Here is a 229,746-nt window from a genome sequence, read left to right on the forward strand (position 1 = left end):
CAAAACCCCGAGGCCAGCTGCGCCGAAGCCGGCAACGTGGTGATCACCGTCATCGCAGGACCATTGAACTACGTCGGCGTCAACCCCAAGATCAAATGCAAGGTCCCCCAGCCATCGTCCTAAACCTGCATGTAACCCATCGGGCAGGCATCTCATCGGCGACGGCACGTTGTGCGTCGGCCAAGGCGGCCGACGGCGCGGTTGGTCGACGCGGTTGAGGCACAGCGGTGATCGGCTCGGACAAAAGGTCAACAGCGGCGTGGTTGATGGCAATGTCGCGACCATGGGCGCGGCAGACACCGATCGACGACTGAACCCGTCGGGTTTGCGCGCCGGGAACCACTGGGAGGGAGGGAACGCCGCCATGGCCGGACTTCGACCGACCTACGATGTGCAGGGCGACGTTGACCGGCTGGTCGATCTCCTCTGCATGCTGCCCGTCCCGAGGATGGACGAACCGGTCATCGCCTCGTACTGGACTGGCATCGCCGCGACGCAGATGCAGGTGAGGAGTCCGGGAGATCAGCGTTCGAAGGACGAGATCGCCAACGATGACGCGGCCTATCTCACCAACAGGCTCGGGCGGGCGATGTTGAGCGTGACGCGTTACGCGTTACCGCAATGAGCAAGAAGCCAACCGCCCGCCCACGCCAGACCGGCCACAGGCGGCGAAGGAGCTGGCCGAGTTCGTCCTCGCGGAGGCAGCCAAGGAGCTGGCCGAGCTCGTCCTGTTGTTCTTCGCCGGCCAACGCCCCGACCTGTGGCATGCCATGTGGGCCAACATCAGGCCCAGCAACCAGACGTCGCCGAATGCCATCGGCCGGCTGTGGAGTGAAGAGGCATGTGCCACAGCGTGGCAGATCTACTCGGCGTGCGACAGCGCCGAACACCGCGACAAGGTGCTGGACACCCTCTACGACCTCAAGCCGTAGCCAGGCACCGGACCGAGAGCCACCTACCCGCAACCACATACAGACTGGTTGCAATCTCGGTCCGGTCGCGTGTCGACATAGACCGCTGTCCAGACGGCAGCGGCGCGGCCCGGTGGTGACCTATGACCGGTGCGTCAACGCCGGCAGTCAACAATGTGCGTGCGGCGTCTACGGATGGTCACAGCCTGCCCGGGACCTACGCCCCTACGGCCGGGAGCCACCGGGGAGCGCCCAGTGCTGGTCGTCGCGGAACAGGCTGCCCAGACCGGGGAGAAGATCGGGGTGAGGCCGTTGCCGCTGGCGCCCATGATGCCGATGTTGTATCCGTCGCGGGTGGTGACGTGCTCCATGTGGTGGTCGTGGCCCGACAGGAGCAAGTCCACACCAGGTTGCAGCATCCGGGCGCGGTCGGGGTTGTTGCCGGCCTTGCCGGAGGAGTACGCGGGCTGGTGGGCTCCTGACACCGTCCATGCAGCGGTGCTGGCCCGGACGCTGGCCTGGTAGGCGTCGAAGATCGGTGGCATCGTCGTGCCGCTGCTGGTATTGCAGGTGGCGTTGGGGTTGAGGAAATCCAACAGCCCATTGCCGAAACCGGCTTCGGCAAGCCCCGCTCGTAGCTGTTGTCACCCGTGGTCAGGATGACATCCGGATGCCACGAGTGAACCAGATCGGCGACGGCCTCCTCATCGGCGCAACGGCCCACACCACAGCCGCCGTAGTCGCCGATCACAGCCACCTCAAGCCGCTCGGCGACCGGCTGCCCCGGATCACGATCCGGCGTGATGCGGGGCAGACCGACGGCGGCAAACACAGATGCTGCGGTTTGCGTGCTCAAGCCGGCACCGGTCAACAAAGCAGCGCCAGCAATGAAGCGACGCCGGGTCAGGTGGTCTCTCACAGGTTCTCCGGATCGATTCAGGTGCACCATCGTCGCGGACGCATCCGCTTCGGCGCATGTCCAAGGTCAGTCCACCAAGACAGTGGCCTCTAGCCACCACCGCGGAGCTGCCGCGATGCAGCCCGCAGGTGAACGGATGGCCGGGGACGGACCACGACAGTGGGGTCGGTGCATCTTCAGCGGGGCAAGGTGGGCGCCAAGTAGTTTGGATCGGCGCCGTCCGCGTGTTATTCGCTAGCGGCGGATAACAGGTGCTGTCTCGTGATGGGCCGACGGCCCGCCGGGATGCCGGCGGGCCGTCGTGGGTGGTGGCGAGGTTAGCCGTCGGTGTCGGTCGGTGGGAGGTAGGCGCCGGGCACCTGGTTCGGTGGGTAGATCTTGGTCTCACCCGGGTAGGGCCTGGCCCAGTCGTGTGCTTCGTACCAGGAGAAGTGGTCCAACTGGACGGGGTTGGCGAAGTCGGCTTTGGCGAGGGGGCCGGTGAGTCGTTGCTTGGACTTCCATTCCTCCCACTTCGCGGCGATCTCCTGCTTGTCGGTCGGCACTTCCCCTGTTGGCGCGGCTGCGGCGTTGGGGTTTTGCGGCGCGGGGTTGTCTAGGCCACAGGGTGGCGGGGTGGCCAGACCGAGGGTGAGCGGCGTGCGGTTGGGTACGGCGTTGAACGGCGTGTAGTCGGGCTTGTCGGTGAACGCTGCCCGCATCGGACTGGCGGCGCTGTCCTTCTGGTTCATCGGGTGGATCCCGAGGATCTGTTCGATGGTGCGGATCATGGTGATCTGCGTGTAGTAGTGGCTGTCGACGATCCCGCGCTTGGCCCAGGGGCTGATGATCTGAACCGGGCCACGATGGCCGTCGACGTGGTCGAGACCGGCCTGGGTGTCGTCCTCGACCACGAAGATCGCGGATTCCTTCCAGTACGGGCTGTGCGAGATCTTGTCGATGATCTTGCCGGTCGCCAGATCGTTGTCGGCGACTTGCGCGGCCCCGTTCGGGGGGCCTCCGGTGTGGTCGCTGGACAGCCAGAACATGTTCAGGTTCGCCGGCCCGTTCTTGTCGAAGTCACGCTTCCAGATCTCGTACCGGTAGATGTCTGGGACGTTGACGTCGTATTTGGGGAAGCCGGGCACCGACACCTCGTTGAGGGACGGGATCGGCGAGGTCGACTTCATCGGGTAGGCGGTGTCTTGCCCGGTCGCGGCCATGTTCTTGGTGTCGCAGTACAGGTTGTGCCAGGTCGCACCGGCGGGCTTGGTCAGGAACTGGTGGAACTCGCCGAAGTCGCGCACAGTCTTGCCCGCCGCCTGCGCACCGGTCCAGATGAACCCGGTCCGCTGGTGGCCGAGAGCGTCGTCCTCGGTGTCGTAGCTGCGGATGAACTCACCGGCCGAGGACTCGGTGTATTCGGGGTTATCGGCCTGCATCAGCCAGTTGTGGCCGTCGGAGGACTGCGTGCCGGTAGCGTAGACGTTGTCGTACAACCCGAACTGCCGTGCCAACGCGTGCTGGTTCGGCGTCACGTTCTCGCCGTACTGGGCCAGCGACGGGTCACCGTTGCCCTCCGGCATGTCACCGAGCACCTGGTCGTAGGTGCGGTTCTCCTTGACGATCAGGAAGACGTGCTTGATGGTCGAGGGGTCACCGATCCGCTGTGGGACCGGCACCGGTGCGACATCGCCCTTGCCCGCGCTGAACGCGACTGAGTTGGCAATCCAGCCGTTCTGCTTGAAGACCTTGGGCGTGTAGCCCTTGATCGCTTGGTCGTTCGGCAGGGTGAACCGCTGCAGGCTCGACGTCGTGTCGTGCGTGCTGTGCCCCACACTCCTGGGCCGGCGGGCATCGATACCGCGGGTGGTGGAGACCAACACCTGGTCGCCGACGGTGGTGATCTCGGCAGGGTAGTAGTCGGTGGGGAGCAGGCCGACGTAACTAACCGGCTCCAGCGGGGTGGTGTACCGGTAGACGGCGACAGCGTTGGCGCGGCCGAGCGTCACCAGCAGGTGACCGTCGTCGGTGAGCGTCACCGCGTTGGGCGCATACCCCACCGATGCCTCCGGCCACGGCTGGGTGGCGATGGTCTGGACGACCTTGTCGCTGGACGTGTCGATGACCGACACGTCGTTGCTGTTGGTGTTGGTGACGAACAACGCCCCGTCCTTGGCGTACAGGGCAGTCGGGTGCAGGCCGACGTCGATGGTCGCGGGGTCCGCGGTCGGGTTGGCCAGGTCGATGACGCTGAGGGTGCCGGTGGTGGTGGCACCGGTCACGTGACTTGCCGGCACCTGGGTGTGGTACGAGTTGAGCGTGGTGTCGCCAGGCTTCGCGGGGCGCCCGCCCTCGTTGCTGACGTAGAGCTTGCCCCCGACCAGGACCATGTCACGTGGAGCGTTGCCCACAGCCCAGCTCTGTTGGATGGTCCCGGTCGCGGTGTCGATGGCGACCACGCGGTTCTGGCCGTTCACGGCCGAGAACACGGTGGAGCCGTCCGGGGAGAACACCGGCTCGGCGACCAGCGCGCGCTTGGGCCCGTCGGCGGGGATGGGGATGAATGTCGGGTTGGCGAGACTGCCGTCCGGGTTCACGGTGAACTTGCGGTAGCCGTCGGGCTGGCCCAGCCAGAGCTGCGAGCCGTCGGGTGAGTACGTGGGGCCCTCCTGGCCCACATTGTTGTTGTTGATTCGCAGGTCCGCAGCGGCGTTGTTGCCGACGAGCTGTTGCACTTTCCAGTTCTTCAGGTCCACGATGGCCAGCGCCATCCCGCCGTCGGTGACCGAGGCCGCGAGGTGGGTGCCGTCCGGGCTGACCGCAGACGACATGATCTTGCCGTTGTTGACGACCAGGCGGTCGCCGATCGGGTCGATGTACTGGTCACTGGACACGACCAGGCCGTTGTCGGTGGTCTGGCCGACCTGATCGGTGCCGAAGAACTCGGTCGAGGCGGCAGCGATGCCGCCGCCGGCAAGAGCAAGCGCTGCTGTGCCGGCCGCCAGAATGCGGATCCGGCGCCTGATACGTCGACCGAGGAGCCCGACACGGGACTCCCCCACGGACTGGCGCTGGCGTACGACCTGCATGAATTACCCCTCCCTGGTGCTGGCGAGCAGATCGACGTTGCCGTCGAACTGCCACAGCGGGTTAGGTGCGTCGCCGGTCGGGGTGCGCACCTGGAAGTAGCCGTTCACCTGCTTGGGTCCGTCGCCGTCGGCGACGTACCGCCCGTCGGGGGTGACGTCGAGCTGATAGATGGCGGTACCCGCGGCGTCCACGTCGGGAAGCCGCCAGGTGACGAAGCACCGCCAGTCGTTGCCCGGCCCCTCGTCGAAGACTCGGCTGCCACCCTTGTCACACGACGCGCTCGCCCTCAGCTGAGCCTCAGTGACGTCGGGCCGGCCGAGCTGCTGAGACTGCAGCCGGTAGAGGTGGGCGTACGCCGTGGCCAACGAGTCCTGCAGCTTGGCCCGCTCGATCCCCGACCCTCCGGCCGGCGTCACAGCGGCGACCACCACGGCCGTGAGGACGACCAGACCAACCAGTGGGACCACTCCGGCCACCAGGACTCGGCGGCCCGATCCGTCGTAGGTCACGTCGGTGAAGTCCCGGCGCAGGAACAACCAGTACGCCAACGCGGTAGCCGTCACCGCCCACACCAGGCTGACCGCGAGGCCGATGAGCACCGGGCCCGTCTGTGCCGGGCTGGTGAACAACCCGCGCCAGGCAAGGAATGCGTGACTCGGCAGGGCCACCCGCACCGCCACCGGCAGTGGGAGCAGCTGCGCCACCTGCAGCACAAAGGCAAGAAGCGCGGGCATCAGCAGCCCCATCGGCGAGCGTCCCAGCGCGACGGAGCCGAGCAGCCCCACCGCGGCGAACGCCAGCGTCGGCGCCAGCACACACGCCCAGGCGAGCAGAGCTGTGGCGGCCGCGTCCGCCGGTGCCAGGAGATGGCCATCCAGTCCGACGAGTGGTCGGTTGCCGACCACGGCCATGCCACCAGCGATGCTCGACACGGCAAGCCCGGCCACCAGCAGCAGAAGCACGGTGACGCTTGCCAGGGCCTTCGTCACGAAGATCCGCCTCGGCGAGCGGACCGCTACCAGAAGGTGCCGCCAGGTACCGAGCCGGTCCTCCACCGCAAAGGCGTCGCCGGCAACCAACGCCGTCAGCAGCGGGAGCGCCCACAGGCACGAGAAGCCCAGCACCACCAGCGATCCCGCCCAGCCGGTCGCATGCATCAAACGACCGAAGACCGTGTCGGCGGGCAGCGAACTCTGCAGGCTCACTGCGGCCACAAACAACGCGGGGGCGATCCAGCACGCCCCGAGCAGGACGCGGATCCGCCACTGAGAGACCAGCTTGACCAGCTCGAACCGGTAGCCGTGCAGCACCGGTGCCGGCCCGGCAGCGGCTCGGGGAGGCGCGACAGTCGCCGTCATCACACGACCTCCGCGGTCTGCTCGGGCACCGTCTCGGTACCGGTCAAGGCCAAAAGCGCCGCCTCCAACGGCGGCACCACAGGCCCCAGTTCACGTACCGCAACCCCGGCCTGCACCAACCGAACCACCAACTCGTCGAGAGCCGGCACCGGACCGCGGACGACAAGTGCCTCAGCATCGGGCCGCTGACCACGGTCGACCAACACGCAGAGACTGGGCGTCTCTGACGCCACCCTCAACGCGGCCTCCGCGTCGGAGGTGACCACCCGGTAGTCCAGCTCGCCGCCCTCGGCGGCGAGCTTGCTCACCGGACCGGAGAACACGACCCGCCCGACGGCGAGAATCGTGACCTCCGAACACAGCACCGCCAGCTCGTCCATGTGGTGACTGGACAGCACCACCGCAGTCCCGACCGCGGCCAGCTCCGTGAGCACCCGGTGCACGTGATGCTTGCCGGCAGGGTCCAAACCGTTGGCCGGCTCGTCGAGCACGAGCAGCTGCGGCTTGGTGAGCAGCGCCGCAGCTAGCCCCAGCCGCTGCCGCATCCCCAACGAAAAACCCCGAACCCGGTCATCAGCAACGTCGGTGAGGCCCACCTGCTCCAACGCCCCATCCACGCCACCCGTGCGCCCAGCGTCTAACCCGCGCAACAACGCCAGAGCCGACAGGTTCTGCCGCGCCGTCAGCGACGGATACAACCCCGGCCCATCCACGAAACCCGCAACACCGTCGGGAACAGCAAGCGTCCGCCCCACCGGCGCACCAAGAATCTCCAACCGACCCCTGTCTGCAACCGCAAGCCCCAACAGCAAACCGAGCAGCGTCGTCTTACCGGCACCGTTCGGGCCGACCAGACCATGGACCTGCCCACTCGCGACATCCAGGTCGACACCGTCGAGTGCGACCACCTCACCGAAAGACTTCGTGACCCCCCGTGCCCGAACCGCAGGGGCCATGACCATGTCGGTCCCCTCCAAGTTGTAAGCAGCAAGGAGGAAGCTTAGAGATCTTGGATTGCCTCGACAGAACCAGCAAACGAACGCCCGGCAAACGTCACCCAACCGACGCGACCACCTGGCCACACACGGTCAACACAATCAGTCGAAACGCCTTGTCATGCGGGAGATTCATCGGCCTCGGCACGTGCCGCAGTGTCGACCCGCGGGCCAATGTGCCACGACGGCACCGACTACAGCGCCTTACCGGCCTTGACATCGATGTTCGGACCGACCATGACGATCGACCACGTAGCCAGCACGAACGCTTCCGCGGCAATGGCAGCAACGCTTCAGCCTCGGCCACGACGAACACCGCGTCGGCTCCGCCCCGTCCAGCGGACGGAACCAGTCCTGCCCAGCGACCTTCCGGCACCACATCAGGAGTTCGTTCAGGGCCCGTCAACGCCGCCGTCCCGCTGCAGGCCAACGGTCTCGACGCGACGTTCGGCCCGCAGGCGGTGTTCCAGAAGCTGGCTCCGTCGGCCGACGTCGGCAACCCGCCTCCGGAAACCAGTTCTTCGGTGAGGTAGCCACCGACGGCTACGACCGGGACGATGACCGTCCGGCTGCACGACGTCGACGGGCCCGCCCTCCACCCGGTCGAGCTCGAGCCGTAGCGCTCTTAACTCTCGTACGCGGTACCGGGCTCGGCCTTGTAGGTCATCCAGACGCATCCCCGGACCGGCCGGTTCGAACTGGCCGGTCCGGCGGGCTAGTTGTGTGCGGCGATGCCGTGGACGTCGTTCCGGCGAAGACCCGCGCTCTACTGTTGTGCGGCGAACCGGTCGTCGATGTAGACGAGTGCGTCACCGACTTCCCGCTCCTGGCTACCGCTGGGCTGGTTGACCAGCGCGCCGTCCACTGCCATGGCGGTGGAGCCGCCGCCGTCGAGGTTGACTGCGTCATGCATGCCGAGCGCGTCGGCTACCGCCGCCGTCTCGTCCATCGTGGTCCCGACGCTGGTAGTGCGTCGGCCGTCGATCGTGGCGAGGACGATCTTGTGGTCCGACGTCGTCCCGGCGATCGTCCGGGGGTTCCGGGCGAAGAAGCTGCCCGAACCGTCCGGCACCACGATCTGACCGTCCGCCGTCAGCCGGTAGCGGCCGTTCACCCCGAACAGGCCCGGTCGAAGGGCCACCTCGTCGCCGTCCTGGTCGGTCAAAGTCACGGACCTGGTGAGGCAGCCGCGTTCGGTCAGATCCAACAGCGCCACCGCGTCGTGCCCGGTCGCCTGAAGGGACGTCTGGTCGGCCGCGAGTGCCGTCCCCCGCGTGGCCGAGGTCCTCACCACGCAGCCACGGCGGTCGAGGATGACCTCGACGCCATGTCCCGGCGGCGTGGAGTCACCGAACTCCGGGTGGAAGAGAACGACGTCCCCGGGCTGGTCGCAGGTGGTCTGGTCGACGAGTGTGGTGCAGGCGGTCGGCACCACTGGCGGGTGGTTGAGGAACTCCAGCGGCAGTGTGGCCCCAGTCTGGCGGTTCCGCACACTGCCGGACCAGGTCAGTGGACCCATGAGGACCCGACCGCTGATGGCGTCCACGACCAGGTCGACCTCGTCTGCCGCGCCGGTGGGTTCACTGAGCAACGTCCCGTCGAACAGGCCCAGCCCCACGGGGTCACCAGGGAACTGCGGGTTCGATGTGAAGGTGAAGAAGGAAGCGTTGACACCGGCCAGGGCACCAGCGAATCGGACCAGCTCAGTGGTCCTCTCCACCGGGGCGAGGTCCGGACCGTAGGTGGCCGCGACGTGTCCTTCCGCCCTACTGGGATCGATGGTGAGAACCTTCACCACCCACGGGCCACGGGTAGTGGTATTGATCTGGTCGACCGGCGCCGGATGGTTACCGCGGACGATGCGGGTCAACGTGACGCCCTCGGTCAACGTCCGGCCGGAACGCGTCTCGACCAGGTCGGCGTCACCCAACGGGAGCTGGTCGACATCGGCGCCGGCCGCACCGACGGGGACCAGACCCAATGTCACTGCTGTCATGATGCCTACCACGACAGCCGGGGAACGACGTAACAGACGGGAAAGCTGCGGCGTGAAAGTCATGCCCGCCAACCCTGCAGGCCATGGGGAACGACCTATCACGAACGAGCTGACGTCTCGATGAAGCATTGATGACGCACTCGCACAAGGCGTTCATGGCGGAGCCGTTCGTCCAGCCCAGCCGTGAGGAGGCGACGCGCGAAACGATCAGGAAAGGTTGAAACGCCTCCGAGACGGTGACGACTGCTAATCCCTCTCGACAGACGTGTAAAGGTTGCCGTCCCACGACTCGAAGACCACTGCGTTTACACTGATCGCCGGACCTCCGCGTTCGCGGAGGTGAGGTGGAAATCAACCAGCTATGGGACAGCCTTGAGCCTGGGCAGAACCCACGCCACGTCGACCTGGCCGCGACGATGTCGGCGATCCTCGGGATCGACCCGCCCGCACAGTCCGAGGGACGGGTGCTGCGGGAATCGCTGTTGCTCTGATCCGCGTCGAGGTGCGGATCGGGGACACCGAGTGGGGGACTTCGCTGTTCCCGAAGAACGGGCGCTACCTCATGCCAGCCCGCGCGGAACGCCGATAGTCAGCGGGCATCGGCAGGCGGCCATGCTGGGCAGGGCCGGTGTGCTGTGCTGGAGCGGGGTTGCACCCGAACCGCGGTACGGCCTGCCGTACCGGGGGTTCACCCCTGGTTTACCGACGCGTTGGGGGGCCGACGGTTGGCTGACGGCCTCGGTCATTTGAATAGAAGAGTTGCCCTGAAACAACACCGGAGGTTCTCGTGGTCTCATCTGTTTCGCGTCGCGGCATGCTGCGCGCCGGGGCGCTTGGTGGTCTCGGCATCGTGGTCGCGGGAAGCATCGACGCCATCGCCGCCCCCGAGGCGATGGCGCTGACCCGCCGCGCCGCTGGCTACGGCGCGCTTGTGCCTGACCCGGCGGGCGTCCTGTCGCTGCCACACGGTTTCTCGTACAAGGTGGTCGCCAAGGCCGGCGAGACTCTGCTGGACAGCGGTGAGCCGTCGCCGAGCGACCCCGACGGTGCCGCGGTGTTCGAAGGCCGCGAGGGTTGGGTCATGGTGCAGAACCACGAGATCGGCGGCAGCGAGACCTACGGCGTGCCCGCGCTCGAGGGCCTCGCCTTCGATCCCGGCGCACGCGGCGGCACAACGACGATCGTCATGGACAAGCAGGGCAACCGCATCTCGGAGTACGTCAGCATCGCCGGCACGCACAACAACTGCGCCGGCGGCCGCACCCCATGGAGCACCTGGCTCACCTGCGAGGAGACCGAGCAGCGCAAGGGCGGTGTGTTCCAGCAGGACCACGGCTGGACCTTCGAGGTTGACGCGTTCGACCGCGCTGCCAACCTGGACCCGGTGCCGCTGAAGTTCCTCGGCCGCTACGCTCACGAGGCCGTCGCCGTCGACCCCAAGGGGACGATCTACCTCACCGAGGACGCCAACGGCCCGCACGGCCTCTACTACCGCTGGACCCCTCCGGCCGGCTTCAAGCCCGGCAAGGGCGCACTCCGCGCGCTCGCCCTGTCCGAGGGCGGCGACACCGCAGGCAGCCTGCAGGCAATGCTGTGCACCAAGGGCACCCGCAAGATCGCAAACCTGTCCGAGGCCACCCGGGTCGGCACCACCTACAACGTCACCTGGGTCGACGTGCCAGACCCGCTCGCCACGACCACCTCGGTCCGTCAGCAATTCGCACCCGGCGAGGTGACCGGCAGCCGCAAGCTCGAGGGCGCCTATTGGGGCGACGGCGGCGCCTACTTCGTCGCCAGCTTCGCCCGCGCCAGCGACGGCAGCACAAACGAACACGACGGCCAGGTGTGGTTCTACAACCCGGGAAACCAGACAGTCACCCTCAAGTCCATCTTCGGCGTCAATCCCGACCCAGATGCCGACACCCACTACGACGGCCCGGACAACATCGCGCTCGACCCCAACGGTGGGCTGATCCTGGCCGAGGACGGCGAGGGCATCCAGCACCTCGTCGGCGTCACGACCGCCGGGATAGCGTTCCCACTGGCCCGCAACGACGTCAGCGACAGCGAGTTCGCCGGCCCGGTCTTCACCGAGGACGGCGAGGTACTATTCGCCTGCATCCAAGGTGACGGCTACACCTTCGCGATCACCGGCCCCTGGAAGTGACCATCGACCCGCCTTGATCAACCCGCAAAACCTCCTCTTCGCTTCCGTGGGCGTAAGAGCGGCCAGGTCCTCACCAAGAGGAACGGTCAATCGATCTCAACCACGGGTACTAGCATCGCTAGCCGTCGCTCGGGATCCGTGGCGCTAGCCATCTGTCGGGCCTGCTGCGGCCGAGCTTGTCGATCTCCCCCTGCCGCTCGGCCGACTCAGCCGGGCTCGGCTTCTTCCAGTGGCTGTCGTCGGTCCTGCTTCGGACATTAACGCTGGCTCGGCAGTGCGCCGAGGCGGGGCATGGCGGTCGAGCTGCGTGCCACCAGGTCGGGGTCGGCGACCAGATGCCGAACGGGAGCTCGTGGGTCAGAGGTCGCGAGTTCGAGGAGCAGCATCGCTGCGGCCTGACCTACCCAGTCCTTTGGCGGCGAAACCGCTGTCAGTGGCGGGTCCGCCATCTCGGCGATGGCGTTGTCATAGGCGATGACAGACAAGTCCTCCGGGATGCGCCAACCCCGTCGCCTCGCGTGGTGCACCAGGGCCAGTGCGGTCTGGTCGCTGTGTACGAGCGTCGCCGTCACCTGGGCGGACTGAAGTTCCTCGAGAACGGTGGGGGCGTCCGCACCATTGTGCAGCCACGCGTTCGGTATCGAACTCTACTGCTCGATTATCAAGACGAATCTGGCCTGAGTTGCCCCATGTTCTTGACAGTGTGCGAATCCGTGACGACGGTGTGGTCACTCAACCATTGATGGTGCAGCTCGGACAGGTCAAGGTGGCTTGGCAGGTTGAGGACTGGTACGTCCGCTGCAACGAGAGCGTCCGGTGCCGGAACGTATCGCTCGCTCCAACCTGTCGCCGGTGCTCAACACACGCGACGCCGCGAGATACGAACGTCACGCCCCGGTCCGACGGCGGCTTCCATCGTCCCCCGCAGCCCGAATGTGATCAGGAGAGCCAGATGACGAGAACCAGTCTGACGTCAATGCTGCTGGCGCTTGGTGTTCTCGCTGCGACCCTGACGGGTACCGCCTCGACTGTGTCTGCCTCCAGTGCGACAGCACCCGCATCGCTCGCCACGGTCGAGGGTCAGGTGGCACCTTCGACGACGTTCGTCCATCCGGGCGTTCTCGTCAGCACCGGTCAGCTGGCGTTCGTGCGGGCGCGGATCGCGGAAGGTGCCGAGCCGTGGACGACCGCGTACGAAGCGCTGCGGACAAGCGACCTCGCTTCCCTCGCATGGGAGCCGAGGCCCTGGGCGATCGTGGAGTGCGGCTCAAACTCCAACCCCAATCACGGTTGCACCGACGAACGCAACGACGCCCTGGCCGCGTACACGCACGCGCTGTTGTGGAACCTGACCGGTGAGGAAGTCCACGCACTGAAGGCAGTGGAGATCCTCGACGCGTGGTCGGCGACGTTGATCGGGCACACGAACAGCAACGCGCCGCTGCAGGCGGGCTGGTCGGGTGCGTCGTTCGCGCGGGCAGGCGAGCTGATGAAGCATACCTACGACGGTTGGACTGCGAGCCGGGTTCAGCGGTTCGAGGCGATGCTCCGTGACGTGCATCTGCCACAGGTACTGATCGATCGGCGCCCGAACCACAACGGCAACTGGGAACTCATCATGATGGACGCCGCGGTGGGCATCTCTGTCTTCCTCAACGACCGCGATGCCTTCGACGCCGCGATCGACATCTGGAAGCGGCGGGTTCCCGCCTACTTCTATCTCAAATCCGACGGCCCGCTGCCACAGCCACCTCCGGACGGCACAAAGGACACTCCTGAAGAGCTGATTGCGTACTGGCATGGGCAGACGACCTTCGTCGACGGGCTGTCGCAGGAGACATGCCGCAACTTCGGCTACGTCGGTTGGGGCATCGACGCGACCTCCCACGTCGCTGAGACCGCTCGGTTGCAGGGCCTCGACCTCTACGGCGAGGTCGGCGAGCGGGTCACCAAGGCACTCGAGTTCCACGCGAAGTACGACCTGGGTGAGGAGCCGCCGGATTGGCTGTGCGGCGGCACCAAGCAACGCACGCTCGGCCCGACGCTGGAGGTGGCGTTCAACCATTACCACAACCGCGTCGGCGCCGACCTGAAGCGGACCGAGCGCCTGCTCCTGACGTCGGGCATCCGGCCGACCGGCGCCAACTACTTCCTGGCCTGGGAAACCCTCACCCACGCCGACAACCCCTGATCCCTTCAGAGTAAGGAGCCACCGATGCAGCGCAGGACCTTCCTGCGGGCGGCCGTCGGCGCCGGCGGCGCCGCGGCACTGGCCCAGCTTGGTACGGGGAACACGGCCGCCGCGGCGGTCGACCAGAGTTCGGTCACTCCGGCGGGCCCCACTGGCGGAGTCGTAGGCGTCGCCACCGGCGACGCACGGCGTACCATCCGGGTCCGCTCACTGGGGGCCCTGCAGACTGCGATCGATGACGCTCGCCCGGGCGACCGGATCGAGCTCGTCAATGGGCGCTACACGACGGAGGCCCCGCTGGGGATCGTCGGCAAGGCAGGAGAGCTCGGCGCACCGATCACCGTTGCCGCGCAGGAGGTGGGTCGAGCAGAGATCACCGGGCCGTCCGGCTTCGCCGTCGACAACTCGTCGTACGTCGTGTTGGAAGGGTTCCGGCTCACCCACGCCTCGACGTTGCGGGCGCCGTCGAACTCCCACCACATCCGGTTCAGCCGCAACCACATTGAGCTGCCCGCAGACGCCGGCAACCACTGGCTGAACATCGACGGGAACGACTGCGAGGTCGACTACAACACGTTCACCAATCGATTCAATCTCGGTGTCTGGGTGTCGATCTCCGGTCCGAGCGACGGTATCGCCCAACGCACGTGGATCCACCACAACTACTTCCTCAACCACCAGTTCGACGGCTCGAACGGGGGTGAGCCGATCCGGCTCGGTCTCAGCCACAAGCAGAGCTATTCGGCGTTCGCCGTCGTGGAGTTCAACCTCTTCGAGAAGGCCGACGGTGATCCTGAGGCGGTGTCGGTGAAGTCCCGCGACAACGTGATCCAGTACAACACGATCGTCGACAGCGACGGGTCGATTGTGCTGAGACATGGCCACCGCAACCGGGTCGAGGGCAACCTCATGCTCGGCGGCCGCTCCGGCATCCGCTTCTACGGCAAGGACCACGTCATCGTCAACAACCTCGTCGCGCACAGCACCGGCAGCGGTCTCGTCATCGGCAGCGGCAACATCGAGGAGGACACCGACAGCACCGGGAACGAACAGGTAGACCGGGTACTCATGGCCTTCAACACGCTCGTGGGCAACGCCGTCAGCATCACCGGCGAGTCGCAGCGGCCGCTGGGGCCACGGGACTCCGTCGTCGCCAACAACATCGTCGTCGGAAGCGGCCCTCAGCTGGTCACGATGCCGCAGGGCGACGAGGGCTTCCTGTGGGAGGGGAATATCCTCCACGGTGCACCGCCCGGCGACATCCCGGGGACCGGCGGCCTGGAGGTCGACCCCCGACTTGTCGAGGACAGACACGGCATCTTCCGGATCGGTCCCGACAGCCCCGCGGTAAACGCAGCCGTCGGCTCGTATCCCACCGTGACCCTCGACCTCGACCTGCGCGCCCGCAGCGGAATCAAGGACGTCGGCGCCGACGAGTACACGACCACGCCCGGGCCGCTGCGGCGGCCGTTGACCAGCGCCGACGTCGGTCCGTACGCGGCGCCACATCAGGGAGCGACTTCATGAGAGGGGTCGCGATGCTCCTGGCCGGAGCGGCCCTCACCAGCCTGCTGGCGGCCGCGCCGTCAGCCCACGCGCAGGAGTCCACCTGGATGGTCACACCGCCGGACACGCCGGCAGGGGCAGCCAAGACAGGACCAGTGGCGGTCCTCCGACACGACGCGGAGACCGGCACGGTGACGCTGGCCCTCACCCGCGGCGGCCGAGACGTCCTCGCGCCGAGCCCCGTCGGCATCGTCACCGAGCAGTCCGACCTGTCGACCGGACTGCGATTCCTCTGGCGTACCGACCGGGTGGTGGAGGAGCGATACACAACCACGGTCGGCAAGCGCGTGGAGCGGGTAGCAGTGATGACGGAGGCCCGCCTCACGTTCGCGGGGAGTTGACGACAGCCGGCTCGACATCATCGTCCGGGTCGCGCCGGATGGCGTGGCGTAGCGGTATGCCCTGCACGGGGACTACGGTGCGGTGCTCGGCGAGTCCTCTGCCTACACTCTCGCGCGACCGGACGCCTCGGCCTGGCTGGCTCGGCACCGCCGGGACTACGAGAACCCGTTCATCGAATACCCCGCGGTTACCGCCCCGGCGGCGGACTTCCAGGTACCGGCGCTGTTCGAGGTGGACGGCACCTACCTCCTGGTGGCCGAGTCGGCATTGGACGGCACGTACTCGGGTCCGCGATTGCTCCACGACGAGGGCACCTCGACCTACCGCGTCGACGTGACGTTCTGGGATCCACGCATCGCCGACGCCTCGACGACGCCGTGGCGCGTCATGGTCGTGGGTGACCTCGCCACGGTGACGGAGTCGACACTGGTCGACGACCTCGCGCCCCGGTCCAGGCTGGCCGACACCTCGTGGATCCGGCCCGGCCAGGCCATGTGGACCTGGCTCGCCGGCGGCCGGTCGGCGCAGCAGAGCCTCGGACGTCAGCAGGGCTTCGTCGACTACGCGAGCGCCCGCGGTTGGCCGTACGTCGTGGTCGACGCCGGATGGTATGACGACCCGATGACCGGCGAGCGGGCGTGGACGGACCAGACACCGGAGTGGAGCTGGATGCCCGATCTCGTGTCATACGCCCACGCACGGGGGTCGACATCATGGTCTGGCTGCGATTCTCCGACTTCGACACCGACGCCGAGCGGGAGGAGCGGTTCTCGATCCTGCACGAGTGGGGAGTGAAGGGCGTCAAGCTCGACTTCATGGACTCCGAGTCGCAGGAACGGCTGCGGTGGTATGACGAGACGCTGGCCGACCTTGCGAAGTACCGCCTGCTGGTGAACTTCCACGGCTCGACCATTCCCAAGGGATGGCACCGCACATGGCCGCACCTGATGACGATGGAAGGCGTCCACGGCGCGGAGAAGTCCAGCAACCTCACGACCAGCCACCTCACCGCCCTGCCGTTCACCAGGAACACGGTCGGCTCCATGGACTACACGCCCATGGCCTTTCAGCGGGACAGCCGACCGACCTCGGATGCGCACGAGCTGGCCCTGTCAGTGCTGTTCGAGTCCGGCGTCCAGAACCTCGCCGGCTCACCGGAGGCGTACGACGCCCGCCCGGACGCGGTGCGCTTCCTCGAGGAGGTGCCGACCGTGTGGAACGACACCCGCCTGCTGTCGGGCCGCCCCGGCGACCATGTCGTGATGGCGCGGCGCAGCGGTGCCCGGTGGTTTCTCGGTGCCGGTGTGTCGGGTCCGGGCCGGACGCTGGCAGTACCTCTGGACCTCCCGCCCGGCCGCTGGCACGTCGATGTCATCCGGGACGGCGAAGCAGGCCTAGTGCGGGAGCAGCAGGTCGTAGATGCCGGCTCGACCTTCACCGTGGACGTGGCGGCAGACGGCGGATTCGCCGCGGTTGTGTGCTTGACGGGGGAAACCACCTGCTATTGATGCGCACGTCGGCGAAAGCGCTTCGCCATGACGGCGTGATCTCGCCACCTGACGTCCGGTCGGCCGAACTCCAAGCCGTCCTCGTCGAGCGCGTTGTAGATCGCCAATTGGCCGCTGGTCAGCGTCAAGCCGACGCCCACGGCCCCGTTGGCGAGATCGCACCGGACCATTCGAGCAGGCCACCGCCTGGAACACCTGTCCGTGCAACGCAACCAGCTCCCCCACAGCGTCGTTGCGCCAGACAAGCTGGAAACCGCCTCTGCAGGCGATGTCACCGGCTGTCCAGGGTCGGCCGTGTTCCACGTGATCGACAGGTCAGCGACCCTCATGTAATTGATCTCGACCTGTTCGCCTTCGAAGGCTTCGATGGTGATGTCGTCGGCGCAACACATCCTGGACGCTTGTGTGCCACCTGACCCCAACTCGGCGAGCGAACTCGGCGGACGCAACATCACCGTCAACGCGATCTCACCCGGCCCGACCGACACCGACATGATGCAGGACCAGTATCGGGACACCATCGCGATGATGTCGCCGTTCCACCGCATCGCAAACCCCGCCGACGTCGCCGACGTCGCAGTGTTCCTGGCCAGTGACGCCGCACGGTGGATCACCGGGCAGAACATCGGCGCCGGAGCCGGAGCGTTATAGGGCGCCCAGATCGGCTGGTCGGACTGCGCCGATGTCGGGACGGCACACACGCAGGCTCACAGCCTGCCTGCGGACAATCGCGTGCCGATCGAGTTGGAAGATCGTTCGATTCGGACTGAGTCGAATCGTGTGGACGCGGTCCTCGCACAATCTCATGCTGTGCGCGTTGAGCCGACGGCAAACGACAAATCCGGGCGCGGCGATCCGGGATAGATGCACTCGGGCTGACAAGCCAAGCGCCCTTCCCGCCCTCTGTGTCTCTCACCGAGGAGACCCAACCATGACCTGGAAGCCCGACCGCTCCCAGGACGCCACCCCATTGACAGCGCCCACCAACTCCCTCGACGCCCTCCGCAAGTCGCCGCCACGAACGTCCTCGACCAAGACCTGCTCACACCACGGCGCTGACAAGGCGATTTACCTAGTCCAGGTCGCAGACGCGCCAGAGCCCAGGCCGGGGACACGCCGTCCATGTGTTCCCGCGGATTCCTGCTCCCCGCGTCCGTGAGCGGCCACCTCGAAAGCAGCAAGCCACCGGTTCGTCAAGATCTGAAACGTTATCTACTGGCCGAGGCACGCCCACGGGCGGTCGCTGGACGACGTCGACGTTCGCCGTTCGGACGACCTCGCCATACCGCCTCGCAGCAAAGGGATCGAGCCGCTCCGACCGTCCTTGATCGAATGTTTCCGATTCGCCAGACAGATTGGATCAGGGCGGGTGATCATGTCTGTGCTGGTCCCGATGCGCTGGGCACACGGGGGAACCCGTGCATTCGGTGTTGCTGACATTCCCTACCCGCTGACCAATCGACGGGTACGGAAGGCTCGCGGCAGGCTGTCCGAATCGCGTCCAACTGCAGTCATGGCCAGAGTCGTCAGCACACCAGGACAGGGGCGCGTTCATGGCACGTTACCCAGGCGCGGACTGGGATCCCATTCCCGAGAGCGTCAAGCAACCCAGGATGAAGCCGTGGGGCGTAGTCCTGCACACGGCGGTTTCGGACTCCCGCAACATCAAGGGCGTCTGGCTGCGGTCATCGGTGGAGAGCCACTTCTATGTAGCGGAGGACGGCAACGTCCTGCAGTACGTCGACACTGAGCGAGTCGCGCACTGTCAGCTCGACGGAAACTACTTCGGCGGTGGCAAGGGCCACCTCAGCGTGGAGACGTGGGACGGTGCCGGCAAGGTCTGGGACGGCCGCAACGTCCAACGGGTCCCGCGCTGGAACGCAGCCCAGGTGACCGCTCTCGCGAAACTGCTCGTCTGGCTCAACCGGACACACGGCATCCCGCTCGGGAGGCTGCGGAGCATCTTCGGTCGTGGCATCGGTTGGCATGCGCAGTACACCGGCCGGCACTACCCGCGGTTCAACGAGAACCACGCATGCCCGGCGCCCGCCCGGATCGCGCAAGTGCCCGAGGTCATCGCCGCCGCCGTACGCGAGGCCAAGAAGCCAACGCCGACTCCCTTGCCACGGCCGACCCCGGCTCCGCCGCCCCGGCCCCGGGTGGTCAGCCTGTCGGCGCTCGTCCGGGCGGCAAAGAGCGACCCGAAGCGCAAGCAGGGCGGCACCACCGCGGGAGCAGCCGACGACGTCCGACTGCTGGAGCAGGCACTCAAGGCCGAGGGCCTACTGGCAAGTGGGTACGCCGGCGACGGTTCGTACGGGACCCGCACAGTCGAGGCGTACGCCAAGTGGCAGCGTCGCTGCGGGTTCACCGGCGACGACGCCGACGGCGTTCCCGGAATTTCGAGCCTGACCAGGTTGGGCAACAAGCATTCTTTCAAGGTGGGACCCTGATGAACAACGAACCGCTTCTCATCCGCGGTGCCATTGCCGGACTGGCCACGGTGGCTGGCGGCCTGCTGCTGGCGTTCGACGCAACGCCGGCGGGCGATATGGCCGGATCGCTGACCACGACGGCGTACGTCGTGCTGCCTCTGCTCGCGTGGACCTGGACCGTCCTCACCGTCCGCGCGAGGGTCACGCCGGTCGAAAAGCCCACTGACTACGCCGGCAACACTCTCGTCCCCGCCGGGCTCCGTTCGGACGTCGGCGACACAGATGCTCCACTCGAGGAGACCAGCTAACGCATTTCCAGGAGGTTCTGCCATGTCCACACGTCGTGAGAGGACGCAGTCGATGGAAGGTTCAGCCTCTGAGTTCGTTCTCCTCAGCTTCGGGGAGAACACGCGGGTCGGCGCGACGGTCCGCGTGGTCGGTGTGATGGAAAGTGAGGATGCCGCAAGGACCGGGCTCGATGCTCTCGATCCGTCGATCCTCGGCCATATCGCCCTGGTCGAAGTCAAGCAGCACTACGAGAGACGGCCCGCGGTACAGAGCGTGCCGAGCAACACCCCTGTGTTCACGAACGACCGCTAGGAGATCCCCATGGACCGCGCTGTCACCGAACTTCAGCAGATTCCATTTTCCCACCTCATCGGATCGCCGTTGAAGGCCGCCGTGGAGGCCCAGGCACTGGCCGCCCAGTCGACCATCGAGTTCATCCACAAGGTGGGATTCCAGCAGCCCGAGGGGGTCGGCGGAGGCAAGGACCTCGTCTTCGACGACGTCACCAAAGACGCCAACGCAGGCAAGCTTCGCTCGGTCACCTTCAGCTACACGAAGAAGGACGAGAACGACGCACTCAAGGACTTCTCGCTGACAGTGCCGTTCCTCGCGATCACCCCGATCCCCTACATCCGCATCGACGAGATGACGATCGACTTCAACGCCAAGCTCACCGATGCGGTACAACGCAACACCGACTCGACGTTCGAGCTGACCAGCACTGTCGGCGGCAGCTACAGCTCGTTCTGGAGCCCGGTGAAGTTCGACGCGCGGGTGAGTGCGACGTACAACAACAAGTCGAGTTCGTCCGAGCACCAGCAGCGTGAGTACTCGATGCAGATCCATGTCCGTGCCGTGCAGGACGAGATGCCGGCCGGGCTGTCCCGGATGCTCGACATGCTGGAGCAGGCGATCCAGGAATCGCCAGCGACCACACCATCCAGCCCGAGCTAGTCAACAGAGGAGGCGAGAAGAGTGGCTCAGCTCGGAGAGGTTCTCAGCGGTCTGCTCACCGACGTCGTACGGGCCAGGATGGCCGCCGACGCCGCGACCGCGCAGGCGGTTGAGGCCTACCGCGCCGATCCTGCTCTCGCTTCGATGTCTGTGCCCCGGGTCACCGTCTCCAACGTCACCGTCAAGCTCAACTTTGCGGTCGCCGGCGTCACCATCCCGACGCGTCAGCCGGTGCCCGCCGAGCAGGCGAGTGAACAATGGAGTTCGGTGATCCGGGCTCGGGTCGGTCCCATGATGCCGCGGTATCCGGGACCTGCGCCCACTCCGGAGCCCTCACCGTTCCCGTCACCGAAGCCGGCACCCTCGGCCCGGGCGCTACCACCTGATGTCGAGCTCCCCGACCGTGTCCCGGTGGAGTTCGACGTCGCACCCGAACTCATCCAGGGCATCGTCGAGGGCAGGATCGAGCCGGTGGTCACAGCCACCGTCGACGGGATCGTGCAGAGGTCACAAGCGCCGATCTCAGCGGAGCTCCGCGAACGGATCTCCTCCACGGTCCGCCGGGAGGCCCTCGTCTACGCCGACATCCTCCGACAGCGCGAGCTCGCCAACCAGGCACTGGACTCGCAGCTCGAGGTGGACATCGTCGCGGACAAGGTGGCGGGTGCAAGTCCCGAAGCACTGCAGTCGCTCGAGGTGACGTTCTCGATCGACGACATCGAGGACATCGTGAGCAGCACGACAGGGTGGCGGTGAGTGACATATGGCGATTCGTGACGTCAACGCGGTCGGACTCGGCGAGCTTCTCGGCTCCCTGCTCTCGGCCGTGGTGGAAGGACAGACAGCGGCGACGGCCAGCTCGCTGGGCTTCGTCAGGGAGATCGGGCTGGAGGAGGGCGGCGACGAGCCGGACCGGTTCCGGACCGTCCCGATCCGCTATACGAAGCTCGACGAGAACCAGCAACCTGCCGAGTTCGTTCTCGACCTGCCCCTGCTGGCGATGGTGCACATCCCGACGTTGACGGTGAAGGAAGCCAAGATCTCCTTCAAGTACGACGTTCTCACCACCACCGCGGAGACTGAGGAAGGCGAGACACCGCGCCCGACGACACCATTCCCCACCAGGTTCACCTCGCAGCCGGTCAGCCTCGTCGGGCACGTACGCAACGCACCAAGCAGGTCCAGCAACCAGCGGTCCACGGAAACGACAGGCATCGACGTCGAGGTGACCGTCGAGAGCGTGGCGCTTCCGCTCGGTCTGGAACGAGTCTTGGACATGGCCGAGCTCGCGACCTCGCGACCGGCGACAGAGGAGGACGAGTGACCACCCAGGTAACTGGCGACCACGTTGCTCGCAGTGTCGAGGCGGCGTCAACGGCCCTGAGCCAGTTGGAACATTCTCTGCGGGCAGGTGGATTCGCCCAAGGCGCGGCTGCCTACGAACGAATGGCGGAAGTACTCGCAGCCCAGCACTTGTTTCTCGGCGGCGACGATCCCGCTTTGGCAGACCGGTTTGGCCAGCTCGGTAGCACAGCCCGACGGGTCTTCGCGCTGCTCGAACCGTACGCCAGCGCGATGCGCAAGCTCGCCATCCTTGCCCCGGAGCGCTGCGATCCCAGAGAAGTAGCGGCGGTACGTGAACAACTCGGCCGCCGAGGAAAGCGTGGAACGTCCGTCTCGGTCCTGAGCCGGTCGACAAGGCTCGCACCGGACAAGGTCGAGCGAGCGCTCGCCGAACTCGTCGACGAAGGCACTGTCCACAGCCGTACGGTCGGCGACCTCACCACCTACCGGCTCGTACCATCCACGGCTCACAGTCCCCAGCCGGGTAAGGCAGGTGTGAGGAAATGACAACGACCCTGCAGACAACCACCATTCACGCGTCCGTCGGAGCAGGGGGTACGAACGAGGCGGACGACGTCCGCGTCGTCCAGGATCTGCTCAATCGCGCCGCCGATGCCAGCCTCGACGTCGACGGAGACTGCGGGCCCAAAACCAAAGCGGCGATCGCCGACTACCAGAAGTCGTTCCTCCGGCGTCCAGACGGCCGCGTCGACCCGGACGGCCAGACCCTGCGCCGTCTGGTCGACCAGGCACAGACGGCTGGATCCAAGTCGTCCCAGCCGGTCGCCCAGGCCGGGCCGTCCACACCGACCGGAGGGCCCACCAGCGGGACCCGCCTGCAGCCGATCACCTCGGCGCGAGGTTGGTACGCGTACTCCTCCTCGGACCGACAGTTCGGAACGCAGGCCATGATCACGGTGCTCCTCGACGTCGCCGCCCGCCTGCATCGAGCCGGACTGGAGTACGGCGTCGGCGACATCAGTTTCGAGCGAGGTGGCGCGATGTCTCCACACAAGACCCACACCGCCGGACAGCATGCCGACCTACGCCCCATCCGCACGGACGGCGCCCACCGTCCCACCTCGGTCGGGGACCCGACCTACAGCCGCGAGAACACGCGCGTTCTGGTCGAAGCCCTCCGCGCCAACTCTGCAGTCACGCAGATCCTGTTCAGCGACGAAGCCCACATCGAAGGCGTTAAGAACTACGCCGGACACCACAACCACCTTCACATCCGCGTCCGGTGACCGCGCCCCAGCGGGACGAGCCTGCGCACCCGCCGGCGGGCGTTCACCCGGCTAGAGGCGGTCCAGTTCCCACTCGAAGTCGAGGAGTACGTCACGCAAAGCGGGATCGAGCATCTGGCCCTTGACGCGCGGAACGGCATCCCGTTGTCCGAGGTGACGACGATCAGGGTGTCGTCCAACTCGCCGACGTCGTGCAACATCGAGATGGTCCAACGACATGAGTCGGCGGGATCTACGCCAGGGTGGAAGGCGTGCATTGAATGAGGGACAACGGCTTGGAGTTCACGGTCAAGTTTGCCGTCTCATTCGTCTATGTTCGCCGCCGTCCGGGGATTGCGCTGGCCTGCGCTGACGTACATCGGCGGATGCTGGCGGACGTGGGTCCTTGGAGTGGCGTGCTGCAGGAGCCGTTCGGAACAGCCGGCAAGATGCCGCCATCTGCTGCCTTGGGTCGAGCGGGATGCTGTCGCCGAGGACGAGGATGAGAAGCGTCCGTCCGGCGCTCTTACCTGCGGGCCGGGCGGCCAGGACCGCAGCAACTGCACCCACGACCATGACTGCCAGCAGGACGGCACCCAGGCCCTTCGGCGCACCCGGATCGACCGCGAGGACATCGAGACTCATCACGCATCACCACCCGTCCAGATGTCCGCCGAGTTGTCGATTTCCTCGAGCAGCTCGTGCGTCAGTGCTCGTGCCTGCTGCCGAGCTGCGGCAGCCAGACCGCGGGCGTTCCGCGCCACCCGCGGATCGGACTCCTCCTCGGCGATCCGGGCCAGCAGGTCTGCTTTGCGCAGGAGCCATCCCGCACGCTCGGCCACCGGAGCGCCATAGCGAGGCATGGACCGCAAGAGACCGCTCATCTCCGCTGCGATCGACGCCTTGGTGGTCATCACGCCACCACCCCCTTGGCGGCGGCAGCGGTCCGACGTGAACGCAGCAGCTCTCGACGACTCTCCGCCGTCATGCCGCCCCGGACACCCCATTGGTGAGTGATCGAGAAGGTCAGCTCCTCCTCAAGGCACGGCTTGGTGAACGGGCACGTACGGCAGATGTCGAGGGCGCGGCGTTCACGCCACTGGCGCTCGTCGGCCGACTCCTCCGGCGGTTCGCCGAACTCCCGGTCCGGGCCGTACCACAACTCGATCGGTGTCCCCTCGCACGGACGCGACTCCCATCCAGCTGGAGGGCGAGACATGATGTGCATGACCGTTGTTCCTCTCCACGGGTTCACGGTTGGTATCCGGGCCCCGCGGGTGTTCCAGCACCCGCGGGGCCCTCTCCACTCGCGCCGTTGGCGTGTCAGCACCACCGACGCCGTGCGCGCGCCCGACTCGAACGGGCTGGCCCCCGAAGCGGCGCGCTGACGGCATGCGCCGTCGGCCCGCTCTATGGGCACTGGCACTCGCGGAGGACCTCGGCAGCGACGGCGTGTGCGGCCTCGGTCATCCGCAGGACGTCATGGCAGAGCACGTCGGTGCGCGTCGCCTCGATCTCGACGGGCTCGGCCAGGGCGCCGAGGTCGCGAAGGATGGAGGCCAGCTCGCGGCACCGTTTCAGGTAGATGTCGGACACTTCGCACCTCACTCGTATGGACAGGTAGTACAGGTACAGACGAGACCATACACCACACTTGTCCAAACAGGTACCGTCATGTGAGAGAGTGTTCGACATGCCACGAGAAAGGGGCGCCCGCGTGCAAAGCACCGATGCCCGGCCGCTGCACCGCCGCATCGCCGATGACCTGCGGCGACGGATCGGATCCGGCGAACATCAGCCCGGCGACCTACTGCCCTCAGAATCCGCGCTCACAGCGGAGTACGACGTGACCCGCGGCACGGTCCGGCAGGCGCTACAGGCGCTCGTCAACGAGGGTCTGGTCAACGTCATGCAGGGACGCGGATACCTCGTCCGCGAGCGCGAGGCACTGATCTACGACCTGACCGGCTCAGAGAGCCCGGACCGCCGTAACAGCGCGACCCACGACATCTGGATCACCGACGTCGAAGCTCAGGGACGGACACCGGGCATGCGCCTCGACGTCCTGCGAGTCGTCCCCTCGGCCGACATCGCGGCATGCCTCGAACTCGACGGCGACCAGGCCGTCGTCCTGCGGCGACGGGTGCGGCTCGTCGACGAGCAGCCGTACTCCATCTCCTCCGCGTACTGGCCCTTGTCGATCGCCGGTGGCACACCGATCGAGCAGCCACACGACATGCAGCCCGGGCCGCTCGCATGGCTCGCCGAACGCGGGCGGCGGCAGGTCCGCGTTCACGGGAAGATCGCAGGCCGAATGCCGACCTCCGACGAGACCGACACCCTCCGCCTACCGGCCGGCGCGCCCGTCTTCGAGCACACCCGGACCGGCTACGACCAGGATGGTGTTCCACTCCGCACCACTGTCGACGTACTGCCCACCGACAGGTTCGTGATCACCTATGACCTCGACGTCTGACCAGATCCCACTCCTGAGGCAGGCTTCCGCCGAGGACCTCCCGGTCGTCTTCGCCCTCCTGAACGATGCCGCCGAGTGGCTCGCCTCGCGCGGCATCGACCAGTGGCCCGCCAGATTCGAGCGCGACGGCGAGTGGCGTGCGGAGCGGATCGAGAAGTACGTCTCAGACGGGTACGTCTACATCGCCTCCGACGACCGCGGCTACGTCGGCACCATCACCCTCAGCCCTCACGCTGACCCCGACTTCGCGCACGGCTGGCCCGACGGGCCCGATGACGCGTTGTACGTCTACCGGATGGCCACCATGCGCCGCGCCGCCGGACGCAACCTCGGCGCACGCCTCCTCGACTGGGCTGGCGACCAGGCCGAGCGCGGCGGACGCAGTTGGCTCCGCCTCGACGTCCACCGCCACAACCGCGAACTCCAGCGCTACTACGAACGCCTCGGCTTCACCCGCGTCGGCACGGTCATCACCCCACCGCGCGGATCAGGCGCGCTCTACCAGCGGCCCGCACGCACCGACCGCGCTGCCCAAGTCCTCGAACGCACCAAGCTCCCTGGCCCTTCCGTCCGCTAGTGCGAGCACAGACCTACGCAGCAAGCCGCGATCACGATGCACCGGCAATCGGCCCGCGCCATTCCACGATGACCCTTGCTCAGAACGGCAATTCGTCCTGCATATCCTCTTGCGGGTTAGCCGAGCGAACAAGCTCACCAAGCTGGCGTCGCTGAGCGTCATCGAGGTCTATCAACACTGGCAAGGCAAGCCGCGCCAACTCGCCCAGGTCATAGGTCGAACTGGTTGCACCTCCAGCCGTACTGGATTCGAACTCGCAAGTCACCCTTCGCCGCCAGCGGGAACTAAAAGTAGCTCGCACTGCTAACGCGTCCGCACGCCGCGCTATCTCGTCAACCTGCTTGGTCGACATGACGTCATCTTCAGTCGTGGATTCGTAGGTGATGGATAGGTTTCTGTCTCTGACCTGAATATTTGTAATGACTGAGCCTTCGGCATCAACTCGCTCCCGAAGGCCGCGAACGCTTGGCAGCACCGACTCCGTGGCCGCCGGAAGCCGATCCCTGGTACTGGCAAAGTATGCACTCCACGCCCATCCCCTGAGCGCAAGGCATCCACGGTCGACTTTCCATCTCGGAATCAAGGATGGCTCGCCAAGGTAGTCAGATTCGACGAGCACCCGGACAGCGCGAGCAGGTAGCCGGTCGAGGTTCGCCTTTACAAGTCTCTGCAAATTTTCCGATGGATCTTCAAGTTCAAGGTCAGCTAGTTGATCCAACGAAACGTTTCTAGAAACGCGGCGCCAAAACTCAAGCTTCTCGCTCACCACTACGTTCAGGAGTAATGCGAGATCTTCGGTAGTTAGCGTGCCACCCAACCCTTGGCGTGACGGGAAGTTAGCCGCGCTTCCGCCATGACCCTCCCAGACGGCCTGCAGGACTCGCGTCATACGCCCAGACTGTCCTGGTTCAAGTACGCGACCGATTGCCCCGACGGCGGCAGATGTAGCAGCGACATCGAGTTCCTGAGCACGGCGAAACCCCTCACTAGCAAGGGTCGACACGTCCCGCGCCGCCGACTCCCCCAATACGCCGCGGCCACCGCGGAGAACAGCATGGGCCAAGAGGTCCAGGACGGGATCGTCAGCTGCGTGGATCTGATCGATACCGTCAACATCCGTCACCAAGGTGTCCGAATCCTGGGCTCTTGCAGCCAGGCGTTCCCCTTCTGGATGGGAACCAATTGGCGACGGTTCAAGCGTCATGATTATGGGACGCTTCTGCGTCAGCCACTGAAGGTCATCCAACATCCACGTTGGGTCGGCGTTGGGCCTGATGAATACTAGGCGTTGTTGACTCTCGCCAGGCCAAGACAGAACAATGTCCGGCGCAAAACTGTGGTTGAAGTAATTCGTGTGCCAGATATCCATTTTCGGGTCGGCCGATTTGAAGTGCTCGGACACCTGCGTCTTAATAGACTTTATGGTGTCCTCAGGATGGGAATAGTCGAGCGCCCTACGAAGGATCGTGGATGAGTGTTCAGGCACGGTTCAGGCGCCTACCTTCCTGCGACATGATTGTTGCAAGCTGGTCAAGGTGATCATCCGATATGACCAAGCGCTCTTGCTTTTCACACAAGGTAATCAACCAAATCCTCTTGGAAGTCTCGACTAGAACCTCCTGATCTATCTTACCGATTGCTTCCTGTTCAGTATCACAGCCGAACACTTCTGTCTTGCGGTCTAGGATCGCCCGCTTAATAGATTCAGGAGTTGCGTGCTGGTCCCACTTCTTTGCCTGAAATGGGGCCCAGGAGATCCACATCATATGGTCGCACCGCGAACGCTTTGTAAGCAGCGCTACATAACACTTCGCCAGAAAGTCTCGGAAGTGGGTTGGGAGGTTTGACTCGTTCCTGTATTTCTTGACCTCAGCGACGAAGAGTTGTCGCTCGAATTCGCCGCCGCGCATCTGGCCGCCGATATCGAATGAAAATCCGCCGCCGCCATACGGCCAGCTAAACTCCAGCAGCTCATTCAAAGGGTCCGCGATTGTCCACGTTGTAGCTACTCGCGTGGTTGCATCCAGCCACCGCTTGACCCGATGTAGTCCATCGAGCCCAATTAGCTGATTTGTTTCGCCTGCCATGTGGAGCTCTAGTGAATTCGCGGAGAGGCGGACATCGCGCGGTGAGCGCAGGCATTCCCTGTCGCGAACAGAAGCATTTGGCCCCCATCCTCGCCCCTATGCAACGGACCCGTACTTGCGATCCCATGCGTAGACGCGCGAGTCGCTGTCGTCACTCTGCGTATGACTTTAGCAGGCATTGAGTATTAGTCGAGCGATAGGACGAAATTGGCCCTCTGCCGATATCTTGATAGCAGGTCGGTGAGCGCGATGCCGGTCGGTTGAGGCGTCCACTGGGACTGGCTAGAACTGCGGAGCAGGAACCATGTTGAGGTACGGCGCAGCCCTGTCCCTCCTGTCCCTCCTGTCCCCCCACCGTCGCTGACCAGGGGCGACGTTGAGGTTTCGAGGGACACCACAGTCACTGTGCCAGCGCTCCTGTCCCTGTTGCGCTGTACTGAGCTGGCTGCTGCAACAGGTTGGCTGCTGCCTATCGGTGCGATGCTTCAGGCTGAGCGCACCCCGCAGAACCGAGCAGCGCAACGCTGACATCTCACGCCGAGGCCACCAACTATCCAGGCTCCCAACTGTGGGGCGCATTAGGGGCGGGTGGCCGTAGAACACCGGATCCGGTCGGGGCCAGCCGGGTACGACGTAAAGAAGCCTCCGACCTGAACGTGCAGGTCAGAGGCCGTTTCCAGGGGTGTGGCAGGTACTGGGTTCGAACCAGTGTAGGCGAAGCCGACGGTTTTACAGACCGCTCCCTTTGGCCACTCGGGCAACCTGCCTGGGTGCTGTCGTACGACAGCGACTTGAGAGGATAGCGCAGACGCTACCTGGCCGCCGCAGCCGGCCGGGGCGTCACCAGCAGCTACGAATGAGGGGAGCCCGCATGCCCGCCGAGTCGTCGTTCGACATCGTGAGCAAGGTCGATCGGCAGGAAGCCGACAACGCACTCAACCAAGCGGCGCGGGAGATCGCCCAGCGGTACGACTTCAAGGGCACGGGTGCCCAGATCCGCTGGTCGGGTGAGTTCGGCGTCGAGATCGCGGCCAACTCCGAGGAACGGGCAAAAGCCGTGCTCGACGTGTTCAAGGAGAAGCTCGTCAAGCGTGGAGTGTCGCTGAAGCATCTCGAGTCCGGCGATCCGCGGCAGTCGGGCAAGGACTACCGCATCCAGGGCACGTTCGAGGAGGGGATCTCCACCGAGAACGCCAAGAAGGTCGCCAAGATCGTCCGGGACGAGGGTCCGAAGGGCGTCAAGGTCCAGGTCCAGGGCGACGAGGTGCGGGTGGCGAGCAAGAAGAAGGACGACCTGCAGCAGGTGATCACCCTGCTCAAGGGCAAGGATCTCGACGTCGCCCTGCAGTTCGTCAACTACCGCTGAGTTCCGCGGCGGACCCCTGCCAGATACTCCAGCCGCCGGACCCGGTCGCGGGTCGACGGGTGGGTCGAGAAGAGCCGCCCGAACCCACTCTGGCGGAACGGGCTCGCGATCATGAGCGCGGCGGTGCTCCGCAGCGCCGGGTCGGCCGGCAGGGGCACCCGCCGCGTCGTCGACTCCAGCTTGCGGAGTGCGTCGGCAAGCGCCAGCGGGTCACCGGTGATCCTCGCCGACGTACGGTCTGCCGCGTACTCCCGCGAGCGGGTGATCGCCACCCTCAACAGGGACGCCGCGAGCGGGCCGAGGACCAGGAGCAGGAGCAGGCCGACCGGGCCTACGCCTCGCACCGACCGCCCTGCCGGGCCCGGCCAGGCGGGGTGCGTACGCCCGAACCGCACCCGCCACGCACACTGGACCGCGGACATGATCATGCTCGCCAACGCGGAAGCGACCGAGGAGATGAGGATGTCGCGGCTGGCGACGTGACCGAGTTCGTGCCCGATGACGGCGCGCAGCTCGCGCTGGTCGAGGAGCCGGAGCAGCCCCTGGGTGACGCAGATCGTCGAACGGCGCGGGTTGCGGCCCGTGGCGAAGGCGGTGGGTGTCGCGGTCGCGGAGACGTAGACGGCGGGTATCGGGAGGCGCATCGCGGTGGCGAGTTCGCGGACGATCCGACACAGCTCCGGATGGTCGGCCTCGCTGACGGGATAGGCCCGCATGGAGAGGAGCGCGATCCGGTCACTCGCGAAGTACGCGCCCGCGTTCATGGCGAGCGCGAGGCCGCACGCCACCACCAGGCCCACCCGACCGCCGACCGCGCCGCCGCCGAGGATCAGCAGCACCGACAACGAGGCCAGCAGCATCGTCGTCTTGAGCTGGTTGCGATGGCAGTGCGCGCGGTCGTGCATAACCTTCGTTGGACCTCCGTCCGGAGAACGCCTGGCGCCGACGGTGGCGTTCCCGAAAGTTGCGGCGTTCGGCGAAAGTTCTGGCGTTCGGCGAATGTCAACGCGTCCGACGTCCTGACAACGCCGCGGGCTCTGACCGCGGAGGTCAGCCGGCGACCTCGGCGGAGGCCCCCACAAGATCCTCGAGGTACGCCTCGAGAATGTCCGGATTCAGTCCGCACCGTAGGCCGAGATGACCATCGGGACGTACGACGAGAACCGACCCGCCCTGGCGGCCGAGCAGGCGCCGCGCCTCGCCGTATCTGTCCAGGAGAGTCACGCCCCGGGCGGTACCCAGGCCGCCGCCGATGACCTCGCCGCAAACCGCCGGCCCGAACCGATGCAGGGCGGCCCTGACCACCTCGGTCGTGACGCTGCCGAGCCCGAGAACCGTCCACTGGGTGGCCTGCGTGGAAGGGGATGACCGTACGTCGGACAGGCGTACGTCGGACAGGCGTACGTCGGCGGCGCGGGCCGGGCTCCACAGGAGTACGTCCGGCACTGGGTCGCCGGCGCGGAGCATGACCCGCCGGCCACCGAGTTCCTGGGACAGTCGGGATCCGCGGTAGTGCAGGTCGCGCTCACCACGTCGGACGTCGCGGGCGGACCGGCGACGCAGAACGAGGCCCGCGGCCGGCGGCGGGAGGCTTCGCAGAATTCGGCCAGCGCCTCGTCGGGCTGCGGGCGGTCCGGTGGCGTCGCCGAGCAGCTCACGTACCGGGTCCGTCGACAGCTGGCTCGTGCGAAGCGCGACCGTAAGGCGCTCCGCCTCGTAACTGTCGAGCAGGTCCTCTTCCGCCCCACGCAGGACCGCGGCCAGCTTCCAGCTCAGGTTGGTCGCGTCGCGCAGGCCGGCGGTCAAGCCCGCCGCCGCGTGCGGCGCATGAAGCGAGTGAGCGTGGGCCGCGTCTCCTGCCACGAACACACGCCCGTCGCGCATCCGGTCGACGACCCCAGGAGTGATGTCGTACGCCGACAGCCAGGTCGCCTCGATGAACCGCACCTGGGTCCATCCGGTGAAGCGCTGGAACAGCGTCTCGATGACATCCCTGCTGGGGCGTGCCGTGCCGAGGGCGGCGGCGTCCGCGACGATGCGTACGGCCCAGATCGTGGCGCCCGTGCGGGTGGTGTGCGGGAGGGGAGCGAGGGTGATGTCGTGGTCGGGCCCGCACCAGCGGTACGTGCGGTCGGCGTGCGGGAGACCCTCGACGGTCATGTCACCGCACCAGAGCCGCACGGTCGGGGCTGGCTCCGCGCCGCCGGCGACGGACCGCGCAGGCGTGCCGGTGAGCGCGGACGTGCCGGTAGGCGCGGACGTGCCGGTAGGCGCGGACGTGCCGGTAGGCGCGGACGTGCCGGTAGGCGCGGAGCTACCGGTGGGCGCAGGCGTACCGGCAGAGGCGGACGTGAAGGCGAGGCCCAGCAGCCGCCGTACCGTGCTCTGGCCGCCGTCTGCCCCAATGACGTACGCCGAACGCACACGCCGATCGCCGCCCGCCTCGTCGGTAAGACCGGCCACGACGCCGCGCGAATCCTGGCGGAGGTGTCGGAGCGTATGGCCGAAGTCGATGCGGACACCGAGACCAGCGAGCCGCGCCCGGAGAATCTCCTCCAGGTGCACCTGCGAGAGGGCTACCGGACCGGTGAAGCGCTGGCCCGCCCTAGTGGTGGAATTCTGCCCGCGGCGACGGTCACCGAGGTCGGCCAGCAACCGCCCACGGGCATGGACGCGCTGGGCGGCGCTCCGCGAGGCACGGGCGAGTACGTCGTCGATCACTCCCAGATCCGCAAGGATCTCGAGGCTACGGGGATGCAGTGTCCACGCCCGGGACCCGGGCTTCGGCTCCGTCGACTGGTCGACGAGGCGAACGTCCACGCCACGCCGGGCCAGGTCGAGCGCGGCGGCGAGCCCGGTCGCCCCGGCGCCCACGACGAGCACCTCGCAGTCCGCTCCCCCACCGGCCTCGCTCCCGGCAGCGTCCGGCCCGGGTCCCAGCGCAGGATCCTGCCCGCCGCCGCCCGGCCCAGGACCTGCCCCGTGATCATGATCGTGATCATGAAGGTCTTGTGGTCGCATACGCCTCGAATCCTTCATGATCATGGTCGCCCGCCGCGCACGTGGACCATGGTCGCCGCTCATGTCGCCACCGGCCTGCCGCTCGGCTGCCATCGGTCTGCCGCTACTCGTGCCGCTCAGAACGCCAGCCTCACCACGTCGAGGACCCCGAGGACGAGGTTGGGCGCGACCGAGAGGACGACGCCGAGCACCGCCGTCAGCCCGACCGCGATCCCGGCCGGCCAGGGGGTGGCGAGCCGGCGATCTGCCAACGCGGGGTCCAGACGTACGCCATCGACCGGACGCCCCCGAGCCTCCGGCGGGAGGAAGAGAAGCGCCGCCCAGTACAGGTAGTACACCAGCGCGATCACGACGTTCACGGCCATCACCACCGCGAGCCACCCGGCGCCGCCGTCGATCGCCGCCCGGAAGATCACGACCTTGCCGAACAACCCGATGACACCTGGCGGTAGCCCGGCCAGTGCGAGGAGGAAGAACGCCAGCGCGCACGCCCGCAGGGGCCGGGACCACGCCATCCCGCGGTAGTCCGCGAGTATCCGTCCGCCGCCCGCCGACCCGCACAGCTCCGACCCGCCGCCCGCCGACCGGCCGCCCGCCGACCGGCCGCCCGCCGACCCGCGTGCGTTCGACCCGCGCCCGCCCGCGGTCACAGCGACGACCGCGAACGCACCGAGGTTCACGACCGCATAGATGAGGAGGTACGCCACGGTCGCCTGCAGCAACCCGTCGGCGCCCGCCGCCGACCTCTCGCCTCCGGCGGTAACCGCGGACGACGCCGCCGACGCCGCGCCCAGCGGCACCAACAGGTAACCCGCCTGCGCGACACTCGACCACGCCAGCAGCCGGACGGCGTTGCGCTGCCGCAGCGCCACCAGGTTGCCGAGCGTCATCGTCAGCGCCGCGAGGACGGCGACGACCGGTGCCCACACTCCGGCGTACGACGGAAACGCGATGCTCACCACCAGCAGGAGCCCGACGAATCCCGCCGCCTTCGACACCACGGACAGGTAGGCGGCGACGGGCACGGGCGCGCCGACATACGTGTCGGGCACCCAGAAGTGGAACGGCACAGCCGCCACCTTGAACGCCAGCCCCACCAGCGTGAGCATGACACCGACGGCCGCGACGCCGGCCGGGCCGTCGCCGTCCCGCAGCGCCGCGTCGATCCCCGCGAGATAGACGGTGCCGGTGACGCCGTAGACGAGGGAGACCCCGAAGAGCATCACCGCAACGGACACGACGGAGACGAGGAAGAACTTCAGCGCCGCCTCGGCCGCCCTCCGGTCGCCGCCGCGCAACCCCACGAGGGCGAACGCCGGAAGCGAGACCAGCTCCAACGCCACGACCAGCGTGATGAGGTCCCGCGCCCCGGCCAGCACCATCGCCCCACTGGCAGAACACAGCAACAGGAAGTGGTACTCGCCGGCCGCGATTCCCGCCGGTAGCGTCCCGCGGGTCGAGAGCAGGACGACGACGGCCGTGCCGCCGCCGACCAGGAGCTGGAAGACGAGCGTCGTGCTGTCGACAAGGTACGAACAGGCCGACGGGCCGACGGACGCCGCGGCACCGCCGGCCGCTCCACCGACGACGCAGAAAGCCTCGCGTACCGAACCGCGCAGGGGCACCACGAAGGCCAGCCCGGCGAGCAGACCGCCGAACGCCACCCACGACACGAGGCCGGGCCGCCGGCCGCGCGCCATCGCGTCGACGACCAGCACCGCGACAGCGGTCAGCGCGACGGCGAGCGGTGGCGCGATCGCGAGCCAGTTGATCGGCTGCACCAGGTCAGGCACCGGCACTCACCTCCCCACCAGCAGCGTGACGGCGGGTTCGGTGACCGCCAGGACCGCTCCGGGATACAGCCCGAGCACCAGCGTCAGCGCCACAAGCGGCGCCCACGACCACACCTCGATCGCGGTGACGTCACGAAGGGCCGCGCCGTTCTGTACGAGGCTCGGCCCGATCGTGTCGTTGCCCTGGCAGATCCGCCGAACGAGGACGAGGAAGTACGCAGCGGTGAGGACAGCGCCGAGTCCGGCGAGCACCATCAGCACGATGTAGGTCGTCCGGGCGAGCGCGGCGTGAGGTTCGTACGCACCGAACAGCGCCAGCATCTCGCCCCAGAACCCGGCCAGCCCGGGGAGCCCGAGGCTCGCCACCGCTCCGAAGACGAACAGCCCGCCGAGCCGCGGCATCCGTGCGTACAGTCCGCCACCGAGGTCGGCGAGGACACCGGTGCCGTGCCGGTCCTTGATGGCGCCGGCGAGGAAGAACAGCAGCCCGGTGATGAGCCCGTGCGCGACCCCGGCGAAGATCGCGCCGTTGACGCCGACCGGCGTGAGTGTCGCGATGCCGAGCAGGACGAAACCCATGTGGCCGACGGAGGAGTACGCGATGAGCCGCTTCAGTTCGCGCTGCGCCAGACAGGCGAGCGCGCCGTAGATGATGCCGACGGTGGCGAGTCCGGCGAGGTAGGGCGCCACCGCGCGGGCGCCGTCGGGGACGACCGGGAGCCAGACGCGGACGAAGCCGTACGTTCCCATCTTCAGGAGTACGCCGGCCAGCAGGACCGAGCCGACCGTGGGAGCTTTCGCGTGCGCGTCGGGCAGCCAGGTGTGCAGGGGCCACATCGGGCTCTTGACCGCGAGGCCGAGTCCGATGGCGATGGCGGCGAGCAGTTGGGCGCCCGCGGTGATCTCCCGGCCGGCGCCCGCCGCGAGAGCGGTGAGGTCGAACGTACCGGCCTGTGCGTACACCAGCAGGAATCCCAGCAGCATGAGCGCGCTGCCGAGCAGGGTGTAGAGGATGAACGTCGTGGCCGCGCGGCGCCGCCCCGCTCCGTCGTGCGGGTCGCCCCAGACGGCGATGACGAACCACATCGGGATGAGGACGACCTCGAAGAACAGGAAGAACAGGATCAGGTCGAACGCCACGAACGTCCCGAGCATCCCGACCTCGAGGAGCAGGACGAGAGCGACGAACGCCCGGGTCGGTGGCCGCTGTCCTTGCCCCGCGGAAGTGGCGCCGCCACCAGCGGAGGCGGCCGCTGCGTCGGAACCGGCGGACGCGGCGGACGTGACGGACGCGGCGGACGTGACGGACGCGGCGGACGTGACGGACGCGGCGGTCGAGGGCGGGATGCGGGTCGTGTAGAGCAGGCAGCAGAACGCCAGCAACGCCGTGAGCAGGACCATCGCCAGTGAGATGCCGTCGATGCCGAGATGCCAGCGGACATCGATCGCGGGGATCCAGCTCGCGTCCGTCTCGAACTGCACCCGTTCCGCAGCCGCGTAGTCGAAGCGCACCGCGACGACGACAGCGACCAGCAACGTCGCCGCGCCGACGACGGCGCCCACCCGCGCCACCACCGGCTCGGCGACCAGCCTCGGCGCACCCGCCACCACCCCGGCACCGACGAGGGGCAGGGCGAGGAGGAGCCAGAGCAGGACGTTCATGGCACCGCCCGCACGGTGAGGCCTGCCAGGAGCAGCATCACCAGCCACATCAGGAGTTCGATCACGCGACCACCCCCCACGCCGCGAGGGCGAGGACGAGAACACCGGCGACGACCAGGCTCAGGTAGGTCGAGACGTTCCCGGTCTGCGCGAGCCGCAGCAGGCCTCCGACGGCGCGGGCCGCTCGGCCCGAGCCCTGGACGTAGAAGTCGACGACGTCGCGGTCGCCGGCCACGACGATGCGCGCGAGTGCGTAGACCGGTCGTACGACGATCCTGGCGACCACCGCGTCGATCCGGAAACCCTGCTGCAGCAGGGGTCTCGCCGGGCCGAACAGGTCCGCGGGGTCGCGCCTGCCCCGGCTCCGCCATGCTGCCGTGACCGCCGCGACCGCGAGTCCGGCAAGGGCGAGCGACAGCATCGTCGTACTCGCATGGAGCAGGCTCGGCGCCTCGGCCTCCGCGGGCCCACCGCCGCCCAGCCAGCGCGCCCAGGTTCGCGGGGCCAGCGCCAGGAACCCGAGCAGTGCGCTCGGCACCGCCAGTACGATCAGCGGCCATCGCATGAGTGCCGGTGCCTCCGCTCTTGGAGCAGGGATCCCCCCATCCAGGGCATGTGCCGCAGGGGCACCCTCACCCAACGGAGCCGACTCGGGCGCGGCGCCGAAGAAGACGCGCAGCCACAGCCGCGTGCAGTACGCCGCGGTGAGGGCGACGGTCGCGAACCCCGCCACCAGCAGTATCCATCCGACGCTCACCGGCAGCACTCCACCGTGCTGGACCGCTTCCTGGATCGCACCGAGCACGGCGTCCTTGGCGAAGAACCCCGACAACGGCGGCAGTGCCGCGAGCGCCGCCAGGCCGATCGTCATCGTCACGAACGTCACCGGCAGCGTCCGCCGTAGCCCGCCCATCGCCGACATCAGGTTGCTGCCCACGGCGTGGATCGCCGCGCCCGCGCACAGGAACAGCAACGCCTTGAACGCCCCGTGCGCCACGAGCAGCAGGACTCCCGCGGTGTAACCACCCGCCGCGAGTCCCGCCAGCATGTAGGCCAACTGGCTCACCGTCGACCACGCCAACACCCGCTTGATGTCCTCCTCGGCGAGCGCGGCAAGTGCCGACCCGACCATGGTGATCGCGGCGATGACGGCGAGCACCGCGAGCGTCGCGGGCGCGAGTTCGAACACCGCGAGCAGCCGCGCCACCAGGAACACTCCCGCCGCCACCATGGTCGCCGCGTGAATGAGCGCGCTCACCGGTGTCGGCCCGGCCATCGCGTCCGGAAGCCAGATGTGCAGGGGGAACTGCGCCGACTTGCCGACCACGCCACAGAGCAGCAGCAGGGTCGCCAACGTGGCTGTACCGGCTGTCAACCCGTCATTGACGGCGGCCTCCTGAATCTCGCTGATCCGGAAGGAACCAGCTGCCACGCCAAGGACGAAGATCCCGAACAGAAAGCCGATGTCGCCCAGTCTCGTGACCAGGAACGCCTTCACCGCGCTGTCACGCGCGTCGGCGAGCTCCCAGTGATGGCCGATCAGGAAGTACGAACAGACGCCCATCACCTCCCAGCCCACGAGCAGCACCAGGAGGTCGTCGGCGGCGACCACGAGCAGCATCGCGGCGGTGAAGAGCGACACCAGGCAGACGTACGACGGATACCGCGGATCCCCGCGCAGGTAGTCGATCGAGTAGACCTGCACCGCCAGCGCCACGCTCGTGACGAGCAGACTCACCAGCGCCGAGAGCCCGTCGACCCGGAAGGCGATGTCGAACGCCAGCCCTCCCGTCGGCACGTGCGCCAGCACCAGCGTCTGGAGCTCGAGGCGCCCGGAGAGGTCGGCGATCACTACGGCGAGCGAGGCGATCCAGCCCACGCCGGCGCCCAGGACGCCGATCGGCGCGACGGCGCGAGGGGCGGCCTTGCCGAGCAGGAGAGTGAGGACGGCGGCGAACACCGCCGCGCCGGTCGCGGCAAGAAGGAGTGCGGTCATCGCTTGGCCTCCGCCGGTGCGTCCTCGGAGTTGCCGGAGGCATGTCGAGATGGCCGGCCATCATCCTCGGACGGCTCGGCCACGGCCGCCGCATCCGCTGGCTCAGCCGCTGCCTCCACCCGCGCGTCCTCCGCCGCATCCATCGCCGCCACCTCGTCGGCGTACGCCTCATCGGTGGCGTCGCGGTCGGCGAGCTCGCGGGCGTCCTCCACGTCGATCGACGCGCGGGTACGAAAGACCAGCAGGACGATCGCCAGCCCGAGCCCGATCTCGGCAGCGGCGATGGTGATGACGAAGAGGGTCAGGATCTGCCCGCTGTGCAAGGGGTCCCGGTGCCAGGCGTCGAAGGCGAGGACGTTCAGGTTGACCGCGTTGAGCATCAGCTCGACACCGACGAGGACGAGGACGGCGTTGCGCCGGGCGAGGACGCCGTAGACGCCGATGGAGAACAGTAGGACCCCGACGAGCAGCGGCAGCAGCAGTGGCATCAGCGGCCACCTCCGGTGCCGGTGACGCCTGCGCCCTTCGTTCCCTCCGGTGGCGTACGGGGCGTACTCCTCGAGCCACTCGGCGAACCACGGGTCGACAGCGCGATCGCACCCACGAGCGCGGCCAGCAGCAGCACCGACAGCACCTCGAACGGCAGGACCCAGGTGGAGAACACCGCTTCACCGATGGCCTTCGCGCTGCCGACCTCGACCCGGTGAAGGTCGATCACCTCACCGGCGAACCCCACCACCATCGTCGTACCGAGGACGGCCGCGACCGCCACCGCGACGATCCCGGCGAACCAGGCGTTCGCCTTGGTGAGGTCGGCGACCGGCCCGGTCGGCGCACGGGTGAGCATGAGCGCGAAGAGCAGCAGGACGACCACCGCTCCCACATAGATGAGCACCTGCACCCACGCCACGAACTCCGCCGTCAACAGCAGATAGCACCCCGCGAGCGCGCCGAGCGTCACCACGAGCCAGAGCGCCGCGTGGACGACCTGCCGCGTCGTGACGACCAGCAACGCCGAGCCGATCGCCACCACACCGAAGAGGGCGAAGAGCACCTGGACGGCTCTCATGGCTCGCCGTCCGCGTTCGTACGTTCGTTCTCACCGGCCTGCTCGCCAGGCTGAGCAGCGGCCTGCTCGACGGCTCTCGCCGCGGCCTTCTCCGCGACGCCGATCTCCTTGGCCGGCTCGGCGCCAGGGTCGACCGGCGGCGGTACGGGCACGGTCCACATCCACTCGCGCAGCTCGTCGCGTTCGTGGGTGAGGTCGGCGATGTCGGTCGTGGCGTACTCGAACTCCGGCGACCAGAACAACGCGTCGAACGGACACACGTCGATGCAGATCCCGCAGTACATGCAGAGGGAATAGTCGATCGCGAACCGGTCGAGCACGTTGTGGCTGCGTTCCCGCCCACCCCCCTCGGCCGGCGCCCCCCCATGTTGGTGCTGTGCCTCCTTGTGCGAGTCGATGTAGATGCACCAGCAGGGGCATTCGCGGGCGCAGAGCATGCAGACGGTGCAGTTCTCCTCGAAGAGCGCGATCACACCGCGCGACCGCGCGGGGAGGTCCGGCTTGACATCGGGGTACTGCTGCGTCACCGAACGCCTGGTGAGGTTGTCGAACGTCACCTTGAGCCCGTGCGCGAGTCCCTTGCCCGGGATCCCGGCCATCACCACACCTCCTTGCGTACAACCCGAAGTCTCATGACCGGACCACCGCCACGACGCCGGTGAGGGCGAGCTGCAGGAGGGCGAGCGGTACGAGCAACTGCCACCCCAACCGCTGCAGCTGGTCCGCCCGCAGCCGCGGGTAGGCGACCCGCACCCAGATCACCACGAACGCCACGGCGAACACCTTGAGCAGCGTCCACAACCATCCCAGCGCACCGGCGAACGGCCCCTCCCAACCACCGAGGAAGAGGACCGTCGTCAGGGCCGCGAGCACCACGATTCCGGCGTACTCCGCCAACAGGAACAGCGCGAACCTGATCCCGGTGTACTCGGTGTACGGCCCGAAGATGATCTCCGCGTCGGCGACCGGCATGTCGAACGGCGGCCGGTGCAGCTCGGCCAGTCCGGCGACGAAGAAGACGAACAGTCCGGGCAACTGCCAGATCAGCCACCACGGCTCCCACGCCTCGACGATGCCCGAGAGCGACAGCGTGCCGGCCGCCATCGCGACACTTGCCGCTGCGAGGACGAACGGCAGTTCGTACGCCAGCAACTGGCCCGCCGACCGGAACCCGCCCAACAGGCTGTACTTGTTGCCGCTCGCCCAGCCGCCCATGAGCGAACCGAGGACGCCGACCCCCATCACGGCGAGTACGAAGAACAGCCCGGCGTCGAGCTCGACCCCCACGAGACCCGGCCCGAACGGGATCGCCACCAGCGCCACGAGGTACGGCACGAGCGCGAGGACAGGCGCGAGTTGGAAGACCCGGCGATCCGCGTTCGCGGGTACGACATCTTCCTTCTGCGCGAACTTCACTCCGTCGGCGACGAGCTGCGCCCAACCGTGGAAACCGCCCGCGTACATCGGGCCGAGCCGACCCTGCATGTGCGCCATCACCTTGTGCTCCGTCTGCCCGACGAGAAGCGGGAGGACAAGGAACGCCACGAAGACGCCGCCCACGCGAAGGACAAACTCGAGCGCCTCAGCCATCGTCGCCCCCGCCGGTCGCTTCGGGCGGCTGCTCCCCTTGGGCCGGCTGCTCCCCCTGGGCCGGCTGCTCCCCCCGAGCCGGACGTTCCCCCCGAGCCGGACGCTCACCCCGAGCCGGACGCTCCCCCCGAGCCGGACGTTCACCCCGAGCCGGACGTTCAGCCCGACCACGGGCGGGCCGGGCCGGCGGTGCGGTGACCGCCATCGGGTCCGGCGCCTCCGAACCGGGCGGGCGCGGACCCCACGCCTCGGCGGCCGGTACGCCAGGTGGCGCCATCCGTCGCCGGCTCGGCGACCGGCCGGCGTCGTGGTCGGACTCGCCGGGTTCCTTCGCGCCAGGCCATGCCTTCGCCACCCGGGCCGCCAACACGAACTCCTTGCGCAACGGGTGACCCTCGAACTCGTCCGGCAGCAACAACGGCGCAAGCCCCGGGTGCCCGGCGAAGTCGATGCCGAACATCTCGTGCGTCTCGCGCTCGTGCCACCCCGCACCGGCGTAGACAGGGGTGACCGTCGCCAGAGCAGGCGCGGATCGCGGAATCCGCGTACGCACCAACAGGTGTGCCACCGCCGGAGCGCTCGACTCCTCCGACGCGGCGCCGAGCCGGGCGACGTGGCACACGACGGCGAAGCCCTGGTCGAGTTCGTCGACGGCGGACAACCAGTCGAAGAAGGTGCAGCCCGCCTCGTCCCGCAGGGCGCGCAGTGCCTCGACCCATCGGTCAGCGGGTACGTCGAGGGTGGGTGGACCGAAGCCCTCGTCGAGCCCGACCTCGACACCGAGCGCCGTCGCCATCAGGTCCCGGGTGTCGGTGTACCAGGTCACGAGGTGTCACCCGGCCGCACGGGCCGCCTGAGCAGGGACGCCACGCTCCGCCACCGCGACGGGGCGGCGCCGGCACCTGCGTACCGTTGTTCGAGCGACTCCGCCGCGATCTTCTCCTGCAGCTTGACGATGCCCTGCAGCAACGCCTCCGGCCGCGGCGGGCACCCCGGCACGTAGACGTCGACCGGCACGATCTGGTCGACCCCTTTGGTGACGCAGTACGAATCCCAGTACGGCCCGCCGGAGTTGGAGCAGGAACCGAACGAGATGACGTACTTCGGCTCGGGCATCTGTTCGTACAGGCGGCGGATCGCGGGCGCCATCTTGTCGGTCACCGTGCCGGAGACGACCATCAGGTCCGCCTGCCGCGGCCCCGGCGCGAACGGGATCACGCCCAGCCGGATGAAGTCGTGCCGCGACATCGACGACGCGATGAACTCGATCGCGCAGCAGGCGAGCCCGAAGTTGAAGACCCACAGCGACCAGCGCCTACCCCAGTTGAGAACGAACTTCAGGGGTTCGGGCGCCAGCTTCTGCAGCGGCCCGACATGCGGCATCGGCAGGTCGAGCGGCTGCGTGGTCTTCGGAGTGTTCGGCGCCGAACCCGTTCCCTGGCCGGCGGGGGTCGTCACGTCCATGTCAGCACTCCCTTGCGCCAGGCGTAGAGCAGGCCGACGGCGATGAAGCCGAGGAACACGAACATCTCCACCAGCGTCGTCCACCCGAACCCCGGCGCGGCGAAGATCGTGGCCCAGGGGAAAAGGTAGATCGCGTCGACGGCGAAGACGACGTAAAGGTAGGCGAAGACGTAGTAACGGACGTGGCTCTGCGCCCAACCCGCGCCGACCGGAACGACGCCGGACTCGTAGGTGAGGTACTTCTCACGGGACGGGTTGGTGGGCCGGAGGAGCCGGTTGGCGACGAGAGCCACCGCGGCGAAGACCACGCCGAGAAGCAGAACGCTCAGGACGACCGTGTAGGTCGCGTAGTAGTCCGCGTTCATGCCCCTCTCCTTCTCATCCGACGGCCGAGTCTAGTGTCGGGCGGGAGGGCGCCCTCAAGCTCCGCCCGCGCGCTTCGACACGCGCCTCCCTCCCCCGTGATCATGATCGTGATCATGAAGGGTTTTTCGGTCTATTCGCGACTTTTCCTTCACGATCATGGACCCGGCGAGCCCGCTTCGCGACTTGGCGGCGAGCGGCTCGGGCCACCGGCTGCTGCGCCGCCCCGCGCGCGCGACCTCCTGCTCCAGGACGTAGATCTGGGTGTAGTCGGGGCTCCCGACCACGGTGTCGACGATGACGTTCGCGACCTTCGAGCCGTGCAGCAGCGTCGTACCGCCCTCGCCGAGCGGCACCACGGGAAGGTACTCGTCCATGATCATCGCGTCGAGGCGGCCCCACTCGGCCAACGCCCTTGTCGGGCGGCAGCTTGCTGATCCGGTCGATCTCGGCGTTGACGCGATCGACGTTCAGGAACGACTGGATCGGGGCGCCCGGCAGATGGGCCTTCCGCCCGTCCAGGATCGCCGGGAGTACGGAGTCGCCGTTGGCCCAGTCCATGCACCAACTGCCCGAACGCAGGTTGATCGGCCGGATGCCGTCGCTTGCGAGGTCGTGGGCGAGCGCCGACGGCGCCGGAACGGTCTTGACGGTGAAACCGGCCTTGGTCAGGGCCTGCCACGCTTCGGCGACGGCCCGGCGTACCGACAGAGGAATCTTGCGGGTGTCCATCCACAGGTAGGAAATGCAGGGACTCGGCCCGACGACCAGTCGATTCTCGACGTCGGTACCGCGAATCAGCGGGTAGTTGTCGGCCAGCAGATCGTTGTAGCTCAGGGCGTACTGGTCGTCGCCCTCATCGGCGATGATCCGTTGCTGGATTTCGTTCTCGTCGAGCCCGAACTCGAAAGTGAACCTGTCGACGAACTGGTGCCGACCCGGATCCGTCGAATCCGACCATTCCCGGTTCTTCACCAAGGTAAGGGTTCTGCCGTTCCAGTCGGCGGCGAATTTGTACGGGCCGGTCGCCACCGGATGCCGGGTGTAGTCCTCACGGGTGTCCTTTGCCGCGGGAATCGGTGCGAATGTCGGAAGCGACGCGTAGTAACGCACCACATCGACCGCCTTGACCGGTGCCCCGTCCTCGTACCTCAAGCCATCGCGAAGAGCGAACTCCCACCGGGTGAAATCCGGTTCGCCCGGCCGAGATCGGTGGCCATATCCGGCACCAGAACCGGGTTGCCGTCTTCGTACACCGTCTGGGTGAGACCCCGGCTGGCCAACTTCATGATCGCCATGGTGTCGAGGTGGTAGACCCTCGTGGGGTCGAAGGTGGGTGGCGAGTTGGCGGACAGAACGCGCACCGTGCCGCCGGACCTGGCCTTGGCCACCTGCGGTGCGGGCGCCTCGGCGTGCGGGTCCTGCGCCTCGATGTGGTCCGTCGAGGTACGCCTCGGCTCAGGCGACCCGTCGCCGCTTCCCTGTCCAGGAAGCGAAAGCGCACTGCACGCCCCGAGCGCGAGCGCCCATGCCGCAGCGACGACCACCACCGAGACTCGCCTCCGACACCGCATCGAACGCCGCGTCTTGGGCCACATCGGACGCCGCGTCGAGCCCAGCGTCGGGCGACGTGTCGCATGTCGCATCGATGCGGCCCTCCATCCCGATGGGCCGGAACGTACCCTGGGTGGCCGGACTTGCGGGTACATCCTCCGGCACAAAACACCGAGGGTTACAGTCGAGTCGCGTATTGCGATGGCGTCCCAAAGTGCGGTGGCCCCCCCAACACCGAACAACCCGGACGTAGCATAGAAGCACGACAGGAGAGCGCGCCGCTCCCGAAGGCGGAGCCTCACAGCAACACGGTTTTGGGGACTAGCCCTGGCACGGCGCCCGAGGAGGTCGTTCGCCCGGTGACCAAACAGGTCCAGCAGGTCGACCGTGTCATCATCCGATTTGCCGGCGATTCCGGTGACGGCATGCAACTGACCGGTGACCGATTTACTCAGGAAACCGCATCTTTCGGAAACGACCTGTCGACATTGCCCAACTTCCCGGCGGAGATTCGCGCGCCGGCCGGGACACTGCCAGGCGTTTCGTCATTCCAGATCCATTTCGCCGATCACGACATCCTGACCCCCGGTGATGCCCCCGATGTCCTGGTGGCGATGAATCCCGCGGCGTTGAAGGCCAACCTGCCGGAGCTGCCCCGAGGCGCCACGCTGATCGTCGACGCGGACGAGTTCACCAAGCGGAACCTCAGCCGGGTCGGCTACACGCAGAACCCGCTCGACGACGGTTCGCTCGACGCCTACCAGACTCACGGGTTCAAGCTCACGAGCATGACCACCGAGGCGATCAAGGCCGCGCTGGGTCCGGACCAGGGCGGGTTGTCGCGCAAGGACGCCAGCCGGGCCAAGAACATGTACGCCCTCGGCCTGGTCTCGTGGCTCTACAACCGACCGACGGATTCGACCCTGACGTTCCTGAACGCGAAGTTCGCCCGGCTCCCCGCCATCCGTGACGCCAACATCGCGGCGTTCAAGGCGGGCTGGAACTTCGGTGAGACCGCCGAGGCGTTCGCGATCTCCTACCAGGTCCGGCCGGCGGAGATGAAGGCCGGGCTCTACCGCAACATCTCCGGCAACCTCGCTCTTGCGTACGGCCTCATCACGGGGGCCAACCGGGCGGGGCTGCCGATGTTCCTCGGTTCCTACCCCATCACGCCGGCGAGCGACGTCCTGCACGAGCTGAGCAAGCACAAACGCTTCGACGTGACGACGTTCCAGGCCGAGGACGAGATCGCCGGGGTGGGCGCCGCCCTCGGTGCCGCGTTCGGGGGCGCGCTCGGAGTGACCACGACCTCCGGGCCCGGTGTCTCGCTGAAGTCGGAGACGATCGGCCTGGGTGTGACGCTCGAGCTGCCGCTGGTGGTCTGCGACATCCAGCGCGCCGGTCCCTCGACCGGGATGCCGACCAAGACCGAGCAGGCCGACCTGCTGCAGGCGATGTTCGGGCGCAACGGCGAGGCGCCGGTCCCGATCATCGCCCCGCGCTCGCCGTCGGACTGCTTCGACGCCGCCATCGAGGCCGTACGCATCGCCGTGACCTATCGCACGCCGGTGTTCGTGCTGTCCGACGGCTACCTCGCCAACGGCTCGGAGCCGTGGCGGATCCCGGACGTCGCCGACCTGCCCGAGGTAAAGGTCGAGTTCGCCACCGAACCCAACCACGAGACCGAGACCGGCGAGCGGGTCTTCTGGCCGTACAAACGCGACCCCGAGACCCTCGCCCGCCCCTGGGCGGTGCCGGGCACACCCGGCCTCGAGCACCGGATCGGCGGGCTGGAGAAGGCGGACGGACACGGCAACATCTCCTACGACGCCGCCAACCACGACCTCATGGTCCGCACCCGCCAGGCCAAGATCGACGGGATCGCCCGGACCATCCCGCCGCTGGAGGTCGAGGACCCCGGCAAGGACGCCAAGGTGCTCGTCCTCGGCTGGGGCTCGACGTACGGCCCGATCGGCGCGGCATGTCGGACGCTGCGCGAGCACGGCACCCCGGTCGCACAGGCGCACCTGCGGCACCTCAACCCGCTGCCACCCGACCTGGGCGAGGTGCTCAAGAGCTACGAACGCGTGCTGGTCCCGGAGATGAACCTCGGCCAGTTGGCCATGCTGCTGCGGGCCCGCTACCTCGTCGACGTGGTGACCTACAACCGCGTTCGCGGGCTTCCGTTCAGCGCCGCCGAACTCGTCGAGGCGATCGGCGAGCTCATCGGCTCACTCGAGGACGGCGACGATGCCGGCTCCCTGTCTGACCCGTCGCCCAACGGCCACGTCCGTCACGGCGTCGACGTGGAGGAGGACTGCAGACGCTCATGACCACCACAGATCTGCCGCTGCCCGGACTGCGGGGCGTCCCGACGGCTGACGCTCCGCAGAACCGCAAGGAGTTCACCTCCGACCAGGAGGTGCGGTGGTGTCCGGGGTGCGGCGACTACGCGATCCTCGCGGCGGTGCAGGGGTTCCTGCCCGAGCTGGGCGTCAAGCGGGAGAACGTCGTCTTCGTCTCCGGCATCGGTTGCTCGAGCCGGTTCCCCTACTACCTCGACACGTACGGCATGCACGGAATCCACGGCCGCGCCCCCGCGATCGCGACCGGCCTCGCCACGTCGCGGCCGGACCTGTCGGTGTGGGTGGTCACCGGAGACGGCGACGGGCTGTCCATCGGCGGCAACCACCTGATCCACGCGTTGCGGCGCAACGTCAACCTCAAGATCCTGCTGTTCAACAACCGGATCTACGGGCTGACGAAGGGCCAGTACTCGCCCACGTCGGAACTGGGGAAGATCACCAAGTCGACGCCGCTCGGCTCGCTCGACGCGCCGTTCAACCCGGTGTCGCTGGCCCTCGGCGCCGAGGCGACGTTCGTCGGACGCACGATCGACACCGACCGCAAGCACCTCACCTCGGTGCTGCGGGCCGCGGTGCAGCATCGGGGCGCGTCACTGGTCGAGATCTACCAGAACTGCAACATCTACAACGACGGTGCGTTCGAGATCCTCAAGGGCAAGGACACCCAGGACGAGGCGGTGATCCGGCTCGAGCACGGCCAGCCGATTCTGTTCGGCCGCGACGGCGAGCTGGGTGTCGTCCGCGACCAGGCGTCCGGCGGGCTGCGGGTCGCGCCGGTGGCCGAGGTCGGGGCAGACGCCGTGCTCGTGCACGACGCCCACGGAGCCGACCCGACGACGGCGTTCGGTCTCTCCCGGCTCGCCGACGCGCAGACGCTGCACCACTCGCCGATCGGGATCTTCCGCCAGGTGGAGCGGCCGACCTACGACGATCTCGCCCGTGACCAACTGGCGAAGGTTCGGGCCGACAAGGGCCCCGGCGACCTGGCACAACTGCTCCAGGGAGCCGACACCTGGACCGTCGGCTCCAGCGCCTGACCGCCCACGCCTGACCGCGGATGCGGCATGGCCGGGCCTGAATGACCACGCTGAGCAGGCCCGTGGGAAGTCGACCAGGCGTACCGTCCGTCGGACAATGACCACGCTGAGCAGGTCTGCGTACCTCGGAGAGGCGTCCATGCCTGGCCCAGGTGCCACTGGCATGCTCAGCGTGGTCATTGTCCGACGGAGGCGCCGCGCCTGAACGCGGGGCGGAGATCCCAGTCCGCGAGACCAGCGAGCCGACAATTCGTCTGATCAATCCGTCGTACGTAGTCTGCGACGTGTGGACGAGCAACGCCGGGGGTTGATCTTCGGCGTCCTTGCCTACGCGAGCTGGGGACTGTTCCCGCTCTACTGGCCGCTCGTCCAACCCGCCGGATCGGTCGAGGTCCTGGCGCATCGGCTGATCTGGTCGCTCGTCTTCGTCACCATCCTGCTGAGGATCCGCCCCCGCCCGGGTTGGTGGGCCGCCCTCCGGACCCGTCCGCGCAGTGTCGGCTACCTGTCCGCCGCCGCGCTCATCATCGCCGTCAACTGGGGCACCTACATCTGGGCCGTCAACCACGACCATGTAGTGGACACGGCTCTCGGCTACTACATCAACCCGCTCGTGATCGTGATGGCCGGTGTCCTGCTCTTCGGCGAACGCCTCAACCGCGCCCAGTGGACCGCGCTCACGATCGCCGCCGTCGCGGTCGTCATCCTCACCATCGACTACGGCCGGCCGCCGTGGGTGGCGTTCACGCTCGCCCTGACCTTCACGGCGTACGCCCTGTGCAAGAAGAAGGCAGCCGCCGGTGCGATGGAGAGCCTCGCCGTCGAGACCACGGTCGCGGGCCCGCTGGCACTCGGATATCTCGGCTGGCTGGAACTCACCGGAGCGGGTGCCTTCGGCCACACGGGCTGGGACAAGGCCGTCCTGCTGGCCGGCGCGGGCGTGGTCACCGCCATCCCGCTGCTGCTGTTCGCCGCCGCGGCCACCCGGGTCTCGCTGACGACGCTGGGGATCATCCAGTACATCGCGCCGACGTTGCAGTTCCTGATCGGCGTGCTGGTGTTCGCCGAGCCGATGCCGCCGGTACGCCTGGCCGGCTTCGCCATCGTCTGGCTCGCCCTCGCGATCTTCACGTGGGACGGCCTGCGACGGGGCCGCCGCGCGCAACTGGAAGCTGCAGAATCCGGTCCGCCATCGCGAGGAGCAGCTCCCGTCGCCGAGCCAAACTGACCGGCGGCGCCCACAGGCCGCGTTCGAGCCCGGCGATCGCCGGATCCATCCCGAACCTCGCCACCCAGTGGTGCAACCACTTCGGATGCGGGCAGTAGCGGCGTTCGGCCGCGAACCATGTCACCAGCGCGTGCCGCATCACCTTGCTCAGCAGGTCGTGGAACAGCCACCCGTCGCCACGGCGAGCGCAGGTCGCAAGATCCCGGTCGTACGACGGCAACTCCTCGGCCAGCACGCTCCGCGACCGTTCGACGAGCGCCGGAGGGAATGTCGACAGCTGGGACCTGACCTCCGCGCCGGTGCCGGCGCCGTCGGCGAGCAGCGTGCCGTAGGCGAAGCCCGCAATGGCGTACAACGGGGTCGGGTACTCCACGCCCTCCCACCCACGGCCGGACCGCACATCGCTGGCCCAGCCGTCGAAGACACGGCGGGTCTTGTGGGAGACGTCGACCTGGAAACCGCCGATGTCCAGCCGGTCGAGCACGAAACCAGGCTGGTGGAACGTCACTGGAACGCCGCGGCCGGTGTGGAGCTTCTCGACCGGGCGATCCGACGGGGCGGGAGGGCCGTCCCGGTCCCACACCAGGACGATGTCGACGTCGGAGTCGGCCGTGAACCCGGTGAACACCGATCCCTGGCCGTAGGCGAAGGCGAGCCCGCCGAGGGCACGGTAGGAGGGTACGACCTGGCGAGCGATCCGGAGAGCGGTGTCCACCCCACGTATCCTGGCGATCCACGCCAGTCCGCGCATCGGCAGGTCCAGGACAGGCCTCCGCAGGGCGCGGTGCGGCCCGGATACTCGACTCCACCGGAACCGCGAGTGGTCCGAAAGTTCACCCGCTTTCAGGCGGGCACCTCCGAGCAGTTCCGAGGGCAGGAAGGATGTCGGTCCATGACAGCAGCGGTGAAGGCGGTGAGCCGCAGCGCGACCCATTCGTTCAGCAAGGACGTCTGCGAGCGCGTCGAGCTGCTCGCCGGCCTCGGTGTGGCGGGTGACGCCCACTCCGGTGTGACGGTCAAGCACCGGTCGAGGGTGGCCCGGGACCCCAGCCAGCCCAACCTCCGTCAGGTCCACCTCATCCACGCAGAGCTCCACGAGGAGCTGGCCGAGGCGGGGTTCACCGTGGCGGCGGGGCAGATGGGTGAGAACGTCACCACCCGGGGGGTCGACCTGCTCGGACTCCCCACCGGCACGCGGCTCCATCTCGGCGCGTCGGCGGTGGTCGAGGTGACCGGACTCCGCAATCCGTGTACGCAGTTGGACGACTTCCAGCCGGGCCTGCTCGCGGCCGTCCTGGGCCGCGACGAGACCGGCAAGGTCATCCGCAAGGCCGGCATCATGGGAGTCGTGGTCACCGGCGGTGAGGTCCGGCCCGGTGACGCCATCCAGGTCGAGCTGCCACCAGAACCGCACCGTCCACTCGACCGGGTCTAGACGGTATGCAGAGGCCTCAGCCTCTGCATACCGTCTAGGCCGCTGTCTGCCAAGGAGCCCGGCGCTCATCCAGCGTCAGGTTGCTCCCGTTTCTGGTCGAGGATGCGTTCGGCCATCGAGACGAACACCTCGCGGCGGCGTTCGAGGGTGATGGGCAGCCACAGCGAACGCTCCAGCGACGCGATTCGGCTGTCCATCCCGAACCGCGCGATCCAGTGCTGCAGCCACTTCGGGTGCGGGCAGTACCGGTGCTCGGCCGAGAACCACGCGACGAGCGCGTGCCGCAGCACCCTGCTCAGGAGTTCGTGGAAGAGCAACCCATCGCCGCGGCGGGCCGAGCCGGCAAGGTCGCGTTCGTACGACGGAAGTTCCGCCTCCAGCACGGTCCGGGACCGCTCGATCAGCAGGGGCGGAAATGACGTGAGGTCGCTCCGTGCGGCGGCGGCGAGCCCGTTCTCGTCGATGAACATCCGGCCGTAGGCGAATCCCGCGATCGCGTAGAGCGGCATCGTGGAGTCAGAGTCCTCCCAACCCCAGCCGGAACGGATGTCCCGGATCCACCCGGAGAACGTCTCGTGCGACTTGTGGGAGACCTCGATCTGCTCGCCGTTGACCCAGAACCGGTCCAGGGAGAAGCCCGGATAGTCGTGCTGCAGCGGCTTGCCGGGGCCGTTGTGCAGGTCCGCCATGGCCTGGGAGCGCACCTTGGGCGGATCGCCGTCCCAGACCATGATCAGGTCGAGGTCGGAGTCGTTGGTGAAACCCGCGATGACCGGGCCCTGGCCGTAGGCGAACGCGAGGCCGTCGAGCGAGCGATAAGCCGTGGTGACGCGGTTCGCGATCTCGAGAGCGGAGTCCACGCGCATATCCTCTCCACCCGGGCTCGTGGACGCGAGTCGGGGCCGATGCCGGCCGTCCGCAGCCCCAGGTCCCGCCCATGTTCCGCCCATGTCCCGCCCGTGTGGAGTCCGCGCCCAGTCCGCACCACCCGCAACGGTGGTACGTACGCACGCACCGTGACAAGGTGCAGGCGTTCCGTCGGCGACGGGCGAGCTGGCTGGCTGAGCGGGCGGGCGGGCTAGCTGTCGGCGGGTGTCGACGGCCGGATTCCCGGCGGTCACCGGCCGTTCAGGTCCGCGCCGCGTCGCGCTTGTCGGAGTCACCTAGCTTCGGCCTCGGGATTCGACCGCGGGTTCGACGCGCCTCGAAGGCGGAGCGGCGCGCGGTCCCGGCCCCCGCTCGGAGCGCTCACGCCCGGCTCCGGGCACACCTTCGTACCTGTGCGGACCTGGAGTGTGTTCTGACATGAAGCGGCTCCTCCCCCTCCTTCCACGACACGGCTCACGGAGCCGGCTGACGTGTGAGTTCCGGTGCGGCAACGCCTGCGACCACCCGGTACCCAACCGGAGCGACAACCCATACTTCGCAGACGTCGTGGCGTCGGCGCTGTCGAGGCGTTCGCTGCTGAAGGGAACCGCGGCCGGCGCGTTGGTGATCGGCGGCGTCGCTGGCGCGGCCGTGCCGAGCGCGGCGGCTGCCGCGAGCCCGAAGGACGGCCCGCGCCCGAGCAACGGACGTGGCAGCGGCGGATCCCGGATCAGTGACCTCGACTTCACCACCGTCGCGCCGAACACCCGCGACGCGGTCGTCGTTCCGGACGGCTACGCGCAGGCAGTCGTGGCCAGCTGGGGCGACCCTGTGCTGCCCGACGCCCCGGAGTTCGACTTCGAGAACCAGACGGCGGCGGCGCAGGAGAAGCAGTTCGGCTACAACTGTGACTACGTGAGCGTGCTCCCGCTGGGGAGCGGTTCGCGGGGCGGCGAGAGGGCGCTGCTCGTCACCAACCACGAGTACACCGACGAGGCCCTGATGTTCCGCGGATGGGCCGACGGTGCATCGGCGTCCGAGGAGCAACTGCGGGTCTCGCTCGCAGCCCACGGGATGTCCGTCGTCGAGATCGAGCGGGTCGGACGTACGGGCCGGTGGAAGCTCGTCACCTCGGGGCAGCGGCCGTTCAACCGCCGGCTCACGGCCACGACGCCGTTCGTTCTCACCGGCCCTGCCGCGGGAGACGACCTGGTCCGGACGGAGGCCGACCCGACCGGACGCCGGGTCCTCGGCACGCTGAACAACTGCGCAGGCGGCACCACGCCATGGGGCACGGTCCTGTCCGGTGAGGAGAACTTCAACCAGTACTTCGAAGCGTCCGGCGCCGTCGACCCTGCGTACGTCCCGGCATTCACGCGTTACGGCCTGCCGACGGCCCAGGCGGCGGGCAAGTCGTGGGCCAGGATCGACGAACGCTTCGACCTGACGAAGAACCCGAACGAAGCGAACCGGTTCGGCTGGATCGTCGAGCTGGATCCGTACGACCCGGAGGCGCCACCCCGCAAGCGCACCATGCTCGGGCGAACGAAGCACGAGGGCGCAACCGTCTCGGTGACGCGTGACGGCCGGGTCGCTGCGTACCTCGGTGACGACGAGCGCTTCGACTACCTCTACAAGTTCGTGTCCCGCGACCGCTACCGGACGACCCGGACCGCCGCCGCGCACCGCCACAACATGAGTCTGCTCGACCGCGGCACCCTCTACGTCGCCAAGTTCACCGGCGACGGTGCGGACGACGGGGAGTACGACGGCACCGGCGAGTGGATCCCACTGACGAGCGACGAGGAGTCGTTTGTCGACGGGATGTCGGTCGCCGAGGTGCTCGTGCACACGCGGCTCGCGGCGGACAAGGTAGGCCCCACCAAGATGGACCGGCCGGAGGACGTCGAGCGGAATCCGGTCACCGGCTCGGTCTACATGGCGTGCACCAACAACTCCAACCGCACGGCGGAGCAGGTCGACGAGGCCAACCCGCGGGCGGCCAACAAGCACGGTCACGTCGTCGAGATCGACGAGAGGCGCGGGGACGCGGCGGCGACGTCGTTCAACTGGCGGCTGTTCCTGGTCTGCGGGGATCCGAGCGATCCGACGACCTACTTCGGTGGGTACGACAAGTCCAAGGTGAGCCGGATCTCGTGCCCGGACAACCTGGCGTTCGACGGTGCGGGAAACCTGTGGATCTCCACCGACGGCAACGCGCTGGAGTCCAACGACGGGCTGTTCGCCACCCCGGTGCGCGGACCGGAACGCGGGCACGTCAAGCAGTTCCTGACGGTGCCGGTGGGCGCGGAGACGTGCGGACCGCTGGTGACCTCTGACCAGCGGACGGTGTTCGTCGCCGTCCAGCACCCGGGCGAGGTCGACGGCGCGACCCCGGAGGAGCCGGCATCGACGTGGCCGTACGGCGGCCAGCCACACCCGTCGGTCGCCTGCGTCTGGAAGGACTGACCCGCCCCTGCGCCCTCCCGCCTCGGTGATCATGAAGGCACCCGGTACGTAGGGGCCCGTTCCCCTTCACGGTCCGGTCCGCTTTCATGATCACGGGAGCGAATGAGGACAGGCGAGGAAGGGGCCGACGACGCGGGGGCCTGGCACCGGCGACAATGCTGGCATGACGAACGTCGCCGGGCTGCTGCTCGCCGCAGGTGAGGGCGCGAGGTTCGGGCGGCCCAAGGCGCTGGTCGAGTTCGGCGGACAACTCCTCGTCGAGCGCGGACTCCGACTCCTGACCGCGGGAGGCTGCGCCCCGGTGCACGTCGTCCTCGGTGCGGCGTACGACGAGATCCTCGCGACCGCCGACCTCGCCGACGCGACGACGGTGGTACGCAACGACGCCTGGCCGACCGGCCTCGGGTCGTCGTTGCGAGCTGGCCTGGCGTCCATGCCACCGGACGTCGGCGCCGTCGTCATCACCCTCGTCGACCAGCCCCTCGTCACCGCCACGGCCGTCGAACGCCTTCGCGCTGCATACGCCGCGGGTGCTGTGGCGGCGGTGGCGACCTACGGCGAGCACCCTCGCCATCCGGTGCTCCTCGCCCGCACCATCTGGAACGACGTCGCCGACCGAGCCACCGGCGACGCGGGTGCCCGGGGATTCCTGCGGAGCCGGCCGGATCTCGTGACGAAGGTTCCCTGTGACGACGTGGGGTCTGCCGCAGACATCGACACACCGGACGACCTCGCAACTCTGCGAGACGGCGCGGCTGCGGACAGCTGAGAACACGCCCGAGATCAGTCCCGCTACAGGACCGACATACGGACGCTCTAAGGTGGGCAGCCCGCAGGGAAGGCATGCGCCATCGCCACAGGTCGACATGTCGCCTGCGAGGAGGACAACGAGAGACTGGCCACCTGGTTACGGCTGAAAGGCGGCAATGCTTCGGCGACGTACAGACGACTCAGCTGAGCCCACTTCCGCGCGTCTGAACCTGGACAGTCAGCGGGCTGCCGAACTGGACAGCTAGCGCGCATGGCACGACACGTCAGACTCCGGGAGCCCCGCCACCACTGGACCCTCATCTGCCTCCTGCTCGCTTCGCTCGCGGCCGTCCTCCTCGTCCACGGGTACGTCGAGAAGGGCTCTGACGGGCAGGGATACCTTGAAGAGGCGTGGAGCAGCCCGACAGCGCCATCAGAGCAGAGCTCATCCACCAGCCCGTTGCCGCTCTCGTACGCCGGTCCGATCCTCGACCTCAGCCGCTCGCGGCCAGCCCGGACCGAGATGCCCCACCGCACCATCGCCCTGACGTTTGAGGATGGGCCCGATCCCCGATGGACCCCGCAGATCCTCGCCGCCCTGCGCCGACACGGCGTCCGCGCAACGTTCTTCGTCGTCGGATCCAGGGCCGCCGCTCATCCCGAACTCACCCGACGCATCCTCGCGGAGGGGCACGAGATCGGCAGCCACACCTACACCCACGCCGATCTCGGCGGAATTCCCGGCTGGCGACGCGCCGTGGAGCAGACGCTCGCGCAGAGAGCGCTCGCCGGGACGACTGGGATGCACACCTACCTGCTCCGGCCGCCGCACACCTCGACTCCCTCGAGGCTCACGGGGCAGGAGTACGAAGCCGCGCGTGACGCGAGCCGGCAGGGCTACCTCATCGTGCTGACCGACCGCGACACGCGTGACGCCTCAGGTCGTACGACGAAACAGATCGTCGCGGCGGCCACACCGCACAAGGGTCGCGGCGCGGTGGTCCGCCTGCATGACGCCGGAGGCGACCGGAGCGCGGTGGTCGAGGGCGTGGATCGCCTGATCACCCGGCTCCAGCCGAAGAAGTACCGCTTCACGACCGTCTCCGACGCCTTGCATCTGCGGGAGGCCAACACTCCCGCCGGCATGGTCGACCGCTCGGCGGGCGCCGTCCTGGTAGGTGCGCAACGCGCCGGAAAGGTGGCAGCCGAGGGACTCACGATGGCCACGGTGGCTGCCGGCGTCCTCACCGTCGGGCGGCTGGTTCTCATGGTTCTGCTCGCCTGGCGCCACGAGATCGGCGTACGCAGGGCGCGCGCACGTGTTCTCCGGGCGCAGGCCCGCGCACTCCGGGCGCAGGCCCGCGCACTCCGCTCCCGATCCCGCGCCGTCCGGTTACGCACCCATGGCGCACGCACGCGTGCGGACCGGGCGCGCGAGCGGGCGTACTCCATGACCAGGAAGTCGCACTACCACCCGCCCGTCTCGGTCATCGTCCCCGCCTACAACGAGGCGGCGGGCATCACGGCCACCCTTCGATCCCTCGTGGCGAGCGACTATCCGGGCGATCTCGAGGTGGTGGTTGTCGACGACGGCTCGACTGACAACACCGCGGCCATCGCGTCCAGGCTCGGCCTTCCCGAGGTCAGGGTGATCCGCCAGCGGAACGCCGGAAAGGCCTCGGCGCTCAACACCGGAGTCTCGTACTCCCGCCACGATGTCCTGATCATGGTGGACGGGGACACCGTGTTCGAACGCACCACCATCAGGCGCCTGGTGCAGCCGCTCGCCGACCCGGAGGTGGGTGCGGTGAGTGGCAACACGAAGGTGGGCAACCGGCGGGGAGTCCTGGGCCGCTGGCAGCACATCGAGTACGTCATCGGCTTCAACCTCGACCGGCGGATGTTCGACCTGCTCGAATGCATGCCCACCGTGCCGGGCGCGATCGGCGCCTTCCGCTACGAGGCCCTCGCGAGCGTGGGCTGGGTCAGCGATGACACTCTCGCCGAGGACACCGACCTCACGATGGCGCTCTGCCGGACCGGTTGGCGAGTCGTCTACAAGCAGAGCGCCCGCGCGTGGACAGAGGCGCCCAGTTCCCTGAGCCAGCTGTGGCGCCAGCGGTACAGATGGTGCTACGGAACGCTGCAGTCGATGTGGAAACACCGCCGTGCAGTGATCGAGCGCGGTGCCGCGGGCCGCTTCGGGCGGCGTGGCCTCACCTACCTCGCCGTCTTCCAGGTCGCGCTGCCCCTGTTCGCACCAGCCGTGGACATCTTCGCGCTGTACGCCCTGCTGTTCGGGGGACCGTCGAAGGTGCTGGCGGTCTGGCTGGCGTTCGTGCTCCTGCAGATGATCGTCGGAGGCTACGCACTCCGACTCGACCGCGAACGCCTCACCGCCTTGTGGACCCTGCCGCTCCAGCAGTTCGTCTACCGACAGCTCATGTACATGGTCGTCATCCAGTCCGTCGTGACGGCAGTACTCGGCGCTCCCCTGCGCTGGCACACGATGCGCAGGGAAGGGACGTTCGCCAATTCCCAGGTGTCGGCCGTGCAAGTCCGGAGTCGCGGTTGACCGACCACCTCCAATTGTCCGGCCTACCGCGAATGCACCATTTGAATGCAATCTCAATGAACTGCGAGGTTACAGAGTGTTGAGCAAGTCCTTTCTGTCACTACATATCTCCGCAGTCCTACCTTCCACCGCCTACACTGCTTCGCCGTGAGACGACAACCGCCTGGCAGGCACGCGGTCTTCGTCGACCACTCCGGACGCCGGCACCGCATCCTTCGACAGGCAGGGCGGATCGGCGGAGGCCTGGTGGCCGCGGCGCTCGTGCTGCTCTGCATAAGTCTGTTCACCGACTCCGATCCGGGCACGCCACCGTGGACCCTGGGCGAGCAGAAACCATCCCCGACCTCGACTCCGGCGGCGCGCCCTCATCGTGGGCGCGCGGATCAGCCGGCCAGCCGGGCCGGGCGGGACAAGGAGACCGAGAAGGCGCGCCCGTCAGCGACAGCCTCCCCGAGCCCGACGCCGACCACCACCTCGCGCACGGGTGATCCGACCCGTACGCCGACTCCCACTCCCACTGCCACGCCGACCAAGGCGTCGGGTTCGAAGCCGGAGACACCACCCGGGCGCGCGTCCCGCTCGCCCAGACCGCCCGACCGCCCCTGACGTGCACCGCCACGTCCGGCTCCGCGAACCGCGTCAGCACTGGGCCCTGCTCAGTCTCGTGATGGCCGTGCTCGTCGGCGTCCTCCTGCTGCAGGGCTACGTGAAACGCAGTTGGAGCGACCTCTCGCCGGCACCACCGGAGCCGGGTCGTGGGACGCCACCAGGGCACCAGCGAGATGCCCGCGTCCTGGCCGACTCCGGGCCCGTCGTCGACCTCTCCGGCCCGCGACCCGGCGCTGCGGCCATGCCGGCGGGCACGATCGCGCTCACCTTCGACGACGGACCGGATCCGCGGTGGACACCGCAGATCCTCGAGGTGCTGCGCCGCCACCACGCCCACGCGACGTTCTTCGTCCTCGGCTCGAAGGTGGCAGCCCATCCGCAGCTGACCCGGCAGATCGTGGCCGAGGGGCATGAGCTCGGCTCGCACAGCTACACCCATCCGGACCTCAGCCGGGTCCCCACCTGGCAGCGCGGGCTGGAACTCTCCCTCACGCAGAAGGCCATCGCCGGCGCCACGGGACACCACACACGACTGCTCCGACCGCCGTATGCCTCGGTGCCTTCCGCCATGACCACACCGGAGTACGAAACCGCCCGGGCGCTGAGCCGGGATGGTTATCTCATTGTTCTGGCCGACCGTGACACCAAGGACTGGTCCGGTCGTACGCCCGAACAGATCGTGGCCGCCGCGACTCCGCGCGGCCGACAAGGCGCCGTGGTCCTGGTCCACGATTCCGGAGGTGACCGGGGCGCGACCGTCACGGCGGTCGACCACCTATTGACCCGGCTGGATGCCGCCGGCTACCAGTTCACGACCGTATCCGACGGGGTGGGGCTGCCCGCCACGAGCCTGCCGGCGACACGTCCGCAGCGCCTCGCTGGCCTGACGCTGGTCGGAGCACAGCTGGTGGGCCACGTCCTGGCAGCCGGTCTGACCGTGGCACTCGGCATCGCCGGCGCACTCACCCTGGTCAGGGTCGTTCTCCTCGTGAGCGTGGCCAGGCTGCATGCCCGGCGCGCCAGGCGTGCGCGTCGGACGTGGCGGCGACAACTCCAACAGCGCCGACGCGTCATGCGACTCATCTTCCCCGCAGTCTCCGTCGTCGTACCCGCCTACAACGAAGCGGCAGGGATTGCGGCGACCGTCCGTTCACTGGTCGCCACCCGGTATCCCGGCAGGGTCGAGGTGATCGTGGTCGACGACGGCTCGACCGACGGCACCGGACACATCGCGGCGCGTCTCCGACTCCCCGGCGTGACCGTGATCCGCCAGGCCAACGCCGGCAAGCCAAGCGCCCTCAACACGGGGATCGCCCGCGCGAGATCCGGCATCCTGATCCTCGTCGACGGCGACACCGTCTTCGAACCCCACACCATCGAACGACTTGTCCGGTCGTTCGCAGATCCGCGGGTTGGTGCGGTGAGTGGGAACACGAAGGTCGGCAACCGCCGCGGACTCCTCGGACGCTGGCAGCACATCGAGTACGTCATCGGGTTCAATCTCGACCGCCGGATGTTCGACGTCTGGGCCTGCATGCCCACGGTGCCGGGCGCGATCGGGGCGTTCCGCCGGGAGGCGCTTGCCAGCGTCGGCGGCATCAGCGACGACACGCTGGCAGAGGACACCGACCTCACAATGGCGATCTGCCGGGCCGGTTGGCGCGTGGTCTACGAGGAGAAGGCGCGGGCCTGGACCGAGGCGCCGAGCTCGCTTCGCCAACTCTGGCGGCAGCGCTACCGGTGGTGTTACGGCACGCTGCAGTCGATGTGGAAGCACCGAAGGGCCCTGATCGAACGCGGCCAGGCCGGCAAGTTGGGGCGCCGTGGGCTCACGTACCTCGCGCTCTTCCAGGTCGCCCTACCCCTTCTTGCACCGGCCGTCGACGTGTTCGCGTTGTACGGGCTCGTGTTCGGCGAGCCGGCGCGCGTCCTTGCCGTGTGGCTGGGCTTCCTGCTCGTCCAGGTCCTCGCCGGGGCCTACGCGCTGCGGCTGGATGGCGAGCGTCTACGGCCGTTGTGGAGCCTGCCCCTCCAACAGGTCGTCTACCGGCAGCTCATGTACCTCGTCGTCATCCAGTCGGTGGTGACGGCCCTGCTGGGTGCGCCGTTGCGCTGGCACGCGATGCGCCGGCAGGGGACCTTCGCCAGGCGCGGACCGCTCGCCATGCCCTGACCAGCCCCGTCCACGTCGTGGTCTCACGTCGTACGGGGGACCCCGGGACCGGGGGGCCCGGGGACCGGGGGGCCCGGGGGGCGGGCGACCCGGCGGCCCGGGGGCGGGCGGTAAATGACCACGCTGAGCATGCCCGTGTTCGCCAAAGAGGCGTCGACACCCGTTCCGGGTGCCGAACGCCTGCTCAGCGTGGTCATTTACGGCTCGCCTGACACAGGTGTCACGAGAGCCGCATTTACCGCACCCGGTCGGGTGGTGGGCCAGTCGTCACCCCGTACGCGAGACCACCAGGTCGCACAGGCCGGCGAGCGCGTCACGCGCCGGTATGTCCGGAAGAGACGGCAGCGTTGCGCGCGCGTCGTCGGCCCACTGCTGCACGATCGCCCGGGCCTGGTCCATCGCCGGATGCGCCCGGAGCAGCTTGAGCGCCTCCGCGTGCTCGTCGTCGTCGACCAGCGGCTTCGCCAGCAGGTCCCGCAGCCGCGCGTCGGCCGGGTCCCGTGAGCGCTGCGCCAGGAGCACCGGCAGCGTGGGAACGCCCTCGCGCAGGTCCGTCCCCGGCGTCTTGCCGGACTGGTCGGAGTCGCTCGCGATGTCGAGGACGTCGTCGGAGAGCTGGAAGGCGACCCCCACCTTCTCGCCGTACTCCGTCACGACCGCCTCGACCTCGGCCGGTGCGCCGGCGAGCTTCGCACCCAACCGGGCCGACGTGGCGATCAGCGAACCGGTCTTGTCGGCGAGGACGGAGAGGTAGTAGTCGAGCGGGTCGTCATCGTCGGACGGCCCGAGTGTCTCGCGGATCTGCCCCTCCACGAGCCGCGCGAAGGTCTGCGACTGGATGCGTACGGCCTCGAGCCCCAGATCCACCATCCGGTCCGACGCCTTCGCGAACAGGTAGTCCCCGGTGAGGATCGCGATGGTGTTGTCCCAGCGGGCGTTGGCGCTCGGAGCGCCGCGGCGCAACGCCGCCTCGTCCATCACGTCGTCGTGGTGCAGGGTCGCGAGGTGGGTGAGTTCGAGGACGACCGCCACCGGCGCGACCCCCGGCGCCTCGTGGTCGCCGAACTCCGCGGCCAGCACCACGAGCAGCGGCCGGAACCGCTTGCCCCCCGCCTCGATCAGGTGCCGCGCCGTCTCGGTGACGAAGCCGAAGTCGCTCGCGACGACGGTCGACAGCTGCTGCTCCACCTCGTCGAGTCGCGCCCGCACACGTGCGTCCAGGTCGGCGTCGACGAACGGAACGGTCAGCCCGGTCATGCTCATCGGCACACCTACCCTCCCGCTGCGGCTGCGACGCGTCGCCCGCCCCCGCGGTCGCCCGTCGCGATCCGCGGTCAGCCCGCCAGCTGCGCGGCCCGCGCCGCGAGCTGCAGGAGCGGCTCCGGCATCAGGCCAAGCACCACGGTAGCCGCGACTCCGATGGCGACGGCGACCGAGGTGAACATGCTGGGGACCGCGACCGTCGGACCTTCTGCCGCTGGTTCGTTGAAGAACATCAAGACGATGACGCGTACGTAGAAGAACGCGGCGACGACGCTCGCCACCACGCCGACGACGACCAGCGGCCACGCACCGCCCTGCCAGGCAGCGCTGAACACGGCCCATTTGCCCATGAACCCGCTGGTCAACGGGATACCGGCGAACGCGAGCAGGAACAGCGCCATCACGCCCGCGACCAGCGGCGCCCGCTTGCCGAGCCCGACCCAGCGGGACAGGTGGGTCGCCTCGCCACTCGCGTCGCGGACCAGCGTGACGACCGCGAACGCACCGACCGTCGCGAAGCCGTACGCCGCGAGGTAGAAGAGGATCGCAGAGGTGTTGATCCCGATGTCGTTGCGTACGCCGACGAAGCCGACGAGCAGGAACCCGGCGTGTGCGATCGAGGAGTACGCCAGCATCCGCTTGATGTCGCTCTGCGTCAGGGCCAGGACCGCTCCGACTCCCATGGTGAGGATGGCGACGACCCAGATCATCGGCTGCCAGTCCCAGCGCGCGGCACCGAGCGCGACGTAGAACAGCCGCAGCAGCGCGCCGATCGCCGCGATCTTCGTACACGCCGCCATGAACGCGGTGATCGCCGTCGGCGCACCCTGGTAGACGTCCGGCGTCCACATGTGGAAGGGCGCCGCACCGATCTTGAACAGCAGCCCCACCGCGATGAGTGCGGTGCCGCCGAGCAGCAGCCCGTCGACGCCGACCTTGCCACCGATGGCCGCCGCGATGCCGGTGAAGCTGACCGTGCCGGCGTAGCCGTAGAGCAGGGCCATGCCGTAGAGGAAGAACGCGGAGGCGAACGCACCGAGCAGGAAGTACTTCATCGCGGCTTCCTGCGACAGCAGCCGCCGCCGGCGGGCGAGCCCGCACAGCAGGTAGAGCGGCAGCGACAGCACCTCGAGCGCAACGAACATCATCAGCAGGTCGTTCGCCGCCGGGAACAGCAGCATCCCGCCGACCGCGAAGAGGAACAGCGGGAAGACCTCGGTCTGCTCCAGCCGCCGGGCGAGGGCCTCCCGCTCCGCCTCCGTGCCCGGCAATGCCGCGGCCTGGCCGGCGAACGCCGTCACACCGCCGTCGACGGAGCGTTCGGCGACCAGAAGCAGCGAGACGATCGAGAGCACCAGGATGGTGCCCCACAGGAACAACGTGAATCCGTCCACGGCGATCGCGCCCTCCGCGGCGAGCAGCTTGCTGCCGGCGAGACCGATCGTCGACACCAGGGCCGCCACGAGCGCGGCGAGCGACAGGATCACCTGGGCGGCGTAGCGGGTCCGCCGGGGCAGGAACGCCTCCACGATCACGCTCAGGATCGCGACGCCGAAGACGATGAGCAGCGGCGCGACCTTGGCGTACTCGATCGTCGGCGTGCTGAACCCGGGTGTGGGCACAGGTGCCGCCCACCCGTGGCCAGTGGCCGAGAGAGCGGCAACCGGAGCGACGAGCTCCTGGGCGAGGCTGATCGGTGTCACTTCTCACCTTCCGAAGGAGCCGTGACGGGGTGCTCGGGCGCCGGATCCGTGACGCCGACCCGTTCCATGGTGGAGTCGACGGCCGGGGAGATCACGTCCAACGCGGGGCCCGGGAAGAGCCCGAGGCCGAGGATCAGGACGATGAGCGGTGCGACCGCGACGACCTCGCGGGGGCGGAGATCCGGCATGTTCGCCACCGCGGTCGCGGTCGGGCCGGTCATGGTGCGTTGGTAGAGGATCAGCATGTACAGCGCGGCCAGGACGATGGAGATGGTCGCGATCACGGCGGCCACCTCGTACCGCTGGAACGTGCCGGCGAGCGCCAGGAACTCGCTCACGAACGGCGCCAGGCCAGGCAGCGCCAGCCCGGACAGGCAGGCGAACAGGAACGCACCGGAGGCGACCGGTGCCACCTTGTCGACGCCACCGAAGTCGCCGATCTGCGCCGAGCCGCGCCGGGTGATGAAGTAGCCGGCGACGAGGAACAGCGCGGCAGTCGACAGGCCGTGGTTGAGCATGTAGAGCGTGGCGCCGGTCTGGGCGAGGCTCGTCATCGCGAAGATGCCGAGCACGATGACGCCGAAGTGGGACACCGAGGTGTAGGCGATCAGCCGCTTGATGTCGCGCTGCCCGATCGCGAGGACCGCGCCGTAGAGCACGCTGATCACGGCGAGCACGATTACCGCCGGCGTCGCCCACCGCGAGGCCTCCGGGAAGAGCTGGAGGCAGAACCGGATCATGCCGAAGGTCCCGATCTTGTCCAGGATCGCGACCAGCAGGACGGCGGTGCCAGGTGTCGCCTCGCGCGCGGCGTCGGGCAGCCAGGTGTGCACCGGCCACATCGGCGCCTTGATCGCGAACGCAACGAAGAAGCCGGCGAACAGCCACTTCTGCGTACCTGCGTCGATGTCGAGTTGGGTCAGGGCGCTCAGCAGGAAGGACGGCTCGCCGTTGGTCTGCGCGGCCGAGACGGCGTAGAGGCCCACGACGGCGGCGAGCATCAGCAGCCCGCCGACAAGGGAGTAGATGAGGAACTTCACAGCGGCGTAGGACCGGCGCGGCCCACCGTAGCTGCCGATCAGGAAGTAGATCGGGATGAGCGTCGCCTCGAACAACAGGTAGAAGAGGAAGACGTCCGTGGCGGCGAACACCCCGAGCGCCAGCGCCTCCAGCGTGAGCACCAGCGCGAAGAACGTCTTGACACTCCGGCTGCCGGACTCGGCGTCGTTCCATGAGGCGAGGATGACGATCGGCGTCAGCAGCGCGGTGAGCAGGAAGAGGACGAGGCCGATGCCGTCGACACCGAGTGCGTAGTAGACACCGAACGCCGGGATCCAGCGGTGCTGCTCGACGAACTGCATGCCGCCGGCCGGGTCGTACTGCACGGCGATGATGAGCGCCAGCACCAGCGTCAGCCCGGCGACCGCCGTCGCGACCTGCTTGGCCAGCAGGTCCCGGTCACGCGGGAGCAGCGCGATGAACACCGCACCCAGCGCCGGGAGCGCACAGGCGACGGTCAACCACGGCAACGTGATATCGGGAGCGACCAGGTTCACGACAACCTCACCATCACCATCGCCACCACAACCAGGGCGGCACCCCCGAACATCACGAGGGCGTACGAACGGACGAACCCGGTCTGGAACCTGCGTGCCCAACCGGAGAGCCCACCGACGAACGCGGCCACGCCGTTGACCACACCGTCGATCCCACGGTTGTCGAAGGCGACGAGACCCCGGGTGGCCTCCTGCCCGGGACGCATCAGCACGACCTCGTTGAAGGCGTCACCGTAGAGGTCCCGCCGGGCGGCGGTGGTGACCGGGGAGATCCGCGTGGGCGCGGTGACCGGGATGTCGCGGCGGGCCACGAACAGCACCGCGACGAGGACGCCGAGCAGGACGACGACGAGCGTGATGCCGATGAGCAGGGCCTCGGACAGCGGGGCCGGCAGCTCGACGTGCTGCTCACCGACGACCGGCTCGAGCCAGTGCACGATGCCGCCGCCGAGGTAGGCGAGCACCATGCCACCGACCGCGCTCAGGATCGCCAGCAGCACCAGCGGGACGGTCATGACGCCAGGCGACTCGTGCGGATGGGCGTCCTCACGCCAGCGCTTGCGGCCGAGGAACGTCATGGCCATCACCCGCGACATGTAGAACGCGGTGATGCCCGCGCCGAGCAGCGCGCACAACCCCACCCACACGTTGAAGCCGAACGCCACCTCGATGATCTTGTCCTTGCTGAAGAAGCCGGCGAACGGCGGGATCCCGATGATCGCGAGGTAGCCGACCGCGAAGGTGACGTAGGTGACCGGGAGGTACCTCCCCAGTCCGCCGTACCGACGCATGTCCACCTCGTCGTTCATGCCGTGCATCACCGAGCCGGCACCGAGGAAGAGGTCGGCCTTGAAGAACCCGTGCGTGAGCAGGTGGAAGATCGCGAACGCATAGCCGACCGGCCCGAGCCCCGCGGCCAGCATCATGTAGCCGATCTGGCTCATCGTCGACCCGGCGAGGGCCTTCTTGATGTCGTCCTTCGCGCACCCGATGATCGCGCCCATGAGCAGCGTGATCGTGCCGACGGCGACGACGGCGGTCTGGGCGATCGGTGCCTCGTTGAAGATCGCGTTGGACCTCGTGACGAGGTAGACCCCGGCCGTCACCATGGTCGCCGCGTGGATGAGCGCGGACACCGGTGTCGGGCCCTCCATCGCGTCGAGCAGCCAGGACTGCAGCGGGAACTGTGCGGACTTGCCGCACGCGCCGAGCAGCAGCAGCAGGCCGAGCGCGGTGGCGATCCCGGTGCCCGCCTCGGCGACGCCGCCGAAGACGCCGGTGAACGACGAGGTGCCGAACGTGGCGATCATCAGCATCACGGCGACCGACAGCCCGAGGTCACCGACCCGGTTGACGACGAACGCTTTCTTGGCGGCGGTGGCGGCGGAGTGCTTGTGCTGCCAGAACCCGATCAGGAGGTACGACGCGAGGCCGACACCCTCCCAGCCGATGAACAGCACGAGGAAGTCGTCGGCGAGGACCAGGACCAGCATCGCCGCGACGAACAGGTTGAGGTATCCGAAGAACCTCGACCGCCGCTCGTCGTGGGCCATGTAGCCGACCGAGTAGACGTGGATGATGCTGCCGACCCCGGTGATGAGCAGGACGAAGCACATCGACAGCTGGTCGAGCAGCAGGCTCGCCTCGACGTGGTAGCTCGCCAGCGGGATGAACGTGTAGAGCTGCTGGCTGACCGCGCGTTCCTCGGGCCCGAGCCCGAGCATCGCCGCGAACATCACCGCACCGAGCGCGAACGACGCGATCGGTGCCGCGCAGCCGAGCAGGTGCCCCCACGGGCGGGCGGCCCGCCCGGCCAGCAGGATCACCGCGGCCGAGACCGCGGGGATCGCGACGACCAGCCACAGCAGGGAGAACGCACCGGTGGCGGCCGTCGGCTCCTGCGCCAGGAGCTGGTCCTGGGCCAGGAGCACAGTGCTCACGGAGGTGGTCACGTGGGTTCGCCTCTCACCGAATCAGAACTTCAACAGGCTCGCGTCGTCGACCGAGGCCGAGCGACGGGTGCGGAAGATGGTCATGATGATCGCCAGCCCCACGACGACCTCGGCGGCCGCGACGACCATCACGAAGAACGCCACGACCTGGCCCTCGAGGTTGCCGGCCTGCCGGGCGAAGGAGACGAACGCGAGGTTCGCGGCGTTGAGCATCAGCTCGATGCACATGAAGACCACGATCGCGTTCCGCCGAGTCAGCACACCGACCGCGCCGATCGTGAACAGCAGTGCCGACAGCACGATGTAGGAAGTCGCGGTCATGGGACCTCCTTCGTCGGTCCCATGACCAAGGTGCTGTGCTGATTGATGACCTCACTGCGTTCGCTCATGGCTTCGCTCCCGTCCCGTCGGCCGAGCCGTTGTCGTCGTGGCGATCGCCTGAGTCGGCGGTGGACCCGTCGTCGGCCGCGGACTCGTTCGCCTTGCCGTTCGACGCCGACGCTCCGTCGTCGCCACCGCCAGCCCCACTGCCGCGGGTGCTACGTGGCGTGGGCGTACCGGTGTAGCGCTCGAGCCCCGGCACCTGGTGGGTGTAGCGCGACGGCTCCCGCACCGTGCCACGGGCGATGAGCACCCGCGACACCGACGACTCCGCGGCCCGCCCGTCGGGAAGCAGGGCCGGCGTGTCGACGGCGTTGTGCCGGGCGAAGGTGCCGGGTGCCGGTGCCTGGCCGGGGTGCCGGCCCTTCTCGGCATAGTCGCGGAAGCGACGCTCGGCGAGGTCCTTCTGCGACGGCTTCACTCCGATGCGTTCACGGTGGGCGAGGATCATCGCGCCCAGCGCCGCGGTGATGAGCAGCGCGCTCGTCACCTCGAACGCGAAGACGTACTTCGAGAACAGCAGCGCCGCGATGGCCGGCACGTTCCCGTCCGGCGTCGCCCCGGCGAGCCCGACCGGCTGGCCGAACGTGACACCACCGACCGCGGTGACGAGCAGGGCACCGAAGATGATCGCGCCGATGATCGCCAGCCAGCGCTGCCCGCGCAAGGTCTCGACCAGCGAGTCGGACGCGTCGACGCCGACCAGCATGAGAACGAAGAGGAACAGCATGAGGATCGCGCCGGTGTAGACGATCACCTGGACGGCGAACAGGAACGGCGCATCCTGGATCGCGTAGAGCAACGCCAGGCACATCATCACCGTCGCCAGCAGCAACGCGCTGTGCACCGCCTTGCGCGCGAGCACCATGCCCAGGGCCGCCAGCACCGCGATCGGCGCGAGCACCCAGAACGTCACGGTCATCGGGCCGCCGCCTCGCTCTCGTCCCTGGCCGGCTCGTCCGCGGCTGGTTCGGCGTCGTTCGCAGACTCCGTACGCTCCGACCAGCCCGGCAGGCCGGCCCCGCGGTAGTAGTCCTGCTCGTCGTCGCCGATCCGCATCGGGTGCGGCGGCTCCTCCATGCCGGGGAGCAGCGGGGCCAGCAGGTCCTTCTTCTCATAGATCAGGCTCGCCCGACTGTCGTCGGCGAGTTCGTACTCGTTGGTCATCGTGAGCGCCCTGGTCGGGCACGCCTCGATGCACAGGCCGCAGAAGATGCAGCGCAGGTAGTTGATCTGGTAGACGCGGCCGTAGCGCTCGCCGGGCGAGAACCGACCGCTGCCCGGGCCGCCGGTGCCCTCACCGTCGTCGGTGTTGTCCGCGCCCTCGACGTAGATCGCGTCGGCCGGGCACGCCCATGCGCACAGCTCGCACCCGATGCACTTCTCCAGCCCGTCCGGATGCCGGTTGAGCTGGTGGCGGCCGTGGAACCGGGGGGCAGTGGGCCGCTTCTCGAACGGGTACTGCTCGGTGACGGGCTTGCGGAACATCGTCCGGAAAGTCACCCCGAACCCGGCGATCGGTTCCCACAGCTGCGCCATGACGCCGCGCTGCGGCTTGTCGCTAGCCATCGCCATGCTCCTCTCGTGACGTGGCTGACTGTCCCCTACCGTCGCCCGTGGGTGCGCTCTCGTCGCCGGGCGCCCCCGCGCCCGCGGTCACCGACACGGTGGCGGGTTCGAAGCCCGGCACCTTCTGTCCAGGCATCGGCGGGACAGGGTATCCACCCGCGAACGGGTCGAACGCCGGCTGGTCGGCTTCCTCGTCCTCGCCGGCCTGTTCCTCCTCGCGCTTGGCCGCGATCCAGTCGTAGACGAACGAACCCAGCAGGACGAGCACCACGAGGCCGGCGATGGCGTAGAAGAACTGCCGCTGGTAGCCGGCGCTCAGCGTCGCGCGCGCGGTCGCGACGAAGACCGTCCAGACCAGGGCGAGCGGGATGAGGAGCTTCCAGCCGAGCTTCATGAACTGGTCGTAACGCATCCGGGGCAGCGTGCCGCGCAACCAGATGAACAGGAACATGAACGCCATGACCTTGCCGAGGAACCACAGCAGCGGCCACCAGCCCTGGTTGGCACCCTCCCACAGCGACAGCGGCCACGGCGCCCGCCAGCCGCCGAAGAACATCGTCGTCGCGAGTGCGGAGACGGTGACCATGTTGACGTACTCGGCGAGGAAGAACAGCAGGTACTTCATCGAGGAGTACTCGGTCAGGAACCCCGCGACCAGCTCACCCTCGGCCTCCGGCAGGTCGAACGGCGCCCGGTTGGTCTCACCGACCATCGCGATCATGTAGATGAGGAACGACGGCAGCAGGACGACGACGTACCAGCTCGGCAGGTCGACCGTCACGCCGAGGATGGTCGCCTGGCTGCCACCCGCCTGCGCCTCGACTATCTGCGAGGTCGACATCGACCCGGCGTAGAGGAAGACGGCGACCAGCGCGAGACCCATCGCCACTTCGTAGGAGATCATCTGCGCGGACGAACGAAGCCCGCCGAGCAGCGGGTAGGTCGAGCCGGAGGCCCAGCCGCCCAGCACGATGCCGTAGATGCCGAGCGACGCGGCCGCCAGGATCAGGAGTACGCCGACCGGCAGGTCCGTGAGCTGCAGCGGAGTGCGGTGGCCGAAGATCGACACCTCCGGACCGAGCGGGATCACCGAGAACGCCGTGAACGCCATGGCCGCGGCGATGACCGGTGCCAGGACGTAGACGACCGTGTCGATGTTCTTCGGCCGGATCGTCTCCTTCAGCGAGAGCTTGATCCCGTCGGCGAGGCTCTGAAGCAGGCCGAACTTCCCGTGCACGTTGGGACCGACCCGGTGCTGCATGCGCGCCACGACCCGGCGTTCGAACCAGATGTTGAAGATCGTGATGAGCAGCAGGAAGACCGTGATGGCACCTGCTTTGATGAGAATGATCCACCACGGGTCGTTCCCGAACGCCGACAGACCTTCGTCGCTCATGAGGTGCCCCCTTCTCCTGCGGTGACCGCCCCAGGTGCGGTGGCGTCGGTGCCGAGGGCGCCGGGCGCGAGGTTGACGACGGCACCGGTGTCGACACCGAGCTGGTCGGGTACGCCCGAGCCGGCGGAGTTGGTCGGGAGCCAAACGACCTGGTCGGGCAGGTCGGCGATCTCCAGCGGGAGGGTGATCGTTCCCCGCCCGTCCGAGACCGCGAGTCCCTGGCCCACCGCGACGCCGAGGTCCTCGGCCGTGCGGGCCGACACCCGGGCGCGGGCCGGTCGGGCGGTGCCGGCGAGATAGGGCTCACCCTCCTGCAACCGGCCCTGGTCGAGCAGCTGGTGCCAGGTCCCGAGGACGGCCTGGCCGTCACGTGGCTGGGCCGACTCGGCCGGGCCGCGCCGAGGCGGCGCCGCCCGGGTGTCGTCCCAGGCACCCAGCTCGATGAGTTCCTGGCGGGCGCCCTCGACCGTCGTGAAGCCGAGCGGGCGCCGCATTTCTTCGGCGATACCGGCGAGGACCCAGAGATCGGACTGGGTGTCGGCGTTCTCCAGCGCCTTCTCGAAGGGCCGCTCCCGGCCCTCCCAGTCGACGAAGGTGCCGGCCTTCTCCGCGACGGCCGCGACCGGGAAGACGACGGAGGCGTGCTCGGTGACCTCGCTCGGTCGCTGCTCGAGGCTGATGACGAACGACGCCTTCGCGAGCGCCACCCGCGCGGCGGCCGGGTCGGGCAGGTCCGCGACCTCGACGCCGCCGACGACCAGCGCGCCCAGCTCACCCAGACCGGCGGCGGTGAGGATGGTGGAGGTGTCGCGGCCCGGCTCGATCGGCAGGTCACCGGAACCCCAGGCGGCGCTGAGGTCGACCCGCGCGGCGGCGTCGCCCACCGGCCGGCCGCCAGGCAGGAGGTTCGGCAGGCAACCAGCGTCGACCGCGCCGCGTTCGCCCGCTCGCCGGGGCACCCAGGCCAGCCGGGCGCCGGTCGCCTCGACCAACCTGAGGGCCGCCGACAGTCCGCCGGGCACCGCGCCGAGGCGGGCGCCCACCAGGACGATCGCGCGTTCCTTCTGCAGCGCCTGCGCGCAGTTGAACCCGGCCAGGTCCAGACCGGCGCCGCCGCCGGCCAGGGCGGCCAGCACCCGCGCCTCGGTGCCCGGCGCGGACCGCAGCAGGGTGCCGTCCATCTTCCGCAGGCCGTCAGTGGTGTACGGCGCGACCGACCAGATCGCGGTGCCGTTCTTCTTCGCGGCCTTGCGGAGTCGGAGGAAGACGATCGCCGCCTCCTCCTCGGGCTCGAGACCGACGAGCAGGACCGACGCGGCGTTCTCCAGGTCGCGGTAGGTGACCCCGAGTCCGGTACCCGCGACGGCGGAGGCGAGGAAGTCGCTCTCCTCCGTCGAGTGCGGCCTCGCCCGGAAGTCGATGTCGTTGGTGCCGAGTGCGGTCCGCGCGAACTTCGCGTACGCGTAGGCGTCCTCCATCGTGACCCGGCCGCCGGGAAGGACACCGACCCGCCCGCCGGCCGCCTCGAGGCCGTCGGCCGCGACGCGGAACGCCTCGGACCACGAGGCCGGCTCCAGCTCGCCGCTCTCGGCGTCGCGGACCAGTGGGTAGGTCAGCCGGTCGGGCAGTGCGGCGTAGCGGAACGCGAAGCGTCCCTTGTCGCACACCCACTCCTCGTTGACCTCGGGCTCGTCGCCGGCGAGCCGGCGCATGACCTTGCCGCGCCGGTGGTCGGTACGAATCGCGCAGCCGCCCGCACAGTGCTCACAGACACTCGGGCTCGACACCAGGTCGAACGGACGGGACCGGAAGCGGTACTGCGCACTCGTCAGCGCACCCACCGGGCAGATCTGGATGGTGTTGCCGGAGAAGTAGCTGGAGAACGGCTCCTTCTCGTAGATGCCGACCTGCTGCAGGGCACCCCGGTCGAGCATCTCGATGAACGGGTCGCCGGCGATCTGCTGGGAGAAGCGCGTGCACCGGGCGCACAGAACGCAGCGTTCCCGGTCCAGGAGCACCTGGCTGGAGATGTTGATCGGCTTGGGATAGGTCCGCTTGACCTCGGTGAAACGCGACTCGCCGCGCCCGTTGGACATCGCCTGGTTCTGCAGCGGGCACTCGCCGCCCTTGTCGCAGACGGGGCAGTCGAGCGGGTGGTTGATCAGCAGGAACTCCATCTGCCCCTGCTGCGCCTTGTCGGCGACGGCCGATGTCAACTGGGTCTTGACGACCATGCCCTCGGCGACCGGAATCGTGCAGGACGCCTGCGGCTTCGGCATGCCGCGGCCGTTGCCCGCGTCGGGGATCTCCACCAGACACTGCCGGCACGCACCCACCGGGTCCAGCAGCGGGTGGTCGCAGAAGCGGGGGATCGCGATGCCGATCAACTCGGCCGCCCGGATCAGCAGGGTGCCCTTCGGCACGCTCACCGGGATGTCGTCGATGGTGAGCGTGACGAGGTTCTCCACCTCGGTGGAGGCATGCTCGGGCGTCTGCAGGCTCATACGGTCACTCCTGCCGGTCTTGACTCGAACAAGGTCGCCGCGGCCGGGTCGAACGGGCACCCACCCCCGGTCACGTGCGCGATGTACTCGTCTCGGAAGTACTTCACCGAGGACGTGATGGGTGAGGTCGCACCGTCGCCGAGCCCGCAGAACGACTTGCCCAGGATGTTGTCGCACAGGTCGACGAGCGTGTCGATGTCGTCCTCGCTGCCCTTGCCGTCCTCGATGCGCTGCAGGATCTGCACGAGCCACCACGTGCCCTCGCGGCACGGCGTGCACTTGCCGCACGACTCGTGCTTGTAGAACTCCGTCCAGCGCAGGACCGCCCGCACGATGCACACGGTGTCGTCGTACATCGACAGGGCGCGGGTGCCGAGCAGGCTGCCGGCCGACACCATGCCCTCGAAGTCGAGCGGGACGTCGAGGTGCTCCTTCGTGAGCATCGGCACCGACGAGCCGCCGGGCGTCCAGAACTTCAGCTCGTGCCCGGCACGGATTCCACCGGCCAACGAGAGCAGTTCGCGGAGTGTGATCCCGAGCGGACCTTCGTACTGGCCTGGGCGGCGCACGTGTCCGGACAGGGAGTAGATCACGTGGCCCTTGCTCTTCTCCGTACCCATCCCGGAGAACCACTCCGGGCCGTTGGCCACGATGCCCGGGACGCTGGCGATCGACTCGACGTTGTTGATGACGGTCGGCGAGGCGTAGAGCCCAGCCACCGCCGGGAACGGCGGGCGCAACCGCGGCTGGCCGCGTCGCCCTTCGAGCGAGTCGAGCAGCGCGGTCTCCTCACCGCAGATGTACGCACCCGCACCGGCGTGCACCACCACGTCGAGGTCGTAACCCGAACCCAGGATGTCGTGGCCGATGAAGCCCGCCTCGTAGGCCTGCTGCACCGCCTGCTGCAGCCGACGGACGACGTGCAGCACCTCACCGCGGACGTAGATGAACGCCTGCCGCGCGCGGATCGCGTACGCCGAGATGATGACGCCCTCGACCAGCGTGTGCGGGCTGGCCAGCATCAGCGGGATGTCCTTGCAGGTGCCCGGCTCGGACTCGTCGGCGTTGACCACCAGGTAGCGCGGCTTCTCACCGAGCTGCGGCAGGAAGCCCCACTTCATGCCGGTCGGGAAGCCCGCACCGCCCCGGCCGCGCAGGCCGGAGTCCTTGACCATCGTGACGACGTCGTCCGGGTCCAGCCCGAACGCCGTGCGGAGCGCGCGGTAGCCGCCCTGGTCGGAGTAGGCCTGGAGGGTCCACGCGCGATCCTGCGCCCAGTTGGCGGTCAGCACTGGTGCCAGCGGATCGGTCATCGCCGCTTCCCCTTCCTGGCATTGCCGTTGGCGGTCCCGTCACGCTTGGCGGAGTCGTGGCCCGCGTCGACCTCGGCGATCTTGGACTCCGACTCGGCCCGTTGGGTGTCGGCCTGCTCCGCTGCCCGGGTGGCGGCGGCCGGAGTCGCCGGCTGGGTCGTCATCGCGGGTGGCTCTCCGGCGCCGCCACTCGGTGCCGCCCAGCCTCGCGACTCGGCGAGCCGCAGCCCGGCGAGCGAGGCGTCGCCGGCCGTCACACCTTCGTCGGCGCGTCCGTCGGGAAAGCCGGCGAGCACCCGTTCGGCCTGCCGCCAGGTGCACACCCGCGCACCGCGGCTCGCCTGGACCTCGGTGCCGGCGCGGAGGTCGTCGACCAGCTGCCGCGCCTTCTCCGGCGTCATGTTGTCGAAGAACTCCCAGTTGACCATCACGACGGGCGCGTAGTCGCAGGCGGCGTTGCACTCGACGTGTTCGAGGGTGACCTTGCCGTCGGGCGTGGTCTCGTCGTTGCCGATGTCGAGGTGTTCCTTGAGTCCTGCGAAGATCTCGTCGCCGCCCATCACCGCGCACAGCGTGTTGGTGCAGACGCCGACGTGGTAGTCGCCGACCGGGCGGCGCTTGTACATCGTGTAGAAGGTCGCGACCGCCGCCACCTCGGCCGCGGTCAGGTCGAGCAGCTCGGCACACACCTCGATGCCCTCGGGGCTGACGTGGCCGACCTCGCTCTGCACGAGGTGCAACATCGGCAGCAGGGCAGAGCGCGCCTGCGGATAGCGCGCCATGATCTCGCGCATCTCGTTCTTCGTACGTTCGGAGATCCCGGGGTTGCCCGGGTTCTCCGTACGCGCAGTGGTCTCGGCGCTCACCGGTCCACACCACCCATCACCGGGTCGATGCTCGCCACCGCGACGATGACGTCGGCGACCATGCCGCCCTCGCACATCGCCGCCGTGGCCTGCAGGTTGACGAACGACGGGTCACGGAAGTGGGCCCGGAACGGCCGCGTGCCGCCGTCGGAGACCACGTGGCAGGCCAGCTCACCGCGCGGGCTCTCGACCGCGAAGTACGCCTGACCCGCCGGCACCCGGAACCCCTCCGTCACGAGCTTGAAGTGGTGGATCAGCGCCTCCATCGACTCGCCCATGATGTGCTTGATGTGGTCGAGGGAGTTGCCGAGCCCGTCCGGACCGAGCGCGAGCTGGCTCGGCCAGGCGATCTTCTTGTCGGCGACCATGACGGGGCCGGGGTTCGCCTCCAGGCGGTCGGTCGCCTGCTCGATGATCTTCAGACTCTCTTCCATCTCCTGCAGGCGGATCCGGAACCGGCCGTAGGAGTCGGCGGTGTCCCACGTCGCGACCTCGAAGTCGTAGGTCTCGTAACCCCAGTACGGCTGGGTCTTGCGCAGGTCCCACGGGTAGCCCGTCGCCCGAAGCGGCGGACCGCTGATACCTAGGGCCAGGCAGCCGGTGAGGTCCAGGTGCCCGACATCGCAGAGCCGGCCCTTGAAGATCGGGTTCTCGTTGCAGAGTTCGGCGTACTCCTTGAGGTGTTTCTTGAACCACGCGATCAGCTCGCGGAGCTTCTCGATCGCGTTGTCCGGCAGGTCCTGGGAGACGCCGCCGACCCGGATGTAGCCGTGGTTCATCCGCAGGCCGGTGATCAGCTCGAAGATGTCGAGCACCTTCTCGCGCTCGCGGAAGCCGATCGTCATCACCGTCAGCGCACCGATCTCCATGCCGCCGGTGGCGATCGCGACCAGGTGCGAGGAGATCCGGTTGAGCTCCATCATCAGCACCCGGATGATCTGCGCCCGCTCCGGCACGTCGTCGGTGATGCCGAGGAGCTTCTCGACCGCACCGACGTACGCCGCCTCGTTGAAGAACGGCGAGAGGTAGTCCATCCGGGTGCAGAACGTGACCCCCTGGGTCCAGTTCCGGTACTCCATGTTCTTCTCGATGCCGGTGTGGAGGTAGCCGATGCCGCACCGGGCGTCGGTCACCGTCTCACCGTCGAGCTCGAGGATCAGTCGGAGCACCCCGTGGGTCGAGGGGTGCTGCGGACCCATGTTGACGACGACCCGCTCGTCGGCGGCCTCGGCGGCACCTGCGACGACCGAGTCCCAGTCCTGACCGGTGACCGTGAAGACCTGGCCCTCGGTGGTGTCGCGGACGCTGGCGTAGGGGTCCTGCCGCGCCTCGTCGTGCGTACGGTCCTGTTGCGTGGTCATCAGGTGTATGCCCTCCGTTCGTCCGGAGGCGGAATGGTCGCGCCCTTGTACTCGACCGGGATGCCGCCGAGCGGGTAGTCCTTGCGCTGGGGGTGGCCCGGCCAGTCGTCCGGCATCTGGATCCGGGTCAGGCCGGGGTGGCCGTCGAAGACGATGCCGAAGAAGTCGTACGCCTCACGCTCGTGCCAGTCGGCCGTCGGGTAGACCTCGACCACCGAGGGGATGTGCGGGTCGGCGTCGGGGCAGGCCACCTCGAGCCGGATCCGCCGGTTGTGGGTCATCGACAGCAGGTGGTAGACCGCGTGCAGCTCCCGGTCCTTGTCGCCCGGGTAGTGCACGCCCGAGACGCCGCTGCAGAACTCGTAGCGCAGGGCGGGGTCGTCGCGGAAGTTTCGTACGACCTCGAGGATGTACTGGCGCCGGACGTAGAACGTGATCTCGCCCCGGTCGACCACGACCTTCTCGATCGCCTCGTCGAAGCTCGGGGCGCCCTCGTCACCCAGCACCTCGGCCAGCCGGCCGGCCACCTCGTCGAACCAGCCGCCGTAGGGCGGTACGGTGCCGCCGGGAAGGGCGACGGTGCGGACCAGCCGGCCGTAACCGGAGGTGTCGCCGCTGCCGCGTACACCGAAGGCGCCGCGCCGGACACCGAGGATCTCCGGCGGCGCCGGCTCGTGCTTCTCCGGCAGCCGGTCGTCGGCTGTCTCGTCCGGAACGTGGTCCGGTGTCTCAGCGCCACTCATCGGAGCAGCCCCTTCATCTCCGACGTGGGCGCGCTCTCCAGGGAGAGGCGCTCCTGCTCGGCGAGCAGTTCCTGCTTGTTGACGCCGAGCTTCTCGTTCTGGATCTTCTTGTGCAGCTTGAGGATCGCGTCGAGGAGCATCTCCGGCCGCGGTGGGCAGCCCGGCAGGTAGATGTCGACCGGGACCACGTGGTCGACGCCCTGCACGATCGCGTAGTTGTTGAACATGCCGCCGCTGGAGGCGCAGACGCCCATCGACAGCACCCACTTGGGGTCACCCATCTGGTCGTAGATCTGGCGCAGCACCGGGGCCATCTTCTGGCTCACCCGGCCGGCGACGATCATCAGGTCGGCCTGCCGCGGCGAGGCGCGGAACACCTCCATGCCGAACCGTGCCGTGTCATAGACCGGGCCACCGGTGGTCATCATCTCCATCGCGCAGCACGCCAGCCCGAATGTCGCGGGCCACAGCGACGCCTTGCGGAAGTACCCGACAAGACCCTCCACCGTGGTGAGGAGTAGCCCTGAGGGCAGCTTTTCTTCGATGCCCATGTGCGATCAACAGCTCTCTTCCGAACGACTGGATCTGGCTGGCAGACGACGGCTCACGGTCAGTCCCATTCGAGACCTCCGCGCCGCCAGACATAGGCGTACGCCACGAACACGGTCACGATGAACAGCACCATCTCGACGAGACCGAAGATCGCCATCTGGTCGAAGGCGACCGCCCACGGAAACAGGAAGATGATCTCGATGTCGAAGATGATGAACAGCATCGCGGTGATGTAGTACTTCACCGGGAAGCGTCCACCGCCGGCCGGCTGCGGTGTGGGCTCGATCCCACACTCGTAGGAGTCGACCTTTGCGCGGTTGTAGCGCTTCGGACCCATGACGGATCCGGCCACCGCGGAGACGACCGCGAAGCCGCCGCCGAGTAGCAGCAGCACGAGAATCGGCACGTAGAGGTTGTTCACGCCGGCCCGCTCCCCTTTCTCGCCGTGCTGTGATGTGCCCGCACACAGGTGTGTGGTGCCCACCGACGCGGCGGCGTTGGCGCGACGCCCGCGCGCACGTCGCGCCGGCTGCCGAGCTCAGACCGGCTCGCCATCCTAGGGCCCCCATCTCTCATGCGTTCCCACCCCCTAGGCCGCGGGTGTGAGTTTGCACATCGCGTTGATGATCCGGTCGTGTGCGTCGCCGCCCCGTGGATCGGTCAGGTTCGCCAGCAGCTTGATCGTGAAGCGCATCAGGAGCGGGCGTGGCAGACCGTGCCGGGTGGCGATCTTCATCACCTGCGGATTCCCGATCGCCTTCACGAACAGCCGGCCGAGGGTGTAGTACCCGCCGTACCGTGCTTTCAGCGCCTTCGGATAGGCCGCGAGGACCCGCTCCCGGTGCGGACCCGCCGGCCGTGCGAGCGCCTGGGCGATGACGTCGGCGGCGAGCTCGCCGGACTCCATCGCGTAGGCGATCCCCTCGCCGTTGAAGGGATTGACCATCCCACCCGCGTCGCCGACGAGCAGCAGTCCGGCGGAGTAGTGCGGCTGGCGGTTGAAGCCCATCGGGAGCGCCGCGCCGCGCACCGGGCCGACCTGGTTGTCCTCGACGAAGCCCCACTCCTCGGGCATGCCCGAGAGCCACGCCCTGAGCAGGGCGCGGTAGTCGGCGCTCTTGAATCCGGTGCTGGTGTTGAGCAGGCCGAGCCCGACGTTGCTGGTGCCGTCGCCCATGCCGAACACCCAGCCGTAGCCGGGCAGCAGGTTGCTGTGGTTGGGCGTACCGTCCCAGAGCTCCAGCCACGACTCGAGCCAGTCGTCGTCGTGGCGGGGACTGGTGAAGTACGTACGCACCGCGACGCCCATCGGGCGGTCCTCGCGGCGCTGCCGGCCCACCGCGACCGAGAGGCGCGAGGAGTTGCCGTCGGCGGCGATGACGAGCGGCGCGCGGTAGGTCGTCTCCGTCTCGGCGCCGTGCGGCTTGGCGGTGACGCCGGCGATCCGGCCGGTGTGCTCGTCGACCACGGGCCCCGTCACCGCGGTGCGTTCGTGGAGGCGGGCACCGGCCTTCTGCGCCTGCCGCGCGAGAAGCTCGTCGAAGTCGGTGCGCTTGCGGACGAGCCCGTTGGTGGGATGCTCGGCCAGGTCCGGCCAGGGCAGCTCGAGTCGCATGCCGCCGCCGTAGATACGCAGGCCGTGGTTGTGCAGCCAGCCGGCTTCAGGTGAGGTGTCGATACCCATCTTGACCAGCTGGGTGACGGCACGAGGGGTGAGCCCGTCGCCGCAGACCTTCTCGCGCGGGAAGGCGGTCTTCTCGAGGAGCAGTACGTCGAGCCCGGTGCGCGCCAGGTGATAGGCGGTCGTGGCACCGGCTGGTCCTGCTCCGACGACGATGACATCCGCGTCGTCGTCGATGCTCTGGCGGCTCATCATTCCTCGTACCTGGTGAGGAGTTTGTCCGGAACCCCGTGGGTGATGCCCCTTTGCGAACTTGTGAATGCCTTCACGAGTCCACGCAACGCACAGTCTACGGCGTGTCCGGGGGCGGCAACCGGCGCCCCCGCAGGCGGAGACATGCGTGCTGACCTGGCGATTTACGTGACATCGACCTTGCCAAAACGATCGGCCGCGCGGGGCCGCGAAATGATCACACATGCGTGATCATTCCCGACGATGCGCGATGAATATGTCGCGCATCGTGGGGAATTGCCGGGTGAGGTCAGGGCAGAGCCTAAAGGCGTGCCATCAGATCGGTGCGGATTGATACCATTACGATATGGCCATGACGCTACGACTCCCGCCCGAGTTGGAAGACGAGCTTCGCGTCGCCGCAGAGGAGGATCGACGCAGCCTGCACCAGACAGTGCTGCTCGCGATCGAGACCTGGCTGGCCCTTCGCGAGACCGAGGAGATCAAGGCCGACCCTGACACCTTGCGCGCTCTTGCCGAAGCACGCGAGGAGGTCAGGAAGGGTGAGGTTGTCCACGGCGTCGATGCCGTTCGCGCCCTGCTCAAGCAGCGCCGGGCGTCGTGAGCCGGGCCTACGACCTGGCTGTCACCTCACGCGCCCGCCGCGCCCTGACTGACGGACTTCCCCACGCTGTGGCGACGGCTGCCGTGGAGTTCATCACCGGGCCGTTGGTGGAGAACCCACAACGCGTCGGCAAGCCCCTTTGCGAACAACTTGCGGGCATCTGCAGCGCCCGGCTGGGCCGGGAATGGCGCGTGCTGTACGAGATCGACGAGGCGAAGCACACAGTGACCGTGCTCGACATCCGCCACCGGGCAAGCGCCTATCGCCCTCGCTGACCTGGCCACCCAGGTTGTTGGAGCTTCACCGGCCTCTGTGCCGACGAACCTCCAACAACCCGGGTGGGTGCGTCGTCGTACCTGCTCACCGTCCAAGATCATCAGTGGGAAGTGGGCGATCGATCCACGTCGCGGTGACCCACTTCCCACTGATGATCTTCGTGTCAGGGGCGGCGGGCGCGGTGGAGGGCGACGATGCCGCCACTGAGGTTGCGCCACTCCACACCTGCCCAGCCGGCCGCGGCGAAGGTCTGCGCCAGATCCGCCTGCGCCGGCCAGGCCCGGATCGACTCGGCGAGGTAGACGTAGGACTCGGGATCCGACGACACCCTGCGGGCGAGCGCCGGCACGGCCCGCATGAGGTACTCGAGATAGACCGTACGAAAGGGCCTCCACACCGGCTGGCTGAACTCGCACACCACCAGCCGGCCACCCGGACGGGTCACGCGGAGCATCTCCCGCAGCCCGCCCGTCACGTCGACGACATTGCGCAGCCCGAACGACATCGTGACCGCGTCGAAGCTGGCATCCGCGAACGGCAGCCGGACCGCGTCACCGACCACGAACGGCAGGTCCGGCCGGGCGCGTTTGCCCGTCGCCGACATCCCCCACGAGAAGTCGCAGGGGACGACGAGCGCGGCACCGGCCCGGCCCAGGGGTTCGCTCGACGTACCCGTCCCCGCGGCGAGGTCGAGCACCCTCTCGCCCGGCCGCGGATCAACGGCACGCGTGACCGCCCGGCGCCAGAGCCGGTCCTGGCCGAGGGACAGGATGTCGTTCGTCACGTCGTACCGCTCGGCCACGTCGTCGAACATCGCCGCCACGTCACGGGGGGATTTAGCCAGAGATGCGCGCGCCACGTGTCCAACCTCTCACGACCTCCTGGGGGCGAGCGCGACGCCTGTGCCGATCGACCTTCTACGCTGTGGAGCCGTGACGCAATCGCCGGTTCTCCGCGAAGACAGCGCCGCCGACGCCGTTCCACGGCTCGTCGTGCGTACGACCGAGATCCACGATCGGGTCGATCTGCTGCAGACCCTGGCCACGACCGAGGCGACCGCGTGGGTGCGGCGGGGCGCCGGGTTCGTGGGGCACGGCGAGGCGGTCCGGCTCGACGTCTCCGGCCCCGACCGGTTCGAGGTGGCGGTGCGCTGGTGGTCGGCGGTGGTGGGGACTGCCGCCGTACGCGACGAGGTGGGCGTGCCGGGCACGGGCCTGGTGGCGTTCGGGTCTTTTGCGTTCGCGGACGAGCCTGGCCAGTCCTCGCTGGTCGTTCCGCGGGTCCTCCTCGGCCGCCGCAACGGCCGGACCTGGCTCACGACGGTGACCGTCGAGCCGGCCCTTCCTGGCGTACCGTCCCTGGACACCCTGGGCACCGCGGTCCCGCCACCACGCCCGCCGCGCGATGTGGCCTTCGCCGACGGTGCGCTGTCCGGCACCGAGTGGGTGGGCGCGGTCGCCGACGCCGTCCGCCGGATCGGTGCGCACGAACTCGACAAGGTGGTTCTCGCCCGCGACCTGCTGGCCGTCGCCGGGGAGCCGCTCGACCTGCGGTGGCCTTTGCGCCGGCTGGCCGAGCGCTATCCCGCGTGTTGGACCTACGCCGTACGCGGGCTGATCGGCGCGACACCCGAGCTGCTCGTGCGCCTGGACAACGGCCTGGTCACCTCGCGGGTGCTGGCCGGCACGATCCGGCGAAGCGACGACGACGCGCACGACCTGGCGTTGGCGGCGTCCCTGGCCCGGTCGAGCAAGGATCTGGAGGAGCACGAGTACGCCGTTCGGTCGGTGGCTGACGCGCTCGCGCCACACTGCTCGAGTGTCAACGTGCCCGAGTCGCCGTTCGTCCTGCACCTGCCGAACGTCATGCACCTCGCGACCGATCTCGCCGGCGTCCTCACCGACTCCTCGACGTCGCTGCAGCTCGCCGCCGCGCTCCATCCGTCGGCGGCGGTGTGCGGTACGCCGACGCCGGTGGCGCTGCGGCTGATCGCCGAGCTCGAACGCATGGACCGCGGACGCTACGCGGGTCCCGTCGGGTGGATGGACGCGACCGGGAACGGCGAGTGGGGCATCGCCTTGCGGTGCGCCCAGCTGGATCCGGACGACCCGACCCGGCTGCGCCTCTACGCCGGCTGCGGCATCGTGGCCGACTCCGTACCCGAAGCCGAACTCGCCGAGGCCCAAGCCAAGCTGGTCCCCATCCGCGACGCCCTCGACTCGTGATCATGATCGTGACGATGAAGCTTTCCGGGTTCTATGGCCCCTTTTGCTTTCACGACCCGGTCTCGCTTCATGATCACGGCAGTGCCGGGCTCAGCTGCACGATCATGGAAGTGCCGGGCTCAGCTGCATGACCTCCAAGCCTGAGGTCGCGGCCCTCCCGGACGCGGCCGACGCATGACGGCGATACCCGAGGCGACCGGGGCTCGAGGAGTTCCGCTGCCGCGCGGGCGGGAGACCCGAGTGCTCGGTGTGTTCGCGCATCCCGATGACGAGACGTTCTTCGCCGGCGCGACGCTGGCGGCGTACGCAGCCGCCGGCTGCACAGTGCGCCTTGTGTCGCTCACCGCAGGCGAAGCGGGCGTCGTCGGGGTCGCGGCCGCACGGGCTGCCGCCAACGAGCCCGATCAGGTCGCGATCGAGGCCGCCGCGGACCGAGGTGTCGTGCGATACGCACGCGCCTGCCAAGCCCTGGGGGTCAGGGACTCTGGCGTCATCGGCGGTCGGCGATGGCGGGACCTCGGGCCCGTGCCGGTGCCGGGTTCCCTGGCGGGCCCGTTGGCGGCTTCGTCGGCAGAGCCCTTGGCGGGTACGCCGGCAGAGCCGTCGACGGGTGCGTTGGCGGAGGCCGGCGCGATCGGCCCGGTCGTCGCCTGTGTCAAGCAGACCTTGACAGAGGTCTCACCCGACGTCGTTCTCACCGTTTCCGACAACGGCGTGACGGGCCACCCCGACCACATCACCTGTCACCAAGCAGTCCGCCAGGCGCTCGGCCTGTTGGCGGCGGAGGGCCGCAAGGTTCCGTTGACACTGGGTGGATGCGTACGCACGAAGGATGTTCGGGTCGCGTGGGAACGCCTGGCGCTGCTGACGCCGACCCGCCCACTCGGCGAGGGCGGTATCCGTGGCTGCGCGACGGAGGAGGACCTCGTGGCACTCCAGTTCACCGAACCCTCCGTCCAGGCGAAGCGAACCGCGCTCGACGCGTACGCACCCGGACTCGGAACGCAGCCCCTGGCCGCGCTCGTCGCGGGCCAGACATCGGTCGGCGACGGCGTACTCCTCCGCGCGATCGCCGAGGTGGCCGGGATGGACCGGGAGTTCTTCCAGCCTCTTGTTCATGGGTGAGGCTCCGCGCAGACGACGGTCAGGAGCTAGCTCGCGAACGCGTCGCGCACGTCGTCGGCGTGGTGCTCCCACCACGACAGGAGCGCCGATTCGGAGAAGAAGAAGCGATCGCACCGCAGGTCGCCGAGCTCGTAGTGCCGGCTGAGTTGCCACAATGCGCAGAGCTGGTTCCACCACCAGCGGTGCACCGCGTCGGCGAACGCAACCGCGCCCACCGGTTCCACCGCGCGATACCCACGCACGAACGCCGCCACCCGGTCCAGGTCGACGCCGTGCCCGTCAGCGTGGGAGAAGAGGTAGACCGCGGCGCGGACCACCTCGCTGGGAAGGACGCCCACTCGCAGCCGGTCCCAGTCCAGCACGGCCGAGACGCGACCACCATCCCAGAGCACGTTGTACTGCTGGAAATCCCCGTGGATCCACCCTGCCGGTCCGACCCGCGCAGCGTCATCCGGCCGGCGGCACACCTGCGTCTCGATCGAGGCGCGGCGGGTCAGGAGGAGACCGCGCGCACGGTCGTCGAAGTCGTCGCCTTCGCCGCGCGACCGCCGGCCGTCGATGAGGGCGACGTATCGGTCGATGGCCTCGCACACCGCGCCAGGATCCTTCGTGTCCGCCGGCACGAGCGGCGGGGTGGCGGGCAGGACGGACGCAAGCAGGACGTGGACGTCACCGAGCACCCGCCCCACTGCCTCGCACTGCGCCAAGTCCAGCTCACCGCCTGCGCGGTGAACCCCAGCGGCCCAGGCCGAGACGGCGAACAGGCCGGCCGGATGTTCCAGCAGTGTGTCGCCGTCGGCCAGGGCGGCCGGGCACGGGACTGGAAAGCCCTTGGCGGCAAGGGCGGAGGTGGCCACGTGGTGGCGCCTCGCCTGGTCGGCTCCGACGTCGAGCAGCTGCTTGACCGCGTACACACCCGCTGGCGTGCTCACCCGCCAGTTCCGGTTCATCGTGCCAGTCGTCACGGGTTCGACAGTCGACAGCTCACCCAACCCGAAGGCGGTCACCACGTCGGAGAGAACCCCACGCTCGCGATCGCTCACAGCGTGACCGTCGCCCTTCAGCGCTCCCCCACCTTGGCCGCTGCCCGTCAGCGCTCCCACCCACTCGCGTCCTCTCCCACGACTCGGTTCAGGGTGCCGGTGCTTTCATCGCGTTCGTACCTACGACGGGCATTGATGGCGAGCTTGCGTTCCACCTCCGCGCCCAGGTCGACTCCGGTCATCCGGGCGAGCGACAGGAGATAGAGGGCGACGTCGGCGAGTTCCTCACCGAGGTGGGGCTCCTTGCGCCGCCAGGCGTCGAACGCCTCGGCGACCTCCCCCTGGAGCAGACAGAATTCCAGCGGTACGTCGGTGAGGTTGAACCCCTTGGCCACCTTGTTGTCCCACACGCGCTGCTGTGCTGTCGCGAACTCCACGGTGGCTCCTCGCACGCTGACGGACAGGTCGCCGTCACGGTAACGGACCAGACGTCGTGGAAGTACGAGCGGACGGGAGCGCGCTCGAGCTCCCCGGCCCGCAAGCACGGCCGCCCACCGCGTTCCGGCGAGCGCACAGAAACGGTCGGGCGAGGACAAGGCTGCCCACCGTCATACCGATACCGAGATAGACCGGTGCCAGGTGCCAGAGATCGGTGTAGCCGATCAGCCAGTGCACGATGACCGCGGGAGCAAACCCGGCCGCCCCGGCGCACGCCAGCGACCACCACACCCAGGGCTCCCCGCGCCGCCAACCCCAGAGGGTCAACGCCGTGATCGCCAGAGCCGCCGCCATCAGCGCCCCACCGAAGCCGGCCCGGTCGTGCGCGATGAACGGCGTCAGGCGGGGATTCTCACCGTGGAGCGCGTGGGCATCGGTGAGGAGGAACTGCAGGTCGGTGGGGACGAACACCGTGGTGAGACCCACGACCGACACCGTGGCGCCACCGACGAAGAGCCCGAATCCGGTGACGATCAGCAGGAGCTGTCCGACGAGCGCCCGGCGCCGCAGCCGCTCGGGACCATCCGGAAGCAGCGTCCATCTGGGTTCCGGCGGGCGCCGCCAGGTCGCGAGCAGGAACATCGGGAACAGCACCACGGTGACGGCCGTGTGCAGCGGCTCCACGAATCCGAACGCCAGGAAGTAGAACAACGTGGGGAACCCGACCAGACCTGAGGCGAGGTAGGCGTTGCGGGCCCACGGCCAGCCCTTGCGGATGCCGCCCGCGGCAAGGCCCGCGTACAACGCTCCGATCGCCACCATCGTGCCGGCCATGGTGATCCGGTCGTGCTGGAGGAACGACACCAGGTGGTGGTTGATGGCATGCAGGTGCGTACGGTCCGCGCCGAGAAAGTCGCGGTCGTACCACAGCAGCACCGGGCCGAGCGTGATCGCCGCCGCGCCGAGCCCGGCGCCGATCATGCCCATCCCGACGAGCAGGCCCCACCACCAGGCCGGCCACCGCCGAGGATCGAGCGGGATGTCGCGCAGCCCAGGGGCCGGCGTGGTGGGTGTCGCCTGCTCCATCACCCGCTGGAACCAGCCGGGGCCGGCGGCGAGGAGGACGGCGGGCGTGGCGAGCACTGTCGTCGTCCGGTCCGCCAGCGCCTCGACGGCGGCCGGGATGGACGGATCGGCGAGATGGCGCACACCGGGGTCATCGCCGGTCCCGACGTCCACGGCGCCCACGTCGCCGACGTCCACGTCCACCTTCCCGACGTCCACGGTCCCGACGTCCACGATGCCGACATCGCCGGTGCGGACGTCTCCGGTGAGGATGCGGTCGACCTGCGGCGCCAGGGCCGACGCGACCTCCGTTTCGGACGTACGCACGAACACTCGACAGCGGTGGGGAGACGCCGCGTCAGCCACGGCACGGCGTACCGCCGGCAGGTCGTCCGGACCGACCGGGCCGATCTCGGTCACGTCCGCGCCCAAAACCGGCAGCGCTCTGAGGGCGTCCCGAGCCACTTCTGGTGGGACAACGGCGCCCAGCCGTCCGGCCATGTCCGGCGGTGGCGGCCTGCGGTCGACCATCCTCGCGACCAGCCAGGCGCCACCCGGCAGTGTCGTCAGCGTCGCCAGACCCCGAAGGGCAACACGCTGCGACCGCCGCAGTCCCAGTGTGGCGGCGGCGATCGTACGCAGCGGATGGTAGGTCCAGTCCGGCATGGCGCACAGCGTGACACAGGCGGTCAGCCGATGATCAGCGCCCAGAGACCAGCGAGCGCGATCCGATCCCGTGTCGGTCGCACCCGTGCGCTCGAGAGCACGCGGTCATGGACGCCTGGACGGACGATCGGGTGCCGCGGCAGACGCGTACTCCCTATGCCGCGAAGGTGTAGACCGTCAGCGAGATCCCGACGTAGTGCACGATGAACGCCGCGATCGTGCAGGCGTGGAACACCTCATGGAACCCGAACCAACGCGGCGACGGGTTCGGTTTCTTGGTCGCATAGATGATGGCGCCCGCCGAGTAGAGCAGACCACCCACGACGATCATCGTGGCGATCGCGGCGTTGCCGCGGGAGAAGAAGGCCGGCAGCCAGAACGCCGCCGCCCAGCCGAGCGCGACGTAGACGGGTACGTAGAGCCAGCGCGGCGCGCCAAGCCACAGCACCCGGAACGCCACGCCGACCAGCGCGCCGGCCCACACCAGCGTCAGCAGCAGCTGGGCACTCGGGCGGTCCAGCAGCAGCAACGTGAACGGCGTGTAGGTGCCCGCGATGATCAGGAAGATGTTGGCGTGGTCGAGCCGCCGCAGGACCGCGAGAGCGCGCGGCGACCAGTGGCCGCGGTGGTAGAGGGCACTTACCCCGAACAACAGCGCCGCCGTCACCGCGAAGATGGCCGACGCGATCTTCGCCTTGGCCGTCGGCGCGAGCAGCACGATGACGATGCCGGACGCCACCGCCAGCGGGAACGTGCCGGCGTGCAACCACCCGCGAAGCTTGGGTTTGACCGTATGCGCGACGTCGTGGACTGCGCCACTGATGTCGGGCAGGTGCATGCGGGCCTCCTTGCGTTGCGCGCTGATCCTGTCGCTCCTGATCCAGGCGCGGCACGCCCAGACAGATCCCGTGTCCTACGCCACCCACGAGCCTGCCTGAACGCCGAGCGTCCGGAGTTACCGGGTCCGTACCGACACTACGGGCCCCAACGAATGTTTACTCACCTGCGTTCCACTGAAACCTGCCCATCCTGGACTCGGACCATATGGGTGGGCGCGATCGTCTCCGCGAGACGCCGGTCGTGGGTGGCGACGAGGAGGGTTCCGTCGTACGCCGTCAACGCCTGTTCCAACTGCTCGACGGCCGGCAGGTCGAGGTGGTTGGTCGGCTCGTCGAGCACGAGCAGGTTGGCCTGCCGGGCCGCGAGGAGCGCGAGGTCGGCGCGGGTCCGCTCGCCGGGCGAGAGCGATCCGGTCTTACGCAGAACGTCGTCGGCCCCCAGGCCGAACTTCGCCAGCAGGCTCCGCGCCTCGGTCTCGTCGAGCCCGCCGGCCGCCTGGCGGAATGCGTCGAGCAGGCCGGCATCGGCCGCCACTCCCCGCCGTACCTGGTCGATCTCACCGACGACCACGCCTCGGCCCAGGCGGCGTTCGCCGGTGGTCGGCGCGAGGGTGCCCAGCAGGACGGCGATGAGGGTCGACTTGCCGCCGCCGTTCGGCCCCACGACCAGCAGCCGGTCGCCGTAGCGGACGTCGAGGTCGACCGGACCCAGCCGGAACGCGCCCCGCTCGACGACCACGCCCGCGAGTTCAGCGACCCGATCGCCGCTGCGGGTCTGCTGGTCGAGGATGAGCCGCAGCTCCCACGGCGTCCGCGGTTCCTCGACGACCTCCAGCCGCTCGGCGGCCTTGAGCGCGCGGGCCGCGCCGGCGCCGGTCGCTTGGCTCTTCTGGACGTGAAAGTGCTTGACGTACTTGTCGTTGTCACGTGGTCGGCGTTGTGCGCTGGCGGCCCCGGCCCGGGCCCACTCCTGTTTCCGGCGTGCCTCGTCGAGCAGGTTGTCACGCTGTGCGGTGTACTTCTCGTATGCCTCCTGGGCTTGGGCGTGGGCGCGTTCGCGTTCTTCGACGTACGCGGCGAACCCGCCGCCGTAGAGGTGGCCCTGGCGGGTGAACTCGTCGATCTCCAGAACGTCGGTCGCGATCCGCTCGAGGAACGTCCGGTCATGGGACACGACGACGAGGCCACCCTGCCGGTGGCTCAGGAAGTCCTCGAGCTGGTCGAGGCCGGCCAGGTCGAGGTCGTTGGTGGGCTCGTCGAGGAGGAGTACGTCGAACCGGGCGAGCAGCACCGACGCCAGCGCCAGCCTCGCCACCTGCCCGCCGGAGAGGGCGGTGACGGGATCGTCGACCCGGTCGGGGTCGAGCCCGAGTTCGGTGAGGACCGCCGGCGCTCTTGTGTCGAGGTCCGCGGCACCCAGGGCGAGGTAGCGGTCGAGGGCGAGGGCGTACCTGTCGTCGGATCCTCGTTCGCCCGCGGCGAGTGCGGTGGTGGCCGCGGTGAGTTCGGCTTCGGCGTCGGCGACGCCCGTCCGCCGGGCGAGGTAGCTGTGGACGGTTTCGCCCTGGCGCGCGTCCCGCTCCTGGGGAAGGATGCCGACGGTGGCGGCGGCCGGTTGGCGTACGACCGAACCGGTGTCGGGCGCGAGCTCGCCCGCCATGATCCGCAGCAGGGTCGTCTTGCCGACGCCGTTGGGTCCGACAACAGCGACCCGGGCGCCGGGTGCGATGGTGGCGGAGATGGCGTCAAGGACGAGTTGCGGTCCAAGGTGCAGCTGAATATCGCGTACGACGAGGAAGGACATGCGGAGCGACTCCGGAGGGCGACGCGGCCGGATCGACGCGATGGTCTGGTGCACGCGGATCCGAGCCAGGGCTGAGGCGGCCAGGCGTCGGCGGACTTCCTGTCAAGCCACCTGCGTGTGGCCGCAGGGGTTCTCCCGGAGCGCGGGAGACGGACAGGTGCCCGCGTCGCTCAGTCATCCATCGGTCGGAGGGCCTCCGTTGTCGGTGAGTCAGCCTCGCCAAGCCTAGCCTGCCCCACTCACGAACCGCCGACTGTCCCGTGATCATGAGGGCTCTTCGCACGTATGCGCCGATTTTCCTTCATGATCATGATCGCCGCGTGGCGACGAACGGATGGCAGACCAGGGCCTGCCTATCGATCGCCGAAGCGGTAGTTGGTCACGTCACAGACCGGGTGATAGCCCACCGCGGCGTAGATCTTGTTCGACGTGGGGTTGGCGAGGTCGGTATAGAGCGAGCACGCCGTCGCGCCGGCGTCGAGCGCGGCCTGGCTGACACCGGCGACGAGTGCACTCGCATAGCCACGACCGCGCCTGTCGGTCGGGGTGTAGACCGGCGCGACCCGGACGATGCCGCCTGCGGGGTTGGTGGCACCGACGTACGACACCGGTTCGCCGCCGTCCTCCCACAGATACGCACGTCGCTCGCCCACCCGCAGCTCGGCCCGGCGTCGCTCCAGCGCTGTTCTTCCTTCGAAAGCGGCCCGACCGCGTGTCGCTCTGCCGGACCAGCCTCCGCCGACCCGGCCCCCACCGGACCGGCCCCCACCGGACCAGCCCCCACCGGACCAGCCCCCACCGGACCGGCGTCCACCTCGAGGTGGAACGCCTCTCCCCACGCGGCGATCAGGTCGATGTCCGCCTCGGTCGCGCGGCGCATCGACCCGGTCGGCTGCACCGGCGGGCGTACGACGTCCAGGCGGTAGATGCGCTGCTGCATCCGTACCGTCACGGTGTCGTCGGTCCGGCGTTCCCACTCCGTCGCGCAGGCCGTGGCGGTGGCCGACGGCCCGATCACTCCCGACGCGTCGGGGCAGGCCGCCAACAGCGCGTCGACGGCCAACTCCGCCGCGCCAGGCGGCAGCGACGAGACAGTCACCGCGAACGGGGGCGTACGCATGGCGGCCCCGACAACCACGCCGGCGTCGTCGAGGACGGCGAGGTAGGTTGCGGGCGCGGGATCGGTCACCGCACCCGACCGCCGGCCGAGAACGTTGGTGATGATCACGCTGTTGAGGACCGGATCGGCACTGAGGAACTCGGATGCGGCCGCCCAGAACTCTCCCGGGTCCGATGTCGTCTCGCAGCGCATATGCCGAAGCATGACGTGGGGTTGCGGTGTCGATCAACCAGGTTCTGGGCGGCGCCACACAGAGGTGTGCCCATGATCACGAAAGAAACGCGGTCTCTACGTACGCAAATCCTTCATGATCACGATCATGATCACGGGACCGGCGAGGGCTGGCGGAGGCGGGGAGGCGGGTACCGGCGGAGGCTGGCGGGGTTCAGCGGAGGCTGGCGACGGAGGTCCGGACGGCCTGGGCGAGGCGGGTGTGGAGCTCGCGGGTCCGGGACCGGTCCGTGCGTACCTCCACGATCCGCAGGCCGCGCGACCGCGACATTGCGGCCTGGAGCTCGCGCCGGGTCCGCACCAGCGTGTACGGCGTGCGCGTCGCGTGGGCAAGCGCCTCCAGGTCCACACCGTGCGGGGTGCCGAAGACCCGCTCGAACGCATCCGCGTAAGCAGGCTGCCCCTGCTCGAGGGTGGTGAAGATGCCGCCGCCGTCATCGTTCACCACCACGATGGTGAGGTCGGGGCGTGCTTCGTACGACCCTCGCACGAGCGCGTTCGCGTCATGCAGGAACGTCAGGTCCCCCACGATCGCGTACGCGGGTCCGGTCCGGTGCACGAGCGCCGCACCGATCGCCGTCGACAGCGTTCCATCGATGCCGGCGAGCCCCCGGTTGCCGATCACCTTCCGGTGGTCCCGATGCGCGATCCGGCCTCCCTCGTCGACCAGCCGGTTCGTCCACGGCGCGCCCGCCAGGTCGAGGTCGCGGACCGGGCTGGACGACCCGGCCACCAACAGTCCGCCTCCGGGCACCGCGGCGGCCACGTCGCGGGCCACGTGCAGGCCACTGAAGGCCGGCTCCCGGGCGAGTACCTCCTCCACCGCGACCCGGGCGCACTGGTCGGCGGAGAGCCACGCCGTCAGCCAGTCGTCCGGCTCGCGACGTCCGGCCCCGTCGACGGTGCCTTCGAGCGCGACCGCCGCGCTGACGCGGTACGCCTGATGGCCAGGATCCGGCCACGCCGGACGCCGGCCGGCCACGACGAGCATCACGTCATCACGGGTGATGAGCTTCGTCACCGCCCGGGAGAGGGTCGGCCAACCGTAGACGACGACGCGCTCGATCGCCTGGTTCAGTGGTGTGCCCGCGTCGAGCAGCAGGCGGTACGGGCCGAGGGCGTTCGGTCCGGAGCGGGCGCCGCTGGTGGGTTCGGCGAGCAGGGGCCACCCGGCGGTCTCGGCGAGCCAGCGGGCCTGGGCGTCGGCACCGTCACCGGCGACGACGACGGTGCGCGGGCCGCGTTCGAGCCAGGCGATCTGTTCGGTGGCGAGGCGTTCGATCCGGGTCCAACGACCACCGTTCGCCCGCCCTTCCAGGGACTCCGGCCAGTCGGCGACGGCACCCGGATCAGCGGCAGTCGCATCATCGCCCGGATCCGGGACGAGCGGCTCCCGGAACGCCAGGTTGAGGTGGACCGGCCCCGGGTCGCGGTCGCGAAAGCCGCGGGCGACGGCGAGGGCACGCGCCACGAGCCCGCGCCAGTACGCATTCTGGCCGGGCCGGCGTTCCGGTGCCCCGACCTCGTGGAACATCCGAACCGCCGAGCCGTAGAGCTTCACCTGGTCGGTCGTCTGGTTCGCCCCGACGCCACGCAGCTCCACCGGCCGGTCGGCGGTGAGGACGACCAGCGACACACCGGAGTGGTGCGCCTCCAGCACCGCCGGATGCAGGTTGGCGGCGGCGGTTCCCGACGTACACACGACGGGCACGGGCCGGCGGCTCACCTTCGCGAGGCCGAGCGCGAGGTAGCCGGCTGCCCGCTCGTCGATGCGGACGTGCAGGCGGATCTGTTCCCTGGCGTCGGAGGCGTGGAACGCGAACGCGAGCGGCGCGTTGCGCGAACCCGGTGCCAGCACAGCCTCGCGGACCCCACTGCGCCAGAGCTCGTCGACGAATACCCGAGCGAGCGCGGTGGAGGGGTTCATGCCAGCGCCTCCACGGCGGCCAGCCGGTCGATCCATCGGGCGTGGGTCGTGGCGTCGGCGGCTACGGCTCCGAGCAGGTCAGGATCGGGACCGGGGCGCACGACCGAAAGCGCACCGTCGACCGGTACGAACGAGTCCGCCACCACGTCGGCGCTCAACAGCTGCGTCGTGGCCAGTCCGCAGGCGTACGGGAGATCCGGCAGCGCCGCCGCCAGCGCCACGCCGGTGGCGAGTCCGATCGACGTCTCCAGCGCGCTCGACACCACGACCGGGAGCCCGATCTGCTCGACGATCCGAAGGGCGGCCCGGATCCCTCCCAGCGGCTGCACCTTGAGGACGGCGACGTCGGCGGCGTCCAGTCGGGCTACCCGGTAGGGGTCCTCGGCGCGGCGGATGGACTCGTCGGCGGCGATGGGTACGCCGACCTTCCGGCGTACTTTCGCGAGGTCCTCGACGCTGGCGCACGGCTGCTCGACGTACTCCAGCCCGCGCGCCTCCTTGTCCAGGCGTCCGATCATGGTGACGGCCGTGTCGACATCCCAGGCACCGTTGGCGTCCACGCGGATGTGGCCGTCCGGCCCCAGCGCCTCGCGGACAGCCTCGACCCGGGCGAGGTCGTCGTGTTCGGTCTGGCCGGGCTCGGCGACCTTGACCTTCGCGGTCCGACAGCCGTTGCTGGCGGCCACCACCGCCCGCGCACGGGCGGGATCGACCGCGGGAACCGTGCAGTTGACCGGGATCCGGTCGCGGAGCGGCTTCGGCCAGATGTCGTAGGCCGCCTCACGCGCCGCGCGCAGCCACGGAACGCAGGTCGCGTGGTCGTAGTCCCAGAACGGGCTGAACTCGGCCCAACCTCCCGGGCCCTGGACCAGGAGCCCCTCGCGTACGTCGATTCCGCGGAACTTCGCGCGCATCGCCACCGCGAAGACGTGGATGGCGCCGTCTCCACGGATGATCATGAAACGTACCCTCCGTATCTGTCGCGCCGGACGGCTCCGCGAAACCTGTGACGGAGTGTCACGGGAGTGGCTCGTAGCCTAGCCCTGTGGCTTCCAAGATCGGATTCCGGCTGGTCGTCGTCGACGAGGCGGGCGATGTGGGCGGCGCGGCCCGGAGCGGCGCGTCCGTAACCCACCTGCAGGACGCCCTCGCAGCGGCGCTGGAGGGCCGTGGCCCGGCCGTCGCCCCGGTGTCGGCCGGGGGCGGCGTGGAACAGATCCGTTCGATGCTTCGTACGGACGAACCCCTCGAACGCGACGACATCGCGGTCGTCCTACCGACGTCGGGTTCCACCGGGGAGCCGAAGGGCGTGCTGCTGCCCGCGTCGGCGTTGTTGCACTCGGCGCGGGCGACGCTGGACCGGTTGGGTGGTCCGGGTGTGTGGACGCTCGCGTTGCCGGTCAGCCGGATCGCGGGTCTCCAGGTACTGGTGCGGTCGCTGGCCGCGGGGACGATGCCCGTCCCGCTGGCGGGGCGGTTCACGCCGGAGGCCTTCCGTGCTGCGACGGCCGCGCTGCCGGCAGTGGGTTCGGTCCGGCGCTACACCGCTTTGGTGCCGACCCAGCTGGTACGCCTGCTCGACGCGGGGCCCGTGGCGGTCGACGCGCTCCGGACCTACGACGCGGTCCTCCTCGGCGGTGCGGCGAGTGCGCCCGCCCTGCTGCAGCGGGCGCGGGACGCTGGGGTGCGGGTGGTGACGACGTACGGGATGACCGAGACCTGCGGCGGCTGCGTCTATGACGGGCGCCCCCTCGACGGTGTGCCGGTCGACCTCTCGCCGGTGACCGGGGGACATGGGCGGGTGCGGATCGGCGGACCGGTGGTGTTCGCGGGGTACCGGCTGCGTCCCGACCTCACCGCCGCGGCTCTCGCTGACGGGTGGCACATGACCGATGACCTGGGCCGGTGGGCCGGTGACGGCCGGCTCGAGATTCTCGGCCGGCTCGACGACGTGGTGGTCTCGGGCGGTGTCAACGTGCCCTTGCTCGCGGTCGAGCGGGCGGTCGCGTCCGTGCCCGGCATCGCCGAGGTCGCCGCGGTCGGGCGGCCGGATCCCGAGTGGGGTGCGCGGGTGGTGGCGTACGTCGTCCTGCGTCCCGGCGCGACGCCTCCCTCGCTCGCCGACGTCCGGGCCGTGGTGGCGGCGAGGCATCCCCGTGCGTACGCCCCTCGCGAGGTCATCGTCGTCGACGCCCTCCCGCTGCTCCCGTCCGGGAAGCTCGACCGCGCCGCCCTGCTCCCGTGATCATGATCGTGATCATGAAGCGAGAACGGGCTATGTGCCCGATTGCCTTCATGACCCGGAACGCCTTCATGACCCGGAACGCCTTCATGACCCGCGCGTTCGCCCTGAACACCTTGGAGACTCCGGCGCATTCATGACCGAATTCATGCTGGCGTCGCCGCTTCGCGCCCGCACCGCACATCCCCCGCCTCTTCATGAAGCGAAACCGATCCGTGAAGGGAAACGGGGCCATACGTCCACGGAGCCTTCGTGATCACCAACATGATCACGAGGGAGGGCCCATCACGGGCGGCCGGCGCGGTCCCAGGCCTCGTGAGCGGTACGCACCCGCGTCCACAACGCACGCCGCACGTCCTCGTCGACGTCGGACAGCCGAAGTCCGAACTCCTCGTGCAGCAGCGCCGTCCACTCCCGCTCCTTCACGACATCCCGGCTCGACCGCCCGCCGGCATCGGCCCGGGTCAGTACGCAACCCCGCAGCGTCAGCGCATATTCAGCCCACCGACGTTGGACGACGAGCTTCTGGACGAACGACGACTCCGAGGACCTCGGCAGGTACCGGTGCATCGCCGCGAAGGCCCCGAGCGGAACCGGCGTCACGTCGAAGTCGAACCCCGCGATCGATGCGTGCGGATCGTGGTGGAACCGCCAGAACGGCCCACCCACCTGCTCGAGCCGGTACGCGAACGGCCCCTGCACCAGCGGGCCTCCTGCCACCAGCGGGATGGGGTCGCGGTAGCCGTCCCCGAGGCCGACGTCGGGGATCCACGTCTCGGAGCCGATCCTGACCAGGAGCACCATGTGCGCCCCCCACGCCGGTGGGTCCACGCTCGGGTCGACGGGCGCGCCCCGCGCCAACGCGACGTCGAACCCCAGGCTCAGCAGGAGCGCCGCGAAGGAACCGTTGAGGTGGTAGCAGTAGCCGCCTCGTCCGGTGACGATCCGATTCGCCGACTCCCGCGGGTCGATCGTCGTCGGCCGGCCGAGCTGGATCTCGAGGTTCTCGTACGGCACCCTGTCGAGCTGCGCGTGGTGCAGCCGCCGGAGCAGCGCGGACGAGGGTGGTCCGGGCAGCTCACCGGCGGCGAAGCCGAGGTGGCGCAGGTAGCGGTCGCGGAGATCGACGTCGAACGCCTGGAGTTTCACGTGCCCGAGCCTGTCATACACGCCTGGTCGCTGATCCTCTCGGCGACGGGGGTGCGGTCGCCTCGGATGACGCTGTGGCGGGACGCCACGCCGGCCGCGGCGAGGGATCGCCAGCTCAGCCCGCATTGGCGATACAGCCGCACCGCTGGCGCGTTCTCGGCGGCGACCATCAGGGCGGCCCTGCCGTGCTCGGCGACGAGGGTGTCGAGCACCAGTCGGAACGCGGCGGCCGCGTAGCCCTGCCCCTGCAGCTGCGTACGCGCGACGACTCCGGCGATGTAGCCCACGTCCGGCGCCGACCACGCATCGGCCGCGACAGCGGCGAGGATGCCGTCGGACGGGACCGCACCCGCCCATCGGCGTACCCCCGCGAGCCCCGGTCGGGCGTACGAGCCCGGATAGGTCTCGGCCAGGAGTTCGGCGACCGGTGCGGACCACGACGAGTCGAGCCACCGCGCGACCTCGGCCGGTTGCCGGCTCCCGCCCGCCGTCCGGATCGCCGGGCGGTCGGTCTCCATCCAGCCGAACGTACGAAGGAGAGCGAGCTCGTCGATCCGGTCGGCGACCGCGGCCACGAGATCCTCCGATCCGATCAGCCGGAACGTCGTGCCGACCTCAGCCAGTACGTCACGGACGAGCGGCGCCACCTGGTCGGCCGGGCCGTGGATCGCGAGCCGGTCCCGGCAGGAAAGGAAGGGCGCCGCGACCGCGACGGCGTCACCGCGCCGCCAGGCGCGCACCCGCCGCACTCCGTGACCTGGCCGTCGACCTGGCCGTCCCGGTGGCAGGCCCTGGCTCGCCCACAGCAGCAGTCCGTCGCCTGAACAACTGCGCCGGAGTTCGGCCATCGAGGTGATCTCGTGCGACATCTGCATGAACATACCTTATTCGACAATTTCATGCAGACCGCAGTGGATTTCGACCAGCGCTCTCTGACCCGGGCGGGGAGAGGCACAGATCGGCTGAGAGACTCGCTCCTCGTGGCAACCCCCGCACAGTGGCTCGAAGGCGCACGACTGCGTACCCTCCCGGCATCCGTCGCGCCAGTCCTCGTCGGCTCCGGAGCGGCCGCGGCGGCGGGTTCGTTCATTGCCTGGAAGGCAGTTCTCGCCCTGGCGGTGGCCCTCGCGCTGCAGGTGGGCTCGAACTACGCCAACGACTACTCCGACGGGATCCGCGGCACCGACGACCACCGGGTCGGCCCGCAACGCCTCGTCGGCTCGGGAGCGGCGACACCCGCCGCGGTGAAGGCAGCGGCGTACGCCTGCTTCGCGGTGGCAGCGGTCTGCGGACTCGTACTCGCCCTCACGACCGCGTGGTGGCTCCTCGCCCTCGGCGCGGTGGCGATCGGGGCGGCGTGGTTCTACACCGGCGGCCGACGCCCGTACGGCTACCACGCGCTCGGCGAGGTCAGCGTCTTCGTGTTCTTCGGGCTGATGGCGGTGGTCGGCACGGCGTACGTCCAGGCGCTCCGCGTCACCTGGCCGGCGGTCGGCGGTGCGATCGCGATCGGGTCACTCACGTGCGCGATCCTGGTCGCGAACAACCTGCGCGACATCCCGACCGACGCCGCCAGCGGGAAGCGCACGCTCGCGGTGGTGCTCGGTGACCGCCGCACCCGACTGTTGTACGCCGGCCTGCACGTCGTGGCGTACGCCGTCGTCGTCGTTCTCGCGCTCACCACGACACCGTGGACACTTCTCGCCCTGCTGGCGCTGGGACTGGCGCGGCGGCCCCTCCGTCAGGTCCTCCACGGGACCAGGGGGCGGGATCTGGTGGCGGTCCTGCGTGACACCGGTCTCGCCGAACTCGTCTTCGCCCTCCTGCTCACCCTGGCCCTCGCCCTGTCCGCCACCACCCCGTGATCATGATCCTGACCATGAAGGATTTGTGCGCGCTAGGCCGATTGCTTTCATGATCATGGGCGTTGGAACAGGGAGGCAGCCCCGCGCGGAAGGCGCAGCTCCCGCCGTTGAGATGATGCAGGCTCAGTCGCGCTCCGTCGGGTCGTGAGTGGTCGCGCTGGTCCCCATCTCGTCCGCAGCGTCGGTCTCCTCGTCGGCGTGGGTGACGGCCCGATGCTCCTGGAGGCGGCGAACGTACTCCGGATTGATCTGTTCGCGGTCGATCTCGCGCGGATCCTCGCCGGGGGTCGCGTCCTCCTTCGTCCACCTGTCGGTGCCTTCGGGGTCGTGACGGGGATTGTCGTTCATAAACGATCGGTACCCCGAGGAGCGCCGGGATAACCGGCGGTGGGGACACCGGAGCGGAGCGTCTGGGAGACCCTCGGCGCGGCAACCCGCCCTCCCGGCAACGCACAGCTGCCCCTGCCCGCCCACCGGAGAGCCCACCCGCACAGCTACCCGACCCGGACGGCTATCCGGCCGCACAGCTACCCGACCCGCACGGCACACCGCCTACGGCGTCATCCACTCGCCCGTGGCGCCGAACCTCTCCAAAACCTTGGCGTACGGCTCGAGGTCGAGGCCCTGCCGCGCCACCCACGAGTCGTCGTAGTACGTGTGCGCGTAGCGGTCCCCGCCGTCGCAGATCAGGGTCACCACACTGCCGCGGTCCCCGTCCCGGAGCATCCGCGCGACCAGCGCCAGCGCGCCCCACAGGTTCGTGCCCGTCGACCCGCCCGTCCGCCGCCCCGTCACCGCCGCGAGATACCGCATCGCCGCAAGCGACGCCGCGTCGGGTACCCGCATCATCGTGTCCACCACATCGGCCACGAACGAGGATTCCACTCGCGGCCGCCCGATCCCCTCGATCCGCGACCCCTCCGCCGTGCACGACGGGTCGTCCTCACACCAGCCGCGGAAGAACGCCGAGCCGTCCGGGTCGACGACGCAGACCTGGGTGGCGTAGCGGCGATACCGCACGTACCGCCCGATCGTCGCGCTCGTGCCACCCGTGCCTGCCCCGACGACGATCCACCGAGGGATGGGGTGCGGTTCCGCGCTCAGCTGCTCGAAGATGCTCTCGGCGATGTTGTTGTTGCCCCGCCAGTCGGTGGCGCGTTCGGCGTAGGTGAACTGGTCCATGAAGTGGCCGCCGCACTCCTCGGCGAGCCGGCGCGACTCGGCGTCGATCCCGCGCGGGTCGTCGATCAGGTGGCAGCGCCCACCCTGGAACTCGATCAGGGCGATCTTCTCCGGGCTCGTCCACGCCGGCATCACCGCCACGAACGGCAGCCCCAGAAGGCGGGCGAAGTACGCCTCGCTCACCGCGGTCGAGCCGCTCGACGCCTCGATGACGGTCGTCCCCTCCCCGATCCAGCCGCTCGCGAGCGCGTAGAGGAACAGTGACCGTGCCAGCCGGTGCTTGAGGCTGCCGGTGGGATGGACCGACTCGTCCTTGAGATAGAGCTCGATGCCCCACTCCGGTGGCAGCGGGAACACGTGCAGGTGCGTGTCGGCGCTGCGGTTGGCGTCGGCCTCTACCCGGCGGATCGCCTCGGCGACCCAGGCGCGGTCGGGCGGCGGGTGCTTCGCCCTCCGTACGCCGAAACATGACATGTCAGCAGGCTAACCCCGGGGCCGGTGCCCGCCGGGACTCCAGCAAATGACCACGCTGAGCATGCCTGCGGCGCGTCAGCCACGCCGTCGCCACTCCGCCACGCCGTCGCCACCCTGCCAACCCGACCGGGGCAACGGGACGAACCTCTTCGGCGTCGACCTCACCTCCGGCGAGATCACCCAGCTGACCGACCTCGACCAGCCGCCGCCTCCGGGCGAGACGTCGTCCTGTTCGCCAGCAAGAATCCGGTCCGCGAGGAGGCGTACTTCTCGCACGGCCGGGACCTCGTCGCCCTCGACCTGCAGTCGCGACAACCGGCGGCTGCTGCTGTGGCGGCGTCACGGTGACGGCTTCGACTGACTTCGGGTGCTGCTCAACCACCGGGGTTCGTTCCACATCCAGTGCCGTGCACGTCCATCCCCGGCTGCGGCCGGACAACCGGCAAGTGCTGTTCACGACCGACTCGAGCGGGTACGGCAACGTCCACCTGGTCGACGTCCCCGACCTCGACAGCCTGCCGCTCGCCTCGGCCCGACCAACCTGTCCTGGTCGTACGCCCGCCCCCTGCTGTGCTCCGCGGCTGGACGTGACTCGAGGACTGTGATCTCGTCGCCGAGTCCAGGCACTTCTCGAGTGGCATGGAGACCCCGCTGCTGTTCCAGGTCCATCGAGATGAACGGCATCGAAGTGGCGCGGCACATCCGGAAGGTGCGGACCTGCCTGCGTACCGCCTGCGACGAACTTCTCTCCGACCGCGACTCCCTCACCCGCCGACTCCTCGGGCGCCGTCGACCGCTCGCGCTGATCCCGCGTGGCGCTTCGAGAAGGGCTCAGTCGATGTCTTCCTTGCGGGTGGCGGCGTCGATGCGTCCCCGCACCGAACGGATCCCGCCGGACAGCGCCCGCCCCGCCTCGACTCCCTGCCGTCGCAGCAGCAACCAGGACAATCCGGACGTGAACAGCAGGGCCGGAAGCGCGACCAACCACGGTGAGGTCTCGCTGCCGAAGAGCAGGTAGAGGATCCCGAAGCACGCCGCGAAGATGGCGAGCCGGAGGAGTGTGTAGACGAGGAAGGTACGCACGACAGTCGCAGCGTACGTCAGCCGCTCATCGCGTCTGCTGAGGGCCCCGCTCCACGGGCGCACCGCTGCCGGCACGCTCCCCGGTCCGTCGGGGCCCCGGGCCCACAATTCAGCCCGACCCCACGGCGCCGACCAGCTCCGCGAGCAGACTCGGTTCGATGTTGCCTCCCGACACGACCGCGACAACCGGGCCGGCCGGCAGATCCGCGGCATGCGCGAGGTAGGCCGCCGTGGCCACCGCACCACCTGGTTCCGCGACCAGCCGGGACCGCACCGCCAGGGAGCCGACCGCCGCCCGGATCGCGTCGTCGGACACCGTGAGCACACCGTCGACCCGCGCGCGGACGTGCTCCCAGGCGAGCTCACCCACGCAGACGCGGAGCGCGTCGGCGATCGTCCGGTACGTACGTTCGACCGGCCACGTCCGCCGCTCGCCCACCCGCATGCTCTCGGCCAGGTCGCCGGCCAGCTCAGGTTCGCACGCCATGACTCGCGCGTCCGGCCGGAGCGCCTTGACCGCGGTCGCGACACCGGACACGAGACCACCGCCACCGACCGGCACGAGCACCGTGGCGACCTCGGGCAGGTCCGCGATGATCTCCAGCCCGATCGTGGCCTGCCCGGCGATGATCCGCGGATCGTCGAACGGGGGAACGTACGCATACCCGTGGGCGGCCACCAGCTCCGCCACCCGTGACTCCCGCTCGGCGGGGGGCACGAGGATCACCTCTCCGCCGAGCGCCCGGGTCGCTGCGACCTTGACCGGCGGGCTGGTGTCGGGCATGACGACGTACGCCCTGGCCCCGAAGAGCCGCGCCGCCATCGCCACCGCCTGGGCGTGGTTGCCCGACGAGTGCGTGACGATCCCCCGCACCCGCTCGGCCTCGGCAAGTGAGCCGGCCGCGTTGAGCGCGCCGCGGATCTTGAACGCCCCGATGACCTGGAGGTTCTCCGGCTTCAGCCAGAGCGGCCGGGTGGGGTCGTGGTCGGCCCAGGGCGCCGGCACCAGGGGGGTCCGGACGACCCTGCCATCGATCCGCTCGGCGGCGGCACGAACCTCGGCAAGGCCCACCAAATCCTGTCTTTCGCCCATGTCGTGACGCTACCGGCCGCGCCGCAGGGCGGCGCGCTGGACAGGTTCACCCCACCGCGGGATGGCGGCTACGCTCATGCGCAGGCTTTGTCGTACGCCGCATGTGAGGAGGGTTCCGGGTGCCCCGAGTGCTGCCGGTCCTGGTCGCCATCGTCCTGGTGGTCTTCTGCCTGGTCGACCTGGTGCAGAGCCGCCGCGAGGGCGTGCGCACCATGCCGCGCCCGCTCTGGGCGCTTGTCATCGTCTGCGTACCGTTCCTCGGTCCGCTCGGCTGGCTCCTCGCCGGCCGACCACGGGCGGGCTCGCAGTCGCGGCCGACGTCGCCGACCATGGTCGCGCCCGACGACAACCCCGAGTTCCTCAGCCGCCTCAAGGAACGCCGCCTCGAGGCCGAGGACGAACGCCTGCGGCAGTGGCAGGCCGATCTCGAACGCCGCGAGCGCGACCTGGACCCTCGCGAGGACAGGAGCGACCCGAGCGACCCGGCGGGCTGACCACGGATCACAGGTGACACCTCGGGTCGGGCGCTCTACTCTCACCGGATGACTGGCGAGCATGTCGCGCGGCCGACCCTTCCGGAGAAGGTGTGCACCCGCGCCGCGGAGCTTCTCAGCCGACATGTCGGCAAGACCGTCGCGGTGGTCGGCCAGGAGATCCTCAACCATGACGGCCATGCGTTCGTCGCCCGGGTTCTGCTCGACGACGGATCGCCGCTCGCCAGCGCCGTCGTGAAGATGGCCCACCGCGGTGACGGCGGCGAGTTCGACAAGGACGACGCGGATCCCTACGGCCCGGCAGCAAGACTGTGGAACGAATGGGCCGGCCTGGAGTTCCTGTCGTCCCTGCCCACGCCGTGCACGGCCGTACCCGCGTTCTACGGCGGTGATGCCGCGCTGGGTTTCGTGGTGATGGAGGACCTCGGCGCCGGGCCGAGCCTCGCCAACCTCCTGCTGGGGACCTCGGCCGAGCAGGCACGTGCCGGACTGGACGGCTACGTCGACGCGCTGGCGGAGGTCCACCTGGCGACGTTCGGACGCACCGAGGCCTACGACGACCTCCGTTCCCGCCTCGGCACAACGGCCCCGGCGCATCACGGCTTCTCGGCGGCCAAGTGCCTCGGCGACCTGACGACACCACTCGGCATCCTCGATCCGACCATCGACCTCGACGGCGACGTCGCGGAGGCGGTCGCGTGGATCGACGCGGTCCTGGACGATCCGGGGCCGTGGCGGGCGTTCAGCCTCAACGACTGCTGCCCCGACAACAACCGGGTCGACGAGCGCGGCAGGCTGCGGTTGTTCGACGTGGAGTTCGCCGACGCCCGGCACGCCCTGCTCGACGTGGCCTACCTTCGCACGACGATGCCGACCTGCTGGTGCGTACGACGGCTCGTGCCGGACCTCGCCGAGGACCTCGTGCAGCGCTACCGGGACCGGCTGGCGGCGGGAGGGCGGGCGACCTCCGACGCCGACTTCCACGCCGCCCTCAACGCGTGCGCGGCGTTCTGGGCGCTGCTCAACGCCAGTTGGCATCTCGAGGCCGCCCTGGAACCCACCGGCGCCGACCGGTCCCACTGGGATGCCTACGACTTCACCTTCGGCTCGCGCCGGCAGATCTTCCTGCAGCGGTTGGCCGAACTCGCCGACGCGGCGGACCGTCAACCGGAGCTTGCGGCCCTGCGCAGCCGCCTCGCCGATCCGGCCCGTGCCGCCGCCCGGCGTGCCTGGCAGGTCGTCGATCCGCTCCCGCTCTACCCTGCGTTCGCGGCTGGGAAGACGTAGCGTCGGCCGCGTACGCTCTCCCCGCGCCAGCAACGGCGACGGCGACGCGAACCGCTACTTGCCTGTGTAGGAGTGGAAGCCGCTGATCAGGAAGTTGACGCCGATCAGGTTGAAGAGGAGGGCGGCGTAAGCCACGAGCGCGATCCACGATGCGCGGCTCCGCCAGCCGGCCGTCGACCGGGCGTGCAGGTAGGCGGCGTAGCAGACCCAGGTGATGAACATCCAGGTCTCCTTGGGGTCCCAGCCCCAGTAGCGTCCCCACGCCGCGGCGGCCCAGATGGCGCCGGCGATGAGGGCGAACGTCCAGACCGGGAACGCGAAGGCGTTCAGGCGGTACGCCGTCCGCTCGATCGTGGCCGCCGGGGGAAGCTGCGCGACATAGCCGCCCCCTCCCCGGCGTTCCTGCCTGGCCTTGACGATCTGCAGCACGCTCGCCACCGCGCCGAGGGTGAGCACGCCGGTCGCGGTGACGGCCGCGGAGACGTGGATGACCAGCCAGTACGACTGGAGCGCGGGGATGAGGCCCGAGACCGGGAGGTAGAGAACGGTGATCGCGATGCCGAGCACGACCAGGAGGAACCCCACCAGCGGAAGGGCGAGGAACCCGATCCGGAGCCGCCGCAGCGTCACGAGGTAGGTGACGGCGATGACCAGGCTGCCGGTGATCGCGAACTCGTACAGGTTGCTCCACGGAACCCGCTCCGCCGCCACGCCACGCGACACCACACCCCCACCCAGCAGGATCGTGCCGAGGATGGTGAGCGCGAGGCCGATCCGGTGGAACATCGCCGTACGGAGCGACTGAGCGCCCGCCGCTCCGTCTCCACCGCCAGCATGAGCGTGATCGGGACCGGTGTCAGCGGGACCGGCGTGGGCGGGTCCAGGACCCTCGCCAGAGCGACCAGCGTCCGGGCGTTCGAGCACCGCTACAACGGTGTCGCCGCCCCTGGCGTCGGTCTCCGCCGAGAGGGCGGCGCCCGAGGACTCGGCCGCGCTGCGCCTTGCCCCGGAGCGGCTGGTCGCGGCATCCGGTGCCGTACGGCGTTCGCGAAGGAACGCCCACTCCGCGGCGTGCGCCACCATCGCCAGCGCGAGGACGACTGTCGCCGAGTGGACGAGGTTGTCCGACAAAGCAGCGAGCGCGCTCACTCCTGCTCCTCCCTGACCGGTGCCGTGCGAGCCTGAAGCCCGGCGGCGAGCTTGTCGATCTCGATCGCGAGGTCGCTGGCGGTGCCCCCACTGTCGGCGCCGCCGTCGCCGACGGCCTTTCGAACGTCCGCACCGTCGGCCGCCGCACCGGCAGCGCCGGCTCCGCGCGACCCCAGGCCTGGTTCGGCTCGATCCAGCCCGGCGACCGCGACCACCGTACGCCCGCCGTCCTCGGTCACCCGGACCCAGACCCGACGGCGACGTACTACAAGGGATAGTAGCAACCCGCCGAGCGCGAGCACCGCGCCCACCAGCGCGACCGGCTCGCCGGGGTTACGGCTGACCTGCAGGTTGACCCAGCGGGCGTACCCGTCGAACGTGATGCTGCCCGCCCCATCCGGCAGCGCCGCCCGCTCGCCGGGCGTCAGCGCCAGCCGGAAGGGCTCACCGGGCGCCGACCGGAACTGCGTCAACGTCCTGGTCTCGAGCCGATAGACCGACTGCGGCACGCCAGAGTCCAGCCCGAGGTCTCCCCGGTACGCCGTGAGGAACACCGACGGCCGCAGCGCATCCGGGAACGCCGACACCGGGCCACGCTGCGGATCCACCACCGCCGTCGGCAGGAAGAATCCCTGGAAGCTGAGCTGCTCGGGCCGGGCGTCGGGCACTTTCACGACCCCGGTCGAGGTGAACCGCCCGTCCTGCGGCAGGAACGGCACCGGTCCGGAGAACGCCACGTCACCGTTGCCGTCGCGCACCGTGAACCGCGGTGCGTAACCGTGCCCGATCAGGTGGACCTGGGCGCCGTCGACCCGCAACGGATGGTTGACACTCAGGTCGTACGACTGCTTCGGCGCCCCCGGCCGCTCGGTGTAGGTGAGTGCGGCGTTGAACGCCCGGACCGAGCCGCGCTGTTCGCCCCGCGTCTCGAAGCGCACCCGGAAGTCGTCGACGGTCAGAGCGAACGGCGGCAGCTGGTTGTTCCGGAAGAGTCCGCCACTCTGGTAGCCGTCGTACTGCGTCACCGTGTTGGCAAAACCGTTGCCGACCACCACCAGTGCGGTCCCGCGGAAGCCGAAGAGACTGCCGACCGCGACACCGACCAGGACCACCACGATCGCGACGTGGAAGACCAGGTTGCCCACTTCGCGCAGATACCCTCGCTCGGCCGCCACCGAGTCGGCGCTGCGGTCGACGCGATAGCGCAACCCACGAAGCTCCTTCGCGGCTGCGGCGAGCACGTCGTCGGGCGCCCCGCTGGTTGTCCAGCTGCGATGCTCCGGCAGCCGGTCGAGATGGCGGGGAGCCCTCGGCGGTCGCGACCGCACCACCCGCCAGTGCAGCGCTGCCCGCGGGATCACGCATCCCAGCAACGACACCAACAGCAGAAGGTAGATCGCGGCGAACCACGCCGACCCGAAGACGTCGAACAGCTCGAAGCGTTCGTACCATCGGGACAGTCCGGGGTTGGCACGCACGAAGTCCGCGACCGCGACCGGGTTCACCTGCCGCTGCGGGATGATCGAGCCCGGAATCGACGCGAGCGCCAGCAGGAAGAGCAACAACAAGGCGGTACGCATCGACGTCAGCTGCCGCCATGCCCACCGGGCCAGCTCGAAGGGACGCAGCGGCGGCGGAGCGTCATTGCGCGCCGTCTCGTCTCGCACCTGCGTCTGCGTCATCCGCGCCTCACCTCCGCTCCGTCCCACGCACGGCCGCATCCTCCACGGGCCAACCTCACAGCACCGTCGAGAAGTCGCTGATCCACTGCCGCATCGGCCCGATCACGCCGTTCCAGGCCCCGGTGACCATCAGCAGTCCGACGATCACGAGCAACGCACCGCCGGCGCGGGTCACCCAGACATGGTGCCGGCGGACGAACGCCAGTCCACCGAGCAACCGGCGGAACCCCACGGCCACCAGGACGAACGGCACCCCGAGCCCGGCCGCGTACGCAGCCATGAGCAAGGCGCCCCTGCCGGCGGTCGCCTCGTTGACCGCCAGCGTCGCGACCACCCCGAGCGTCGGCCCTATACACGGCGTCCATCCCAGGCCGAACAGCACGCCCAGCAAGGGTGCCGCGCCAAGCCCGACGGCGGGCACACCATGGATTCGCCAGTCGCGCTGGAGCCAGGGTACGAGCCCCAGGAAGGCCATACCGAGCAGGATCGTGACCACGCCGAGCACCGTCGTCAGCACACCGGCGTTGCCGGCCAGGAACGTCCCCAACGCCCCGAACAACGCACCCGCCGACACGAACACGATCGCGAACCCGGCAACGAAGAGCAGCGCCCCAGTTGCCATCCGTCCGCGCGCACCTGAGGCGAGGTCGGCGCCGGAGAGACCGGTGACATAGGACAGGTAGCCCGGCACCAACGGCAACACGCACGGGGAGAGGAACGACACCAACCCGGCAAGCAGCGCCACCGGGATCGCCAGCATGAGAGAGCCGTTCATCGCGACGTTGGCGAAGCCGTCACCCACCGACCCGGCCGTTGCTCCCATGCTGAACCCGGGAGACCCCAGGGCCACGATGGTGGCGGGATTCACCCGGACTCCTCGACATCGGTGGCGAGCTGTTCCAGCGTCCGCTGGCTGAGGGTGCCGAGGACGCGGGCCGCAACCCGGCCTTGACGGTCGATCACGAGCGTCGACGGGATCGCGCTGGGTGGCAGCGTCTCACGGAACCCCAACAGCTGTTCGCCGTTCGGGTCGTAGACGCTCGGATACGTCACCTTGAACGTACGCACGAACGCACGCGCCGGTCCCGGGTCGTTGTCGCGGGTGTTGACGCCCAGGAACTCCACGCCGGCGGGCTTCAGCGTCCTCGCCGCCGCCACGAGATCCGGCGCCTCCTTCCGGCACGGCGCGCACCACGAGCCCCAGACGTTGAGGACGACGACCTTGCCGTCGAAGTCGGCGAGGCTGATCCGCTTGCCAGACAGGGTCTTTCCCGCGAGAGCAGGCGCGGGTTGACGCTCTGCCGGCGGGATGGTGGTGACCGTCCCACTCCCGGAGACGAACCGGGCGTTGGCGTTTCCGGAACCGCCGCCGGTGCCGTCGTCACTCCCGCCACCTGTGCAGGCCACCAGCAGAACCAGCCCGATGACCGCGGCGCCGACCCGGGCCAGGACAGGCACCGCCGGACCGATTGCCTTCCGTGAGGGGCACAGCCGGAGCAAGGCTGTGCGGACGTGGGCCGTGGAACGCAACACTCTCACGCCCCCGCGACGAACTTTCGCGGCGTGGCGGTCACCGGCAACAGGTCGGCCGCCGGCTCGGAATAGTCAACGGACACAAGCCGATCCGCGTCATAGGTGAAGGTCGTGAGACTGGCAAGGGTGCATTGACGCTTGCGAGGATCGTGCCAGAGCCGGCGTCCCTCGACATAAGACCGCAGTGTCCAGATCGGCAGCTGATGGGAGACCAGCACCGCTTCATGCCCTTCCGCCGCCCGCCGGGCATCGCCCAACGCGCCCAGCATGCGTACGACGATCGCGCGGTACGGTTCGCCCCACGACGGCTGGAACGGATTGCGCAAATGCCGCCAGGACGACGGTCGGCGCAACGAGCCGTCACCGACGCCGAACGTCCGGCCCTCGAAGACGTTGGCCGCCTCGATCAGCCGATCATCAACCGTGACGGACAGCCCGAACTCCGCGGCCAGCGGCTCGGTCGTCTCCTGTGCGCGTTCCAGCGGAGACGACCGGAGATGTACGACGTCTCTGCCGGCGAGGGTGTCGGCCACCCGCTTGGCCATCTTCCGGCCCAGTTCGGACAGCCGGTAGCCCGGCAACCGGCCGTAGAGAACCTTGCCTGGATTGTCCACCTCGCCATGCCGCAGCACATGGACGAGCGTACGTGGTGGCGTCACCGGCGCTCCCACCCGTTCCTCTTGGTCGGCTCGTGGTTCCTCGGACAGCTGGTTCTCGGTCGGCTCTTACTTCTCAAGCTGGCTGGTCCAGCTACTTCTCAGGCGCCTGGGCAGCCGCCGCCGCGCGGGCGGCCACCGGTGCCGCGGCCGCGATCCGGTCGAGGGCGGTGGCGTCGTGCGCGGCGCTCACGAACCACGCCTCGAAGACACTCGGCGGCAGATGGACGCCACCCTCGAGCATCGCGTGGAAGAACGCGGGGAACCGGTACGCCGCCTGGCTGCGGACCTCCGCGAAGTTGCGCACCCGGGGCAACTCGTCCGGGTCGACGAAGAAGACACTGAAGAGATTTCCGGCGTACTGCACGAGGTGCGGAACGCCTTCCTTGGCAAGGGCGGTGCCGACGATCTCGCCCACAGCGGCGGCGGTGTCGTCCAGCCGGGTGTAGACGTCAGGGGTCGCGAGCCGGAGCGTGGTGAGACCGGCCGTCGTCGCCACCGGGTTACCGGACAGCGTGCCCGCCTGGTAGATCGGGCCGGCCGGCGCCAACTGCGCCATGTAGTCCGCCCTGCCGCCGAACGCCGCGGCCGGGAAGCCACCACCCATGACCTTTCCGAACGTCATCAGGTCGGGTGTCACACCGTCGATTCCGTACCATCCGGACCGGCTGACCCGGAAGCCCGTCATCACCTCGTCGGAGATGAACAGAGCCCCGTGTCCGCGGCAGGTCTCGGCGAGGAAGGCATTGAAGCCTTCCTCGGGTGGAACCGCTCCCATGTTGCCCGGCGCCGCCTCGGTGATGAGGGCCGCGATCTCGTCGCCGTGCTCGGCGAACACCGCACGCACGGCCGCACGGTCGTTGTACGGAACAACGACGGTGTCCGCGGCCTGCGCCTGCGTGACACCGGGCGTGTCAGGGAGGCCGAAGGTCGCGACACCCGAACCCGCCGAAGCGAGGAGTGCGTCGACATGGCCGTGGTAGCAGCCGGCGAACTTCACGATCTTGGTGCGGTTCGTCACGCCTCGCGCCAACCGGATCGCCGACATGGTGGCCTCGGTTCCTGAGGAGACGAACCGCACCGACTCGACCGGCGTACGACTCACGATCTCCTCGGCGAGTTCCACCTCGGGCACGGTCGGCGTGCCGTACGACGTGCCGGCACCCACGGCCGCGGTCACCGCCTCGACCACCTCCGGGTGTGCGTGGCCGAGAATCATCGGCCCCCACGAGCCCACGAGGTCGACGTACTCACGCCCGTCGGCATCCACCAGATAAGGGCCGTACGCCCGGGTGATGAACCTCGGGGTGCCGCCGACGGCCCGAAACGCGCGCACCGGGGAGTTGACACCCCCGGGCGTGACTGCCTGTGCGCGCTCGAACAACGACCGCGACGTGAGCGGCTCCTGTGCGGTCTGAGCTGGGGTTTCAGCTGGGGCGGTGGCGCCCGGGACAGGGGTACGAGGCTCGGTCACCGCGTCATTGTCTCTCTTCCGAAAATTTCGCCGACAAGGGCGTCGACCCGTTTGCGATCTCGGCCGTAACCACTCGCAGTCCCCGTCGTTGAATCGGCGATGGGTTCGGGGTTCAAAGAGGCGTGGCCGCGACGTATGGTGAGTCGTGAGCTACGGGAGGTCAGGATGACACGGGGGACCGCTGAAGGGCACCGGCGGTGCAGCGTGCGGCCGTATTACGTTGTCGGCCCACCAGCCGCTATCGTCTCGATGACGGATCGACCTATGTCAACCTCGAATTCGTCGACGAGCTCGACCACACCCAAAAACGCCTTTCGTAGTCCGTAAGGCCACACGGCCGCGGTCCCGCGACTGGCTCGGCGCCCTCACCCCCCCGGGCGCGCCGGGCCTCCTCGGCCGCCGCGGCGCCTGGTTACCTCCCCCCCGACCGGGCGCCGTGGCGGCCCCTCCATGTCCGGGGTAGGACTCCTCCGCGGAGAATGACCACGCTGAGTGCGCCTGTAGGAGCCGGAACAGGTGTCGACAGCTTTCGAAGGTCCATACGCATGGGCAGCGTGGTCATTCTCGGGGCGCCGACCGCCTACCCCTGCCAGTCATAGCGGGGCGCCGTGATGGCGTACTCCCTCAGATACGCGAGCTTGTCGCCGCTCCGGCGGGCGACGGTGGCGCCCTCGAAGCCGCCGATCTCACCGTCGTAGCGGCACTGGAAGTCCCACTCGGCGAAACAGGCGTCGCTCGTGGCGTCGAGCGCAGTGATGTCCCAGCGGGTGACCCGGTTGCCGGGGGCGAGCCACACATCGATCCACCGGGCCATCTGGTCGATGCCACGGTAGACAGGCCCGTACGACTCGATCACCACGCACGCGGGGTGGAGGGTGGCGAGAATCGCGTCGCGATCGGCGGCGAGCCAACCGTCAAAGTACGCCCGGACGAGCCGCTCGGGCATGCCCTGCGCCATCGGCCCACTACACCCGACGCAGCAGGCGGGCGGCCTCGACGGCCCAGTACGTCAGCACGACGTCAGCGCCGGCGCGCCGGATCGAGGTGAGGATCTCGAGGATCGCCCGCTCCCGCTCGATCCAGCCCTGAGCGGCCGCCGCCTCGACCATGGAGTATTCGCCGGAGACGTTGTACGCAGCGACCGGAACCTGCACCGCGTCCTTCACCCGGCGTACGACGTCGAGGTATCCCAACGCCGGCTTGACGATCAGCATGTCGGCACCCTCGGCGACATCGAGCGCGGCCTCGCGCAACGCCTCGACGGCGTTGGCCGGATCCTGCTGGTAGGTCTTGCGGTCACCCTGCAGGCTCGACTCGACGGCATCGCGGAACGGGCCGAAGAACGCCGAGGCGTACTTCGCGGTGTAGGCCAGCACGCCGACGTCGGTGTGGCCGGCGTCGTCGAGAGCGGAACGGATCGCGCCGACCTGGCCGTCCATCATGCCGCTCGGGCCCACCAGGTGGACCCCAGCGGCGGCCTGGGCAAGAGCCATCTCGGCGTAGCGTTCGAGGGTGGCGTCGTTGTCGACCTGACCCTCCGGCGTGAGCACCCCGCAGTGGCCGTGGTCGGTGAACTCATCGAGGCAGAGGTCGGCCATCACGACGGTGGCGCCACCCACTTCGGCTGCGAGCTCGCGGATCGCGACGTTGAGGATGCCGCTCGGATCGGTCGCGCCGCTGCCGATGGCGTCCTTGCGTTCGGGAACGGCGAACAGCATCAGCCCACCGACGCCGGCCTCGACCGCCTCGACGGCGGCCTTGCGCAGAGTGTCGAGCGTGTGTTGAACGACGCCCGGCATCGACGGGATCGGCATCGGTTCGACCGCACCCTCACGGACGAAGAGCGGCAGGATCAGCGACCGCGGATCGACGTCGGTCTCGGCGACCAGCCGACGCATCGCGGGGGTCGTACGAAGCCGCCGCGGACGGATCTCGGGGAATCCCATACCTACGAGGCTAGCGCCCGTCTGTTTCGTCCAATGTGTCAGAGGTCGGCCCGCAAATGACCGCGCTGCCCATGCCTGTGGCAACCGGAGAGGCATCGACACCGCGCCCGGGTTCCACAGGCATGCTCAGCGTGGTCATTTGCGGCGGTGGGCGTGGTCATTTGCGGCGATCAGCGTGGGTCATTTGCAGCTATAGCGGGCGCGTTGTCCCGGCCCAGACAAGCTCTGCTCGTCTTCGTCCGAGCCGGGTCTCGCCGAGCCGAGCTGGCCGCGCCGGCGCCGCTACGTGCGCTACTTGGGCCGGCGGCGGGCTCCGGACTTGCGTTCGGACGGCTTCGTCACCGGGTCGCCGGCCTCGATCTGCGCCGCTCGGCGCGCGGCACCGAACTCCGCAAGCGCCTCGGCCAGCGCCTCGATCGACGGTTGTTCCGGCTTCACATCGACCCGGAGGCCGTGTTCGCCGGCCGTCGCCGCGGTCTGCGCGCCGATCGCCGCGATCACCGTGGTGGCGTGCGGCTTGCCGGCGATGCCGACCAGGTTGCGTACCGTCGAGCTCGACGTGAACGCCACCGCGTCGAACTTCCCGGTCTTGATCGCCTCCCGGATCGGTGCCGGCGGAGGCGCCGCACGCACAGTCCGGTACGCCGTCACGTCGTCGACCTCCCAGCCCAGCTCGACCAGGCCAGCGACCAACGTCTCGGTCGCGATGTCGGCCCGCGGCAGGAAGACCCGGTTGATCGGGTCGAGCACCCGGTCGTAGGGCGGCCACTCCTCGACCAGCCCACGGGCGGAGTGCTCGCCAGTCGGCACCAGGTCGGGCTTGATGCCCCACGCCTGGATCGACTCGGCGGTCTTGTCCCCCACCGCGGCGATCTTCAGGCCGGCGAACGCCCGGGCGTCCAGGCCGTACTCCTCGAACTTCTCCCGCACCGCGCGGACGGCGTTGACCGACGTGAACGCCACCCACTGGTAGCGACCCGTGACGAGTCCGGTGATGGCGCGGTCGAGCTGCTGCGGATTGCGCGGCGGCTCCACGGAGATGGTCGGCACCTCCTCGGGCACCGCGCCGTACTGGCGGAGCAGCTTCGACAACACGCCGGCCTGCTCGCGCGTGCGCGGCACCAGCACCCGCCACCCGAACAGCGGCTTCGTCTCGAACCACGACAGCTTGTCGCGAAGCGCCACCGCCGAGCCAACCACCATGACGAACGGACCGACCAACCGGGACGCCTTCACCTCTGACGCGAGGGTCTCCAACGTCGCCTCGACGGTCCGCTGGTCCGTCGTCGTACCGCTCGTCGTCACCGACACCGGCATCGACGCGTCGCGGCCGGCTTTCATCAGTAGCCCGGCGATGTCCTTGAGTCCCTCGGTGACTCCGGTGAGGACCAATGTCGCCGAGCCCTCTGCGAACAGCTCCCAGTCCGGCTCGCCGGCCGTGACGTCGACGACCCGTGCCTCCCGGACCTTCGCCGTCGTGAGCGGCGTGCCCGCATAGGTGGGTACGGCGGTCGCGATCGGCAGGCCCGGCGTCACCTCGAACGGCACATGATGGCGTACGAACGCCGCCACGTGCTCCGCCGCGTGCCCGTCGAGAAACGGGTCACCGGCGTACATACGTACGACGTGCTTGCCGTCCTTGGCGTGCTTGGCCAGCACGCGGCCGGCCTCCGCCGGAGTCACGGCGTGCTCGGTCAGCTCGATGCGTTCGGCGTCGGAGCTGACATGAGCCGTGACAAGCGCGTCAAGCGCTTCCAGCTCACCAGCGACGACATCCGCCCGCCCGAGCAGCTCCTTGGCCCGCCCAGTGACGAGCGCCGGATCACCCGGCCCGACACCTACGAACGACACCGAGCCCTGGCCCTGCTTGCCCACCGGATCGACCCCCTGGGCCCTCTGAGTTTTCTTTGTGGTCTGCTTCTTCGCGGTCACGTGACGCGTTCCTCGATCAAACGGTTGGCACCCTCGGTGAGCAGAGCGGCCGCAAGGGCACGCCCGAGCTCCTCCGCTTCTTCCCGAGGCCCCGATGTGGACAGTCGGACGGTTGCGGAGCCGTCGACGGCCGCCACGACGGCGTGGAGGGAGAGGTTGTCTCCGTCCGCCCCGGCGATGGTGTCGGCGAATGCTCCCATGGGCGCGCTGCAGCCCGCACCCAGTGCTGCCAGCACTGCGCGCTCGGCCGTCACCGCGGCCCGGGTGCGCGGGTCGTCGAGACCGGCGAGGACGCGCACCACATCCTCGTCGGCGTTCCGGCACTCGACCGCGAGTGCGCCCTGCCCGGGGGCCGGGACGAACTCGGTCGGGTCGAACGTTTCGGTGATCTCGTGGGCGCGGCCGAGCCGGGTGAGACCAGCGCGAGCGAGAACGACGGCGTCGAGCTCGCCACTACGTACCTTGCCGATCCGGGTGTCGACGTTCCCCCGGATCTCCACCAGCTCGAGGTCATCCTTGCCGCTCGATCGGAGCAGCGCGAGCCGGCGCGGCGAGCCGGTGCCGACGCGGGCACCAGGCGGCAGTGTCGCGAGCGTCAGTCCGTCGCGCGCGACGAGCGCGTCCCGGGGGTCTTCCCGGGTGGGTACGGCGGCGATCGCGATCTCGTCGATCGGCTGCGTCGGCAGATCCTTCAGCGAATGGACGGCGACGTCGATCTCGCCCCTCAGCAGGGCATCGCGCAGGGCGCCGACGAAGACACCCTGACCGCCGATCCGGCTGAGCAGACTCGTGCGATCGCGGTCGCCGTCAGTGGTGACCTCGACCAGCGTCGTGGCGACACCCGTCCGCTCCAACGCGGCTGCGATCGTGCGGGTCTGCGCCAGCGCCAGCGCGCTGCGCCGGGTCCCGATCCGGAGGGCCGTCATGGCGTCCCCTCCTCGTCCTGGGACGCGGCTGTCCCGGCAGACGCAGCGGTCCCAGCAGACGCAGCGGTCCCAGCAGACGCGGCGGTCTCAGCAGACGCAGCGGTTTCGGCAGAGGCGGCGGTCCCGGCAGACGCTGGGTGCTCGGTGACCTCGGCCGGCTCGACCGGCTCCGCACTGGTGAACGCCTCCACGGCTGCGGAGTCGAGGGCGAAGAGCTCCCGCAACGCATCGGTGTAGGACGTCTCGACCGTACGCTCGGCGAGTTCCTTCACCCGGATCGTCGGGATGTGCAGGAGCTTGTCGACCACTCGGCGTACGGCCCAGGCGACCTCGGAACGCGCATTGTCGTCGAGGTCGGGCATCCGCAGCGCCAGCCGCCGCAACTCGCTCTCGACCACGTCCGCGGCCATGCTCCGCAACGCCACGACGGTGGGTGTGACGGCCGTGGCGCGCCGGTTCGTGGCGAACTCCGCGACCTCCGCCGCGACGATCGCGCGTACGGCATCGACGTCAACGGGGCTTCCGGCCCCCGCCTGCGTACCGGCGAGGCCGGCCAGGTCGACGAGCGTGACCCCGGGCAGGTCGGCGACGGCGGGCTCGACGTCGCGCGGCATCGCAAGGTCGCACACGACAAGAGGCCGTCCTGGCCGCTCCGCGAGTGCGGTGCGGAGCGCCTCGGCGGGCAGCACCGTGCCCACCGCTCCGGTGCAGGAGACCACGATGTCGGCGGCCGCGAGCTCGGCGGCGATCTCACCCATGCCGACCGCCTGGCCCGCGACGTTGCCGGCGAGCCGATGGGCGCGTTCGGGGGTGCGGTTGGCGACTACGACGCGAGCGTCGTAGTCGCGATAGAGCGTGGTCGCCGCCAACGCAGCCATCGAACCGGCACCGATCACCAGCGCCCGGCGCCGGCTGAGATCCGCGAGCACCTGGGCGGCCTGGTCGAGCGCCGCGGTCACCACGGACCGCCCCGCCCGGCCGAGGTCGGTCTCGGTCTGCGCACGCTTGCCCACGCGGAGGGCGTGCTGGAAGACGGTGTTCAGGGTCGAGCCGATCGTCTCGGCATCCTGCGCGGAGCGCAGCGCTGCCTTCACCTGGCCGAGGATCTGAGTCTCGCCGACCACCATCGAGTCCAGCCCGCACACGACGGAGAACAGGTGGCTGACCGCACCGTCCTCATAACGTACGTACAGGTGCGGGGTGAGGTCAGCGGCCGACAGGTCCGCGTGCCGGGCGAGGAGCTCCGCCAGCTCCTCCACGCCACCGTGGAACCGCTCGACCTCGGCGTAGACCTCGATCCGGTTGCAGGTGGACAGCACCGCCGCCGCGGCGATGTGCTGACACGCGACCGCGTCGGCGAGGAGCTTGTCGAGCAGCTCCGGCGCCGGGACCACCCGTTCCAGCAGGGCTACGGGTGTGCTCCGGTGGGAGAGGCCGACGACAAGGATGCTCATGGGATGAGGGGTCCCCTCTCGGCAGAGAGTTCGTTCTCGGGCGGTTGTTCGTTGTCCCCCGGACGTTCACCGGTTGCCGCGAGGCCGGTCGTTGCGTCGGCCGGCAGGGTGGCGCGTTCGGCAGCGGACACACCCTGGCTGGGGGCCCGCCCGTTGTCCAGCGGTACGCCGTCGATCCGCGCGAGGCGTCCCGGCGTCGACAGGGCCTTGCGTTGCTCGTGGTAGGCGAGGATCTGCAGCTCGGTGGACAGGTCGACCTTGCGTACGTCCACACCGGGCGGGACGGTGAGCACCGTCGGTGCGAAGTTGAGCACGCTCGTGATCCCCGCCGCGACCATCCGGTCGCACACCTCCTGGGCCGCGGTGGCCGGCGTGGCGATCACGCCGATCGCGACGCCGTAGTCCTGGACGACCGACTCCAGCTCGTTGTACGCCTTGACGACGTGCTCGCCGATCCGCTCTCCCACCCGCGCGGGGTCCGCGTCGAGCAGTCCGACGATCCCGAACCCGCGGGAGGCGAAGCCTGAGTAGTTGGCGAGGGCGTGACCGAGGTTCCCGATCCCGACGATCACGACCGGCCAGTCCTGGGTGAGCCCGATCTCGCGGGCGATCTGGTAGCGGAGGTACTCCACGTCGTACCCCACCCCGCGAGTGCCGTACGAACCCAGGTAGGAAAGGTCCTTGCGCAGCTTCGCGGAGTTGACTCCGGCCGCCCGGGCGAGTTCTTCACTCGATGCGGTCGCGATGCCACGGTCGGCGAGTGCGGTGAGGGCGCGCAGGTAGACCGGAAGCCGGGCGACGGTTGCCTCGGGTATCCCACGGCTCGGGCGGGCCCCGGTGCCGTGTGGACGAGGGGGACGAGGCGAACTCACTTCACTCCTGTGGTCGGCGGGCGCCGCGACGACGGGGCGACGCCCCGGCTGATCGGGACTGCCCCGGCCGGCGCCAGCCCGATTGCACTGCCCAGCCTAGGACTTTGTGAACGTGCGAACAAAATCGAGCGCGCGGGCTACCTGATGCTCGAGGAGCATCGGTTCATGATCAGGAGGCAGAAATGGGGTTTTCCGGGACGGAAGGCCCTCGTTTCTGCCTGTTGATCATGAACCGGCCTCCGTAACTACGACCGCCACGACCATGGTCAACAGGGGTCGAGCCCAGCTGAGGTCAGAGGCCGAGGTGGAGGCCGAGGTCAGAGGCCGAGGTGGAGGCCGAGGCCAAGCCGAGGTCAGAGATCGAGCCCAGCCGAGGTCAGGCGAGTGCGGCGCGGAGTCTGGCCTCGTCGACGCGCCAGAAGTCGTGCTGGCGGCCGTCGACCAAGGTGACGGGAATCTGCTCCCACCAGCGCTGGTAGAGCTCGTCGTCGCTGGTGATGTCGATCTCCGCCCAGTCCACACCGAGATCGCCACACACAGCCTCGATCGTGGCCCGCGCATCGTCACACAGGTGACAGCCCGCCTTGGTATAGAGCGTCACTCTCGCCACTTGGTCGTCCGTTCCATGCCGTCGTCCGTTCCAGCTTGGCGCCCGTTCCACCTGATGCCCGTTCCAGCTTGGCGCCCGTTCCACCTGATGCCCGTTCCAGCTTGGCGCCCGTTCCACCTGACGCCCGTTCCAGCCTGCCAGTTCATGCCGGGGTCGTCCCGTTCCGCCGACCGGCCTTTAGGCCGTGCTCAGAGCCCAGCCGACGATGGTCCCCCGTGGGCTGCGTCGTCCGGTGCCGCTGCCGCCCGCCCAGAATTGGGGCGTTCCGAATTGGGGCGTTCCGGATCGGGGCGTTCCGAAGCCGGCTGGACGAACCGCAGCCGCGCCTTCGCCACGGTGCCGGACACCGATCTCGGCAGCGCGTCCACCACCGCGACAACGCTGGGCCGCTTGAACCGCGCCAGCCGACTGTCGCAGTAGGTGAGCACCTCCTCCGGCGTGACCTGGCGGCCCACCCGAGGCACGACGTACGCCTTCACCGCCTCACCGGTCAACGGGTCGGACATCCCGACGACGGCCGCCTCGGCGACGCTGTCGAGTTCGACGATGACGTCCTCGACCTCGCGGGGATAGACGCTGAACCCGGAGACGGTGATGAGCTCCTTCAACCGGTCGACCAGCACGAGGTCGCCGTCGGGATCGAGATAGCCGACGTCGCCGGTGGCGAACCAGCCCTTCTCACCCGGCGCGCCGGCACCGTCGGGCCAGTAGCCGGAGAAGAGGTTGTCCCCGCGTACCAAGATCTCACCGGGTTCGCCGGGCTCGACGTCGTTGCCCGCGTCGTCGACGATCCGCAGCTCGATTCCCGGTAGTGGGGCGCCGACCGAACCTGGTTTCACCCCGGCCGCAGCGCCGGCTCCGGCCGAACACAGCGTGCTCGTCACCGTCGGCGCCGCCTCCGTCAGGCCGTAGCCCTCCTGGACGACCAGCCGGGTCCTTTCCTCGATGTCATGGCGTACGGACGGAGGAAGGGGCGCGGCGCCCGACACCACCAGGCGTACGCCTGCGAGTCGTCCGGCCAGGTCCTCCTGGCGCGCCCAGCTGGCCAGCACCTGCGGCACCACCGGAAGCTGGGTGATCTTCTCCTGGGCGATGAGGTCGAGGGTGGCCGCGGGATCGAACCGGTCGACGAGTACGAGCGTCGCTCCGGCATGTACGACCATTCCGAGGACGCCGTTGAGTCCGTAGACGTGACAGAGCGGCATCAGTCCGAGAACCACGTCCTCGTGGCGCATCGGCGGCGGTTCGATCGCGGCGATCTGGTCGAGGTTGGCGCGTAGGGCGCGATGGGTGAGCATGACAGCCCGGGGCGCCTCGGTCGTACCCGACGTGAACAGCACGGCGGCGAGGGTCTCCGGGTCTGCGGGCGGCACGACCGGCGCGCTCGACGCGGAGGCGAGAAGCTCGTCGTAGTGACGCTCGCCCGCCTCGGCGGGGATACCGAGAGGGACCACCAACGTCGGGTCCGCGTCGTGGGCGGGATCGCGGTCACCCACCGCTGTGCGGACGGCAGCGATGCTGGTCGCGTCGGTCAGCACCATGCGGGCTCGCACCGAGGTGAGCGCCGCGGACACCTCGTCGGCGCCGCTGGTCGGGTCGATCGGGACAGCGACCAGGCCCGCTCTCAACGCACCAAAGTAGGCGGAGACGAACTCCACAGAATTGACGAGGGCAAGCGCGACCCGGAACCCGGCGACCAGACCAGCGCCGGTGAGCGCGGCCGCGGCAGCGTCAACGGCGGCGTCGAGCTCGGCCCAGGTCATCCGCCGGGCACCGCAGACGAGGGCGACACGATCGGGGTGAGCTTCGGCAGACTGCCGGACCAGCGCAGCGAGGTTGGTCACCGGCGTGCCCCCGTCGAGAAGTGCCCGGCCGCCTCGCCGGGCAGGACTTCCCCACTCGCGGGCTCCCACATGGTTACCGCCGCGGTCAGGCAGCCTCGGTGGGCTCGTTCCGATACCACGTCGGCGAGTCTGGCATACATCGAACGGCCATGCGGGACCATGCCCGGCGGACCGAGGCGGACCGAGGCGGACCGGACCTGCGACGCCGCGACTGACCGAGGCCGAACCGCCGACGTCGCCGAGGCCGAACCGCCGACGTCGCCGTGTCCGAACCGCCGACGTCGCCGTGTCCGAACCGCCGACGTCGCCGTGTCCGAACCGCCGACGTCGCCGTGGCCGGCCGACGCGGAGCCGGCCGACATCGCGGAGCCGGACGCTCTAAGCTCAGTCCACATGACGCCCGCGGAGGATGCGCGCAACGCCTCGTCCACCGGCCCTACAGACCTGCCCGGTTCGCAGCCACCTGGGTCCAAGTCGCCCAGTTCGAAGCCAGCCAGGTCCGGCAAGACCCGCAGGTCCACGTCAGCCGGGTCCACGTCAGCCGGGTCCACGTCAGCCGGGTCCACGTCAGCCGGGTCCACGTCAGCCGGGTCCACGTCGCCCGGTTCGAAGTCACCCGGTTCGAAGTCACCCCGTTCGCAGTCACCCAGCCCGACGTCACCCGGCTCGACGTCACCCGGCTCGACGTCACCCAGCTCGACGTCACCCAGCTCGACGTCACCGGAGTCACCGAAATCACCGGAGTCATCCAGCTCCGAGGCACCTATGCAGCCGCTGAACGAGCCACCTGCAGGCGCGGCGTTCTTCGATGTGGACAACACGTTGATGCGCGGGGCGTCACTGTTCTATCTCGCCCGCGGACTGCACACGCGCCGGTTCTTCTCGACCCGCGAGATCCTCACCGCCGGCTGGCAACAACTGCGGTTCCGGGTCGTGGGATCGGAGGATCCCGACCACATGCAGCGCGTCCGCGAGCAGGCGTTGGCGTTCATCGCCGGGTGGCCGGTCGCGGAGCTTCTCGAACTCGGCGCCGAAATCTTCGACGAGGGACTGGCGACAAAGGTCTGGCCCGGCACGGCCGCACTCGCCCAGCGTCACCTCGACCACGGCGAACCGGTCTGGCTGGTGACCGCCGCGCCGGTAGAGATCGCGCAGCTCATCGCCGACCGGCTCGGCCTGACCGGCGCGTTGGGCACCGTGGCGGAGTCGGTCGACGGCCTCTACACCGGCCGGTTGGTCGGTGACCTCATGCACGGGTCAGCCAAGGCCGACGCGGTCCGCGCGCTCGCCGAGGAGAAAGGTCTTGACCTCAGCCGCTGCTCGGCGTACTCCGACTCGGCCAACGACGTGCCCATGCTGTCGCTGGTGGGCACGCCGTACGCCATCAACCCCGACCGGCGACTCCGGAAACACGCCCGCGCCCGCGGCTGGCGGATCCGGGACTTCCGGAGGGCTCGTCGCGCTGCCAGGGCCGGGCTCGTCGCCGCCGCACTCGCCGGCGCAATCGGCGGAGCCGCTGCGGCTGCGGCGGCACTGAAACGCGGCAGCGTGCGTCGTACGGGAGGAAGAAGCCGCCCAGACCGCCGAACTACCTCCCGAGGGTGATCGTGCATTACAGAATGTTCCCGTCACGCCGGAACTTCCCTACGATGCGTGGTGGCAGGAACGGGTTCCGGCGAGCGGAGCTCGTGGGGGGTTTGAACGAACGCTGCGTAGGCCGAAACTTTCCCTGCTCGGGGGGCGGGAGCACACACTGATGCCGCACACCGAACGACCGACTCGTGCCGATCGAGCGGGTGTCGCCGAGCTTCTCGCACTCGTCCGCACGGTGCTGGCAGAGACGTTGGACCCGGGCCTTCGCCCGGTGCCCGTCCCCGCGGAGGGCTCGTCCGCCGCAGGTCGGTCGAGCGCGCTCAGGTGGGCATCCACCTCCTCGTCGTACGCCCCCGGCGACCACGGCTGGATGCTGCAGGCCTCCCATGGCGAGGCGGCGAAGGCGCGCACCCGGCGGGGCCAGCTGGCTTTCCAGCGTTCCGGCGTACGTGACGCGGGTGCACGCGAGGCGGAGGAGAACGCCCACACCACGCGGATGATCGCTCTCGTCGAGCTCGCCAAGAAGGGCGACGCGGAGGCGTTCGGGCAGCTCTACGACCACTACCTCTCCACGGTCTACCGCTACATCTACTACCGCGTCGGCACCCACGCGCTCGCCGAGGACCTCACCAGCGAGACGTTCCTGCGGGCTCTGCGCGCACTGTCATCCTTCCGCTGGCAGGGCCGCGACTTCGGCGCCTGGCTGGTCACGATCGCCCGTAACCTCGTCACCGACCACTACAAGTCCGGGCGGTTCCGGCTCGAGGTCGCGACCGGCGAGATCCTCGACTACGACTCCGCCGCCGACGGCCCCGAAGACGACGTTCTCTCCCGACTCACCAACGAAGCGCTCGTCCAGGCGCTCAAGAAGCTGGGTGCCGACCAGCAGGAGTGTCTGGTCCTGCGGTTCCTCAACGGGCTGTCGGTGGCGGAGACCGCGCAGGTGCTGGCCAAGAGCGAGGGTGCCGTCAAACAACTCCAGCTGCGTGCGGTCCGCAACCTCGCCAAGCTGCTTCCCGAGGGCATCCGATGACCGGCCACCGAGAACATGTTGTGAACATATGCACACGATGCGTATCAGGTCGTAACTCTCGAGGCCGCTGCTCGTTGAGCGAGATGTCCGGAACGTCTGAGGTGCGAAGTCTTGAGATCGCCCTCTCAACGCTTCAATCTCTGCTCCGAGGAGACCCCCGATGACCTCTCTCCTGGCCACTCGCCGGCGAGCTGAGGCATTCGCGCGCCTCGTCGAGGGGTCGAGGCGCTCTCATGACCCCAACGTCGCCCCGCTCCTCGAGCTGGTGGCGATGTTGCGGCCGGCGGGAGTCCAGCCTTCGGAGGGCTTTCGTACCTCATTGCGGGACCGACTGCTCGCCGTGGCGGCCGAACGCCCTCAGGATGCGATGCCGGACGCCCTGCCCATCCCTGCCGCCCGGTCTGCGGTACGCACGCCCACCCGCCTGCGGGTGGTGGCGGTGGCCGTATCGGTCGCCCTGGCCGGGGGCATGGTGGGAACCGCGGCGGCCGCCCGAAGTGCGTTGCCGGGCGAGCTTCTCTACACCATCAAGCGCGGGCTGGAGCAGAGCGAGGCGGCGGTCACGACCAACTCCGAGTCGCGCGGCCGGCAGTACCTCGGCCAGGCCACCACGCGGCTGACCGAGATCTCCAGCCTCACCGACCAGTCCGTACGCCCCGGCGACACCGACCGCCTCGCACTGAGCCAGTCGACCCTGGACGACTTCGCCCATGACGCCCGCCAGGGCGGCAATCTGCTGATCGAAGCCTCTCAGCTGAACGACAGCCCAGAGCCGCTCGTCCGGCTCCGCGAGTTCGTGGCCGCCGCCCGGCCGCAGCTGGAACTCATCCGTGAGGCGCTACCCGCTGAGGCCGGTGCCGCATATTCCGACGCGCTGGCCGTCCTGGACCAGCTCGACCAGCGGGCGCTCGAGCTCTGCCCGCAGTGCAAACCCGGTGCGGATGATCCTGACGGCGTGCTCGGCGGGCCGGCCGGCGGAGGTTCGACCGACACCGGGCCGGCCGGCGGCGACACCGACTCGACGCCGGACGACACCGCCACAGCGTCGACGGAGCCAGGCTCCACCGCAACGGGTGAGCCAGCTCCAGAACCGACCAGGGCCGGCCGACACTGGTTGCAGTTGCCACTTCCGTGGCCGATTGACCCGCGGCCGGGCCCGACCGTCAGGGTCGGCCTGCCGGGACCACCGGCACCTGGCCAAGGAACCGAGGTCTTAGCGATACCGCTCCCGAATCCGACGTCGTTGCCGTTGCCGCTCCCTGCTGAGCAGCCACAGCCGGCGTCGTTGCCGTTGGAGCTGCCCGCGGAGCCCGTGCGTACCGTGTCGCTGCCCTGGCTGCTGCCTGGCGGGATACCCGAGCCGCTGCTGCCCACCGGTGCGCCGCAGCCCGCGCCGACAGCGGATCCGAGCACGTCCGCGACGCCGAATCCAGGCCCCACTCCCACGAAACCGAACCCGACCGATTCGCCGACGCCTAGCCGGACCGAGCTGCCGTCTGAGGTGCCACCGGTCCTGCCGTCTCCCGACGACGAGGAAACCCCCACGTCGGGAGGCAGCATCTTCGACGACCTGTTCGGCCCACTGCTGCCCGGCTGAGCCTGAGCGTTCCGGGCCGGGCTGGGTTCGGACCCCGCCAGGTCAGAAGGCCTCCGGACGGTCGAGCAGCAATGCGTACAGCGTGTGCTGGATGGTTTCGCGTACCTGGTCGGTGAGGTCGAAGACCAGCATCGGGTCGTCGGCGGCGTCAGCGTCGTACCCATCGGTGGGGACGGGTTCGCCGAAGGCGATGATCCACTTGGACGGCAACGGCACCAGGCCCAGCGGGCCCAGCCACGGGAACGTCGGGGTGACCGGACAGTACGGGACGCCGAGCAGCCGGGCGAGCGGCTCGATGTTGCCGAGCATCGGGTAGGCCTCTTCGGCTCCGACGATCGAGCACGGCACGATCGGTACGCCGGACCGTAGCGCCGCCGCCACGAAGCCGCCGCGACCAAACCGCTGGAGTTTGTAGCGTTCGGAGAACGGCTTGCCGAGACCCTTGTAACCCTCGGGGAACACCGAGACGAGTTCGCCCGACCGCAGGAGCCGCTCCGCGTCCTCGGAGCACGCCAGCGTCGTCCCGCCCTTACGAGCGAGCTCGGAGATGAACGGCGTACGGAACACGAGGTCGGCACCGAGCATGCGGATGTGCCTGCGCGCCGGGTGGGTGTCGTGGACGGCGACGTGGGTCATGAGGCCGTCGAGAGGCAGCGTGCCCGAGTGGTTGGCGACGACAAGGGCACCGCCGACCGGTGGGATGTTCTCGATGCCGCGGACCTCGGCGCGGAACCAGGTCTGGTACAGCGGCCGGAGGATGGCCAGGAGGACGTTCTCTGTGAGATCCGGGTCGAATCCCAGCTCGTCGACCTCGTAGTCGCCGGTCAGCCGGCGCCGGGCGAACTCCAGGCCGGACGAGACCTTGGCCTGCCAGTCGTCACCCAGAGCGCGGGCGGCCACGTCCTGGGCGAGCAGGCTCAGAGTCTCCGCGATGACACCGGACGCGGACCGCGATTCGCCACCGCCGGCGGAGTCCTGCGTGCCTGATCGGGACCGCCTGCCGTCGCCGTCACCATCGGAGTGGTGCGTCCTGATCGGGATAACCTTCGCCTCGGACGAGTCAGCCATGGCGTTGTGGTACCCCGTTTACTCGCTCCCGCACACCGAGGAACTCTGCGGCCTGCTCTTCGGCGTTCCGAATCCGCCGGGCGCTCAGCATGCCCGCCTCGTGCGCTGCGACGAAGGCGTTGAACGCCTCCGGCGTCGTGTAGATGGGCTTGAAGCCCAGCTCCTCACGCATCCGCGTGGTGTCGACCCCCCGGCCGTAGGTGAGGTAGGACAACTGCTCGGGCGTGAAGTCGGCGACCCGGGCCGCCCGAAATGCCTGGCCGAACGTCGCCACAGCAAACGCCGGAACCGGTGCCGACGGGCGTCCCATCCGCCGGATCGCCTGCGACAGCATGAGAATCCGGTCGCCGGCGATGTTGAAGGTGCCTGGTACGTCGCTGATGGTGGCGAGCCGCAGGGCCTCCAGCAGGTCGTCCTCGTGGACGAACTGCAGCCGCGCGTCGAACCCGAGCACGGTGGGAACGACCGGGAGGGTGAAGTAGCGGGTGATCGGGGTCCGTACGCGCGGGCCCATCACGTTGGCGAACCGCAGCATGCTCACGACGACATCGGGCCGGCGCCGGGCGAACCCGCGCACGTAGCCCTCGACTTCCACCGCGTCCTTGGCGAATCCCGACCTTGGCAGGCCGCGGGGTTCCATGTCCTCGGTGAACATCGCCGGATCGTTGGGCGAGGCGCCGTAGACGGCGGTCGAGGACTTCACGACGACCTTGCGTACGGACGGCAGCCGCTGGCAGGCCGCCAGCAGCTGCATCGTTCCGATGACGTTGATCTCCTTCATCGTCGCCCGACCACCGGCATGTGCCGGTGCGGCGAGGACGTTGAGATGAACCACCGTGTCGACGTCCTCGCGGGCGAGCACCCGCGAGACCACGGGACTGCGCAGGTCGACGCGGACGAACTCGGCCGTGCCCAGGTCATGCCTTGGGGGTACGACGTCGACGCCGAGCACGCGGTCGACCTCCGGGTCGGCGGCGAGCAGGCGCGCGAACCGGCTCCCGAGGTCGCGGGAGACACCAGTCACCAATACAACGCGCGCCATCTGCGCCTCACCCCGTGGTGGACAGCTTCGACCTTACGGTGCACGCGATCAATCCCTGCTGCGGCACGAAGAGTTGCTACTTCCCCAGACGCCTACGCTGGACGCGGGTCTTCTTGAGGAGCTTACGGTGCTTCTTCTTGGCCATTCGCTTGCGACGCTTCTTGATGACAGAACCCACGCGGAACCCTTTCGGATTGTTTCGTACCCCGACGATTGCGCACCCGAACGCAGGACTTCCGGACCGTTTCCGACCGGCGTATGCGGGATGTGGACCGACGCGCCCTCACAGGGTACAGCTCACCGTCTGGCCGCTCCCCCGCGCTGCCTGGTGTCGACGTACGGCCCCGGGGCCCGTCCCGGCCGCCGCGCAGGTCTCACGTCCTCATCCACCCCGGCCTCCCACCAACCCGTGATCATGATCGTGATCATGAAGGTCCTGCGGGTCCATCGCCGATTTCCTTCATGATCATGGACCAGGCCCAGGGTCAGGTCGATGGGGCTGGTCAGGTCGATGGCGCGGGTCAGGTCGATGGCGCGCAGAGCAGCGATGGTGAGGGTCAGGGGTGGTCGGCGTCGAGGCCGTGGAGGGGAAAGACCGCCCGTCGGGTAGTACGAATCGTCCGGTCGATCTCGTCGCCCGGGTCGTAGCCGGCGGACCAGTCGGAGTACGAAGCGGACTCGCCGTCCGTCATCACCACGGGGGCGGTACGCCGGCACTCGACGGCCACCTGTTCTCGCCAGGTGGCTGGAGTCTCGGTGTTCGGATCGAGTGGACTCCCACCCGCGATGGCGAGCAGGTGACTCCAGGTCCGCGGCACGACGTCGACCAGGGCGTACCCCCCACCGCCCGTCGCCACCCACCGACCCTCGCACAGCTCGTGCGCGAGTTCGTGCACCGCGAGAGCGGCGGCCCGCTGACCGTCGACCGACAGCGCGAGGTGGGCGAGCGGATCCAGCCGGTGGCTGTCGCAGCCATGCTGGCTCACGAGCACCGTCGGCGCGAACGCGCGTAGCAGCGGCGGCACGACCGCGTGGAACGCCCGCAGCCAGCCGGCGTCATCCGTACCCCCTGGCAAGGCGACGTTGACAGCCGACCCTTCCGCGTCCGGACCGCCTGTCTCGGTGGGAAATCCGCTGAACCACGGGAACAGCGTCCGCGGCGTCTCGTGCAGGCTGATCGTGAGGACCCGGGGGTCGTCGTAGAACATCTCCTGTACGCCGTCGCCGTGGTGCACGTCGAGGTCGAGATAGGCGACCCGCGGGCATCCGGCGTCCAGCAGCCACGCGATCGCGAGCGCAGGATCGTTGTAGACGCAGAACCCGCTGGCCGCGGCGGGCATCGCGTGATGCAGGCCGCCCGCGACGTTGACCGCGTGCAACGCCTCGCCGGTCCAGACGATCCGCGCCGCCTCGACACTCGCGCCGGCGATGTGGGCCGACGCCTCGTGCATGCCGGTGAACGTCGGATTGTCCGACGTGCCGAGGCCCGCGTCCAGGTCTGTCAAGGCCGGGTTGACACTGCTGCGTTTGACCGCCTCGATGTACGCCGGTGCATGAACCCTGGCGAGCAGATCCTCCGACGCGACAGGTGCGGCCACCCGCCTGAGCCCGTCGGCCCCTTGGCCGGCACCGTGGCCGCCTCCGGAGCTGCCCGGGCCGTGGATGAGTCCCAGGTCGCTCGACAAGGCGACGGTGAGCTTGACGCGGATCGGTGCGAGGGGATGCATGGGCCCGAAGTTGTAGGCCGTCAAGTCCTCGTCATAGACCAGTCGCGCGGATCCTGTCATGGTGTCCAGCCTGCCCCAGTACCCCACCGGTGCGCGAGGTGACCCCGGCACGTCTGTGCGGTGTCAGGACTGTGCGGCGTCAGCGCGGTGCGGTGTCAGGACTGTGCGGTGTCAGGATTGTGCGGGGTCAGGGGCTGCCCGCGGGGTCAGGGGCTGCCCGCGGGGTCAGGGGCTGCCCGCGGGGTCAGGCCAGGTGCGGGCGAGGAGTGCCGCACCGACAACGCCGGACTCGTCGCCCAACTCCGCGGCCACGACCGTGGGCTTCCGCTGGAACGTCAGGCTCTCGCGCAGCGCGGCACGTACGGGCGCCAGGAGTTGCTCACCGGCGAGTGCGAGGCCACCACCGACGACGACCGTGTCGGACCCGAAGACGGTCACCGCACTCGCCAGAGCCCCGGCGAGCGCCGACGTCGCATCGGTGACAACCGCGACGGCAGCGGGATCCCCGGCCGAGGCTCGGCGCATGACCTCCGCGGCGGACAGGTCTGCCCTCGAGGTTCGTTCCTGGTAGCGGCGTACGAGGGACGTCGCCGACGCGACCGTCGCCAGGCAGCCACGCTGCCCGCATCCGCACGCGTCACCATCGGGGTCGACGACGACATGGCCCAACTGGCCGGCGTACCCACCACCGCGAAGCAGGCGGCCGTCGGCCACCACGCCGGCACCGATGCCGGTACCGAGTGTCACCAGAAGCAGGTCGGAGCTGCGACGTCCGGCGCCGACCTGCCATTCGGCAAGGCAGGCGGAGCGTACGTCGTGGCCGAGCGTCACCGGTAGCCCGGTCCGCGCGGCGAGGAGGTCCCGCACCGGGGTGTCACGCCAGCCGAGGTTGGCGGCCAGGACGGCGACGCCGCGCGGTTCGTCGATGATCCCGGGTACGGCGACGCCGAGGCCACCGATCTGCTCATCCTGGCGCAGTGCCTTGACGATCTCGGCGACGGCGGACAGGACGGCTTCGGGGTCGCTGCGATCAGGTGTCGGACACCCGGCCCTGGCCAGGATCCGCCCGGCGTCGTCCACCAGCGCCGCCTTGATGCGCGTACCGCCGACGTCGACCCCAATGACCCCTTCGTACGAACCAACCACGCTCACGCCGGCCATCCTGCCGGCGGACGCCGACGCTGGCGACCCCGGAGGGCTCGGTCCGAGACAGCAGGCGGTCCGAGACAGCAGGCGGTCCGAGACAGCAGGCGGTCCGAGACAGCGGTCGGGCGAAAGCCGCCACGGACGGGCAACCGCAACGGGCGTGGTGGTCCGGGCGGGACGGTCGTCGGTGGGTCCTATAGTCCGGGCTCATGGACCAGCCGCCAACGAGCCCCGCGTCCCGCTATCCCCTGCTGCACGCCCCCCAGCGCTGGGCATGGGCGGGGCTCGACGCGCAGTTCTCCACGGAGTCGCCGCCCGACGGGCTGGTCCAGAGCATCCACATCGTCGGCTTCGTGGGCGAGATGGTCGTGGTGTGCCGGACGGACGGCGGCGACTGGTTCCTGCCCGGCGGCACCCGCGAACCCGGCGAGTCGGTCGTACAGACCGTCGACCGGGAGATCGCCGAGGAGGCGGGCGCGCGGCGGATCGGCGCGTTGCGCTGGTTCGGCGCCCACCACTGCGTCGGTGACGGACCCGCGCCTTACCGGCCGCACCTGCCGCACCCGGAGAAGGCCTGGCTGTGGTGCCTGACCGAGGTGGTCCTCGACTCCTCGCCCACCAACCCACCCGACGGTGAGCATGTCGTGGAGGTACGCGCCGCGACCGTCGACGACGCGTCCGACCTGCTCCGCACCAACGAGGACTGGTATCCCGAACTTCTCGCCCTGGCCTGCGAGATCCGCTCCGCGACGACGCGACCCTGCGATGACACTGACCTGTCGGAGATCCCTCGCCGCACGACGTAGAGCAGTCAAAGCACGCAGCCCACGGCCGGCTTCCGGAGAGCGTGATCAGCCAAGCCGGCGGCCAGCGTGATCAGCTTGATGAGCGAAGCGGACGAACCATGTCGGCCTTGACGAGGCGTGGATCAGACGGATGAGGAACCTGCCCGCCGGTACGCACGAAGCCGCAGCGTGCGTAGAGGCGTTCGGCCGGAACATTGCCGTCGGTCACCCTCAGATGGACCCGTTCTGCGCCCTGGGTCCGCGCCCAGGCGAGGACCTCCTCGACCAGGGCCACACCGAGTCCGCGCCGCCGCGCACTCGGGCTCACCCACATGAAAACCAGATCGACCGTGGCGGCCGAGTCCTCCCCCGACTCCGCTGCCTGGTCGGCCCATCCGCCGCAGAGGCCCACCAGGGTGCGGTCGGTCCCGGGGCGGTCAGCTCCGAACCTGGCGCCGAACATCGCACTGCGGGCGGAGTCGCGCTCCAACCACCGCTGCCACTCGCGATCGGGCAGGGCCGCGGTCTGTTCGTACGTCGCACCGTACGCCCACGGCGCCTCACGCAGCGCCGTCAGGCGGATCTCCCGGAGTGCAGGCCATTCATCGGGCAGCAGCCGGCGGATGATCACATCGACCGGGTCTGCCCCGGCTGGGCTGGTCTCCAGATTGGCCATGGCCGGCATCATGGCAGCAGACAACCGAACCACGGCCACCGGATATTACGCACGAGCAACCACCAAATGTGGCGCTCACTGGAGTGGGCGGACCATCCCGATCACGGTCAGGCTCGGGTCGGAGAGAAGTGGCTCCCGCTCACCGGTACGCACGAAACCGCAGCGCTCGTACAGCCGCAGCGCCGCAAGGTTCCCCTCGGTCACCCAGAGGTGAAGGCGCTCGGCACCGATCGCACGTCCCCAGGCGAGGACCGGCTCCACCAGCACTTCGCCCACCCGGCGCCCTCGCGCGTTCGGACTCACCCACATCGACACGAGTTCCACAGTGCGCGCGGACGGGTCGTCGACGAATCCACCGCTCAGCCCGGCAAGTGAGCGGTCGGATCCGGCGAGGGCGGCGCCGAACGTCGCGCTCCTGGTGGACTCCGGCTCCAGCCGCCGGCGCCAGTCGCTCTCGGTGAAGGCGGCTTCCCTGGAGTACGTCGACCCGAAGGCCGATGGCGACTCGCGCAGGGCCGCCAGGCGAATGTCCCGCAGCACGCGCCAGTCGTCGGGCGTCAGGCGGCGAACCCGCACCGCAGCCGCGCCTGTCTCCGCGCGGTCGCCGGTCGACGCGCCCACCTCCACCTCGGTCATGCGGGCATCTTTCCAGCCGGGATGGGGGCGAGCCATCGGTTATCGTGAGGACGTGCGTACGCCACGACTCCTTGGTTGGCGGGCCGCCCAGGGCGGCCCGATATCCGTGCGTACGTAAGAGATCTCGTCCACGGCCGCCCCTCGCGCGGGCGGCCGACCTGTCGTGTGTGACAGCGCTGATGACCCCGCCGGGGGCGGCTTTCCACCTCCGAAGGAGCCCCCCATGTCCGCCACGACTGCGACCACGACGCCGGGCACCTCGCGCGGCGGTCTCGTATCCCCGGGCCTGCCCGCGACGCGCACCATCTTCTCCGGTATCAAACCGACCGGCCGACTGACGCTCGGCAACTACTACGGTGCGCTTCGCAGGTTCGTCGACGTCCAGAACCAGGCGAGATGCGTGTTCTCCATCGTCAACCTGCACGCGTTGACCGTCGAACATGATCCGGAACGGCTCCGGCAGCTCACCCGTGAGGCCGCGACGCTCTTCCTCGCCGCCGGGCTCGATCCGCAGGCCTGCGTCATCGTCCGGCAGAGTGACGTGCCGGCCCACACCGAACTGGCGTACCTCCTCGAGTCGACGGTGTACGTCGGCGAACTCACCCGGATGATCCAGTACCGCGAGAAAGGGCGCGGCCGACCGAAGACCCGCGCATCGCTGCTCACCTATCCGGCACTGATGGCGGCGGACATCCTGCTCTACGGCAGCACCGAGGTACCCGTCGGCGACGACCAGACGCAGCATCTGGAGCTGACCCGGACCCTGGCGGTGCGGTTCAACCGGACGTACGGCGAGGTGTTCGTCGTACCGGAGCTGAGTCGTGCGGTCGTGGCCGCGCGGGTGATGGACCTGGCGGCGCCGACCACGAAGATGAGCAAGGACGCCCCGGAGGACTCGATGGGCGCGATCCGGCTGCTCGACCCGCCTGATGTCGTACGCCGGAAGGTCATGCGCGCTGTCACCGACGCCGGCCGGGAGGTGCGGTACGACGTGGAACGCCAACCGGGGGTCGCGAACCTGCTCGACATCCTCGCGGCTTGCCGAGGCGGCACCGATCCCGCTGGCCTCGCGGGCGGATATTCGTCGTACGGCGCACTCAAACGCGATGTCGCCGACGCGGTGGTGGCGGTGGTGGAACCGCTGCGGACGCGGTACGCCGAGCTGGCAGCCGATCCGGGCTACGTCGAGGAGGCGTTGCGGCTCGGTGCCGAGCGAGCGCGGGCGATGGCGGCGCCGACCCTCGCCGCAGCCAAGGCCGCGATCGGACTGTAGCCGCCAGCCGCCACGGGGTTGTTGGAGGTTCGTCGGGATAGCGGGCGACGAACCTCCCACAGCTCGCGGACGGGGCGGAGGCGGGGCCGGTCAGTCGGCGGAGGCGGCGAGTTCGCGGGCCCGGTCGCGGGCGGCTTCGATCGCGTCGAGCACGGCCGCCCGCACGCGGTGGCTCTCGAGCTCACGGATCGCGCTGATCGTCGTACCGCCAGGCGAGGTCACGGCCTCCCGCAGCATCACCGGCGGGTCACCGGAGTCGCGCAGCATCACCGCCGCGCCGACCGCCGCCTGCACGATGAGGTCGTGCGCCACCTGGCGGGGCAGGCCGAGCAGGATGCCGGCGTCGGTCATCGCTTCGACGAGGTAGTAGAAGTACGCGGGACCCGAGCCAGAGAGGGCGGTGACGGCGTCCTGCTGCGACTCAGGTACCCGCAGCGTCTTGCCGAGCGGCTTCAGCATCTCCTCGGTGAGGGCGAGGTCGGCACCGGTCGCGTGCGAACCTGCCGAAATCGCACTCATCGCCTCGTCGACCAGGGCCGGCGTGTTGGACATCACGCGGACGACCGGAGTCGCGTCCGGCAGGCGCCGCTCGAAGAACGACGTCGGCAGGCCCGCACAGATCGAGACGACAAGCTTGCCCGGTGGCACCTTGGGCCCGAGGTCGGCCATCAGGACGGCGGCATCCTGCGGCTTGACGGCGATCACGAGGACGTCGGCGGCGGCGACGGCCTCATCGTTGGCGACGATCCTTATGCCGTACTGCGTGGCCAGCTGCTCGGCCCGCTCCTGCCGGCGTACGGTCGCGACCAGAGCGGAAGCCGGCCAGCCCGCGCGCAGGAGTCCGGACAGGATCGTCTCGCCCATCTTTCCTGCGCCGATGACGGCGATCGTGTGCTGTCCCACACTCATGCTCTTCTCGTCCTCACTTCGTACATCTCGATCGTGGTTCGGTCGCCGATCGTGAGCCGCGCCCCATGATCATGACGGAAATTCGGCAGTATGATCCCAAAAGCTTCATGATCACGATCATGATCACGGGGAACGGCGGGTACTGCGGGGCACCATGATCATGACGGTGATCATGTACCTGATCATGACGGTGATCATGAGCGGGTGACCAGGGAGCGCAGGAAGAACCCCGCGTTGGAGGGGCGTTCCGCGAGCCGCCGCATGAGGTACGGATACCACTGGTCGCCGTACGGCACGTAGACCCGCACTGTGTCACCGAGACCAGCCAACCGGCGCTGCTCGTCCGGCCGGATGCCGTACAGCATCTGGAACTCATAGCTCCCGCGCGACCGGTCATGGCGCATCGCCAGCGCCCCGGCGATCTCGACCAGCCGCGGGTCGTGTGTCGCGACCATCGGATAGCCCTGCCCGGCCATCAGGATCTTCAGACAGCGAACGTAGGCGCGATCGACGTCGATCCGCTTCTGGTACGCCACCGAGGGCGGCTCATGATAGGCACCCTTGCACAGGCGTACGCGCGAATCCTGGTGGGCGAGGTCGCGGCAGTCCCGCTCCGTGCGATGGAGGTACGCCTGCAGGACCGCGCCGGTCTGGGGAAAGTCGCGGCGTACCTCGTGCAGGATCGCCAGCGTCGAGTCGACCGTTGTGTGGTCCTCCATGTCGAAGGTCACGGTGGTGCCGGCATTCTGGGCGGCGAGGGCGATGGTGCGGGCGTTGTCCACCGCGATCTTGTCGCCGTCGACGCCGAGGGCCTGGCCGATCGACGACAGCTTGAGGGACACCTCGGTGCCGCGGGTGAGGCCGGCCCGGGCGAGCCGGTCGAGGACCGTGAGGTACGCCTTGGTCGTACGCTCGGCATCCTCACGGTCGCGGGTGTCCTCGCCCAGCCGGTCCAGCGACACGGTGAGCCCGTCGGCGATCAACCGGCGAGCCGCCTCGACCGCCTCGTCGGCCGTTTCCCCCGCGACGAACCGCGTCACGATGGCCGACGACACCGGCATGGTGGACACGAGCTTCTTCAGTCGGCGGCTCCGCGCGGCGGTCAGCAGCCCTTGCCGTAGTACCACGCTGGCCCTCCCATGTCCGTGCCCTCGCCCTGCCGTGGCTTGGTCCTGCCGTTGGCCTGGTCCTGCCGTGGGCTCGACCGACCGTGGGCTGCCCTGCCCTGGTTCACCCTGCCGGGACCAGCATGTCAGCGGCCACGGGTGGTTCGCACGTCAGTCCCGCGGGTGGCGGGCGGGGGCCGGCCTTCGCATGAACGGCGCCCCGCACCAAGACAGCCCCGCCTGGTGGGCCCAGAGGTTCGCATGAGGGTGCCCCTCCACCAAAGGGCCGCCACGTGAGGGTGCCCCGGGCGCGCTCAAGCATCGCGGCTCACCCGGAGTCGTCATGCACTGTCGGCCGGGGCGTGCTGTTCGAGGAACGCGTACACATCCGTCTCGTCCACCCCGGGGAACACCCCCGGCGGCAGGACGGCGAGCACGTGCGAGTGGGCCCGCGTCGACGGCCACGCGCGCCCCTCCCAGCGCGTCGACAGCTCCGCCGGCGGGTGCAGACAGCACGGCCCCGTCGGACACCGCGACGTCGCCCGGTTGGTCGTCTCCCGCCCGCGGAACCACCGCGACGACTCGAACGGAACCCCCAGCGTCACCGCGAAGTGCCGCTCCCGCCCAGGGTCGACGTGGGAGACACACCAGTGGGTGCCGTCGGGCGTGTCGGTGTACTGGTAATAGGTCGGATACCTGTCTGGCGAGGTGAAGACCTCCCGGCCCGCCCACCGCCGGCACATCCGCTGCCCCTCGATCGCGCCGGTCGCGTCGGAGGGGAAGAGCAACCCGTCGTTCTCGTACGCCTTGTAGATGATGCCGGCCTCGTCGTTGCGGACGAAGTGGCACCGCAGGTCGAGGTGCTTCGTCGCGAGGTTGGTGAACCTGTGCGCGGCCATTTCGTACGACACGGAGAACACGTCGCGCAGGTCCTCGACCGCGAGGTCACGATCGGCCTTGGCCTGCTGGAGGAACGGAACCGCGACCTTCTCCGGCACGAGCACGGCCGCCGCGAAGTAGTTGGCCTCGACCCGCTGGCGCAGGAAGTCGGCGAAATCGCGTGGCTGCTCGTGGTCGAGAACGAAGTGGCCGAGCGTCTGGAGCAGGATCCCGCGCGGGGTGTGCATGCCGAGAGACTCCCGGCGAAGGTAGATCCGCCGGTTGCGCAGGTCCGTGATCGACCGGACCGAACGCGGCAGGTCCTCGGCATACCGCACGGTGAACCCGCAGTGCAGCACGATCGCGGCGACGAGAGCGTCGGACAACGTGCCGCCCCGGTAGCCGACCGCACCCAGCGTGCGGACGGCGATCTTCTCGATCTCAGGGAAGTAGTTGCCGCGTTCGCGCATCTGCCGGCGAAGCTCGGCGTTGGCGATCCGTGCCTCCTCCGGCGTCGCCGTCGGCTTGGTGTCGCGGCGCTTGAGCTCGTCGTAGAGCCCGACCAGGTGTTCGAGGACCTCGGACGGCACCCGTGGGCCGACCTTGAGCGGCGGCAGCTCCAGCCGCTGGTAGAGCGGGTCGCGCTGGGCGTCGTCGAGGGCGATCTCCAGCTGCGCCCGCCGGCTCGGCGGCGCGGCGGACAGGAGCTCGTCCACGCCTACGTCGAGGGCCTCCGCCAGCTGGGTGATGAGGGAGAGCTTCGGCTCGCGGCGGCCGTTCTCGAGCAGGGAGAGCTGGGAGGCCGCCCGACCGACCCGGGCACCGAGGTCGGCGAGGGTCATCCGGCGCGTTCGCCGGAGATGCCGTAGTCGTTGGCCAAAGGTCGCTAGATGCAGATCATCTGGCAATGTATGGCTTCCTTCACACCGAATGTCCTGAGTAACTTGATACTACGAGAAGAACTACAGAAGTTTCCAGGCCAGATGCCCTGCCCTTTGTGTCTGCCCCTTCCAGACTCAGGACAGGAGCACACCCGAAGGAGGGGAACGCACGATGACGCCACGCGAGACGACATCGAGCAAGTCCACCGCGCGCGGACGAGGATCCGACGCGCACGAGCCCGAGCCGCCCAAGCGGCGCCGGGAACGCACGGCAAAGCCCTCGTCCTCAGATCTGCCGGCCACGATGAGGTCGGTCGCCTCGACGAATGGTGCGGGTGCAGACAGTCAGCAGGCACGCGACCGCGCCGCCCGCCGGGCCGCCGACGACCTACGCCGCCAGTGGGAGACCGACCCGAGGTGGCACGGGATCGAGCGCCTGTATTCCGCCGAGGACGTCGTACGCCTGCGCGGCTCGATCCAGGAGGAACACACGCTCGCCCGCCTCGGCGCCGAACGTCTCTGGCAGCTGCTCCAGACCGAGGACTACATCCGCGCGCTCGGTGCGCTGACCGGCAACCAGGCGGTTCAACAGGTCAAGGCCGGGTTGCAGGCCATCTACCTGTCCGGCTGGCAGGTCGCCGCCGACGCCAACATGTCCGGGCAGACGTATCCGGACCAGAGCCTCTATCCCGCCAACTCCGTTCCCCAGGTGGTACGCCGGATCAACAACGCCCTGCTGCGGGCCGACCAGATCAGCGTCTCGGAGAGCCTTCGCCATCTGGGCAACGGCAAGGCGGACGCGCCCGCGAACCAGAACGGCAGCGCGCCCTACTGGCTGGCGCCCATCGTGGCCGACGCCGAAGCGGGCTTCGGCGGGGTCCTCAATGCGTACGAACTGATGAAGGCGATGATCGCCGCCGGTGCCGCGGGGGTGCACTGGGAGGATCAGCTCGCCTCGGAGAAGAAGTGCGGCCACCTCGGCGGCAAGGTGCTGATCCCGACCGGGCAGCACATCCGTACCCTCTCGGCGGCCCGGCTCGCCGCCGACGTGTGTGGGGTGCCGTCCCTCGTCATCGCCCGCACCGACGCGCACGCGGCGACACTGGTGACGAGCGATGTCGACGAGCGGGACCGGGAGTTCGTGACGGGCGAGCGGACCGCGGAGGGGTACTACCGGGTGCGCAACGGGCTGGCCGCCTGCATCGCCCGCGGACTGGCCTACTCGCCGCACTCCGAGCTGTTGTGGATGGAGACGTCCACGCCCGACCTCGAGGTGGCGCGGAAGTTCGCGGAGGCGATCAAGGCGGAGTACCCCGACCAGATGTTGGCGTACAACTGCTCGCCGTCGTTCAACTGGAAGCAACACCTGGACGACGACACGATCGCGGCGTTCCAGCGGGAGCTGGGGGCGATGGGGTACGCGTTCCAGTTCATCACGCTGGCAGGATTCCACGCGCTGAACCAGTCGATGTTCGACCTGGCGCGGGGTTACGCGGAGTCCGGCATGCCGGCGTACGTCGCCCTGCAGGAGAGGGAGTTCGCGGCCGAGCCCGACGGCTACACCGCGACGCGGCACCAGCGGGAGGTCGGCACCGGGTACTTCGACCTGGTGAGCACCGCGATCTCTCCCGACTCGTCGACGACCGCCCTCACCGGGTCGACCGAAGAGGAGCAGTTCAAGAACACCGCCTGATGTGGCGTGGCGGTCGCCCGCTTCGCGCCCGCATGAGGGGACGCGCCTCGCGCCTCGCGCCCCGCGCGAGGGGGCACGCTTTGCACCCGCTGAAGGGGGCACGCTGCGCGCCCGCATGAGGGGGCCCTTCGTCCACTACGTTCGCGTGAGGGGCCCTCTCATCCAACGTCCACCAGCGTGAGGGGCGCCCTCCCGCAGCAGCGGACTGCGTGAATACGTCCCGCCTCCGAGGGCGCTCGCGTGAACGACCCCTCACGCGACAGGTCGGTCACTCAGCCGCGCAAAGCTGACTCGACGAGGTTGGCGTAGCCCACCTGCCCGGCGCGGTTGGGATGGTACGACTCGCCGATCGGGTTGGACAGGCCGTTGATCCACTCGGCGTCGTCGCAGACCGAGTGGCCGGTATAGGCGCTGCGCGCGTCGGCGAACGCGAAACCATGGGCGGCCGCCCTGGCCCTGATCGTGGTGGCCAACAGGTCGGCGGTGGCGTTGAGCTCGGCCTGCTCGCCAGGGCTGATCCGGGCGGCGAGATTGCACTCCTCGCCGTTGAACAGCCGCGGATAACCCACGACGACCACGCGCGCGTGGGGTGCGGCGTTCCGGATCGCCGAATAGAGCCCGTCGAGGAGGCCGGGAAGGGTGTTTCGGATGAAGGCCTGTGAGTTGTCGATCGCCCCCCAGCACGTGGTCGGCCAGGGCTGCGCACACTTGATGATCACCGGGGCGAACCCCGCGTCGTTGCCTCCGACCGACACCGTGACGTAGTGGGTCGAAGCGCTGAGGCCGCCAAGCTGGTTTCTGCGTACGTCTGAGACCTTCGCGCCGGAGCAGGCCGCGAACGTCAGTGCCGCACCGAGCCTGGCCGCGTCGAGCACCGGATAGGCGTACGGCGAACGCTTGCAGGTGGTGCCGTCGTCGTAGTAGGACCGCGTGCCCACGCCGGAGGAGTACGAGTCGCCGAGCGCGGTGTAGGCGGGCGCGGCGTGTGCCGGAGAACCCACCAGAACGGAACCGACCGCGAAGCCGAGAACGACGAAGATCCTGCCTGCCTGCTGCCGAATCCCGCGCATCGCGGACTCCTCCACGCCTGAGGCGAAGGCCAAGCCGGCTCATGCAGAGATAAAGAGGGCTTTAGGCCGGATGTCGCACTCAGGGTGCGTGAAGGTTTACGTGCGGATCAAGAGAACGACCGGAAATGGATCACGAACCCGGTCGACGACTGCGCTCCAGTCGCCTGACCATGACCATGAAGAGAAGCTGGCGTGGACGCCGGAAAGACCCCTCATGGTCACGATCATGAAGGCCTTCTCGAGGAGGGGCTCCTGGAGGAGGGGGCTACTGGGAAGGTGCGGCGGGGCCGATGGCTTCGATCGTTCCGTCGGCGGTGACGGCGTAGGACGGGACGACGGGCGCGGCGAAGTTCAGCCGGGCGTACGCGAGCGCCTCGACCAGGTCCGCCTCACGTTCGGCCCGACCGGCCGCGCGGCGCGTGTTGACCTCCAGCACGATGCTGCCGCCGAATCCGCGGCGGGCGAGCAGTTCGAGCACCTCCGCACACCGCTGGCTCCCCCGGCCCGGCACCAGGTGCTCGTCCTTGTTCGAGCCGGAGCCGTCGGCAAGGTGGATGTGAGTCAACCGTTCACCCAGGTCGTACGCCATGTCATAGGCGTCGACGCCCGCCGTCGCCGTGTGAGACAGGTCCAGTGTCACCTCGGCGTAGTCGAAGTCCCGCGGATCCCAGCCGGGAAGGTACGCCTGAAGTCCTTGCCCTGCGGCCTTCCAGGGGAACATGTTCTCGACCGCGAAGCTGATCCCCGTCTCCTTCTGCCGGCGCGCAATGCCAGCCACGAAGTCGCGGGCGTAGTCGCGCTGCCAACGGAATGGTGGATGTACGACGACGACCTTGGCGCCGAGGGCCTTGGCCGCCTCCGCGCTGCGGTCGATCTTGCCCCACGGCTCGGTGCCCCATACCCGCTGGGTGATCAACAGCGTCGGCGCGTGGACGGAGACGATCGGCAGCTGGTGGTATTCGCTGAGCCGGCGTAGCGCGTCGATGTCCTGGCTCAGCGGGTCCGCACCCACCATGACCTCGACACCGTCGTAGCCCAGGCGGGCGGCGAGCTCGAAGGCCGTCGCCGTCGACTCCGGGTAGACCGAGGCGGTGGAGAGTGCCATCCGGGCGTCGGGGACGCGTACGACGACGTCCTTGCCGCGGACCCGAGTGGTGGCACCTGGTGGCTGCACGGCGTCCAGCGTACGGCCCGGGGGGTTCCGTCCTGACCGTACGTCGTGAAGACAGCCCGTGACCGGCTCCCTCTCATTCGGTGAGGGATCCGCGAGCGACTCCCGCCTATGATCACGACCGTGACCGCGTCCGTGATCGGGTCCGTGATCGCGTCCGTGATCGCGTCCGTGATCATGACGGTGATCGCGTCCGTGATCATGACGGTGATCATGAAGGCAATCGGGACCATGGAGGGAACAGGGCCATACGCTCCGAGACCTTCATGATCACGATCATGATCACCGGTGAGAGGGCCACCTGTCGGGCGTTTCCGGCCTGCTCAGGGCGGGGTCAGGGTTCGCTGTGAGTGACCCGGGTGCCGTACCGGGCTTCCATGCGTTCGTTGTGGGCGTCACCTTCGGGGACGTTGGCCGACACGTAGACCGGTACCTCGTGCCCGGCCGCGAGGAGTCGCGCGCACACCTGCGTCGTGATCATCTGCGCGATCACCGCGCCCGTCACCGAGGAGGTCGGACAGATCGTCAGGCTGGCGCCAGATATCGCCAGCTCCGCATCGCCGTACGCCGAACAGTTGTCGATCACGACGTCGGCGACCTCGAACAACCGCAGGCCGGACGGATGCCGCGACGTGATCCCCCGACTGTGTTCCAACGACGTGACGGCAACCACCGGATGGCCCCGCTCCTTGGCGAGCCGAGCCATCTCGACCGTGCTGCCATTGCCACCCGAACTGGACACGACGAGGAACACGTCCCGGGGATGGAGATCGTGCAGGGCGAGAATCCGCGCGGCGAGGGCCGGATCGCGCTCGACGAGCGGGTCGAGAATCGCGGCGGGATCCTCGCCGCCGCGGAAGACCAGGTCCTTGACGGCCAACATGTTCGCCGGTACGAGACCACCCGCCCGCCCGGCGATCTCCATCGCGAACGCCCGGCTGTGCCCGGTGCCGAAGACCTGGACGATGCCACCCGCGGGAATGGCGTCGGCGATCAGGTCGGCGACCGCCGCGATGGGTTCGCGCTGGGTGTTGACCACCCGGTCGATCGCCGTGCGGAGGACACGGACGGCATCGTCGTCGATCCGCGCCTTGCTGGGACCGTCCCCAGCGGCACCAGTGGCCAGGCGCCCGCCGTCCACCCGCGACCCACCGGATTCGGCCCTGCCAGCACCACTGTCCAGACGCCCGCCGTCCATCCGCGCCGCGCTGGAATCGGCCCTGCCAGCACCACTGTCCACGCGCCCGCCGTCCATCCGCGCCACGTTCTCCTGCAGTGAGTCTCTGATCCCTGCCTCCGCGTGTGCGCCGCCCGTCCGCTCTGCGTTCATGACTTCGCCGTCGTGGTGGTGGGAGCGCCGGCAGAGTGGACGACCACGCCGGCGATGTGCGGAACATCCTGGTCCACAGCCAGCCGGGCGGCGCCCGCCAGCGAGTCACCTCGTGGATCGCGCAGTTCGGCGGCGGGGCACAGCTGCGCCAGTCCGGCAGCGAACGCGTCGAAGATCACCGGGCCGCCGAGGACACTGCCCGTCCACGACACCGGCACGCTGCCGTCTGCTGCGGTCGGGAACGCCTTGCGTACGGCAGCGGACGTACACACCGACAACTCCTCGCCCGCACTGAGGCACAGAACTCGCGCCACCGGGTCGGACGCGGCCAACACGGCGACCTCCGCGGCGAAGGAGGCGACGTCGGCGATGAGCGACGGCGAGCGGTACCACGCCTTGACCGCCTCCCGCAGGGGCCGACCGACGCGCTCCTCGGCCCGCGCTGTCAGGGCGGTGGTGGCTCCGCGTCCTTCGTACCCCGCCACCGCAGCGCGCAGGCCGGCCAGGCCGAGCGAGAAGCCGCCGCCGGCGTCTCCGAAGAGGTAGCCCATCCCGTCGATGTTGGTCAGCTCGCCACCCGGCGTCACCGCCAGGCAGTTCACGCCGGTTCCGGCCGACACGACGACGCCGGAGTCGCCGCCGAGCACGCCGAGGTGAGAGGTCACGTCGTCGCCGGTCAGCAGGACGGTGCTGGCGCCGAGCTGCTCGGCGAGAAGGGGAGCCAGACGTTCACGGCTGGGCCGGTCGTAGGCACCACCGGCCAGGCCGAGCGCCACCACCTCGACAGGCGCGGGCCGGCCGAGGGCGACCCATGCCGACACCACCCGCCGGCACTGCTGGTCGATCGGGTCCTCGCCCGTCGTCCACTGAAAGCCCGGCACCGACGCCTGCTCGCCCAGCCGCGGCGTCGGACCGGACCGGTCGACGACGCCCATGAGGAGCTTGGTCGCTCCGCCATCGACCGCCAGCCGTACGCCTCGCCCCTCCGTATTCCTCGCCGTGCTCATCTGGTTCCCTGCGTACTCGTCCGGTCCGGCGCGCTCGTCGCGGTCCCCGGTGTCCTCACGCGAAGTCCTCCGGTTCCATCGTGTCGAGGTGACGCAGGATGACTCCTTCGCGTAGGGCCCACGGACAGGCCTCGAGCTCGTCCGCCTCGAACAGGTCCATCGCCGCCTCCGCGACCATCGCTCCCGCCAGCAGCTGCGGCGCGCGCCCAGCCGAAACGCCGGGGAGGTCAGCGCGTTCGCCAGCCGACATGGCGGAGAGCTTCGGCAACCACTGGTTGAGGACGGACCGCTGCATCGTCCGCTTGACGTACGGGCCTTCCGACGAGGGCGCGGCGCCACAGACGCGGGCGAGCTGCCTGAAGGTCTTCGACGTACCCACCACATGGTCCGGCGCGCCGAACCTCAGCACCTGGCCGGCGTACTTCGCGATCTCCGCCCTGATGTGCCTGCGCAGAGCCCTCACCTCGTCGGCCGGCGGCGGGTCGGACGTGAACCACATCCGCGTGAGCCGGCCCGCACCGAGCAGCATCGACATCGCCGCGTCCGGGTCCTCGTCCAGACCGGTCGCGATCTCGAGCGACCCGCCGCCGATGTCGAAGACCAGAAGCCGGCGGGAGGACCAGCCGAACCACCGGCGTACGGCGAGGAAGGTGAGCCGGGCCTCCTGGTCGCCGGACAGCACGCTGAGGTCGACGCGCGTCGCGGCCATGACGTCCCTCAGCACGGCGTCGCCGTTGGTCGCTTCTCGAACCGCCGACGTGGCGAACGCGAGAACCGACTGACAGCCCTTGTCCTCGCCGATCTCGAGCGCCTCCGCGACCAGGCGCTTGAGCTCAGCCGCGCCAGCGGAGGAGATCTCGCCGGCCGAGTCGAGATGCTCGGCGAGCCGGAGTTCGGTCTTGTGGGAGTACGCAGGAACCGGCCGAGCACCCGGGCGCGCGTCGACGACGAGCAGGTGGACGGTGTTCGAACCCACGTCGAGGACGCCGAGCCGCATGATCCGAGGCTAGCTGGTCCGCCCCGACCTGGCAGCGCACCCGCGCCCTCTCCCCGCGCGACCCGGTCGGTCCCCATCCCGTGATCATGATCGTGATCATGAAGCTTTTTCGGCGATATTGCCGCTTTTCCTTCATGATCACGGGCCCGGCACCTGCGCACGCCGGAACCAGGTCGTACGTAGGACCCCGGTCGTACGCCGGACCCCGGTCGTACGCCAACCCAGGTCGTACGCCAACCCAGGTCGGACGCCAACCCAGGTCGGACGCCAACCCAGGTCGGACGCCAACCCAGGTCGTACGCCACCAGGTCGTACGCCAACCCAGGTCGTCCGTAGGACCCCGCGAAACTGGTCCACCACCACACCGGCGGGCGTCGCGTGTCGCACGGCGTACGAGGCGTAGGGTTTCGTAGATGCCCGAGGTTTCTCTTGACTTCCCGCGCGCCTGGGTCGAGTTCACCGATCCCGATGACTCTGACCAGGTGTTCCGCGCGGACCTGACCTGGTTGACCTCTCGTTGGAACTGCATATTCGGATCCGGTTGCCACGGCATCTTCGCCGAGGAGCCCGATGCCGGGTGCTGCGTCATGGGAGCACACTTCGCCGACAAAGCCGACGAAAAGCGAGTCCGCGGCTGGGTCAAGAAGCTCACCGACGACGACTGGCAGTACCGCGCCGAAGGCAACAAAGCCGGCTGGATCGAGAAGGACGATGACGGCGAACGTAAGACCCGCGTCGTCGACGGCGCCTGCATCTTCCACAACCGTCCGGGGTTCGCGGGCGGGACCGGCTGTGCCCTGCACAAGCACGCGCTCCGGATCGGCGTCCACCCATTGGAGACCAAGCCAGACGTGTGTTGGCAGCTTCCGATCCGGCGGCTCTACCGTGACGTCGAGCTGCCGGACGGCACTTCATACACCGAGGTGACGATCACGGAGTACGACCGGCGCGGCTGGGGCCCCGGCGGCCACGACTTCGACTGGTACTGCACCGGCAACACCGAGGCGCACGGCGCCCGCGATCCCGTCTACGTGTCCAACCGTCCTGAGCTGGTCGAGTTGATGGGACAGGCGGGCTACGACGAACTCGTCAAGCACTGCGAAGCGCACCTCGCCCGTGGCGTCCGCACCGCGCCGCATCCGGCCGATCCTGTACGCCGACCGCGGGCACGTACGCAATCCAACGGGCAGACCGGCCAGGTCCGCGTCACAGCGGGGAAGGGCAAGAGCAAGGGCGCCCGCCGCCGCTGACCGCCGCCACCACCGCTGACCTCCACCGGTGCCGCCACCGGCGCCAATCTTCTACCCTCAGGTGCGTGCCACGCATCGCCACGGGAGCCCGACCGAGCCCCAACATCTGGAACGCCCCCGGCAGGTACGAGCTCGAGAACCGCGCCGCCGACCCCGACGGCGTACTCGAGCAGGCCATGATCGAACGCCGACCCTGGCACGGCGCGACCATTCTCGACATCGGCTGCGGCACCGGCTTCCATCTCCCCCGCTTCGCCGACCACGCCGCCAGGGTTGTCGGCGTCGAACCGCACGGGGGCCTCGTCGAGCACGCGCGCCGGCGGTGTCGAGCCATCCCGCACGTGGAGGTCCGCCAGGGCACGGCCCAGGCCCTGCCCATCCCGGACGCCTCAGTCGATGTGGTGCATGCGCGGTGGGCGTACTTCTTCGGGCCCGGATGTGAGCCGGGTCTGGGCGAGATCAGCCGGGTCACGCGGAAGGGCGGGGCCGCGTTCATCATCGACAACGACGCGACGCGGAGTACGTTCGGCGGCTGGTTCAGGGCGGCCTTCCCCGCTCACGATCCACACGCGGTCGAGGCTTTCTGGACCCGCCGCGGTTGGCGCCGAGCACCCCTCGACATCCGCTGGCAATTCGAGCGGCGGGAGGACTTCGAGTCGGTCGTACGCATCGAGTTTCGTCCCGAGGTCGCCGAACGGGTCCTCGCGGAGTGGCCGGCCCTCGAGGTCGACTACGCCGTCAACCTGTGGTGGCGGACGTTCTGACCCGGAGTCTTGGAGGGTCGGCGTAGGTCCGGCGGCGTCAGTAGTAGGTCCGCATGAGCTCACGGATCCAGGCAGGCTCCCGGACCGGACCGCGTGGCCCGAACTCCTCGACGTACGGCTTCACGTCCAGCACCGGGCTCCCGTCCAGCGCGTCGAGCCCGCGTACGGTCAGCGTGAGCCCGTCGACGGCGACGATCTCGCAGCAGGAAACGCCGATGTGGTTGAGGCGGTGCGGACTGTGATCGGCGAGGATCCCGACGCGCGGCCAGTGCGGATTGCTCCGCGGATGCGCCGCCCCTGACCGTTGCCGGGTTGACCGGTGGAAATAGAACACCACTTCGAGGTGGGAGTAGGCCACCAACCCGAGCGTGGCGTCGGGGTCGAGTTGCTCACCGTCGAGGACGATGCGGGCGATCTCGTCGGCCCAGCCATCCTCGCGTACTTCGTGCCGCCCACCGACCACGACGCCGAGGGGCACCATCTGGATGGCGGTTCTCGCATCCGTACTGATCTGTGTGCTCACGTCTGCCCAGCCTAGGTCGCGCCACGGACATCGACACAGCCGATGCGTCGCAACGGCTGGCCGGAAGTGTCCTTCGCCCCCGATGGCCGCTGCCTCACGACCTTCGTCGAAGGACTCCTCTTTTGTGCCGTACGCACGTCAGCCGCCGACCGGTTCAGCTATTCCGTCCTGGATCTTGTCCGTACGCCTGCCAAGGCTGGGTTGACGGCCAGTTCGCCGGCCTGGCGCGGCGAACCCAGCCGCTGTCGGTGCCGGCTACTACCGTCTCGGCACATGGGAAGAGCGACGGCAGCGCGTGCCCTCAAGCCGGGCTACCGCTGTGGCGAGTGTGGCTGGCAGGCGGCCAAGTGGGTCGGTCGTTGTGGCGAGTGCCAGGCGTGGGGCACGGTCGAGGAGGTCGGCGCGCCACGGGTGGCGGTGACCTCGGCCGGCCCGGTCACTCAGCGCGCCGTGCCCATCGACCAGGTCGACGTCGAGGCAGCGCGCGCGGAGCCCACCGGCATCTCCGAACTCGACCGGGTCTTCGGCGGCGGCCTCGTCCGGGGCGGAGTCGTCCTGGTGGCCGGCGAGCCCGGCGTCGGCAAGTCGACCTTGCTTCTCGAGGTCGCCGCCGAACGCGCCCGGACGCAGGCGCGGAGCCTCTACGTCTCAGGCGAGGAGTCAGCGGCCCAGATCCGGTTGCGGGCGGAGCGGGTCGACGCCCTCGCGCCACGGTTGTATCTCGCCGCGGAGACCGACCTGTCGGCGGTGCTGAGCCATGTGGATGAGGTACGCCCGGACCTGATCGTGCTGGACTCCGTCCAGACGGTGGCCTCGGCGTCGGTCGAGGGCGCGGCCGGTGGTGTGACCCAGGTCCGCGAGGTCGCGGCCGCGATGATCCGGGTGGCGAAGGAACGCGGCATCGCCGTCCTCATGGTCGGTCACGTCACCAAGGACGGCTCGATCGCCGGCCCACGGGTCCTGGAACACCTCGTGGACGTCGTCCTGCATTTCGAAGGCGACCGGCACTCTCGGCTCCGCATGGTCCGCGCGGTGAAGAACCGGTTCGGACCCACCGATGAGGTCGGCTGCTTCGACTTCGCCGACGGCGGGTTGAAGAGCCTGCCCGATCCGAGTGGGCTGTTCCTGACCCAGCGGCCGGAGCCCGTTCCGGGTAGCTGCGTGACCGTCACTGTCGAGGGCAAGCGGCCGTTGCTCACCGAGGTACAGGCACTGGTGGCCGCCTCGAGCCTGGCCAGCCCGCGTCGGGCGACGTCCGGACTGGACTCGAGCCGGCTGTCCATGGTGCTGGCGGTGTTGGAGCGGCGCGGCGGACTTCCGCTCGGCAAGCAGGACATCTACGCCTCGACGGTGGGTGGGGTACGTCTACGCGAGCCGGCGTCCGACCTCGCCGTCGCCCTCGCTGTTGCCAGCTCCATGACGGACATTCCCTTGCCGCCGCGGATGATCGCCGTCGGCGAGGTCGGGTTGGCTGGCGAACTGCGTCGCGTGACCGGCGTCCAGCGGCGATTGGCCGAGGCGGTGCGGCTCGGCTTCACCGAGGCCGTCGTACCGCCCGACAGTGGCCCTGTTCCAGACGGCATCCGGGTTGCCGAGGCCGCCGATCTCGGCGTCGCCCTCCTCGCCGCCCGTCAGGTTCAATGACCTGAAGGTGAGGCCTGGGTCGACCTTAGGACTGGCCTGCGCGCGACGTTCCTCAGGTTGACTGACCTCGCGGGGAATCCACGGGCCGGACTGCACCGAATCGGCGCACTTCCGAAATAACATCGGGAAAGTCCAGTCGCTTCATCCGATCTGACGCCAACTCGGTGCCGAGCTCCTTGCGGAATTCGGGATGCCGTAGATAGAAGTTCAACGCGAGATACGGAAGCACAGGATTCACCGCGAGGTAGCCAGCCGTGAGTACGCGGCGCTTCTTGCGAAAGAAGTCAAGGTCGGCGATCCAGTTTTCCTCATCGTTGGCGGGTCGCCCCGCAGGCTCGTGGACGTCTAGAACGATATTGAGCCCACCGGTGCCGTATCCCTGCGCGACCGCGCGAGCTTCGAAGATCCACTCCCACTTGTAAAAGCAGCACCCGAACCACGACCAGTGGTAGACACCGCTCTTACTCAGCCCGACTCCAAGCTGCCGACGCTTTCGGAAAACTCCACTAAAGACGTATGCCAGAGCGACCATCGCAGCGATTGGCATGAACGGAGCCCACAAATGAAACCAGGCGCTCCACCGGGTACCGTCATCCGGGATCCTCGGGGCGAGGAGCGGCGCCAGTGTTAGCGGTATAGCCAAGGACAGGTAAACGCCGTAAGACACAAACCTAGGACCTCTCGCGTACAACATCGTCGTCGTCGATCCAAGCGCACCTCTCAGCTGCAACCCACCCACCGTGCTACATCCTCGTCCCTTCGGAGCAAACAACACCAGGCATCCAAGCGCCATACCGAACAGGAGAAACGGCGCGAACGCGAGCATGAGATTTCCTCGAGCTTCGCCAACCAAGGCGCCTTGAGTACCAGCTACAACGAAAAGAAGAAGCAGAAGAGTGCAAAGCCCGAACCAGACGTTCTGCCGTTTCGCTGAACCTATCCACGCCTCAGGCCAGTACCCAAGGAGACCATGGACTGCCGTCACGATCCCACCAAATCCTCTCGTCGAGCTTGGCTCGTCAGCCCCTCGAAGAGGCCTACTACCCTATTCATTGGCCTGGCCGCTCCAAGCGCGCAGGTCCGGGCCCGAGACTGTCGTACTCGCGAAGCAACTTGTCTCTAGCTGGCTCGTACTTGTCGTAAAGCTCACCAGCATAGTCACCCGCGAGGTATCCGACAGCACCTGCGGCTATTAGGACGAGCCACCCGGAAGGACCGCCGAAGATTCCTACCACCGCGAATCCTGCGATTGCGCCGACCCCTGCAGATGCGAGTGCCTTGGGAACGGGATCGCCCTTGACCCCCACGTCGACGGCGAGGCTGATTAGCGTGAGTACCGGGCCCGCTCCTTTGAGGACCTTCGCTACGATGCCAGCCCGGCGGGCATAACGTGCGAGCGTGTCGGCACGTTGCTCGTTGGTGTACTTGACCTCCCACTCGGCGTCAACCAGGGACCAGTTGCCTCGACGGGCGGCTCGGTCTTCCAACTGCCCAGCCCTTTCGAGGGCGTCCCGCGCGCGCTGGGCAGCGCCGTCCATGCCTTTGCGATAGGCGCCTTTCCGCCAGTCCGAGAGCAAGCCGATCTCGCCGCCAGCGATGTCGCCGAGCGTGAAGTACAGGCTGGACCAGTCCCGCTTCGTATTCACGCCCAGGTCATCCAGCCGATCAACCAGAATCTGGCAGGCCCGTTCCACCTGCTCCTCGGCTTCGTGGTACGTGCGACACCGCGCGTCGTACCACTCCCGCAGCTCAGGGTCGTCATAGAGATAGCTCATCTGCTCCTGGTCGTACAACGGCATCGACGAGCCGCCAGGTCGATCTCCGTAGGTAGGCGGCACGATCCGGTGGTCGACGATCGCGAGACCACCGTCGTCAGCGATTCGTTCGGCATCGGCCATCAGTTCCTGGGCGCGCGCAACACTGTCCCGACAGTCATCCAGCAAGCGCTCCAACCGATCGAGTGCATCTGCAAGCCTCCGGGCGTAAGCCACACCGAGCTTCAGCTTCGCGGCAAACAACTCACCCGCGTCGTCAGTCCAGGACTCCTCGGCGCCTTCCTGGACTCCCCGCATCGTCCGAGTGGCATCGTCCACCGTGGCGGATGTTCGGTGGACCCACTGCTTCAGGGCATCGATCGACCCCAGGTCGCCGCCCACGCTGGTCCCGAGCATGTCGCTTAGAGTCCTGCGTCCGGATCGATCTGGAACAGGTTCCGGGCCAGCTCGTTCATCCGCTCTTGGTTGGCAGCCTCCGTAGCGTAGTACTGACGTGCCGACTCCCTCGCCTCGCCAGCAACGGCATCAAGGCCCGTTACCAGTGCGGTCACGTTCGCGGCCACGCTCTCGACCAGGTCTCGGATCGGCGGGCCGAGGACGCTCGCGTCCACCTCGGCGGGCAGCGAGTTGCCAGATTCGTCGAGCTCGCCGGCGGCCATCTCCAGCTGACCTGCCATGAACCGGATCACATCGGGGTTGTACTCCTTCGCCATACGCCCCTCCCGTGGCCAACGCGTAACGATCTTCGGCCGACCCTAAGGCAAGATCTCCGGGTCAGGCGGTTCAACTGTGGATAACCCCGTGCATTTCAGGCAAATGCCCTACGGCGGACCACACACGTTTCCTGACGGTGCCATAATGGTGCCATGAGGCGGATGAATCTCCGGGATGTACCGGACGACGTTTACGCCAGACTCAGCAGAGGCGCCGAGATTAGCCACCAGTCGCTCAACGCGTTCGTCGTCGAACGTCTGGTGGAGCTGGCTCGGACTCTCGACCTGGCGGACTATGCCGCCACATACGGGCCGCCGCACGGGACCGGGATCAGCCTTGACGACGCGGTTGCCGCCGTACGAGACGTGCGCGAGGCGCCGTGAGCCTGGCGGTCATCGACGCATCTGTCCTCGCGGCTTTCTACGCTGCCGATGATGCGCGACGCCAGCAGACGGTGGAGCGGATCTCGTCGGGAAGTGCGCTCTACGCTCCGGCGCACATTGATTCCGAGGTCGTCTCCGCGCTACGACGGATGGGGCGGCACAGTGCAGCCCTGACCGAGGCTGTGCCGGGCGCTTTGCGCCATTTGGCAAGCTTCCCCATCCGGCGTATGCCACTCGCGCCGTTGCTGGACCGAATGTGGGAGCTCCGCAACAACGTCACCCCGTATGGCGCCGCCTATGTCGCCCTGGCCGAAGGTCTCGGATGCACCCTCATGACCTGCGACGCCAAGCTCGCGCACGCCGGTGAGGCGAGATGCCACATCGACCTGATCATCTGATGGGGTGCGGATCCGGCGTGCGCCTGTCGGACTCAGACGACAGACGATTCTGCCCGCGCCATGCCTAACGGCCTGTGGATGAGGACTTCCGAAATGTGGCGAATCGCCTAATGTACTCCCATGCTCACGCCTGGTCGTGCCGGAACACCGCCACCCCTGCATCGGATCGCGCTCGCCTGCACGGGTCTTCTCCTCGCCGTCATGCCGGTCGCATGCGCGAACAACCCTGAGCCCACGCCCGTCGACACCGCGTCGAAGGAGCCCACCAGCGAGTCACCGACGGTGACCAAAACACCCAGCGCATCGCCGAGCCCGTCCGCTGCGGCCGGATCAGTCGAGGAGCAACTGGAAGCGGCGACGGTCGCGTTCTACGCCGCCGTCACCAAGGCATACGCGACGCTCGATCCGGCTCCGATCGAGGCCGTGATCGTGCCCCACAGCCGGGCCGGCGGCTTCTATCTGAATGACATCGCGACGGTGAGGAAGAAGGGTCACCGATTCTCCGACGTGCCTGAGTACACGGTCGACAACTTCGAGGTAGAACCACAGGACGCCGATCCAAGCCACGAGATCGTGACGTTCAAGCTCTTGGCCGACTTCTCAGAAGAAGTAGATGAGAAAGGAAGGTCGGTTGAGGAGTTCCCGGCCGGGTCAGCGAACGGTCGGATCGAGTTCATGAAAGAGGGGGACACATGGCTCGTCCTATCGCAACGCTTCGAGGAGTAACCGCAAGCACCGCCCTCCTCGCCTGCCTGCTCATGGTCCTTGCGATCGTCGCGGTCGAGTCATGGAGTCAGATAGCCCATGCCACGCCAGGCTGTGCGAAGTGCGGTGGGGATCCTGAGCCTCCGCCTCCGCCGCCGCCGGATCCGGATCCTCGCGGTGAGGGTGATGCGTTTGTCGGGCAGGCAGCGTTGTTCAACCAGGACGGCCAGGTTGTCGATTCCGGCGGCTCCTCCTGCCCGGGATGCGAATGGCGGCTCGAGAAGACCTGCGAACTCGGCGGCAACGTCCTCTGCCACGAGCTCATGAGATGCGGCGAGAACGACGATGGATCGCCCCGCTGGGTCCACGACGTGTTCCTGCTCCGACCGGGCGGAGGCGGTTGGAACCAGGTCGGCACCCTGTGCCTCGGCGATCCCGACGATGCCCTCACTCCCGACGACGTCTGGAACCAGGTCCAGACCCGCTGGCGGACACTCGTACCCGCCCAGGCACCCAAGCTGCAGCCGCCCGATGGCCAGGCCGTCACCCAACTCCCCACGTTCTTCCACTCCGGCCAGCCACGGCTCATGCCTGCCGCCACCGTTCCCGTCTTCAACTTCGAGGTCACCGTGACGGCTCGCGGCGAGTGGGAATGGACCTTCGAACCCGGACTCACCCGTGAGTTCGACATTCCCGGAAACACCTACACCGACCCCAACCCGCAGGTCGTCCACACCTACGAGACCACCGGCCCACGCACCATCACCCTCACCACCCGCTGGTGGGGCAGCTTCACCATCGGCGACCGCGGCCCGTACGACATCGAAACCCCCGCCACCCAAGGCCCCTACGACATCCCGCTGGATGTCGTCGAACTCAGCCCCGTCCTCAGCCGATAGCGATGCGGCCTTCCCTTTCGACGAAACGCCTGCGTCTGCGGGCATTTCGGCGCGATGACGCACCGGCGCTCCACGAGATCTTCGCCGATCCGCATACACACACGATCGGCGGTGGTCCGTTCACCCGGATCGAACAGACCGAAGCATGGATCGAGCGTCGAATCGCGACCCGAACAGAGCTGAGTCTTTGTTGGTACGGCTTGCAGTTGAAGGCGACGGGCCGGCTCATTGGCAACTGCGGCATCTTTGTCGGACGGACCGGCGCGAACGAACCAGAGATCGGCTACATGATCAGGCGGGACTGCCAAGGTCTCGGATACGCCACCGAGGCAGCGGAGGCGGTCCTCGCGGAGTGCGCCCGTGCCCGGCTGGGGCGGGTGTGGGCAACTGTCCGTCCGGGCAATCTGGCATCGGTGCACGTCCTGCAGCGGATCGGCATGGAACTCGACCGCCGCGAGGACGACGACAAGGGAGCCCTGCTCTTCCTCTCTCGCGCCCTCCATGATCGGTCAACCTGATCAGGTGAAGATGTGGACGCCTTCGCCGCATTCGCGGGCGTCTTCGTGGCCTCCTGACGCCCGTGGGAGGTACACCTCGCCGGTTACGCCGGGCGGAAGTTCCACGCGGAGTTCGTATCCGTCGTCACGCCGCCGCCATGACGTCGCCACCCTGCCGCGGATGGTGTCGATGGAGGCGTACGCATGGCTGAGCGCCTGGGGTGGCACCGGCCGGACCCGCACCTTTGCATACCCGGGCGCGGACGGTGACAGCCCGGCGAGGTCCTCGACGAACCACTGATCGACATGGCCGAAGAAATGGTGGTTCCGCGAACGCGAGTCCGCACCCCAGTGCTCGTACAGCGACGTCGCGCCCTGCTCGATCCAGAAACCGTAACCAGGGTAGGTACGCTGGGTGGCCACCCTGAATGCCAGGTCCACCTCGCCGTTCGCGGTCAACAACGGAAAGAGCAGCTTCGTCCCGATCACACCGGTGTCAAGGTGATCTTGACGGGCGTGGATGTCCGCGACGAGATTGCCGAACACTGTTGGACGCACGTCGTGCGGCACCAGGCCGAACGACAGCGCGATGACATTGGCCGCCTGACGGTACCCCGCCGGTTTCTCACCGTGATAGATCCCCGCCGCGGCATCGAAGAAGGCGCGGTTGAATCCGGTCCTCAACCGGCCCTGAAGCTCTTCGTACGCAGGAATGTCGCCGTCCCGGCCGATCACCGCGGCGATGGCGGCGAGCAGTGCGGCGTAACGCCAGGTATACGCCGTCTCATAGATGCCAGGACCCTCCGGTGGTGCCCCGCCCACATCCGGCGGCAGCCAGTCCCCGAGTCCCACCAGGACGACATCATCGTCGACGTAACCGTCGACCAGATAGTCGAGATAGCGTCGCGCGTGATCGTAGTGTCGGGAGAGAATCCGTTCATCACCGTAGGACATGTACATCGTCCACAGGATTTCGACGTACGCCACTTCCCACGCCGGAATCGGACCGGCGATCGCCGACCGGGGATCGCCGTGATAGCCCCACCCACTGGTCGGAATGATGGGAGGAAACTCGCCACTCGGCACCTGCGCGTCAACCCAGTCCTGCAGCCACTTGGTATAGAAGCGCGGCATGTGAAAGTTGTGCGCGGCCGCGCCGGCGGTGAGGTGGGCGTCACCGGTCCAGCCGTTCTTCTCGAACACCGGCGTATCCGTCGGCACGCCGTGCAGGTTGTTGAGGATCGCCCAGCGGGTCGCCGAATGCAGTCGATTGACCAACTCGTCGTCGCACAAGAACTCACCCGTCGACGCGACCGACGTGTGTACGACGACCGCGCGCAGGTCGGCGAGCGTCGGCCGGTAAGGCTCGCTGCCCTTGCCGTGACTGTCAGCGCCATCCACCGGATACTCGACCTGGACGAACTGAAACCCCTTGTACGAAAAGCGCGGCTCGTACGTTTCGACGTCACCGCCCCGGAGAACGTACGCGTCGGTCTGGATATCGGCATCGATCAGCGGCAACTGCTGGTCGGTTTCGACCGTGCCATCGACGCGCAGCTTTTCGCCGTAGCTGATCGTCACCTCCGTACCCGCCGGTCCCGACAGGCGCAGCCGGGCCCACCCGGCGATCTGCTGGCCCACGTCGAAGACGAACACCCCTGGCCGCGGCGAGGTGAGCGCGACTGGTGCGATCTCCGCTACCGGCTCGATCGGTTCGACCTGCTGCGCGCGCAGCGCACCCTTCGGCGGCGCCACCGCGGCCGCGCGCGACCACGCGGAGTCGTCGAAGCCGCGCTCGGTCCATCCCGGCTGCTCGTGGCGGGCGTCGTAGCGTTCACCGGCGAACAGCGAGTCCACGCGGACCGGACCGTCGATGCTGCGCCAGGTCGGGTCGGTCACGATCCGCTGCACACGGCCATCGGCGTACGACACGACCAACTGGGCCAGCAGTTTCGGGTGGTCCCACCAGGGTGCCTGCTCCCAGTACCACACGCTCGTCGTCGGCTCGCCGTACCGGCCCCGCCCGAGGTGGGCGGCGAGTACGTGCTCAGCGCCAGGCGGGGCGGCCGCGAGGAGGTCGGTCACGTCATACGTCGAGTAGAGGACGGTGGCGTCGTAGTTGGTGGGCGCCGGGTCCAGCACCGCACGCCCGACCCGGTGGCCGTCGAGGTAGTACTCGCCATATCCCAGCCCGCAGGCGTAGAGCCGCGCCCGCACAGGCGAGCTGCCGGCCGAGTCCTCACGCGACAACCTGAACGCCGTACGCAGGAGCGGCGCGGGCAGGGCCTCGGCCGCTCCGCCGTTCGACGGGCCGCCCGCCGACCCGCTCGCCGGGTGTCCGATCCACGTGGCACCGCCCCAGTCGTCGGGCGAGAGCAGACCCATCTCGAACGACGCCGGATCCGACCACTCCGACGCCTCGCCGTCCGCGTCCCAGACGCGGACCGTCCAGAGGTACGCCGTGGCCGACCGGAGGGGCTGGCCTGCGTACTCCACCTGTGCTGGACGCCTCGACTCGACGGGCCCGGAGTCCCAGACATCGGACCCGCCGGCGAGGAGCACGTCGACCGAGGACGCCACCCTGATCTGGTACGCCGACTGGCCGTCCGCTGAACCGCGCGAACCCTCGTTCTGGGAGCCGTAGTCGGTGCGCCTCGTCCCGGTCGCCGCGGGTGTGGTCGCGAGGAGCCAGGAGAACCTCGGCGCCGGCTCCTCGAGGCCCACCGGGTTCTCGGCGTACTCCGTGCGCAGGGTGTGTGGTCGGACAGCTGCGGTCATCGGCCCCTCCCAGAGTCTGAGCGGGTACGAAGATGCCGTCTCGCCCGCCCAGCCGCACCGCTGTGTCCACTACCGGTCACGTTGAGCGACTTTTGGCCTCCGGGAGGGACCCAACACCGTCAGACTCCTGACTTACCACTCACGCAAGGCACCGGGCATGGCGTGCGGCGCGACGCCGGGGCCCCCCACGTAGACTGCTGCAGAGCAGGCTTGACCAATCCTGGAGAGTTGTGGCTGCAAGTGACAAGGGCCCGGACGCCCGACTCCGGGCGACGCTCGCCGCGGTCGCGCCGGGAACGGCGTTGCGCGACGGGCTCGAGCGCGTCCTCCGCGGCCGTACCGGCGCCCTCATCGTGCTCGGATACGACCGCACCGTGGACACGTTGTGCACCGGCGGCTTCGCTCTGGATGTCGAGTTCAGCGCCACCGGGCTCCGCGAGCTCGCCAAGATGGACGGCGCGATCATCGCCGACCGCGACTGCACCCGGATCCTGCGGGCCGCCGTCCACCTGATGCCCGACTCCTCGATCCCGACGGTCGAGACGGGCACCCGCCACCGCACCGCCGAGCGGGTCGCCAAGCAGACCGGATTCCCGGTCGTCTCGGTGTCGCAGTCGATGCGGATCATCGGGCTGTACGTCGATGACATCAGGTACGTCCTCGAGGACACCGGCCAGATCCTGTCCCGCGCCAACCAGGCCCTCGCGACGCTCGAGCGCTACAAGCTCCGGCTCGACGAGGTGTCGGGCACGCTGTCCGCGCTGGAGATCGAGGACCTGGTGACCGTTCGCGACGTCGCCGCGGTCGCCCAGCGGCTGGAAATGGTGCGCCGGATCGCCAACGAGATCCAGGGGTACGTCGTCGAGCTCGGCGTCGACGGCCGGCTGCTGTCCCTCCAGCTGGACGAGCTCGTCGCAGGCGTCGGGCCGGAGCGCGAACTCGTCGCGCGCGACTATCTCCCCGCCGCTCCCAGCCGGCGACCCCGCAACGTGAACGAAGCCCTCGACGAGCTGGACGCCATCTCCGCCACGGATCTGTTGGACATCGGCTCGGTCGCCCGCGCCCTCGGCCACGGCGGCGACGCCCTCGACGCGGCGGTGAGCCCGCGCGGCTACCGGCTCCTGGCCAAGGTGCCCCGCCTCCCCGGTGCGGTCATCGACCGGCTCGTCGACCACTTCGGCAGCCTGCAGAAGCTGCTCGCCGCGAGCATCGACGACCTGCAGGCGGTGGGTGGGGTGGGAGAACACCGCGCCCGCTCGGTCCGCGAAGGACTGTCCCGGCTCGCCGAGTCGAGCATCCTCGAACGCTACGTCTGAGCCTGCCCTGGCGCCCTTGCTGGTTTGTACGTACGCATGCAAGGCATCAGCACCCAGGGAGCCTCTTGCGTGAGGGGCAGCACCACCGGAGCCTTCACATGAAGGGCACCCTGGTCCCATAGGTTCGCATCAGGGGCACTCTTCATACAAAGATTCTTTGCATGAAGAGCCCCCCTGACCAACCGCTTCAGAAGTGCCGACGCCACCGGGCCAGTGAACGTATGACGTCAGCAGGCGGTGTAGCTGCACCGCCGACGGTCGTCCTGCCGCCCCCTCCGAAGCAGGAAGACCGCCGTTGTGCGCGTGCCCGACTCACGAGTCCGCGGTGATGGATGTCCCGGCACGCGAGCTCCGACATCCCGCCTTGGTGCGCGTGCGCCATGAGTATTGCGTATACGCAATAACTTCGCAAGTCGGTGAGCTGGCCAACAGATTCACCACGGGCCGGACCAGTCAGCGTCAGCGATCCCCGTTGCGCGCACGCGACGAACGCGGGAGACCCGGCGAGTCCCACCCGAGCCACGGACCCCCGCGGAGCGACGAACAACGCAGGCCGGCGGAGCGACGTCTCAGTGGGTTGAGCTCACCCGCCGAAGTGGGCCGCAGCCGCCGGGTCCACGTCAGGAACCCGCACCGGGACCCCGCCGGACCGCAGCGACTCCGCTCCCGCACATCCGGCCGCCACCGCGTACCTCGCCGCGACCGGCGACGTCTCGGTGTCACCACCCTCGCGGGCGTACCGCAGGAACTCCCCCACGATCCGCGGGTCCGCACCACCGTGACCACCGGTCTCCGGCTCCAGTGGAACCGCGACATCTCCCTCGGCGTGGTAGTCGTGCCGCTGGTTCCACACCCGGATCGCCGTGCCGGGCTCACCATTGCCGAAGTTCTCGATCCGCCCTTCGGTACCGATGATCGTGTAGTTGCGCCAGTAGTCCGGCGTGAAATGACACTGCTGGTACGAGGCGAGAATGCCGTTGCCGAGCCGCATCGTCAGCATCGACACGTCCTCGACATCCATGGCCGGATTGAGCCCGGTCAACGATTTCGGCGGCCAGCGCTTCAGGCGATCGGCACTCTTCCACCACGCCGTGGCTTCGCCTCCACCCTGCTCCGGCGAATACACCATGCGGTCGCCCATACCCGTCACCTCTTGGGCGTACGACCCGCACAGCCAGTGCAGCACATCGATGTCGTGCGCGCCCTTCTGGAGCAGAAGGCTCGTGCCATACCGTCGTTCGGCGTGCCAGTCGGCGAAGTAGAAGTCGCCGCCGTTCCCGACGAAATGCCGGCACCACGCCACCTTCGGTTCGCCGATGGCGCCGTCGTCGATCAGCCGTTTCATTTCCCGTACGAACGGCATGTGGCGCATGTTGTGCCCGAGGTAAAGCCGGCCATCCGACTTCTGGGCCGCGGCGAGAATCCGGTCGCAGCCCTCGGTGGTGATCGCCATCGGCTTTTCCAGGTAGATCGAAATTCCGGCGCCCAGCATGGCGAGCGCGTGTTCCTCATGCAGATAGTCGGGACTGACGACAAACACCGCGTCCAGACCGTACGCGAGGAACTCGTCAAGATCCTTTGTCGTGCGTACGCCCGAACCGAAGTCGTTGCGGAACCGGTCATGTGCCGAGGTGTCCGGGTCGTAGAGGGCGACGACCCTGGAGCCCTCGTCGGGCCGGTGCGCATGCCTCGACAGCCCACCGCGGAGGCCGTATCCGATCACGCCGATCGCCAGATCTGTCATCGAGAGCCGCTCCGTTCGCATGCCGTCGCTCCGGTGGCGAGGTGGCCTGAACCAGCGCACGACGATGTGCCCATTGGTGCTTGAAACCCCGGAACGACGGTCGCATCTACGCAAGCACCGCTCGCACGCTAGTCCCTCGTCGCGAGCGCTGTCACGGTGCGGAATCGGCCATCTCACGTCCTGAGAGCCGGCCGGGGCCCTCGGTCAGCGGTTCCGCTTGAGCACCACTCGAACCGCTCGGGCGCGGCGACGACAGTGAATGCTGCGGTCAGATGGCGGTCAGCTGGAAGCGGTCGGTCGCGGAAGCCCGGCCGTGCACGGAGGCGCCCGCCGCGTAGTAGCCGGGCAGTGCCTTCGGTTGCCCGGAGGGGCACCCTTCGCGCGAACGCATCCCCGGCCACGCGATCGCGACCCTCTGTGCCTTCGCCGGGCCGAGGGTGAACGTGCCCGAAGGTACGACCGACGGGCAGTGACTCGTGTCCCAGATCAGGTCGTTCCCGGAGGTGACCTGGACCTGGAACGACTCCGCGTCGACGGTAAGGACGCACGGATCCGCACCGTCGTTCACGATCTCGACGACGACATCCACCTCGGATCCGGCCACCGCCGGGCCGTCCGTCGCGGCGTCCGTACGTACCTCGAGCCAGCTCGCGGGACAGGCGCTCGGACTCGCCACCGGTCGCGCACCCGGCTGCTTCGTGTGCGCGGGTGAGGTCGCTGGCACCTTCACTTCTGGCATATGCGACTCCTTCCCCCCGCCGGAGGTTGGGCGCGGGGCCGACGTCGCCGACGGGGTGTTCCGCGACTGCGGCCGATCAGATGCGTTCGACGTGGGACCCGCCCCGTCGCCGCGGGCAGGCGCGGCGGCGCCTTTCGGATCGTTCGGGGTCAGCGAGCTGGCGACGAGCCAGATGAGGAGTGCGAGCAGGACGAAGAGGACCGCCCGCCGTGCCCAGTAGACCCACGCCGGCAGCGGCCCGACCGGCCGGAGCAGCGAGCCCATGACACGGAGCGTAACGAGCCGGCCGCGCGATATCCCGCCCCCACGCCGTACTCCTCACGGCCGGAGACCGCTAACCCGACACCGATACCAGCGCGTGGGAAGATCGGTCTTGTCATGCCGACGTCACCTCTGCACGCGCCGGTCCTGCGCTGGTACGCCGCCAACGCCCGCGACCTGCCCTGGCGACGGCCCGAAGCCAGCCCGTGGGGCATCCTCGTCAGCGAGATCATGCTCCAGCAGACTCCCGTGAACCGCGTCCTTCCGGCGTACGACTCATGGCTACGACGCTGGCCAGAGCCGCGTGCGCTCGCCGATGACACCCCCGGCGAGGCGGTGCGGCAGTGGGGTCGCCTCGGCTATCCACGCCGGGCGCTTCGCCTGCACGCGGCCGCGACAACGATCGTGCGCCGCCACGACGGCGATGTCCCGATGGCGTACGACGATCTTCGCGCGCTCCCCGGCATCGGCGACTACACCGCGGCCGCGGTCGCGTCGTTCGCCTTCCGGCAGCGGCACGCCGTGCTGGACACGAACGTCCGACGGGTCCTGGGGCGAGTCGTCGACGGCGTGGAGTACCCGCCGACAGCCACCACTGCGGGCGAACGCCGGACCGCTGCGAGCCTGCTACCGGACGAGGCCGAGACAGCCGCATCCTGGGCGGTCGCCGTCATGGAGGTCGGCGCGCTCGTGTGCACGGCGCGGTCGCCGCGGTGTGCGGCCTGCCCGCTCAGCCGGATGTGCGCCTGGCGAATTGCCGGTCGGCCGGCGTACGACGGACCCGCGCGGCGGCGACAGACCTACGAAGGCACAGACCGCCAGTGCCGGGGCCGGCTGCTGAAGGTCCTCCGTGAAGCGTCCGGGCCAGTCGGTCGGCCAGACCTCGAGTCGGTCTGGCCTGACGCACTCCAACGCGAACGCGCCCTCGACAGCCTCGTCGCCGACGGTCTCGTCGAGCCCGTGACCAGTGACGCGTTCCAACTCCCGGCCCGATCAGAGCGAGCCGAGCCCGCCAATGATCATGAAGGCAAACAGAGCCATGAAGGGAAACGGGGCCATAGTTCCCCATACGCTTCGTGATCACGGTCATGATCACGGGCGCGCGGCGTAGGGAAAAGGGAGGGGCGGCCACGGATGACCGTGGCCGCCACTCCTCTGCGTGTGAGCAGTGTGGGTGACTACTCCTGGGTCGTGGCGGTGATCGTCGGCAGGTCAGGCACGGCAGCCTTCGGCGTACCGCGGAAGGTCAGCGTCGCCGCCTTGCCCTCGCCTTCGACGTCGACCAACACGATCTGGCCAGGCGTGAGCTCGCCGAACAGCAACTTCTCGGCCAGTGCGTCCTCGATCTCGCGTTGGATCGTCCGGCGCAGCGGCCGGGCGCCCATCACCGGGTCCCAACCACGCTTGGCCAGCAGCTGCTTCGCCGGCTGGGTCACCTCGATGCCCATGTCCTTGTTCTTCAACCGGTTCTCGACCTCGGCGATCTGCAGGTCGACGATCTCCAGGACCTCGTCCTCGGTGAACGGCGGGAAGACGATGATCTCGTCGACCCGGTTGAGGAACTCCGGCCGGAAGTGCTGCTTCAGCTCTTCCTGCACCTTGTTCTTCATCCGTTCGTACGAACCACGGTTGTCCTGGGCCTGCGAGAACCCGAGGTGGACACCCTTGGCAATGTCCTTCGTACCGAGGTTGGTCGTCATGATGATGACCGTGTTCTTGAAGTCGACGACCCGACCCTGGGCGTCGGTGAGCCGGCCTTCTTCGAGGATCTGCAACAGCGAGTTGAAGATCTCGGGGTGGGCCTTCTCGATCTCGTCGAAGAGGACGACCGAGAACGGCTTGCGCCGCACCTTCTCGGTCAGCTGGCCGCCCTCGTCGTAGCCGACGTAGCCAGGAGGCGAACCGAACAGCCGCGAGACGGTGTGCTTCTCGGAGTACTCGCTCATGTCGAGTGCGATCAGCGCCGACTCGTCACCGAAGAGGAACTCCGCGAGCGTCTTCGACAGGTAGGTCTTACCGACGCCGGACGGTCCGGCGAAGATGAACGAACCGCTCGGCCGCTTCGGGTCCTTCAGGCCCGCCCGGGTCCGCCGGATCGACTTCGCCAGAGCGTGCACTGCGTCTTCCTGGCCGATGTAGTGCTTGTGCAGCTCATCCTCCATGCGGAGCAGGCGCTGCGACTCCTCCTCGGTGAGACGGAAGACGGGGATGCCGGTGGCGATCGCGAGGACCTCGGCGATGAGCTCCTCGTCGACCTCGGCCACGACGTCCATGTCGCCGGCCTTCCACTGCTTCTCCCGCTCGGCCTTCTGCGCGATGAGCTTCTTCTCCTCGTCGCGCAGGGAGGCGGCACGCTCGAAGTCCTGAGCGTCGATCGCGGCTTCCTTGTCACGCCGGACATTCGCGATCCGCTCGTCGAACTCCCGCAGGTCAGGCGGCGCGGTCATCCGCCGGATCCGCAGCCTCGAGCCGGCCTCGTCGATCAGGTCGATCGCCTTGTCGGGGAGGTAACGGTCGGAGATGTAGCGCTCGGAGAGCTCCGCCGCGGCCACGATCGCCTGGTCGGTGATCGTCACCCGGTGGTGCGCTTCGTACCGGTCGCGCTGGCCCTTGAGCATCTCGATGGTCAGGGCGATGGACGGCTCCTGCACGTGGATCGGCTGGAACCGGCGTTCGAGCGCGGCGTCTTTCTCGAGGTATTTGCGGTATTCGTCGAGTGTGGTCGCGCCGATGGTCTGCAGCTCGCCGCGGGCCAGCATCGGCTTGAGGATGCTCGCCGCGTCGATCGCGCCCTCGGCGGCGCCGGCACCCACGAGCGTGTGCAGCTCGTCGATGAACAGGATGATGTCGCCGCGGGTGCGGATCTCCTTGAGGACCTTCTTCAGGCGTTCCTCGAAGTCACCGCGGTAACGCGACCCGGCGACGAGGGCGCCCAGGTCGAGGCTGTAGATCTGCTTGTCCTTGAGCGTCTCGGGCACGTCGCCGCGGACGATCTGCTGGGCGAGGCCCTCGACGATCGCGGTCTTGCCGACGCCTGGCTCTCCGATGAGCACCGGGTTGTTCTTGGTACGCCGGGACAGCACCTGCATGACCCGCTCGATTTCCTTCTCCCGGCCGATCACCGGGTCGAGCTTGCCCTCGCGTGCACCTTGTGTGTAGTTCCGCCCGAACTGGTCCAGGACGAGCGAACCCTGCGGCGAACCCTCGCCACTGCCACTCGCACCGGCGCTCGCGGTCTCCTTGCCCTGGTAGCCCGAGAGCAGCTGGATGACCTGCTGGCGGACCCGACCGAGGTCGGCACCCAACTTGACCAGCACCTGGGCAGCCACGCCCTCACCCTCGCGGATCAGGCCGAGAAGGATGTGTTCGGTGCCGATGTAGTTGTGGCCGAGCTGGAGGGCCTCGCGAAGGGACAGCTCGAGGACCTTCTTGGCCCGCGGCGTGAACGGGATGTGCCCGCTGGGCGCCTGCTGACCCTGGCCGATGATCTCCTCGACCTGGGCACGGACGGCCTCCAGCGAGATACCGAGGCTCTCGAGCGCCTTGGCGGCCACGCCCTCGCCCTCGTGGATCAGGCCCAGAAGGATGTGCTCGGTGCCGATGTAGTTGTGGCTGAGCATCCGGGCCTCTTCCTGGGCCAGGACGACAACCCGCCTCGCGCGGTCGGTGAACCTCTCAAACATCTTTGCTCCCCGGGCTGGAGACGGCTCGAGGGGTCGGGACGAATCCCCGGCCCCTGCGTTTCATGCTAGACCCCACCGACGACCTATCCCGATCCCACCAGGTTTCGACATGAGATCAATCGGCTGCGGGCTGTGAACAGTACGCAACATGCAACCGTCAGGTCTTCCTACTCTGTTCCCTGAGTGCCGCATCTGACGAGGTGTTACGCCCGAAGCGAACACCGGAAGTACCCCGCATGCCGCGGATGGCGTAACGCTCCGTAAGCCGACGTCCCTCACATGAACGTTCAGGGAGGTACGACAAGGCCCCCAAGGACGATCCTCAGGGGCCTTCGCGTCTTACCAAGGAATGTCACTCAGCGTAGACATCAATGACGCCTTGTTACGATCCCGCCTTCATCCACTCAATCCCCCCAGGCATCTTGGGATCGTCGGAAGCGGATGGTGCGGCGCATCCTAGGTGATCTCAGGAAGTGGGAAGCAAACCGTCGTCAGGATCTGCCCGGCTCAGGCCGTGGAGCGACGCCACCGGGCGGAACCACTTGCCGGCCCTATCGGCGGCCCTTCTGGTAAGCCTCGATGATCTCGGCCGGAATCCGACCACGGTCACTCACGTCATAACCCTGGTCCTTGGCCCAAGCGCGGATGTCCGCGGTTTCGGGCTTGCGGGCCGCACCACGAACCGGCTTGGCGGCCCGACCTCGAGCAGCGCGTCCACCAACCCGGCGGGCGGAGCCGACGTAGGAGCCAAGTTCCTTCCGCAGCTTCGCGGCATTCTTGGCGGAGAGATCGATCTCGTAGGAGACACCGTCAAGCGCAAACTTCACGCTCTCCTCGGCCTCCGACCCATCAAGGTCGTCGATAAGAACGACGTTAGTCTTTGTCGCCACTACGGGGTTCCCTTCTCGAATACTCGCGGGCTGGCACAACAATAGAGCCAAATTGGGGCTCGGGCAAATGGGGAATAGCTACTTCATTGCACTATCTCAGGTGGCATCGGGGAAGCGACCAGCGAATGACAGGGACCTCGGAAAGCTGCCGCCCAATGCGACGCCGCCAAACCTGCCGACCGTGGCGTCCGCTGTTCAATCGAGGTGGCGACATCGCCGAAACACGTCCGCAATGGGTCCTGACGCAATGCAGCCGATCCATTGCGTTTCGAGTGCGGTAGCCACCTGCGCTCCCGGAGCTTCCTCAGAACTCGGGCTTGACCAGGGGGAAGAGGATGGTGTCGCGAATGGAGCGGGTGCCGGTCAGCAGCATGACCAGCCGATCAATTCCCAGGCCCATGCCGCCAGTGGGTGGCATGCCGTATTCGAGGGCACGCAGGAAATCCTCGTCGAGTTGCATCGCGTCCGGATCGCCGCCAGCGGCCCGGATCGACTGCTGGAGGAGTCGCTCGCGTTGTTCGACCGGATCGACGAGCTCGGAATATGCCGGTGACAGCTCGACTCCCGCCGCTATCAGGTCGAAAGCCTCGGCGAGGCGCGGGTCCTTTCGGTGTGGCCGGGCGAGCGGGCGTACGTCGGCTGGATAGTCACAGACATATGTCGGCTCGACGATCGTGTGCTCGACGAGCTTCTCGAACAGCTCCAGCACGATCTCGCCCGATGTCCAGCCGGGTTGCAGGGCGACATCGAGCCGGTCGGCGTACCGCCGCAGCTCCGGCTCCTTCGTGTCCGGCGTGATCTCTTCGCCGACCGCCGCGGAAACCGCCTCATGGACGGGAAGCCAGCGCCATTCGGACTCGAGGTCGATCTCTCCACCCTCACCGTCTGGTACGACGGTGGACCCCAGCGCCCTGGCGGCATCGAGGATCAGGGTGCGGACGAGTTCGGCCATCGTGTGATAGTCGCCATATGCTTCGTACGCCTCGAGCATCGTGAACTCCGGCGAATGCGTGCTGTCGAGGCCCTCATTGCGGAAGTTGCGTCCGATCTCGAAAACCTTGTGGACGCCGCCGACAACCAGTCGCTTGAGGTACAGCTCGATCGCGATCCGCAGGTAGTACTCCCGGTCGAACGCATGGAAATGGGTGGCGAACGGCCGGGCCGCGGCACCGCCGTGGATGGCCTGCAGCACAGGCGTCTCGACTTCGACATAGCCACGTGCGGTGAGAGTGTTCCGGATGGACGCGGTCGCGGTCGACCGGGCGAGCAGCTGCTCGCGCGCTTCCGGCCGGGCGATGAGGTCGAGATAGCGCTGCCGGACCCGGTGCTCGTCGGACAGTTCCTTGTGTTCGACCGGAAGAGGCCGGAGAGCCTTGGCGGCGATGAACCACCGCGTGGCGGCAACCGAGAGCTCACCACGCCGGCTGGTGATGACTTCCCCCTCGACACCCACGTGGTCACCGATATCGACCTGGGACTTCCAGTCGGCAAGCGACTCAGCACCTAGCCGGTCGAGAGAGACCATGGCCTGCACCTCGGTGCCGTCGCCGTCACGGAGCCTCGCGAAGCAGAGCTTGCCGGTGATCCGGAGGAAGATGACGCGGCCGACAACGGTCACCGTTTCACCGGTCGAGTGGTCCGGCGGAAGGTCGTGGAACCTCGCGCGAAGCTCGGCGAGTGTATGCGTACGTGCGATGGAGACCGGATAGGGATCGATGCCGCGTTCGATCAACCGGGAACGCTTGTCGCGCCTGATCCGCATCTGCTCCGGAAGATCGTCTTCTCGCGCAGGATCAGCCGCAGGCGTTTCGGTCATGGCTTCCCAGATTATTAGGTACGAAGAACACCGTGCTTATCGGGGTGGCCCGGCGAACGAAGCTCGCCACCACAATGCCGGATGGCCCACAATGCCGGATGGCCCACAACGCCGGGCCGCCACAATCGGGGTCAGCACAATCAGGGTCACCACAATCGGAGCCGATGGTACGCCGTCGGCCTCCCGGCCGGATGCGCACGTGGCCACGCGGCTGTGAGAGGCTCATCACCTGCCGAACCGAATGTCCACTCCGAACGCCGACTCGAGAAGTAGGTAGGCCACCAGTGACCTTCGCCCTCGTCGGACACCGCGGCGCCTTGGGACTCGAACCCGAGAACACTCTTCGTTCCTTTCGCCGTGCGGTCGCCGAAGGAGCCCACGCGGTCGAGCTCGATCTACGCCTCACCAGTGACGAACACCTGGTGATCCTGCACGACGCCGATGTCGAGAGGACGACCGACGGAAAAGGGCCGATCGCGGCCATGACCCTCGACGAGGTCAAGACGCTCGACGCGGGAGCGGGCGAGAAGATTCCCACGTTCGCTGAAGTGTTGGACGACATCGACCTACCGCTGCAGGCGGAGATCAAGGCGGCCGAGGCCTGCCGTCCGGCCCTCGACATGATCCGCGGACGTGGCCTCGCCGACCGGATCACGGTGACGTCGTTCTCCGCCGAGACCATCCAGGAGACGCGCAGTTATCTCCCGACCATGAAGACAGGACTCATTGCGTCCCACGCGCGCCCCGAACTCGTCGAAAAGGGCCGCTCCCTCGGCGTCAGCGCGGTGTGTCCCGGACTGGCCGAACTGGACGAGGAATTCGCCAGGACGTGCCACGCCGAAGGGTTCGAGGTCTACACCTGGCCGGTCAACGATGCCGACGGGCTGCTCCGCGCCCTCCGGGCGGGTGCCGACGCCGTGACGACGGACTTTCCCGACGTACTCGTGAACGCCACGCGGCACGTTCCCGAGGTACGTGATCTTCTCGCCGGCCGGGCACCCACGTCCTGAGCAGCACCACGGGCGGCCCGGAAACGGCACGAATCCGCCCGCCCCGCCCAGGCGGGACGTACGCATTCACCGCGGCACGTCGCGGATTTACCAGAGCGTGTAGCCGCCGTCGATGACGAGGACGGTTCCAGTCATGAACGACGACGCGTCACTCGCGAGATAGACGACACTCGGCGCGATTTCCTCCGGTACGGCGTACCGCTGCATCGGGGCGTCCTCAATCCAGTGCTTGCGGAACTCCGGCCGGTCGACGGGAGCCATCTCGGTTTTGACATATCCCGGAGCCAACGCATTGACCCGGATATTGTGCGGCGCCCACTCGGCGGCGAGGGACTTGGTGAGCTGGTGCACCGCCGCCTTCGACGCGTTGTAGGCCGGCTGCCACTGCGGGCGGTTGACGATGAGTGAGGAGATCGAGCCGATATTGACAATGGCTCCACCACCGGACGCGATCATGTGGCGGGCGGCGACCGTGCTGCACAGCCAGACACCGTGCAGGTTGACGTCGATCACCCGGTGCCATTCCTCGTCGGGCACGTCGAGGGCCGCGCGGTGAACACAGTCACCGGCATTGTTGACGAGAATGTCGATCCTGCCGAACTCGGCGATCACCGCGTCGGTCATGCGTTCGACATCGGCGCGCTGGGTGATGTCGGCGGCCACTGCGAACCCGCGGACCGACCGTTCGGTGATCTCCGCCACGACCTTGCTCGACCGGCTGGCATCACGCGCGGCGATCGCGACGTCTGCGCCCGCTTCGGCGAGTGCGAGCGCGAACGCCCGCCCCAGGCCGCGGTTGCCGCCGGTGACCAGAGCGGTCTTGCCGGACAGGTCGAACGCCTTCAGAACGCTCACTCTCGCACCTCCAGGTAGAGATCCGTGGCCCCGACGGGAGTCGCCGGCCGGTCAGATTCGGTGGGGCGACTCAGATCGGTTCGACTCGGATCGGCGGGCGACTCATTCTCCAGGTCGGTTGCGCTCATAGACCAGACGGAGTCCATGCAGGGTCAGCCAGGGCTCGTGGTGATCGACGGTGCGGCACTGCTCGATGACGAGCGGCGCGAGGCCACCGGTGGCGACGATCGTGACGTCGTCGAGGGTGAGGCCGAGTTCGGCAACCATACGCTCGACAAGTCCGTCGACCTGGCCAGCGAAACCGTAGACGGCGCCGGACTGCAGGGCTTCGACCGTGTTCTTGGCGATCACCGTGCGGGGACGGAGCAGCTCAACCCGACGCAGTTGGGCGCCACGGCGGCCGAGGGCTTCGAGCGAGATCTCGATGCCCGGCGCGATCGCGCCGCCGATGTACTCACCCCGCGCGCTCACGACGTCGAACGTGGTGGCGGTGCCGAAGTCGACGACGATGCAGGGTCGGCCGTGGCGTTCGAAAACCGCGAGCGCGTTGACGATCCGGTCTGCGCCCACTTCCCGCGGGTTGTCCATGAGGACCGGGACGCCAGTACGTACGCCCGGTTCGACCACCACGCCGGGCACGTCCGCGTAGTACCGGCGCAGCATTTCGCGCAGTTCGTACAGGACCGCAGGCACAGTGGAACAGACCGCGACCCCGGTCACACCGCCCGGCCCCACACCGGATCCCTCGGCTGACGTGGAAGTTGGCGTCGATGCTGGGCCCGCACCCGGCGGCGCGGCGGAGGTTGCGGCCGAAGCCGCGGCCGTGCCCGACCGGCCGGCCAGCAGCCCGGCGACCAACACGGCCAGTTCGTCGGCCGTACGCCGGTCATCGGTGGCCACTCGCCAGTGATCGACCAGCTCGGCGCCGGCGAAGAGGCCGAGCACCGTCTGGGTGTTGCCGACGTCGATCGCGAACAGCATCGGCCGTCGCCTTTCCTCGCGTGAGTGTCCAGTCGGGGAGGTACGAGGGACAAGGCGCATACGGCTGCCCCCGGCTCCGCCACCTTACTTGTCCCCGGGCAAGCACCGGCGTCTCTGCCACCACTCGTCCCTCTGCCACCACTCGTCCCTCTGCCACCACCGGCACCTCTGCCGACGACCACCGGTTCTCCTGCCCGACTGTCATCCGGTCATCACCGGTCGACCGATCATGTCCCGAGCCGTGAAACTCGCGTCCGGGGGTCACAATGGGTACAGGTCCGCGGTTCGGATGAGGGACAGTGAACGAAGGGGGGCGCTCATGAGCGGCGACTGGCATTCCATGCGGGCGTCCCACGCTGACCGGGAGCGCACCGCCGACGTCCTCAAGGCTGCGTACGCGGAAGGTCGGCTCGACGACGCCGAGCATCGCCGCCGGCTTGACCTTGTGATGCGGGCACGTTCCTACGGCGAGTTGCAGCGCCTGGTCGCCGATCTGCCGGCGGGTCCACTGCCGTTCCCCGCAGGAAATGCCCGGGCGTCCTATCCGGACGTCCCCCGTTATGCCACGCAGGCGATGAACCCGTGGGCGCACTACACCCCTCCCACCGCCCGCCCGACCGACGACCTGGCCAAGGCGTCGGTGATCCTGGCCGTGATCTCGACGTTCACGTGCGGTCTCACGGCGGTCCCCGCCATCGTGACCGGCCACATGGCGCTCTCCCGGATCAGGGACAGTGGCGATGACGGCCGCGGCATGGCGATCGTCGGGCTCTGTGTCGGATACTCCGCGGTCATCGGAACCCTGCTGGTGATCCTCTTCGGCGTCGGCATCTTCAGCTCCTTCTGACGCTCGCCTGGCGCTCCACCGCCCGCCGCCACTGCCACCCGCCAGGTCATCCCCCTGGTCGGTGACCGGACTCCCCCCGGCGGCTCACCCCGAATGCCGGACTTGCGGTGGGCCGGAGAAGCCAGGCACCGCAGATCGCGGCCAACTCGTCCGCTGCACTGCACAATGGCAGGAGGGGAGTGTTCCGCGGTCGCCTCGACGCGGCATCCCATCTCGACCCGGGCTGGGGGTGAGATGAGCACGGACTGGCAGTCCATGCGGGCGTCCGACGCTGATCGGGAGCGTGCGGCCGACGTGCTCAAGGCAGCCGTGGCCGAAGGCCGCCTCGACTGGGACGAACACCACGAACGCCTCGATCTCGTCATGAGGTCCCGTACCTACGGCGAACTCCACGGCCAGATCGTGGACCTGCCGGTGGGGCCCCTTCCGTTCCCGACACAGCTGCCCGCGCCCGGTGCGCCCGATGGATCCGGAACGCCGAGTATCCCCCTTCCGCCAAGGCCCGGCGTCCCCGGAATATCCGGTGGGACCTCGGGTGAGGGCACGGGGTACGCCGGTCGGTTGCCTGCGCCCCACGATGAGACCGTCGGTCGCTCAGCGGCCCTTCCGAGTCCCCGGATGCCGCCACCAGCACCGCTGGCCAATCCCTGGGCAAACTACGTGCCCGCACCTGTCCGCGTCACCGAGCCGCTCGCCAAGGTCTCCATCGCGTGCGCCATTCTCGGCCTGTGCACGTCCGGTATGAGCGCGGTGCCAGCCATCGTGACGGGCCACCTCGCGCTTGCCAGGATCCGGCGTACGAACGACGACGGGGCCGGACTTGCGGTGACGGGACTGGTCCTCGGCTACCTGGAACTCGCGTTCGTCGCGTTGTGGTTCATCCTGGTCATTCTGTTCAACCTCGGCTGAGGCAGGCAGCTCACCTTGTCCGAAGGATCGGATCCCCTCCGGCGCTCAGCATCTTCGGACAGGTCGGGCGGCAGGGTGAGCAAGGTGACTAGGGTCGCGGCCGTGGAGACCGGAATTCCAGGGTGCGCGGGCTCCGGCTGCTGGCAAACCTGGCGGGCGGCGACCGCGGAAGCGCTCTACGGTCCGAGCGGTTTCTTTCGTACGCACGTACCGGCGCGGCATTTCCGGACCTCGGTTCACGTGTCGTCCGCGTTCGCGGCAGCACTGGTGCGGTTGGCGCGTGCGGCGGGCCTCAGGACGGTCGTCGACGTCGGTGCCGGGCGGGGCGAGCTGGCCCGCACACTGCACGAGCTCGCGCCGGACCTCACCCTCGTCGCCGTGGAGATCGCCGAACAGCCGGACGATCTGCCCGCGGAGGTGACGTGGACGGACGCCGTACCGCCCGGTATCGACGCTCTCGTCGTGGCGAACGAATGGCTGGACAACGTCCCGCTCGACGTGGTCGAGGTGGATCCCGATCATGTCGTACGCCAGATCGAGGTGAACGTCGAAACCGGTGAGGAACGGTTCGGCTCACCCGTTTCTCCCGCGCAGGCCGGCTGGCTACGCGAGTGGTGGCCACTTGCCGGCGCACCGCCGGGCACGAGGGCGGAGATCGGGGCGCCGCGGGACTCCGCGTGGGCGGACGTCGTACGCCGGTTGCGGTCGGGCCTTGCACTCGCCATCGACTACGGGCATCTGCGCGAGAGCCGGTCCGCGGTCGGGACGCTCACCGCCTATCGCGCGGGGCGGATGGTGCCTCCGGTACCCGACGGGTCATGCGACATCACCGCGCACGTGGCGGTCGACGCGGTGGCCTACGCAGGGGAGCATTCGGGCGGCGCGGGACGAGGAACGGCGCTGACCAGCCAGCGAGCCGCGCTGGGTGTGCTCGGCGTCCACGGTGGCCGTCCGCCGCTGACAATGGCCCACACCGATCCTCAGGCGTACCTCGCCGCCTTGTCACAGGCGAGCGAAGCGGGCGAGTTGGTCGACCCCGCAGGTCTCGGCGGCTTCTGGTGGCTGCTGCAGGCGAAGGGTGACGCGGAACTGCCACCCGGCTTCGTGAGCTCCCACCCGGGTTAGCACCATTCCCACCCGGCTTAGCGAACTCCCACCGGGCTTAGCGAACTCCCACCCGGCTTAGCGAACTCCCACCCGGCTTAGCGAACTCCGCCCGGCTTCGTGAAGTCCCGCCCTGATCCGGGACCGTGGCCCGCCGAGCATGATCGTGAAGGAAAACCGGCTCATACGCCCGCAAATCCTTCATGATCACGATCATGATCACGGGTTGACTGCATCCAGCGTTCGGGGCCGGCGATCTGGCGGGCCCGGCGCGAACGTTCGGGCTGCTTCTCGGCGAGCTCCCGAGCGACGGCGCTCGAGCGATGGATCGCGACCGCGTTGACCGGACCCACCGGGGTGTCGACATGGACGTTCGCGAGCCCCAGGCGACGCTGGAGCGGACCCTGCGTCACCCGGACGCTCTGCATCTTGGCGTGGGGCACGACGGCGGTACGCCTGGTCAGCCAGCCGGCATCGGTGACGAAGACCCGCTCGTCGGTGCCGTGGCGAAGGTAGCGCCACCCGATGGGACGCAGCCAGCGGGCCGACCGCGGCGCCACCATGCGTTCGACCTCGTCGGTATCGACTCCTGGCAGCACTCGCTGCAGGAGCGCGCGGGCCACCGGCCACGGCGCGACTGGCAGCAACGTCGAGGACGTCTGGTTCCCGTTCGAGCCCTTGCCGCCGTAGCCCGCCACGTCGACCGAGAGTTTCACCCACGTCTTGGGCCGCCACAGCAGCTGCTGCTCGATCTCGACTCCCTGTACCCGCCCCGGCGGCACCGTCTGCGCCCAGGTGTCGAGCATGCCCTTACGGATCCGCAGACCGTCGGGCGACTCGCTCACGGTGAACCCGAACTCGCTGATGAACTGCCGCCACACCACACCGAGGCCTCCCAGCGCCCATGGGAGGAGGAACGCGAGCCCGACGACCTCGCCCAGGACGGTGGACGTGATGGCGACGGCGACGAAGCCGAGCGCCGCAGTGAGGAACGGCGCACTCACGACCGTGGACGCGAGGAGCACGCCAGGGGGTACGGCGACCAGTCGGCGTTCCGGCGCTTCGGGGGTGTCAGCGTCGAGGCCGGCGGCCCGGGCGAGCAGCTCGGCCCGCAGCTGTTGCGCACCCGGCTCGGTCAGGTAGGCGAGCGGCGCCTCCGTCTTGCCGCCGCCGGCCACCTCGAGCCGAAGTTCTGCGACCCCGAGCAGGCGGGCGAGCACGGGACGCACGATGTCGACGGCCTGCAACCGGTCGATCCGAATTCTCCGCGAACGCCGGAACAGAAAGCCGCTCTCGATCCGGAGCTCGTCGCCCTCGATCCGGTACTTCGTGAACCACCACGAGAACGACCCCAGCACCACGCCGAGAACCAACGCCGCCGCGAGCTGGATGCCGAAGAGTCCGAACTCCAGCTGGCGTACGGCGTCCTGGCCGATGACCGCCACGGCGATGGCGAAGTACTTCCAGCCGTTGAGTACCGGCGTCACCGGATGCAGTCGGCGGAGCTCGGTCACCGTCGCGCTGAGGTCGGGCTCGAGCTCCAACGCGGGTTCCGAACGCACCCCGTCGGCCTCCCGCGGTCCCACCCGTGTCCCCTCCCCGTCGGCCGACCCTGAACCATCGGCCGACCCTGAACCATCGCCCGGGCGCGGACCATCGGCGGGCCGTGGACGATCGGCCGCACCCGGACCATCGGCCAACCGTGGACCATCGGCCGACCCGTCGGCGGCACCCTGCGCACCAGGGGTCGTCGGCATGTCGGCTGCCCCCGGCTCACCGTCGGTTCGACCCGGCTCCCACTCGGGCATCGCGTTCCTCGCGTCCGTCAAGCTCACAGTCCAGTCGCCCGCGCCTCGCCGAGTGCGGCCAACCGGTCGCGCAGCCGCTCCGCCTCGTCCGGTGTCAGCCCTGGAATCTCCGCGTCGGTCGCAGGTGTGGCCGTGTGCAGCTGGACCTTCGCGATGCCGAACTTCCGCTCCACCGGACCGGCGGTCACGTCGACGAACTGCATCCGTCCGTACGGCACCACGACCAGCGTCTTGAACAGCACTCCGTGGGTGACGAGCAGATCGTCACCGCGCTCTGCGTACCCCCACGAACGCCAGTTGCGGTCGATCAACCACCACGCCCAGCCGAAGAGGGCCGCGGCCGCCACGATCACCCCTCCGGCCAGCCGCCAGTCGACGACGATCCCCACGGCGATCGCGGCGGCCAGGCCGCCGAAGCCCAGCCAGAATGTCAGGAGTGTCCGCCGTACTGTCCGCAGTCGCGGCGACACGGCCTGCCAGCGCTCGCCCGGCGGCGCGAACAAGGTGTCCATAGCAAGTGAGGCTATCCGGAGTGCGCTGTGCAAGCATGGACGCCGTGACGACCGAGCGGATAGTGAGTCTCGGCGCGGGTGCCGCCGGCCTCCCCACACCATTGTCGTCGTACGAACGCGAGTCCTACGACAGTGACTTGTACGAGCGTGGTGGCGGCGACGAGCTCGCCACCCAGGACATGGTGCTGAACATCGGGCCGCAGCACCCAGCCACCCACGGCGTACTCCGGCTCCGCCTCACCCTCGACGGTGAACGCATCGTCACCTGCGAACCCGTGATCGGCTACATGCACCGGGGCGCAGAGAAGCTGTTCGAGGTCCGCGACTACCGCCAGATCATCATGCTGGCCAACCGGCACGACTGGTTATCGGCGTTCTCCAGCGAGCTGGGTGTGGTGTTGGCCGTCGAACGGATGCTCGGCATGGAGGTCCCGGTCCGGGCGGTCTGGGCGCGCATGCTGCTGGCCGAACTCAACCGCGTCCTCAACCACCTGATGTTCCTCGGCAGCTACCCCCTCGAGGTGGGCGCGATCACGCCGGTGTTCTACGCGTTCCGGGAGCGGGAGACGCTGCAGCAGGTGATGGAGGAAATTGCCGGCGGTCGGATGCACTACATGTTCAACCGGGTCGGCGGGCTGAAGGAGGACCTGCCGGCCGGCTGGCTGGACCGCGCGGCCGCCGCAGTCGCCGCGGTGCGTGGGCGGCTGCCGGAACTGGAGAACCTCGTCTTCGGCAACGAGATCTTCGCCGCCCGTACCCGCGGTGTCGGGGTCGTCTCGCCCGAACTCGTGCATGCGTACGGCATCTCCGGTCCCATCGCGCGGGCCTCCGGAGTCGATGTGGACCTGCGCCGCGACGAGCCCTACCTCGCGTACGACGAGCTCTTCGCCGCCGGCGGTCCTGGGCGGGTGGTCACGGGTTCTGAGGGCGACTGCTTCGCTCGGTTCTCCGTACTCCGCGACCAGGTTCATGTGTCCCTCGACCTCGCGGAGGCCTGCATCGATCGGCTGCGGTCGCTGGCTGCCGGGCCCGTCAACGTGCGCCTGCCGAAGATTCTCAAGGCGCCGGAGGGTTCGACGTACGCCTGGACCGAGAACCCCCTCGGGCTCAACGGCTACTACCTCGTCTCGCGCGGGGAGAAGACGCCGTGGCGGATGAAGCTGCGGTCGGCGTCGTTCAACAACATCGCCGTGCTTCCCGAACTCGTGCCCGGGTGCGTGGTCGCTGATCTGGTCGCGATCCTCGGTTCGATGTTCTTCGTGGTCGGCGACATCGACAAGTAGCACGCCCGCGGCATCGGATCGGCCACGCTGGTGACTGGACCGGTCGCACGGTCCGAGCGTGGGATCGGTCGCGTACCCCGGGTCGGCCGGTCGACAGCGAGGCCATACGACAGCGAGGCCATACGACAACGGGGCCATACGACAGCAAGGCCGGGCGACAGCGAGGCCGGGCGACAGCGAGGCCAGACGACAGCGAGGCCAGACGACAGCGAGGCCAGACGACAGCGAGGCTGGCGGCTCAGGCGCCTTTGCGGCGCGCCTTCGCCTTGGCCCGGCGGAACCGGGTCCGCTTGGGATGGCGGGCGGTCGCGTGCTGGTCGGACTCGCCGCCCACGCCGTCGCCTTCTTCTCCGACGGCAGCGGCGCGAACCTGACGTTCGCGCTCCTCGCGCTCCTCTTCGGCGGCCACCCGCGCACGGATCTCCCACGCCTTGAGGTCGACGACGGTCGGCGCCTCGCGGTTGTCCCACATCTCCGCTCGGTCGGGATCCGCTGAAACGGCGTCGACCGGCTCGGCTGTTGCGGCTGGGATGGGTACGTCTGCGGGCGCGTCCTTGCCGTCCTGGGTGTCCTGAGCCCTGCCGTCCTGGGTGTCCTGAGCCCTGCCGTCCTGGGTGTCCTGAGCTCGGGCGACCGGGCCCTCGGCGCCCTGGACCACGGAGTCCTGCGACTGGGCGACCTGGGCCACGGTGTCGCGGGTGTCGGTGTCGCGGGTGTCGGTGTCGCGGGTGTCGGTGTCGCGGGTCTCGGTATCGCGGATGTCTGTGTCCATGTCGGTGGCAGGGGTGCTCGGCCGTACGCCGGTCGGGGCCGGCTGCTCGTCGGCGGAACGCGTGGCCACGACCTGCTCGTGCGCCACCTTGCCCAGGCCCAGAGCCACCAGCGCGAGTTGCTGGGCGGGCTCGGCCACGACGCGCCCGGCGTGCGCCGCGACATCGACCAGCTGCCCGTTGGCGGTGGCCGCAATCGTCGCGGGCGGCGTATCAGTAGGTGCAGCCTCGCCGACCTGCTCGACGGTGGCGGCTGAACTCCGCGGTGCGTCCGTGGCGCCCTGCGTACCGAACAACGCGTCGTCCGGGCCTACCTTCCGCTCCGCCGCCGCGACGGCCTCTCGGGCCCGCTGCGCCTGGACCTCGGGGTTGGCGAGGGCGAAACCTTCGGCCATGACACGGACATGTGCGGCGTACATGGCGGCGTAGGCACGGGCCTGTGCCACCCGGTCGGCCCCGTGGGCACGCCGGCTCCGGATGAGTTCGACGTCGAAAACCACTACCGCAATGACGCCAGCCACGAGGGCAACGACGGCGGCACCGATGAGGATCGGCACATCGCGTTGATAGGCAGCGTAGAGAACTGCGGCCGCGGCTAGCAGCAGGGTTGGCGTGGCCACCCACCGGGCGAGGTGACGGATACGGTGATCGCCGCTACGTGCCATGCGGAGAGGCTACGGTTCGTGACCGTACTAACGCCAGACATCCCCATATTTCCGGAGAGTCTGGTACTTCTCGTACTCACGTCATCACACAGTGAAGCCGTGGGTGTACGCCCTGGTGGTGTTCGCGCCGGCCGGCTCAGCGGACCTCGCCGCCTCGACCGGCGCTCGACTGGCCCTCGGCGTCGTCAGGACTCTTCGGAACCTTGCACGCGCGTTCGAGCAGCAGTCCACCCACCACGACGACGAGCGCCGCGACCGCCGTGATGATCCCCCGGACCACCCGCTCGCGTCCGTCCGGTGTGTCGAAGGCGGGTACGTAGTGGACCGCGACCCCCGCATAGATCCCCGCGACGAGCGCACCGACCAGCGCGCTCGCCTTCGCCAGTGCGAGCAACCGGACGGCTGTCAGACCGTCGACCCTGCGCTGCTTGCGATGCACCCGGTCGTACATGTACCACGCACCGGCCAGGAGCAGGGCCGCGAAGAACGCGAGGCCGCCCGCCGCCGACCACGGAGTCCTCGCAACGATCATGCCGGTCGCCTCGAGGACCGCGACGCCGCTCCAGCCCAGCGCTCCGCCGAGAAGGAGGAGCAGGACGAGCAGGCCGATACGTGTGCTGCGTACCGGCGTCATTCGATCTTGAGCTCGAGGCCGTCGACCCGGGTGATGGTCGTCGTGTCGATGACGCGCACGAGGTCACCGACCCGGCCCTGGCCAGGGATCTCGCCTTCGCGGTCGACGGCCGCCCACGGGACGAGGACGAAGGGCCGCTCATGCGCCCGCGGATGCGGAAGAACGAAGTCGTCCTCGTCGACCACCTTGTCGCCCACGACCAGCAGGTCGACGTCGAGTGTGCGCGGCGCACCGGGCTCGGTACGTACTCGCCCGAACGCGTCCTCGATCGCCAGCGCCCGCTCCAGCAGGGTCCTGGCGTGCAGCGTGGAGTCGACCACGACGACCGCGTTGAGGAAGTACGGAGATCCTTCGGGGGCGCCGACCGGCGCCGTCTCGTAGACCGGTGAGACCTCGACGACTTCGACATCAGGGGTGTCCGCCAGGGCGTTGAGCGCACCCTGCAGGTTGGCCGCCCGGTCGCCCAGGTTGCTGCCCAGGGCGATGACGACGCGCCGGATGGGGCGCAGGCCTCCGGTCAAGGTATCGGCGTCGATGATCCAGGGGTTGGGCGTCTCTGTCACGTACGGCTCCGGTGAATGGTGACGGCGACGTCGTCGAGCTCTACGCCGACAGGCGCCTCTGGCTTGTGAATGGTGACCTTGACCTCCGCGACGAGCGGCTGGTCAAGGCACAGATCAGCGACACGCTGTGCCACCGTTTCGAGGAGATCCACAGGATCCCTCCCCACCGCGTCGGCCACATCTGTGGCGAGCCGGGAGTAGTCAACGGTTTCGGTCAGTTCGTCCGTCTTCGCCGCGGGCCGGGTGTCGACGCCGAGGACGACGTCGACGATGAAGAGCTGCCCCTGTGCCCGCTCCTTCGGATGGACCCCGTGGTGCCCGAATATCCGGAGCCCCCGAAGCGCTATCCGATCGACCACGACATCCCTCCTTCCCACGCCGCGAACTCCAGGTGCCCGACAGTACCGGCGCGGATATGTCAGGCGAAAACCAGAGGTACCCGATTCTTCCATTCCGACCGAGACTTTCGGGTACGCCCAGTCTCGGGTCCGTCCCGTCCCTGGGCCACCCCGCCTTTGCCGAGCGGGCGCCGCCCGAGATCCGGTCAGGCGTATGTCAACGTGGCAAACCGCCCAGGACGAAGCCCATACGGTCAACCGCGAGACACAACCGTTCCCGGTCGAACCGCTATTCCCCCCGGCCCGCGCCCCATCGAGCCGCCACCCGGACGGCGTCCAGGGTCGGCCGGACGGCGTGGACACGGACGCACCAGACGCCCGCCGCGGCCGCCAGTGCGGACACCGCCGCACTCGCGTCATCGCGGTCGTCCTCGGGTCGAGGCTCTCCGGTCACCGGGTCGGCGAGGAGAGCTCCGAGAAACCGTTTCCGGGACGCCCCGACCAACACAGGATGACCGAGGTGGACCAGGTCGTCGAGGGCGGCGAGGACAGCCCAGTTGTGGTCGGCGCTCTTGGCGTACCCGATGCCCGGGTCGATCGCCACGCGGTCCGCGTGGATCCCCGCCGCCAGCGCCGCCTGCAGCCGGTCGCGGAGCTCTGCCCCCACGTCGGCGACGACATCACGGTAGCTCGCCCGGGTCTGCATCTGGTCGGAGTGCCCGCGCCAGTGCATGCAGATGTACGACGTCCCTGCCGTGGCGACGAACGGCAACATCGCCGGATCGGCGAGGCCACCGGACACGTCGTTGACGACGACGGCGCCGGCGTCGACGGCGGCCCGCGCGACACCGGCCCGCATCGTGTCGATCGACACGAGTGCCCCGTCGCTGGCGAGCGCCCGGACCACCGGCAGGACTCGGCGCAGTTCCTCCTCCTCCGGGGGGCGCGGCGCTCCCGGCCGGGTCGACTCGCCACCTACGTCGACGACATCGGCGCCCTCGGCGAGCAGTTCGTGGCCGTGGGCTATCGCGTGGTCGGGCTCCAGCCACCGGCCACCGTCGGAGAACGAGTCAGGCGTGACGTTGAGCACACCCATGACCAGCGCCCTCCCGGGCTTCGGCAGACCCGCGAGATAGCGGACCGGTACACCGCCCACGTCCTCTCCTCTCCGCCTCTTCCGATCCGCCTCTTCCGACCCGCCTCTTCCGACCCCCCGCTGTCCCGCCCCTACGGACGTTCGGCGGGTCAGCTGGCTGACCGCGGCCAAGGTCGCGTGCCACACCTTGACGGGTGATGCCGGTTCCGCGACGTTCGGGGCCGGACGGCGTGGGCGGGTCTCCCGCCGCTCGACCCTTCCGGTTCTCGATCCCAGTCCTCGCTCAGGTGTCGTTCGATCAGGAGGTCGCTCATGCGTGCATCGACCAGTCGTGCCGACCGCGGGCGCCGCGCACTGGCAGTTCCCGGGCCGCTTCCAGCGATCGTAGGGCGCGGCTCGTCATCACCGGCTACCGGCGTACTTCTCGTTCTTGCCCTTCTTCTGCTGGCCGGACTGGTCGGTGCCGCCAACCCGGCCCAGGCGACCGCGGTGCAGCGCGAGAAGGCCGTCGTCGTCGACGAGGAACAGGTCGCACCCCGCCAGGTCGACCTCACGATCTCCTCGCCGGCCCTCGCGACGGAGGCGAAGGTCCGGCTCCTCACACCGGACGGCTGGGAGGACCGCCGGCCCGGTCAGGAGTGGCCGGTTCTCTATCTCCTGCACGGCTGCTGCGGCGACTACACGAGTTGGACCGGGGCAACGGACGTCGAGGAGTTCCCCGAGTTGCGTGACGTCCTCGTCGTCATGCCCGAGGCGGGCGTCACCGGCTGGTACAGCGACTGGTGGAACTACGGCGAGGGCGGCGCGCCAGCATGGGAGACCTTCCACCTGCGGGAGGTACGCAAGATCGTCGAAGGCGGCTACGGCGCCGGCGACCATCGCGTCGTCGCGGGCCTGTCGATGGGTGGCTTCGGCGCGCTGTCCTATGCGGCACGCAATCCCGGGTTCTTCCGTGCTGCCGCCTCGTACAGCGGCGTCGTCGACAACCGGCACACCCCCGGTGCAGCCGGGACGATCCTGGGTTTCGTCCGCCGATACAACCTGGATCCCCTTGCCCTGTGGGGCGATTCGGGTATGCAGGCTGACATCTGGGCCGCACACAATCCCGTCGATCTGGCCCACCGGCTGCGCAACATCCCCGTCTACCTGTCGTGCGGAAACGGCGAGAACGGACCGCTGGACCCGCCCGACGTCTCGGGCGGGATCGAGGTCCTGCTGGAACAGGAGAACCTGCTCCTGGCCGATCGGCTCGAGGAGGTCGGCGCACGACACGTGGTGACGCACTTCTACGGTCCAGGAACGCACGCGTGGGCATACTGGGAACGCGAGCTCCGCTTGTCCCTGCCGCTCCTGCTCGAAGCCCTGCGCTGACGCCGAGGGCGGTCAGGCGGCGCTGTGGGATGAGGGGGCCCTTCCTACGAACCTTTCCCATGAAGGGCCCCCTCACCCACGAGGAAGCGCTGGGCATGAGTTTGCGGCATTGACGCATCCCGCGGCTTTCGTCGCTGGTTCACCCCAAGTTCCCGCAATCAGGTGAGAAGAGCCGTAGCCTTGGCGTGGGGTCATCCGTTGACCACTGTGGGGATGGGACCACACAGCTCATCCAGGCCGCCGGCTCTACCCGACCGGTTGGACCGCCGGCCGCTGAAAGGAGCGTCATGAGCACCGCTGCCGTCGACATCGCCGATTCCCCCACGGTCGTTGTCGCGCCCGCTGAGCCCGTCACTCGCGTCGAAATCCTTGATGTCCTCGATGACGCCTTCGCCGTTGGCCCGGCGTCGCGTGGACAGCTGGTGAACGCCGCACGAGCACAGGGCGCTCGCGCAGAGCTTGTCGCACTGCTCGAGGAACTGCCCGACCGTCAGTACGTCCACCAGCGTCAGCTCTGGGTCCACATGCCGAACGTTCCGGTCGGCCTCTGAGCAGTCGGACAACCAGTTCGAGGGCTGCGCAGGTCGGGACCCGCACCACCCTCCAACGCAGCTGAGGCAGACGCCTCGGCGACGTTCTCGCGACATCGGAGAACGTCGCCGATCCGTTTGCCGCGAAGCAGCGTCGGCGCTGCCCGGTCAGCCGGCAGACGGCGTCCACCGGCGGGTGAGCCTCAGCCGCCGATGATGAGGCTCATCGCCTCCGCCCGGGTCGCCGCATCGCGCAACTGTCCCCGCACGGCAGAGGTGACCGTCTTCGCCCCTGGCTTGCGTACTCCCCGCATGGTCATGCACAAGTGCTCACACTCGATCACGACGATCACGCCCCGAGGCCGGAGGATCTCCTCCAGCGCGTCGGCGATCTGGCTCGTCAACCGCTCCTGCACCTGCGGACGCTTGGCAAACACGTCCACGAGCCGGGCGAGCTTCGAGAGCCCGGTGATCTGTCCCTGGGTATTGGGAATGTAGCCGACGTGCGCCGATCCGGTGAACGGCACCAAATGATGCTCACACACCGACCAGACCTCGATGTCCTTGACGAGCACCATCTCGTCGTGCCCGATGTCGAACGTCGTGGTGAGGACTCCCGCCGCGGTCATCCGCAGCCCGGCGAACATCTCCGCGTAGGTCCGGGCCACCCGGGCCGGTGTGTCCTTCAACCCGTCACGATCGGGATTCTCGCCGATGGCGAGCAACAGCTCACGGACCGCCCGCTCGGCGCGTTCGTGGTCGAACGGCGGTACGTCGGCCGGGCTCCCATCCGTCGCGTTCACCGCTGCCGTGCTCTCGTCCGGCACATCCGCACCTGGTGGGCTCACGCTGCCGCTGGGCTCACGCGGGTCCGGCCGCCGGGCCAGGCTCGCCCGGAGGTGCGCCCGACCGGCCCTCCTGGACGTCAGGCTCTCCATCCGGCGCGGGGCCGATCACGAGACCACCCTCCGGGCCCTGGCCGTTGGGCGACAGCGCCGCCTTCGGCGTCTCGACCGGTGGGATCTCCGACGGCCTCCGGGTCGGCGAGCCGGTCCAGGCCGGCCGGATCTCCCGGCGCCGCACCGGCTCGAAGACCGTGGCGAGCTCTGCCTTGTCGAGGGTCTCGTGCTCGAGGAGCTCCAGGACGAGGTTGTCGAGGACGTCACGGTTCTCGACCAGGACGTCGAAGGCCTCCTGGTGCGCCGCGTCGACCAGCCGGCGGACCTCCTCGTCGACGAGCGCGGCCACTTCCTCGGAGTAGTTCCGCTGGTGGCCCAGCTCGCGGCCGAGGAACGGCTCGGAGTTGCTGTCGCCGAACTTGATCGCGCCGAGGCGTTCGGTCATGCCGTACTGCGTGACCATCGCCCGGGCCAGTCCGGTCGCCTTCTCGATGTCGTTGGCCGCACCGGTTGTCGGGTCGTGGAAGACCAGCTCCTCGGCGGCCCGGCCACCCATCATGTAGGCGAGCTTGTCGAGCATCTCCGAGCGCGTGGTGCTGTACTTGTCCTCGTCGGGCAGCGCCATCGTGTAACCGAGGGCCCGCCCGCGCGGCAGGATCGTGACCTTGTGCACCGGGTCGTTGCCGGGCAGGGCCGTGGCGACCAGGGCGTGTCCGCCTTCGTGGTAGGCGGTGATCTTCTTCTCCTTGTCGCTCATCAACCGGGTCCGCTTCTGCGGTCCGGCGATGACCCGGTCGATCGCCTCGTCAAGGGCGTCGTCGTCGACGAGCTTCTTGTTCTGCCGGGCGGTGAGCAGGGCCGCTTCGTTCAGGACGTTGGCGAGGTCGGCACCGGAGAATCCGGGAGTACGACGCGCCACGGCGAGCAGGTCGACGTTCGGCTCGACGGGCTTGCCACGCGCGTGGACCTGGAGAATCTTGTGGCGGCCGATGAGGTCGGGCGCCTCGACGCTGATCTGCCGGTCGAACCGGCCCGGGCGCAGCAGCGCCGGGTCGAGGATGTCGGGCCGGTTGGTGGCCGCGATGAGGATCACACCACCGCGGACGTCGAAACCGTCCATCTCGACCAGCAGCTGGTTGAGGGTCTGCTCGCGCTCGTCGTGCCCGCCACCGAGCCCGGCGCCACGGTGCCGGCCCACGGCGTCGATCTCGTCGATGAAGACGATGGCCGGCGCGTTGGCCTTGGCCTGCTCGAAGAGGTCGCGGACTCGGGATGCGCCGACACCGACGAACATCTCCACGAAGTCGGAGCCGGAGATGGAGTAGAACGGAACGCCCGCCTCGCCGGCCACCGCACGGGCCAGCAGGGTCTTGCCGGTGCCGGGCGGGCCGTAGAGCAGGACGCCCTTGGGGATCTTGGCGCCGACCGCCTGGAACTTCGCGGGCTCCTGGAGGAACTCCTTGATCTCCCCGAGCTCCTCGATCGCCTCGTCACAGCCCGCGACGTCGGCAAACGTCGACTTCGGGGTGTCCTTGCTGATCAGCTTGGCCTTGGACTTGCCGAAGTTCATCACCCGGCTGCCGCCGCCCTGGAACTGGTTCATCAGGAAGAGGAACAGCAGGGCGATGAGGATGAACGGCAACAGGGTGGAGATGAGCGAGCCGAGCAGGCTGGGCCGGGAGATCTCGACGTCGTAGCCCTCCGGGAGCTTGTTCTGGTCGGCCTTCTGCTGCAGCAGCTTCTGCAGCTCGAGGTCCTGGCCGTTGACCCAGGCGGCCTTCATCTTCTCGCCGCCCTTGGTGGTCACCCTGATCTCCTGGTCGGTGCCGCCGACGATCACCGCCGACGCGACCTTGTCCGACCGGATCTGGTCGACCACCTTGTAGGTGTCGGTCTGTTGGAAGCCGCCCGATCGGGTCACGAGGTCGCCGATGAACAGGATCACGATGATGAGCACAGCGATCCAGAAGATCGGCCCACGGAAGAAGCGCTTAAGGTCCATACTCCCGGGACTTGCGGCCCCGTCCCTCCTGCTCATCCACCCAGAAACGCCGAGTAGGCGCTGCGGTTCTCCAGAACGACATCGGTCATTCGAGTGGTCACCGCATCACACTCGCCCCACGGCGTGGGGAGAGTACGACCGTACACCGGGCTTATTGCCGGTACGGCAGCGGCGTACTCGAAGTTCTCCTCCTCATCAGCGAAACGTTGCAGCCGAGGTCGGGTGTTCCCAGCGGCTTCGGACAGGCCGGCCGAGCACGCCCATTTGGGATACCTGGCGCCACCCGGATCGGGCCCGGGCGTGGCAAATGCGCTCGAGCCCATGATCATCGCGAGGGATGACCAGCATCGTCAAACGCTGGTGTAGACGTGCGGCGCGAGAGTACCGACACAACGCAGGTTGCGGTACTTCTCGTTGTGATCGAGGCCATATCCGACCACGAACTCGTCAGGTATGTCGAATCCGACGTACTTCACCGAAACCGACATCTTCACCGCCTCCGGCTTGCGCAGGAGGGTGCAGATCTCGACCGACGCCGGACCGCGGGAGCGGAGGTTCGTGACCAGCCACGACAGGGTGAGGCCGGTGTCGATGATGTCCTCGACGATCAGCACGTTGCGGCCGGTGATGTCGGTGTCGAGGTCCTTGAGAATGCGTACGACCCCCGAGGACTCGGTGCCCGAGCCGTAGGAGGAGTACGCCACCCAGTCCATCTCCACGTGGCGGCCGAGCGCGCGGGCGAAGTCGGCCATCACCATGACGGCACCCTTGAGTACGCCGACCAGGAGGAGGTCCTGTCCTGCGTAGTCTCGTTCGACCGCGGCGGCGAGTTCGCGAACTTTGGCCTGGATCTGGTCCTCGGGAAGCAGGACGGTCTTGAGGTCGTGGTCGATCTGGTCGGGATCCACGTGGGGTCTCCGGCGAGTGTCGAACGGACGGTGGAGGAGAAGTACTCGGCGAGGCACAGGTGTAGCTGTCTGTACCTGTGTGCGCCTCGAACCTCACTGCGATGGCCAGCGTGCCACAGCAGGCTCGGACTCGGACGGTCAGCCCTGTCCGTCGACTCGCGCGGGTTGGTGGGGCGAGCAGGCGGAGCCGCCGATGACGGCGCGGTAAATGACCACGCTGAGCAGGCCCTCGGTACGCGGACCATGCGTCGGCACCTGTCCTGGCACCACGAGCCTGCTCAGCGTGGTCATTCGCGACGCACAGCCTGCTCAGCGTGGTCATTCGCGACGCGCAGCCTGCTCAGCGTGGTCATTCGCGACGCGCAGCCTGCTCAGCGTGGTCATTTGCCACGAGGGTGGTGGGGCGCGGCGGTGAAGCAGAGCAGGTCGGTACGACGGTGCGCGCGGACCCCACCCGGCAGGTCGACCCAGGCCTGACCACGCCACTCGACGACCAGCGCGTCCACGGCGGCGACGTGGCTCGCGAACAGGTCTGTGCCCGGGCAGCCGGCGCGGAGTGCGGCCCGGTGGATGACCCGCCGCCGGACGGCCGCGGGCACCGCCACCAGCCGGTCGACGTGCAGGGCGAGGTTCGGCGCCGTGTCGCCCGTCACGCAGTCGGCGTACGCACGGTCCGCCCACGCGTCGAGGGCGTCGGCGTCGTCGCGGAGCAGGTCGGCGGTACGGGCGAGCGCGGAGGCGACGCCCGGGCCCAGCTCGCGTTCCAGCACCGGAAGGACCCGCTGCCGCACGCGCACCCGGGTGTACGCCGGATCGGTGTTGTGCGGGTCGTCCCAGATGGCGAGCCCTTCGGCGGTGCAGGCGGCACGGGTCGTCTCGCGGTCGAGTCCGAGAAGCGGACGGCGGTACGCACCACCTGCGGGGGCGCGGCCCGGCATCCCGGAGAGAGACCGGGCACCGGATCCGCGAGCCAACCCGAGAAGGACGGTCTCGGCCTGGTCGTCTCGGGTATGACCCAGCAGCACGGCGACGGCACTCAGCCGCGCGGCGGCCTCGTCGAGCGCGGCGTAGCGGGCGCGGCGGGCAGCGGCTTCCGGACCTCCGGATCCGTCGACGCGCACTCTCGCGATCTCGACCGGATCCAGCCCGAGGGAACGCAGGAGGTCCGCGACAGCGGCGGCGCGTTCGGCCGAGCCATCCTGCAGGCCGTGGTCGACCGTCACCCCACCCACCCGCCACGCACCCCGACGCGCCTCGAACGCCGCGGCGGCCGCGAGCGCGGTCGAGTCGGCACCGCCCGAGCCGGCCACCAGGACGAGCACGCCGGCGTCGAGGTCGGCGAGCGACCGCCGGACGGCCAGGCGTACGGCCGCCACCGCCGGGTGGGGACCCATCACCGCCGAGCCACCCCGCAGCATCCCACGTCGCTGCCGTCCTAGTTTCTAGGACGTGCCGCGCATGCGGCTCACCCATGCGTCCGGGTCGGCGATCTCCGCCTTGCTGGGGAGATGGTCCGGCGATTCCCAGACCTTGTTGAAGCCTTCCTGCCCGGCCGACGACACGACCGCGCGGACGAACGCGGCGCCGTCGCGGTACTGCCGAAGCTTGGCGTCGAGACCCAGGATCCGCTTGAGGAACTGGTCGAGCCAGTTGCCGCCACCGCGCCGCTGCTGGAACCGCTCGCGGATCGTCGCGACCGACGCGATGACCTCCGGACCGACACCGTCCATCACGACGTCGGCATGGCCCTCGAGCAACGACATCACCGCGGTGACCCGGTCGATGATCTCCCGCTGGGCAGGCGTCTGGACGAGGTCGATGAACGACACTTCGTCACCGCCACCGCGGGCGATCCGGCCGAGTTGTTCGACACCCTGGCGGAGCTGGGAGAACATCGCGCCCGGGTCGAGGTCGGTGTGCTCGAGGAACCCGCGGATCTCTCCTCGCAGGTGGTCGCGCAACCAGGGGACCGCGGTGAACTGCACCCGGTGCGTCTCCTCGTGCAGGCAGACCCACAGGCGGAAGTCGTGCGGGTCGACGCCGAGGTCGCGTTCGATGTGGACGACGTTGGGCGCGACCAGCAGCAGCCGTCCCGCCGGCGCCAGGCTGGGTACGAGATCGCCGCCACTCGACGTCGCACCACCACGACCACTATTGCCACCGCCGTTGCCACCGCCGTCAGGAGTGGCGCCCGATTGGCCCGGCGTCGCGGCACCGTCGTCGGAGCTGGTCCGCGGCGCGGGGACAGCGCCCACCGTGTCGTCGGACCAGAACGGGTCGAACTGCCCCAGGACCTTGCTGGAGAGGAACGCGAGCAGGGCGCCGGCCTCGACCCCGGTCACCCGGGAGCCGAACGCACCCATCATCCCGCCGGTGGCATCGCTCCGGCGTTCCCGGACCTTCTCGACCAGGGGTTCGAGGATCTGCCGAAACGCATCGACGTTCGCCTGGACCCAGCCCACTCGGTCGACCACGACGACTGGCGCCCGGGCACCGCTGGCGTGCAGGCCGGTGTAGGTGCGGACATGCCCCTCTGCCTTGCGGGCGAACTCGCGGAGATCCGCCACGACCTCACGGGCCTCGTCGAGGCTGACGTCGGGTCCGGGTCGCAGCAGGCGGTGAGCGGTGGTGAGGGCAACGTCCCAGTCGACCATCTCGCCGCCGTCGGATCCTGCACCGTTGCGGTCTCGGGTGTCTCCGGGCCCTGGGCTGTCGGGGTCCGGGGTCCACCCCGGTCCTGCACGGTTGCTCATGGCCTCCACCGTACGCGGTCGGGCTGCGCCGGCTCGGACTGATCCGGAAGTGCCCGACACACTCGCTAACGGCAGCCGCAGCTGGCGAGCGCGGACGCGGCCTGGTCGATGGAGGGGCGCGGATCGTTCTGTCGTGCCTGGTCCGACATGACGGCGAAAGCCAGGAGGGCACCGTCCTTCGTCGTCACGACGCCGGCGAGCGACGAGACCGCGCTCAACGTGCCGGTCTTGGCGCGGACGATCCCGACACCCGGCGCGGACGCGTCACCGGCGAACCGGTCGTCCAGGCTGCCGGTGTAGCCCGCCACCGGGAGACCGGTCACCACGGCTCGCAGGTCGGGGAACTCCGGCCGCGCGGCCGTCGCGAGTGTCTGGGTGAGGACGTCCGCGCTGATCCGGTTGTCCCGCGACAGGCCACTTCCGTCGTACAGCTTGATGCCGGAGAGGCCCTCCACGCCCAGCCGGCTGAGGACGGCCTTGATCGCCTCCCCCGCTCCGGCGAAGGTCGCCGGCCGCCTCTCGGCAACCGCCACGTGGCGGGCGAGGACCTCGGCGCCGTCGTTGTCGCTGACGAGCAGCACGTGTTCGACGATGTCGGCGAGCGGTGGCGAGGAGACGGCGGCGAGCTCGCGGGCCTTGGCGGGGGCTTTGCCCCGGGCGAGTTCGCCCCGGACGGTGATGCCCGCCTTCCGCAGCATCTGGACGTACGCCTGGGCGGCGGTCATCGCCGGATCCGCCGCGCGGGGGCGGTGGGAGGGCCACGAGACCTTCGCCTCGTCGACCCAGAGCGCGGAGACCGGTGCGACCACACCGGTCGGGACGTACTGGCTCTCCCATGTCGGGCTCACCGGCTCGCGGAAGAGCGTGTCGTCGACGCGGACCGTCACCTGTGTGGTGCCGGACGCGCGCAGCTGCCGGGCGGTGCGTACGGCCAGGTCCTCGATCGTCACGGGCACTCCCGTGCCGCGCGTCGCGTCCGTGGCGCGGGCCCGGGCGGCCGCGGTCGCGAGGAGCGGGTCGCCGCCACCGACCAGCACGATCTCGCCTGGCCCCGCTCCCGCCACCACCGTCGTCCTGAACCGATGCTCTGGACCGAGCACCGCGAGGACCGCCGCGCTCGTGAGGATCTTGGTCGTGGACGCCGGGATGTAGGCACCCGCGGGGTCCTTGCCGTAGAGCAACCGGCCGGTTAGGAGGTCACGCACCGCCACCGAGGCGTGCGGGCCGAGGTTGACCGGACCGATCGCCGCCGCGAGCGCACGCTCGAGACCGGCCCTGGTCGGCACTTTTGCCCGGCCGGTAAGGGGAGCCAGCACCGGCCCGGCCGCTGGCCGGGTCGGGCTGGGACTCGGTGTCGGCCTGCCGACCGGCGTCGTCGGCGTCGCGGGCCCTTGGCCCGCGCCCGCCCAGCTGAACGTCACACCGCCGGTGTAGACCGCGCCGGCACCTGCCCCCACCGCCGTCAGGACGAGCAGCACCACCATCGTCAGTGCCCGCCGGCCGCGCGGTCGCTTCGGTTGTTCGGTCACGCTGGCTGACCCTTCCCCTGTTCTCACGTGCGTACGCCGGCCAGGAACGCCGGCGGGCGCTCGTGACACCCCCGGAACGGTGAGGAGCCGGCGTGCCGGCGCCCTTCCGCACCACATACCCCGGTGGAGGGACCTTACGTGCCGGGCCCGACACCGCGCCACACGGGCGTACCTTCCGGGGTTCTTCTCTCCGCCGCGGAACTGCCCGACCACACCGCGCGGTGTGGTCGGTGTGCCCCGACGAGGTGTGCGGTGAAAAGCTGGGTCCGGCATTGATCTCACACCGGTCAGGAGCTGTCGTGGACGTCGACGTGACGATCGAGATTCCCAAGGGCCAGCGGAACAAGTACGAGATGGACCACGCCACAGGGCGGATCCGGCTCGACCGCACGCTCTTCACCGCGACGCAGTATCCCGCCGACTACGGCTTCATCGAGCACACGCTCGGCCAGGACGGCGACCCGCTCGACGCCCTTGTCCTGTTGCAGGAGCCGACGTTTCCCGGCTGCCTGATCCTCTCCCGCCCCATCGGGATGTTCCGGATGCGGGACGAGAAGGGCCGCGACGACAAGGTGCTCTGCGTACCCGCGGGCGATCCGAGACTCGACCACCTGCGCGAGATCGACCAGGTGGCCGAGTTCGACCGGCTGGAGATCGAGCACTTCTTCACCGTCTACAAGGCGCTCGAGCCCGGGAAGTCGGTCGAGGGTGCCACCTGGGTCGGCCGGGCCGAGGCGGAAGCGGAGATCGTCGCCTCGCAGCAGCGTCTGCGCGATACCCCGCAATCCCACGCATGAGTACCGGAACGGCTACCAACGCCCTGCCGGGCAGAAGGAGAGGGTCACCGTGGCTCTGACAGCCGACGAACGCGAGCAGTTCCTGGCCGAGCCGCACATCGCGGCCCTGGCGGTCGTCTCCGGGCAGGATCGCGGCCCGCTGACGGTGCCGATGTGGTACCAGTACACCCCCGGCGGGGAGGCGTGGATCCTCACCGGGGTCGACTCCCGCAAGACCGCGCTCCTCGAGGCGGCCGGGCGGTTCACGCTCATGGTGGACCGGGTGACCCCGACCATCCGGTACGTCTCCGCCGAGGGTCCGGTGACCCGGATCGTCCCCGGGACGACGGAACATCTGCAGGAGATGGCGGGACGGTACGTGCCGGAGGACAAGCGCGCCGCCTACGTCGAGGTCGCCCTCGCCGAGCACGGCGAGCAGGTCGCCATCTTCATGCGGCCGGAGCGCTGGGTCTCCTCCGACCTGGGCAGCCTCTGAACGACGCGTCCGTATGGGTCCGCTGACACGTCGCCGGGCTGAATGGTGCGCCGGGAGTCAGGTCGGGCGGGCCAGCCGTACGAGGTCGCCGGGCTTCGCGTTCAGGCGTACACCCGCGTCACCGCAGTTGACCGCGAGCGCGAGCCGGCCGTCGGAGTCGAGGTAGACGACCAGCTCCCCCACCGCGACGTCGGCGAAGGTCCGCCCCACCTGGGCATGGTCCACCAGGTCACCGACCTGGACGTCAACTGTGCCTTGCGTACCCAGCGCGCCGACGGCGGCGAGCTCGGCCGGCCCACCGGCAAGCTGGACATTGCCGAACCGGTCGAGGTAGGTGACCTCCGCCGTCAGCGCGTCGCCGGCGAGCTCCCAGCGGGGCGCCGGCAGCCGGACCAACTCTGCCGGCGGCAGCGGTTCGCCGACCCGCCCGACCTCGCCGCCGCTCGCGAGATGGCCGGCAACCGGCGCGAAGACATCCCTTCCGTGGAACGTCGGATCGACGTCGGGCAGCCAGAGCGCGACGTTGGTGAGGGCGTACGCCCGACGGACACCGCCGAGGACCTCGGCCGCCTGGATGAGCAGGCCGTTGTCGGGTCCGAGGAGCAGGCTCGGTCCGGCGAGCAGTGCGACACCCCGGCGCGACGTACCCACTCCAGGATCGACGACGCCGACGTAGATCGCCGGCGGAAGGTAGGGCGCCACCCGGGCGAGCACCGCGGCGCCGTGCCGCACGTCCTGCGGCGGGACATCGTGGCTCACGTCGAGCACCCGGGTGTCGGGCGCCGAGCGGGCCAGAATTCCGTGGCACACGGCGACGAACCCGTCCCGGGTGCCGTAGTCGGTGAGGAACGCGATGAGCCTGCGCATGAGGCTCACAGTCTTCCAGGATGCTCAGCGGACCTGCGCGACGTGGGTGGGCGTCCCCATGTACCACAGGGACCTCCGCTCGACATCGCGTCCCGGTCGTGGAGCATGGATCATCCGGCCGCGCCCGAGGTACATCGCCACATGGTGGATCGTGTTCGAGTCCTCCGGATCGCTGGCCCAGAACACCAGATCGCCCCGGCGGAGCGCGGCCAGCCGGATCCGCATCGACTGCCAGTACTGGCCGCGGGCGAAGTGCGGCATCGAGACACCCGCCGCCGCCCACGCCCGCATCGTCAGCCCGGAGCAGTCCCAGCTGTCGGGTCCGTCGGCGCCGAAGACGTACGGCTCACCGAGTTGGGCGAGCGCGTACCCCACCGCACGCTCACGTTGCCGCGTGGTCGGACCGCCGCCACCGCCGCCACCGTCATCGCCGTCCTCCGGCGGCAGGTCGCGCGCCTCTTCGGCACGCTGCCGGGCCCTGCGTTCGAGCGCGTGCTGACGCGCGGCCGCGAGATGTACGGACACGCGTTCGAGCCTCGCGAGCCGGACCAGCAACGCGCGCTTCTGGGCGGTGAGGCTGTCGACCGACCGTGACTGTGACGCGACCGCGGCCGTCACCTGCCGCCGGGCAGTGTCCGCCGCGGCGGCGGCCCAGCGTCCGGTGTCGAGGGCGTCTCGTGCCTGGGCCGCGAAAACGGCCGACACCGACTGGCTGGCGCGAAGCGCTTCGTACCGGCTGGCGACCGAGGCGGACACCATGGTCATGGTGATCGTCTGGTCCAGCAGGTCGTCCGGCCCGGCGGCATCGAGGTAGGTCGACATCGGACCCCACCCCGGATCGAGTCGGTACGTCGCGGCCGCGATCTCGGCAACCGCCTGGCGGCGCCGTTCGGTAGTACGCCTCGCCGCTGAGGCCTGTGCCGTCGTCACTCGTACCGCGTCCGCGGCCTGCGTCCGCCGATAGACGGCCGTGCTGTAGTGCTCCACCGCCTGCTGGGCGGCGACGTCGAGCCGGCGAAGACGGTTGTCCGCGCGGGCGAGGCGTGCCTGGAGCTGGCCGAGCGACGACGCCGCGGCCCGTGCACGCACCTGAGCGTCATGGACCAGTTGGGAGCTCGGGACCGTTTCCTGGCCCGCGCCAGATCCGGAGCCCTCGCCAGATCCGGAGCCCGTACCGGGTTCCGCGGCAGCTCCCGCTGGTAGGCCGACGACAAGGACACCCGCCAAGGCAAGTGCGGCCGCGCGCCCCGTGCGTCGTGACGATGCCCGGTCCACGACGTCGCCTCCTTTCGTGCCTAGGGCAAAAGGTCGGGCCAGGCTGGGACGAACACCACCTGACTGCGTCTTTTACGTACCTACGCCGCGCCGAACGCGAAACGCGTCCCGAACGGGTCATCGACGGTGGAACCGGGTGCCCAGGCTGAAGAACAGGCATGTCTTTTCCTCACCTGGGCGCGAACACCGATGGCATCCGAAGGGCGCGGGACCGTTGCGGGTATGGCCCTTTCGTACCCGCGGGCTCGGTCGTGCGTGGGTGGGACATCTGGGGTGGACGGTGAGTGAAGAGATCCCCGCGCTGCGAAGGAGCCCGCGTGGGCTGAAGCGCGTGGGCGGGCTGTGGGGCGAGACCCTGGCGGAGTTCCTGGGTACGTTCGTCCTCATCCTCTTCGGCGACGGCGCGGTCGCGATGGCGGTCGCCGGCCTGCCCGGCTCGGACCGCACGGGTGGACCGACGGTCATCTTCGAGGCCGCGGGTGACTGGCTCCTGATCGCGTTCGGATGGGCGTTCGCGGTGACGTTCGGAGTGTACGTCGCGGGCGGGGTCAGCGGGGCACACATCAACCCGGCCGTCACGCTGGGGTTCGCGGTGCGCCGGCAGTTCCCGTGGTCGAAGGTCGGTCCGTACGTCGTCGCCCAGGTGCTCGGCGCGTTCGCCGGTGCGGCGGTCGTCTACGCGGTGTACGAATCGGCGATCAACGCCTACAACACGGCTGCGCACACACCTCGGGGGTCCGGCGAAGCCCTCAGTACGTTCTCGATCTTCGCGACGGTACCAGCGGGCTACTTCCACGGAAGCTGGGTCGGGCCGTTCGTCGACCAGGTAGTCGGCACTGCCCTGCTGCTCCTGCTCATCGTCGCCGTCATCGACCGACGGAACATGGCGGTTCAGGCGAACATGGGGCCGTTCATCATCGGCCTGATCGTCGCCGCCATCGGCATCTCGTACGGCGCGAACGCGGGCTACGCCATCAACCCTGCCCGCGACTTCGGTCCTCGGGTCTTCGCGTGGCTGGCGGGTTGGGGTGAGACCGCGTTACCTGGTACGGATCCGGGGGCGTTCAGCTGGTACTTCTGGATCCCGATCGTCGGGCCGCTCGTGGGCGGTGTGATCGGGGTACTCGTCTACGACTTCTTCATCGGCGACGTGCTGGCCGCCCGGCGTACCGGTCCGCCCGATGGTCGGGCCAGACCATCGGATGACAGCTGATCATCGTGCAGGGTGGTGGAGCCCGTCCGAACTCCTGCGCTCAACCGTCGATGTACCACTGCTCCATACTGATGTTGACGACGATTCCGAACACTTCTTCCTTGACACCTTCCGGCACATTCTTGACGCGCTTGGTCCAGAACGTCGGGTAGTAGGAGCGCTCGACCGGGTTGAACGTCCACACATTGTCGCGATAGCTCTCGAGGATGCCCTCCAGGGCGGCCTTGCCCTCGGGCGAGCCGATCGTTGCGGACATGAACTGTCCGTGCAGCTCGAAGAGTTCCTTGACCTCGGGAATGGGCTCCTCGCCGTCCTCGCCCTGGGTGCTGTTCCACAAGGCCCAGAGCGGACCCCAGTAGGTTCCCGGAAGATAGTCGTCCCACCCGGCACTCGACCACATGTCATGGGCAGCCCAGAGGCCAGTTGCCTTGATCTGGTTCGCCTCCTGGCGCTCGCCGGCAACTGTCGCATCGAGCTTGCGCACCGTGGTGAAGACTCCGACCTTCTTCCAGTGTTCAGCGATGAGCTCGCTCATCGGGATGTGGTCCTCGGAAGCGTCCTGGACTTCGAACGGAATGCGGAAGCGTTTGCCGTCGGGGCCCAGCCGGAATCCGTCGCCGTCCTTCTCGGCGAGCCCCACGTCATCCAGCAGCCGGTTCGCCTCCGCCACGTCGTACTTTCCGTTGCTCGTCTGCGTGGGAATGCTGGCGAACTCACCGAGGTAGAAGTTCTCGATGATCTCCTCACGGTTGATGGCCAGGTCCAGCGCCTGCCGGAACCGCAGGTCACGTACGACCTTGCGCCACACCTTGTCGGTGTGGGTCAGGTTCAGCGCGAAGCTGATCGGGAGCCGGTGCATCCGGGCCACATGCATGGTGACCTCGCCCTTGTCCGCCTTCTCCGCGATCAGCGAGATCTGCCGCAGCGACGCCCGCTCGCCGAGGTAGTCGAACTCACCGAACAACGCCCGCGAGGTCAGCGTCTCCTTGTCCTGCACCAACTGCGAACGAAGCTCGTCGATGTACGGCAACTGACTCCCCGCCGAGTCGAGCTTGAAGTAGTACGGATTGCGTTCGAAGCCGAACACCCCGTCGCTGGCCCTCGACATCACCCACGCCGTCAACGTCGGATGTCCCATGAACTGCTCGTTCGACACATCCAGCCAGGCGCCCATCTGCTTGGCGGTGAACAGGTTGAACCACTGGTCCGCGGGAATCGACTCCTCCTTCAACATCTCCCGCAACTTCGCCTTGTCCGCGTACTTCTCATGGAACTGCTCCAGGTAGTGCCTCGGCTTGATGATGTCGCCGTAACTGCGCCACTGGGCGATCCCGACCTGCGCCGGAAAAGTGCCATAGGGCGCGTCGAAGGTCAGGCTGAACGTGAAGTCGTCGATCACCTCCAACTTCGCCGGCGCATTGCTCGTCCGACGGGCCGCCTGCAGATAGTCCGGGAAGATCGGCGTGATCTCCTTGTTGTAAAGGACATCCTCGAAGGCGAACCGCACATCCTCGGTCGTCACCGGCTCACCGTCGGACCACTTCAACCCTTCCCGCATGTGGAACGTGAACACGGTGTTGTCGTTGTTCGCCTCGTAACCGGCGACCACATTGCCCACGAGCGTCTCGCCCTGTGCATAACCAAATCCGTTGCGTGCCCAGAGCATGGGCTCGATGTTGCCGAGGAACACGTGGGGGTCGAAGTTCGGCAACTCCTGGGGAAGCTGGAGCGTCCCGCCGTACTTGCCCTGTGCCAGCTTGACGAACTTTTCGTCCACCAGCACGCCCGGCCGGACGACGAACGGCTCTTTCGGCAGCCGCTTCGCAAGTGGCGGCAGGTCGCCAGACTTCACCCGCTCGGCAAGCACGGGCGACTCCTTGTACTGACCCGGTTTGGGCGTACCCCCTGCACTACCGCGCCCGCCTGAGCCGGTGCCGTCCTGCCCGGAGCAGCCCCCCACCACGACACCGGCCGCGACAACGCCGAGAAACCTTCTGCGCGAAAGATCATGCATCGTCAAGACTCCTCCTCGGGGTCTCATGCGGCCCCATACTTCGTCCGAATCCCCGGCCGGGCTCAGCTGCGTGGGCGGGGGAACGTTTCGCCGTCGAGCGGGTCGCCCGGCCGAAGGCCCAGCGAATCGGTGACGACGTGCGGCGCGCCGGTGTACGTCGTCGCCGCGTCCATGTAGATGGACACATGCGCGAGCCTCGCCTGATCGGTGCGGTTGGGCAGCGCCATGTGCCCGGTGTAGCTGGAGTGGAACGTGCAGTCCCCGGCCCGCAACGGGACCGTCACCCGGGGAGACCAGCGCAGCGAGGGGTCGACCGTGAACAGGTCCTCCTCGTCGCGCAGGTTCTGCGGCCGGAACCCGGTCAGCCGTTGAGTTCCGGGCAGGAACGTCATGCAACCGCGTTCGGGTGGTACGTCGACCAGAGCGATCCACGCCGACACCGAGAGCCGGTCACCGGCGTGCGGCCAGTACGGCCGGTCCTGGTGGAACTCCGTCGCCACGTCGTTGTGCGGTTCCTTCACCAGCATGTGGTCGTGCCATATGCGTACGGATGTCCCGATGAGCTGCTCGGCGACGCCCGCCACGCGGGGATGCAGCGTCAGCTCACGGATCGTGGGATCGCGTTGCCAGACGTTGACCAGTTGGGTGAAGACCCCACCTCCGGCGTGGCTCTCCGAACGATGGGCTTCGAGGTACGCCTCGGCCGCGGCGCGGAACCTGTCGACCTCCGCGGGTGCGAGTACTCCACGGACTCGGACGAAACCATCCTGGCGATACGACTCGACCAGCGCCGTAGGGATGGCGCCGGTGGCCGGGTCGACGTCGCCGCGTCGTACGTCCGCCTCGTCGATGGTCATGTGAGCCTCCCTGGAACCACGGGTCGGTGCCTGCCTCCAGGCTGGCCCTCTCCCCGGTGACGCGGCTAGGCCGATCCCGACCAGCACTCGGACGATCCTGACCTCGCCGACCGGAGCCGGTCGTCCCGTCAGCATCCGAAACCGGCGTACGATCCCTCGATGGCGTCGGCAGCCGGCGGAACCGCACCGGTCTACCGCGAGCACGACCTGTTCCGTGCCGCGGCCCTGCCGGTGCTCGCCGGCATCTACGACCTCGAGGGCGGCACCGAGATCCACGGGCACGACTTCTGCGAGATCGCCGTCGTGGGCGGAGGGACCGGCCGGCACGTGTGTGCGCAGGGAGAGGAGGAGGTACGCCGGGGAGCCGTGTTCGTCCTGCGCCCGGGCGCCTGGCACGGCTTCGTCGCCTGCGACCACCTCGTCGTCGCCAACACCTGCGTCTCCATGTCCGCGCTCCGGACGGACCTTGGCTTCCTGCGTGACGATCCGGGCGTCCGGGACCTGTTGTGGACCGGGCCGCTGGCCACCGGGAGCCACGGCGTTCTGCGGAGGAGGATCAGCGCCACCGACGCCGACGACACGATCGCCGAGATCGACCTCCTGCGGCAGCGGCTGGCCGCGCCTCCCACGTCCCCGCCAGCGCACCGGATCGTGCTGCTCGGACAGTTGCTTGGCGTACTCGGCCGAATCGCGGGCGGTGTGTCGGGCATGGACGCCAGTGCGGGCGGCGACCCGTCGGCGCGGGCCGCCGGTACGGTCCACCCCGCGGTCGCCGCCGCATGCGCGCACCTCGACACCGAGCCCGAGCATCCCTGGCAGGTGGCGGACCTGGCCCGGCTGGTGAGTCTGGATCCGACATATCTCACGAGGCTTTTCCGGCGACATGTCGGGCTGTCACCGATCGCGTACCTCTCGCGGCTGCGGGCGGAGAATGCGGCAGGAATGCTGGCCCGGACAACGTTGCCGGTGGCCCGGGTGGGTGCCCTCGTAGGTTGGCCGGATCCGACGTACTTCGCCCGCCGGTTCCGGTCCCTCGTCGGGCTCACCCCGACCGCGTATCGCCGCCACCTTTCCCTCTCGACCGACACCCACGAGGCTCAGCGCGTCGTCGGAGGTTTTCCCGGCTCGAATCGATCCCACAGCTCGGAGTAACGTGCCGGCTCGTGACAGACACCTCATCGACCATCCGGCGGGTCACGGGCGAGGAACTGCTCGCCACCGCGTACCCCCTGCAGGACTACGCCTTCGGCGCCACCCCGGTGGCCGCCGCGCCCCAGGCCGACGGCTGGCGGCGGTCCCTGGCCTACCGCGAGGACAACGTGACACTGGTGTCGTTCACCGGCGCCGAGGCCTCCGCCACCGCGGTGGGGATCCCGATGCGCCAGCACGTCCGCGGCCGAACGCTCCCCATGCTCGGTGTGAGTGGTGTGGCGACGCATCCGGCGGCCCGGCGGCAGGGGCATGTCGCCCGCCTGCTCACCAGGCTGCACGGCGAGATGCGCGACAGCGGACACGTGGTCAGCACCCTCTATCCGTACCGGATGTCGTTCTACGAACGCGCGGGCTACGTCGGCTTCCCCAAGCCGCGCAGCATCCGGCTCTTCCCTGACGGACTCCACCGAATCCGCCACGCGGAGGTGCCGGGAGGCGAGCTGAGTCTGCACCGGATCGGTACCGCGTTCGACGACTATCACCGCTTCATCGAACAGCTGCTCGGCGAGCGCCACGGCTTCTCGGTGCCCCCTCGCCGTAGCGTCACCGAACTTCGCGACTCGGACAGCCACTGGGTGATCCTCGCCCGCCAGAACGACGAGGTGGCCGGCGCGCTGCTCTACCGTACGAACGGATTCGGCCACGAGCTGCAGGGTTCACGGTTCCTCAGCCGCGGTCTGGCCGGTCGGGTGTTGCTGCTGCAGTGGTTGGGGCTGCACGCCGAGCAGTACTCCGCGTTCACCTTCGAACTGCCGCCGGATGGCCGGCCGGACCTGTGGTACACCGACATCCGCTACACCGACGAGACCAAGATCGCCAGCCCGCTCCACAGTGCACCGATGGGCCGGGTGCTGTCCGTCGAAGGGCTCGCCGGGATCTCGGTCGGCTCCTCACGCGTGCGGGTCGAGGTCGTCGACGATCCGTTCGTCGCGGGGACGTGGGTGCTGGACGGTACGACCGGCGAGTTGGAGGTCAACTCGGTCCCGACCCGATCCGGTGGCGCGGGCTCAGGTTCCGGTGCGGGCTCAGGTTCCGGTACGGGCTCGGGGCTGCCCACCGCGACGCTGACGTCCCACGGCCTGGCCGCGCTCGTCTACGGCGTACTCGATCCGGCGGAGGTCGCGCTGCAGGGCTACGGAAAGATCGACGCCGAAGCGGCCCAGGCCCTGCGCACGCTGTTTCCCCCAGCGACGCCGTACCTCTTCGCGAGCTTCTGACCGACGACAGCGCCTGACGGCCCACGGCGCCAGTCAGGTGATGGTCGCCCGGGCCGGTCACAGGTCGTGCGGGCATGAGACTGGTCGTCCGAGTCCGGCGGAACGTCCACGATTCGCAGACGCCGGCCCGGTTGATGGACGACGATCGACGTATGAAGGGCGACCGGGTCGAGATCGTGATCGATGCCGGTGGCGAGACGCGGACCTACGAGGTGATCGCCACCCGGATGGGCCGGCGCGTCGAGATCACGACCGGCCGGGGAATCATCGAGGTGAGCGAAGTGACGAGAGGGGGCACCGCCGTCCGCACCGCGCGATTCATGGCCAGCCGGGTGCTCGCCCTGGTCGAACATCCCGCCTCCCGTGTACGCCTCACCGACGACGAGGTGCCCACCCAGCGCCAGCCACCGCGAGACGGACCGCCGTTCCGGTGATCGTGACCGTGATCTGGTCCCCCGCCGCGCGACCGTGATCATGAAGAAACCGGCGTATACACCGACAGAATCTTCATGATCACGAACATGATCACCGGTAGTGTTCCAGGTGGCTAGGCTCGCGGGGAGGTTCCCACCATGGCCGCCGTGTGATCAGCGACCCGCGGGAATACCCTTATGTCCCTCATGTCTGCCTTGTCGCGCCCTGACGTCGGGTCCTGCTGATGCGGGCGTTCGATCGACGTCTGCTGCGCTACGCCCGCGCCACGCGTGGCTACCTCACCTCCATGGTGGCGATCGGGATCACCCAGGCGAGCCTCATCCTTGCGCAGGCGTACGTGCTCGCGACCGTCCTCGTGCTGGCGTTCGAACAGCAGCGGGACCTCACGGCACTCGCCGTACCCCTCGTGATTCTCCTTCTCACGATCTGCGCCCGCGCGTTGCTGGCGTGGGCGGCTGAGGTAGCCGCCCACCGGACCTCGACCGCTGTCAAGCAGGAGTTGCGTCAACACCTGTTACACCATGTCGTACGCCTCGGACCGCGCTGGCTGGCAGGCGAGCGGAGCGGTGAGCTGGCGAGTCTTACGACGCGCGGGATCGACGCGCTGGACTCGTACTTCTCGCGCTACCTTCCGCAGCTCGTTCTGGCCGGGCTTATTCCCGTCGCGGTGATCGCCATGCTGGCCGGTACGGATCGGGCGAGTGCGCTCGTGGTGATCGTGACCGTACCGCTGATCCCGGCGTTCATGGTGCTGGTCGGCGTCGCCACCCGCCGCCGGGTGATTCGGCAGTGGGACGCCCTGCAGGCACTTGCGCACCATTTCCTCGACATCCTGTCCGGGTTGGGCACGCTCAAGGCCTTCGGCAGGTCCAGGGCGCAGTCGACGATCATCGCCCGTCTCGCCGACCAGCAGCGCCGGGCGAGCCTTTCGACCATGCGGGTGGCGTTCCTGACGTCGCTGGCGCTGGAGCTCACCGCCGCGTTGTCGTTCGTCGTCGTGGCGGTCGCGATCGCCGTGCGGGTCGCCGGGGGCGAGCTCGACCTGCGGACGGCACTCTTCGTCCTGCTGCTGGTGCCGGAAGCGTACTGGCCGCTGCGACAGGGCGCCGCGCACTATCACGCCAGCGCCGAAGGTCTCAGCGCCGCTGCGGACATGTTCAGCGTCCTCGAACAACCGGTCCCGGGGTCGAGCCTCACCGCCGACCGACCGCGAGCCGGCCACTATCACCAACCGGTACCCGATCCGCGTACCGCAGCGATCCGGCTCGACGACGTCACCGTCCTCGGCAGCGATCGGGCGCACCCACCGCTCGAGGACCTGTCGGTGGAGCTGGCGCCAGGCCAGGTCACCGGCCTCGTGGCGCCAAGTGGGGCGGGTAAGTCGACCGTGCTCGCTTTGCTGCTCGGCTTCGTTCGTCCCGACCATGGCCGGGTTCTTGTCGACGACATCGATCTCGCAACGCTCGACGCCGACGCCTGGCGAAGCCGGATCGGGTGGCTCCCGCAGGATCCGGTGCTGTTCGCCGGTACGGTCGCCGACAACATCGCGCTCCGCGACCCACACGCCGACGCCGACGCCATCGCCCGGGCGGCCAGGTCGGCCGCGGTCGACGTGTCGATGACGCTGGAGATCGGTGAACGCGGGCTCGGCCTGTCCGCCGGGCAGCGCCGCCGGGTCGCGCTGGCCCGCGCGCTGTTGCGCGACGCACCCCTGCTGCTGCTCGACGAGCCGACCGAAGGTGTCGATCCCGAGACCGAGACCGCGTTGCTCCAGGCTCTTCCCGCGGTCCTCACCGGACGTACGGTCATCCTCGTCACCCACCGGCCCGGCCTGCTGCGGTTGTGCCATCACGTCGTACGCCTTGATCGGCTGGGAGTGCCCGGATGAGGTCAGCGGACACCCGGGGAAGCTCCGACCGCCGGGCGACGGGTCGGCGGCCGAGCTCCATCCGCTGGCTGGTCCGCGCGGCTCGATGCCGTCCAGGACCTGCTGGTTCGCGGCCTGCTGCCGATCGGCGTGGCCGTGATCAGTGGTACGGCAGCCGCGGTCGGGCTCGGTTACGTCCTTCCCGCCGGCGGTGCGGTCCTTGCTGCCGGCCTCCTCCTCGCCGGTGTCGTCACGCCACTGGTGGCGCTCAGGGCCGCGAAGGTCGCCGACCGGCGGGTGGCGCCGGCGCGGGGAACGCTCACCGGTTCGGTCGTCGAACTCCTCAGCGGGCTGGCCGACCTGACCGCCCACAGTGCCGCTCATCGCTGGCTCGAACGCCTCGACGCCGAAGACACCGAGCTCACCCTGCGGGCGAAGCGGACGGCGGCGTCGGCCAGCGCGGCTGCCGCCATGACGACGGCGGCGGCCGGCCTGACGGTGCTCGGCGAGCTGGTGGTGGGCATCCCCGCGGTCCGGTCCGGCGAGGTGTCCGGCGTCCTCCTTCCCGTGCTGGCGCTGACCGCGCTCGCGGCGTTCGAGGTGGCGACTCCGTTGCCGATGGCGTTCCACCAGCTCGCCCGCGGACTACGGGCGGTCGACCGGCTCCGCGCCCTCGCCGACCTGCCGAGGCCGTCGACGGATGACGGCCACCTGCCGGCGCCCGTCGGATCGTTGGCGCTCGAGATCCGTGACCTGGCAGTGCGGTGGCCGGGGGCGGCAGCGCCCACGCTGTACGAGGTCGACCTGATGCTCGAACCAGGCAGACGCGTGGCGATCGTCGGCGAGAGCGGCGCCGGTAAGAGCACGCTCGTCACGGCGATCCTGGGGTTCCTGCCACCAGAGACGGGGAGCATCCAGGTCGTCGGCGCCGGTGGCGAAAGCGTCGATCTGGCGGCGCTTGACGACGGGGCACGTCGAAACGCGATCGCCGCGTGCGCGCAGGACGCGCATCTGTTCGACGCGACGATCCGCAACAACCTGCTGCTCGGCCGTCCTGACGCGACCGAGGAGCAGCTGTCGGAGGCGTTGGAGCGGGCCCGGATGTGGCGGTGGGTCGGTCGGCTTCCCCTGGGCCTCGACACCCCGGTGGGTGAACGGGGCGTACGACTCTCCGGCGGAGAACGCCAGCGCCTCGCCCTCGCGCGGACGCTCCTCGCCGATCCGGCCATCCTGTTGCTGGACGAGCCCACCGCCCACGTCGACGACGCCACGGCGTCCGCCCTGATGCGGGATCTGCTGGTGGCCACGCAGGGACGGACGACTCTGCTGGTCACGCACCGGCTGGCCGGGCTCAGCGTGGTGGACGAGATCATCGTGCTGGCGGGCGGACGGGTGGTCCAGCGAGGAGCCCCGACCGATCTGATCCATGCCAGCGGGCCCTACCGGCGCATGTGGCTGCGCTCGGCCGCCAAGGACGCGCCCAACGAACACGCGGCGACGATGCAGATCTCGCTTCCTCCGCGCATCCGGTCCTGACCTCTCATCCGAGTCATCCGATCCCAGCCGTGATACCGGGCCCCGGCCCCGCGCCAGGGCTACCGGGTGGCTGCGGAATGATCGGACAGACATGAATATTCCCCACGATGCACGGTGGGTCCACCGTGCATCGTGGGGAATCTACGCGTGTTGCTGGCGGGTCCGGCCGTTCGATCGCGGGGTTCGGTTCGCTCCGCGTCGGATCGATGTCCGTACGCACTCACCAGCGTCAGCTGGTGAGGTACATCTCGAAGGCTTCCCTCGCCAGCTGCGACACGGTCTTGCCGTCTCTGGCCGCGCGCTCCTCCGCCTGCGCGCGCAACGACGGCGGCGCCCGGAACGTCACCTGCGGCGACCTGCCCTGTCCCCCCAAGGACGGACGTCCCCGTCCGGCCTTCACGACGTTCGCTTGCCCGTCGGCATCGGCGCGCTGGCCCGGGATACAGGCGGCCGAACCGTCCGCGGCAGCGGCACCCTGCGGCGCGGATTCGACGTCAGGCGACACATCGAGCGTGTAGTTCTGCTCCATCGGTTGCTACTCCTCTTCCCTCTTCGAAAGGCCCCAGGAGTTGCCAGCATCTTGTTCTGGTGTGCTCCTACCGTTGTATTGCTCCAATTCGAGTCGCGTAATCTCCGGGTGATGAACTTCGAATGCGGGGCTATCTGACCGGATGCGCGGCATCGACGTGAAGTTGTGCCGTGGCGGCGGACATGACGTCGCCCACTCGAGCGAGCGCCCCCAGCCCCACGGGTCGTCGACTCCCACCAGCGGGTTCCGCCGGGAGAGGACGACGTTGAGCAGGAAGGGCAGAGTCGACATGCCGAGCAGGAACGCACCCACCGACGAGATGATGTTGAGCGTCGTGAAACCGTCCCCCGGCAGGTAGTCGACGTACCTTCTCGGCATTCCCTCCGCGCCCAGCCAGTGCTGGACCAGGAATGTCGTGTGAAAGCCAACGAACAATGTCCAGAAATGCACCTTGCCGAGCGTTTCGTCGAGCATCCGGCCGGTCATCTTGGGCCACCAGAAGTAGAAGCCCGCGAACATCGCGAACACGACAGTGCCAAACACGACATAGTGGAAGTGACCGACCACGAAGTAGGTGTCGGTGACATGGAAGTCCATCGGCGGCGACGCAAGGATCACTCCGGTCATCCCGCCGAAAAGGAACGTCACCAGGAACCCGACCGACCAGAGCATGGGTGTCTCGAAGGTGATCGATCCACGCCACATCGTGCCGATCCAGTTGAAGAACTTGATTCCGGTCGGAACGGCGATGAGGAAGCTCAACAGCGAGAAGAACGGCAGGTAGACGCTGCCCGTGGCGAACATGTGATGTGCCCACACGGTCATCGACAGCAACGCGATGGCGATCGTCGCCGCGACCATGCCGGAGTACCCGAAGAGGGGTTTGCGACTGAACACCGGAATCACTTCGGTGACGATGCCGAAGAACGGCAACGCGATGATGTAGACCTCGGGATGGCCGAAGAACCAGAACAGGTGCTGCCACAGGATCGGCCCGCCGGTCGCGGCATCGTAGATGTGAGCGCCGAGTCGCCGGTCAGCCTCGAGTTCGAGCAGCGCTCCAGCGAGGATCGGGAACGCCATGATGACCATCACGCTGGTGATCAACGTGTTCCAGGTGAAGATCGGCATCCGGAACATCGTCATGCCGGGCGCACGCAGGCACATGATCGTCGTGATGAAGTTGACGCCACCAAGGATCGTGCCGAGCCCGGCGAGATAGAGACCCATCACCCACAGGTCCGCGCCGATGGTCGGCGAATGGACGACGTTGTTGAGGGTGGCGTAGCCGGTCCACCCGAAACTCGCTGCGCCGTTCGGGGTGATGAATCCTGCCAGGACGATCAGCCCACCGAACAGGAACATCCAGTAACTGAGCATGTTCAGTCGCGGGAACGCCACATCGGGTGCGCCGATCTGCAGCGGCATGATGACGTTGGCGAACCCGACGAACAGCGGTGTGGCGAACAGCAACAGCATGATCGTGCCGTGCATGGTGAAGAGCTGGTTGTAGATCTCCGGGCCCTTGACCGTGCCGAGAACCTGCATACCGGGCACCGCGAGCTCTGCCCGCATCAACATCGCCATCAGGCCGGCGACGAGAAAGAACGAGAACGACGTCGCGAGATAGAGCTTTCCGATGACCTTGTGGTCGGTGGAGGTGATCCAGCTGACGACGATCGCGCCAAACGAACGTCCCGAAGGCGTTACTGGCGCCTCGTGCGCTGGCGATCGAACTGTCGCCACCGAAGATCCCCCGCCCTTCGATTACGGGGGAATGCTTGCCCGCAGGGCAAAAAACCAAACGCGGGTGAAGTAACGATTTCCAGTGTGCCCCGAGAAGCCGGCCGCGAAGGTGACCGAGCGGGTTCAGTCCCCCTGGCGTAGGCACGGCCCGGGGGCTCGGGCACGCGGTCGGGGTATCGGGTTCGCATCCCGGGCCGAAGCATGCCAGGCTGTACGTATGGCCGGCCAAGATCAGAAGCGTGGCAGCGCCTCCAAGGCAGCTGCGCAGGCGCCCAAAGACTCCGCAGCCCCGGAGCCAGCCGCCGAGTCCGATCCCGACTCCGCGGCGGAGGCTTCGGCTGCTGGCGCGGGCGACGCGGGGTCCGCGGACCCGAGCGACGACGTACGCCGCAAGTTCCGCGAGAGCCTGCAGCGCAAGCAGAAGCAGCAGGGCGAACACCGCTCCGCCGACGGCACCGGCAAGGGCGGCTCGAAGGTGCACGACGGTTTCGGTCCGACGACCGGGCGCCGCTCGTTCCGCCGCAAGAGCGGCAGCTGAGCCAGACGACTCATGTACCATTTGGTACATGAGTCGTCGTCATGAGATCGACGTTCGCGCGCACTCCACCGCCCCGCCCGCCGTGGTCTACGCACTCCTCACCGACGGTGCGAGTTGGCCACACTGGTCACCCATGGTGACGTTCGGACTGGAACGGCCCGGCGACGGCGGCGGCGAGGAGGTGGGCGCCATCCGGGTCTTCCGCAGCAGGTGGGCAGTTTCGCGGGAACGAGTCGTGGAACTACGGCCCGATCGCCGGCTTTCCTACACCCTGCTGAGCGGGATACCGGTCCGCGACTACCGCGCGGATGTCGATCTCGAACCGAGCGACGACGGTACGACCATTCGTTGGCATTCGACTTTCGCTGCCAAGGTGCCGGGAACCGGCTGGTTCTATCGCCGGATCCTCGGCGGCTTTGTCAGGGCATGCGCCCAGGGCCTGGCCGATCACTCCGGCGCCCTGCACAAATCAGCATCGGCGTAGATCGGTCCGCGAGATCACCAACGCGGTCCGGGGTGGACCACTACGCACGAGAAATCGGGAAGATTGGCGGGACCTGCGACGGGGAAACAGCCTCTACGCGGGGGTGTGGAGCTACCCATCGCTGCGCACCTCCGCGCAGCCCCTTCTTTCGTTCACGACGTTGTCAATCCGTCGTTGACAGCCCGTCCTCGAGCCCCATCAAAACGGGCCAGATCGCGCACCTCCACAGGCACTCGTGTCCGCGCGACGGAGAAGCTAACGATTCAGCTCTCATGCCGGAATGGCCCAGCGGGTTCTCCTATGGGTTCGTTACGATCCGTTGCTGGGTATTTCACCCGCATGTCATTGTTGTCGGCTTGCGCCGGCGGGGGGATCGTGAGGACATCCGGCCAGCTTCAGACCGCGCGGACGGCGGGCGCCGCCACGGCAGTCCGGCTCGGCGTGGTCATTCTCACGCTCGGCGACCGGCCCGCCGAACTCGCTGCCCTGTTGCGTTCTGTCGCAGCGCAGGCCGGACCACCGATGCGGATCGTCGTCATCGGCAATGGCACTGTCCTCCCCGCCCTTCCCGCCGGCGTCGAGGGCATCGACCTCCCACGAAACCTGGGCGTGTCGGGTGGACGCAACGCCGCGCTGTCGGCGCTGCGGTCCCGTGGCGGTGTCGACGTCGTGATGTACCTCGACGACGACGGGCTGCTGCCCGATCCGACCTCGGCCTCCCGGGTGCGTACCGCGTTCGCCACCGATCCGAGCCTCGGCATCGTCAGCTTCCGCATCGCTGACGAACAAGGCGTCACGCAGCGGCGCCACATTCCCCGCCTGCGAGCCAACGATCCGTTCCGGGCCTCCCAGGTCACGACCTTCCTCGGCGGGGGCGCCGCCGTACGCATGGCCGTGCTCGACCAGATCGGTGACTGGCCGACCGAGTACTTCTACGCCCACGAGGAGACCGACCTCGCCTGGCGCGCACTCGATGCCGGGTGGCGGATCGAGTACCGACCTGACATCGAGCTCCGACATCCGCGTACGCACCCGAGCCGACACGCGGTCTACTACCGGTTCAACGCCCGCAACCGGGTCTGGCTCGCCCGCCGCCACCTGCCGGCGATCCTGGTGCCGATCTACCTCAGCATGTGGATCGTGATCACGGTCATCCGCCGCCCGCCGCTCGCCGGCCTGCGTGCCTGGTGGGGTGGGTTCGCCGAGGGATGGACGTCGCGCTGTGGCCGGCGCCGGCCGATCCGCTGGCGCACGGTGTGGCACATGACCAGGCTCGGCCGACCTCCGATCGTGTGACCAGCGTTCTTCCTACGAACCTCAGAACGTCGTCGTCAGCTCGCAGGCCTGGCCCGTCTCGGCGGACCGGTATGCCGAGGAAATGATGTCGATGACGTGCCGGGCATGCTCGGCCGAGACCGGAGACGGCCGATCGTCGCGCACCCAGTCGACGAGCTGCATGATGTCCTCGAAGACATGCGCCTCGTCGAGGTCGCGATGCGGACCCACCACGTGCGGAAGCACCCACTGCCGGCCGATCCATTCCGCCGAGGCCTGGTCGACGATCTCCTTGCCGGGGAACTCCAGCGCCTCGCCGTTGTGCTCCATACCGATGATCGAGCCCTCGGTACCAAAAAAGCTGCCGTAGAAGCCCTTGTTGATCGAACCGGCCGCCGTGCCGTAGGCCATCGCGAACAGTCCGTCGCCGAAGTCGAGCAGCATCACGGTGTTGTCGTGGGCGTCGCACTGGACCGCCCTGCCCTGGAACATCCGCTCCGGAATCCGGGTGGCCGACATCGCGGTGATCCGACGCGCCGCCCCGAGGACGGACGTCAGCGCGTGCAGGGAGTACACGGTCATGTCATAGAGCGGGCCACCTCCTGGCCGGCGGAAGTACCACGACGGATCGATCGTCGAGGCACCACTGGGTTTGGTGCGCTCAGGCTCCTGTTCATGGTAGGTGCCGAAAGCGGCACCGCACGTCGCCCAGCACAGGGTCCCGATCGCGCCGCCGGCGATCAGTTCCCGCACGTGGGCATGCTGTGGCCGGAGGATCTCTCCGGGCGATGCGACGATCCTCAGACCGCCGACGTGGGCGCGGTCGATGAGGTCGGTCGCCTCGGCCACGGTCGTCGTCAAGGACTTGTTGACGTGGAGGTGCTTGCCCGCGTCGAGCGCGTCCCGACACTGCTCGTAGTGCAGCCCGATAGGTGAGGCAATGGTCAGCGCGTCGACCTCGCCGCGTTCGAGGAGATCGGAATAGTCGGTGAACGCCTGGGGAATCCCGAACCGGGCGGCCACCTCGGCTGCCCGGCCTTCGGCCGGGTCACAGACGGCCTGGACACGTACTCGGTCCTGCACGTCGTCCTGGCTGAGGTGGGGCAGAATCCCTCGCTGGGCAAGGGTTCCCGCGCCGACCACGCCGATGCGTACCGGATCTGTCAACGCTCCTCCAAGTGATGCGACGCACGTGACGCTCCGCCGCCAACGGCCTACCAGTTCGTGAACGAACCGTCGGCCCGCCGCAGCAACGGCAGTTTGGCGCTGCCGCGGAACTCCCGCGCCCGCGCCGCCTCCCGGTCGAACTCCACGCCAAGACCCGGTGCGTCACGAGGAAACAGTGAACCACGCCTGAGCTCGAACGCCTGGACGGGGAAGATCTCGGTGTCGATGCCGGGTGGGTACGCCTGCTCCTGGATACCGAACGGCGTGATCGCGAGGTTGAAGTGCAGGCAGGCGGCGGTGCTCACCACGCCCAACGGATTGTGGACCGCAGTGCGGATTCCGTGCGTCTCGCAGTTCGCGGCGACTTTCACCGCCTCGGTGAGGCCACCGACGATGCACAGATCGATCCGGGCGTAGTCGATCAGGTCCTCTTCGATCAGCGGCCGGAACGCGACCTTCGAATCCAGCTGTTCGCCCGCGGCGAGGGGCACCCTGGTCGAACGCCTCAACTGCCGGTAACCCTCGACGTACTCCGACCTCAACGGGTCCTCGACGAAGAACGGGTGCAGTTCGGTGACGGCGTCGCAGAAGTACTGTGCCTCGGGAAGTCCCAACCTGGTATGGATGTCGATCAACAGTTCGATGTCCGGCCCGAACTCCTCCCGCAGGGCACGGGTGAATTCCACCGCCTGACGCGCAGAACGCCGTGGTTCGAGTATTCCGTTCTCGTCATTGGGGCTGTAGCGCAGGTGTTTCCAGCCGGCATCGACAGCCGCGCGCGCCGGGGACAACCGGTCACTCGCATCGCCGAGCCCGCTGTCACCGCCACGAGTGGCCCGCAGGTGGGTGTAGCAGGGTACGGAGTCGCGGACCCGGCCCCCGAGGAGGTTGTAGACCGGCTGGTCGAGCGCCTTGCCTTTGATGTCCCACAACGCGATGTCGACCGCGGACAGCGCTGCCGCGATGGCGCCGCGCGCTGGAAAGAACCGCCCACGTGACATGACCTGCCACAAATGCTCGATCCGGAACGGATCCTGTCCGACGATCAGGTCCCGGAAGGCTACGCAGGCCGCGGCCTCCGCCGCCTCGTGGCCCGACACGCCAGCCTCGCCGACGCCGTAGATCCCCTCGTCGGTGTCGACGACGACGATCAGGGACGACCGGCGCTCTCCCGCGATCGGATATGCCGACACGTCGGTGATCTTCACGAGCCTGCTCCTCTCACCGTACCCGCCTGGCTGCAGGCACACCGAGCCGACGCGCGAGACGACAGCGGCAGCCGGTTCCCCTTACCTCATTCGATTTTTCAACGTATCCGACCCGGCGGTCGCCCAGCCAGCGAGCGGCAACACCTGGCCATCGCCGCGTCCGGACAGAAACTCTCGTCGGCGGCCGGGTGGGTCGGGGCTTCGCCCACTGCCCTTCGACCGGCCTGCGGCACGCGGGAGCCAACACATGGCACCGGCGTGGCGGGACCGCAAACGCCAGGCTGTTGGACGATTCCGCCGCAGAGTTGACGACCACGCCGCTGACAAGCGCCGTGGTCATGCCGGCGAGGCTACCCTTCGCCCGCCGCGGGTTCACCGAGAACGCGCGTGAGATAGTCCGCGGCGAGCGCGAGGCATCGGTCAAGATCCTTACCGGTGTCGACCTGAAGCCATGGCCCTGGTGGATATCTCGTCCGCAGGGCTCCTTCGCCCTGGTCGCGGACCTGCGCGGCCAGGGTGCTGTCCGTCGGTGCGTCGGGTGAGGAGACACCCAGGTCCACCAGCTGGCTCCGCCGGCGCGTGCGTGATCGCAGCCGGCGCCGCAGCTCGTCTGTGTCAGGGAGTACGCATTCGACGAAACAGTAGACGGCCGACTGGCGTTTCGCGATGGCCATGCCCTCGGTCACGATGCGCTCGAACCGGCACGGGCTGTCGATGATGACGCTGATCCCCTGACAGAGCAGGGATTCCGCGAGTGACCAGGTGCCTTCGTACCCGATCCTGCCGGCGTCGTGCCAGGCGAGCCCGATATCCAACGCCGTCGACTTGAGTACGTCGATGTCGAGCGTGACCGCGCCGAATGTGCGGGCCAGCGGTCCAGCGATGGTGCTCTTGCCGGTACCGCTCTTGCCCGCCATCTGCAGGAGGAACCGCGACGCCTTCTGGGTGGGCGGCGACTGCGACGGCGGCACTGGCATTGGTACTCGACCTCCACATGGCGCAAGAGACAACGCGCCACGGGACCCATCATGGCCCCGCTTGGACTTCGGATGCCAACAGCGGTCAGCCTTATGGCGGCCAGGCCGTTCCGAGGTTATCGTCCGCGCACCAGGTACCTGTCGGTCGAGACCCGCCCGACGAGGAGGTCGCGATGGCCGGAGAAACCACGTCGACGTCCACATCCGATGCGACAGTCCTGAATCCCCTGCCCGATCCCGCTCCGGGCGGACGCGGCTACCTGTGGGCGGCGGGCCTGGTCGGCGTTGTCCTTGCCGGAGTCCTGGGCCTGGTGGCGTGGGGATTCTTCTCGGTCCCTGGAACCGACCCGGTCCGCGCCGGTGGCTGGTATTTCGCGATCTCCCTCCTGATCATCGTCCCGGCCGCGGTCGTCGTCCTCGTGCTGAGCTGGGGTGTCATCGTCCTCATCCGGCGGATGGGAGCGCGCGGCTGGCCGGGACCCGTGCAGGCCACGCCCGCGGTCGCGCTGGTGCTCTGGCTGGTGTTCGTACTTGCCAGGTTCCTGCTGGCCGGCCCCGAGGAGTAACCCGCGGACCGCCGCACTCGGCGTACGTCGCGGCAAGTGCCCGGAGTCCGCACGCACCTGGCCCGGTGTGCTCGGGGGGCTCGCACCGCCGTCCGTCGATCGTCCGAGCCGACTCTCAGCTGGGTCGGCTCGTCAGAACGGTGGCGGGTCGCCGTCGGCGAGGGGGTCGGGGTCGGTGAGGCGTGGTGGTTCGGTCCGGTAGGTGCGTCCGCGTGGGTCGGTGAAGGTGAAATGCCCCGGTGTCGGCTGCTGTAGCTTCCACTCGGCTCCGCTCTTGACGGCGTGGTGGCGTGGGCACATGGTTCCGCTGTTGTCGATGGAAGTCTCGCCGCCGTCGGCATGGTCGGTGGTGTGATCGAGCTGGCACGTGTTCGCCGGACGGCGACACGTTGGCCAGACGCAGCGTTGGTTGAGGGCTTCGACCAATTCTGCGGCGAGTCCGCGGAGGAACCTGCGTGGGACAGGGTGAAGGGACAGTAATCGCCCGGTGATCGGATGCGTCACCCCCACCGTGAACAGGGCATCAGGGTTGTCCAGGTGGTTGGCCATGATCCGGCGGGCTGTTTCGAGCAGGATCGGCCCGTAGCCGCCGAGTTCGGCGGGCTGTCCCGACACGTTGAGCAGGGCGAGGAGCGGGATGGTGAGTTGGATCTTCGCCCTGGTCCGCACCAGCGGTCGCTGGAACCCCGCCGACTGCCGGTCCGCGTGGTCCCAGCCACCCGCCGGGTCGGCGTGTTCCTGCCCATCCAGCTGGCCGTCGGTGACGCCCTGGTCCCGCCCGGAACAGGCATCGCCGCCAGCTTCCTGGTCGTCGCGGCCGGCTTGGTCGCCGGCCGCTCTGCCGTCGCGGCCGGCCCAGCCGGCCGCTCTGCCGTCGCGGCCGGCTGGGCCACTCGAACCGGCTGGATCGGGACGGTACGTGGCGGGTTTGCAGTCGGGGCAAGGGCAGTACCGGTCATGATGCTCGTGGTCGCAGCCGGTGTGCGAACAGCCCGGATCGGTGTCGGTGGCGTCGCTCCCGGCGGGACTCGAACCGTCAGCGGCCGCCCGGCTGGCGTCGCCACTGCCACAGGTGGTGATGTCGGCGCGGCCGGACAGCAGGCTGGCGGCGATGTCGGCGCGAAGTTGGGGCAGGGTGCGTTCGTCGCCGGCGGACTTCATCGATCGTGCCATGGCGTCCAGGTAGGCGTACGCTTCGACCGCCTGGTCCGCAGGGATCCCGTGCAGCCGCAGGTCGGCCACCCCGTCGATCGCTGGATACACGTCGACACCACGGTTGGCCCGAGCCCGCTTGTGCCTGAGTACGGCTGCTTCCGGGTTGATCTTGAGCACTTCGGCTTCGACCCGGATTCGCAACAATCCCGCCCGCAGCCCCAACACGTCCGGGAACAGGGCGTCCTCCACCGCACGCCGCTCCTCCGCGGTTTCCAGAACGCGGATCCGTTCGGCGATCGCGCGAGCGTCGGCGAGCTCGAGCTGACCGGCAGCCAGAGCCGCACGGGTCCGGGGGATGGTTCTCAGGAGCAGGGCGAGGTCGAGGTACCAGTCGGCGTGATAGGCCGACCACCCCAACAACTGCTCCAACAAGGCCGAACCATGGGGCTCCGGCTCCGCTGATCGGTCCGCCGGACCATCGACCAGACCGGCCGGACAATAGGCGAGTGCGGCCGCATCGGCCAGACAGGCCGCCTCCAGGGAGGAGATCAGCTCCGCCGCGCGCGGATCAGCTCCTCCAACTCGTAGCCGTTACACGCATCACGATCGACCCGCGCCGACGCAGCTGCCAAGCCGGGACCGGGCACCATCTCGGTGAACCCCTACGGCAGTGGTGAGACGCGCACCCCCGTGTCGCTCATGCGTTCGGCTAAGCCCAAAATGATCATTGCAGCAACCAGTGGCCCCGCACGGGTGGAGGTCGAAATCCCTTACGCTGTTGGCGAAACCCACGTTCCGACCCCCCACACGGCACCCACTGCGCCGGCCCGCCCAACACCTCGGCGACCCGGTGGCTCATCCCACCGACATGCGTACCCGCTGATCTGTGTCGGCGGCGGTACGAGATGCTGGGTGGATGCCCACGACCGTCTACACAGATGGCGCCTGTCTGCAGAACCCGGACGGCCCGGGTGGTTGGGCATGGGCCGTGCCCGGCGGCGCACATGCGAGCGGTGCCGACCCGAAGACCACCAACCAGCGGATGGAACTCATGGCCGCGTTGTCGGCGGTACGCGCGCTGGACGGCCCGCTGACCGTTGTCAGTGACTCGCTGTACGTCGTGAACTGCTTCAACAAGCGCTGGTACGCCTCCTGGGAACGCAAGGGCTGGACGAACGCCGCCCGCCAGCCGGTCGCGAACCAGGACCTGTGGCGGCCACTGGTCGAGCTGTTCCATGCCCGCAACGGGAAGCTCACCTTCCAGTGGGTACGCGGCCACAGCGGCGATGCGATGAACGACCTCGTCGACCGGCTCGCCGCCGAGGCGGCACGTACCCAGGCGGGACGGTCGGGTTCACGCCCGCCGGCGGAGCTGGGACCGCCCGACAAGCCCGAACGCAAGCGCAGCACGGCCGCGTCCGGTAAGGCGGTCAGCGGTCTCGCCGCACCGGCCGGCTACCGGGTGGTCGTCTTCGGGCCTCGGCCACCACAACTCGGTGGGTACGACGACAATCCTGTCGCCGCCCAGGTCGGCCGCAAGCTGACCGAGATCCTCGCAGGGCTCCGTGCCGTGCATCCCGACCTCGTGGTGCTCACCGGTCTCGGTCTCGGCGCGGAGCAGCTCGGAGCGCAGGCGGCGGCGCGGGCGAGGGTGCCGTACGTCCCGGTGCTCGCGTTCCCCAACCCCGACGAGGTGTGGCCGCAGGCCCGCCGGGTGAGCTTCCGGGAGCTGATGGACGCGGCCTCGGCCAGCCTCACGTTCTCCCCGGACAAGCCGACGTCCACGCAGGTGGCGGCCCGCGTCATCGCCCGCCGCAACGACTGGCTCGTCGCCCAGGCCGACTGCGCGCTGGTCGTGTGGGATGGCACGGACCGCGCGCTGGGCACCCGGGTCAAGGCGCTCGAGAAGCGGATCCCGGACGACGTGTGGATCATCCCGCCGGAAGCCTGACCACCCTTCGGTCCCGAGATGCCTGTGAGACTGGCCGCCATGAGCACCGAGGATGGCGGGCTCATGCGGTCATGGCGACCTTGAGCCGCCCGGGAGCCGGCGTGGCGGCGAGGTCGTACGCCTTCTGCGCCTCCGTGACCGGCAGGGCGTGCGTCACGTACGCCGGCAGCGGTCGCGCGGCGAGCAGCTCGAGCGCCCGGCCGAGGTAGGGCACCCAATGATCGTGCGGCGTCGTACCCGCTGTCATCGAGAGGTTCTTGCGGAAGAACGTCCTGAACGGCACCACGTGGTCCTCGGTGTCGACCACCCCGAACGCCAGCACGTGCCCGCCGGGTGCCGCCGCGCGCACCGCGTCGGCGAGGGTCGCGGTCTGGTGGCCGACCGCCTCCACACACAGATCCACCCGGTCGTCGTCGGCGAGCCCGGCAACCCACGCGGACGCGGTGGACGCGACCGACTCGTCCAGGCCGTAGTCGGCCGCCACCTCGGTCCGGTCAACCGGGTCGACCCCGACGACGGACCGCGCCCCCCGGGCCTTCAGTACGTGGGCGAACAGCAGGCCGATCGGCCCGAGGCCGAGCACCGCGACGGTACGACCGGCGACGTCGGGTGCCCGGTCGACCGCACTGAGGACCGTGGCGAGGGGCTGGGCCGCGATCGCCTGCAGGTCAGGCAACCGGTCAGGCAACTGACCGGGCAACTGGTCAGGCACGGCGCACACCAGGAAGTCCGACGTGACGGAGTACTCCCGCAGGCCCTGTACTCCCCGCGCGACGCCCACCACACGATCGCCGGCTCGAAACCGCGCGCTCGCGCTCGCGACCACCTCCGCGACGATCTCGTGGAGCGGATAGCCCGGGCCCGGCTGGTCGTGGCCGTCCGCCGGGGCGGCGCCGGTGAACTTGGGTACGTCGCTGCCGCAGATGCCGCCGACGAGGAAGCGGAGCAGGAGGTCGCCCGGCCGCAGGTCCGCCGGGTTCGGCGGGTCGCAGTCGACGTCGCGTATCCTGCCTGGCCCGTCAAGCTGGTACGCCCACATTGCTCGACCGTAACCCACGATCGACGTCGTACGTCCGACCAGGAACGGCAGTCCCTCGAGCTTCTCCTCGCAGAGCTCGGCCAGGCGCTGCCGCGCGGGCGTTGATGTGGTGGCCGAAGTGCGCGGCAAGGAGCGCGACCCTGGTCGGCTCGTCGATTTAGCACCGGGATCCCCGGCCTGCTGATGCAACCATTCGGCTCGGAGGTGCTCGCGCGGTTGGCGGCTGCCACCAGCCCTCTGACCGACGGCTGGGAACGACTGTCGCCAGGGGCCGCCTTGGACGCTGACAAGGGCTTTCGGCTGGATCGACGACCCGCCGCGGTCGCATGACCGCGTGGAGCCACTGGACGCCCTTCGTCGCGACTTCGTCAACCACGCGTTGAATGCGGCCGGATCGCGTAACCTGCTCTATCGTCGTGCGTTACTTCACCTAGGCCGCTTGCCTGCTGCACAGAGCACCAGCACAACAATCGATGTACGCCGTGCGACCGCGAAACCACAAAGCGGAGCGTCGCGGTGAGCGACCGGGCGCAATGGTGCGTCACGCACGAACGGGGTCCCGAAGGTGGGGCCCTTTTTGCTGTTTTCCAGGGGAGGGAAACCAGTGACCACCTGGTGGATTGACCTGAGCATTCAAACCGGTCACCCGATCGTTCCACCCGAGATCTGCCAGCAGTTGCAGAAGGAGATCGGATACGGAGCGACAGTGGGGAACACCACTCCGCCCGGGGACCTCTCCGTCAGTGTCCACATGGATGCGAACAGTCTCCCGGGTGCTGTCATAGCAGCGGCCGAAACGGTCACGACGCACCTGGCACGGCACCAACTCGGCGGCCACATCACGGAGGTGGAAGCCTGTACCGAGGATGAGTTCGTACGACGTGCCAGGCTGGAGACGCAGGCCGAGGAAGCACAGCCCGCCGTCGTGCGCGCGGGACGCGGCAGGCATCGAAAGGGTCGGTAGGAAGGCGACTCCGGCAATCACAGCGTGACGGGGGGTTCGCATCGGTTCACCAATCCAACCAGGAGGAGATCCATGGGAATCGGGACAGGCATCTTCTTGATCGCTGTCGGCGCCGCTTTGACATGGGCGGTCAACATCGACCTTCCGTACGTCAGCGATGACGCGCTCGGGCTCGTCCTCGTACTCGCTGGAATCGCCTCTGTCGTCGTGTCGGTGATTCTCAAAGCGGAACGTCCGGAAGCTGGCGTGGGAACCGGAATCCTGCTCTTCGCCGTCGGCGCCGTCCTTGCCTGGGCGGTTCACGTCGACCTGCCCTACATCGAGGACTACGCGATGGGCGCGATTCTCATGGTGGCGGGCATCATCGCCGTTGTCGCGACCGTGGTGATGAGCAGGCAGCGAGGCGATGAAGGTCGGGAGGCTATGCCGGACCGCTACTGACAGGATCGGAAGCATCTCTCGCCGAGTGGGTCAGAACACTTGTCCGTGAAGACCCACGGCGCGACGCGGGATAGCCAGGCCGGGGCTTCGGCGCTCAGCCGTCGCCTCCGCCACCACCGCCACCGCCGTCGCCTCCGCCACCACCGCCGGAGTACGGGAATGACCCGTACTGCGGCCGGGGATACCGTGACTCCGAATCTCCCCTGGACTGCAGCCGCTCGCTGCCGGAGTCCCAGGTCAGCATTTCGCGCTTCCTGCGCTGGCGCATGTTGAGATAGCCCAACACAGCCAGGACGACCAGAATCCCCGCGGACACCCACAGCACGGTCATGAATCGACAGTGACAGCGGCGGCCGACTCCCGTCCAGATCCTCCGGCCCCATCTCAGCCACACGCCCACCGGCTGGGACATCCGGTGGAATCGTGCACTGCCGTACTCGTGTACGAGCGCGAAACCGCAGTCGGGGCATCGGGGAGGCACCGCGGTGAACCACCCGGTGCCTCTCCGGACCTGGCGCGACCACCGCACCGAGATACGTCCTGCAACAGGTCCACGATTCGGCGTACCATCTGGCACACTCAATTGGTGTCGATGGACGAGTTGCGTATCGGCGATGCCGAGCGTGACGACGCGCTGCGCATGCTCGCCGAGCATCTGGCAGCGGGGCGCCTCGACATCGACGAGCACAGCGAGCGCTCCTCACAGATCATCTCGGCACGCACCAGGGGTGAGATCAGGAAGTTGTTCGTCGATCTCCCCGAGCCGCATCCCCTTCTCGGCCGCTCGCCGGCCCCGGGCACCGGTCGCGGCGTCCCATCCGGCCAGCCGAGCCCGGCGGATGCCAGGCTGGCCGTTCGTTCTCGCAAAGCCGCGGCAGTGCGCACGTTCGCCGCCGGGCTGACGCCGCTCGTGTGGTGCATCTGCATCGCGGTGTTCGTGATGACTGACGTCGGCTGGTGGATGTTTCTCGTGCCGATCGCCTACTCGGCGTTACTGTCAGCCTGGGAGCAGGCGAGCGGAGGCAAGCACCCAGCCAAAAGCCCAGAAGAGAGCCACGACAAGCCCCACACCGACCCTCGAGCCGACAACCGGCCGAACGAATGACTCCCTGAGAGTCCCGCCATGGCTGTGCCCATCCACGCAACGCTCTGACCGTTGGCGGACAGCAGAACTCGGCAGGGCGTCCCGCCCGGCACGCGACCTCCACTGCGGATCGCCACCGACCTGTGGTGGACTCTCGGTCATGTCCGCGACGAAACCGCCAGAGCTGGCGATGCTGTGGGAAGCCAGCGATCCTCACGATGCTCTTCGCCAGCGCTTCGGGTTCACCGATGCGGAAGAGGCCTGCCAGTGGCTTGGCGTCGTACTGGCGAAACACTGGGGTTTCCGGGTGAACTCCTGTGAGCGTCTCGTGATCAGCGCGGGCAACGCACTGGCGTGGCTGACGACGGACACGCACCGGCTGGTCGCGAAGTGGTCGGTCGTACCCGGGCTCCATCCTCGACTGGCCGAGCTGGCCCGCCTCACCGGCTGGCTGGAAGGCTGTGGCCTTCCGGTGGCCGCGCCCCTTCCGGCCATTGACGGCAGGCGCCAGGTCGAGATCGACGGCGCGTCACTCGGTCTCCTGCCACAGGTCGACGGTGCACTCCTCGACGTCTCTGAGCCAACGCAGGTGCGGGCGGCCGGTGCCGTCCTGGCCGCGTTGCATCTCGCGCTCGCCGAGTATCCCGACGTCGACCGCCTGACGACCCTCGGTGCGCTGGAACCGCCCGCGCCGATGGTTGCGCGGATGACCCATGGAATCGAGTCCAGGAACCGCGACGATCCCGCGACCGGCGTCGACGTACTCCGGCAATTCCTGGCTGCTCGGGAATCAGACGACGTTCTGCCCACCCAACTCATCCACAATGACATCCGCTCCGCCAACGTCCTCTACGGCGGGTCCCGAGTCGCCGGTGTCCTCGACTTCGAGGAGGCCACGCTCGATCACTGCGTGGTCGACATCGCCCGAGGGGCCGTCATGCTCGGAACGCAGTACAGGAGCTGGGGGCCGGTACCGCCGGAAACCCACGCGGCGTTCGTGGCGGGATACCAGTCGGTACGCCCGCTCTCGGCCACCGAGGCAGCGTGGCTGCACCCTCTCATGCTCTTGCGCACCTTGCAGTGCGTTCCACGTGGAGCCGACCCCGCCGGCTGGGGCAGCTCCGCCAAGCACCTCGCTGCCGCCATGAGGTGACGCCCCGGCCGGTCGGCTCCAACCGGGCGTACCTACGAACTATTCGAACGGGAGTGGTTCGTAGCTGGCGCCGTAGGGGGCATCCGGTCGATCGAACTCGCCCATCAGGGCGCGGCACATCGGGGTCGTACGTTCCAGGAACGCCTCGGAGTTGGTGAACCGGTCGGCGGGCCGGACCCACGGAGGGCTGTAGACATAGTGCGCCGTATAGCGGTCGCGCTCACCGTCGTGGCGGTACGTGCGGTGCCAGACCCCGTTGTGGAACAACAGCACCGAACCGATCGGCGCGCAGATCACGTGACCGATCGGGACGTCACCCCGGTTCGTTCGGATGTCGGGCGGCAACGGCACCTGGCTGCGGTGGCTGCCCGGGATCAGCTCCATGTTGCCGGTGCCCGGCTCGGTCTGGTCGGTCAGCAGGAACGATGCCCGCAACTGGATCAGCGGTACCGGGTATCCGACCTGATTGAAGTTGTACGCACTCGACCCGTCCTGGTGCCAGCCACCCACTCCACCGTGTGCCGGCTGCATCGTGTTCCAGCTGGCCTGCAGGATGAACCGGTCGCCGAACAGGCCGCGGACCTTCGGCAGGACCGCCGGATGGTCGATCAACCGCTCGAGACACGGCTCGGTCTCGTATCCGCGCCCGATCTGCCCGAACTCCCGGTCCCGTGCGGCGTGTAGCCGCTGTGAGGCGTCGTAGCAGTCCGCGGCCTCGTCGGCGGACAGTACGTCGGGGATCACCAGGTATCCCCACGACTCGAACACAAACCGATCAAGGTCGGTGAACGGCCCTGGTGCGACCTCGGGATTCAACATGTGTGTTCGATGCTCCGTTCACTGCAGGTGTGCCGGCCGGGAGGCAAGGCCGCTCAGTCACGATCCCCCAGGCGCGACGTACGCGCCAGCGGGTCTTCCGCGAACGGCCGCGACCGGTGACGGCGTTCCACGCGTACTCAGGCTTCGAGCCCTACCTGTCTCGCAGGCGCTCGAGTTCGTCTGCCCGTCGCAGGTCCTTCGGACGTCCGACCGCTCGGCGCATGAGAACGAGATCCTCCCGGCGCAGGTAGCAGACCTCGAGGCCGTCCGCGCCGGACGCGGTCAACGCACGGCCGAGGAAGTCCCGGACCGGCAGCGCACCCCAGGGCAGAGCCGGAGTGCAGCAGTCACCGCTCGCCTGCGGCGACTCGAACTGGACCTTGGGTTGGAGGAAGGCTTCCGGCCCGAGCGCGACAGGCACTCCGTCATCGTCAAGCAGGTGGCAGCCCGCGGCGTCAAAGGCAGCCGACAGAGCTTCAGCCTGCGACGGATCCCCGTCCCACAACAGGTCGAGATCTCCGGTCAGCTCGACCGACCCGTGCAGAATCCCCGCGACCTGTCCGATCACCACGGTCCGTGCCCCGGCCCGGTTCAGTGCTCGCAGGAGGGGAAAGGGGTCGAAACCGAGCGCACTGTCGGTAGCAAAGGTGCCCAGGATCTCGTCCGCGGCGTCGTGGGTCCGTCCCGTGGCCGGCCGAGCACAGGTCAGCGCTCGGGCACGCTCCACCGCAGCACGCAGAAGCTCCAAAGGTCCATGACCCACCCAGACATCGAACACCAAGCCGACCTGCACCCGCAGGCGGGCAGCCTAGTCCTCCTGGTCGAGACCGGTCTCGTAACTCCTGACCGTGGGCTCGTCGGAGTCGACGAGAATCCAGTCCGAGCAGGAGCCCGCATCAGGACTACCGTTGATGGTCAACGAGGCCACCAAGCGACCGGTGCGTACGACGTAGACGTCGACCTGGTGGCGGCCCTGATAGACGGTGACGGTGTGCCCGCCTTCGCCGGATGGGGACCGGGGCCACGATACGGGGCGGCCTGGCTGAAGGCGCGGCGGCCGTCGCACATTCGGGAGAAGTCGGCGATGTGATCTGGGCGTTGCCCCCAAGCGCCGCAGCCGAGAACGAGCGTCGCGATGACGAACATGCATCCTGCCCGCCAAGAGCGGCGTGACCACAGCATCGGAGCACGCTAGCGGGTCACGACCCGACGCTGAGAGCGGTGCCACGTTGCCATGACGCGCATGCCGGGTCAGCTGCCTTCTCTACTGGCCTCAGGGAGTCCTGCTTGTGCGCTGGAGCTATTGCGTTGGAGTTGCTCCACGGTTTGCTGAACGAGTGCGATGCGCTGGACCAACGGGCCGGCAGGTACCTCGACGAGCTCGAACCCCAACTGGCGATAGGTGTCCTCATGCAGCCGCTCGAAGGTCAAGGAGCCCTCGAAGGTGATCCGTCTGGCTGCTGTCGGCTGGATGCTGCCCTGGTTCCGGACGAAGAAGACGGTTGCTGAATAGACGGCGTGTTGAACAATCCGGTCGATCTCAGCAGCCAGACGGGGCGATGTCGGGAACCGTAGGTAACGGCTCAATGCCAGGGTGCAGATGGGTGAGCGGTCAAAGTAGATGACGTCCGCGTCCGCGGCTCGCGCACGGCTCTCCCGCTGGCGTTGCAGGTCAACGATCGCATCGATGAAGCTTGGGTCCTTCGATGGTTCGTCGTCGCCGAGTGACTGCCGTAGGGCTATGACGTCCGTTGCCGCTTCTTCGACTACGGCCTGTCCGTTGGCCTCCAGCCCGCGCAGTAGCGCTGTTTTTCCTGCGCCCGGCGTGCCAGTGAGGATGTATCTGGGCATGGTTGATTCCTTGTCGCGGATGTGAACGAATTCGTGAGGTGGCGAAATGGGTGGGGCGATCCGTGTACGCCTAGGTGGTCTGTGACCTGAGAGGAACGGCAGAAGATCGAGAGCGCTTGGCTCAATCGGTCGGAAGCCTTCGCCGCTCAGTCACTATAGCCCGTCACGTTCATTGCCGTCAGAAGCGCTCGCCGCCCGTACCTGCCTGATCCCTCTCATTGTCCTTCTCTCCCTTGTTGTCGACCGGACATCCCTCGATCGCGGGCGCACGACATGACCGCGCGTACGCCACAGCGCCGTCGAGCAGGACGTGGGAGATGCCCTTGCCGCGGTGGCCGGGACGCACGCGGATGCACCACACCGACCAGACGGGCAACTCGTCGACGTGCGGGATCTTCCTCGAGCGCGCGAACGGAAGCTCCGCTCGAGGTGCGACAGCGGCCCACCCGACGACTTCGCCGTCCTCGTAGCCCAGGACACCCGGTGCGACCTTGCGGGAGCACAGCTACCTGACGTGATCTCCCCGTGCGCGCCCGACCAGCTCGCGGTTGGTCTTCGAGTCAAGCCGGTGACTGAGACACCAACACACCGAAGAATCGGGATTCTTGGGACCGAGCATGATCGCTACGTCGTCGAACCGCGCCGCGGTCGCAGGCTTGACCTCGATGCTCACGCACTCACGTTAGTTCACTGGCTCGCACCGGCCGCCGCCGAACCAGCGGCTCCCCCACGCGGTCACGCTTCGGAATAGAGGACAGATCCTGGCGCCGATGCCGTCTAGGTTGGGTCACACGCCAACGACGGAGGTGCTGAGCATGCCGGCGAACCACAGCCTTCGGTGCAACGGGTGTTCGGCCCTCGTGGAGGGGCTCGACCTCAAGGCGTTCAGCGATGCCTACGTTGCGCACGCCCGCTCACAACACCCGGACTGGCCGTTCCCCGAGATGGCCATCCGCAACTTCGCCGAAGCGACGCAACGTCTCACCGGATCGACGGAGCGCCTCGACACCATCGGCACCGTGACCATCCAACCGGTCTCGGCCTCGCGTATCCCCGACTGGCTCGCCTTCTTCGACCATGACGCATTCGCCGGCAACCCCGTCGACGCTGTGTGCTACTGCAGCGGGCCACACGTGTTCGAACGCGGCCAGGAACGTGGGGGCGAACTACGACCGTGGAGGCAGAATCGGGAGCTGATGATCAGCCTCCTCGAGAGCGGACGAGTATTCGGCTATCTCGCCTACGCCGACGACAGGCCAGCCGGCTGGGTCAATGCCTCGACGCGAGTGGAGTGCTCCATGTACAGGGTCGGCGAAGGCGCCAACCCTCCCGACCGCGACGTGATTTCCCTCTCGTGCTTCGGGATCGCACCGCCATACCGGGGTCATGGGCTCGTAGGCAGCCTGCTCCAACGGGTCCTCGCCGACGCGCCGGCGAGGGGGATGGCCTGGGTCGAGGCGTATCCGTTCAACGACCAGGAGAACGCCGACGAGGACAACTGGCGCGGCCCAAGATCGCTGTTCGACGCGCACAAGTTCGAGTTCGTGGAGAAACACGAGCGGTGCACCGTGGTGCGCCGCCGCGTCGAGCCGGCGTAGCTCAGCCCGGACCAGCGGGGGCGCACCGGTTAGCGGGGCCGGACGATCTTCACCTGGTGACCGTCGGGGTCTCGGACCCAGGCGTACCGGAGCCGGCATGCTCGATCGCCCCGGTGGTCGGAAAGCGGAACATTTCGGGAAGGCCCAGTCGGCCGTAGAAGGACAGGCAACTCTCGACGTTCTCGCAGAATAGATTGACCTGGAGTTGGACGATCGTGTTCATACGGATCGACCTTCGGCTTGGGCAACAATCTCGACCAAGTTGCCATGCGCCTCACCTGGGTAAGCCTGCACGAACGGTAAGTTAGCACGAACGATTGCATATCGGCCGGCCTGTCCACCGTGGTGTCGAAGTCCGCCAACCCTTGGTGCCCGCTTGGGGTGCGTCCGCAAATAACGCCGGCGAGACCATCGTAGCTATACGCGGCTCGGTCGGATCGAACGCATGTAGCCGCCGAACTACCCTCACTCACCGGCAAGGTGGTTCCTGATATCGCGGATAACCAACGCACCGAGTTCGTTGAGAACTGTCTCGACATTCCTGCGGCTGGGACCAGGAATGGCCGGGGCCACGCCAGCGGGACGGTACGGTGCGCCGATCCACGCAAGAGCCTGGCTGGCGTACTCGGCATATTCGGGATGATGCTGGGTGAGCATTCTGGCGCCGGCCGTGCGTGCTGTCGTCCACCTTCGGTCGGTGATGGAGTACAGCACTGCCGCAGCCATGAGGAGCCTGCGACCCACCGATGCGGCCACCTCCTCGACGTCGTTTGGTGACGTGGTGTCCTGCAGGCGTTGCCGAAAGCCGGCGATCATGCCTTCCAGATCGCCGACGAACTCGCGTGCGAGGTCCTTGTCTGGCTGGCACCTTGGAAGGTCTGTCCGGAGATCGACTCCGGCGATGCAGACGCAGTAGTGCTTGAGGAAGCAACGGTTAGCCTTTGCTGCCTGTGTTGGGGCAAGGAAGCTCTCCAGCGAGCCGGCTCCGATCGCGACGTCCCTCACAGTGGAGCGATACTGATTGGTGAGGTCCTCGGTGAGGTGGTGGCACATGTCGATCGCGCGTTCAGTGGTGACCACGGCCAGCAAATCCACGTCTGAGCCAGGTGGTACGGCCAGGCCAGTAGCCACGCTCCCGTAGAGGTAGAGGCCGTGTAGCTCTTGTTGCAGGGCTGCCCTGATCCTTGTCGATACCTCCGCGAGCACAGCATCGAAGGGTGCGCAAACCTTGGCGAGGTCCACGCCTGTCGTGATGTAGCCGGCCTCGTCGAGTCCTTCGTCCGGATCCGCTGCCACTGTCTGCGCGTCCCTCCCGTGGCCGCCGTGGCCGCCGTGGCCGTCGTAGCCGTCGTGGCCGTGTATGCGTCGTGCCGCCTGTCCAGTCGTACGCTGGCACGGCCCAGCCAGAGGCGAGCAGACCAACAGCACGAGGAGAACCATGCCAGGTGCCGTCACGCTCATCCGGGCCGAACGGCTGTCGGACGTCGCCGAGTACGCGTACGCGGCAACCGCGCCGGCGAGGTCGCGACTGATCTTCCTGGCGGGCGCGTGCCGTTGACCGAGGACGGGTCGATCGCGGCCGTCGGTGACTACGCCGGACAGGCGGCCAAGGCGATGGACAATCTCCACACCGCGCTCGCCGCCGCCGGGGCGACGCTGGAGGACGTCGTGAAGACCACCGTCCTGGTCGCCTCCACCGAACGACGGGATCTGTTCACGGCGTGGCAGGTGGTCAGGGACGCGTTCGGTGAGCACGACGCACCCATCACGCTGATGGGTGTCACCGTCCTCGGATACCGCGACCAGCTCGTCGAGATCGAGGCCGTCGCCGCCGTCCTCAACTCCGATGACCTCCTCACCAGCAACTAGGCGAGCTTCTTACGCATGACCGTGATCATCGTTTCGTAGCGGGTCACCGTGCCGTCCGGCGCCTCCTCGTCCCAGGCTCCAGGTTCGCGGCCGGTGACGACGTAGCCGAGGCGTTCATAGAGTGTGCGTGGCCGTGGCTTGTTCTCGTCGAAGCCAAGTTCGGCCAAGGTGAGGCCGCGTCCGCGGATCCGCTGCTCCAATGCCTGGATGAGGACCGTGCCGATGCCACAGGAATGCAGCGACGCGTCAACCGAAAGCTGCCACAGCACTGGGATACCCGAGGGCTTGGCGTAGTCGACCCCGCCGGTCGCCACTGGAATGTCAGACGGCGGACAGACTGCGAGGAAGTCGACCTCGCCGCGCTTCGCCCGGTCGAGCGCTTTGAATGTGCCCTCAAGATAGGTCTCTGTCCACCCGGAGAAACCCGGATACAGGTCCTCGGCAGTCAGATCTCTCACCGTCAGTGGCAGCACGACTTCGGGCATACGCGGCACCTTGTCACGCTTGCGCTAGCAACCGCCACAGGATTCCAGTACGCGTCTCCGGCACCCCTGTTGCTGGGTCAACCCTTCAAGTGGATCAAAGATCGTCAGACCGGCCCGCGGCGAGTCGGGACCACTGTGCCGTGGGCCGTCCGTCGGTCCGGAACTGCCCACCGGCGGTGCCGCTAAGCCGCGGCCAGCCGGCCGGCGAGTCCTCCCAGGTCTCCTGCCGGCCGTACACGGTGAGATCGAGCAGGTGATAGCTGGTGGCGCCGGCCTCGGTGCCGCGTCCGGTCGACCAGTACGTCTCGAACACCCGGTCGCCGTCACGCAGATAGCAGATATAGCCGCCGAAGGGACGCCCGGCGAGCAACGCGTCCCCTGAGTCGCGCGCCGAGTACCACGGCATATCCCAGCCCATGAAGTCCCGGTAGCGCGCACTTTCGGCGTACGGCCCCTGACAGAACGTCGCGTACGTGACGTCGCGGCTGTGCAGATAGGACAGCTCCAACGCGTGCCCGGTGAAGAACGTGCAGCCCTCACACTGGTCCGCCGCAGGCTTGCCGTCGTGCCACATGTGAAGGTACGTGATCAGCTGCCGCCGCCCCTCGAACACCTCGACAAGGGGCACCGGGCCCTGCGCACCGACCAGCGGGACCTGCGCGTCCACCTCGACCATCGGCAGCCGCCGCCGGGCGGCCGCGATCGCGTCGCCCTCACGGGTGTGCGCCTTCTCCCGCACCAGCACCCGGTCGACCTCGGCCTGCCAGGTTGCCCGGTCGACGATCTCGGGCATCGCGTTCGGGCTGTTTGCGTTCATCGGTTCACCTTTCACTTGTCTGGCCCGACGCATCGCCGGCTCTCGGAAGGTATGACCTGCCGGACGACCGAAACTCATCGTGAGCCACACCGCCTGACATGCTGGTCCCATGGATGACGGCGAGCTGGTCGATGTAGGAGATGTGACGCTGTTCGTGCGCCAGCTCGGTGAGCGTCGGCGAGACAAGCCCTCCTTGGTGGTGCTGCACGGTGGACCAGACGTCGGTCACAGCTACCTGTTGCCCGGGTTCGAACCCCTGGCTGGTGACCATCACGTGGTGCTCTTCGACTTTCGCGGCCTCGGACGGAGCAGCCGCAACCTGCCTGCTGAAGCGCTGCAGCCGGAGTACGTCATCGAGGATGCCCGCCGGCTGATCGACAAGCTGGAGCTTGGGCAAGTGGATCTACTCGGCTTCTCGACCGGTGGGCGCGCCGCCGTCCAGTTCGTGGACAAGCATCCGAACCACGTACGCCGCCTGGTAATGGCCTCCACCTCGGTGTACAGCTCAGCCGACAACGAGCCGTACCTCGAGAACTGGGAGGAGTACCAGCGGCGGCGCCGTGCGGAGGAAGCCCAGAATTGGGCGCTGCGTAACTCGACGATCTTCGTCTGGGATCTGGATCTGGCACCTGCGTATCTCAAGCTGCTGGACGGCCTGGACGAGGGGGACTGGAGCTACGAACGCGCCCTCGACGGGCGAATGCATCCATGGTTCACAGGTAACCCCGAGGAGATCCTGCGCACATCGGGGAAGCCGATCCTCATCCTGCACGGCGAGAAGGACATGGGCTTCCCAGTGCAGCTCGCCCAGCGCCTGCACGCCGCCGTGCCCAACAGCGACCTGGCGACCATCGAGAACGCCGCCCACATGTGCCACTTCGAGAAAACCGATATCTGGTCACAGCACATCCGGACGTTCCTGAACTGCGCCTGACTCGGCAGATAATGGCGTGGTGGGCGTCGAGGAGCTGAGGCAGCAGGAGGTCGAGGCGTTCCTGGCCGGACGGCCGGGTACTGCGGAGGACCTGGAGCCGCTTTCGGGCGGGGCGTGGTCATCGGCGTGGGCCTACCGGGCAGGCGGCGAAGAGCTGGTGGTCCGCTTCGGTCAGGAGGTGGCCTGGTACGAGGCCGACCGGATGGCGATGGCCTTCGACGGCCCGGATCTGCCCGTGCCGGAAGTCAGGGAGGTGGGCACAACCACGTCCGGACGGGCGTACGCCATCTCGGTGCGTCACCACGGGCGGTTCCTCGAGGACACCCCGGTGAAGCTGGCCGACGCGACCGGCCCCACCCTCACCCGCCTGCTCGTCGCTCTCTACCAAGCGCCGGCGCGTCCGGGTTCTCCGGTGCTCTGGCACCAGCCGGACGCATCCGCCGGCAGCTGGCGGGAGTTCCTCCTCGCCGGCCTGGTCGACGATCCGGAGAAACTGGTGCACGGATGGAGTGCCGCCCTGGCGCGCGACCGGAAGCTGGCCGCGCTCTCCGCGGCGGTCACCGAGCGGGTGTCAGCCCTCGTGGACGCCTGCCCGGAACGCCGGGACCTGGTACACGGCGATCTGTTGCACGGCAACGTGCTGGTGAGTCCGGACGCCCACCGGGTCGAAGCGGTGCTGTCGTGGAAGTGTTCGGTGCGCGGTGACTTCCTCTTCGATGCCGCCTGGTGCAGCTTCTGGGCGTCGTTCCACCCGGGGATCGCCGCTGCCGACCCGCTGCCCGGACTGCTACGGGAGCCGAGCGTGCAGGCCGAGCGCGGCGCCCTCGTCGACGTCGCCGCCCGCCACCACTGCTATGAGCTGCACATCGGTTTCACCCATCTGGGGTGGAACGTGTGGACCGGAAACCAGGCAGCTCTCGCCGCTACCGCACTGCGTCTCGCCGAGGTCCTCGAACGCGGTCCCCTCACCTTGACCGGGGACTGAACGAGCTCAACTCAGCACCGAAGTCAGACCGCAGACGCTCAATGAGTGCGCGCGTCTCGCGATCTGATAGTGCTTCGTGTGGTCACGGCTACCATGTCGCAGTGATTCCGGCCTCGTACGTCGAAGCGGCGTTGCGCGCCTGGCCGTATCCCGCCGAGTCGGTCACGCCGCTGGCCGGTCAGGGGATGAACTCCACCACCTGGCTGGCTGGTCGCCACCGCGCACGGCCCGTACGGGGCGAAGCTGGTCGCCACCGCGCACGGCCCGTACGGGGCGAAGCTGGTCGACGATCTCGACGCCCCTGGACTGGTCAGGGGCCTGCGGATCGCAGAGTTTCTCGCGGGGCGCGGGCTGCCCTGCGGACCGCCGTTGCGTACCCACGACGGCGAACTGACGATCTCGCTGCCAGAGGGCGCGTCGGAGACGAGATCGATCAGCCTGGTCAGATGGAGATTGCGAACTCCGTGCCGACGGACCAGGCACAACTCGAGCGGCGGCAGGTCGGTCGCTGGCACGAAAGCGATGTCGTCGCGACGGCATGACTCGGTCAGCGTGTCGACTGTGGCATGGCACAGGTCACCGCGGACAATCCTCATCAGCAAGGGCGGCAGCGTGGTCAGCCCGAGATGAGCGACCCGGACCGGCGTGCCGTCTGGAAGCCGCGGCGGCAGAAGCAGGTCAAGCACGGCCGGTGGTGCCGAGCCGTCATTTCGGATCCAGGAATCGATCTGGGTTGCCGAGATCATCTCCTCGCCGGCGAGTGGGTGGTCGGCCGACATGGCGATCACACGAGCCGGCCGCGCGATGGTGACATCTTCAACCAGGTCTGTGGGCGCCGCTCCGGTCCGCCAATAGCACAACACGTCGATCCGATCCTCGCGGAGCGGGTCGTACTGTCGATCGGTCAGGGGAAGTTCAACATGTTCGACCACGGTCTCCAGATAACGGCGGGAGTATGCCTCGAGCAGCCGGGTCAATGCCCGCCCGCCGGTCGTTGCCGTGAATCCAACCCGGAGCACGGGACGAGAGCCCTTCATCTCCTCCACCGCACCCTGGATCTCGCAGTACGCAGGCTCCACCCTGCTGCGGAACAAGGCCCCGGACGCTGTCAGCTCGACACGGCGGCTGGTCCGACGGAACAACTGGTTGCCCAACTGTCGCTCCAGCCGAGTGATCACCCGGCTCACGTTCGACTGAGGTATCCGCAGCCGTTCAGCGGTGCGGCCGAAATGGAGCTCCTCACACAGGGTCAGGAAGATCCTCAGCTCGGAAAGCTCCATCGGTATGGCTCCATCTGACTGGGGGCCCGCAGCGGACAGGCTGGCAAACAGTACGCCGATCATGCACGATCTGCGAGCCCGCGCGCCAGGATGTCGGGGGAGCTGCCCGCTCGGTACGTGGCGGCGTTCGTCGACTTCTGAATCATCGAGGCCCCAGACCTCGACGTGGCACTCAAACTCGCCGCCAAGGGGTCGAAGGCGTGCAACGCCACGATCAAGA

General features: G+C 68.6%; 218 protein-coding genes, 1 tRNA gene and 3 pseudogenes. 84 read left to right on the forward strand and 138 right to left on the reverse strand.

Annotated elements, in window-relative coordinates:
• Positions 1–364: 364 nt before the first annotated feature.
• Both ABN034_RS12735 and ABN034_RS12740 read left to right on the forward strand, forming a co-directional pair.
• Positions 365–625 carry a hypothetical protein gene (locus tag ABN034_RS12735; RefSeq protein ID WP_349691219.1) on the forward strand — a complete coding sequence of 87 codons (261 nt, stop codon included), beginning with the start codon at positions 365–367 and terminating at the stop codon, positions 623–625.
• Between the two features lie 106 nt (positions 626–731).
• Positions 732–932 (forward strand): hypothetical protein, encoded by a 201-nt coding sequence (locus ABN034_RS12740; RefSeq protein WP_349691220.1) that lies wholly within the window; start codon positions 732–734, stop codon positions 930–932.
• Positions 933–1,066: 134 nt separating this feature from the next.
• On the opposite strand, the gene ABN034_RS12745 is transcribed toward ABN034_RS12740, so the two are convergent.
• On the reverse strand, positions 1,067–1,456 hold the full coding sequence (locus ABN034_RS12745) for a metallophosphoesterase family protein (protein ID WP_349691221.1): 390 nt from the start codon (positions 1,454–1,456) through the stop codon (positions 1,067–1,069).
• A gap of 134 nt (positions 1,457–1,590) precedes the next feature.
• On the opposite strand from ABN034_RS12745, the gene ABN034_RS12750 reads away from it, so the two are divergent.
• Positions 1,591–1,923 (forward strand): hypothetical protein, encoded by a 333-nt coding sequence (locus tag ABN034_RS12750; protein WP_349691222.1) that lies wholly within the window; start codon positions 1,591–1,593, stop codon positions 1,921–1,923.
• 224 nt (positions 1,924–2,147) lie between these two features.
• Here the strand turns inward: ABN034_RS12750 and ABN034_RS12755 are convergent, their stop codons facing one another.
• From ABN034_RS12755 to ABN034_RS12770, 4 genes are all read right to left on the reverse strand, one after another.
• Positions 2,148–4,901: a bifunctional YncE family protein/alkaline phosphatase family protein gene (locus ABN034_RS12755; RefSeq protein WP_349691223.1), complete on the reverse strand. Its 2,754-nt coding sequence runs from the start codon at positions 4,899–4,901 to the stop codon at positions 2,148–2,150.
• 3 nt (positions 4,902–4,904) lie between these two features.
• Positions 4,905–6,260 (reverse strand): ABC-2 transporter permease family protein, encoded by a 1,356-nt coding sequence (locus ABN034_RS12760; protein WP_349691224.1) that lies wholly within the window; start codon positions 6,258–6,260, stop codon positions 4,905–4,907.
• A complete protein-coding gene (locus ABN034_RS12765) occupies positions 6,260–7,216 on the reverse strand; it encodes an ABC transporter ATP-binding protein (protein WP_349691225.1) in 957 nt (318 codons plus the stop codon). The genes ABN034_RS12760 and ABN034_RS12765 overlap by 1 nt, the downstream gene beginning before the upstream one ends.
• Positions 7,217–8,021: 805 nt before the next feature.
• Positions 8,022–9,251 (reverse strand): phosphodiester glycosidase family protein, encoded by a 1,230-nt coding sequence (locus ABN034_RS12770; RefSeq protein WP_349691226.1) that lies wholly within the window; start codon positions 9,249–9,251, stop codon positions 8,022–8,024.
• Between the two features lie 344 nt (positions 9,252–9,595).
• On the opposite strand from ABN034_RS12770, the gene ABN034_RS12775 reads away from it, so the two are divergent.
• From ABN034_RS12775 to ABN034_RS12780, 3 genes are all read left to right on the forward strand, one after another.
• Complete coding sequence (locus ABN034_RS12775; protein WP_349691227.1) at positions 9,596–9,742, forward strand: hypothetical protein; 147 nt, start codon at positions 9,596–9,598, stop codon at positions 9,740–9,742.
• A gap of 11 nt (positions 9,743–9,753) precedes the next feature.
• The gene (locus ABN034_RS34385; RefSeq protein WP_502879042.1) at positions 9,754–9,840 is read left to right on the forward strand and encodes a hypothetical protein; all 87 of its coding nucleotides are present in this window, start codon (positions 9,754–9,756) and stop codon (positions 9,838–9,840) included.
• A gap of 225 nt (positions 9,841–10,065) precedes the next feature.
• Complete coding sequence (locus tag ABN034_RS12780; RefSeq protein WP_349691228.1) at positions 10,066–11,418, forward strand: alkaline phosphatase PhoX; 1,353 nt, start codon at positions 10,066–10,068, stop codon at positions 11,416–11,418.
• A gap of 257 nt (positions 11,419–11,675) precedes the next feature.
• On the opposite strand, the gene ABN034_RS12785 is transcribed toward ABN034_RS12780, so the two are convergent.
• Positions 11,676–12,059, reverse strand: a complete 384-nt coding sequence (locus ABN034_RS12785; protein ID WP_349691499.1) for a substrate-binding domain-containing protein — start codon at positions 12,057–12,059, stop codon at positions 11,676–11,678.
• A gap of 311 nt (positions 12,060–12,370) precedes the next feature.
• Between ABN034_RS12785 and ABN034_RS12790 the strand changes: the two genes are divergently transcribed.
• The 14 genes from ABN034_RS12790 to ABN034_RS12855 all read left to right on the forward strand — a co-directional run bounded on the left by ABN034_RS12790 (position 12,371) and on the right by ABN034_RS12855 (position 23,293).
• Positions 12,371–13,609, forward strand: a complete 1,239-nt coding sequence (locus tag ABN034_RS12790; RefSeq protein WP_349691229.1) for an alginate lyase family protein — start codon at positions 12,371–12,373, stop codon at positions 13,607–13,609.
• A 24-nt stretch (positions 13,610–13,633) separates the two neighbouring features.
• Positions 13,634–15,136: a polysaccharide lyase 6 family protein gene (locus ABN034_RS12795; protein ID WP_349691230.1), complete on the forward strand. Its 1,503-nt coding sequence runs from the start codon at positions 13,634–13,636 to the stop codon at positions 15,134–15,136.
• Positions 15,133–15,516 (forward strand): hypothetical protein, encoded by a 384-nt coding sequence (locus ABN034_RS12800; RefSeq protein ID WP_349691231.1) that lies wholly within the window; start codon positions 15,133–15,135, stop codon positions 15,514–15,516. The genes ABN034_RS12795 and ABN034_RS12800 overlap by 4 nt, the downstream gene beginning before the upstream one ends.
• Before the next feature lie 82 nt (positions 15,517–15,598).
• The gene (locus ABN034_RS12805; RefSeq protein WP_502879032.1) at positions 15,599–16,312 is read left to right on the forward strand and encodes a glycoside hydrolase family 97 N-terminal domain-containing protein; all 714 of its coding nucleotides are present in this window, start codon (positions 15,599–15,601) and stop codon (positions 16,310–16,312) included.
• Entirely contained in the window at positions 16,231–17,025 is a 795-nt protein-coding gene (locus ABN034_RS34390) for a glycoside hydrolase family 97 catalytic domain-containing protein (protein ID WP_502879033.1), read from the forward strand. The genes ABN034_RS12805 and ABN034_RS34390 overlap by 82 nt, the downstream gene beginning before the upstream one ends.
• A gap of 372 nt (positions 17,026–17,397) precedes the next feature.
• The gene (locus ABN034_RS12815) at positions 17,398–17,676 is read left to right on the forward strand and encodes an SDR family oxidoreductase (protein ID WP_349691232.1); all 279 of its coding nucleotides are present in this window, start codon (positions 17,398–17,400) and stop codon (positions 17,674–17,676) included.
• A gap of 902 nt (positions 17,677–18,578) precedes the next feature.
• Entirely contained in the window at positions 18,579–19,478 is a 900-nt protein-coding gene (locus ABN034_RS12820) for an N-acetylmuramoyl-L-alanine amidase (RefSeq protein WP_349691233.1), read from the forward strand.
• Complete coding sequence (locus ABN034_RS12825; RefSeq protein ID WP_349691234.1) at positions 19,478–19,768, forward strand: hypothetical protein; 291 nt, start codon at positions 19,478–19,480, stop codon at positions 19,766–19,768. Before ABN034_RS12820 ends, ABN034_RS12825 begins: the two co-directional genes overlap by 1 nt.
• A 22-nt stretch (positions 19,769–19,790) precedes the next feature.
• A complete protein-coding gene (locus ABN034_RS12830) occupies positions 19,791–20,060 on the forward strand; it encodes a hypothetical protein (RefSeq protein WP_349691235.1) in 270 nt (89 codons plus the stop codon).
• Between the two features lie 9 nt (positions 20,061–20,069).
• Positions 20,070–20,702, forward strand: a complete 633-nt coding sequence (locus ABN034_RS12835) for a DUF2589 domain-containing protein (RefSeq protein WP_349691236.1) — start codon at positions 20,070–20,072, stop codon at positions 20,700–20,702.
• 21 nt (positions 20,703–20,723) lie between these two features.
• Positions 20,724–21,458 carry a hypothetical protein gene (locus ABN034_RS12840; RefSeq protein WP_349691237.1) on the forward strand — a complete coding sequence of 245 codons (735 nt, stop codon included), beginning with the start codon at positions 20,724–20,726 and terminating at the stop codon, positions 21,456–21,458.
• Positions 21,459–21,465: 7 nt separating this feature from the next.
• Positions 21,466–22,026 (forward strand): DUF2589 domain-containing protein, encoded by a 561-nt coding sequence (locus ABN034_RS12845; protein WP_349691238.1) that lies wholly within the window; start codon positions 21,466–21,468, stop codon positions 22,024–22,026.
• Entirely contained in the window at positions 22,023–22,553 is a 531-nt protein-coding gene (locus tag ABN034_RS12850) for a hypothetical protein (protein WP_349691239.1), read from the forward strand. Before ABN034_RS12845 ends, ABN034_RS12850 begins: the two co-directional genes overlap by 4 nt.
• The gene (locus tag ABN034_RS12855) at positions 22,550–23,293 is read left to right on the forward strand and encodes a peptidoglycan-binding protein (RefSeq protein WP_349691240.1); all 744 of its coding nucleotides are present in this window, start codon (positions 22,550–22,552) and stop codon (positions 23,291–23,293) included. The genes ABN034_RS12850 and ABN034_RS12855 overlap by 4 nt, the downstream gene beginning before the upstream one ends.
• A 623-nt stretch (positions 23,294–23,916) precedes the next feature.
• Here ABN034_RS12855 and ABN034_RS12860 read toward each other — a convergent pair.
• The 3 genes from ABN034_RS12860 to ABN034_RS12870 all read right to left on the reverse strand — a co-directional run bounded on the left by ABN034_RS12860 (position 23,917) and on the right by ABN034_RS12870 (position 24,868).
• Positions 23,917–24,186, reverse strand: a complete 270-nt coding sequence (locus tag ABN034_RS12860; RefSeq protein ID WP_349691241.1) for a hypothetical protein — start codon at positions 24,184–24,186, stop codon at positions 23,917–23,919.
• Positions 24,186–24,491, reverse strand: a complete 306-nt coding sequence (locus ABN034_RS12865; protein ID WP_349691242.1) for a WhiB family transcriptional regulator — start codon at positions 24,489–24,491, stop codon at positions 24,186–24,188. The genes ABN034_RS12860 and ABN034_RS12865 overlap by 1 nt, the downstream gene beginning before the upstream one ends.
• 191 nt (positions 24,492–24,682) lie before the next feature.
• Positions 24,683–24,868: a hypothetical protein gene (locus ABN034_RS12870; RefSeq protein WP_349691243.1), complete on the reverse strand. Its 186-nt coding sequence runs from the start codon at positions 24,866–24,868 to the stop codon at positions 24,683–24,685.
• A 121-nt stretch (positions 24,869–24,989) separates the two neighbouring features.
• Here ABN034_RS12870 and ABN034_RS12875 point away from each other — a divergent pair, with 121 nt between their 5' ends.
• Together ABN034_RS12875 and ABN034_RS12880 are read left to right on the forward strand one after the other, a co-directional pair.
• Positions 24,990–25,748 carry a GntR family transcriptional regulator gene (locus tag ABN034_RS12875; RefSeq protein WP_349691244.1) on the forward strand — a complete coding sequence of 253 codons (759 nt, stop codon included), beginning with the start codon at positions 24,990–24,992 and terminating at the stop codon, positions 25,746–25,748.
• Entirely contained in the window at positions 25,732–26,325 is a 594-nt protein-coding gene (locus ABN034_RS12880; RefSeq protein WP_349691245.1) for a GNAT family N-acetyltransferase, read from the forward strand. Before ABN034_RS12875 ends, ABN034_RS12880 begins: the two co-directional genes overlap by 17 nt.
• 79 nt (positions 26,326–26,404) lie before the next feature.
• Here the strand turns inward: ABN034_RS12880 and ABN034_RS12885 are convergent, their stop codons facing one another.
• From ABN034_RS12885 to ABN034_RS12895, 3 genes are all read right to left on the reverse strand, one after another.
• A complete protein-coding gene (locus tag ABN034_RS12885; RefSeq protein WP_349691246.1) occupies positions 26,405–27,727 on the reverse strand; it encodes a hypothetical protein in 1,323 nt (440 codons plus the stop codon).
• A gap of 76 nt (positions 27,728–27,803) precedes the next feature.
• A complete protein-coding gene (locus tag ABN034_RS12890; protein WP_349691247.1) occupies positions 27,804–28,304 on the reverse strand; it encodes a hypothetical protein in 501 nt (166 codons plus the stop codon).
• A 793-nt stretch (positions 28,305–29,097) separates the two neighbouring features.
• Positions 29,098–29,179 (reverse strand) — tRNA-Tyr (locus tag ABN034_RS12895).
• Positions 29,180–29,283: 104 nt separating this feature from the next.
• Here ABN034_RS12895 and ABN034_RS12900 point away from each other — a divergent pair.
• The gene (locus ABN034_RS12900; RefSeq protein ID WP_349330111.1) at positions 29,284–29,778 is read left to right on the forward strand and encodes a YajQ family cyclic di-GMP-binding protein; all 495 of its coding nucleotides are present in this window, start codon (positions 29,284–29,286) and stop codon (positions 29,776–29,778) included.
• On the opposite strand, the gene ABN034_RS12905 is transcribed toward ABN034_RS12900, so the two are convergent.
• From ABN034_RS12905 to ABN034_RS12970, 14 genes and pseudogenes are all read right to left on the reverse strand, one after another.
• On the reverse strand, positions 29,769–30,683 hold the full coding sequence (locus ABN034_RS12905; RefSeq protein ID WP_349691248.1) for a M48 family metalloprotease: 915 nt from the start codon (positions 30,681–30,683) through the stop codon (positions 29,769–29,771). The two genes, ABN034_RS12900 and ABN034_RS12905, sit on opposite strands and share 10 nt — an antisense overlap.
• Positions 30,684–30,828: 145 nt before the next feature.
• Complete coding sequence (locus ABN034_RS12910; RefSeq protein WP_349691249.1) at positions 30,829–32,799, reverse strand: FAD-dependent oxidoreductase; 1,971 nt, start codon at positions 32,797–32,799, stop codon at positions 30,829–30,831.
• A gap of 116 nt (positions 32,800–32,915) precedes the next feature.
• Entirely contained in the window at positions 32,916–34,592 is a 1,677-nt protein-coding gene (locus ABN034_RS12915) for an NADH-quinone oxidoreductase subunit N (protein WP_349691250.1), read from the reverse strand.
• A gap of 6 nt (positions 34,593–34,598) precedes the next feature.
• On the reverse strand, positions 34,599–36,254 hold the full coding sequence (locus ABN034_RS12920) for a complex I subunit 4 family protein (RefSeq protein ID WP_349691251.1): 1,656 nt from the start codon (positions 36,252–36,254) through the stop codon (positions 34,599–34,601).
• 61 nt (positions 36,255–36,315) lie between these two features.
• A complete protein-coding gene (locus ABN034_RS12925; protein WP_349691252.1) occupies positions 36,316–38,250 on the reverse strand; it encodes an NADH-quinone oxidoreductase subunit 5 family protein in 1,935 nt (644 codons plus the stop codon).
• On the reverse strand, positions 38,247–38,738 hold the full coding sequence (nuoK, locus tag ABN034_RS34395) for an NADH-quinone oxidoreductase subunit NuoK (protein WP_502879034.1): 492 nt from the start codon (positions 38,736–38,738) through the stop codon (positions 38,247–38,249). Before nuoK (ABN034_RS34395) ends, ABN034_RS12925 begins: the two co-directional genes overlap by 4 nt.
• A complete protein-coding gene (locus ABN034_RS12935) occupies positions 38,738–39,319 on the reverse strand; it encodes an NADH-quinone oxidoreductase subunit J family protein (protein WP_349691253.1) in 582 nt (193 codons plus the stop codon). Before ABN034_RS12935 ends, nuoK (ABN034_RS34395) begins: the two co-directional genes overlap by 1 nt.
• Before the next feature lie 230 nt (positions 39,320–39,549).
• Positions 39,550–39,792, reverse strand: a pseudogene (locus tag ABN034_RS12940) (4Fe-4S binding protein); the annotation flags it as partial.
• A 157-nt stretch (positions 39,793–39,949) separates the two neighbouring features.
• Positions 39,950–40,909 carry an NADH-quinone oxidoreductase subunit NuoH gene (nuoH, locus tag ABN034_RS12945; protein ID WP_349330104.1) on the reverse strand — a complete coding sequence of 320 codons (960 nt, stop codon included), beginning with the start codon at positions 40,907–40,909 and terminating at the stop codon, positions 39,950–39,952.
• Complete coding sequence (locus ABN034_RS12950; RefSeq protein ID WP_349691254.1) at positions 40,902–41,735, reverse strand: NADH-quinone oxidoreductase subunit C; 834 nt, start codon at positions 41,733–41,735, stop codon at positions 40,902–40,904. The genes nuoH (ABN034_RS12945) and ABN034_RS12950 overlap by 8 nt, the downstream gene beginning before the upstream one ends.
• Entirely contained in the window at positions 41,732–42,373 is a 642-nt protein-coding gene (locus ABN034_RS12955; RefSeq protein ID WP_502879036.1) for an NADH-quinone oxidoreductase subunit B, read from the reverse strand. The genes ABN034_RS12950 and ABN034_RS12955 overlap by 4 nt, the downstream gene beginning before the upstream one ends.
• Positions 42,364–42,738 carry an NADH-quinone oxidoreductase subunit A gene (locus tag ABN034_RS12960; RefSeq protein ID WP_349691255.1) on the reverse strand — a complete coding sequence of 125 codons (375 nt, stop codon included), beginning with the start codon at positions 42,736–42,738 and terminating at the stop codon, positions 42,364–42,366. The genes ABN034_RS12955 and ABN034_RS12960 overlap by 10 nt, the downstream gene beginning before the upstream one ends.
• A 112-nt stretch (positions 42,739–42,850) precedes the next feature.
• On the reverse strand, positions 42,851–43,891 hold the full coding sequence (locus ABN034_RS12965) for an ABC transporter substrate-binding protein (RefSeq protein WP_349691256.1): 1,041 nt from the start codon (positions 43,889–43,891) through the stop codon (positions 42,851–42,853).
• The gene (locus tag ABN034_RS12970) at positions 43,888–44,286 is read right to left on the reverse strand and encodes a hypothetical protein (RefSeq protein WP_349691257.1); all 399 of its coding nucleotides are present in this window, start codon (positions 44,284–44,286) and stop codon (positions 43,888–43,890) included. Before ABN034_RS12970 ends, ABN034_RS12965 begins: the two co-directional genes overlap by 4 nt.
• A 363-nt stretch (positions 44,287–44,649) precedes the next feature.
• On the opposite strand from ABN034_RS12970, the gene ABN034_RS12975 reads away from it, so the two are divergent.
• From ABN034_RS12975 to rarD, 3 genes are all read left to right on the forward strand, one after another.
• On the forward strand, positions 44,650–46,623 hold the full coding sequence (locus ABN034_RS12975; protein ID WP_349691258.1) for a 2-oxoacid:acceptor oxidoreductase subunit alpha: 1,974 nt from the start codon (positions 44,650–44,652) through the stop codon (positions 46,621–46,623).
• Positions 46,620–47,693 carry a 2-oxoacid:ferredoxin oxidoreductase subunit beta gene (locus tag ABN034_RS12980; RefSeq protein WP_349691259.1) on the forward strand — a complete coding sequence of 358 codons (1,074 nt, stop codon included), beginning with the start codon at positions 46,620–46,622 and terminating at the stop codon, positions 47,691–47,693. The genes ABN034_RS12975 and ABN034_RS12980 overlap by 4 nt, the downstream gene beginning before the upstream one ends.
• A gap of 286 nt (positions 47,694–47,979) precedes the next feature.
• Positions 47,980–48,921: an EamA family transporter RarD gene (gene rarD / locus ABN034_RS12985; protein ID WP_349691260.1), complete on the forward strand. Its 942-nt coding sequence runs from the start codon at positions 47,980–47,982 to the stop codon at positions 48,919–48,921.
• Here the strand turns inward: rarD and ABN034_RS12990 are convergent.
• Positions 48,821–49,636, reverse strand: coding sequence for a DUF4037 domain-containing protein (locus ABN034_RS12990; protein ID WP_349691261.1), 816 nt, complete (start codon positions 49,634–49,636; stop codon positions 48,821–48,823). The genes rarD and ABN034_RS12990 overlap by 101 nt on opposite strands.
• Before the next feature lie 177 nt (positions 49,637–49,813).
• On the opposite strand from ABN034_RS12990, the gene ABN034_RS12995 reads away from it, so the two are divergent.
• Positions 49,814–50,356 (forward strand): MOSC domain-containing protein, encoded by a 543-nt coding sequence (locus ABN034_RS12995; RefSeq protein WP_349691262.1) that lies wholly within the window; start codon positions 49,814–49,816, stop codon positions 50,354–50,356.
• Positions 50,357–50,421: 65 nt separating this feature from the next.
• On the opposite strand, the gene ABN034_RS13000 is transcribed toward ABN034_RS12995, so the two are convergent.
• Positions 50,422–51,216 carry a DUF4037 domain-containing protein gene (locus ABN034_RS13000; protein WP_349330094.1) on the reverse strand — a complete coding sequence of 265 codons (795 nt, stop codon included), beginning with the start codon at positions 51,214–51,216 and terminating at the stop codon, positions 50,422–50,424.
• Positions 51,217–51,661: 445 nt separating this feature from the next.
• On the opposite strand from ABN034_RS13000, the gene ABN034_RS13005 reads away from it, so the two are divergent.
• The 3 genes from ABN034_RS13005 (at position 51,662) to ABN034_RS13015 (ending at position 57,017) form a co-directional block, all read left to right on the forward strand.
• Entirely contained in the window at positions 51,662–53,692 is a 2,031-nt protein-coding gene (locus tag ABN034_RS13005) for a PhoX family protein (protein WP_349691263.1), read from the forward strand.
• A gap of 163 nt (positions 53,693–53,855) precedes the next feature.
• Positions 53,856–54,461: a nucleotidyltransferase family protein gene (locus ABN034_RS13010; RefSeq protein ID WP_349691264.1), complete on the forward strand. Its 606-nt coding sequence runs from the start codon at positions 53,856–53,858 to the stop codon at positions 54,459–54,461.
• 252 nt (positions 54,462–54,713) lie between these two features.
• The gene (locus ABN034_RS13015) at positions 54,714–57,017 is read left to right on the forward strand and encodes a bifunctional polysaccharide deacetylase/glycosyltransferase family 2 protein (protein ID WP_349691265.1); all 2,304 of its coding nucleotides are present in this window, start codon (positions 54,714–54,716) and stop codon (positions 57,015–57,017) included.
• 383 nt (positions 57,018–57,400) lie between these two features.
• Here ABN034_RS13015 and ABN034_RS13020 read toward each other — a convergent pair whose 3' ends face one another.
• Positions 57,401–57,541: a hypothetical protein gene (locus ABN034_RS13020; RefSeq protein WP_349691266.1), complete on the reverse strand. Its 141-nt coding sequence runs from the start codon at positions 57,539–57,541 to the stop codon at positions 57,401–57,403.
• An 83-nt stretch (positions 57,542–57,624) separates the two neighbouring features.
• Here ABN034_RS13020 and ABN034_RS13025 point away from each other — a divergent pair, with 83 nt between their 5' ends.
• The gene (locus ABN034_RS13025) at positions 57,625–59,799 is read left to right on the forward strand and encodes a bifunctional polysaccharide deacetylase/glycosyltransferase family 2 protein (protein WP_349691267.1); all 2,175 of its coding nucleotides are present in this window, start codon (positions 57,625–57,627) and stop codon (positions 59,797–59,799) included.
• A 267-nt stretch (positions 59,800–60,066) separates the two neighbouring features.
• Here the strand turns inward: ABN034_RS13025 and ABN034_RS13030 are convergent, their stop codons facing one another.
• The 16 genes from ABN034_RS13030 to ABN034_RS13105 form a co-directional block, all read right to left on the reverse strand.
• On the reverse strand, positions 60,067–61,062 hold the full coding sequence (locus tag ABN034_RS13030; RefSeq protein WP_349691268.1) for a polyprenyl synthetase family protein: 996 nt from the start codon (positions 61,060–61,062) through the stop codon (positions 60,067–60,069).
• 71 nt (positions 61,063–61,133) lie between these two features.
• The gene (nuoN, locus tag ABN034_RS13035; protein WP_349691502.1) at positions 61,134–62,684 is read right to left on the reverse strand and encodes an NADH-quinone oxidoreductase subunit NuoN; all 1,551 of its coding nucleotides are present in this window, start codon (positions 62,682–62,684) and stop codon (positions 61,134–61,136) included.
• A 77-nt stretch (positions 62,685–62,761) separates the two neighbouring features.
• Positions 62,762–64,300: an NADH-quinone oxidoreductase subunit M gene (locus tag ABN034_RS13040; protein WP_349330123.1), complete on the reverse strand. Its 1,539-nt coding sequence runs from the start codon at positions 64,298–64,300 to the stop codon at positions 62,762–62,764.
• A 17-nt stretch (positions 64,301–64,317) separates the two neighbouring features.
• Positions 64,318–66,186: an NADH-quinone oxidoreductase subunit L gene (gene nuoL, locus ABN034_RS13045; RefSeq protein WP_349691503.1), complete on the reverse strand. Its 1,869-nt coding sequence runs from the start codon at positions 66,184–66,186 to the stop codon at positions 64,318–64,320.
• A gap of 108 nt (positions 66,187–66,294) precedes the next feature.
• A complete protein-coding gene (nuoK, locus tag ABN034_RS13050; protein WP_349330088.1) occupies positions 66,295–66,594 on the reverse strand; it encodes an NADH-quinone oxidoreductase subunit NuoK in 300 nt (99 codons plus the stop codon).
• 64 nt (positions 66,595–66,658) lie between these two features.
• Entirely contained in the window at positions 66,659–67,576 is a 918-nt protein-coding gene (locus tag ABN034_RS13055; RefSeq protein WP_349691269.1) for an NADH-quinone oxidoreductase subunit J, read from the reverse strand.
• Entirely contained in the window at positions 67,573–68,223 is a 651-nt protein-coding gene (gene nuoI, locus ABN034_RS13060; protein WP_502877604.1) for an NADH-quinone oxidoreductase subunit NuoI, read from the reverse strand. The genes ABN034_RS13055 and nuoI overlap by 4 nt, the downstream gene beginning before the upstream one ends.
• Entirely contained in the window at positions 68,216–69,619 is a 1,404-nt protein-coding gene (gene nuoH, locus ABN034_RS13065) for an NADH-quinone oxidoreductase subunit NuoH (protein ID WP_349691270.1), read from the reverse strand. The genes nuoI and nuoH (ABN034_RS13065) overlap by 8 nt, the downstream gene beginning before the upstream one ends.
• Positions 69,616–72,123 carry an NADH-quinone oxidoreductase subunit G gene (locus tag ABN034_RS13070; protein ID WP_349691271.1) on the reverse strand — a complete coding sequence of 836 codons (2,508 nt, stop codon included), beginning with the start codon at positions 72,121–72,123 and terminating at the stop codon, positions 69,616–69,618. Before ABN034_RS13070 ends, nuoH (ABN034_RS13065) begins: the two co-directional genes overlap by 4 nt.
• Positions 72,120–73,436 carry an NADH-quinone oxidoreductase subunit NuoF gene (gene nuoF, locus ABN034_RS13075; protein ID WP_349691272.1) on the reverse strand — a complete coding sequence of 439 codons (1,317 nt, stop codon included), beginning with the start codon at positions 73,434–73,436 and terminating at the stop codon, positions 72,120–72,122. Before nuoF ends, ABN034_RS13070 begins: the two co-directional genes overlap by 4 nt.
• A complete protein-coding gene (gene nuoE, locus ABN034_RS13080) occupies positions 73,433–74,230 on the reverse strand; it encodes an NADH-quinone oxidoreductase subunit NuoE (RefSeq protein WP_349691504.1) in 798 nt (265 codons plus the stop codon). Before nuoE ends, nuoF begins: the two co-directional genes overlap by 4 nt.
• 68 nt (positions 74,231–74,298) lie before the next feature.
• Complete coding sequence (locus ABN034_RS13085; protein WP_349691273.1) at positions 74,299–75,663, reverse strand: NADH-quinone oxidoreductase subunit D; 1,365 nt, start codon at positions 75,661–75,663, stop codon at positions 74,299–74,301.
• Complete coding sequence (locus ABN034_RS13090; protein WP_349691274.1) at positions 75,663–76,406, reverse strand: NADH-quinone oxidoreductase subunit C; 744 nt, start codon at positions 76,404–76,406, stop codon at positions 75,663–75,665. Before ABN034_RS13090 ends, ABN034_RS13085 begins: the two co-directional genes overlap by 1 nt.
• Entirely contained in the window at positions 76,403–76,957 is a 555-nt protein-coding gene (locus tag ABN034_RS13095) for a NuoB/complex I 20 kDa subunit family protein (protein WP_349691275.1), read from the reverse strand. The genes ABN034_RS13090 and ABN034_RS13095 overlap by 4 nt, the downstream gene beginning before the upstream one ends.
• A gap of 59 nt (positions 76,958–77,016) precedes the next feature.
• A complete protein-coding gene (locus ABN034_RS13100) occupies positions 77,017–77,379 on the reverse strand; it encodes an NADH-quinone oxidoreductase subunit A (protein WP_349330079.1) in 363 nt (120 codons plus the stop codon).
• Between the two features lie 168 nt (positions 77,380–77,547).
• Positions 77,548–78,831 (reverse strand): geranylgeranyl reductase family protein, encoded by a 1,284-nt coding sequence (locus ABN034_RS13105; RefSeq protein WP_349691276.1) that lies wholly within the window; start codon positions 78,829–78,831, stop codon positions 77,548–77,550.
• Between the two features lie 352 nt (positions 78,832–79,183).
• Here ABN034_RS13105 and ABN034_RS13110 point away from each other — a divergent pair, with 352 nt between their 5' ends.
• Complete coding sequence (locus ABN034_RS13110) at positions 79,184–79,435, forward strand: hypothetical protein (RefSeq protein WP_349330077.1); 252 nt, start codon at positions 79,184–79,186, stop codon at positions 79,433–79,435.
• Positions 79,432–79,710: a type II toxin-antitoxin system RelE family toxin gene (locus tag ABN034_RS13115; RefSeq protein WP_349691277.1), complete on the forward strand. Its 279-nt coding sequence runs from the start codon at positions 79,432–79,434 to the stop codon at positions 79,708–79,710. Before ABN034_RS13110 ends, ABN034_RS13115 begins: the two co-directional genes overlap by 4 nt.
• 164 nt (positions 79,711–79,874) lie before the next feature.
• Here ABN034_RS13115 and ABN034_RS13120 read toward each other — a convergent pair whose 3' ends face one another.
• A complete protein-coding gene (locus ABN034_RS13120; protein WP_349691278.1) occupies positions 79,875–80,570 on the reverse strand; it encodes a demethylmenaquinone methyltransferase in 696 nt (231 codons plus the stop codon).
• A gap of 73 nt (positions 80,571–80,643) precedes the next feature.
• On the opposite strand from ABN034_RS13120, the gene ABN034_RS13125 reads away from it, so the two are divergent.
• Positions 80,644–81,936 carry an isochorismate synthase gene (locus tag ABN034_RS13125; protein ID WP_349691279.1) on the forward strand — a complete coding sequence of 431 codons (1,293 nt, stop codon included), beginning with the start codon at positions 80,644–80,646 and terminating at the stop codon, positions 81,934–81,936.
• Between the two features lie 174 nt (positions 81,937–82,110).
• Entirely contained in the window at positions 82,111–83,061 is a 951-nt protein-coding gene (locus ABN034_RS13130) for a PIG-L family deacetylase (protein WP_349691280.1), read from the forward strand.
• Positions 83,062–83,087: 26 nt separating this feature from the next.
• On the opposite strand, the gene ABN034_RS13135 is transcribed toward ABN034_RS13130, so the two are convergent.
• The 6 genes from ABN034_RS13135 to ABN034_RS13160 all read right to left on the reverse strand — a co-directional run bounded on the left by ABN034_RS13135 (position 83,088) and on the right by ABN034_RS13160 (position 89,833).
• Complete coding sequence (locus tag ABN034_RS13135) at positions 83,088–84,104, reverse strand: phosphotransferase (protein ID WP_349691281.1); 1,017 nt, start codon at positions 84,102–84,104, stop codon at positions 83,088–83,090.
• Between the two features lie 47 nt (positions 84,105–84,151).
• Positions 84,152–84,481 carry a nucleoside triphosphate pyrophosphohydrolase family protein gene (locus ABN034_RS13140; RefSeq protein ID WP_349691282.1) on the reverse strand — a complete coding sequence of 110 codons (330 nt, stop codon included), beginning with the start codon at positions 84,479–84,481 and terminating at the stop codon, positions 84,152–84,154.
• Positions 84,482–84,515: 34 nt separating this feature from the next.
• Positions 84,516–86,213 carry an amino acid adenylation domain-containing protein gene (locus ABN034_RS13145; RefSeq protein WP_349691283.1) on the reverse strand — a complete coding sequence of 566 codons (1,698 nt, stop codon included), beginning with the start codon at positions 86,211–86,213 and terminating at the stop codon, positions 84,516–84,518.
• A 154-nt stretch (positions 86,214–86,367) separates the two neighbouring features.
• The gene (gene trhA, locus ABN034_RS13150) at positions 86,368–87,051 is read right to left on the reverse strand and encodes a PAQR family membrane homeostasis protein TrhA (protein WP_349691284.1); all 684 of its coding nucleotides are present in this window, start codon (positions 87,049–87,051) and stop codon (positions 86,368–86,370) included.
• 161 nt (positions 87,052–87,212) lie between these two features.
• Positions 87,213–88,910 (reverse strand): ribosomal protection-like ABC-F family protein, encoded by a 1,698-nt coding sequence (abc-f, locus tag ABN034_RS13155; protein WP_349691285.1) that lies wholly within the window; start codon positions 88,908–88,910, stop codon positions 87,213–87,215.
• Between the two features lie 299 nt (positions 88,911–89,209).
• Complete coding sequence (locus tag ABN034_RS13160; RefSeq protein ID WP_349691286.1) at positions 89,210–89,833, reverse strand: GNAT family N-acetyltransferase; 624 nt, start codon at positions 89,831–89,833, stop codon at positions 89,210–89,212.
• Between ABN034_RS13160 and ABN034_RS13165 the strand changes: the two genes are divergently transcribed.
• Positions 89,783–90,022, forward strand: coding sequence for a hypothetical protein (locus tag ABN034_RS13165; protein ID WP_349691516.1), 240 nt, complete (start codon positions 89,783–89,785; stop codon positions 90,020–90,022). The genes ABN034_RS13160 and ABN034_RS13165 overlap by 51 nt on opposite strands.
• A gap of 339 nt (positions 90,023–90,361) precedes the next feature.
• Here the strand turns inward: ABN034_RS13165 and menD are convergent, their stop codons facing one another.
• Together menD and ABN034_RS13175 are read right to left on the reverse strand one after the other, a co-directional pair.
• A complete protein-coding gene (gene menD, locus ABN034_RS13170; RefSeq protein WP_349691287.1) occupies positions 90,362–92,134 on the reverse strand; it encodes a 2-succinyl-5-enolpyruvyl-6-hydroxy-3-cyclohexene-1-carboxylic-acid synthase in 1,773 nt (590 codons plus the stop codon).
• Positions 92,131–93,093, reverse strand: a complete 963-nt coding sequence (locus tag ABN034_RS13175) for an o-succinylbenzoate synthase (RefSeq protein ID WP_349691288.1) — start codon at positions 93,091–93,093, stop codon at positions 92,131–92,133. The genes menD and ABN034_RS13175 overlap by 4 nt, the downstream gene beginning before the upstream one ends.
• 86 nt (positions 93,094–93,179) lie before the next feature.
• Here ABN034_RS13175 and ABN034_RS13180 point away from each other — a divergent pair, with 86 nt between their 5' ends.
• Positions 93,180–94,379: an AMP-binding protein gene (locus ABN034_RS13180; RefSeq protein WP_349691289.1), complete on the forward strand. Its 1,200-nt coding sequence runs from the start codon at positions 93,180–93,182 to the stop codon at positions 94,377–94,379.
• 282 nt (positions 94,380–94,661) lie between these two features.
• On the opposite strand, the gene ABN034_RS13185 is transcribed toward ABN034_RS13180, so the two are convergent.
• A complete protein-coding gene (locus ABN034_RS13185; RefSeq protein WP_349691290.1) occupies positions 94,662–95,525 on the reverse strand; it encodes an arylamine N-acetyltransferase family protein in 864 nt (287 codons plus the stop codon).
• On the reverse strand, positions 95,522–96,400 hold the full coding sequence (locus tag ABN034_RS13190) for a GNAT family N-acetyltransferase (RefSeq protein ID WP_349691291.1): 879 nt from the start codon (positions 96,398–96,400) through the stop codon (positions 95,522–95,524). Before ABN034_RS13190 ends, ABN034_RS13185 begins: the two co-directional genes overlap by 4 nt.
• A 105-nt stretch (positions 96,401–96,505) precedes the next feature.
• Here ABN034_RS13190 and ABN034_RS13195 point away from each other — a divergent pair, with 105 nt between their 5' ends.
• A complete protein-coding gene (locus ABN034_RS13195) occupies positions 96,506–97,390 on the forward strand; it encodes a 1,4-dihydroxy-2-naphthoate polyprenyltransferase (RefSeq protein ID WP_349691292.1) in 885 nt (294 codons plus the stop codon).
• A gap of 123 nt (positions 97,391–97,513) precedes the next feature.
• Here the strand turns inward: ABN034_RS13195 and ABN034_RS13200 are convergent, their stop codons facing one another.
• From ABN034_RS13200 to ABN034_RS13210, 3 genes are all read right to left on the reverse strand, one after another.
• Positions 97,514–97,738, reverse strand: coding sequence for a hypothetical protein (locus ABN034_RS13200; RefSeq protein WP_349330057.1), 225 nt, complete (start codon positions 97,736–97,738; stop codon positions 97,514–97,516).
• A gap of 204 nt (positions 97,739–97,942) precedes the next feature.
• The gene (gene cds1, locus ABN034_RS13205) at positions 97,943–99,046 is read right to left on the reverse strand and encodes an L-cysteine desulfhydrase Cds1 (protein WP_349691293.1); all 1,104 of its coding nucleotides are present in this window, start codon (positions 99,044–99,046) and stop codon (positions 97,943–97,945) included.
• Positions 99,047–99,121: 75 nt separating this feature from the next.
• Positions 99,122–99,361, reverse strand: coding sequence for a hypothetical protein (locus ABN034_RS13210; protein WP_349691294.1), 240 nt, complete (start codon positions 99,359–99,361; stop codon positions 99,122–99,124).
• 92 nt (positions 99,362–99,453) lie between these two features.
• Here ABN034_RS13210 and ABN034_RS13215 point away from each other — a divergent pair, with 92 nt between their 5' ends.
• The gene (locus tag ABN034_RS13215) at positions 99,454–99,651 is read left to right on the forward strand and encodes a hypothetical protein (protein WP_349691295.1); all 198 of its coding nucleotides are present in this window, start codon (positions 99,454–99,456) and stop codon (positions 99,649–99,651) included.
• A 226-nt stretch (positions 99,652–99,877) separates the two neighbouring features.
• On the opposite strand, the gene ABN034_RS13220 is transcribed toward ABN034_RS13215, so the two are convergent.
• Together ABN034_RS13220 and ABN034_RS13225 are read right to left on the reverse strand one after the other, a co-directional pair.
• Entirely contained in the window at positions 99,878–100,129 is a 252-nt protein-coding gene (locus tag ABN034_RS13220; protein ID WP_349330055.1) for a DUF4229 domain-containing protein, read from the reverse strand.
• A gap of 109 nt (positions 100,130–100,238) precedes the next feature.
• Positions 100,239–101,222, reverse strand: coding sequence for a threonine ammonia-lyase (locus tag ABN034_RS13225; protein WP_349691296.1), 984 nt, complete (start codon positions 101,220–101,222; stop codon positions 100,239–100,241).
• 119 nt (positions 101,223–101,341) lie between these two features.
• Here ABN034_RS13225 and ABN034_RS13230 point away from each other — a divergent pair, with 119 nt between their 5' ends.
• Together ABN034_RS13230 and ABN034_RS13235 are read left to right on the forward strand one after the other, a co-directional pair.
• A complete protein-coding gene (locus ABN034_RS13230; RefSeq protein ID WP_349691297.1) occupies positions 101,342–101,716 on the forward strand; it encodes a PLD nuclease N-terminal domain-containing protein in 375 nt (124 codons plus the stop codon).
• Positions 101,717–101,764: 48 nt separating this feature from the next.
• Complete coding sequence (locus tag ABN034_RS13235; RefSeq protein WP_349691298.1) at positions 101,765–103,003, forward strand: phosphotransferase family protein; 1,239 nt, start codon at positions 101,765–101,767, stop codon at positions 103,001–103,003.
• A 54-nt stretch (positions 103,004–103,057) separates the two neighbouring features.
• Here ABN034_RS13235 and ccsB read toward each other — a convergent pair whose 3' ends face one another.
• From ccsB to ABN034_RS13305, 14 genes and pseudogenes are all read right to left on the reverse strand, one after another.
• Entirely contained in the window at positions 103,058–104,152 is a 1,095-nt protein-coding gene (gene ccsB / locus ABN034_RS13240) for a c-type cytochrome biogenesis protein CcsB (protein WP_349691299.1), read from the reverse strand.
• Positions 104,149–105,834 carry a cytochrome c biogenesis protein ResB gene (gene resB / locus ABN034_RS13245; protein ID WP_349691300.1) on the reverse strand — a complete coding sequence of 562 codons (1,686 nt, stop codon included), beginning with the start codon at positions 105,832–105,834 and terminating at the stop codon, positions 104,149–104,151. The genes ccsB and resB overlap by 4 nt, the downstream gene beginning before the upstream one ends.
• Positions 105,835–105,889: 55 nt before the next feature.
• Positions 105,890–106,636 (reverse strand): cytochrome c biogenesis CcdA family protein, encoded by a 747-nt coding sequence (locus ABN034_RS13250; protein ID WP_349691505.1) that lies wholly within the window; start codon positions 106,634–106,636, stop codon positions 105,890–105,892.
• Positions 106,637–106,698: 62 nt separating this feature from the next.
• Complete coding sequence (locus ABN034_RS13255) at positions 106,699–107,292, reverse strand: TlpA disulfide reductase family protein (RefSeq protein ID WP_349691301.1); 594 nt, start codon at positions 107,290–107,292, stop codon at positions 106,699–106,701.
• A gap of 77 nt (positions 107,293–107,369) precedes the next feature.
• Complete coding sequence (locus tag ABN034_RS13260) at positions 107,370–108,026, reverse strand: histidine phosphatase family protein (RefSeq protein ID WP_349691302.1); 657 nt, start codon at positions 108,024–108,026, stop codon at positions 107,370–107,372.
• A 91-nt stretch (positions 108,027–108,117) separates the two neighbouring features.
• A complete protein-coding gene (gene hemL, locus ABN034_RS13265; protein ID WP_349691506.1) occupies positions 108,118–109,407 on the reverse strand; it encodes a glutamate-1-semialdehyde 2,1-aminomutase in 1,290 nt (429 codons plus the stop codon).
• Positions 109,408–110,077: 670 nt separating this feature from the next.
• The gene (locus ABN034_RS13270) at positions 110,078–110,455 is read right to left on the reverse strand and encodes a nuclear transport factor 2 family protein (protein WP_349691303.1); all 378 of its coding nucleotides are present in this window, start codon (positions 110,453–110,455) and stop codon (positions 110,078–110,080) included.
• Between the two features lie 7 nt (positions 110,456–110,462).
• Positions 110,463–111,443 carry a porphobilinogen synthase gene (gene hemB, locus ABN034_RS13275; RefSeq protein ID WP_349691304.1) on the reverse strand — a complete coding sequence of 327 codons (981 nt, stop codon included), beginning with the start codon at positions 111,441–111,443 and terminating at the stop codon, positions 110,463–110,465.
• Between the two features lie 291 nt (positions 111,444–111,734).
• Complete coding sequence (locus ABN034_RS13280) at positions 111,735–113,375, reverse strand: bifunctional uroporphyrinogen-III C-methyltransferase/uroporphyrinogen-III synthase (RefSeq protein ID WP_502879037.1); 1,641 nt, start codon at positions 113,373–113,375, stop codon at positions 111,735–111,737.
• Complete coding sequence (gene hemC / locus ABN034_RS13285) at positions 113,372–114,301, reverse strand: hydroxymethylbilane synthase (RefSeq protein ID WP_349691305.1); 930 nt, start codon at positions 114,299–114,301, stop codon at positions 113,372–113,374. Before hemC ends, ABN034_RS13280 begins: the two co-directional genes overlap by 4 nt.
• On the reverse strand, positions 114,298–115,755 hold the full coding sequence (locus tag ABN034_RS13290; protein ID WP_349691306.1) for a glutamyl-tRNA reductase: 1,458 nt from the start codon (positions 115,753–115,755) through the stop codon (positions 114,298–114,300). Before ABN034_RS13290 ends, hemC begins: the two co-directional genes overlap by 4 nt.
• 194 nt (positions 115,756–115,949) lie before the next feature.
• Positions 115,950–116,627, reverse strand: a pseudogene (locus tag ABN034_RS13295) (redox-sensing transcriptional repressor Rex); the annotation flags it as partial.
• A gap of 376 nt (positions 116,628–117,003) precedes the next feature.
• Positions 117,004–117,237: a glutaredoxin family protein gene (locus ABN034_RS13300; RefSeq protein WP_349330043.1), complete on the reverse strand. Its 234-nt coding sequence runs from the start codon at positions 117,235–117,237 to the stop codon at positions 117,004–117,006.
• A 188-nt stretch (positions 117,238–117,425) separates the two neighbouring features.
• Positions 117,426–119,150, reverse strand: coding sequence for an AMP-binding protein (locus tag ABN034_RS13305; RefSeq protein ID WP_349691307.1), 1,725 nt, complete (start codon positions 119,148–119,150; stop codon positions 117,426–117,428).
• A gap of 696 nt (positions 119,151–119,846) precedes the next feature.
• On the opposite strand from ABN034_RS13305, the gene ABN034_RS13310 reads away from it, so the two are divergent.
• The 3 genes from ABN034_RS13310 to ABN034_RS13320 all read left to right on the forward strand — a co-directional run bounded on the left by ABN034_RS13310 (position 119,847) and on the right by ABN034_RS13320 (position 123,304).
• Complete coding sequence (locus ABN034_RS13310; RefSeq protein ID WP_349691308.1) at positions 119,847–120,686, forward strand: HAD family hydrolase; 840 nt, start codon at positions 119,847–119,849, stop codon at positions 120,684–120,686.
• A 151-nt stretch (positions 120,687–120,837) separates the two neighbouring features.
• Positions 120,838–121,707 (forward strand): ECF subfamily RNA polymerase sigma factor, BldN family, encoded by an 870-nt coding sequence (locus ABN034_RS13315; RefSeq protein ID WP_349691309.1) that lies wholly within the window; start codon positions 120,838–120,840, stop codon positions 121,705–121,707.
• 160 nt (positions 121,708–121,867) lie between these two features.
• Complete coding sequence (locus ABN034_RS13320) at positions 121,868–123,304, forward strand: DUF5667 domain-containing protein (RefSeq protein ID WP_349691310.1); 1,437 nt, start codon at positions 121,868–121,870, stop codon at positions 123,302–123,304.
• A gap of 42 nt (positions 123,305–123,346) precedes the next feature.
• Here ABN034_RS13320 and ABN034_RS13325 read toward each other — a convergent pair whose 3' ends face one another.
• The 5 genes from ABN034_RS13325 to ABN034_RS13345 all read right to left on the reverse strand — a co-directional run bounded on the left by ABN034_RS13325 (position 123,347) and on the right by ABN034_RS13345 (position 128,293).
• Positions 123,347–124,372 carry a lysophospholipid acyltransferase family protein gene (locus ABN034_RS13325; RefSeq protein ID WP_349691311.1) on the reverse strand — a complete coding sequence of 342 codons (1,026 nt, stop codon included), beginning with the start codon at positions 124,370–124,372 and terminating at the stop codon, positions 123,347–123,349.
• Positions 124,365–125,414, reverse strand: a complete 1,050-nt coding sequence (locus tag ABN034_RS13330; RefSeq protein WP_349691312.1) for an NAD-dependent epimerase/dehydratase family protein — start codon at positions 125,412–125,414, stop codon at positions 124,365–124,367. The genes ABN034_RS13325 and ABN034_RS13330 overlap by 8 nt, the downstream gene beginning before the upstream one ends.
• Positions 125,415–125,490: 76 nt before the next feature.
• Positions 125,491–125,592: a 30S ribosomal protein bS22 gene (locus ABN034_RS13335; protein ID WP_081683056.1), complete on the reverse strand. Its 102-nt coding sequence runs from the start codon at positions 125,590–125,592 to the stop codon at positions 125,491–125,493.
• A 379-nt stretch (positions 125,593–125,971) separates the two neighbouring features.
• Entirely contained in the window at positions 125,972–127,201 is a 1,230-nt protein-coding gene (locus ABN034_RS13340) for an acetoin utilization protein AcuC (RefSeq protein ID WP_349691313.1), read from the reverse strand.
• A 165-nt stretch (positions 127,202–127,366) separates the two neighbouring features.
• A complete protein-coding gene (locus ABN034_RS13345; RefSeq protein ID WP_349691314.1) occupies positions 127,367–128,293 on the reverse strand; it encodes an ROK family protein in 927 nt (308 codons plus the stop codon).
• A gap of 203 nt (positions 128,294–128,496) precedes the next feature.
• On the opposite strand from ABN034_RS13345, the gene ABN034_RS13350 reads away from it, so the two are divergent.
• Positions 128,497–129,093 carry an NUDIX hydrolase gene (locus ABN034_RS13350; RefSeq protein WP_349691315.1) on the forward strand — a complete coding sequence of 199 codons (597 nt, stop codon included), beginning with the start codon at positions 128,497–128,499 and terminating at the stop codon, positions 129,091–129,093.
• Between the two features lie 70 nt (positions 129,094–129,163).
• Here the strand turns inward: ABN034_RS13350 and ABN034_RS13355 are convergent, their stop codons facing one another.
• Together ABN034_RS13355 and ABN034_RS13360 are read right to left on the reverse strand one after the other, a co-directional pair.
• Complete coding sequence (locus tag ABN034_RS13355) at positions 129,164–129,748, reverse strand: GNAT family N-acetyltransferase (RefSeq protein ID WP_349691316.1); 585 nt, start codon at positions 129,746–129,748, stop codon at positions 129,164–129,166.
• 75 nt (positions 129,749–129,823) lie between these two features.
• The gene (locus ABN034_RS13360; RefSeq protein WP_349691317.1) at positions 129,824–130,384 is read right to left on the reverse strand and encodes a GNAT family N-acetyltransferase; all 561 of its coding nucleotides are present in this window, start codon (positions 130,382–130,384) and stop codon (positions 129,824–129,826) included.
• Positions 130,385–130,607: 223 nt separating this feature from the next.
• On the opposite strand from ABN034_RS13360, the gene trpS reads away from it, so the two are divergent.
• Complete coding sequence (trpS, locus tag ABN034_RS13365) at positions 130,608–131,657, forward strand: tryptophan--tRNA ligase (protein WP_349691318.1); 1,050 nt, start codon at positions 130,608–130,610, stop codon at positions 131,655–131,657.
• A 90-nt stretch (positions 131,658–131,747) separates the two neighbouring features.
• Here the strand turns inward: trpS and proC are convergent, their stop codons facing one another.
• From proC to ABN034_RS13380, 3 genes are all read right to left on the reverse strand, one after another.
• On the reverse strand, positions 131,748–132,566 hold the full coding sequence (proC, locus tag ABN034_RS13370; protein ID WP_349691319.1) for a pyrroline-5-carboxylate reductase: 819 nt from the start codon (positions 132,564–132,566) through the stop codon (positions 131,748–131,750).
• A 194-nt stretch (positions 132,567–132,760) separates the two neighbouring features.
• On the reverse strand, positions 132,761–133,693 hold the full coding sequence (locus tag ABN034_RS13375; protein ID WP_349691320.1) for a proline dehydrogenase family protein: 933 nt from the start codon (positions 133,691–133,693) through the stop codon (positions 132,761–132,763).
• 320 nt (positions 133,694–134,013) lie between these two features.
• Positions 134,014–135,459, reverse strand: a complete 1,446-nt coding sequence (locus ABN034_RS13380) for a helix-turn-helix domain-containing protein (protein ID WP_349691321.1) — start codon at positions 135,457–135,459, stop codon at positions 134,014–134,016.
• Positions 135,460–135,604: 145 nt separating this feature from the next.
• On the opposite strand from ABN034_RS13380, the gene aceA reads away from it, so the two are divergent.
• Positions 135,605–137,125: an isocitrate lyase gene (aceA, locus tag ABN034_RS13385; protein ID WP_349691322.1), complete on the forward strand. Its 1,521-nt coding sequence runs from the start codon at positions 135,605–135,607 to the stop codon at positions 137,123–137,125.
• Between the two features lie 272 nt (positions 137,126–137,397).
• On the opposite strand, the gene ABN034_RS13390 is transcribed toward aceA, so the two are convergent.
• From ABN034_RS13390 to ABN034_RS13415, 6 genes are all read right to left on the reverse strand, one after another.
• Complete coding sequence (locus ABN034_RS13390; protein WP_349691323.1) at positions 137,398–138,195, reverse strand: SGNH/GDSL hydrolase family protein; 798 nt, start codon at positions 138,193–138,195, stop codon at positions 137,398–137,400.
• 265 nt (positions 138,196–138,460) lie between these two features.
• A complete protein-coding gene (locus ABN034_RS13395; RefSeq protein WP_349691508.1) occupies positions 138,461–139,300 on the reverse strand; it encodes a sugar phosphate isomerase/epimerase family protein in 840 nt (279 codons plus the stop codon).
• Between the two features lie 400 nt (positions 139,301–139,700).
• Complete coding sequence (locus ABN034_RS13400; protein ID WP_349691324.1) at positions 139,701–140,696, reverse strand: sugar isomerase domain-containing protein; 996 nt, start codon at positions 140,694–140,696, stop codon at positions 139,701–139,703.
• A complete protein-coding gene (locus tag ABN034_RS13405) occupies positions 140,693–141,703 on the reverse strand; it encodes an N-acetylglucosamine kinase (protein ID WP_349691325.1) in 1,011 nt (336 codons plus the stop codon). Before ABN034_RS13405 ends, ABN034_RS13400 begins: the two co-directional genes overlap by 4 nt.
• Before the next feature lie 55 nt (positions 141,704–141,758).
• Positions 141,759–142,700 (reverse strand): Ppx/GppA family phosphatase, encoded by a 942-nt coding sequence (locus ABN034_RS13410; protein ID WP_349330023.1) that lies wholly within the window; start codon positions 142,698–142,700, stop codon positions 141,759–141,761.
• Positions 142,701–142,838: 138 nt separating this feature from the next.
• Positions 142,839–143,087: a hypothetical protein gene (locus ABN034_RS13415; RefSeq protein ID WP_349691326.1), complete on the reverse strand. Its 249-nt coding sequence runs from the start codon at positions 143,085–143,087 to the stop codon at positions 142,839–142,841.
• Positions 143,088–143,113: 26 nt separating this feature from the next.
• Between ABN034_RS13415 and ABN034_RS13420 the strand changes: the two genes are divergently transcribed.
• Together ABN034_RS13420 and ABN034_RS13425 are read left to right on the forward strand one after the other, a co-directional pair.
• Positions 143,114–143,950, forward strand: coding sequence for a DUF3109 family protein (locus ABN034_RS13420; RefSeq protein WP_349691327.1), 837 nt, complete (start codon positions 143,114–143,116; stop codon positions 143,948–143,950).
• Positions 143,951–144,015: 65 nt separating this feature from the next.
• Positions 144,016–144,714: a class I SAM-dependent methyltransferase gene (locus tag ABN034_RS13425; protein ID WP_349691328.1), complete on the forward strand. Its 699-nt coding sequence runs from the start codon at positions 144,016–144,018 to the stop codon at positions 144,712–144,714.
• 37 nt (positions 144,715–144,751) lie between these two features.
• Here the strand turns inward: ABN034_RS13425 and ABN034_RS13430 are convergent, their stop codons facing one another.
• Positions 144,752–145,237, reverse strand: coding sequence for an SAM-dependent methyltransferase (locus ABN034_RS13430; RefSeq protein ID WP_349691329.1), 486 nt, complete (start codon positions 145,235–145,237; stop codon positions 144,752–144,754).
• Between the two features lie 273 nt (positions 145,238–145,510).
• Here ABN034_RS13430 and radA point away from each other — a divergent pair, with 273 nt between their 5' ends.
• Complete coding sequence (gene radA, locus ABN034_RS13435; RefSeq protein ID WP_349691330.1) at positions 145,511–146,881, forward strand: DNA repair protein RadA; 1,371 nt, start codon at positions 145,511–145,513, stop codon at positions 146,879–146,881.
• A gap of 52 nt (positions 146,882–146,933) precedes the next feature.
• Here radA and ABN034_RS13440 read toward each other — a convergent pair whose 3' ends face one another.
• The 3 genes from ABN034_RS13440 to ABN034_RS13450 all read right to left on the reverse strand — a co-directional run bounded on the left by ABN034_RS13440 (position 146,934) and on the right by ABN034_RS13450 (position 149,369).
• A complete protein-coding gene (locus ABN034_RS13440; RefSeq protein ID WP_349691331.1) occupies positions 146,934–147,428 on the reverse strand; it encodes a hypothetical protein in 495 nt (164 codons plus the stop codon).
• Between the two features lie 502 nt (positions 147,429–147,930).
• A complete protein-coding gene (locus ABN034_RS13445) occupies positions 147,931–149,052 on the reverse strand; it encodes a WXG100 family type VII secretion target (protein ID WP_349691332.1) in 1,122 nt (373 codons plus the stop codon).
• Between the two features lie 5 nt (positions 149,053–149,057).
• The gene (locus tag ABN034_RS13450; protein WP_349691333.1) at positions 149,058–149,369 is read right to left on the reverse strand and encodes a hypothetical protein; all 312 of its coding nucleotides are present in this window, start codon (positions 149,367–149,369) and stop codon (positions 149,058–149,060) included.
• Positions 149,370–149,531: 162 nt separating this feature from the next.
• On the opposite strand from ABN034_RS13450, the gene ABN034_RS13455 reads away from it, so the two are divergent.
• From ABN034_RS13455 to ABN034_RS13475, 5 genes are all read left to right on the forward strand, one after another.
• A complete protein-coding gene (locus ABN034_RS13455) occupies positions 149,532–149,753 on the forward strand; it encodes a hypothetical protein (protein WP_349691334.1) in 222 nt (73 codons plus the stop codon).
• Positions 149,750–150,151, forward strand: a complete 402-nt coding sequence (locus tag ABN034_RS13460) for a type II toxin-antitoxin system VapC family toxin (protein WP_349691335.1) — start codon at positions 149,750–149,752, stop codon at positions 150,149–150,151. Before ABN034_RS13455 ends, ABN034_RS13460 begins: the two co-directional genes overlap by 4 nt.
• A 201-nt stretch (positions 150,152–150,352) precedes the next feature.
• Positions 150,353–150,877 (forward strand): hypothetical protein, encoded by a 525-nt coding sequence (locus tag ABN034_RS13465; protein WP_349691336.1) that lies wholly within the window; start codon positions 150,353–150,355, stop codon positions 150,875–150,877.
• A complete protein-coding gene (locus ABN034_RS13470; protein ID WP_349691337.1) occupies positions 150,844–151,755 on the forward strand; it encodes a hypothetical protein in 912 nt (303 codons plus the stop codon). Before ABN034_RS13465 ends, ABN034_RS13470 begins: the two co-directional genes overlap by 34 nt.
• 2 nt (positions 151,756–151,757) lie before the next feature.
• Positions 151,758–152,273, forward strand: a complete 516-nt coding sequence (locus tag ABN034_RS13475) for a GNAT family N-acetyltransferase (RefSeq protein WP_349691338.1) — start codon at positions 151,758–151,760, stop codon at positions 152,271–152,273.
• On the opposite strand, the gene ABN034_RS13480 is transcribed toward ABN034_RS13475, so the two are convergent.
• Positions 152,274–155,030 carry a family 78 glycoside hydrolase catalytic domain gene (locus tag ABN034_RS13480; protein ID WP_349691339.1) on the reverse strand — a complete coding sequence of 919 codons (2,757 nt, stop codon included), beginning with the start codon at positions 155,028–155,030 and terminating at the stop codon, positions 152,274–152,276.
• A 230-nt stretch (positions 155,031–155,260) separates the two neighbouring features.
• Here ABN034_RS13480 and disA point away from each other — a divergent pair, with 230 nt between their 5' ends.
• On the forward strand, positions 155,261–156,346 hold the full coding sequence (gene disA / locus ABN034_RS13485; RefSeq protein ID WP_349330013.1) for a DNA integrity scanning diadenylate cyclase DisA: 1,086 nt from the start codon (positions 155,261–155,263) through the stop codon (positions 156,344–156,346).
• A gap of 583 nt (positions 156,347–156,929) precedes the next feature.
• On the opposite strand, the gene ABN034_RS13490 is transcribed toward disA, so the two are convergent.
• Together ABN034_RS13490 and ABN034_RS13495 are read right to left on the reverse strand one after the other, a co-directional pair.
• Positions 156,930–158,090 carry a Gfo/Idh/MocA family protein gene (locus tag ABN034_RS13490; protein WP_349330011.1) on the reverse strand — a complete coding sequence of 387 codons (1,161 nt, stop codon included), beginning with the start codon at positions 158,088–158,090 and terminating at the stop codon, positions 156,930–156,932.
• 268 nt (positions 158,091–158,358) lie between these two features.
• Complete coding sequence (locus tag ABN034_RS13495; protein ID WP_349691340.1) at positions 158,359–159,093, reverse strand: hypothetical protein; 735 nt, start codon at positions 159,091–159,093, stop codon at positions 158,359–158,361.
• Between the two features lie 114 nt (positions 159,094–159,207).
• Between ABN034_RS13495 and ABN034_RS13500 the strand changes: the two genes are divergently transcribed.
• The gene (locus ABN034_RS13500) at positions 159,208–160,170 is read left to right on the forward strand and encodes an iron-sulfur binding domain-containing protein (protein ID WP_349691341.1); all 963 of its coding nucleotides are present in this window, start codon (positions 159,208–159,210) and stop codon (positions 160,168–160,170) included.
• A gap of 98 nt (positions 160,171–160,268) precedes the next feature.
• On the opposite strand, the gene ABN034_RS13505 is transcribed toward ABN034_RS13500, so the two are convergent.
• The 3 genes from ABN034_RS13505 to lysS all read right to left on the reverse strand — a co-directional run bounded on the left by ABN034_RS13505 (position 160,269) and on the right by lysS (position 165,479).
• Positions 160,269–162,773, reverse strand: coding sequence for an ATP-dependent Clp protease ATP-binding subunit (locus ABN034_RS13505; protein ID WP_349330008.1), 2,505 nt, complete (start codon positions 162,771–162,773; stop codon positions 160,269–160,271).
• 551 nt (positions 162,774–163,324) lie between these two features.
• The gene (locus ABN034_RS13510) at positions 163,325–163,663 is read right to left on the reverse strand and encodes a histone-like nucleoid-structuring protein Lsr2 (RefSeq protein WP_349330007.1); all 339 of its coding nucleotides are present in this window, start codon (positions 163,661–163,663) and stop codon (positions 163,325–163,327) included.
• Between the two features lie 304 nt (positions 163,664–163,967).
• Positions 163,968–165,479, reverse strand: coding sequence for a lysine--tRNA ligase (gene lysS, locus ABN034_RS13515; protein WP_349691342.1), 1,512 nt, complete (start codon positions 165,477–165,479; stop codon positions 163,968–163,970).
• A 284-nt stretch (positions 165,480–165,763) separates the two neighbouring features.
• Here lysS and ABN034_RS13520 point away from each other — a divergent pair, with 284 nt between their 5' ends.
• Positions 165,764–166,489: a glycerophosphodiester phosphodiesterase gene (locus ABN034_RS13520; RefSeq protein WP_349691343.1), complete on the forward strand. Its 726-nt coding sequence runs from the start codon at positions 165,764–165,766 to the stop codon at positions 166,487–166,489.
• A gap of 87 nt (positions 166,490–166,576) precedes the next feature.
• On the opposite strand, the gene ABN034_RS13525 is transcribed toward ABN034_RS13520, so the two are convergent.
• Positions 166,577–167,344 (reverse strand): SDR family NAD(P)-dependent oxidoreductase, encoded by a 768-nt coding sequence (locus tag ABN034_RS13525; protein WP_349691344.1) that lies wholly within the window; start codon positions 167,342–167,344, stop codon positions 166,577–166,579.
• A gap of 102 nt (positions 167,345–167,446) precedes the next feature.
• Positions 167,447–168,325, reverse strand: coding sequence for a type III pantothenate kinase (locus ABN034_RS13530; protein WP_349691345.1), 879 nt, complete (start codon positions 168,323–168,325; stop codon positions 167,447–167,449).
• Positions 168,326–168,644: 319 nt separating this feature from the next.
• Here ABN034_RS13530 and ABN034_RS13535 point away from each other — a divergent pair, with 319 nt between their 5' ends.
• The 3 genes from ABN034_RS13535 to ABN034_RS13545 all read left to right on the forward strand — a co-directional run bounded on the left by ABN034_RS13535 (position 168,645) and on the right by ABN034_RS13545 (position 171,206).
• On the forward strand, positions 168,645–169,172 hold the full coding sequence (locus ABN034_RS13535; protein WP_349691346.1) for a DUF1707 and DUF4190 domain-containing protein: 528 nt from the start codon (positions 168,645–168,647) through the stop codon (positions 169,170–169,172).
• A 234-nt stretch (positions 169,173–169,406) separates the two neighbouring features.
• Positions 169,407–170,081, forward strand: a complete 675-nt coding sequence (locus tag ABN034_RS13540; RefSeq protein WP_349691347.1) for a DUF1707 and DUF4190 domain-containing protein — start codon at positions 169,407–169,409, stop codon at positions 170,079–170,081.
• Between the two features lie 84 nt (positions 170,082–170,165).
• On the forward strand, positions 170,166–171,206 hold the full coding sequence (locus tag ABN034_RS13545; protein WP_349691348.1) for an SAM-dependent methyltransferase: 1,041 nt from the start codon (positions 170,166–170,168) through the stop codon (positions 171,204–171,206).
• Positions 171,207–171,367: 161 nt separating this feature from the next.
• Here ABN034_RS13545 and ABN034_RS13550 read toward each other — a convergent pair whose 3' ends face one another.
• On the reverse strand, positions 171,368–172,771 hold the full coding sequence (locus tag ABN034_RS13550; RefSeq protein ID WP_349691349.1) for a PH domain-containing protein: 1,404 nt from the start codon (positions 172,769–172,771) through the stop codon (positions 171,368–171,370).
• 245 nt (positions 172,772–173,016) lie between these two features.
• Complete coding sequence (locus ABN034_RS13555) at positions 173,017–173,505, reverse strand: PH domain-containing protein (RefSeq protein WP_349691350.1); 489 nt, start codon at positions 173,503–173,505, stop codon at positions 173,017–173,019.
• 35 nt (positions 173,506–173,540) lie between these two features.
• Here ABN034_RS13555 and ABN034_RS13560 point away from each other — a divergent pair, with 35 nt between their 5' ends.
• The gene (locus ABN034_RS13560; protein ID WP_349691351.1) at positions 173,541–174,788 is read left to right on the forward strand and encodes an NADH-quinone oxidoreductase subunit D; all 1,248 of its coding nucleotides are present in this window, start codon (positions 173,541–173,543) and stop codon (positions 174,786–174,788) included.
• A 238-nt stretch (positions 174,789–175,026) separates the two neighbouring features.
• Here ABN034_RS13560 and ABN034_RS13565 read toward each other — a convergent pair whose 3' ends face one another.
• The 5 genes from ABN034_RS13565 to folP form a co-directional block, all read right to left on the reverse strand.
• On the reverse strand, positions 175,027–176,223 hold the full coding sequence (locus ABN034_RS13565; RefSeq protein ID WP_349691352.1) for a hypothetical protein: 1,197 nt from the start codon (positions 176,221–176,223) through the stop codon (positions 175,027–175,029).
• Between the two features lie 136 nt (positions 176,224–176,359).
• Positions 176,360–176,857 (reverse strand): DUF3180 domain-containing protein, encoded by a 498-nt coding sequence (locus ABN034_RS13570; protein ID WP_349691353.1) that lies wholly within the window; start codon positions 176,855–176,857, stop codon positions 176,360–176,362.
• Positions 176,854–177,420, reverse strand: a complete 567-nt coding sequence (gene folK, locus ABN034_RS13575) for a 2-amino-4-hydroxy-6-hydroxymethyldihydropteridine diphosphokinase (RefSeq protein WP_349329994.1) — start codon at positions 177,418–177,420, stop codon at positions 176,854–176,856. Before folK ends, ABN034_RS13570 begins: the two co-directional genes overlap by 4 nt.
• A complete protein-coding gene (folB, locus tag ABN034_RS13580) occupies positions 177,417–177,779 on the reverse strand; it encodes a dihydroneopterin aldolase (RefSeq protein ID WP_349691354.1) in 363 nt (120 codons plus the stop codon). Before folB ends, folK begins: the two co-directional genes overlap by 4 nt.
• Before the next feature lie 268 nt (positions 177,780–178,047).
• Entirely contained in the window at positions 178,048–178,854 is an 807-nt protein-coding gene (gene folP, locus ABN034_RS13585) for a dihydropteroate synthase (RefSeq protein ID WP_349691509.1), read from the reverse strand.
• Between the two features lie 312 nt (positions 178,855–179,166).
• Between folP and ABN034_RS13590 the strand changes: the two genes are divergently transcribed.
• A complete protein-coding gene (locus ABN034_RS13590; RefSeq protein WP_349691355.1) occupies positions 179,167–180,225 on the forward strand; it encodes an alpha/beta hydrolase in 1,059 nt (352 codons plus the stop codon).
• 287 nt (positions 180,226–180,512) lie between these two features.
• On the forward strand, positions 180,513–180,776 hold the full coding sequence (locus tag ABN034_RS13595) for a DUF2795 domain-containing protein (RefSeq protein ID WP_349329991.1): 264 nt from the start codon (positions 180,513–180,515) through the stop codon (positions 180,774–180,776).
• 182 nt (positions 180,777–180,958) lie between these two features.
• Here the strand turns inward: ABN034_RS13595 and folE are convergent, their stop codons facing one another.
• The 7 genes from folE to dacB form a co-directional block, all read right to left on the reverse strand.
• Positions 180,959–181,558, reverse strand: coding sequence for a GTP cyclohydrolase I FolE (gene folE, locus ABN034_RS13600; RefSeq protein WP_349330115.1), 600 nt, complete (start codon positions 181,556–181,558; stop codon positions 180,959–180,961).
• Positions 181,559–181,616: 58 nt separating this feature from the next.
• Positions 181,617–183,656: an ATP-dependent zinc metalloprotease FtsH gene (ftsH, locus tag ABN034_RS13605; RefSeq protein ID WP_349691356.1), complete on the reverse strand. Its 2,040-nt coding sequence runs from the start codon at positions 183,654–183,656 to the stop codon at positions 181,617–181,619.
• Between the two features lie 32 nt (positions 183,657–183,688).
• Entirely contained in the window at positions 183,689–183,985 is a 297-nt protein-coding gene (locus ABN034_RS13610) for a hypothetical protein (protein WP_349329989.1), read from the reverse strand.
• Positions 183,986–184,006: 21 nt separating this feature from the next.
• Positions 184,007–184,564, reverse strand: a complete 558-nt coding sequence (gene hpt / locus ABN034_RS13615) for a hypoxanthine phosphoribosyltransferase (RefSeq protein WP_349329988.1) — start codon at positions 184,562–184,564, stop codon at positions 184,007–184,009.
• A 380-nt stretch (positions 184,565–184,944) separates the two neighbouring features.
• A complete protein-coding gene (tilS, locus tag ABN034_RS13620) occupies positions 184,945–185,958 on the reverse strand; it encodes a tRNA lysidine(34) synthetase TilS (protein ID WP_349691357.1) in 1,014 nt (337 codons plus the stop codon).
• A gap of 48 nt (positions 185,959–186,006) precedes the next feature.
• Positions 186,007–187,317, reverse strand: coding sequence for an Rv3626c family coenzyme F420 biosynthesis-associated protein (locus ABN034_RS13625; RefSeq protein ID WP_349691358.1), 1,311 nt, complete (start codon positions 187,315–187,317; stop codon positions 186,007–186,009).
• A gap of 65 nt (positions 187,318–187,382) precedes the next feature.
• Positions 187,383–188,846, reverse strand: a complete 1,464-nt coding sequence (dacB, locus tag ABN034_RS13630) for a D-alanyl-D-alanine carboxypeptidase/D-alanyl-D-alanine endopeptidase (RefSeq protein WP_349691359.1) — start codon at positions 188,844–188,846, stop codon at positions 187,383–187,385.
• A 299-nt stretch (positions 188,847–189,145) separates the two neighbouring features.
• On the opposite strand from dacB, the gene ABN034_RS13635 reads away from it, so the two are divergent.
• Entirely contained in the window at positions 189,146–189,643 is a 498-nt protein-coding gene (locus ABN034_RS13635) for an inorganic diphosphatase (RefSeq protein ID WP_349329984.1), read from the forward strand.
• A gap of 49 nt (positions 189,644–189,692) precedes the next feature.
• The gene (locus tag ABN034_RS13640; protein ID WP_349691360.1) at positions 189,693–190,118 is read left to right on the forward strand and encodes a pyridoxamine 5'-phosphate oxidase family protein; all 426 of its coding nucleotides are present in this window, start codon (positions 189,693–189,695) and stop codon (positions 190,116–190,118) included.
• Between the two features lie 57 nt (positions 190,119–190,175).
• Here ABN034_RS13640 and ABN034_RS13645 read toward each other — a convergent pair whose 3' ends face one another.
• Together ABN034_RS13645 and ABN034_RS13650 are read right to left on the reverse strand one after the other, a co-directional pair.
• Positions 190,176–190,985 (reverse strand): SAM hydrolase/SAM-dependent halogenase family protein, encoded by an 810-nt coding sequence (locus ABN034_RS13645; RefSeq protein ID WP_349691361.1) that lies wholly within the window; start codon positions 190,983–190,985, stop codon positions 190,176–190,178.
• Between the two features lie 24 nt (positions 190,986–191,009).
• Positions 191,010–192,074, reverse strand: coding sequence for a C40 family peptidase (locus tag ABN034_RS13650; protein ID WP_349691362.1), 1,065 nt, complete (start codon positions 192,072–192,074; stop codon positions 191,010–191,012).
• Between the two features lie 466 nt (positions 192,075–192,540).
• Here ABN034_RS13650 and ABN034_RS13655 point away from each other — a divergent pair, with 466 nt between their 5' ends.
• A complete protein-coding gene (locus ABN034_RS13655; protein ID WP_349691363.1) occupies positions 192,541–193,473 on the forward strand; it encodes an MIP/aquaporin family protein in 933 nt (310 codons plus the stop codon).
• Between the two features lie 40 nt (positions 193,474–193,513).
• Here ABN034_RS13655 and ABN034_RS13660 read toward each other — a convergent pair whose 3' ends face one another.
• Both ABN034_RS13660 and ABN034_RS13665 read right to left on the reverse strand, forming a co-directional pair.
• Positions 193,514–195,487: an ABC transporter substrate-binding protein gene (locus tag ABN034_RS13660; RefSeq protein WP_349691364.1), complete on the reverse strand. Its 1,974-nt coding sequence runs from the start codon at positions 195,485–195,487 to the stop codon at positions 193,514–193,516.
• Between the two features lie 62 nt (positions 195,488–195,549).
• Positions 195,550–196,344 (reverse strand): phytanoyl-CoA dioxygenase family protein, encoded by a 795-nt coding sequence (locus ABN034_RS13665; RefSeq protein WP_349691365.1) that lies wholly within the window; start codon positions 196,342–196,344, stop codon positions 195,550–195,552.
• A 159-nt stretch (positions 196,345–196,503) separates the two neighbouring features.
• Here ABN034_RS13665 and ABN034_RS13670 point away from each other — a divergent pair, with 159 nt between their 5' ends.
• The 5 genes and pseudogenes from ABN034_RS13670 to cydC all read left to right on the forward strand — a co-directional run.
• Positions 196,504–197,496: an AraC family transcriptional regulator gene (locus ABN034_RS13670; protein WP_349691366.1), complete on the forward strand. Its 993-nt coding sequence runs from the start codon at positions 196,504–196,506 to the stop codon at positions 197,494–197,496.
• An 11-nt stretch (positions 197,497–197,507) separates the two neighbouring features.
• The gene (locus tag ABN034_RS13675; RefSeq protein WP_349691367.1) at positions 197,508–198,773 is read left to right on the forward strand and encodes a GNAT family N-acetyltransferase; all 1,266 of its coding nucleotides are present in this window, start codon (positions 197,508–197,510) and stop codon (positions 198,771–198,773) included.
• Between the two features lie 74 nt (positions 198,774–198,847).
• Positions 198,848–199,207 (forward strand): DUF8836 family protein, encoded by a 360-nt coding sequence (locus ABN034_RS13680; protein ID WP_349691368.1) that lies wholly within the window; start codon positions 198,848–198,850, stop codon positions 199,205–199,207.
• A gap of 224 nt (positions 199,208–199,431) precedes the next feature.
• Positions 199,432–201,096, forward strand: a complete 1,665-nt coding sequence (gene cydD / locus ABN034_RS13685; RefSeq protein ID WP_349691369.1) for a thiol reductant ABC exporter subunit CydD — start codon at positions 199,432–199,434, stop codon at positions 201,094–201,096.
• 93 nt (positions 201,097–201,189) lie between these two features.
• Positions 201,190–202,611 (forward strand): annotated as a pseudogene (gene cydC, locus ABN034_RS13690) (thiol reductant ABC exporter subunit CydC); the annotation flags it as partial.
• Positions 202,612–202,840: 229 nt separating this feature from the next.
• Here the strand turns inward: cydC and ABN034_RS13695 are convergent.
• Together ABN034_RS13695 and ctaD are read right to left on the reverse strand one after the other, a co-directional pair.
• Positions 202,841–203,140 (reverse strand): hypothetical protein, encoded by a 300-nt coding sequence (locus ABN034_RS13695; RefSeq protein ID WP_349691370.1) that lies wholly within the window; start codon positions 203,138–203,140, stop codon positions 202,841–202,843.
• Positions 203,141–203,146: 6 nt separating this feature from the next.
• On the reverse strand, positions 203,147–204,820 hold the full coding sequence (gene ctaD, locus ABN034_RS13700; RefSeq protein WP_349691510.1) for an aa3-type cytochrome oxidase subunit I: 1,674 nt from the start codon (positions 204,818–204,820) through the stop codon (positions 203,147–203,149).
• Between the two features lie 283 nt (positions 204,821–205,103).
• Between ctaD and ABN034_RS13705 the strand changes: the two genes are divergently transcribed.
• The 3 genes from ABN034_RS13705 (at position 205,104) to ABN034_RS13715 (ending at position 207,204) form a co-directional block, all read left to right on the forward strand.
• Complete coding sequence (locus ABN034_RS13705) at positions 205,104–205,424, forward strand: DUF5302 domain-containing protein (protein WP_349691371.1); 321 nt, start codon at positions 205,104–205,106, stop codon at positions 205,422–205,424.
• 28 nt (positions 205,425–205,452) lie between these two features.
• A complete protein-coding gene (locus ABN034_RS13710; protein ID WP_349691372.1) occupies positions 205,453–205,908 on the forward strand; it encodes an SRPBCC family protein in 456 nt (151 codons plus the stop codon).
• A gap of 375 nt (positions 205,909–206,283) precedes the next feature.
• Positions 206,284–207,204, forward strand: a complete 921-nt coding sequence (locus ABN034_RS13715) for a glycosyltransferase family 2 protein (protein WP_349691373.1) — start codon at positions 206,284–206,286, stop codon at positions 207,202–207,204.
• Between the two features lie 21 nt (positions 207,205–207,225).
• On the opposite strand, the gene ABN034_RS13720 is transcribed toward ABN034_RS13715, so the two are convergent.
• From ABN034_RS13720 to ABN034_RS13730, 3 genes are all read right to left on the reverse strand, one after another.
• On the reverse strand, positions 207,226–208,350 hold the full coding sequence (locus ABN034_RS13720) for a Gfo/Idh/MocA family protein (protein WP_349691374.1): 1,125 nt from the start codon (positions 208,348–208,350) through the stop codon (positions 207,226–207,228).
• Positions 208,351–208,397: 47 nt separating this feature from the next.
• Entirely contained in the window at positions 208,398–209,558 is a 1,161-nt protein-coding gene (locus ABN034_RS13725; protein WP_349691375.1) for a mandelate racemase/muconate lactonizing enzyme family protein, read from the reverse strand.
• Between the two features lie 350 nt (positions 209,559–209,908).
• Positions 209,909–210,535, reverse strand: a complete 627-nt coding sequence (locus tag ABN034_RS13730; RefSeq protein ID WP_349691376.1) for a P-loop nucleotide/nucleoside kinase family protein — start codon at positions 210,533–210,535, stop codon at positions 209,909–209,911.
• A gap of 173 nt (positions 210,536–210,708) precedes the next feature.
• Between ABN034_RS13730 and ABN034_RS13735 the strand changes: the two genes are divergently transcribed.
• On the forward strand, positions 210,709–211,101 hold the full coding sequence (locus ABN034_RS13735) for a hypothetical protein (RefSeq protein ID WP_349329964.1): 393 nt from the start codon (positions 210,709–210,711) through the stop codon (positions 211,099–211,101).
• Between the two features lie 132 nt (positions 211,102–211,233).
• Here the strand turns inward: ABN034_RS13735 and ABN034_RS13740 are convergent, their stop codons facing one another.
• Complete coding sequence (locus ABN034_RS13740) at positions 211,234–212,688, reverse strand: HNH endonuclease signature motif containing protein (protein WP_349691377.1); 1,455 nt, start codon at positions 212,686–212,688, stop codon at positions 211,234–211,236.
• A gap of 484 nt (positions 212,689–213,172) precedes the next feature.
• Between ABN034_RS13740 and ABN034_RS13745 the strand changes: the two genes are divergently transcribed.
• On the forward strand, positions 213,173–214,207 hold the full coding sequence (locus tag ABN034_RS13745) for a ribonuclease H family protein (protein ID WP_349691378.1): 1,035 nt from the start codon (positions 213,173–213,175) through the stop codon (positions 214,205–214,207).
• 61 nt (positions 214,208–214,268) lie between these two features.
• Here the strand turns inward: ABN034_RS13745 and ABN034_RS13750 are convergent, their stop codons facing one another.
• Positions 214,269–215,375, reverse strand: a complete 1,107-nt coding sequence (locus tag ABN034_RS13750; RefSeq protein ID WP_349691379.1) for a zinc-dependent alcohol dehydrogenase — start codon at positions 215,373–215,375, stop codon at positions 214,269–214,271.
• Positions 215,376–216,282: 907 nt separating this feature from the next.
• Here ABN034_RS13750 and ABN034_RS13755 point away from each other — a divergent pair.
• Positions 216,283–216,651: a hypothetical protein gene (locus ABN034_RS13755; RefSeq protein ID WP_349691380.1), complete on the forward strand. Its 369-nt coding sequence runs from the start codon at positions 216,283–216,285 to the stop codon at positions 216,649–216,651.
• 94 nt (positions 216,652–216,745) lie between these two features.
• Here ABN034_RS13755 and ABN034_RS13760 read toward each other — a convergent pair whose 3' ends face one another.
• Positions 216,746–216,982 carry a hypothetical protein gene (locus ABN034_RS13760; protein ID WP_349691381.1) on the reverse strand — a complete coding sequence of 79 codons (237 nt, stop codon included), beginning with the start codon at positions 216,980–216,982 and terminating at the stop codon, positions 216,746–216,748.
• A gap of 261 nt (positions 216,983–217,243) precedes the next feature.
• Here ABN034_RS13760 and ABN034_RS13765 point away from each other — a divergent pair, with 261 nt between their 5' ends.
• Entirely contained in the window at positions 217,244–217,756 is a 513-nt protein-coding gene (locus tag ABN034_RS13765) for a DUF1707 SHOCT-like domain-containing protein (protein ID WP_349691511.1), read from the forward strand.
• Positions 217,757–217,895: 139 nt separating this feature from the next.
• A complete protein-coding gene (locus tag ABN034_RS13770; RefSeq protein ID WP_349691382.1) occupies positions 217,896–218,888 on the forward strand; it encodes a phosphotransferase enzyme family protein in 993 nt (330 codons plus the stop codon).
• Between the two features lie 39 nt (positions 218,889–218,927).
• On the opposite strand, the gene ABN034_RS13775 is transcribed toward ABN034_RS13770, so the two are convergent.
• The 4 genes from ABN034_RS13775 to ABN034_RS13790 form a co-directional block, all read right to left on the reverse strand.
• Positions 218,928–219,707, reverse strand: a complete 780-nt coding sequence (locus ABN034_RS13775) for a phytanoyl-CoA dioxygenase family protein (RefSeq protein ID WP_349691383.1) — start codon at positions 219,705–219,707, stop codon at positions 218,928–218,930.
• A 151-nt stretch (positions 219,708–219,858) separates the two neighbouring features.
• Entirely contained in the window at positions 219,859–220,470 is a 612-nt protein-coding gene (locus tag ABN034_RS13780) for a hypothetical protein (RefSeq protein WP_349691384.1), read from the reverse strand.
• 488 nt (positions 220,471–220,958) lie between these two features.
• Complete coding sequence (locus ABN034_RS13785; protein ID WP_349691385.1) at positions 220,959–221,558, reverse strand: ATP/GTP-binding protein; 600 nt, start codon at positions 221,556–221,558, stop codon at positions 220,959–220,961.
• Between the two features lie 178 nt (positions 221,559–221,736).
• A complete protein-coding gene (locus tag ABN034_RS13790) occupies positions 221,737–222,063 on the reverse strand; it encodes a GNAT family N-acetyltransferase (protein WP_349691512.1) in 327 nt (108 codons plus the stop codon).
• Between the two features lie 310 nt (positions 222,064–222,373).
• Between ABN034_RS13790 and ABN034_RS13795 the strand changes: the two genes are divergently transcribed.
• Positions 222,374–223,156, forward strand: coding sequence for a GNAT family N-acetyltransferase (locus tag ABN034_RS13795; protein WP_349691386.1), 783 nt, complete (start codon positions 222,374–222,376; stop codon positions 223,154–223,156).
• Positions 223,157–223,205: 49 nt separating this feature from the next.
• On the opposite strand, the gene ABN034_RS13800 is transcribed toward ABN034_RS13795, so the two are convergent.
• Positions 223,206–223,379: a VOC family protein gene (locus tag ABN034_RS13800; protein WP_349691387.1), complete on the reverse strand. Its 174-nt coding sequence runs from the start codon at positions 223,377–223,379 to the stop codon at positions 223,206–223,208.
• Positions 223,380–223,621: 242 nt separating this feature from the next.
• Positions 223,622–224,398, reverse strand: a complete 777-nt coding sequence (locus ABN034_RS13805) for a nucleotidyltransferase domain-containing protein (RefSeq protein ID WP_349691388.1) — start codon at positions 224,396–224,398, stop codon at positions 223,622–223,624.
• Positions 224,399–224,704: 306 nt separating this feature from the next.
• Between ABN034_RS13805 and ABN034_RS13810 the strand changes: the two genes are divergently transcribed.
• Positions 224,705–225,025, forward strand: coding sequence for a RidA family protein (locus tag ABN034_RS13810; RefSeq protein ID WP_349691389.1), 321 nt, complete (start codon positions 224,705–224,707; stop codon positions 225,023–225,025).
• Here the strand turns inward: ABN034_RS13810 and ABN034_RS13815 are convergent.
• Both ABN034_RS13815 and ABN034_RS13820 read right to left on the reverse strand, forming a co-directional pair.
• Entirely contained in the window at positions 225,022–225,510 is a 489-nt protein-coding gene (locus ABN034_RS13815; RefSeq protein ID WP_349691390.1) for a GNAT family N-acetyltransferase, read from the reverse strand. The genes ABN034_RS13810 and ABN034_RS13815 overlap by 4 nt on opposite strands.
• 94 nt (positions 225,511–225,604) lie before the next feature.
• Positions 225,605–226,327 (reverse strand): DUF899 family protein, encoded by a 723-nt coding sequence (locus tag ABN034_RS13820; RefSeq protein ID WP_349691391.1) that lies wholly within the window; start codon positions 226,325–226,327, stop codon positions 225,605–225,607.
• 109 nt (positions 226,328–226,436) lie between these two features.
• Between ABN034_RS13820 and ABN034_RS13825 the strand changes: the two genes are divergently transcribed.
• The gene (locus ABN034_RS13825) at positions 226,437–227,261 is read left to right on the forward strand and encodes an alpha/beta fold hydrolase (protein ID WP_349691392.1); all 825 of its coding nucleotides are present in this window, start codon (positions 226,437–226,439) and stop codon (positions 227,259–227,261) included.
• Positions 227,262–227,280: 19 nt separating this feature from the next.
• The gene (locus tag ABN034_RS13830) at positions 227,281–228,246 is read left to right on the forward strand and encodes a phosphotransferase family protein (RefSeq protein WP_349691393.1); all 966 of its coding nucleotides are present in this window, start codon (positions 227,281–227,283) and stop codon (positions 228,244–228,246) included.
• A 38-nt stretch (positions 228,247–228,284) separates the two neighbouring features.
• Here ABN034_RS13830 and ABN034_RS13835 read toward each other — a convergent pair whose 3' ends face one another.
• Positions 228,285–229,526, reverse strand: coding sequence for a LysR family transcriptional regulator (locus tag ABN034_RS13835; RefSeq protein WP_349691394.1), 1,242 nt, complete (start codon positions 229,524–229,526; stop codon positions 228,285–228,287).
• Positions 229,527–229,746 lie beyond the last annotated feature (220 nt).

It is taken from the genome of Actinopolymorpha sp. B11F2 (genome assembly GCF_040195635.1).
Taxonomy (GTDB): Bacteria; Actinomycetota; Actinomycetes; order Propionibacteriales; family Actinopolymorphaceae; genus Thermasporomyces.

Coding starts and splice junctions, on each gene's coding strand:
- ABN034_RS13405 (WP_349691325.1), bottom strand. CDS start 141,703: ATGAGCACGGCGAGGAATACGGAGGGGCGAGGCGTACGGCTGGCGGTC.
- ABN034_RS13495 (WP_349691340.1), bottom strand. CDS start 159,093: ATGGGCTCGCTGCTCCGGCCGGTCGGGCCGCTGCCGGCGTGGGTCTAC.
- ABN034_RS13320 (WP_349691310.1), top strand. CDS start 121,868: ATGACCTCTCTCCTGGCCACTCGCCGGCGAGCTGAGGCATTCGCGCGC.
- ABN034_RS13775 (WP_349691383.1), bottom strand. CDS start 219,707: ATGTTGAATCCCGAGGTCGCACCAGGGCCGTTCACCGACCTTGATCGG.
- ABN034_RS13785 (WP_349691385.1), bottom strand. CDS start 221,558: ATGCCCAGATACATCCTCACTGGCACGCCGGGCGCAGGAAAAACAGCG.
- ABN034_RS12825 (WP_349691234.1), top strand. CDS start 19,478: ATGAACAACGAACCGCTTCTCATCCGCGGTGCCATTGCCGGACTGGCC.
- ABN034_RS12745 (WP_349691221.1), bottom strand. CDS start 1,456: ATGCCACCGATCTTCGACGCCTACCAGGCCAGCGTCCGGGCCAGCACC.
- ABN034_RS13010 (WP_349691264.1), top strand. CDS start 53,856: ATGACGAACGTCGCCGGGCTGCTGCTCGCCGCAGGTGAGGGCGCGAGG.
- ABN034_RS13670 (WP_349691366.1), top strand. CDS start 196,504: ATGGCGTCGGCAGCCGGCGGAACCGCACCGGTCTACCGCGAGCACGAC.
- ABN034_RS13085 (WP_349691273.1), bottom strand. CDS start 75,663: ATGACCACGCAACAGGACCGTACGCACGACGAGGCGCGGCAGGACCCC.
- ABN034_RS13310 (WP_349691308.1), top strand. CDS start 119,847: ATGCAGCCGCTGAACGAGCCACCTGCAGGCGCGGCGTTCTTCGATGTG.
- ABN034_RS13500 (WP_349691341.1), top strand. CDS start 159,208: ATGCCGACGTCACCTCTGCACGCGCCGGTCCTGCGCTGGTACGCCGCC.
- ABN034_RS13590 (WP_349691355.1), top strand. CDS start 179,167: ATGCGTGCATCGACCAGTCGTGCCGACCGCGGGCGCCGCGCACTGGCA.
- ABN034_RS12790 (WP_349691229.1), top strand. CDS start 12,371: ATGACGAGAACCAGTCTGACGTCAATGCTGCTGGCGCTTGGTGTTCTC.
- ABN034_RS12760 (WP_349691224.1), bottom strand. CDS start 6,260: ATGACGGCGACTGTCGCGCCTCCCCGAGCCGCTGCCGGGCCGGCACCG.
- ABN034_RS12800 (WP_349691231.1), top strand. CDS start 15,133: ATGAGAGGGGTCGCGATGCTCCTGGCCGGAGCGGCCCTCACCAGCCTG.
- ABN034_RS13475 (WP_349691338.1), top strand. CDS start 151,758: ATGCGGCCTTCCCTTTCGACGAAACGCCTGCGTCTGCGGGCATTTCGG.
- ABN034_RS13765 (WP_349691511.1), top strand. CDS start 217,244: ATGGACGAGTTGCGTATCGGCGATGCCGAGCGTGACGACGCGCTGCGC.
- ABN034_RS13110 (WP_349330077.1), top strand. CDS start 79,184: ATGACGCTACGACTCCCGCCCGAGTTGGAAGACGAGCTTCGCGTCGCC.
- ABN034_RS12860 (WP_349691241.1), bottom strand. CDS start 24,186: ATGACCACCAAGGCGTCGATCGCAGCGGAGATGAGCGGTCTCTTGCGG.
- ABN034_RS13560 (WP_349691351.1), top strand. CDS start 173,541: ATGGACGCCGTGACGACCGAGCGGATAGTGAGTCTCGGCGCGGGTGCC.
- ABN034_RS13760 (WP_349691381.1), bottom strand. CDS start 216,982: ATGACCGTGCTGTGGGTGTCCGCGGGGATTCTGGTCGTCCTGGCTGTG.
- ABN034_RS13530 (WP_349691345.1), bottom strand. CDS start 168,325: ATGCTGTTCGCGATCGACGTCGGCAACACCCAGACGGTGCTCGGCCTC.
- lysS (WP_349691342.1), bottom strand. CDS start 165,479: ATGACCGAAACGCCTGCGGCTGATCCTGCGCGAGAAGACGATCTTCCG.
- ABN034_RS12910 (WP_349691249.1), bottom strand. CDS start 32,799: ATGCGACCACAAGACCTTCATGATCACGATCATGATCACGGGGCAGGT.
- ABN034_RS12765 (WP_349691225.1), bottom strand. CDS start 7,216: ATGGCCCCTGCGGTTCGGGCACGGGGGGTCACGAAGTCTTTCGGTGAG.
- resB (WP_349691300.1), bottom strand. CDS start 105,834: ATGACGCAGACGCAGGTGCGAGACGAGACGGCGCGCAATGACGCTCCG.
- hemB (WP_349691304.1), bottom strand. CDS start 111,443: ATGGGATTCCCCGAGATCCGTCCGCGGCGGCTTCGTACGACCCCCGCG.
- ABN034_RS13095 (WP_349691275.1), bottom strand. CDS start 76,957: ATGGGCATCGAAGAAAAGCTGCCCTCAGGGCTACTCCTCACCACGGTG.
- ABN034_RS13540 (WP_349691347.1), top strand. CDS start 169,407: ATGAGCACGGACTGGCAGTCCATGCGGGCGTCCGACGCTGATCGGGAG.
- trpS (WP_349691318.1), top strand. CDS start 130,608: ATGTCCGCCACGACTGCGACCACGACGCCGGGCACCTCGCGCGGCGGT.
- ABN034_RS13665 (WP_349691365.1), bottom strand. CDS start 196,344: ATGACCATCGACGAGGCGGACGTACGACGCGGCGACGTCGACCCGGCC.
- ABN034_RS12755 (WP_349691223.1), bottom strand. CDS start 4,901: ATGCAGGTCGTACGCCAGCGCCAGTCCGTGGGGGAGTCCCGTGTCGGG.
- ABN034_RS13360 (WP_349691317.1), bottom strand. CDS start 130,384: ATGACCGAGGTGGAGGTGGGCGCGTCGACCGGCGACCGCGCGGAGACA.
- ABN034_RS13225 (WP_349691296.1), bottom strand. CDS start 101,222: ATGGGCGAAAGACAGGATTTGGTGGGCCTTGCCGAGGTTCGTGCCGCC.
- ABN034_RS13455 (WP_349691334.1), top strand. CDS start 149,532: ATGAATCTCCGGGATGTACCGGACGACGTTTACGCCAGACTCAGCAGA.
- ABN034_RS13315 (WP_349691309.1), top strand. CDS start 120,838: ATGCCGCACACCGAACGACCGACTCGTGCCGATCGAGCGGGTGTCGCC.
- ABN034_RS13645 (WP_349691361.1), bottom strand. CDS start 190,985: ATGCGCAGGCTCATCGCGTTCCTCACCGACTACGGCACCCGGGACGGG.
- ABN034_RS12845 (WP_349691238.1), top strand. CDS start 21,466: ATGGCGATTCGTGACGTCAACGCGGTCGGACTCGGCGAGCTTCTCGGC.
- nuoK (WP_502879034.1), bottom strand. CDS start 38,738: ATGCCACTGCTGCTGCCGCTGCTCGTCGGGGTCCTACTGTTCTCCATC.
- ABN034_RS13770 (WP_349691382.1), top strand. CDS start 217,896: ATGTCCGCGACGAAACCGCCAGAGCTGGCGATGCTGTGGGAAGCCAGC.
- ABN034_RS12960 (WP_349691255.1), bottom strand. CDS start 42,738: ATGAACGCGGACTACTACGCGACCTACACGGTCGTCCTGAGCGTTCTG.
- ABN034_RS13005 (WP_349691263.1), top strand. CDS start 51,662: ATGAAGCGGCTCCTCCCCCTCCTTCCACGACACGGCTCACGGAGCCGG.
- ABN034_RS13695 (WP_349691370.1), bottom strand. CDS start 203,140: ATGGAGCAGAACTACACGCTCGATGTGTCGCCTGACGTCGAATCCGCG.
- ABN034_RS13745 (WP_349691378.1), top strand. CDS start 213,173: ATGCCCACGACCGTCTACACAGATGGCGCCTGTCTGCAGAACCCGGAC.
- ABN034_RS13490 (WP_349330011.1), bottom strand. CDS start 158,090: ATGACAGATCTGGCGATCGGCGTGATCGGATACGGCCTCCGCGGTGGG.
- ABN034_RS13835 (WP_349691394.1), bottom strand. CDS start 229,526: ATGGAGCTTTCCGAGCTGAGGATCTTCCTGACCCTGTGTGAGGAGCTC.
- ABN034_RS13610 (WP_349329989.1), bottom strand. CDS start 183,985: ATGATCATGGGCTCGAGCGCATTTGCCACGCCCGGGCCCGATCCGGGT.
- ABN034_RS13105 (WP_349691276.1), bottom strand. CDS start 78,831: ATGAGCCGCCAGAGCATCGACGACGACGCGGATGTCATCGTCGTCGGA.
- ABN034_RS13070 (WP_349691271.1), bottom strand. CDS start 72,123: ATGAGCCTGCAGACGCCCGAGCATGCCTCCACCGAGGTGGAGAACCTC.
- ABN034_RS13325 (WP_349691311.1), bottom strand. CDS start 124,372: ATGGCTGACTCGTCCGAGGCGAAGGTTATCCCGATCAGGACGCACCAC.
- ABN034_RS13055 (WP_349691269.1), bottom strand. CDS start 67,576: ATGACCGTGACGTTCTGGGTGCTCGCGCCGATCGCGGTGCTGGCGGCC.
- ABN034_RS13270 (WP_349691303.1), bottom strand. CDS start 110,455: ATGGCGCAGGGCATGCCCGAGCGGCTCGTCCGGGCGTACTTTGACGGT.
- ABN034_RS12920 (WP_349691251.1), bottom strand. CDS start 36,254: ATGAACGTCCTGCTCTGGCTCCTCCTCGCCCTGCCCCTCGTCGGTGCC.
- ABN034_RS13660 (WP_349691364.1), bottom strand. CDS start 195,487: ATGCATGATCTTTCGCGCAGAAGGTTTCTCGGCGTTGTCGCGGCCGGT.
- ABN034_RS13145 (WP_349691283.1), bottom strand. CDS start 86,213: ATGCCGGACTGGACCTACCATCCGCTGCGTACGATCGCCGCCGCCACA.
- ABN034_RS12880 (WP_349691245.1), top strand. CDS start 25,732: ATGACCTCGACGTCTGACCAGATCCCACTCCTGAGGCAGGCTTCCGCC.
- ABN034_RS12865 (WP_349691242.1), bottom strand. CDS start 24,491: ATGTCTCGCCCTCCAGCTGGATGGGAGTCGCGTCCGTGCGAGGGGACA.
- ABN034_RS12925 (WP_349691252.1), bottom strand. CDS start 38,250: ATGACCGCACTCCTTCTTGCCGCGACCGGCGCGGCGGTGTTCGCCGCC.
- ABN034_RS13090 (WP_349691274.1), bottom strand. CDS start 76,406: ATGAGTGGCGCTGAGACACCGGACCACGTTCCGGACGAGACAGCCGAC.
- ABN034_RS13595 (WP_349329991.1), top strand. CDS start 180,513: ATGAGCACCGCTGCCGTCGACATCGCCGATTCCCCCACGGTCGTTGTC.
- ABN034_RS12735 (WP_349691219.1), top strand. CDS start 365: ATGGCCGGACTTCGACCGACCTACGATGTGCAGGGCGACGTTGACCGG.
- ABN034_RS12815 (WP_349691232.1), top strand. CDS start 17,398: ATGTCGTCGGCGCAACACATCCTGGACGCTTGTGTGCCACCTGACCCC.
- ABN034_RS12900 (WP_349330111.1), top strand. CDS start 29,284: ATGCCCGCCGAGTCGTCGTTCGACATCGTGAGCAAGGTCGATCGGCAG.
- ABN034_RS13555 (WP_349691350.1), bottom strand. CDS start 173,505: ATGGACACCTTGTTCGCGCCGCCGGGCGAGCGCTGGCAGGCCGTGTCG.
- ftsH (WP_349691356.1), bottom strand. CDS start 183,656: ATGGACCTTAAGCGCTTCTTCCGTGGGCCGATCTTCTGGATCGCTGTG.
- ABN034_RS12780 (WP_349691228.1), top strand. CDS start 10,066: ATGCTGCGCGCCGGGGCGCTTGGTGGTCTCGGCATCGTGGTCGCGGGA.
- nuoH (WP_349330104.1), bottom strand. CDS start 40,909: ATGGCTGAGGCGCTCGAGTTTGTCCTTCGCGTGGGCGGCGTCTTCGTG.
- ABN034_RS13735 (WP_349329964.1), top strand. CDS start 210,709: ATGGCCGGAGAAACCACGTCGACGTCCACATCCGATGCGACAGTCCTG.
- ABN034_RS13445 (WP_349691332.1), bottom strand. CDS start 149,052: ATGCTCGGGACCAGCGTGGGCGGCGACCTGGGGTCGATCGATGCCCTG.
- ABN034_RS13795 (WP_349691386.1), top strand. CDS start 222,374: ATGCCGGCGAACCACAGCCTTCGGTGCAACGGGTGTTCGGCCCTCGTG.
- ABN034_RS13680 (WP_349691368.1), top strand. CDS start 198,848: ATGAGACTGGTCGTCCGAGTCCGGCGGAACGTCCACGATTCGCAGACG.
- ABN034_RS13820 (WP_349691391.1), bottom strand. CDS start 226,327: ATGAACGCAAACAGCCCGAACGCGATGCCCGAGATCGTCGACCGGGCA.
- ABN034_RS13625 (WP_349691358.1), bottom strand. CDS start 187,317: ATGAGCAACCGTGCAGGACCGGGGTGGACCCCGGACCCCGACAGCCCA.
- ABN034_RS13815 (WP_349691390.1), bottom strand. CDS start 225,510: ATGCCCGAAGTCGTGCTGCCACTGACGGTGAGAGATCTGACTGCCGAG.
- ABN034_RS13130 (WP_349691280.1), top strand. CDS start 82,111: ATGACGGCGATACCCGAGGCGACCGGGGCTCGAGGAGTTCCGCTGCCG.
- ABN034_RS12995 (WP_349691262.1), top strand. CDS start 49,814: ATGACAGCAGCGGTGAAGGCGGTGAGCCGCAGCGCGACCCATTCGTTC.
- ABN034_RS13400 (WP_349691324.1), bottom strand. CDS start 140,696: ATGAACGCAGAGCGGACGGGCGGCGCACACGCGGAGGCAGGGATCAGA.
- ABN034_RS12830 (WP_349691235.1), top strand. CDS start 19,791: ATGTCCACACGTCGTGAGAGGACGCAGTCGATGGAAGGTTCAGCCTCT.
- ABN034_RS12980 (WP_349691259.1), top strand. CDS start 46,620: ATGACCACCACAGATCTGCCGCTGCCCGGACTGCGGGGCGTCCCGACG.
- ABN034_RS13350 (WP_349691315.1), top strand. CDS start 128,497: ATGGACCAGCCGCCAACGAGCCCCGCGTCCCGCTATCCCCTGCTGCAC.
- ABN034_RS13420 (WP_349691327.1), top strand. CDS start 143,114: ATGCCCGAGGTTTCTCTTGACTTCCCGCGCGCCTGGGTCGAGTTCACC.
- ABN034_RS13710 (WP_349691372.1), top strand. CDS start 205,453: ATGAGTCGTCGTCATGAGATCGACGTTCGCGCGCACTCCACCGCCCCG.
- trhA (WP_349691284.1), bottom strand. CDS start 87,051: ATGCACCTGCCCGACATCAGTGGCGCAGTCCACGACGTCGCGCATACG.
- ABN034_RS13235 (WP_349691298.1), top strand. CDS start 101,765: ATGACTGGCGAGCATGTCGCGCGGCCGACCCTTCCGGAGAAGGTGTGC.
- ABN034_RS12855 (WP_349691240.1), top strand. CDS start 22,550: ATGACAACGACCCTGCAGACAACCACCATTCACGCGTCCGTCGGAGCA.
- ABN034_RS12905 (WP_349691248.1), bottom strand. CDS start 30,683: ATGCACGACCGCGCGCACTGCCATCGCAACCAGCTCAAGACGACGATG.
- ABN034_RS13340 (WP_349691313.1), bottom strand. CDS start 127,201: ATGACAGGATCCGCGCGACTGGTCTATGACGAGGACTTGACGGCCTAC.
- ABN034_RS13480 (WP_349691339.1), bottom strand. CDS start 155,030: ATGACCGCAGCTGTCCGACCACACACCCTGCGCACGGAGTACGCCGAG.
- ABN034_RS13290 (WP_349691306.1), bottom strand. CDS start 115,755: ATGAGCATCCTTGTCGTCGGCCTCTCCCACCGGAGCACACCCGTAGCC.
- aceA (WP_349691322.1), top strand. CDS start 135,605: ATGACGCCACGCGAGACGACATCGAGCAAGTCCACCGCGCGCGGACGA.
- ABN034_RS13505 (WP_349330008.1), bottom strand. CDS start 162,773: ATGTTTGAGAGGTTCACCGACCGCGCGAGGCGGGTTGTCGTCCTGGCC.
- radA (WP_349691330.1), top strand. CDS start 145,511: ATGGGAAGAGCGACGGCAGCGCGTGCCCTCAAGCCGGGCTACCGCTGT.
- ABN034_RS12795 (WP_349691230.1), top strand. CDS start 13,634: ATGCAGCGCAGGACCTTCCTGCGGGCGGCCGTCGGCGCCGGCGGCGCC.
- ABN034_RS13395 (WP_349691508.1), bottom strand. CDS start 139,300: ATGGCACTCTCCACCGCCTCGGTCTACCCGGAGTCGACGGCGACGGCC.
- ABN034_RS13450 (WP_349691333.1), bottom strand. CDS start 149,369: ATGGCGAAGGAGTACAACCCCGATGTGATCCGGTTCATGGCAGGTCAG.
- ABN034_RS13800 (WP_349691387.1), bottom strand. CDS start 223,379: ATGAACACGATCGTCCAACTCCAGGTCAATCTATTCTGCGAGAACGTC.
- ABN034_RS13440 (WP_349691331.1), bottom strand. CDS start 147,428: ATGCCAATCGCTGCGATGGTCGCTCTGGCATACGTCTTTAGTGGAGTT.
- ABN034_RS13165 (WP_349691516.1), top strand. CDS start 89,783: ATGCGCTGCTGCATCCGTACCGTCACGGTGTCGTCGGTCCGGCGTTCC.
- hemC (WP_349691305.1), bottom strand. CDS start 114,301: ATGACGGCCCTCCGGATCGGGACCCGGCGCAGCGCGCTGGCGCTGGCG.
- ABN034_RS12935 (WP_349691253.1), bottom strand. CDS start 39,319: ATGAGAGCCGTCCAGGTGCTCTTCGCCCTCTTCGGTGTGGTGGCGATC.
- ABN034_RS13755 (WP_349691380.1), top strand. CDS start 216,283: ATGGGAATCGGGACAGGCATCTTCTTGATCGCTGTCGGCGCCGCTTTG.
- folP (WP_349691509.1), bottom strand. CDS start 178,854: ATGGGTGTGCTCAACGTCACGCCTGACTCGTTCTCCGACGGTGGCCGG.
- ABN034_RS13355 (WP_349691316.1), bottom strand. CDS start 129,748: ATGGCCAATCTGGAGACCAGCCCAGCCGGGGCAGACCCGGTCGATGTG.
- ABN034_RS13200 (WP_349330057.1), bottom strand. CDS start 97,738: ATGAACGACAATCCCCGTCACGACCCCGAAGGCACCGACAGGTGGACG.
- ABN034_RS13825 (WP_349691392.1), top strand. CDS start 226,437: ATGGATGACGGCGAGCTGGTCGATGTAGGAGATGTGACGCTGTTCGTG.
- nuoF (WP_349691272.1), bottom strand. CDS start 73,436: ATGACCGATCCGCTGGCACCAGTGCTGACCGCCAACTGGGCGCAGGAT.
- ABN034_RS13470 (WP_349691337.1), top strand. CDS start 150,844: ATGGCTCGTCCTATCGCAACGCTTCGAGGAGTAACCGCAAGCACCGCC.
- ABN034_RS13465 (WP_349691336.1), top strand. CDS start 150,353: ATGCCGGTCGCATGCGCGAACAACCCTGAGCCCACGCCCGTCGACACC.
- ABN034_RS13705 (WP_349691371.1), top strand. CDS start 205,104: ATGGCCGGCCAAGATCAGAAGCGTGGCAGCGCCTCCAAGGCAGCTGCG.
- ABN034_RS13565 (WP_349691352.1), bottom strand. CDS start 176,223: ATGGCACGTAGCGGCGATCACCGTATCCGTCACCTCGCCCGGTGGGTG.
- ABN034_RS13175 (WP_349691288.1), bottom strand. CDS start 93,093: ATGATCATCCGTGGAGACGGCGCCATCCACGTCTTCGCGGTGGCGATG.
- ABN034_RS13535 (WP_349691346.1), top strand. CDS start 168,645: ATGAGCGGCGACTGGCATTCCATGCGGGCGTCCCACGCTGACCGGGAG.
- ABN034_RS13190 (WP_349691291.1), bottom strand. CDS start 96,400: ATGCAGATGTCGCACGAGATCACCTCGATGGCCGAACTCCGGCGCAGT.
- nuoE (WP_349691504.1), bottom strand. CDS start 74,230: ATGCGCGAGATCATGGCGCGCTATCCGCAGGCGCGCTCTGCCCTGCTG.
- ABN034_RS13030 (WP_349691268.1), bottom strand. CDS start 61,062: ATGAGCATGACCGGGCTGACCGTTCCGTTCGTCGACGCCGACCTGGAC.
- nuoI (WP_502877604.1), bottom strand. CDS start 68,223: ATGGCTAGCGACAAGCCGCAGCGCGGCGTCATGGCGCAGCTGTGGGAA.
- ABN034_RS13015 (WP_349691265.1), top strand. CDS start 54,714: ATGGCACGACACGTCAGACTCCGGGAGCCCCGCCACCACTGGACCCTC.
- cds1 (WP_349691293.1), bottom strand. CDS start 99,046: ATGTCATGTTTCGGCGTACGGAGGGCGAAGCACCCGCCGCCCGACCGC.
- nuoK (WP_349330088.1), bottom strand. CDS start 66,594: ATGACCGCGACTTCCTACATCGTGCTGTCGGCACTGCTGTTCACGATC.
- ABN034_RS13410 (WP_349330023.1), bottom strand. CDS start 142,700: ATGCGGCTCGGCGTCCTCGACGTGGGTTCGAACACCGTCCACCTGCTC.
- tilS (WP_349691357.1), bottom strand. CDS start 185,958: ATGGGTCCCCACCCGGCGGTGGCGGCCGTACGCCTGGCCGTCCGGCGG.
- ABN034_RS13390 (WP_349691323.1), bottom strand. CDS start 138,195: ATGCGCGGGATTCGGCAGCAGGCAGGCAGGATCTTCGTCGTTCTCGGC.
- ABN034_RS13330 (WP_349691312.1), bottom strand. CDS start 125,414: ATGGCGCGCGTTGTATTGGTGACTGGTGTCTCCCGCGACCTCGGGAGC.
- menD (WP_349691287.1), bottom strand. CDS start 92,134: ATGAACCCCTCCACCGCGCTCGCTCGGGTATTCGTCGACGAGCTCTGG.
- proC (WP_349691319.1), bottom strand. CDS start 132,566: ATGAGTGTGGGACAGCACACGATCGCCGTCATCGGCGCAGGAAAGATG.
- ABN034_RS34390 (WP_502879033.1), top strand. CDS start 16,231: ATGGTCTGGCTGCGATTCTCCGACTTCGACACCGACGCCGAGCGGGAG.
- ABN034_RS12820 (WP_349691233.1), top strand. CDS start 18,579: ATGGCACGTTACCCAGGCGCGGACTGGGATCCCATTCCCGAGAGCGTC.
- cydD (WP_349691369.1), top strand. CDS start 199,432: ATGCGGGCGTTCGATCGACGTCTGCTGCGCTACGCCCGCGCCACGCGT.
- nuoH (WP_349691270.1), bottom strand. CDS start 69,619: ATGAGCGACGAAGGTCTGTCGGCGTTCGGGAACGACCCGTGGTGGATC.
- ABN034_RS12770 (WP_349691226.1), bottom strand. CDS start 9,251: ATGACAGCAGTGACATTGGGTCTGGTCCCCGTCGGTGCGGCCGGCGCC.
- ABN034_RS12835 (WP_349691236.1), top strand. CDS start 20,070: ATGGACCGCGCTGTCACCGAACTTCAGCAGATTCCATTTTCCCACCTC.
- ABN034_RS12955 (WP_502879036.1), bottom strand. CDS start 42,373: ATGGACGTGACGACCCCCGCCGGCCAGGGAACGGGTTCGGCGCCGAAC.
- ABN034_RS13730 (WP_349691376.1), bottom strand. CDS start 210,535: ATGCCAGTGCCGCCGTCGCAGTCGCCGCCCACCCAGAAGGCGTCGCGG.
- ABN034_RS13570 (WP_349691353.1), bottom strand. CDS start 176,857: ATGACGCCGGTACGCAGCACACGTATCGGCCTGCTCGTCCTGCTCCTC.